At 73.1% G+C, this 230,686-nt stretch carries 184 protein-coding genes, 1 rRNA gene and 3 pseudogenes (1 of these 188 cut by a window edge); 118 read left to right on the plus strand and 70 right to left on the minus strand.

Annotated elements, in window-relative coordinates:
- Window positions 1-86 (plus strand): 5S ribosomal RNA (gene rrf, locus ACIQCJ_RS28305); the annotation flags it as partial.
- A gap of 101 nt (window positions 87-187) precedes the next feature.
- Here rrf and ACIQCJ_RS28310 read toward each other — a convergent pair.
- Window positions 188-1,534: a hypothetical protein gene (locus ACIQCJ_RS28310; RefSeq protein WP_402712943.1), complete on the minus strand. Its 1,347-nt coding sequence runs from the start codon at window positions 1,532-1,534 to the stop codon at window positions 188-190.
- 15 nt (window positions 1,535-1,549) lie between these two features.
- Between ACIQCJ_RS28310 and ACIQCJ_RS28315 the strand changes: the two genes are divergently transcribed.
- Complete coding sequence (locus ACIQCJ_RS28315; RefSeq protein WP_402712944.1) at window positions 1,550-2,539, plus strand: hypothetical protein; 990 nt, start codon at window positions 1,550-1,552, stop codon at window positions 2,537-2,539.
- A gap of 142 nt (window positions 2,540-2,681) precedes the next feature.
- Here the strand turns inward: ACIQCJ_RS28315 and ACIQCJ_RS28320 are convergent, their stop codons facing one another.
- On the minus strand, window positions 2,682-3,959 hold the full coding sequence (locus tag ACIQCJ_RS28320) for a DUF1015 domain-containing protein (protein WP_402712945.1): 1,278 nt from the start codon (window positions 3,957-3,959) through the stop codon (window positions 2,682-2,684).
- A gap of 75 nt (window positions 3,960-4,034) precedes the next feature.
- On the opposite strand from ACIQCJ_RS28320, the gene ACIQCJ_RS28325 reads away from it, so the two are divergent.
- Complete coding sequence (locus tag ACIQCJ_RS28325; RefSeq protein ID WP_402712946.1) at window positions 4,035-5,054, plus strand: HAD-IIA family hydrolase; 1,020 nt, start codon at window positions 4,035-4,037, stop codon at window positions 5,052-5,054.
- Window positions 5,055-5,278: 224 nt separating this feature from the next.
- On the opposite strand, the gene ACIQCJ_RS28330 is transcribed toward ACIQCJ_RS28325, so the two are convergent.
- Both ACIQCJ_RS28330 and ACIQCJ_RS28335 read right to left on the minus strand, forming a co-directional pair.
- A complete protein-coding gene (locus tag ACIQCJ_RS28330) occupies window positions 5,279-6,169 on the minus strand; it encodes a siderophore-interacting protein (protein ID WP_355333542.1) in 891 nt (296 codons plus the stop codon).
- 4 nt (window positions 6,170-6,173) lie between these two features.
- Complete coding sequence (locus ACIQCJ_RS28335; RefSeq protein WP_402712947.1) at window positions 6,174-7,217, minus strand: ABC transporter substrate-binding protein; 1,044 nt, start codon at window positions 7,215-7,217, stop codon at window positions 6,174-6,176.
- A 197-nt stretch (window positions 7,218-7,414) separates the two neighbouring features.
- Here ACIQCJ_RS28335 and ACIQCJ_RS28340 point away from each other — a divergent pair, with 197 nt between their 5' ends.
- From ACIQCJ_RS28340 to ACIQCJ_RS28350, 3 genes and pseudogenes are all read left to right on the plus strand, one after another.
- Complete coding sequence (locus ACIQCJ_RS28340; protein ID WP_402713086.1) at window positions 7,415-8,380, plus strand: FecCD family ABC transporter permease; 966 nt, start codon at window positions 7,415-7,417, stop codon at window positions 8,378-8,380.
- Window positions 8,377-9,411 carry a FecCD family ABC transporter permease gene (locus ACIQCJ_RS28345; RefSeq protein ID WP_402712948.1) on the plus strand — a complete coding sequence of 345 codons (1,035 nt, stop codon included), beginning with the start codon at window positions 8,377-8,379 and terminating at the stop codon, window positions 9,409-9,411. The genes ACIQCJ_RS28340 and ACIQCJ_RS28345 overlap by 4 nt, the downstream gene beginning before the upstream one ends.
- Before the next feature lie 227 nt (window positions 9,412-9,638).
- Window positions 9,639-10,445, plus strand: a pseudogene (locus tag ACIQCJ_RS28350) (ABC transporter ATP-binding protein); the annotation flags it as partial.
- Between the two features lie 241 nt (window positions 10,446-10,686).
- On the opposite strand, the gene ACIQCJ_RS28355 reads toward ACIQCJ_RS28350, so the two are convergent.
- On the minus strand, window positions 10,687-11,034 hold the full coding sequence (locus ACIQCJ_RS28355; RefSeq protein WP_355333615.1) for an SCP2 sterol-binding domain-containing protein: 348 nt from the start codon (window positions 11,032-11,034) through the stop codon (window positions 10,687-10,689).
- A gap of 161 nt (window positions 11,035-11,195) precedes the next feature.
- Here ACIQCJ_RS28355 and ACIQCJ_RS28360 point away from each other — a divergent pair, with 161 nt between their 5' ends.
- From ACIQCJ_RS28360 to ACIQCJ_RS28390, 7 genes are all read left to right on the plus strand, one after another.
- Window positions 11,196-12,308 carry a histone gene (locus tag ACIQCJ_RS28360; protein ID WP_402712949.1) on the plus strand — a complete coding sequence of 371 codons (1,113 nt, stop codon included), beginning with the start codon at window positions 11,196-11,198 and terminating at the stop codon, window positions 12,306-12,308.
- On the plus strand, window positions 12,301-12,615 hold the full coding sequence (locus ACIQCJ_RS28365) for a hypothetical protein (RefSeq protein ID WP_355333532.1): 315 nt from the start codon (window positions 12,301-12,303) through the stop codon (window positions 12,613-12,615). Before ACIQCJ_RS28360 ends, ACIQCJ_RS28365 begins: the two co-directional genes overlap by 8 nt.
- 10 nt (window positions 12,616-12,625) lie before the next feature.
- A complete protein-coding gene (locus tag ACIQCJ_RS28370) occupies window positions 12,626-13,432 on the plus strand; it encodes a TlyA family RNA methyltransferase (protein ID WP_402712950.1) in 807 nt (268 codons plus the stop codon).
- Entirely contained in the window at window positions 13,429-14,388 is a 960-nt protein-coding gene (locus ACIQCJ_RS28375) for an NAD kinase (RefSeq protein WP_355333527.1), read from the plus strand. Before ACIQCJ_RS28370 ends, ACIQCJ_RS28375 begins: the two co-directional genes overlap by 4 nt.
- A gap of 376 nt (window positions 14,389-14,764) precedes the next feature.
- Window positions 14,765-16,516, plus strand: coding sequence for a DNA repair protein RecN (gene recN, locus ACIQCJ_RS28380; RefSeq protein ID WP_402712951.1), 1,752 nt, complete (start codon window positions 14,765-14,767; stop codon window positions 16,514-16,516).
- 756 nt (window positions 16,517-17,272) lie between these two features.
- Entirely contained in the window at window positions 17,273-18,118 is an 846-nt protein-coding gene (locus tag ACIQCJ_RS28385) for a hypothetical protein (protein WP_355333523.1), read from the plus strand.
- Window positions 18,119-18,259: 141 nt separating this feature from the next.
- On the plus strand, window positions 18,260-19,390 hold the full coding sequence (locus ACIQCJ_RS28390) for a glycosyltransferase family 4 protein (RefSeq protein WP_355333613.1): 1,131 nt from the start codon (window positions 18,260-18,262) through the stop codon (window positions 19,388-19,390).
- Window positions 19,391-19,411: 21 nt separating this feature from the next.
- On the opposite strand, the gene ACIQCJ_RS28395 is transcribed toward ACIQCJ_RS28390, so the two are convergent.
- On the minus strand, window positions 19,412-21,229 hold the full coding sequence (locus ACIQCJ_RS28395; RefSeq protein WP_391048613.1) for a glycoside hydrolase family 15 protein: 1,818 nt from the start codon (window positions 21,227-21,229) through the stop codon (window positions 19,412-19,414).
- Window positions 21,230-21,842: 613 nt separating this feature from the next.
- Between ACIQCJ_RS28395 and ACIQCJ_RS28400 the strand changes: the two genes are divergently transcribed.
- The 9 genes from ACIQCJ_RS28400 (at window position 21,843) to ACIQCJ_RS28440 (ending at window position 33,333) form a co-directional block, all read left to right on the plus strand.
- On the plus strand, window positions 21,843-23,513 hold the full coding sequence (locus tag ACIQCJ_RS28400; protein WP_391048675.1) for a CTP synthase: 1,671 nt from the start codon (window positions 21,843-21,845) through the stop codon (window positions 23,511-23,513).
- 74 nt (window positions 23,514-23,587) lie between these two features.
- Window positions 23,588-24,211, plus strand: coding sequence for an NUDIX hydrolase (locus ACIQCJ_RS28405; RefSeq protein WP_355333518.1), 624 nt, complete (start codon window positions 23,588-23,590; stop codon window positions 24,209-24,211).
- A gap of 190 nt (window positions 24,212-24,401) precedes the next feature.
- On the plus strand, window positions 24,402-27,020 hold the full coding sequence (locus ACIQCJ_RS28410) for a tetratricopeptide repeat protein (protein ID WP_402712952.1): 2,619 nt from the start codon (window positions 24,402-24,404) through the stop codon (window positions 27,018-27,020).
- A gap of 151 nt (window positions 27,021-27,171) precedes the next feature.
- A complete protein-coding gene (ald, locus tag ACIQCJ_RS28415; protein ID WP_355333609.1) occupies window positions 27,172-28,287 on the plus strand; it encodes an alanine dehydrogenase in 1,116 nt (371 codons plus the stop codon).
- Window positions 28,288-28,664: 377 nt separating this feature from the next.
- Entirely contained in the window at window positions 28,665-29,627 is a 963-nt protein-coding gene (locus ACIQCJ_RS28420; RefSeq protein ID WP_355333513.1) for a ParA family protein, read from the plus strand.
- Entirely contained in the window at window positions 29,612-30,328 is a 717-nt protein-coding gene (locus ACIQCJ_RS28425) for a hypothetical protein (RefSeq protein WP_402712953.1), read from the plus strand. Before ACIQCJ_RS28420 ends, ACIQCJ_RS28425 begins: the two co-directional genes overlap by 16 nt.
- A gap of 85 nt (window positions 30,329-30,413) precedes the next feature.
- The gene (locus tag ACIQCJ_RS28430) at window positions 30,414-31,511 is read left to right on the plus strand and encodes a segregation and condensation protein A (RefSeq protein WP_402712954.1); all 1,098 of its coding nucleotides are present in this window, start codon (window positions 30,414-30,416) and stop codon (window positions 31,509-31,511) included.
- On the plus strand, window positions 31,508-32,200 hold the full coding sequence (gene scpB, locus ACIQCJ_RS28435) for an SMC-Scp complex subunit ScpB (protein WP_402712955.1): 693 nt from the start codon (window positions 31,508-31,510) through the stop codon (window positions 32,198-32,200). Before ACIQCJ_RS28430 ends, scpB begins: the two co-directional genes overlap by 4 nt.
- Entirely contained in the window at window positions 32,200-33,333 is a 1,134-nt protein-coding gene (locus ACIQCJ_RS28440) for a pseudouridine synthase (RefSeq protein WP_188285806.1), read from the plus strand. Before scpB ends, ACIQCJ_RS28440 begins: the two co-directional genes overlap by 1 nt.
- Window positions 33,334-33,433: 100 nt before the next feature.
- On the opposite strand, the gene ACIQCJ_RS28445 is transcribed toward ACIQCJ_RS28440, so the two are convergent.
- Both ACIQCJ_RS28445 and ACIQCJ_RS28450 read right to left on the minus strand, forming a co-directional pair.
- Window positions 33,434-34,147, minus strand: coding sequence for a DNA polymerase beta superfamily protein (locus ACIQCJ_RS28445; protein WP_402712956.1), 714 nt, complete (start codon window positions 34,145-34,147; stop codon window positions 33,434-33,436).
- 135 nt (window positions 34,148-34,282) lie between these two features.
- Window positions 34,283-34,645 carry a DUF952 domain-containing protein gene (locus ACIQCJ_RS28450; protein WP_391048597.1) on the minus strand — a complete coding sequence of 121 codons (363 nt, stop codon included), beginning with the start codon at window positions 34,643-34,645 and terminating at the stop codon, window positions 34,283-34,285.
- 136 nt (window positions 34,646-34,781) lie between these two features.
- Here ACIQCJ_RS28450 and ACIQCJ_RS28455 point away from each other — a divergent pair, with 136 nt between their 5' ends.
- The 5 genes from ACIQCJ_RS28455 (at window position 34,782) to der (ending at window position 39,830) form a co-directional block, all read left to right on the plus strand.
- Window positions 34,782-35,258: a YidB family protein gene (locus ACIQCJ_RS28455; protein ID WP_391048595.1), complete on the plus strand. Its 477-nt coding sequence runs from the start codon at window positions 34,782-34,784 to the stop codon at window positions 35,256-35,258.
- A gap of 278 nt (window positions 35,259-35,536) precedes the next feature.
- Window positions 35,537-36,622, plus strand: coding sequence for a prephenate dehydrogenase (locus tag ACIQCJ_RS28460; RefSeq protein WP_355333494.1), 1,086 nt, complete (start codon window positions 35,537-35,539; stop codon window positions 36,620-36,622).
- A gap of 320 nt (window positions 36,623-36,942) precedes the next feature.
- Window positions 36,943-37,620, plus strand: coding sequence for a (d)CMP kinase (gene cmk, locus ACIQCJ_RS28465; RefSeq protein ID WP_355333492.1), 678 nt, complete (start codon window positions 36,943-36,945; stop codon window positions 37,618-37,620).
- Window positions 37,578-38,273, plus strand: a complete 696-nt coding sequence (locus ACIQCJ_RS28470) for a lysophospholipid acyltransferase family protein (protein ID WP_402712957.1) — start codon at window positions 37,578-37,580, stop codon at window positions 38,271-38,273. Before cmk ends, ACIQCJ_RS28470 begins: the two co-directional genes overlap by 43 nt.
- A 90-nt stretch (window positions 38,274-38,363) precedes the next feature.
- The gene (gene der / locus ACIQCJ_RS28475; protein ID WP_401725229.1) at window positions 38,364-39,830 is read left to right on the plus strand and encodes a ribosome biogenesis GTPase Der; all 1,467 of its coding nucleotides are present in this window, start codon (window positions 38,364-38,366) and stop codon (window positions 39,828-39,830) included.
- A gap of 39 nt (window positions 39,831-39,869) precedes the next feature.
- Here der and ACIQCJ_RS28480 read toward each other — a convergent pair whose 3' ends face one another.
- Window positions 39,870-40,118 carry a hypothetical protein gene (locus tag ACIQCJ_RS28480; RefSeq protein WP_355333486.1) on the minus strand — a complete coding sequence of 83 codons (249 nt, stop codon included), beginning with the start codon at window positions 40,116-40,118 and terminating at the stop codon, window positions 39,870-39,872.
- Window positions 40,119-40,314: 196 nt separating this feature from the next.
- Window positions 40,315-41,127, minus strand: coding sequence for a hypothetical protein (locus ACIQCJ_RS28485; protein ID WP_402712958.1), 813 nt, complete (start codon window positions 41,125-41,127; stop codon window positions 40,315-40,317).
- Window positions 41,128-41,604: 477 nt separating this feature from the next.
- Here ACIQCJ_RS28485 and ACIQCJ_RS28490 point away from each other — a divergent pair, with 477 nt between their 5' ends.
- The 4 genes from ACIQCJ_RS28490 (at window position 41,605) to ACIQCJ_RS28505 (ending at window position 44,997) form a co-directional block, all read left to right on the plus strand.
- Entirely contained in the window at window positions 41,605-42,219 is a 615-nt protein-coding gene (locus ACIQCJ_RS28490) for a transglycosylase family protein (RefSeq protein ID WP_401856345.1), read from the plus strand.
- 217 nt (window positions 42,220-42,436) lie between these two features.
- Window positions 42,437-43,138: a transglycosylase family protein gene (locus tag ACIQCJ_RS28495; protein WP_355333479.1), complete on the plus strand. Its 702-nt coding sequence runs from the start codon at window positions 42,437-42,439 to the stop codon at window positions 43,136-43,138.
- Window positions 43,139-43,275: 137 nt separating this feature from the next.
- A complete protein-coding gene (locus ACIQCJ_RS28500; protein WP_401313497.1) occupies window positions 43,276-44,553 on the plus strand; it encodes a glycosyltransferase family 4 protein in 1,278 nt (425 codons plus the stop codon).
- 210 nt (window positions 44,554-44,763) lie between these two features.
- Window positions 44,764-44,997, plus strand: coding sequence for an I78 family peptidase inhibitor (locus tag ACIQCJ_RS28505; RefSeq protein ID WP_188285797.1), 234 nt, complete (start codon window positions 44,764-44,766; stop codon window positions 44,995-44,997).
- 18 nt (window positions 44,998-45,015) lie between these two features.
- Here ACIQCJ_RS28505 and ACIQCJ_RS28510 read toward each other — a convergent pair whose 3' ends face one another.
- Window positions 45,016-46,086 carry a phosphatase PAP2 family protein gene (locus tag ACIQCJ_RS28510; RefSeq protein ID WP_401313499.1) on the minus strand — a complete coding sequence of 357 codons (1,071 nt, stop codon included), beginning with the start codon at window positions 46,084-46,086 and terminating at the stop codon, window positions 45,016-45,018.
- 388 nt (window positions 46,087-46,474) lie between these two features.
- Here ACIQCJ_RS28510 and ACIQCJ_RS28515 point away from each other — a divergent pair, with 388 nt between their 5' ends.
- Together ACIQCJ_RS28515 and ACIQCJ_RS28520 are read left to right on the plus strand one after the other, a co-directional pair.
- Window positions 46,475-48,067, plus strand: coding sequence for an MFS transporter (locus tag ACIQCJ_RS28515; protein ID WP_402712959.1), 1,593 nt, complete (start codon window positions 46,475-46,477; stop codon window positions 48,065-48,067).
- A gap of 248 nt (window positions 48,068-48,315) precedes the next feature.
- The gene (locus ACIQCJ_RS28520) at window positions 48,316-49,515 is read left to right on the plus strand and encodes an acyl-CoA dehydrogenase family protein (protein ID WP_188283771.1); all 1,200 of its coding nucleotides are present in this window, start codon (window positions 48,316-48,318) and stop codon (window positions 49,513-49,515) included.
- A gap of 153 nt (window positions 49,516-49,668) precedes the next feature.
- Here the strand turns inward: ACIQCJ_RS28520 and ACIQCJ_RS28525 are convergent, their stop codons facing one another.
- Window positions 49,669-50,112 carry a cell division protein SepF gene (locus ACIQCJ_RS28525; RefSeq protein ID WP_188283772.1) on the minus strand — a complete coding sequence of 148 codons (444 nt, stop codon included), beginning with the start codon at window positions 50,110-50,112 and terminating at the stop codon, window positions 49,669-49,671.
- A 458-nt stretch (window positions 50,113-50,570) separates the two neighbouring features.
- Here ACIQCJ_RS28525 and ACIQCJ_RS28530 point away from each other — a divergent pair, with 458 nt between their 5' ends.
- The 5 genes from ACIQCJ_RS28530 to ACIQCJ_RS28550 all read left to right on the plus strand — a co-directional run bounded on the left by ACIQCJ_RS28530 (window position 50,571) and on the right by ACIQCJ_RS28550 (window position 56,858).
- Window positions 50,571-51,806: a DUF5685 family protein gene (locus ACIQCJ_RS28530; RefSeq protein ID WP_402712960.1), complete on the plus strand. Its 1,236-nt coding sequence runs from the start codon at window positions 50,571-50,573 to the stop codon at window positions 51,804-51,806.
- A 589-nt stretch (window positions 51,807-52,395) separates the two neighbouring features.
- Window positions 52,396-53,472, plus strand: coding sequence for an FMNH2-dependent monooxygenase (locus tag ACIQCJ_RS28535; protein WP_401725218.1), 1,077 nt, complete (start codon window positions 52,396-52,398; stop codon window positions 53,470-53,472).
- Between the two features lie 214 nt (window positions 53,473-53,686).
- Window positions 53,687-54,430, plus strand: a complete 744-nt coding sequence (locus ACIQCJ_RS28540) for a DUF1684 domain-containing protein (protein WP_391048572.1) — start codon at window positions 53,687-53,689, stop codon at window positions 54,428-54,430.
- Between the two features lie 239 nt (window positions 54,431-54,669).
- Window positions 54,670-55,695 (plus strand): alpha-lytic protease prodomain-containing protein, encoded by a 1,026-nt coding sequence (locus ACIQCJ_RS28545; RefSeq protein ID WP_391161321.1) that lies wholly within the window; start codon window positions 54,670-54,672, stop codon window positions 55,693-55,695.
- A 173-nt stretch (window positions 55,696-55,868) separates the two neighbouring features.
- Window positions 55,869-56,858 carry a helix-turn-helix transcriptional regulator gene (locus ACIQCJ_RS28550; protein ID WP_402712961.1) on the plus strand — a complete coding sequence of 330 codons (990 nt, stop codon included), beginning with the start codon at window positions 55,869-55,871 and terminating at the stop codon, window positions 56,856-56,858.
- A 7-nt stretch (window positions 56,859-56,865) separates the two neighbouring features.
- Here ACIQCJ_RS28550 and ACIQCJ_RS28555 read toward each other — a convergent pair whose 3' ends face one another.
- From ACIQCJ_RS28555 to ACIQCJ_RS28565, 3 genes are all read right to left on the minus strand, one after another.
- Entirely contained in the window at window positions 56,866-57,789 is a 924-nt protein-coding gene (locus tag ACIQCJ_RS28555) for a transglutaminase family protein (protein ID WP_402712962.1), read from the minus strand.
- Window positions 57,790-57,882: 93 nt separating this feature from the next.
- Window positions 57,883-58,350, minus strand: coding sequence for a TIGR03618 family F420-dependent PPOX class oxidoreductase (locus ACIQCJ_RS28560; RefSeq protein WP_391048563.1), 468 nt, complete (start codon window positions 58,348-58,350; stop codon window positions 57,883-57,885).
- A complete protein-coding gene (locus ACIQCJ_RS28565) occupies window positions 58,350-59,033 on the minus strand; it encodes an ArsR/SmtB family transcription factor (protein WP_402712963.1) in 684 nt (227 codons plus the stop codon). The genes ACIQCJ_RS28560 and ACIQCJ_RS28565 overlap by 1 nt, the downstream gene beginning before the upstream one ends.
- Before the next feature lie 80 nt (window positions 59,034-59,113).
- Between ACIQCJ_RS28565 and ACIQCJ_RS28570 the strand changes: the two genes are divergently transcribed.
- Window positions 59,114-60,505: an MFS transporter gene (locus tag ACIQCJ_RS28570; protein ID WP_402712964.1), complete on the plus strand. Its 1,392-nt coding sequence runs from the start codon at window positions 59,114-59,116 to the stop codon at window positions 60,503-60,505.
- On the opposite strand, the gene ACIQCJ_RS28575 is transcribed toward ACIQCJ_RS28570, so the two are convergent.
- The 4 genes from ACIQCJ_RS28575 to ACIQCJ_RS28590 all read right to left on the minus strand — a co-directional run bounded on the left by ACIQCJ_RS28575 (window position 60,389) and on the right by ACIQCJ_RS28590 (window position 66,575).
- A complete protein-coding gene (locus tag ACIQCJ_RS28575; protein ID WP_402712965.1) occupies window positions 60,389-60,952 on the minus strand; it encodes a 2'-5' RNA ligase family protein in 564 nt (187 codons plus the stop codon). The genes ACIQCJ_RS28570 and ACIQCJ_RS28575 overlap by 117 nt on opposite strands.
- A 90-nt stretch (window positions 60,953-61,042) precedes the next feature.
- The gene (locus ACIQCJ_RS28580; protein WP_402712966.1) at window positions 61,043-64,336 is read right to left on the minus strand and encodes an error-prone DNA polymerase; all 3,294 of its coding nucleotides are present in this window, start codon (window positions 64,334-64,336) and stop codon (window positions 61,043-61,045) included.
- A complete protein-coding gene (locus tag ACIQCJ_RS28585) occupies window positions 64,329-65,870 on the minus strand; it encodes a DNA polymerase Y family protein (protein ID WP_402712967.1) in 1,542 nt (513 codons plus the stop codon). The genes ACIQCJ_RS28580 and ACIQCJ_RS28585 overlap by 8 nt, the downstream gene beginning before the upstream one ends.
- A gap of 6 nt (window positions 65,871-65,876) precedes the next feature.
- Window positions 65,877-66,575 carry a hypothetical protein gene (locus tag ACIQCJ_RS28590; RefSeq protein ID WP_402712968.1) on the minus strand — a complete coding sequence of 233 codons (699 nt, stop codon included), beginning with the start codon at window positions 66,573-66,575 and terminating at the stop codon, window positions 65,877-65,879.
- 435 nt (window positions 66,576-67,010) lie between these two features.
- Between ACIQCJ_RS28590 and ACIQCJ_RS28595 the strand changes: the two genes are divergently transcribed.
- Complete coding sequence (locus ACIQCJ_RS28595; protein ID WP_355333432.1) at window positions 67,011-67,871, plus strand: alpha/beta fold hydrolase; 861 nt, start codon at window positions 67,011-67,013, stop codon at window positions 67,869-67,871.
- On the opposite strand, the gene ACIQCJ_RS28600 is transcribed toward ACIQCJ_RS28595, so the two are convergent.
- A complete protein-coding gene (locus ACIQCJ_RS28600) occupies window positions 67,864-68,238 on the minus strand; it encodes a cupin domain-containing protein (RefSeq protein WP_402712969.1) in 375 nt (124 codons plus the stop codon). The genes ACIQCJ_RS28595 and ACIQCJ_RS28600 overlap by 8 nt on opposite strands.
- Before the next feature lie 86 nt (window positions 68,239-68,324).
- Here ACIQCJ_RS28600 and ACIQCJ_RS28605 point away from each other — a divergent pair, with 86 nt between their 5' ends.
- From ACIQCJ_RS28605 to ACIQCJ_RS28620, 4 genes are all read left to right on the plus strand, one after another.
- Window positions 68,325-68,771, plus strand: coding sequence for a MarR family transcriptional regulator (locus ACIQCJ_RS28605; RefSeq protein WP_355333428.1), 447 nt, complete (start codon window positions 68,325-68,327; stop codon window positions 68,769-68,771).
- Window positions 68,772-68,838: 67 nt separating this feature from the next.
- Window positions 68,839-70,491 carry a carboxyl transferase domain-containing protein gene (locus ACIQCJ_RS28610; RefSeq protein WP_402712970.1) on the plus strand — a complete coding sequence of 551 codons (1,653 nt, stop codon included), beginning with the start codon at window positions 68,839-68,841 and terminating at the stop codon, window positions 70,489-70,491.
- A gap of 36 nt (window positions 70,492-70,527) precedes the next feature.
- Window positions 70,528-71,658 (plus strand): methyltransferase domain-containing protein, encoded by a 1,131-nt coding sequence (locus tag ACIQCJ_RS28615; protein ID WP_401313528.1) that lies wholly within the window; start codon window positions 70,528-70,530, stop codon window positions 71,656-71,658.
- Window positions 71,655-72,026, plus strand: a complete 372-nt coding sequence (locus tag ACIQCJ_RS28620) for a GntR family transcriptional regulator (protein ID WP_402712971.1) — start codon at window positions 71,655-71,657, stop codon at window positions 72,024-72,026. The genes ACIQCJ_RS28615 and ACIQCJ_RS28620 overlap by 4 nt, the downstream gene beginning before the upstream one ends.
- Window positions 72,027-72,501: 475 nt before the next feature.
- Here ACIQCJ_RS28620 and ACIQCJ_RS28625 read toward each other — a convergent pair whose 3' ends face one another.
- A complete protein-coding gene (locus ACIQCJ_RS28625) occupies window positions 72,502-73,671 on the minus strand; it encodes a DUF5925 domain-containing protein (RefSeq protein WP_355333418.1) in 1,170 nt (389 codons plus the stop codon).
- 390 nt (window positions 73,672-74,061) lie between these two features.
- Here ACIQCJ_RS28625 and ACIQCJ_RS28630 point away from each other — a divergent pair, with 390 nt between their 5' ends.
- Window positions 74,062-74,325, plus strand: coding sequence for a hypothetical protein (locus ACIQCJ_RS28630; protein ID WP_188283793.1), 264 nt, complete (start codon window positions 74,062-74,064; stop codon window positions 74,323-74,325).
- A 277-nt stretch (window positions 74,326-74,602) separates the two neighbouring features.
- Here ACIQCJ_RS28630 and ACIQCJ_RS28635 read toward each other — a convergent pair whose 3' ends face one another.
- The 5 genes from ACIQCJ_RS28635 to ACIQCJ_RS28655 all read right to left on the minus strand — a co-directional run bounded on the left by ACIQCJ_RS28635 (window position 74,603) and on the right by ACIQCJ_RS28655 (window position 80,329).
- Complete coding sequence (locus ACIQCJ_RS28635; RefSeq protein WP_402712972.1) at window positions 74,603-75,871, minus strand: type ISP restriction/modification enzyme; 1,269 nt, start codon at window positions 75,869-75,871, stop codon at window positions 74,603-74,605.
- Window positions 75,872-75,885: 14 nt separating this feature from the next.
- Window positions 75,886-76,632, minus strand: a complete 747-nt coding sequence (locus tag ACIQCJ_RS28640; RefSeq protein ID WP_355333412.1) for a GntR family transcriptional regulator — start codon at window positions 76,630-76,632, stop codon at window positions 75,886-75,888.
- Window positions 76,629-77,969, minus strand: coding sequence for a homogentisate 1,2-dioxygenase (hmgA, locus tag ACIQCJ_RS28645; protein WP_391161284.1), 1,341 nt, complete (start codon window positions 77,967-77,969; stop codon window positions 76,629-76,631). Before hmgA ends, ACIQCJ_RS28640 begins: the two co-directional genes overlap by 4 nt.
- A gap of 67 nt (window positions 77,970-78,036) precedes the next feature.
- Window positions 78,037-78,912: an SGNH/GDSL hydrolase family protein gene (locus ACIQCJ_RS28650; protein WP_402712973.1), complete on the minus strand. Its 876-nt coding sequence runs from the start codon at window positions 78,910-78,912 to the stop codon at window positions 78,037-78,039.
- Between the two features lies 1 nt (window position 78,913).
- Complete coding sequence (locus ACIQCJ_RS28655; RefSeq protein ID WP_402712974.1) at window positions 78,914-80,329, minus strand: DHA2 family efflux MFS transporter permease subunit; 1,416 nt, start codon at window positions 80,327-80,329, stop codon at window positions 78,914-78,916.
- A gap of 142 nt (window positions 80,330-80,471) precedes the next feature.
- On the opposite strand from ACIQCJ_RS28655, the gene ACIQCJ_RS28660 reads away from it, so the two are divergent.
- The 5 genes from ACIQCJ_RS28660 (at window position 80,472) to ACIQCJ_RS28680 (ending at window position 87,193) form a co-directional block, all read left to right on the plus strand.
- Window positions 80,472-81,125, plus strand: a complete 654-nt coding sequence (locus ACIQCJ_RS28660; protein WP_391048525.1) for a TetR family transcriptional regulator — start codon at window positions 80,472-80,474, stop codon at window positions 81,123-81,125.
- A 7-nt stretch (window positions 81,126-81,132) separates the two neighbouring features.
- The gene (locus ACIQCJ_RS28665; RefSeq protein ID WP_355333401.1) at window positions 81,133-81,738 is read left to right on the plus strand and encodes a TetR/AcrR family transcriptional regulator; all 606 of its coding nucleotides are present in this window, start codon (window positions 81,133-81,135) and stop codon (window positions 81,736-81,738) included.
- 187 nt (window positions 81,739-81,925) lie between these two features.
- Window positions 81,926-84,166, plus strand: a complete 2,241-nt coding sequence (locus ACIQCJ_RS28670; protein ID WP_402712975.1) for a molybdopterin-dependent oxidoreductase — start codon at window positions 81,926-81,928, stop codon at window positions 84,164-84,166.
- A gap of 301 nt (window positions 84,167-84,467) precedes the next feature.
- Complete coding sequence (locus ACIQCJ_RS28675; protein WP_402713087.1) at window positions 84,468-85,868, plus strand: aldehyde dehydrogenase family protein; 1,401 nt, start codon at window positions 84,468-84,470, stop codon at window positions 85,866-85,868.
- Window positions 85,869-86,110: 242 nt separating this feature from the next.
- Window positions 86,111-87,193 (plus strand): zinc-binding dehydrogenase, encoded by a 1,083-nt coding sequence (locus ACIQCJ_RS28680; protein WP_391048521.1) that lies wholly within the window; start codon window positions 86,111-86,113, stop codon window positions 87,191-87,193.
- Window positions 87,194-87,290: 97 nt separating this feature from the next.
- Here ACIQCJ_RS28680 and ACIQCJ_RS28685 read toward each other — a convergent pair whose 3' ends face one another.
- Window positions 87,291-87,836, minus strand: a complete 546-nt coding sequence (locus ACIQCJ_RS28685) for a DUF402 domain-containing protein (RefSeq protein ID WP_355333394.1) — start codon at window positions 87,834-87,836, stop codon at window positions 87,291-87,293.
- 71 nt (window positions 87,837-87,907) lie between these two features.
- Window positions 87,908-88,561, minus strand: coding sequence for a TetR family transcriptional regulator (locus tag ACIQCJ_RS28690; RefSeq protein WP_391161271.1), 654 nt, complete (start codon window positions 88,559-88,561; stop codon window positions 87,908-87,910).
- Window positions 88,562-88,650: 89 nt separating this feature from the next.
- Between ACIQCJ_RS28690 and ACIQCJ_RS28695 the strand changes: the two genes are divergently transcribed.
- Window positions 88,651-89,805 (plus strand): acyl-CoA dehydrogenase family protein, encoded by a 1,155-nt coding sequence (locus ACIQCJ_RS28695; RefSeq protein WP_391048517.1) that lies wholly within the window; start codon window positions 88,651-88,653, stop codon window positions 89,803-89,805.
- A 257-nt stretch (window positions 89,806-90,062) separates the two neighbouring features.
- Complete coding sequence (locus ACIQCJ_RS28700) at window positions 90,063-90,677, plus strand: TetR/AcrR family transcriptional regulator (protein ID WP_355333387.1); 615 nt, start codon at window positions 90,063-90,065, stop codon at window positions 90,675-90,677.
- 55 nt (window positions 90,678-90,732) lie between these two features.
- On the opposite strand, the gene ACIQCJ_RS28705 is transcribed toward ACIQCJ_RS28700, so the two are convergent.
- Together ACIQCJ_RS28705 and ACIQCJ_RS28710 are read right to left on the minus strand one after the other, a co-directional pair.
- A complete protein-coding gene (locus ACIQCJ_RS28705) occupies window positions 90,733-91,194 on the minus strand; it encodes a MaoC family dehydratase (protein WP_355333385.1) in 462 nt (153 codons plus the stop codon).
- A gap of 191 nt (window positions 91,195-91,385) precedes the next feature.
- On the minus strand, window positions 91,386-92,825 hold the full coding sequence (locus ACIQCJ_RS28710) for an amidase (protein WP_402712976.1): 1,440 nt from the start codon (window positions 92,823-92,825) through the stop codon (window positions 91,386-91,388).
- A 378-nt stretch (window positions 92,826-93,203) separates the two neighbouring features.
- On the opposite strand from ACIQCJ_RS28710, the gene ACIQCJ_RS28715 reads away from it, so the two are divergent.
- Both ACIQCJ_RS28715 and ACIQCJ_RS28720 read left to right on the plus strand, forming a co-directional pair.
- Window positions 93,204-93,947: an SAM-dependent methyltransferase gene (locus ACIQCJ_RS28715; RefSeq protein ID WP_402712977.1), complete on the plus strand. Its 744-nt coding sequence runs from the start codon at window positions 93,204-93,206 to the stop codon at window positions 93,945-93,947.
- Between the two features lie 213 nt (window positions 93,948-94,160).
- Window positions 94,161-96,935 (plus strand): penicillin acylase family protein, encoded by a 2,775-nt coding sequence (locus tag ACIQCJ_RS28720; RefSeq protein ID WP_402712978.1) that lies wholly within the window; start codon window positions 94,161-94,163, stop codon window positions 96,933-96,935.
- A 60-nt stretch (window positions 96,936-96,995) separates the two neighbouring features.
- On the opposite strand, the gene ACIQCJ_RS28725 is transcribed toward ACIQCJ_RS28720, so the two are convergent.
- The gene (locus ACIQCJ_RS28725) at window positions 96,996-98,462 is read right to left on the minus strand and encodes a serine-threonine protein kinase (RefSeq protein WP_402712979.1); all 1,467 of its coding nucleotides are present in this window, start codon (window positions 98,460-98,462) and stop codon (window positions 96,996-96,998) included.
- 279 nt (window positions 98,463-98,741) lie between these two features.
- Here ACIQCJ_RS28725 and ACIQCJ_RS28730 point away from each other — a divergent pair.
- The 4 genes and pseudogenes from ACIQCJ_RS28730 to ACIQCJ_RS28745 all read left to right on the plus strand — a co-directional run.
- A pseudogene (locus ACIQCJ_RS28730) lies at window positions 98,742-99,503 on the plus strand (SDR family oxidoreductase); the annotation flags it as partial.
- A gap of 176 nt (window positions 99,504-99,679) precedes the next feature.
- Window positions 99,680-101,344 carry an AMP-binding protein gene (locus ACIQCJ_RS28735; RefSeq protein ID WP_402712980.1) on the plus strand — a complete coding sequence of 555 codons (1,665 nt, stop codon included), beginning with the start codon at window positions 99,680-99,682 and terminating at the stop codon, window positions 101,342-101,344.
- A gap of 112 nt (window positions 101,345-101,456) precedes the next feature.
- Complete coding sequence (locus ACIQCJ_RS28740; RefSeq protein ID WP_355333369.1) at window positions 101,457-102,080, plus strand: TetR/AcrR family transcriptional regulator; 624 nt, start codon at window positions 101,457-101,459, stop codon at window positions 102,078-102,080.
- An 18-nt stretch (window positions 102,081-102,098) separates the two neighbouring features.
- Complete coding sequence (locus ACIQCJ_RS28745) at window positions 102,099-103,082, plus strand: NADPH:quinone oxidoreductase family protein (protein WP_402712981.1); 984 nt, start codon at window positions 102,099-102,101, stop codon at window positions 103,080-103,082.
- A gap of 108 nt (window positions 103,083-103,190) precedes the next feature.
- On the opposite strand, the gene ACIQCJ_RS28750 is transcribed toward ACIQCJ_RS28745, so the two are convergent.
- Together ACIQCJ_RS28750 and ACIQCJ_RS28755 are read right to left on the minus strand one after the other, a co-directional pair.
- Window positions 103,191-104,411, minus strand: coding sequence for an acyl-CoA dehydrogenase family protein (locus ACIQCJ_RS28750; protein WP_402712982.1), 1,221 nt, complete (start codon window positions 104,409-104,411; stop codon window positions 103,191-103,193).
- Window positions 104,412-104,417: 6 nt separating this feature from the next.
- A complete protein-coding gene (locus ACIQCJ_RS28755) occupies window positions 104,418-105,497 on the minus strand; it encodes a phosphotransferase family protein (RefSeq protein WP_402712983.1) in 1,080 nt (359 codons plus the stop codon).
- A gap of 175 nt (window positions 105,498-105,672) precedes the next feature.
- On the opposite strand from ACIQCJ_RS28755, the gene ACIQCJ_RS28760 reads away from it, so the two are divergent.
- On the plus strand, window positions 105,673-106,980 hold the full coding sequence (locus ACIQCJ_RS28760; protein WP_402712984.1) for a glucarate dehydratase family protein: 1,308 nt from the start codon (window positions 105,673-105,675) through the stop codon (window positions 106,978-106,980).
- 64 nt (window positions 106,981-107,044) lie between these two features.
- Here ACIQCJ_RS28760 and ACIQCJ_RS28765 read toward each other — a convergent pair whose 3' ends face one another.
- Together ACIQCJ_RS28765 and ACIQCJ_RS28770 are read right to left on the minus strand one after the other, a co-directional pair.
- A complete protein-coding gene (locus ACIQCJ_RS28765; RefSeq protein WP_401725139.1) occupies window positions 107,045-108,439 on the minus strand; it encodes a gluconate:H+ symporter in 1,395 nt (464 codons plus the stop codon).
- 74 nt (window positions 108,440-108,513) lie between these two features.
- Window positions 108,514-109,032 (minus strand): gluconokinase, encoded by a 519-nt coding sequence (locus tag ACIQCJ_RS28770; RefSeq protein WP_355333353.1) that lies wholly within the window; start codon window positions 109,030-109,032, stop codon window positions 108,514-108,516.
- Between the two features lie 114 nt (window positions 109,033-109,146).
- On the opposite strand from ACIQCJ_RS28770, the gene ACIQCJ_RS28775 reads away from it, so the two are divergent.
- Window positions 109,147-109,866, plus strand: a complete 720-nt coding sequence (locus ACIQCJ_RS28775; protein WP_401313563.1) for a FadR/GntR family transcriptional regulator — start codon at window positions 109,147-109,149, stop codon at window positions 109,864-109,866.
- Window positions 109,867-109,910: 44 nt separating this feature from the next.
- A complete protein-coding gene (locus ACIQCJ_RS28780) occupies window positions 109,911-110,795 on the plus strand; it encodes a hypothetical protein (RefSeq protein WP_402712985.1) in 885 nt (294 codons plus the stop codon).
- Between the two features lie 77 nt (window positions 110,796-110,872).
- Here the strand turns inward: ACIQCJ_RS28780 and ACIQCJ_RS28785 are convergent, their stop codons facing one another.
- From ACIQCJ_RS28785 to ACIQCJ_RS28800, 4 genes are all read right to left on the minus strand, one after another.
- The gene (locus tag ACIQCJ_RS28785) at window positions 110,873-111,232 is read right to left on the minus strand and encodes a DUF202 domain-containing protein (RefSeq protein ID WP_401313565.1); all 360 of its coding nucleotides are present in this window, start codon (window positions 111,230-111,232) and stop codon (window positions 110,873-110,875) included.
- Window positions 111,229-111,624 carry a YidH family protein gene (locus tag ACIQCJ_RS28790; protein WP_188283850.1) on the minus strand — a complete coding sequence of 132 codons (396 nt, stop codon included), beginning with the start codon at window positions 111,622-111,624 and terminating at the stop codon, window positions 111,229-111,231. The genes ACIQCJ_RS28785 and ACIQCJ_RS28790 overlap by 4 nt, the downstream gene beginning before the upstream one ends.
- Before the next feature lie 74 nt (window positions 111,625-111,698).
- Entirely contained in the window at window positions 111,699-111,836 is a 138-nt protein-coding gene (locus ACIQCJ_RS28795) for a hypothetical protein (protein WP_355333343.1), read from the minus strand.
- Entirely contained in the window at window positions 111,823-113,013 is a 1,191-nt protein-coding gene (locus ACIQCJ_RS28800; protein WP_402712986.1) for a hypothetical protein, read from the minus strand. The genes ACIQCJ_RS28795 and ACIQCJ_RS28800 overlap by 14 nt, the downstream gene beginning before the upstream one ends.
- A gap of 29 nt (window positions 113,014-113,042) precedes the next feature.
- Here ACIQCJ_RS28800 and ACIQCJ_RS28805 point away from each other — a divergent pair, with 29 nt between their 5' ends.
- Window positions 113,043-113,375, plus strand: a complete 333-nt coding sequence (locus tag ACIQCJ_RS28805) for a hypothetical protein (protein WP_391161247.1) — start codon at window positions 113,043-113,045, stop codon at window positions 113,373-113,375.
- A gap of 12 nt (window positions 113,376-113,387) precedes the next feature.
- Here ACIQCJ_RS28805 and ACIQCJ_RS28810 read toward each other — a convergent pair whose 3' ends face one another.
- Window positions 113,388-113,930 carry an NUDIX hydrolase gene (locus ACIQCJ_RS28810; protein ID WP_402712987.1) on the minus strand — a complete coding sequence of 181 codons (543 nt, stop codon included), beginning with the start codon at window positions 113,928-113,930 and terminating at the stop codon, window positions 113,388-113,390.
- Between the two features lie 126 nt (window positions 113,931-114,056).
- On the opposite strand from ACIQCJ_RS28810, the gene ACIQCJ_RS28815 reads away from it, so the two are divergent.
- From ACIQCJ_RS28815 to ACIQCJ_RS28825, 3 genes are all read left to right on the plus strand, one after another.
- Window positions 114,057-115,979: an acyclic terpene utilization AtuA family protein gene (locus ACIQCJ_RS28815; RefSeq protein ID WP_391048475.1), complete on the plus strand. Its 1,923-nt coding sequence runs from the start codon at window positions 114,057-114,059 to the stop codon at window positions 115,977-115,979.
- A 69-nt stretch (window positions 115,980-116,048) separates the two neighbouring features.
- Window positions 116,049-116,240, plus strand: coding sequence for a hypothetical protein (locus ACIQCJ_RS28820; protein WP_188283824.1), 192 nt, complete (start codon window positions 116,049-116,051; stop codon window positions 116,238-116,240).
- Between the two features lie 120 nt (window positions 116,241-116,360).
- Window positions 116,361-117,329, plus strand: coding sequence for a pirin family protein (locus ACIQCJ_RS28825; protein WP_402712988.1), 969 nt, complete (start codon window positions 116,361-116,363; stop codon window positions 117,327-117,329).
- Window positions 117,330-117,414: 85 nt separating this feature from the next.
- On the opposite strand, the gene ACIQCJ_RS28830 is transcribed toward ACIQCJ_RS28825, so the two are convergent.
- The 3 genes from ACIQCJ_RS28830 to ACIQCJ_RS28840 form a co-directional block, all read right to left on the minus strand.
- Window positions 117,415-118,476, minus strand: a complete 1,062-nt coding sequence (locus ACIQCJ_RS28830; RefSeq protein WP_355333331.1) for an ABC transporter substrate-binding protein — start codon at window positions 118,474-118,476, stop codon at window positions 117,415-117,417.
- 172 nt (window positions 118,477-118,648) lie between these two features.
- Entirely contained in the window at window positions 118,649-119,554 is a 906-nt protein-coding gene (locus tag ACIQCJ_RS28835; protein ID WP_391048469.1) for an ABC transporter permease subunit, read from the minus strand.
- Between the two features lie 28 nt (window positions 119,555-119,582).
- Window positions 119,583-120,407, minus strand: coding sequence for an ABC transporter ATP-binding protein (locus ACIQCJ_RS28840; protein WP_401313671.1), 825 nt, complete (start codon window positions 120,405-120,407; stop codon window positions 119,583-119,585).
- 271 nt (window positions 120,408-120,678) lie between these two features.
- On the opposite strand from ACIQCJ_RS28840, the gene ACIQCJ_RS28845 reads away from it, so the two are divergent.
- From ACIQCJ_RS28845 to ACIQCJ_RS28865, 5 genes are all read left to right on the plus strand, one after another.
- On the plus strand, window positions 120,679-121,893 hold the full coding sequence (locus ACIQCJ_RS28845) for a transposase domain-containing protein (RefSeq protein WP_401313577.1): 1,215 nt from the start codon (window positions 120,679-120,681) through the stop codon (window positions 121,891-121,893).
- Window positions 121,894-122,178: 285 nt separating this feature from the next.
- Window positions 122,179-125,043, plus strand: a complete 2,865-nt coding sequence (locus tag ACIQCJ_RS28850) for a nitrate- and nitrite sensing domain-containing protein (protein WP_402712989.1) — start codon at window positions 122,179-122,181, stop codon at window positions 125,041-125,043.
- Between the two features lie 99 nt (window positions 125,044-125,142).
- The gene (locus ACIQCJ_RS28855) at window positions 125,143-125,565 is read left to right on the plus strand and encodes a roadblock/LC7 domain-containing protein (RefSeq protein ID WP_355333321.1); all 423 of its coding nucleotides are present in this window, start codon (window positions 125,143-125,145) and stop codon (window positions 125,563-125,565) included.
- A 49-nt stretch (window positions 125,566-125,614) separates the two neighbouring features.
- On the plus strand, window positions 125,615-125,977 hold the full coding sequence (locus ACIQCJ_RS28860; RefSeq protein WP_188283832.1) for a DUF742 domain-containing protein: 363 nt from the start codon (window positions 125,615-125,617) through the stop codon (window positions 125,975-125,977).
- 96 nt (window positions 125,978-126,073) lie between these two features.
- Window positions 126,074-126,841 (plus strand): methyltransferase domain-containing protein, encoded by a 768-nt coding sequence (locus ACIQCJ_RS28865; RefSeq protein ID WP_355333319.1) that lies wholly within the window; start codon window positions 126,074-126,076, stop codon window positions 126,839-126,841.
- A gap of 12 nt (window positions 126,842-126,853) precedes the next feature.
- Here the strand turns inward: ACIQCJ_RS28865 and ACIQCJ_RS28870 are convergent, their stop codons facing one another.
- Genes ACIQCJ_RS28870 through ACIQCJ_RS28900 form a run of 7 tightly spaced genes read right to left on the minus strand, consistent with a single transcriptional unit; the run spans window position 126,854 to window position 133,340 of the window.
- The gene (locus tag ACIQCJ_RS28870; protein WP_402712990.1) at window positions 126,854-127,309 is read right to left on the minus strand and encodes a carboxymuconolactone decarboxylase family protein; all 456 of its coding nucleotides are present in this window, start codon (window positions 127,307-127,309) and stop codon (window positions 126,854-126,856) included.
- An 11-nt stretch (window positions 127,310-127,320) separates the two neighbouring features.
- Window positions 127,321-127,875, minus strand: a complete 555-nt coding sequence (locus ACIQCJ_RS28875; protein ID WP_402712991.1) for a DUF6917 domain-containing protein — start codon at window positions 127,873-127,875, stop codon at window positions 127,321-127,323.
- Window positions 127,869-128,807, minus strand: coding sequence for a Gfo/Idh/MocA family protein (locus ACIQCJ_RS28880; RefSeq protein ID WP_402712992.1), 939 nt, complete (start codon window positions 128,805-128,807; stop codon window positions 127,869-127,871). The genes ACIQCJ_RS28875 and ACIQCJ_RS28880 overlap by 7 nt, the downstream gene beginning before the upstream one ends.
- Entirely contained in the window at window positions 128,804-129,910 is a 1,107-nt protein-coding gene (locus ACIQCJ_RS28885; protein ID WP_391048451.1) for an Ldh family oxidoreductase, read from the minus strand. The genes ACIQCJ_RS28880 and ACIQCJ_RS28885 overlap by 4 nt, the downstream gene beginning before the upstream one ends.
- Window positions 129,894-131,360, minus strand: a complete 1,467-nt coding sequence (locus tag ACIQCJ_RS28890) for a M20/M25/M40 family metallo-hydrolase (RefSeq protein WP_402712993.1) — start codon at window positions 131,358-131,360, stop codon at window positions 129,894-129,896. The genes ACIQCJ_RS28885 and ACIQCJ_RS28890 overlap by 17 nt, the downstream gene beginning before the upstream one ends.
- Window positions 131,357-132,304, minus strand: a complete 948-nt coding sequence (locus ACIQCJ_RS28895; RefSeq protein ID WP_402712994.1) for a sugar phosphate isomerase/epimerase family protein — start codon at window positions 132,302-132,304, stop codon at window positions 131,357-131,359. The genes ACIQCJ_RS28890 and ACIQCJ_RS28895 overlap by 4 nt, the downstream gene beginning before the upstream one ends.
- Window positions 132,294-133,340 carry a Gfo/Idh/MocA family oxidoreductase gene (locus ACIQCJ_RS28900; protein ID WP_402712995.1) on the minus strand — a complete coding sequence of 349 codons (1,047 nt, stop codon included), beginning with the start codon at window positions 133,338-133,340 and terminating at the stop codon, window positions 132,294-132,296. The genes ACIQCJ_RS28895 and ACIQCJ_RS28900 overlap by 11 nt, the downstream gene beginning before the upstream one ends.
- Before the next feature lie 347 nt (window positions 133,341-133,687).
- Here ACIQCJ_RS28900 and ACIQCJ_RS28905 point away from each other — a divergent pair, with 347 nt between their 5' ends.
- Together ACIQCJ_RS28905 and ACIQCJ_RS28910 are read left to right on the plus strand one after the other, a co-directional pair.
- A complete protein-coding gene (locus ACIQCJ_RS28905; RefSeq protein ID WP_402712996.1) occupies window positions 133,688-134,890 on the plus strand; it encodes a DegT/DnrJ/EryC1/StrS family aminotransferase in 1,203 nt (400 codons plus the stop codon).
- The gene (locus tag ACIQCJ_RS28910) at window positions 134,887-136,146 is read left to right on the plus strand and encodes a DegT/DnrJ/EryC1/StrS family aminotransferase (RefSeq protein WP_401856308.1); all 1,260 of its coding nucleotides are present in this window, start codon (window positions 134,887-134,889) and stop codon (window positions 136,144-136,146) included. The genes ACIQCJ_RS28905 and ACIQCJ_RS28910 overlap by 4 nt, the downstream gene beginning before the upstream one ends.
- 23 nt (window positions 136,147-136,169) lie before the next feature.
- Here the strand turns inward: ACIQCJ_RS28910 and ACIQCJ_RS28915 are convergent, their stop codons facing one another.
- A complete protein-coding gene (locus ACIQCJ_RS28915; RefSeq protein WP_402712997.1) occupies window positions 136,170-137,420 on the minus strand; it encodes a nucleotide sugar dehydrogenase in 1,251 nt (416 codons plus the stop codon).
- Window positions 137,421-137,784: 364 nt separating this feature from the next.
- Between ACIQCJ_RS28915 and ACIQCJ_RS28920 the strand changes: the two genes are divergently transcribed.
- From ACIQCJ_RS28920 to ACIQCJ_RS28955, 8 genes are all read left to right on the plus strand, one after another.
- Complete coding sequence (locus ACIQCJ_RS28920; protein WP_355333292.1) at window positions 137,785-138,291, plus strand: hypothetical protein; 507 nt, start codon at window positions 137,785-137,787, stop codon at window positions 138,289-138,291.
- A gap of 77 nt (window positions 138,292-138,368) precedes the next feature.
- A complete protein-coding gene (locus tag ACIQCJ_RS28925) occupies window positions 138,369-139,208 on the plus strand; it encodes a methyltransferase domain-containing protein (RefSeq protein WP_391048437.1) in 840 nt (279 codons plus the stop codon).
- Window positions 139,205-140,821 (plus strand): CoA transferase, encoded by a 1,617-nt coding sequence (locus ACIQCJ_RS28930; protein WP_402712998.1) that lies wholly within the window; start codon window positions 139,205-139,207, stop codon window positions 140,819-140,821. The genes ACIQCJ_RS28925 and ACIQCJ_RS28930 overlap by 4 nt, the downstream gene beginning before the upstream one ends.
- The gene (locus tag ACIQCJ_RS28935) at window positions 140,818-142,572 is read left to right on the plus strand and encodes a class I adenylate-forming enzyme family protein (protein ID WP_402712999.1); all 1,755 of its coding nucleotides are present in this window, start codon (window positions 140,818-140,820) and stop codon (window positions 142,570-142,572) included. The genes ACIQCJ_RS28930 and ACIQCJ_RS28935 overlap by 4 nt, the downstream gene beginning before the upstream one ends.
- Window positions 142,573-142,615: 43 nt before the next feature.
- The gene (locus ACIQCJ_RS28940) at window positions 142,616-143,659 is read left to right on the plus strand and encodes a UbiA family prenyltransferase (protein ID WP_391048430.1); all 1,044 of its coding nucleotides are present in this window, start codon (window positions 142,616-142,618) and stop codon (window positions 143,657-143,659) included.
- Window positions 143,656-145,287 carry an AMP-binding protein gene (locus ACIQCJ_RS28945; protein ID WP_402713000.1) on the plus strand — a complete coding sequence of 544 codons (1,632 nt, stop codon included), beginning with the start codon at window positions 143,656-143,658 and terminating at the stop codon, window positions 145,285-145,287. Before ACIQCJ_RS28940 ends, ACIQCJ_RS28945 begins: the two co-directional genes overlap by 4 nt.
- Window positions 145,278-146,663 (plus strand): protoporphyrinogen/coproporphyrinogen oxidase, encoded by a 1,386-nt coding sequence (locus ACIQCJ_RS28950; protein ID WP_401725067.1) that lies wholly within the window; start codon window positions 145,278-145,280, stop codon window positions 146,661-146,663. The genes ACIQCJ_RS28945 and ACIQCJ_RS28950 overlap by 10 nt, the downstream gene beginning before the upstream one ends.
- 50 nt (window positions 146,664-146,713) lie before the next feature.
- Window positions 146,714-147,031, plus strand: a complete 318-nt coding sequence (locus ACIQCJ_RS28955) for a hypothetical protein (RefSeq protein WP_401313612.1) — start codon at window positions 146,714-146,716, stop codon at window positions 147,029-147,031.
- A gap of 167 nt (window positions 147,032-147,198) precedes the next feature.
- On the opposite strand, the gene ACIQCJ_RS28960 is transcribed toward ACIQCJ_RS28955, so the two are convergent.
- Window positions 147,199-148,173 (minus strand): ABC transporter permease, encoded by a 975-nt coding sequence (locus ACIQCJ_RS28960; protein WP_401313673.1) that lies wholly within the window; start codon window positions 148,171-148,173, stop codon window positions 147,199-147,201.
- Between the two features lie 398 nt (window positions 148,174-148,571).
- Here ACIQCJ_RS28960 and ACIQCJ_RS28965 point away from each other — a divergent pair, with 398 nt between their 5' ends.
- Window positions 148,572-149,771 (plus strand): Ig-like domain-containing protein, encoded by a 1,200-nt coding sequence (locus ACIQCJ_RS28965; protein ID WP_402713001.1) that lies wholly within the window; start codon window positions 148,572-148,574, stop codon window positions 149,769-149,771.
- Between the two features lie 172 nt (window positions 149,772-149,943).
- Here the strand turns inward: ACIQCJ_RS28965 and ACIQCJ_RS28970 are convergent, their stop codons facing one another.
- A complete protein-coding gene (locus ACIQCJ_RS28970) occupies window positions 149,944-150,834 on the minus strand; it encodes a DUF3152 domain-containing protein (RefSeq protein ID WP_402713002.1) in 891 nt (296 codons plus the stop codon).
- 162 nt (window positions 150,835-150,996) lie between these two features.
- Between ACIQCJ_RS28970 and ACIQCJ_RS28975 the strand changes: the two genes are divergently transcribed.
- The 3 genes from ACIQCJ_RS28975 to ACIQCJ_RS28985 are packed head-to-tail and all read left to right on the plus strand — an operon-like array spanning window position 150,997 to window position 153,844.
- Window positions 150,997-151,716, plus strand: coding sequence for a response regulator (locus ACIQCJ_RS28975; protein ID WP_391048419.1), 720 nt, complete (start codon window positions 150,997-150,999; stop codon window positions 151,714-151,716).
- Window positions 151,713-153,293, plus strand: coding sequence for a sensor histidine kinase (locus ACIQCJ_RS28980; protein WP_402713003.1), 1,581 nt, complete (start codon window positions 151,713-151,715; stop codon window positions 153,291-153,293). Before ACIQCJ_RS28975 ends, ACIQCJ_RS28980 begins: the two co-directional genes overlap by 4 nt.
- The gene (locus tag ACIQCJ_RS28985; protein ID WP_402713004.1) at window positions 153,290-153,844 is read left to right on the plus strand and encodes a hypothetical protein; all 555 of its coding nucleotides are present in this window, start codon (window positions 153,290-153,292) and stop codon (window positions 153,842-153,844) included. Before ACIQCJ_RS28980 ends, ACIQCJ_RS28985 begins: the two co-directional genes overlap by 4 nt.
- 135 nt (window positions 153,845-153,979) lie before the next feature.
- Here ACIQCJ_RS28985 and glpK read toward each other — a convergent pair whose 3' ends face one another.
- The 3 genes from glpK to fahA all read right to left on the minus strand — a co-directional run bounded on the left by glpK (window position 153,980) and on the right by fahA (window position 157,988).
- Complete coding sequence (gene glpK / locus ACIQCJ_RS28990) at window positions 153,980-155,497, minus strand: glycerol kinase GlpK (protein WP_355333263.1); 1,518 nt, start codon at window positions 155,495-155,497, stop codon at window positions 153,980-153,982.
- 141 nt (window positions 155,498-155,638) lie between these two features.
- The gene (locus tag ACIQCJ_RS28995; RefSeq protein WP_355333260.1) at window positions 155,639-156,493 is read right to left on the minus strand and encodes an MIP/aquaporin family protein; all 855 of its coding nucleotides are present in this window, start codon (window positions 156,491-156,493) and stop codon (window positions 155,639-155,641) included.
- 256 nt (window positions 156,494-156,749) lie between these two features.
- Window positions 156,750-157,988, minus strand: a complete 1,239-nt coding sequence (gene fahA / locus ACIQCJ_RS29000) for a fumarylacetoacetase (RefSeq protein ID WP_402713005.1) — start codon at window positions 157,986-157,988, stop codon at window positions 156,750-156,752.
- A 307-nt stretch (window positions 157,989-158,295) separates the two neighbouring features.
- Here fahA and ACIQCJ_RS29005 point away from each other — a divergent pair, with 307 nt between their 5' ends.
- Complete coding sequence (locus tag ACIQCJ_RS29005; RefSeq protein ID WP_355333601.1) at window positions 158,296-159,705, plus strand: SDR family NAD(P)-dependent oxidoreductase; 1,410 nt, start codon at window positions 158,296-158,298, stop codon at window positions 159,703-159,705.
- 20 nt (window positions 159,706-159,725) lie between these two features.
- Here the strand turns inward: ACIQCJ_RS29005 and ACIQCJ_RS29010 are convergent, their stop codons facing one another.
- On the minus strand, window positions 159,726-159,929 hold the full coding sequence (locus ACIQCJ_RS29010; RefSeq protein WP_402713006.1) for a hypothetical protein: 204 nt from the start codon (window positions 159,927-159,929) through the stop codon (window positions 159,726-159,728).
- Window positions 159,930-160,543: 614 nt separating this feature from the next.
- Between ACIQCJ_RS29010 and ACIQCJ_RS29015 the strand changes: the two genes are divergently transcribed.
- From ACIQCJ_RS29015 to ACIQCJ_RS29040, 6 genes are all read left to right on the plus strand, one after another.
- A complete protein-coding gene (locus ACIQCJ_RS29015; RefSeq protein ID WP_188285961.1) occupies window positions 160,544-160,762 on the plus strand; it encodes an MbtH family protein in 219 nt (72 codons plus the stop codon).
- 376 nt (window positions 160,763-161,138) lie between these two features.
- Window positions 161,139-175,880, plus strand: coding sequence for an amino acid adenylation domain-containing protein (locus ACIQCJ_RS29020; RefSeq protein ID WP_402713007.1), 14,742 nt, complete (start codon window positions 161,139-161,141; stop codon window positions 175,878-175,880).
- Entirely contained in the window at window positions 175,877-183,544 is a 7,668-nt protein-coding gene (locus ACIQCJ_RS29025) for an amino acid adenylation domain-containing protein (protein ID WP_402713008.1), read from the plus strand. Before ACIQCJ_RS29020 ends, ACIQCJ_RS29025 begins: the two co-directional genes overlap by 4 nt.
- Window positions 183,545-183,641: 97 nt before the next feature.
- The gene (locus ACIQCJ_RS29030; RefSeq protein WP_402713009.1) at window positions 183,642-184,616 is read left to right on the plus strand and encodes an aminoglycoside phosphotransferase family protein; all 975 of its coding nucleotides are present in this window, start codon (window positions 183,642-183,644) and stop codon (window positions 184,614-184,616) included.
- A gap of 25 nt (window positions 184,617-184,641) precedes the next feature.
- Window positions 184,642-185,103, plus strand: coding sequence for an SRPBCC family protein (locus ACIQCJ_RS29035; RefSeq protein ID WP_355333247.1), 462 nt, complete (start codon window positions 184,642-184,644; stop codon window positions 185,101-185,103).
- Window positions 185,104-185,214: 111 nt separating this feature from the next.
- Window positions 185,215-185,619, plus strand: a complete 405-nt coding sequence (locus ACIQCJ_RS29040) for a VOC family protein (protein ID WP_391048396.1) — start codon at window positions 185,215-185,217, stop codon at window positions 185,617-185,619.
- A gap of 67 nt (window positions 185,620-185,686) precedes the next feature.
- Here the strand turns inward: ACIQCJ_RS29040 and ACIQCJ_RS29045 are convergent, their stop codons facing one another.
- Entirely contained in the window at window positions 185,687-186,775 is a 1,089-nt protein-coding gene (locus ACIQCJ_RS29045) for a LacI family DNA-binding transcriptional regulator (protein WP_402713010.1), read from the minus strand.
- Window positions 186,776-186,984: 209 nt separating this feature from the next.
- On the opposite strand from ACIQCJ_RS29045, the gene ACIQCJ_RS29050 reads away from it, so the two are divergent.
- A complete protein-coding gene (locus tag ACIQCJ_RS29050) occupies window positions 186,985-187,614 on the plus strand; it encodes an HAD family phosphatase (protein WP_355333240.1) in 630 nt (209 codons plus the stop codon).
- Here the strand turns inward: ACIQCJ_RS29050 and ACIQCJ_RS29055 are convergent.
- Together ACIQCJ_RS29055 and ACIQCJ_RS29060 are read right to left on the minus strand one after the other, a co-directional pair.
- Entirely contained in the window at window positions 187,609-189,240 is a 1,632-nt protein-coding gene (locus ACIQCJ_RS29055; RefSeq protein ID WP_355333237.1) for a hypothetical protein, read from the minus strand. The genes ACIQCJ_RS29050 and ACIQCJ_RS29055 overlap by 6 nt on opposite strands.
- Before the next feature lie 165 nt (window positions 189,241-189,405).
- Window positions 189,406-190,326 carry a carbohydrate kinase gene (locus ACIQCJ_RS29060; RefSeq protein ID WP_402713011.1) on the minus strand — a complete coding sequence of 307 codons (921 nt, stop codon included), beginning with the start codon at window positions 190,324-190,326 and terminating at the stop codon, window positions 189,406-189,408.
- A gap of 178 nt (window positions 190,327-190,504) precedes the next feature.
- Here ACIQCJ_RS29060 and ACIQCJ_RS29065 point away from each other — a divergent pair, with 178 nt between their 5' ends.
- Window positions 190,505-191,017: a hypothetical protein gene (locus ACIQCJ_RS29065; RefSeq protein ID WP_391048387.1), complete on the plus strand. Its 513-nt coding sequence runs from the start codon at window positions 190,505-190,507 to the stop codon at window positions 191,015-191,017.
- A gap of 19 nt (window positions 191,018-191,036) precedes the next feature.
- Here the strand turns inward: ACIQCJ_RS29065 and ACIQCJ_RS29070 are convergent, their stop codons facing one another.
- The 3 genes from ACIQCJ_RS29070 to ACIQCJ_RS29080 form a co-directional block, all read right to left on the minus strand.
- On the minus strand, window positions 191,037-192,863 hold the full coding sequence (locus tag ACIQCJ_RS29070; protein ID WP_391048385.1) for a glycoside hydrolase family 15 protein: 1,827 nt from the start codon (window positions 192,861-192,863) through the stop codon (window positions 191,037-191,039).
- Window positions 192,864-192,931: 68 nt separating this feature from the next.
- Entirely contained in the window at window positions 192,932-193,909 is a 978-nt protein-coding gene (locus ACIQCJ_RS29075; RefSeq protein WP_402713012.1) for a YhjD/YihY/BrkB family envelope integrity protein, read from the minus strand.
- A 180-nt stretch (window positions 193,910-194,089) separates the two neighbouring features.
- Complete coding sequence (locus tag ACIQCJ_RS29080) at window positions 194,090-194,770, minus strand: PhzF family phenazine biosynthesis protein (RefSeq protein ID WP_402713013.1); 681 nt, start codon at window positions 194,768-194,770, stop codon at window positions 194,090-194,092.
- 187 nt (window positions 194,771-194,957) lie between these two features.
- Here ACIQCJ_RS29080 and ACIQCJ_RS29085 point away from each other — a divergent pair, with 187 nt between their 5' ends.
- A complete protein-coding gene (locus tag ACIQCJ_RS29085) occupies window positions 194,958-195,719 on the plus strand; it encodes a GntR family transcriptional regulator (RefSeq protein WP_355333224.1) in 762 nt (253 codons plus the stop codon).
- Window positions 195,720-195,837: 118 nt separating this feature from the next.
- Here ACIQCJ_RS29085 and ACIQCJ_RS29090 read toward each other — a convergent pair whose 3' ends face one another.
- A complete protein-coding gene (locus ACIQCJ_RS29090; protein WP_402713014.1) occupies window positions 195,838-196,782 on the minus strand; it encodes a zinc-binding dehydrogenase in 945 nt (314 codons plus the stop codon).
- Between the two features lie 413 nt (window positions 196,783-197,195).
- Here ACIQCJ_RS29090 and ACIQCJ_RS29095 point away from each other — a divergent pair, with 413 nt between their 5' ends.
- From ACIQCJ_RS29095 to ACIQCJ_RS29175, 17 genes and pseudogenes are all read left to right on the plus strand, one after another.
- Window positions 197,196-198,275, plus strand: coding sequence for a Gfo/Idh/MocA family protein (locus ACIQCJ_RS29095; RefSeq protein WP_402713015.1), 1,080 nt, complete (start codon window positions 197,196-197,198; stop codon window positions 198,273-198,275).
- A gap of 16 nt (window positions 198,276-198,291) precedes the next feature.
- Entirely contained in the window at window positions 198,292-198,927 is a 636-nt protein-coding gene (locus ACIQCJ_RS29100; RefSeq protein ID WP_391048373.1) for a ThuA domain-containing protein, read from the plus strand.
- Window positions 198,928-198,930: 3 nt separating this feature from the next.
- Entirely contained in the window at window positions 198,931-199,905 is a 975-nt protein-coding gene (locus ACIQCJ_RS29105; protein ID WP_355333214.1) for an ABC transporter permease, read from the plus strand.
- A 3-nt stretch (window positions 199,906-199,908) separates the two neighbouring features.
- Window positions 199,909-200,751 (plus strand): annotated as a pseudogene (locus ACIQCJ_RS29110) (ABC transporter permease); the annotation flags it as partial.
- 207 nt (window positions 200,752-200,958) lie between these two features.
- A complete protein-coding gene (locus ACIQCJ_RS29115; protein ID WP_402713088.1) occupies window positions 200,959-201,966 on the plus strand; it encodes an ABC transporter ATP-binding protein in 1,008 nt (335 codons plus the stop codon).
- Window positions 201,963-203,174, plus strand: a complete 1,212-nt coding sequence (locus ACIQCJ_RS29120) for an ABC transporter ATP-binding protein (protein WP_355333211.1) — start codon at window positions 201,963-201,965, stop codon at window positions 203,172-203,174. Before ACIQCJ_RS29115 ends, ACIQCJ_RS29120 begins: the two co-directional genes overlap by 4 nt.
- Before the next feature lie 29 nt (window positions 203,175-203,203).
- Window positions 203,204-204,847: an ABC transporter substrate-binding protein gene (locus ACIQCJ_RS29125; protein ID WP_402713016.1), complete on the plus strand. Its 1,644-nt coding sequence runs from the start codon at window positions 203,204-203,206 to the stop codon at window positions 204,845-204,847.
- Between the two features lie 122 nt (window positions 204,848-204,969).
- Window positions 204,970-205,629, plus strand: coding sequence for a ThuA domain-containing protein (locus ACIQCJ_RS29130; protein ID WP_366823664.1), 660 nt, complete (start codon window positions 204,970-204,972; stop codon window positions 205,627-205,629).
- Complete coding sequence (locus ACIQCJ_RS29135; RefSeq protein ID WP_402713017.1) at window positions 205,626-206,420, plus strand: sugar phosphate isomerase/epimerase family protein; 795 nt, start codon at window positions 205,626-205,628, stop codon at window positions 206,418-206,420. Before ACIQCJ_RS29130 ends, ACIQCJ_RS29135 begins: the two co-directional genes overlap by 4 nt.
- The gene (locus ACIQCJ_RS29140) at window positions 206,417-207,388 is read left to right on the plus strand and encodes an NAD-dependent epimerase/dehydratase family protein (RefSeq protein WP_402713018.1); all 972 of its coding nucleotides are present in this window, start codon (window positions 206,417-206,419) and stop codon (window positions 207,386-207,388) included. Before ACIQCJ_RS29135 ends, ACIQCJ_RS29140 begins: the two co-directional genes overlap by 4 nt.
- A gap of 93 nt (window positions 207,389-207,481) precedes the next feature.
- A complete protein-coding gene (locus tag ACIQCJ_RS29145) occupies window positions 207,482-208,543 on the plus strand; it encodes a Gfo/Idh/MocA family oxidoreductase (protein WP_391048358.1) in 1,062 nt (353 codons plus the stop codon).
- Complete coding sequence (locus ACIQCJ_RS29150; protein ID WP_355333197.1) at window positions 208,540-209,301, plus strand: GntR family transcriptional regulator; 762 nt, start codon at window positions 208,540-208,542, stop codon at window positions 209,299-209,301. The genes ACIQCJ_RS29145 and ACIQCJ_RS29150 overlap by 4 nt, the downstream gene beginning before the upstream one ends.
- A gap of 151 nt (window positions 209,302-209,452) precedes the next feature.
- On the plus strand, window positions 209,453-211,597 hold the full coding sequence (locus tag ACIQCJ_RS29155; RefSeq protein WP_402713019.1) for a primary-amine oxidase: 2,145 nt from the start codon (window positions 209,453-209,455) through the stop codon (window positions 211,595-211,597).
- On the plus strand, window positions 211,594-212,346 hold the full coding sequence (locus ACIQCJ_RS29160; RefSeq protein WP_355333193.1) for a TIM barrel protein: 753 nt from the start codon (window positions 211,594-211,596) through the stop codon (window positions 212,344-212,346). Before ACIQCJ_RS29155 ends, ACIQCJ_RS29160 begins: the two co-directional genes overlap by 4 nt.
- Window positions 212,343-213,470, plus strand: a complete 1,128-nt coding sequence (locus tag ACIQCJ_RS29165) for a Gfo/Idh/MocA family protein (RefSeq protein WP_402713020.1) — start codon at window positions 212,343-212,345, stop codon at window positions 213,468-213,470. The genes ACIQCJ_RS29160 and ACIQCJ_RS29165 overlap by 4 nt, the downstream gene beginning before the upstream one ends.
- On the plus strand, window positions 213,467-214,489 hold the full coding sequence (locus ACIQCJ_RS29170; protein WP_391161149.1) for an SIS domain-containing protein: 1,023 nt from the start codon (window positions 213,467-213,469) through the stop codon (window positions 214,487-214,489). Before ACIQCJ_RS29165 ends, ACIQCJ_RS29170 begins: the two co-directional genes overlap by 4 nt.
- On the plus strand, window positions 214,486-215,388 hold the full coding sequence (locus ACIQCJ_RS29175; RefSeq protein WP_402713021.1) for a BadF/BadG/BcrA/BcrD ATPase family protein: 903 nt from the start codon (window positions 214,486-214,488) through the stop codon (window positions 215,386-215,388). Before ACIQCJ_RS29170 ends, ACIQCJ_RS29175 begins: the two co-directional genes overlap by 4 nt.
- 85 nt (window positions 215,389-215,473) lie before the next feature.
- Here ACIQCJ_RS29175 and ACIQCJ_RS29180 read toward each other — a convergent pair whose 3' ends face one another.
- Window positions 215,474-217,492 carry an NPCBM/NEW2 domain-containing protein gene (locus ACIQCJ_RS29180; protein ID WP_402713022.1) on the minus strand — a complete coding sequence of 673 codons (2,019 nt, stop codon included), beginning with the start codon at window positions 217,490-217,492 and terminating at the stop codon, window positions 215,474-215,476.
- Between the two features lie 452 nt (window positions 217,493-217,944).
- On the opposite strand from ACIQCJ_RS29180, the gene ACIQCJ_RS29185 reads away from it, so the two are divergent.
- Window positions 217,945-219,402, plus strand: a complete 1,458-nt coding sequence (locus ACIQCJ_RS29185) for a UbiD family decarboxylase (protein WP_401856276.1) — start codon at window positions 217,945-217,947, stop codon at window positions 219,400-219,402.
- A 159-nt stretch (window positions 219,403-219,561) separates the two neighbouring features.
- Here the strand turns inward: ACIQCJ_RS29185 and ACIQCJ_RS29190 are convergent, their stop codons facing one another.
- Window positions 219,562-220,323, minus strand: a complete 762-nt coding sequence (locus ACIQCJ_RS29190) for a GntR family transcriptional regulator (protein ID WP_402713023.1) — start codon at window positions 220,321-220,323, stop codon at window positions 219,562-219,564.
- A gap of 88 nt (window positions 220,324-220,411) precedes the next feature.
- Here ACIQCJ_RS29190 and ACIQCJ_RS29195 point away from each other — a divergent pair, with 88 nt between their 5' ends.
- Entirely contained in the window at window positions 220,412-220,654 is a 243-nt protein-coding gene (locus ACIQCJ_RS29195; protein WP_402713024.1) for a hypothetical protein, read from the plus strand.
- 140 nt (window positions 220,655-220,794) lie between these two features.
- On the opposite strand, the gene ACIQCJ_RS29200 is transcribed toward ACIQCJ_RS29195, so the two are convergent.
- A complete protein-coding gene (locus ACIQCJ_RS29200; RefSeq protein WP_401313675.1) occupies window positions 220,795-222,318 on the minus strand; it encodes a flavin monoamine oxidase family protein in 1,524 nt (507 codons plus the stop codon).
- A 397-nt stretch (window positions 222,319-222,715) separates the two neighbouring features.
- Here ACIQCJ_RS29200 and ACIQCJ_RS29205 point away from each other — a divergent pair, with 397 nt between their 5' ends.
- Window positions 222,716-224,566 carry an arabinofuranosidase catalytic domain-containing protein gene (locus tag ACIQCJ_RS29205; RefSeq protein WP_402713025.1) on the plus strand — a complete coding sequence of 617 codons (1,851 nt, stop codon included), beginning with the start codon at window positions 222,716-222,718 and terminating at the stop codon, window positions 224,564-224,566.
- A gap of 66 nt (window positions 224,567-224,632) precedes the next feature.
- Here ACIQCJ_RS29205 and ACIQCJ_RS29210 read toward each other — a convergent pair whose 3' ends face one another.
- Window positions 224,633-225,886, minus strand: a complete 1,254-nt coding sequence (locus tag ACIQCJ_RS29210; protein ID WP_402713089.1) for an MFS transporter — start codon at window positions 225,884-225,886, stop codon at window positions 224,633-224,635.
- A 720-nt stretch (window positions 225,887-226,606) separates the two neighbouring features.
- On the opposite strand from ACIQCJ_RS29210, the gene ACIQCJ_RS29215 reads away from it, so the two are divergent.
- Complete coding sequence (locus ACIQCJ_RS29215) at window positions 226,607-227,092, plus strand: cation:proton antiporter regulatory subunit (RefSeq protein ID WP_402713026.1); 486 nt, start codon at window positions 226,607-226,609, stop codon at window positions 227,090-227,092.
- Window positions 227,093-227,098: 6 nt separating this feature from the next.
- Complete coding sequence (locus ACIQCJ_RS29220; protein WP_402713027.1) at window positions 227,099-228,415, plus strand: cation:proton antiporter; 1,317 nt, start codon at window positions 227,099-227,101, stop codon at window positions 228,413-228,415.
- 33 nt (window positions 228,416-228,448) lie between these two features.
- Here ACIQCJ_RS29220 and ACIQCJ_RS29225 read toward each other — a convergent pair whose 3' ends face one another.
- On the minus strand, window positions 228,449-228,847 hold the full coding sequence (locus ACIQCJ_RS29225; RefSeq protein ID WP_188283553.1) for a metalloregulator ArsR/SmtB family transcription factor: 399 nt from the start codon (window positions 228,845-228,847) through the stop codon (window positions 228,449-228,451).
- A gap of 145 nt (window positions 228,848-228,992) precedes the next feature.
- Between ACIQCJ_RS29225 and ACIQCJ_RS29230 the strand changes: the two genes are divergently transcribed.
- Window positions 228,993-229,763 (plus strand): hypothetical protein, encoded by a 771-nt coding sequence (locus ACIQCJ_RS29230; protein ID WP_402713028.1) that lies wholly within the window; start codon window positions 228,993-228,995, stop codon window positions 229,761-229,763.
- 42 nt (window positions 229,764-229,805) lie between these two features.
- On the opposite strand, the gene ACIQCJ_RS29235 is transcribed toward ACIQCJ_RS29230, so the two are convergent.
- Complete coding sequence (locus ACIQCJ_RS29235) at window positions 229,806-230,243, minus strand: Sec-independent protein translocase TatB (protein WP_402713029.1); 438 nt, start codon at window positions 230,241-230,243, stop codon at window positions 229,806-229,808.
- Window positions 230,244-230,424: 181 nt separating this feature from the next.
- Here ACIQCJ_RS29235 and tatA point away from each other — a divergent pair, with 181 nt between their 5' ends.
- Window positions 230,425-230,686 carry the 5' portion of a Sec-independent protein translocase subunit TatA gene (gene tatA / locus ACIQCJ_RS29240; protein WP_402713030.1) on the plus strand. It continues 17 nt past the right edge of the window, so only the first 262 of its 279 coding nucleotides appear in the window; it begins with the start codon at window positions 230,425-230,427; its stop codon lies off the right edge, out of view.

Consider the following 230,686-nt stretch of genomic DNA (forward strand, 5'->3'; position numbering starts at 1 on the left):
GTTACATTCCGAACCCGGAAGCTAAGCCTTTCAGCGCCGATGGTACTGCAGGGGGGACCCTGTGGGAGAGTAGGACACCGCCGAACAATCTTTATGGACCCTCGGTCCTGGCCTAAGCGCTGGGACCGGGGGTCTTTTTTCGTTGTTCTTCGGTGCGCGTCCTCTCCGTCATGGCGAGAGACTCGCACTACAGCAGTACGATCCGACAGGAGTCACGTCGATGCCCAACTCGCCTGAAGACCGGCCCGAGCGTCCCGAACGCCGGGACTCGCGCCCGAACGGCGGCGGCGACCGCGGGGGTTACCGCAGCAGCGGTCCGCGGCGGGACGGTGACCGTCCCACCGGCGGCTTCCGTCGCGACGATCGACGTGACGACCGTCCGCGGGGCCCGCGTCGCGAAGACGACCGTGGCGGCTACCGCCCGCGCGACGACCGCCGCGACAGTGGTGGCCGTCCTCCGGCCGGCGGCGGCTACCGCCCCCGTGACGACCGTCCCAGGGACGACCGCCCGCGCCAGGACCGCCCCCGCGACGACCGCTCCGGCGGTGGCGGCGGTGGCTTCCGCCCGCGTGACGACCGGCCTCGTTTTGACCGCCCGCGCGAGGACCGTCCCGGCGGTGGTGGCGGTTTCCGTCGTGACGACCGTCCGCGTGACGACCGGCGTGACGACCGTCCCCGTGGCCCGCGCCGTGAGGACGACCGCGGCGGCTACCGCCCGCGCGACGACCGTCCCAGGGACGACCGGCCCCGTCAGGACCGGCCCGGCGGCGGTGGCGGTGGCTTCCGCCCGCGCGATGACCGGCCTCGTTTTGACCGCCCGCGCGAGGACCGTCCCGGCGGTGGCGGTGGTTTCCGTCGTGACGACCGTCCGCGTGACGACCGGCGTGACGACCGTCCCCGTGGCCCGCGCCGTGAGGACGACCGCGGCGGCTACCGCCCGCGCGACGACCGTCCCAGGGACGACCGCCCGCGCCAGGACCGCCCCCGCGACGACCGCTCCGGCGGTGGCGGCGGTGGCTTCCGCCCGCGTGACGACCGGCCTCGTTTTGACCGCCCGCGCGAGGACCGTCCCCGTGACGACAGGCCCCGTGACGACCGTCCCCGCTTCGACAGGCCCCGTGACGACCGGCGCGACGACCGGTCCGGCGGCGGCTTCCGTCCCCGTGAGGACCGGCCGCGCTACGACCGCCCGCGTGACGACCGCCCCGGTGGCGGCGGTGGCGGGTTCCGCAGGGACGACAGGCCCCGCGACGACCGTCCCCGTTTCGACGGCCCGCGTGACGACCGCCCGCGCGGTCCGCGCCGCGACGACGACCGTCCCCGTTTCGACCGGCCCCGCGACGACCGTCGCGATGACCGCCGTGACGACCGTCCGCGTGGCCCGCGCCGGGACGACGACCGGGACCGTGGCGGCCAGGGGCGTCGCCCCGTGGTCGAGGGCCGCGGCCGGTTCGAGAACCGGGGCAGGGACGACCGCCGTGAGGAGCGGGAGCCCGTCCGCAGGCTGCCGATCCCTGACGAGGTCACCGGCCACGAGATCGACCCGAGCGTGCGCCAGGAGCTGATGAGCCTGCCGAAGACGCTCGCGGAGGACGTGGCGCGCAACCTCGTCATGGTGGCCCGGCTGCTGGACGAGGAGCCCGAGCAGGCGTACGCGTACTCGCGCGTCGCGCTGCGTCTCGCGTCCCGCGTCGCGGCCGTCAGGGAAGCGGCGGGCTTCGCGTCGTACGCCAGTGAGCGGTACGCCGAGGCGCTGGCCGAATTCCGGGCGACCCGGCGGATGACCGGCACCGTCGACCTGTGGCCGGTGATGGCGGACTGCGAGCGCGGTCTCGGCCGTCCGGAGCGCGCGCTGGAGATGGCGGGCGCCCCCGAGGTGCACAAGCTGGACAAGGCCGGCCAGGTCGAGATGCGCCTGGTCGCGGCCGGGGCCCGGCAGGACATGGGCCAGGACGAGGCCGCGGTGGTCACCCTCCAGAGCTCCGAGCTGGCGTCCAACGCCGTGCACCCGTGGACCGCCCGCCTGCGGTACGCCTACGCGGACGCGCTGCTGCGCGTCGGCCGTGAGCGCGAGGGCCGCGACTGGTTCGCGAAGGCGCTCGAAGCCGACCACAACGGCACCACCGACGCCTCCGACCGCCTCGCCCAGCTCGACGGCGTGGAATTCGTCGACGCCATCGACGAGGACGACGCGGCCGAGTCCGAGTCCGAGCCCCAGCGGCCGGACACGACGGACGAGGCGGCGGACGACGAGGACGACGACGTTTCGGACGACGACGTCTCCGACGAGGACGACGACGAGACCTCCGAGACCTCCGAGGAGCCCGTCGGCGGTACCGACGAGTCCGCGCAGGACGAGGACGACTCTGAGGACGAGGACGACGACGAAGGCGCCCACGACGAAGGGGGCTCCGACGACGCCGAGAAGGCCGGGCAGAAGGCCGAGGCGGCCGACGGAGCCGCCCCGTCCTCCTTCCTCGACTCGCCGTTCCGCGAGCCCGCCGCCCACGGCGAGCCGAAGAGCGACGACGAGGACTGACACCCGCACGCGTCCCACGTGAAAGGGCGGCACCCGCACACCGCGGGTGCCGCCCTTTCGTATGCCCGGCTACGACCCGGCCGCGCCTCGACTCCGCCCCACCTCCGACCCGGCTCCGCCCCGACCCGGACGAGGCGCCGGATCAGCCGAGTCCGACACTGCGCATCACCAGTCCGCTCGCCGGTTTCGGGCCGAAGGACGTGGACTTGCGAGGCATGGTCACGCCCTGGCGGGCGAGGTCGCGGACGACGTCCTCGTGCACCGGATGCATGAGGACGGCCGTGCCGTGCAGCCGTTCCGCGAGGCCGACGGCGGCGGCCGTGTCGTGGATGTAGCGAATGTCCTCGGGGGAGTCGGGGACCTTCCAGACGTCGTCGAGCAGCAGGCTGTGCAGGACGGCGGCGTCCAGGCGGCGCCATTGCGCGGGGCGGTCGGCCGGTACGCCGCGCTCGATGGCCGCCGGGTCGGGGCGGTCCAGCAGGTGGAAGCCGCCGTCGCCCGCGAGCAGGAAGGCGTTGCCGTCGTCCGCGGCCTGCGCCAGCGCGTCGAGCGCGCCGTCCAGCGAAGGACCGGGCAGCGGCCGTACGCGGAAGGTGGTGCGGGCGGCCTCCAGCGCGTCGGCCGGCGGCAGCCGCGGCAGGACGCGGTGGATGGCACGTACGCGCAGCGGGTAGCGGGCGGTGTCGACCAGCAGGACGAGGCCGTAGTCCCAGGGGGTGCCGGGGCGATGGGCCGACTGGAGCAGCCGGTAGGTCGCCCAGCGGTGGTGGCCGTCGGCGATCAGGGCCTGGTGGGACGCGAGATCGGCCTCGACAGCCGCGTGGTCGGCGGGGTCGGTGAGCGCCCACAGCCGGTGCCGTACCCCGTCCTCGGTGACCGTGGCCAGCAGCGGCTCGGCGTCGGCGGCGGTGCGGTCGATGACGGCGGCCGTCGCGTCGCCCTGCCGGTAGGACAGCAGCAGCGGCTCCAGATTGGCGCCGGTCGCGCGCATCAGGGCCGCGCGGTCGGCGACCGGGCCGGGCATGACGTCCTCGTGCGGCAGGACGACGCCGTCCTCCGGCGGTGTGAGCCGCAGTGCGCCGATCACCCCGCGCTGGAGGTGGTCGCCGTCGCGCTGTTCGTAGACGTAGAGGGCGGGCAGCGGGTCGGCGGCGAGGACGCCCTCGTCGAGCCAGGCGGTGAGGGTCCTGGCGGCCTTGCCGTGCCGGGCGGCCGGTGTCTCGGCCTCGGGGAGGATGAGCCGGACGACGTTGTACGGGTCGGCCGTCTCCAACCGCCGCTGGCCGTCGGGGCGTACGACGACGTCGTACGGCGGTGAGGTCACCGCGGCCAGGCTGCCGACGCGCTGTCGTACGTAGCGGAGCCCGCGGAAGGGCTTCAGACGCAGGCCGTGCTCGCCGTTGAGTCCGGAGTTGGTCATCAGCGCATGCTATGTCCGGGGCGGCCATGAGGGATGATCGGGGTCATCGACGACACCCCGAGGAGCGAGCCCGTCATGACCCACCGGACCAGTCCGAACGGCACCGAAGGACCGCTGGACACGGCGTACGACACGGCGCTCCTCGACCTCGACGGGGTCGTGTACGCGGGCGGTGACGCCATCGCGCACGCGGTCGAGTCGCTGGCCGCGGCGAGCGGGCACGGGATGCGCCTGGCCTACGTGACGAACAACGCCTCGCGTACGCCGCAGGCCGTCGCGGAGCACCTCACAGACCTCGGGGTGCCCGCGGAGGCCGACGAGGTGATCACCTCGGCGCAGGCGGTGGCGCGGCTGATCGCCGATCAGGTGCCGGAGGGGGCGAAGGTGCTCGCGGTGGGCGGCGAGGGGCTGTTCGCGGCGCTGCGCGAGCGCGGGCTGCGGCCGGTGGAGTCGGCGGACGACGAGCCGGTGGCGGCCGTGCAGGGGTACGGGCCCGACCTGCGGTGGTCGCAGCTCGGGGAGATGGCGTACGCGGTGAACCGGGGCGTGCCGTGGTTCGCGTCCAACACGGATCTGACGATTCCGAGCGCGCGCGGGATCGCGCCGGGGAACGGCGCGGCGGTGGAGGTCGTACGGATCGCGACCGGCGGTGAGCCGCAGGTCGCGGGGAAGCCGCTGCCGCCGATGCACCGTGAGACGGTGATCAGGACGGGGGCGAAGCGGCCCCTGGTGGTGGGGGACCGGCTCGACACGGACATCGAGGGCGCGTACGCAGGCGAGGTAGATTCGCTGCTCGTGCTGACCGGGGTGACGGACGCGGCCCACCTGCTCGCCGCCGAGCCGCGCCACCGTCCCACGTATGTCGCCGCCGACCTGCGCGGGCTGCTGGTCGCGCAGCCGGAGGTCACGGCGGCCGACGGCGGCTTCCGCTGCGGGGGTTGGACCGCCTCCGCCGCCTCGGACGCGCTCGTGCTCGACGGTGACGGCGACGCGCTCGACGGACTGCGCGCGCTGTGCGCCGCGGCCTGGACGTCGGCGGGCGACGGCACATGCGGCCTGGACGCGGACAAGGCACTGGCGCGGCTGGGCCTTTGAGCGTGGCTGGGCCTTTGAGCCCGGCTGGGGTTTTGCGGCGGGCCGGGGCTCCGAGGCGGGCCGGCGCTCTGAGCCCGGCCGGGGCTCTGAGGCGGGCTCCATGATGCGGGCCCGGACCGGCACTTGAGCCCGGCTGACCCGCGCGGGCGCGTCTGACCGCGCCGCACCCGCCCGCCTGACGCGGTGCGCGCCATGCCGTGCGCGCCCCGTGGCGCGCGGCCGGGTCAGGCGTCCGCGTCCGCCGTGGCCTCGCTCTTCGCGCCCGCCTCGGCCTCGGCTTCGGCTTGCGCGACGGCCGCCGCCAGCAGGTCGTCCTCGGTGACGCCGTGCCGCCAGTAGCCGGTGAATTTGATCGCCTTGCGGTCGATGCCGCGGTCGTTGACCAGGTGGCGGCGGAGCGCGCGTGCCGAGGCGGCCTCGCCCGCGATCCAGGCGTAGGGGGTGCCGGAGGGCAGGTCCCCGGCGTCGCGGACGGCGGCCAGCAGCGCGGCGGTGCGGTCGGCGCCGGGGTGTTCCCGTACCAGCCAGGTGATGTCGGCGTCGGCGTCGGTGGTCAGCGGGATGCGGTCGTCGGGGTGGGCGACCTCGATCCAGACCTTGACGGGCATGCCCGCGGGCAGCCACTCCAGGATGCTCGCCACGGCGGGCAGCGCGGTCTCGTCGGCGGTCAGCAGCACCCAGTCGGTACCGGCGGGCGGCTGGAAGTCGACGCCGCCGTTGTCCTCGCCTGCCGGGGCGAGGATGCTCACCGGGTCGCCGGGCTTGGCCTGTTGGGCCCAGCGGGAGGCGGGGCCGAGGTCGCCGTGCAGGGCGAAGTCGATGTCGAATTCCAGCGGGTCGCGGCGGACCGCGCGGATCGTGTACGTCCGCATGATGCCGCGGACGTCGGGGTCGAGGGCGCGCCAGTCGGCGTACCAGTCGGCGCCGAGCGGTTCCGGCAGCACCGGGCGGGTCTGGCCCCGCTGCGGCAGGAAGAGCTTGAAGCGCTGATCCCGGCCGCCGCTCACGACGCCGGCCAGGTCGTCGCCGCCGAGCACGATCCGTACCAGCGTGGGCGACAGCCGCTCGGTGCGCAGGACGCGGGGGTGGAAGAAGAGGTAGGGCGCGGTGGACACGGCGTCAGCTCACCTTCTTCGCACCGGCGATGGCCTTGGTCAGCGCCTCGATCTGGGCGGCGCACTTGTCGTACGAGAAGATCGGCTCGCTCGGCCAGCCGATGACCTGTCCGGCCTTGACGGCGGCCAGTTGCGCCCAGGTGGGCTTGGCCGCCAGGTCCTTGGGCTGGAGGGTCGCGGTGCGGTTGTCGAGCATGATGATGTCGGGCTTGTACTTGTCGGCGTTCTCCCAGCTCAGCGTCTCGAAGAAGCCGCCTTCGACCTTGTCGGGGACGACGAAGTCGACACCGAGGCTCTTGTAGTAGCTGAGGTCGGACGCGGAGGGCGGGGTCGAGACGTAGAAGGAGTCGGCGCTGCCGGAGGCGGCCATCACCTTGATGCCGCCGGACGCCTTGGCGGCGGCGCGCAGATCGCCGGACGCCTTCTCGAAGCGGGCCTTGGCGGCGGCGTTGGTGGTCGAGTTCATGTCCGCGCCCAGGGACGCGGCGAGTTCGGCGTACCGCTGGAGCGGGGTGGTGATCGGGACGCCCTTGAGGCTGATGCCGACGCTGGGCGCGATGCCGAGGATCTTCTTGGCGCTCTCGTCCGGCACGTACCAGAGGGTCGGCGCCTCGTACATGTGGCTGATCAGCAGTTGGGGGGAGAGAGCCGCGTACTTCTCGATGTTGAACTCGCCCCAGGTGTTGCCGACCACGGTGAGCTTGCTGACGTCGAGGTCGCCCGCCTGGGCGTCGGCGCCGCCGCCCTTGACCGTGGTCGGGCCGAAGACGCCGACGCACTCGACGCCGTAGTCGTGCAGCGCGGCGGCGGCGCCGACGTAGGCGACCAGTTTGGCGGGGGTCTTGTCGAGCTTCACGGTGGTCTTGCGGTCGTCGGTGAAGGACCAGGGGCCCGCGGGGGTCTTGGCGCCGGAGTCCGCCGTGCCGCCGGAGTCGGCGCCCGAGTCCTTGGAGTCCTTGTCGGAGGAGCCGCCGCAAGCCGCGAGCAGGGCGCCGACACCGACGGAGCCGCCCACGGCGAGCACGCCGCGCCGCGACATTCCGGACATGGGTGAGAAACGAGGGGGATTCATCAAGACAGCCGCTCTGCTCGGAGTTGAGGTGGCCAGGTTAGGCTAACCTAATCACCGTGTTGGTCGATCGTCACTCCCCACCCGCTCCGGTCACCGGACAGCAGGTCGCCGGCCCACCGGCCGTCGAACGCCGCGGCAGCGTCGCGCGGGCGAACGCGAAACGCGCCGCCGGACTGCTCGCCGCCGTCGGCCTGCTGGTCGTCGTGGCCCTCGCGAGCATCGCCATCGGCGCCAAGGACATACCCGTCGACCAGGTCTGGCACGGGCTGTTCCACTACGCGGGCACCGACAACGACGTGGTGATCCGCAAACTGCGGCTGCCGCGTACGGTCCTCGGACTCCTCGTCGGCGCCGCGCTCGGCGTCGCGGGCGCGGCCATGCAGGCCCTCACCCGCAACCCGCTCGCCGACCCCGGACTGCTCGGCGTCAACGCGGGCGCCGCGGCGGCCGTCGTCTCCGCGATCAGCTTCTTCGGCGTGACCAGCATGAGCGGTTACGTGTGGTTCGCCCTCGGCGGCGCGGCCGTGGTCTCGGCGCTGGTCTACGTCATCGGCGGCAGCCGGTCCGCGACCCCGGTCCGCCTCGCCCTCGCGGGCACCGCCGTCACCGCCGTGCTCCAGGGCTGGACCACCGCCGTCGAACTCAGCGACAACGCGGCCCTGGACCGGATGCGCTTCTGGCAGGTCGGCTCGCTCGCCGCCGCCGACATGGTGACCGTCCGCTACGTGACCCCGTTCCTCCTGGCCGGCGCCGTACTCGCGTTCATCAGCGGCCGGCCGCTCAACGCCGTCGCGCTCGGCGACGACACCGCCCGCGGCCTCGGGGCCAAACTGACCCGCACCCGCGTGCTGGTGATGATCTCCATCACGCTGCTGTGCGGCGCGGCCACCGCCGCCTGCGGGCCCATCGTCTTCATCGGCCTGATGGTGCCGCACGTCGTACGCGGCATCACCGGACCCGACATGCGCTGGATCCTGCCCTACGCGGCCGTGCTGTCACCGGTGCTGCTGCTCGGCGCTGACGTGGTCGGACGGCTCATCACCCGCCCGGCCGAACTCCAGGTCGGCATCGTCACCGCGGTCCTCGGCGGACCGGTCTTCATCGCCCTCGTACGCCGCCGAAGGATGGCCGAACTGTGAGAGAACCCGTACTGCGCACCCGCGGCGGACTGTCCATCCGGTTCGACCGGCGCGCGGCCGTCGTCTCCTGCGTCCTGCTGCTCGCGGCCCTCGCCGTCTCCGTCGTCCTGATCGGCACGGGCGACTACGCCATCGCCCCGCTCGACGTCGTCCGCACCCTGACCGGACACGGCACCGCCGCCCAGGAGTTCATCGTCCGCGACCTGAGGCTGCCGCGGGTGATCGTGGCGCTGCTCGTCGGCGCCGCGCTCGGCATGGCGGGCGCCGCCTTCCAGACCGTCTCCCGCAACCCGCTCGGCAGCCCCGACGTCATCGGCTTCGGCCAGGGCTCCGCCGCGGGCGCGCTGATCGTCATCGTGCTGCTCAAGGGCAGCGCCTACCAGGTCTCCATCGGCGCGGTCGCGGGCGGACTGCTCACCGGCATCGCCGTCTACGTGCTGGCCTGGAAGCGCGGGGTGCACGGCTACCGGCTGGTGCTGATCGGCATCGGCGCCTCGGCCGTGCTGTCGGCCGTCAACAGCTATCTGCTGGTCAAGGCCGACTTCGTGGACGCCGCCCGCGCGATCGTCTGGATCACCGGCTCCCTCGACGGCCGCGACTGGAACCAGGTCTGGCCGCTGCTCGTCGCCTGCGGCGTCCTCATGCCCCTGCTGCTGTCCCAGGGACGCGCGCTGCGGATCAGCGAGATGGGCGACGACGCGGCGGCGGCGCTGGGCGTCCGCGTGGAACGCACCCGGCTGATCGTCGTACTCGGCGCCGTCCTGCTCACCGCGTCCGCCACCGCGGCGGCGGGCCCCATCGCCTTCATCGCGCTGACCGCGCCCCAACTGGCCCGGCGCCTGACCCGTTCGCCGGGTGTCTCGCTGCTGTCGTCCGCGCTGTTGGGCGCCGCGCTGCTCGTCGCCGCCGACCTGGCCGCCCAACGCGCCTTCGGCTCAGGCCAGGTGCCGGTCGGTGTCGCCACCGGCGTGCTCGGCGGCGGCTATCTGCTGTGGCTGCTGATCGCGGAGCGGAGGGCCGGACGGATATGAGGACGCGTACGGAACGCGAGGAGCGTACGGAGAACGCGCGGAGCGCGGTCGACCCGGAACGTACGCAGGGCACGGCGGACCCGGAACGTACGCAGGGCGCGGCCGGCCCCGAGCGTACGGCGCTCACAGCGCGGCTGAGACCGCGCCGCGGCGGCCGACGGAAGCAGCCGCGGCCACCGGCAGACACCACCCGCCAGACCCCTTCGGCAGAACACGGAGCGTCCCGCATGACCCGCCTCGCCGCCGAGTCCGTCACTCTCGCGTACGACCAGCGGGTCATCGCGAAGGAGTTGTCGGTCGCCGTACCCGACCAGTCCTTCACCGTCATCGTCGGACCGAACGCCTGCGGCAAGTCGACATTGCTGCGCGCGCTGTCGCGGCTGCTGAAGCCGGCCGCGGGCCAGGTCCTGCTGGACGGCCAGGCCATCGGCACGCTGCCCGCGAAGGCGGTCGCCAGGACGCTGGGGCTGCTCCCGCAGAGCTCGGTGGCACCCGACGGGATCACCGTGTCGGGGCTGGTGTCGCGCGGCCGGTACCCGCACCAGGGGCTGCTGCGGCAGTGGTCGCCCGAGGACGAGCGAATCGTCGACGAATCGATGGCGGCGACCGGCGTCACCGCCCTGGCCGATCGCTATGTCGACGAACTGTCCGGCGGACAGCGGCAACGCGTCTGGATCGCCATGGCCCTCGCCCAGCAGACCCCGCTGCTGCTGCTCGACGAGCCGACCACCTTCCTCGACATCCAGCACCAGCTCGACGTGCTCGACCTCTGCGCGGAACTCCACGAACAGCGCGGCCGTACGCTCGTCGCCGTCCTGCACGACCTCAACCAGGCCGCGCGCTACGCCACTCATTTGATCGCCATGCGCGACGGCCGGATCGAGGCGCAGGGGCCGCCCGCCGAGATCATCACCGCGGAGCTGGTGGAGCGGGTCTTCGGGGTGCGCTGCCGGATCATCGAGGACCCGGAGAGCGGTACGCCGCTGGTGGTGCCCGCCGCGCGGCGGGCCGGTGCGGTGGCGGCCGGCGCGACCCTCACCGACGCCGAGCCGGGCCAGGACTCGGAACAGGCTCCCGGCGTCAAGTCCGGTACGGGTTCCGACCCCGTCGATTCCGTGCCCGGTTCCGGGCCTGGTTCCGTGCCGGGGGCCGGGTCTGATGCCGTGCCAGGCTCGGGGCCGGGCACGGTGTCGGATTCCGGGTCAGGTGCCGCGCGTGACTCCGCGTCGGCAGCCGGTTCCGTATCCGTATCCGGTGATTCCGCGCCCGGCCCGCTTACAGCAGAGACCGCAGACGCAGGACGTCCCGCAGGCCGGCCTGGAGCTTGACCCGGCCGCTGCCCCACGCCTTGGCGAAGTTCAACTCGCCGCCGACCAGGGCGACCAGGTCGTCGCCCGACATGGTCAGCCTGATCTGCGCCTTGTCGGCGGGCGTGCCCGGCACGGTCGTCACATCCTCGATCCGGCCGCCGGACAGCCGCCCCACGAAGGTCACGTCCAGATCGGTGATCCGGCAGCTCAGGGAGCGGTCCATGGCGGCGGCTGAGCGCACGCCGCCCTCGGCGTCGGCGAGGTTCGCCGCCAGTCGGTCGAGCGCGCTGCGGCACTCCTCGATCGTCGCCATCGGTGCGGTGTCCTTCTGGATCGTGCCGGATCGTGCGCGGTCCGCGCGCACGTCCGGACGACGCTACCGCAGCACCGCGGGGCACCGTGCTCGGGCCGCGGTCGCGATACGCGGTAGCGTCGTGACCGGATACGTCAACGGCGAGGCGAGGAGTGTGAGCGATGCGGGACGCGCTGCGTACCTGTCTACAGATCGCGGGCGGCCTGACCGAGGCCACCCGGCGGCGCACGATCGACGCGGCGAGGGAGCTGCTCGACCAGACGGGAATAGACGTCGACGCCGTCCAGCGCAGGATCGGCTCCGCCATTCCGGCCGAAGTCCAGACCCTCGCCGACGAGCTGATGGCCTCGGGCCGGGCCAACCGTGACCTGCTGCTCGGACTCATCCGTGACGAAGTCGACAAGACGATGAGCCGGGTCGGCCGCCTCGCCGACGAAGTGACGAAGGTCGGCGTCGTCCTCGAAACGCTCGAACGGCGCATCGGGAACCTGGAGTCCACCGACGAGGACGCGGCCGACAGCGGTGCCGGGCAGGCCCGGCCCTCGGAGGCGGCTCCCCGGCGCGGCGCCGCCCCGCCGGTCCAGCACGTCAAGGTCGAGCCGGACGCGGCGCCCGCCGCCGCGCCCGCGAAGAAGGCGGCCCCGGCCGCGGCGACCGCTCCCAAGGGCACGGCGTCGACCGCGGTCCGCAAGGCGGCGGCGAAGAAGGCGCCTTCGGCGCGGAAGACGGCGGCCAAGAAGTCGGCGACGACTCCTTCTCCGGCCGCTCCGGCTTCCCCGGCTTCCCCGGCTTCCCCGGCCTCTCCGGCGGCGAAGAAGGCCGCCCCGACCCGGAAGACCGCCACCGCGGGTACGGGCCCGGCCGCCACGAAGACCGCGTCCGCCAAGAAGGCCGCGGCCAAGAAGATCGCGCCCGCGAAGAAGTCCGCCACTCGCAAGACCACCCCGGCCAGGCCCACTCCGGCCCAGGCGGCCCCTCCGGCGCCCGCGGCCCCCGCGACGCCGGAACAGCCGGAAGGCACCGCCCCGGCGAAGAAGGCGACGGCGAAGAAGGCGACACCCGAGAAGACGGTGGCCAAGAAGACGGCAGCCAAGAAGGCCCCCGCGGCGAAGAAGGCGTCCGCCGTCAAGAAGACCGCCGCGGTGAAGAAGTCGGCGACGGCCAGGACGGCCACGACGAAGAAGGCCGCGGCCAAGAAGGCGCCCGCCGCGAAGAAGGCCACGCCCGCGAAGAAGTCCGCACCGGGGCCTGAGGCGGGTAACGGCGGTGAGTGACCTCGATTTCGGGCCGTCCGGTGCCGCACCGGCACCGGACGGCGACGAGGCGCCGGACGCCGCACCGGCGCAGGACGCCGACGCGGTCGGACCGGCGGACGGGGCCGTTCACGCCCTGCCGGAGGCGGCCGGTCCCGTACCGCTCGGCGTGGTGCTGCGGGAGACGGGGAATGCCGACGTGGACGCGGCGGTTGCCCGGCTGTCGGACGCCGACGAACTGCCGACCGCGGGACACATAGAGGTGTACGAGGACGCGCACCGCGGATTGCGGGACGCACTCGCCGCGCTGGACGAGAACAGGAGCTGAACCGTACGTGGTGGCACGACGCCGACTCGACGCCGAGCTGGTGCGCCGGAGTCTCGCGCGCTCGCGGGAGCACGCAAGCCAGTTGATCGCCGCCGGGCGGGTGACCGTCGGCGGCGCGACCGCCACGAAGGCGGCCACGCAGGTGGAGACCAGCGCCGCCGTGGTGGTGGCGCGGGACGCCGACGAACCCGACTACGTGTCGCGCGGCGGCCACAAGCTGGCCGGCGCGCTCGCCGCGTTCCAGCCGCGCGGGCTGACCGTCGAGGGCCGCAGGGCGCTCGACGCGGGCGCGTCCACCGGCGGCTTCACCGATGTGCTGCTGCGGGCGGCCGCCGCCGAGGTCGTCGCGGTCGACGTCGGCTACGGCCAGCTGGCCTGGTCGTTGCAGAGCGACGACCGCGTCACCGTCAAGGACCGTACGAACGTCCGCGAGTTGACGCTCGACCACATCGACGGCACCCCCGTCGACCTGATCGTCGGCGACCTGTCGTTCATTCCGCTCGGTCTGGTGCTGCCCGCGCTCGTACGGTGCGCCGCGCCCGACGCCGATCTCGTACTGATGGTGAAGCCGCAGTTCGAGGTGGGTAGGGAACGACTGGGCAGCGGTGGCGTCGTCCGCAGCACCCAGCTGCGGGCCGAGAGCGTACGCAAGGTCGCCGCTCAGGGGGCGGAGCTGGGGCTCGGGGTGCTGGGCGTCACGGCCAGTCCGCTGCCCGGACCGTCCGGGAATGTGGAATATTTTCTGTGGCTGCGGGCCGGTGCGCCTCCTCTGGACCCGGCCGATGTCGACCGTGCTGTGGCGGAGGGGCCCCGTTGACCACCAAGACCGAATCCGGAACCGGATCCGAAGCCGGACGCGACGCGCAGTGCGGACCGGGCGGCGCCCGTACCGTCTTCCTGCTCGCCCACACCGGCCGCCCGGCCGCCATCCGCAGTGCGGAACGCGTGGTCAAGGGGCTGCTGAGGTGCGGGATCGGCGTACGGCTGCTCGCCGAGGAGGCCGCGGACCTGCCGCTGCCCGCCGAGGTCGAGCACGTCACGGAGCCGGGGCCCGAGTCCGTCGAGGGCTGCGAGCTGATCGTCGTACTCGGCGGTGACGGCACACTGCTGCGCGGCGCCGAATTCGCCCGCGCCTCCGGGGTGCCGCTGCTCGGCGTGAACCTCGGCCGGGTCGGCTTCCTCGCCGAGGCCGAGCGGGACGACCTCGACAAGGTCGTCGACCGCGTCGTCACCCGCGAGTACGAGGTCGAGGAGCGGATGACCCTCGACGTGCTGGTCCGCAACGACGGGCACATCGTGCACACCGACTGGGCGCTCAACGAGGCCTCGGTCGAGAAGGCGTCCCGCGAACGCCTCCTGGAGGTCGTCACCGAGGTCGACGGCCGCCCGGTCTCCCGCTTCGGCGGCGACGGCGTCGTCTGCGCCACCCCCACCGGCTCCACCGCCTACGCGTTCTCGGCCGGCGGGCCCGTCGTCTGGCCCGAGGTCGAAGCGCTCCTGATGGTGCCCATCAGCGCCCACGCCCTCTTCGCCAAGCCCCTGGTGACCTCGCCCCGCTCCGTCCTCGCCGTCGAGGTCCAGCCCAAGACGCCGCACGGCGTCCTGTGGTGCGACGGCCGCCGTACCGTCGAGCTTCTCGCCGGTGCCCGCGTCGAAGTCCGCCGGGGCGCCGTGCCCGTGCGGCTGGCCCGGCTCCACCACGCCTCCTTCACGGACCGTCTCGTCGCCAAATTCGCCCTCCCCGTCGCCGGATGGCGCGGCGCCCCCCAATAACCCGCCTGACGGCGGACCGTTCGCTGCGCGCAGGCGGGCGCCCGTCGCGGGCGTGAGGACAGGGCGCTCCCCTTGCGCAGGGCCGGGTTCTTAGGGGCGCGGGGAACCGCGCGACCAGCCCCCGCCGGGCCGTCGGCCCGAGAACAGCCGGTCTGCCCCGCTGGGGCCGGTGGTGCCCCGCGGGAGCGCTTCGGCGGGCCGCGCAGCCCCAGCCGCCCCTGAAAAGACCGGTGTGCCGCCCCGGCGAAGAAAGGCCGGGGGCCGCGCCCCGGAAGACGCTTGCCCACTCCGCAAGGGGGACCCGTTCGGGGCCGAGCCCCGGAGATGCGTACCGCCCCCCGCAGGGGACCGTCGCGCGGCGGGGCGCAAACCTCGTATGGTCGTACCCGTGTTGGAGGAAATGCGAATCCGGTCGCTCGGGGTCATCGAGGACGCCGTGGTGGAACTCTCACCCGGCTTCACCGCGGTGACCGGCGAGACCGGTGCGGGCAAGACCATGGTCGTGACCAGCCTCGGCCTGCTCCTGGGCGGCCGGGCCGATCCTGCGCTGGTACGCATCGGCGCGAAGGCGGCGTCCGTCGAGGGCCGGATAACGATGGCCCCCGGCAACCGGGCCTCCGTACGGGCGGAGGAAGCGGGCGCGGAGCTGGACGACGGCGCGCTGCTGATCAGCCGTACCGTCTCGGCGGAAGGCCGCTCACGGGCGTTCGTGGGCGGCCGTACCGTCCCGGTCGGGCTGCTCGGCGAGCTGGCGGACGACCTGGTGGCCGTGCACGGCCAGACCGACCAGCAGGGCCTGCTGCGCCCGGCGCGGCAGCGCGAGGCCCTGGACCGGTACGCGGGCGACGCCGTCGCGGCGCCGCTGGCGAAGTACGGGTCGGCCTACCGCAGGCTGCGGGAGGTCGCGGCGGAGCTGGACGAGCTGACGACGCGGGCCAGGGAGCGCGCGCAGGAAGCGGACCTGCTGCGGTTCGGCATCGAGGAAGTGGCGGCGGCCGAGCCGGTCGCGGGCGAGGACACCGAGCTGGCCGCCGAGGCGGCCCGCCTCGGCCACGCCGAGGCGCTGGCGAGCGCGGCGGCCATCGCGCACGCGGCGCTCGCGGGGAACCCGGAGGACCCGGAGGGCGTGGACGCGGGCACCCTCGTCGCGGGGGCGCAGCGCGCGGTGGACGCGGTCAGCACGCACGACCCGGAGCTGGCGGCCCTGGCGGCCCGGCTCGGCGAGATCGGCATCCTGCTCGGTGACGTCTCGGGCGAGCTGGCGGGATACGCCGACAATCTGGACGCCGACCCGCTGCGGCTCGCGGCCGTCGAGGAGCGCAGGTCCGTACTGGCGCATCTGACGCGCAAGTACGGCGTCGACATCGACGGCGTGCTGGCCTGGGCCGAGGAGAGCGCCGCGCGGCTCGGCGAACTCGAGGGCGACGACGAGCGGATCGAAGGACTCACCGCGGAGCGGGACGCGCTCCGCGCGGAGCTGGGCGCGCTCGCCCAGGACCTGACCGACGCGCGGTGCGAGGCGGCGGACCGTTTCGCCGCCGCCGTCACCGCGGAACTCGCCGAGCTGGCGATGCCGCACGCCCGTGTCGGCGTTGCGATCCGGCAGACCGAGACGGCCGAGCCGGACGCCGGGATCGAGGTGGGCGGCCGGGCCGTGGCCTTCGGCCCGACCGGCGCCGACGAGGTGGAGCTGCAACTGGCCCCGCACCCCGGCTCCCCGGCCCGGCCGATCGCCAAGGGTGCCTCGGGCGGTGAGCTGTCGCGCGTCATGCTCGCCGTCGAGGTGGTCTTCGCCGGGTCCGACCCGGTGCCGACGTACCTCTTCGACGAGGTGGACGCCGGAGTCGGCGGCAAGGCGGCGGTCGAGGTCGGCCGCCGCCTGGCGCGCCTGGCCCGTACCGCGCAGGTCGTGGTCGTCACCCACCTCCCGCAGGTCGCGGCCTTCGCCGACCGGCAGCTCCTGGTCGAGAAGACCAACGACGGGTCCGTCACCCGCAGCGGCGTCACCATCCTGGAGGGCGAGGCCCGGGTGAAGGAGCTCTCCCGCATGCTGGCCGGTCTCGAGGACTCCGAACTGGGCCGCGCCCACGCCGAGGAACTCCTCGCCGCGGCCAAGGCGGCCCGCTGACCCCCCGACACCCCGGCCCGCTGCCGCCAGCCGCGTCGCCGAGCCGCTGAGCGCCCCGGTCGAACGTGCCCAAGGTCTCGCGGCGGTCCGGCGCAGGCCGGTGCTGCCGGGAGCGTCAGCCGTGTCGCTGAGCCCCGACCGCTCCGCTCGGACGTGGCCGGGGTCTCGCGGCGGTCCGAGGAGCGGGCCCGGACGCCGAGGTCCGGCTGCGCCGCCGGTCCTGGCGTGAGGTCGCGTGGCCGTCCGGAGGCAGGCCGGTGCCGCCGGGGGCGTCAGCCGGGGTGCTGAGGCCCGGCCGCTCCGGTCGGAGCTGCCCGAGGAGCGGGCCTGGGACCGCAGGTCCGGATGGCGACGTGCGGGTGCACCGCCCGGGCGGGCGGGGGGCGCGTGGCCGCCAGTCGTTGAGGCGGCGGGAGGCGGGAGGGTGAGGTCGGTCGGGTGGCGGCCTGTCGAAGGAGGCCGGGTGCGCCGGGGTGCGGCGAGGGCGGTACGGCACCTCGGCCGCGGAGAGCCCTTGGCGGTCCGGGACAGGGGCGGGGCCGGACGCGGCGCGTCGGTCGGACGGGCCTGCGGGCCCCTGGTGGTCCGGGTCCGGAGGACATCGGCGCGGTCGGATAATGTGCCGCGCGCGGCGGGAGCGCGCGGAGACGGCTTTCCGGGGGCGTGGCGGGGAAGGCTGTGCGGGCCGGGTAATTGCGCAGCCGGGCGCGGCGGTTGGCCGCGAGCGGACGACGGCGACGACGTGGAGGCAGCGGGATGAGCAGGCGTGGCTGGAAGGGGCGGTCGGGACGGCTGTCCGTCGGCATGGCGGCGGCCGGTGCGACCCGCGCGGCCTACGCGGAGCTGCGCAGGCGGCCCCCGGTCGAGGCCCGGATGTGGCAGCGCAGCAACTACGCGGGGCGCGGTGTGGAGCTGTACGGCGGCCTGGCCGCCGCGGCCGGGGCCGCGACCGCCCTGGGCACCGCGCGCGGCCTGACCGTACGCTCCCGGATCGCGGCTGTCGGCGCCGCACTGGCCGCGGGCGCCTGCGGGGCCTACGACGACCAGGCCGGCTCGCCCGACGAACGCGGCTTCGGCGCGCATCTGAAGGCGCTGCGCGAGGGCCGGTTCACCTCGGGCGCCGTGAAACTCCTCGGCATCGGCGCGGCCGGGCTCGCCGCGGGCACCCTGCTCAAGGTGCGGCCCTTCGACCAACTGCTCGCGGGCGTCGTCATCGCGGGCACCGCGCACGCGGTGAACCTGGTGGACATCTCGCCCGGCCGCGCCGCGAAGGCGGTCATCGCCGTCGGCGTGCCCGGCCTGCTGCGCCGCGGCCCCGCGGGAGTGCTGGCCGCGGCCCCCGTGGGCGCCGCGGCGGCCGTACTCGGCGACGACCTCAGCGAGCGGACGATGCTCGGCGACGGCGGCGCCCACGCGCTCGGCGCGGCGCTGGGCGCGGCGATCGTCGTCGCCAACGGCAGGACCGGGCTGCTGCTGCACGCGGCGGCGCTCATCGCGATGACCGCAGCGGGCGACCGGATCTCCTCCCACGAGCGGTTGTGGAACGCGCCCGGAGTGCGGCACGTTGACTCCTGGGGCCGCGTGGCACACCCGTATGGGTGATCCCAAGGGCGGGTGAGCGGGCCTGAGCGCGACCGTGACCGGTGACCCGCGGGTGCGGCCTGGCATCCTGGAGGGGTTGCCCGTACCCGCCAACACCCGCCGTCCCGTGCCGAGTCAGGAGCAGTGCCCCGCGTGAGCAGCATGTCCACCCCCTTCCAGGGGCAGCTCCACGCCGTGCACGTCATGGGCACGACGTCGGGAGCGCACGTCAGCTCGCTGGCGGGCGGGCTCGTGGCGCGGGGTGTCGCGGTCACCGTCTGCGGGCCCCCCGCCGCCGAGGCCGACTACGCCTTCTCCGGCACCGGCGCCCGCTTCGTACCCCTCGACATCGGCCGCAGGGCCGCCGCCGCCACCGACGCGCCCGCCGTCGCCGCCCTGCGCGCCGTCTTCTCCGGCGCCGGAATCGTCCACGCGCACGGCCTGCGCGCCGGACTGCTGGCCGCGATCGCGCTCGGCGGGCGCAGCACCCCACTGGTTCTCACCTGGCACGGCGGCGCCCCCGCGGAACACGACGGCGCGGGCCGCGCCGCGCTGCTGCGCTGGCTGGAGCGCCGGGCGGTACGCGGCGCCACCGTCGTCCTCGGCGTCTGCGCCGAACTCGTCGACCGGGCCCGCCACCTCGGCGCCAAGGACGTCAGGCTGGCACCGGCCGCCGTACCGCGCCCGGTCGCCCCGCCGCCGCGCCTGCCCGGCGACGGCGAGCGGCACACCCACAAGACCCGCGCCGAATTCGGCGCGATCGACCGCCCGCTGCTGCTGGCCGTCGGCCGCCTCGAAGCCCACAAGGGCTACGACCTGCTGTTGGACGCCGCCGCCCACTGGACGGGTCTCGAACCGCCGCCGCTGGTAGCCGTCGCGGGCGAGGGCAGTAGGCGCGCGGCCCTGGAGAAGCGGATCGAGGCGGAACAGCTCCCGGTGGTCCTGCTCGGCCGCCGCGACGACGTGCCGGAACTGCTCGCCGCCGCCGACCTCGTCGTGCTGCCCAGCCGCTGGGAGGCCCGCCCGCTGATCGCCCAGGAAGCCCTGCACGCGGGCGTTCCCCTGATCGCCACCGCCGTCGGCGGCACCCCCGAACTCGTCGGCGACGCGGCGGTCCTCGTCCCCTACGGCGACGCGGCGGCCCTCGCCCGCGCCGTCGTCACCCTGCTCGCCGACCCCGGCCGCCGTACCGCCCTGTCCGTGGCGGGCCGCGCCCAGGCCGCCACCTGGCCCACCGAGGACGACACGGTGGCCCAGGTGCTCAGCGTCTACGACGAGCTGACGCAGGTCTGACGGACCGGGGTCCGGGACCCGTTACGCGCGGAACGCCCCGGTGGCGGTGAGCCGCAGCGCCGTGTCGATCAGCGGCACATGGCTGAACGCCTGCGGGAAGTTGCCGACCTGGCGCTTGCGGCGCGGGTCCCACTCCTCGGCGAGCAGACCCAGGTCGTTGCGGAGCGCCAGCAGCTTCTCGAAGAGCTTGCGCGCCTCCTCGACCCGGCCGATCATCGCGAGGTCGTCGGCGAGCCAGAACGAGCAGGCGAGGAACGCCCCTTCGTCGCCGGGCAGGCCGTCCAGATTCTCCTCGCCGTCGGCGCCGCTGGAGACGGGGTAGCGCAGGACGAAGCCGTCCTCGGTCGACAGCTCCCGCTGGATCGCCTCGATGGTGCCGATGACCCGCTTGTCGTCCGGCGGCAGGAAGCCCATCTGCGGGATGAGCAGCAGCGAGGCGTCCAGCTCCTTGGAGCCGTAGGACTGCGTGAAGGTGTTGCGCTCCCGGTCGAAGCCCTTCTCGCACACGTCGTAGTGGATGTCCTCGCGCAGCTCCTTGAGCCGCTCCAGCGGGCCGTCGACCTCGCCGGACTCGATGAGCTTGACGGTGCGGTCGACCGCGACCCAGGCCATCACCTTGGAGTGCACGAAGTGGCGGCGCGGGCCCCGGACTTCCCAGATGCCCTCGTCCGGCTCGTTCCAGTGCTTCTCCAGGTAGCGGATCAGCTTGAGCTGGAGGACGCTCGCGTAGTCGTTGCGGGCCAGGCCCGTCATGTGGCCCAGGTGCAGGGCCTCGGTGACCTCGCCGTACACGTCGAGCTGGAGCTGGTGGGCCGCGCCGTTGCCGATCCGCACGGGGGAGGAGCCCTCGTAACCGGGCAGCCAGTGCAGCTCGTTCTCGCCCAGCTCGCGCTCGCCGGCGATGCCGTACATGATCTGGAGGTTCTCGGGGTCGCCCGCCACCGCGCGCAGCAGCCACTCGCGCCAGGCGCGGGCCTCGTCGCGGTAGCCGGTGCGCAGCAGCGAGGACAGGGTGATCGCGGCGTCGCGCAGCCAGGTGAAGCGGTAGTCCCAGTTGCGGACCCCGCCGATGTCCTCGGGCAGCGAGGTGGTCGGCGCGGCGACGATCGCGCCGGTCGGCCCGTACGTCAGCGCCTTGAGCGTGATCAGCGAGCGCACCACCGCGTCCCGGTACGGCCCGGTGTACGTACACTGCTCGACCCACTCGCGCCAGAAGTCCTCGGTGGCGGTCAGCGACGCCTCGGGCTCCGGCAGCGAGGGCTGCGGCTTGTGCGACGGCTCCCAACTGATGGTGAACGCGATGCGGTCGCCGGGCGCGACGGTGAACTCGGAGTACGTCGTCAGATCCTGGCCGTAGGTGTCGACATCGGTGTCCAGCCACACGGAGTCGGGCCCGGCCACCGCGACCGTACGGTCGCCGACCTTGTGCACCCACGGCGTGATCTGCCCGTAGGAGAAACGCATCCGCAGGGCGGAGCGCATCGGGACGCGGCCGTGCACGCCCTCCACGATCCGGATGACCTGCGGTGCGCCGTCACGCGGCGGCATGAAGTCGATCACACGGACCGTGCCGCGCTCGGTGTCCCACTCGGACTCCAGCACCAGCGAGTCGCCCCGGTACCTGCGGCGCGTCGCGGCCGGCGGCTGGTCGTCCTTGCCGTGCGCGGGGCCGAGCCGCCAGAAGCCGTGCTGCTCGGTACCGAGCAGTCCGGCGAAGACGGCGGGCGAGTCGAACCGGGGGAGGCACAGCCAGTCGACCGTGCCGTCCCGGCAGACCAGTGCGGCGGTCTGCATATCACCGATGAGGGCGTAGTCCTCGATGAGCCCGGCCACGTGCAACTCCAGTCGAACGACAGGCGCCGCCCCCGCTGGGGACGGTCTTGCGGTCTGGGGATTTTGGACGAGCTCATGATCCGGGAACTGGGCGGGGATAGTGCCGTGCCGGTCGGCTCGTAGCAATGCGTCCGTGCAGGATACGTCGTCCGAGGAGGGCGTGCGCATGTCTCCGCGATCTTCGCTCCGCCGGTCGGGTGTACCGGCCCCGCGGCGGCTCCACGACGGCCCCGCGGCTGCGCTACAACGCCTTACTACGGCCTTACTACGGCCTTACTACGGCCCTTCGACGGCCCTTCGACGGCGCTTCGACGGCCAGAAGAGCGCACGAAAGCTGCCCGAAGACCTCACGAAGACCTCACCAAGACCGCCCGGCGACCGCCCGATGGCCGTCCGGAGGCCGGGCGGAGGCCGGGCGGTGGCGGCCCGGAGTGGCGAAAGTCATCGGTCGTGCCCGCCGGCCGCCGTGGCGCATCATTCGGCGGCCGGGGTCGCTGATACCCTGGTAGCCCGTGGGCCGGTGGGATGAACCACTGAACCGCCGCGACGGCGCTCCCAAGCACGAACGCCGTCCCGACCCTCACCTCGCGACCACGGGAGCCCCCTCTTGGCAGCTTTTCTGAAGAATGCGCCGAAATCCACGACGAAGCACATCTTCGTCACCGGTGGTGTGGCCTCCTCTCTCGGCAAGGGCCTGACGGCCTCCAGCCTCGGGGCGCTGCTCAAGGCACGGGGCCTGCGGGTCACCATGCAGAAGCTCGATCCTTATCTCAACGTGGATCCGGGCACCATGAACCCCTTCCAGCACGGCGAGGTCTTCGTCACGGACGACGGCGCCGAGACCGACCTCGACATCGGCCACTACGAGCGCTTCCTCGACGTCAATCTGGCGGGTTCCGCCAACGTCACCACCGGCCAGATCTACTCCACGGTGATCGCCAAGGAGCGGCGCGGCGAGTACCTCGGAGACACCGTTCAGGTGATCCCGCACATCACCAACGAGATCAAGTCCCGTATCCGCCGGATGGCCACCGACGACGTGGACGTCGTCATCACCGAGGTCGGCGGCACGGTCGGCGACATCGAGTCGCTGCCGTTCCTGGAGTCGGTCCGCCAGGTCAGGCACGAGGTCGGCCGGGACAACGTCTTCGTGGTGCACATCTCGCTGCTGCCGTACATCGGCCCCTCCGGCGAGCTGAAGACCAAGCCGACCCAGCACTCGGTGGCCGCGCTGCGCAACATCGGCATCCAGCCCGACGCGATCGTGCTGCGCGCGGACCGCCATGTGCCGGACGCCATCAAGCGGAAGATCTCGCTGATGTGCGACGTCGACGAGGACGCGGTGGTCGCCGCGATCGACGCGCCCTCCATCTACGACATCCCCAAGGTGCTGCACACCGAGGGCCTGGACGCGTACGTCGTCCGGCGGCTGGACCTGCCCTTCCGCGATGTGGACTGGGCCCAGTGGGACGACCTGCTCAAGCGGGTGCACGAGCCCGCCCACGAGGTGAAGGTCGCGCTGGTCGGCAAGTACATCGACCTGCCCGACGCCTATCTGTCGGTGACCGAGGCACTGCGCGCCGGCGGATTCGCCAACAACGCGAAGGTGCACGTCAAGTGGGTCACCTCCGACGACTGCCGGACCCCGGCGGGCGCGGCGGCGCAGCTCGGCGATGTGGACGCGATCTGCGTGCCCGGCGGCTTCGGCGACCGAGGCGTCGAGGGCAAGGTCACCGCGATCACCTTCGCCCGTGAGAACCGCGTCCCACTGCTCGGACTCTGCCTCGGCCTGCAATGCGTGGTCATCGAGGCCGCGCGCAACCTCGCCGGGATCGCCGACGCCAACTCCACCGAGTTCGACCCCGGCACCGGACACCCGGTCATCTCGACCATGGCCGAGCAGCTCGACATCGTGGACGGCAAGGGCGACCTCGGCGGCACGATGCGCCTGGGCACCTACCCGGCGAAGCTCGCCGAGGGCTCCATCGTCCGCGAGGTCTACGGCGACCAGCCGTACGTCGAGGAGCGGCACCGCCACCGCTACGAGGTGAACAACGCCTACCGCGCCGAGCTGGAGAAGGCGACCGGCATCGTCTTCTCGGGCACCTCGCCCGACAACAAGCTCGTCGAGTACGTCGAGTACCCGCGCGAGGTGCACCCGTACCTGGTCGCCACCCAGGCGCACCCCGAACTGAAGTCCCGCCCGACCCGGCCCCACCCGCTGTTCGCCGGGCTGGTCAAGGCGGCGGTCGCGCGCCAGCAGCAGGACCCGCAGGAGCGGCAGGGCTGAAGGCGGCGTTACGGGAGCGGGCCCGGCGCCCGCTCCCGGTCACTCGGTACGGTCACGGACTCGGAAGGCGCAGCATGCTGAAGGACACTCAGGAGGAGTGGCGGGTCACCGTGACCTCCACGCCGTTCACCGGCAAGAAGACGTCGGTACGCACGGACGAGGTGGTCATGCCCGACGGCACCACCGCCGTCCGCGACTACCAGGTCCACCCCGGCTCGGTGGCCGTCCTCGCCCTCGACGACGCCGACCGCGTCCTCGTACTGCGCCAGTACCGGCACCCCGTACGGCAGAAGCTCTGGGAGATCCCGGCCGGACTGCTCGACATCCCCGGCGAGAATCCGCTGCACGCGGCCCAGCGCGAGCTGTACGAGGAGGCGCACGTCAAGGCCGAGGACTGGCGGGTCCTCACCGACGTCTACACCAGCCCCGGCGGTACGGACGAGGCGGTACGGATCTTCCTCGCGCGCGGTGTCTCCGAGGCGGACGGCGAGCGCTTCGCGGTCGCCGAGGAGGAGGCCGACATGGAGCTGGCCCGCGTCCCCCTCGCCGACCTCGTCAGCGGGATCCTCGCGGGCGACCTGCACAACAATTGCCTGGTCGTGGGCGTCTTCGCGCTCCAGGCCGCGATGAACGGCGCCGGTCTGGACGCGCTGCGGCCCGCCGAGTCGCCGTGGCCCGCGCGGCCCTTCACGCCCTGACCGTCCGCTCCCCAGCCTCTTCACAGCTCCCTCATCGGTCTCGATGATCCGATGGAGTGATCATTTACGCGGTCGGCCGCGTCGGAGCCCCGGACCGGCCCGACCGCGTGAACTAGGCTCGTCGCCGTAGCCGCGTACCCGCGCATCCGCGCCCCGCGCGGACGACCCCACTGAGCCGGGAGCGTAGGCCGTGACGGATCAGGCGCTGAACCCCAACGGGACCCCTGCGGGAGCGGACGCCCCGGCGGCACCTGAACCGGACACGGCCGCCGCACCCGCCAAGGCGCGCGCCCGCCGCCGACGGTCGGCTTCCGCCGGCTCCCCGACGCGCAAGGGCCCGGCCCCCGAGGCCCCTTCTGCCGCCGTCGAGTCCGGGCCGGAGCAGTCGCCCGCGAAGGACGCCGAGCCGTCGTCCGCGACCGGCCCCAAAGCCGAACGCACCGCCGCCGGACCGGACGCCGAGCCGGAACCCGAGTCCGAGTCCGAGTCGGCACCGGACACTCCGGCCGTTCGTCCGGCGAAGGCCGAGCGCACCGCCGCCGTCGCGCCGGGAACCGAGAACGGGTCCGGGGCGGACACCGGGGCCGACGTCGAGGCGGACCCCCAGCCTGATCCCACGCCTCATCGCAAGACCGACCCCAAGGCCGACCCCAACGCCGACCCCAAGGCCGACCCCAGGGCCGGGACCGCGCCCGCCGCGCCTTCGGATGTCGGCGCGGGCGCTGCCCGCCCGGTGAGCCGGACCGGCGAGGTCACGGTGCGGGTCGGCGCCGCCGTATGGGCGGGAGCCCGGGGCGACGGTCAATTCGTGGGCCGGGAAAGGGAGTTGGCGGAGCTGCGCGGGGAGATCGGACGGCCGGGCCTCGGAAAGCAGGGGAAGGGGCGGGCGCGCGTGCTGCTCGTCGCCGGACGCCCCGGCGTCGGTCGGACCGCGCTCGCGCTGCGCCTGGCCGAAGACCTGGCCGACGACTACCCGGACGGCCAGGTCTTCTTGCGTATGACCTCCCCGGAGGGGGAGCCCGTACCCGCCGAGCAGGCCGTCCGCGCCCTCCGCCGAGCCCTCGCCCGTACTCCGGGAGCCGGCGGATCGGCCGCCCCCGTAACACCCGCCGCTCCCGCCCCGGCCGCCCCGTCCGGCGGCCCCGCCGCCACCTCGCGCAAGACGCTCCTCGTCCTGGACGACGTCCTGCGCGCCGATCAGCTCGACGGGCTGATCCCCGACGCGCCCGGCAGCCTTGTCGTCGTCACCTCGGACGGCCCGCTGCCCGGAGTGCCGGACGTGCGGCCGTGCACGCTGGGCGGGCTCGACACGCCCGCCGCCGTGGAACTGCTCGCGCACAGCATCGGCTCCACCCGGGTGACCTGCGACCCGCGCGCCGCCGAGGCCCTGGTGCAGGAGATCGGCGGGCACCCCACCGCGCTGCGGCTGGTCGCCGCCTGGCTCGCGGCCCGGCCGACGCTCTCCGTGGCGGACGCCGCGACCCGGCTGCGTACCGTCTCGGCCGACGCGCCCGCCGCGCCCTCGGCCGAAGCGGACGGGACGGCGCCCTCGCGCGCCACCGCGCAGGGCGAACTCGTCCGGTCCTTCCGGCTGGTCTACGAGGACGTGCCGCAGACCGCCGCGCGGATGCTGCGACTCCTGTCGCTGGCACCTGCGGGCATGGTCGACGCGCAGGTCGCCTCGGCGCTCGCGGGCTGTTCCGTGGCCGCCGCGCAGAGCACGCTCGACGACTTCGTCGGCGGCGCACTGCTGGCGCCCGGTCCGGTGACGGGCGACGAGCTGCCGCCGCAGTACCGCCTGCCCGGCTGCTTCGAGCCGCTGCTGCGCGGGCTGCTCGAATCCCGCGACCGCCCGGAGGAGGTCCGGCTGGCCCGGGCCAGGATGCTGGAGCGGACCGTACGGCTGCTGCTGTCGTGCGGCTCGGCGCTCGTGCGGATGCGGCTGCCGGACGACGGCCCGCGCAGCCTCAGCTTCGACTCGCCCGCGACGGCCGCCGAGTGGCTGCGGTCCCGCCTGCCCGCGCTGCTGGCCTCCGCGCGGGTCGCCGTCGCGGACGGCGATCTGGACACCCTGGCCAGACGGCTGATCGCCGCCCAGGTGCAGGCGCTCGCCGCCTTCCCCGGCGGGAACGCGATGGCGGCCGAGCAGTACGAACTGCACGGCCTGGTCCTGGACGTCGCCGAGCGGCGCGGCCTGGACCGGGAGAAGGCGGCGGCGCTGATCAATCTCGGCGACCTGGACGCGGCGGCGGGCCGTTCCGACCGGGCGCTCGACCGGTACCGCGCCGCACTGGGCGCGGCCCGCAAGTGCGACGACGCGGAGGCCGAGGGCCGGGTGCTGGAAGCCCTCGGCGGTACGTACCAGGAGCGGCACGACCCGCAGCGGGCCGCCGACTGGTACGGCAGGGCGCTCGCGCTGCGCCAGGAACGCGGCGAGACCTTCCACGAGGCCCGGCTGCACGGCCGGATCGGCGCGCTGTTCACCTACGACGGCCGGTACGGGCCCGCGCTGCGCGAATGGCGCGCCGCCGCCGGGGCGTACCGGCGGCTGGCCGACCTGGGCGCGCAGGCCCGCGCGCTGACCGAGGCCGCGCGGGTGCAGGAGTACGCGGGCTACCCGGAGGACGCGCTGCGGACCTGCCGCGACGCGCTGTACTGGGCGCGCAAGGCGGGGGAGCGGCGGCTGGAGGGCGCGATCCTGCTGCGGCTCGCCGACACGCTCGACCGGCTCGGCGATCCCAGCGGCGCCACGGTCCAGCGCGCCGCCGCGAACCGCCTGCTCAGCGAGGGCGAGTCGGCGCCGAACTGACGATCCCCGCGCTGTATACCTACGAAACTGCCAATGGTCTCGGCCAAAGTGGTCACTTTGTAAGGCTGGACAGAGAGTCTTCCTTCACTAGACTGGCTTTCTGCCGCCCCAAAGCGGTCATTCTTCCCTGAGCGCAAGGACCGTGATCGACGTGAAGGTGGGCATCCCCCGCGAGGTCAAGAACAACGAGTTCCGCGTGGCCATCACCCCGGCAGGCGTGCACGAACTCGTCCGCAATGGACACCAGGTCTTCGTGGAGCAGGGCGCCGGCGACGGCTCGTCCATCCCCGACGAGGAGTACGTCTCGGCCGGTGCGGGCATCCTCGCCACCGCCGACGAGGTGTGGGCCACGGCCGATCTGCTGCTCAAGGTGAAGGAGCCGATCGCCGAGGAGTACCACCGGCTCCGCAAGGACCAGACGCTCTTCACCTATCTGCACCTCGCCGCCTCCCGCGCGTGCACGGACGCGCTGCTGGAGTCGGGCACCACCGCCATCGCGTACGAGACGGTGGAGACCGCGAACCGCCAGCTCCCGCTGCTCGCCCCGATGTCCGAGGTGGCCGGCCGGCTCGCCCCGCAGGTCGGCGCCTACCACCTGATGCGCTCGGCCGGCGGTCGCGGCGTCCTGCCCGGCGGCGTCCCCGGTGTCCAGTCCGGCAAGGCCGTCGTCATCGGCGCCGGTGTCTCCGGCTGGCACGCCACCACCATCGCGCTCGGACTCGGCTTCCACGTCACGCTGCTGGACAAGGACGTCAACAAACTGCGCGAGGCCGACAAGGTGTTCGGCAACCGCGTGCAGACCATCGCCTCCAACGCCTACGCGCTGGAGAAGGCCGTGCTCGACGCCGACCTCGTGATCGGCGCGGTGCTCATTCCGGGCGCGAAGGCGCCGAAGCTGGTCACCAACGAGCTGGTCTCGCGCATGAAGCCGGGATCTGTCCTTGTCGACATCGCGATCGACCAGGGCGGCTGCTTCGAGGACTCCCGCCCCACCACGCACGCCGAACCGACGTTCCCCGTACACCAGTCGGTGTTCTACTGCGTCGCGAACATGCCCGGCGCGGTTCCCAACACCTCGACGTACGCGCTGACCAACGCGACGCTGCCGTACATCGTCGAACTGGCCAACCGCGGCTGGCGCGAGGCGCTGCGACGTGACGCGGCTCTCGCTCTCGGTCTCAACACGCATGAGGGACAAGTTGTTTACGGTCCGGTGGCCGAGGCGCACGGCCTCGACTCCACCGACCTGCACGCGCTGCTGGGCTGAGCGGCGGCCACTGTGACCAGGCGCGTCAACATCGCGCCAACACCGCACCACCGGCCGGGTCTTGTGTGGCGAGGCCCGGCCGTTCATGTGCTTACGCCCTTGACAGCGGGGTGTTCGGTTGCCGACACATCGTGCCGTGTCCGGCGGATTGTGTTGCTGTGGACCACCGACACGCCATAGAGTCGCGAATCGTCGGCTGTAGTCACGCTGACCTGTCTAGAAGTTTCCTGGTCACCAAGGAGGTAAGACGACTTGTGAATGAGTCGACATTTGCTCCCGGGGGTGGTCAACCAGGAATGACCGTCGGTTCCGTCGCGGTCCGCACCTTCGAGTCCCGCCGGCCCGAGACGAACACAGAGACGCAACCTGCTTACGCCATGGCGCCTTTCAACGACAACGACCTGCAGGACGGTCAGTTCTACGACCCGGATGCCGAGTACGAACCGGATCCGGAGTACGCGGCCACCCTCGCCCCGGACGCGGCCCGGCAGCGCCGCGAACGCGTCGGCCCCACCGGCCGGCCCCTGCCGTACTTCCCGATCCCCAATCCGCTCACCAACCACGGCCCCGCGAAGATCGTCGCGATGTGCAACCAGAAGGGCGGGGTCGGCAAGACCACCTCGACCATCAACCTGGGCGCGGCGCTGGCCGAATACGGCCGCCGGGTGCTTCTTGTCGACTTCGACCCGCAGGGCGCGCTCTCGGTCGGCCTCGGGGTCAACCCGATGGAACTCGACATCACGGTCTACAACCTGCTGATGGAACGCGGACTGGCGGCCGACGAGTGCCTGCTGAAGACCGCGGTGCCCGGCATGGACCTGCTCCCCAGCAATATCGACCTGTCGGCAGCGGAAGTGCAGCTCGTCAGCGAGGTCGCCCGCGAGTCGTCGCTCCAGCGCGCCCTCAAGCCGCTGATGGCCGACTACGACTACATCGTCATCGACTGCCAGCCCTCGCTCGGCCTGCTGACGGTCAACGCGCTCACCGCGGCGCACTCGGTGATCGTTCCGCTGGAGTGCGAGTTCTTCGCACTGCGCGGGGTCGCGCTGCTCACCGAGACCATCGAGAAGGTCCGCGAGCGGCTCAACCCCGAGCTGGAGCTCGACGGCATCCTCGCCACCATGTACGACTCGCGCACCGTGCACAGCCGCGAGGTGCTGGCCCGGGTCGTCGAGGCGTTCGACGAGCACGTCTTCCACACCGTCATCGGCCGCACCGTGCGGTTCCCCGAGACGACCGTGGCGGGCGAGCCGATCACCACCTACGCGTCCAACTCCGTCGGCGCGGCCGCCTATCGCCAGCTCGCCAGGGAGGTGCTCGCCCGGTGCCACGCCGAGTGAGTCTGCCGGGCGCCGACGAGCTGTTCCGGACGACCGGAGGAGCGGCGCTCCAGGCCCCGCAGCCACGGCAGCACCCCGGCGGCCCCGGCCCCGGCGGCTCCGGTGGTTCCGGGAGCTCCGGCGGCTCCGGTGGTCCGGGCGAAGGACAGAACGGTACGCAGGCGGACGGCCGGCTGCGGTCCGTACCGGTGGCCGACCCGGCCGCCGGGAACGACGCGGCCGATCCCGCGGACGGCGACGAAGGGACACGACCCTCCGGCACTGCGGGACAGGGCGAGGACAGCGCGGAACACGGCGGCCGGGACATCCCGACCTCACGCCGCCCGCTGACCGCCGAACGGGCCGGTATGCCGTCGCCCGCCGCCTCCGCCGGCACCATGACCGCGCCCGCGCCGCAGCCGCAGGCCGCACCGGTCCAGCCCCCGATCACCGCCCAGCCGCAGCCCCAGCAGGCGCGGCGCAAGGCCGCCCGGCAGAACCGCCGTCCCAGCGGGCGCGAGCGGCACGACGAGAAGATCACCGTCTATGTCTCCGCCGAGGAGCTGATGGATCTGGAACACGCCCGGCTGGTGCTGCGCGGTGAGCACGGGCTCGCCATCGACCGCGGCCGGATCGTCCGCGAGGCCGTCGCCGTGGTGCTGGCCGATCTGGAGTCGCGCGGCGACGCGAGCATCCTCGTACGCCGTCTGCGGGGCCGCTGACGCCCCGACGGCGCGCGGTCGGGGAACGGGGCATGGCCTGCTGCGGCGAGTAGCCTGCACAGACCACTTCGTACCCTGGACCCCGATGCCGACCTCACCCGCCACTCCCCGCCGCAGCCTCGGGCTCGGCGCCGCCGCCGAGGCGGAACCGACGCCTGCCGTGACAGCGGAGCCGCCTGTCGCGGTGGCGGAACAGGCCGTGGAAGAGGCGGTGGAAGAGACCGGGCCCGCGGCGGCGGTCGAAGCCGTGGAGGCCGTTGAGGCCGAGCCGGCTCCGGCTCCGGCCGGAGGGGACCGTTTCACCGTACGGCTGGCGAATTTCGAGGGGCCGTTCGACCTGCTGCTCGGGCTGATCTCCAAGCACAAGATGGACGTCACGGAGGTGGCGCTGTCGAAGGTCACCAACGAGTTCATGACGTACATCCACGCCATGGGCCCGGACTGGGACCTCGACCAGACCACCGAGTTCCTGGTGGTCGCGGCCACCCTGCTGGACCTGAAGGCGGCCCGGCTGCTGCCGTCCGCCGAGGTCGAGGACGAGGCGGACCTCGCGCTGCTGGAAGCACGGGACCTGCTTTTCGCCCGGCTGCTCCAGTACCGGGCGTACAAGCGGATCGCGGCGATCTTCGCCGAGCGGCTGGACAACGAGGCGCTGCGCTACCCCCGTACCGTCGGCCTCGAACCGCAGCACGCGGAGTTGCTGCCCGAGGTCGTCCTCAGCATCGGCCCCGAGCGCTTCGCGCGGCTCGCGGTGAAGGCGATGCTGCCCAAGCCCAAGCCGCAGGTGTACGTCGACCACATCCACGCGCCACTGGTGAGCGTCCGGGAACAGGGCGAGCGGGTGATCGCGCTGCTGCGGGAGCTCGGCGTGGCCAGTTTCGGGCAGTTGACCGAGGACGCGCCGGACACGCTGACGGTCGTGGCGCGCTTCCTCGCGCTCCTTGAGCTGTACCGGGAGAAGGCGGTCGCGCTGGACCAGGAGGAGGCCCTGGGGCTGCTCCAGGTCCGCTGGACGGGCGGGGAACAGGACACGGCGGCGCCGCTGGTGACCGACGAGTTCGACCAGGAGGCGGCGGCTCCGGCGCGCAGGCCGGAACCGCGGCGGGAGCCGGAACCGGTGCCGGCGGCGGAGTCAGTGCCGGTGCGTGAGCCGCAGCACGAGCAGGGAGAGGCCGAGGAATGACGGACGTGTCGGATATCACCGAGGTCCTTGCCGCGGCCGGCGCGGCAGGCGATACGGCGGCGCCCGCGGGCCTGCTCGCCGCCGCGACCGCCGAGCTGGAGCTGAAGCCCGCCCTGGAGGCGGTGCTGATGGTCGTCGACGAACCGGCCACCGAGGAGCACCTGGCCAAGGTCCTGGAACGGCCGCGGCGGGCCGTCGGCAGGGCGCTGCGCGAGCTGTCCGACGACTACACCCGCGAGGGACGCGGCTTCGACCTGCGGCTGGTCGCCGGTGGCTGGCGCTTCTACACCCGGCCCGCCTTCGCGCCCGCCGTGGAGAAGTTCGTCCTCGACGGGCAGCACGCCCGGCTCACGCAGGCCGCGCTGGAGACGCTGGCGGTGGTCGCGTACCGGCAGCCGGTCAGCCGTTCGCGCGTCTCGGCGGTCCGCGGAGTCAACTGCGACGGCGTCATGCGCACCCTCCTCCAGCGGGGGCTGGTCGAGGAAGGTGGGACGGAACCCGAGACAGGTGCGATCCTGTACAGGACGACGAACTACTTCCTGGAACGTATGGGCCTGCGCAGCCTCGACGAGCTGCCCGAGCTAGCACCGTTCCTGCCGGAGGCGGAAGCGATCGAGGCGGAGTCCCAGGAGGGGCTTCCGTCGTTCGATCCGGACGCGCCGGACGACACCTCGACAACGGACACTTGATGCGAAGCAGCGACAGGAACAGCGGCGGCAACCGGAACCCGCGGGGCGGCGGAGGCGACAGGCCCCGTGACGCCGACCGGCGTGGCGGTGCCGACCGGCGCGGCGACGGCCGCTCGGGCGACGGGCGCTCGGGGGACGCGCGCCGCGGTGAGGGCCAGAGCCAGCGGCCCAAGGGCACGCCGCGTCCCGAGGAGCGCCGCTACGACGTGGGCAGCACCGGCCAGTCCGGTGCGAACAAGCCCGGCGGCATGCCGCGTACCAAGCCCGGCAGCAACAAGCCGACCGGCAACCGCGGCCGCAAGCCGGTGCCGGCCCGGCCGCGCGAGCTGGACGCGCAGATCGAGGAGCGCAACCGGGAGCGGCACAGCAAGCCGCAGATCAAGACGCCCAAGACCTTCCCCGGCGCCGAGCAGGAGGGCGAGCGCCTGCAAAAGGTGCTCGCGCGGGCCGGAATGGGTTCGCGCCGCGCGTGCGAGGAGCTGATCGAACAGCACCGCGTCGAGGTCAACGGGCGGATCGTCACCGAGCAGGGCCTGCGGGTCGACGTGGACCACGACGAGGTGAAGGTCGACGGGCTGACCGTCGCCACCCAGTCGTATCTCTTCTTCGCGCTCAACAAGCCGGCCGGTGTCGTCTCCACCATGGAGGACCCCGACGGCCGCCAGTGCCTCGGCGACTACGTCACCAACCGCGAGACCCGGCTCTTCCACGTCGGTCGGCTCGACACCGAGACCGAGGGCCTGATCCTGCTCACCAACCACGGCGAGCTGGCCCACCGGCTGACCCACCCGCGCTACGGCGTGCAGAAGACCTATCTCGCCGCGATCCAGGGGCCGCTCCCGCGCGACCTCGGCAAGCAGCTCAAGAGCGGTATCGAGCTGGAGGACGGCTGGGCCCGCGCGGACCACTTCCGCGTGGTCCAGAACACCGGCAAGAACTACCTCGTCGAGGTCACCCTCCACGAGGGCCGCAAGCACATCGTCCGCCGCATGCTCTCCGAAGCGGGCTTCCCCGTCGACAAACTGGTCCGCACCAGCTTCGGCCCCATCCCCCTCGGCGACCAGAAGTCCGGCTGGCTCCGCCGCCTGACCAACACCGAGGTCGGCATGCTGATGCACGAGGTCGAGCTCTAACCCCACCGCCCCGCCCCCCGGCCCCGCCGGACCGCCGGGCCTGGAGGTGCGGACCCGCGCGGCGTCCGTCCAGATGGACGGGCGCCTTCGCGCGGGTGAGCTACGCGGGCTTGGGGGGGAGTGGGAATGTGGCTGAGGTGCGGCGGACGCGGGTGAGGAAGGCTTCTATGCGGGGGCGGTCGGGGTCGGTGGGGAGGGGGGAGCGGGCGGCGGCGGTGTCGGTCTCTTCGTGGAGCGTGCGCATCCAAGCGCGGACCTCGTCCCAGCTCAGTTCGCCGCGCTTGACGGACAGCAGGCGCTCGCGCTGGTCGCCGACGTCGATGGTGAGGCGGCCGGTGCGCAGCAGGTCGCGGCAGGACATCAGGAGCCGCAGCAGGTGCATGGCGTGCTTCCAGCGCGGCTGGCCGTGGGTGCGGATGTCCGCTTCGAGGCGGCCGAGCTGCTGGGCGGCGTAGCCGCGGAAGGTGGCGTCGGCGCGGCGGGAGAGGAACGCGTCGCGCAGGTCGAGGAGTTCGAGCCCGGTCGGGTCGGCGTACTCCACCAGCGGTGAGTGCAGGCATTCGAGCAGATTGGGGTTGGCGCGCAGCGCGAGCGAGCAGAATCGCTCCAGCTCCCAGGAGAACTGTTCGTGCCGCGGTCCTGTGACATGCGTCGGCGGCTTGTCGAAACGCCAGAACAATTCGGTGGGCGCCACGTACACACCCCGCCGGTCGGTGTCACTGCCGTCGGTGGCCAGACCGAAGGCGCGCGAGCCCATGACGCAGGCATAGACCGTGTGGTCCCGGACAAGGTCGTGCCCCAGCGGATCGCGCATGAGGGCGATTATCGCCATGAAGTCCGACCAAGCGCCGGAGTTTCCACTGCTTCGTGCGGTGATCACGTTGCGGACGGTGAGGGCGGGGCCCACGGTACCGCTGCGGCGGGGGAGATCCCGAGGGCCGTAGCGGGACTACGACCAGGCCGTCAGCCCGAGCGGACGGCCGTACGAATCCCGTACGACCTCCAGCATGCCGGTCACCGCGGGCCGGTCGATGGGGCCGTAGACGTGCGGGAAGGCCGTGCCCTCCGGAACGCCGGGCGGCGGCGCCGGATCGGCCGCCTCCCAGCGGACCTCGGCGCGCAACGCGGCCTCCTCGATCAGCAGCACCATCAGCGGCCCCGCCACCTCCCGGTAGAAGGCGTCGGCCACCGCGAGCGTCACGGCCTCGTCGGGCGAGCAGTGCACAAAACCCTCCTCGTCCAGGGAGGCGGGGGCGTACGGGCGCTCGGGCGCGTGCAGCCAGTCGTCCAGCGGCACCAAGTGGAAGAGCATGGGGAAGTTCTACCTGGTCCGGGCGGGTGAGGCGGTGGCAAGTGGCGGCGGAGACGGGTTTGCGGGACATTGTCCGTGTTCGGTGCCGGGCGACGTGACGCGCGCCGACGGCCCGACTCCTGAAAGGGACGAGACCATGGCGGGAAACGACCTCGGAAGCCTTCTCGGCACTCTGCTCAGCGGCGCGAAGGGCGGCTCCTCCTCCGGCGGCGCGGGCGGCCTCCTCGGTTCGCTGCTGGGCCAGCTCGGCGGCAAGGGCGCGGCCGGTGGCACCGGCGCCGCCGCGGCCAACGGCGCCTCGGGCAACCCCCTCGAAGGGCTGCTCGGCATGCTCAACAAGTCCGGCCTCGGCGAGCAGGCCAGGTCGTGGGTGGGCCAGGGCGACAACAAGCCCGTCACCGGCGACCAGATCGCCCAGGCGCTTCCCGACGACGCCCTCCAGAAGGCGGCGCAGGACGCGGGCGTCTCCCCGCGGGAGGCCGCCGACCACCTCGCGGGCAGCCTCCCCGAGGCGGTGGACAAGCTGACGCCCGAGGGCGAGGTCCCGCAGGGGGAGTCCCTCCAGGACGTCATCAGCAGGCAGCTCGGCAAGCTCGGCGGCCTCGGCAAGTAATGTCCCCGCCCCCGTGGCGGTCCGGCTCGCGTACCCGGCCGTCACGGGGGCCTTGCCCGTACGCCTGCGCCGCCTGTACGCCTGCGCCGCCTGTACGCCCGCGGCACCCGTACGTCCTCGCCGCGCGTCTCGCAGTGCGGGCGTCCGTCTCGCGCCCCGCCCCCGGTGACTACCCTGGTCGGCAGGTACGTGAGCAGCCGAGGGAGCAGTGACGTGGCGGTACGAACGGTCCGCGGGAGCGGCCGACCCGAGCGGGACGCCTCCGGGAGCGTCGCCCAGTGAGGACCGCCCTGGTCGTCGGCAGCGGCCTGATGGGCACCTCCGCCGCCCTCGCGCTCACCGCGCGCGGTGTGGACGTCCACCTCACCGACCACGACCCGGGCACCGCGCGCACCGCGGCCTCGCTCGGCGCGGGCACCACGGGGGAGCCCGAGGGCCCGGTCGACCTCGTGATCGTCGCCGTGCCGCCCGCCCACGTCGCGGCCACCCTCGCCGACGCGCTGACCCGCGGCCTCGGCCGCGGCTACCTCGACATCGCCAGCGTCAAGGGCGGCCCGCGCCGCGACCTGGAGGCGCTGGGCTGCGACCTCACCCACTACATCGGCACCCACCCCATGGCGGGCCGCGAGCGCTCCGGGCCGCTGGCCGCGACCGCCGACCTCTTCGAGGGCCGCCCCTGGGTGCTCACCCCGACCCCGGCCACCGACACCGAGGTGCTCAACCTCGCCCTCGAACTGGTCGCGCTGTGCCGCGCCGTCCCCGTCGTCATGGACGCCGACGCCCACGACCGGGCCGTCGCCCTGGTCTCGCACACCCCGCAGCTCGTCTCCAGCATGGTCGCGGCCCGCCTGGAGCACGCCGAGGACACCGCCGTACGCCTGTGCGGCCAGGGCATCCTCGACGTCACGCGGATCGCGGGCTCCGAGCCCGGCATGTGGATGGACATCCTGGCCGCCAACCCCGGACCGGTCGCCGACGTCCTCGCCGACGTCGCCGTCGACCTGACCGAGACGGTCGCGGCGCTGCGCGCCCTCCAGTCCGCCGACGAGGACAAGCGGCGCGGCGGCGCGGCGGGCATCGAGGACATCCTGCGGCGCGGCAACGCGGGCCGCGCCAAGGTCCCCGGCAAGCACGGCACGGCGCCCAAGGCGTACGAGATCGTGGCCGTCCTCATCGGCGACCAGCCGGGCGAGCTGGCCCGCCTCTTCGCCGACGCGGGCGCGGCGGGCGTCAACATCGAGGACGTCCGCATCGAACACTCCACCGGACAGCAGGCCGGTCTGGTGCACCTCATGGTCGAGCCGCGCACCGCGCCCGCCCTGACCGTGGCACTGCGCGAACGCGGCTGGTCGATCCGGCAGTAGACGTACGGCGCGGGCCGGGCGGTGGCACGGTCGGGGCGCGGCCGGGCTCCGGCGGTACGGATCGGACGCGTGCCGGACGGGTCAGCCGCAGGACCGTACACGGGCACAGGGCGCACATGGCTCACCCGGCACACCCGGGCGCGAGCGTGACGGGCACCCGGCCCGGCACCCCGGCCCCGCCCCCGCCCCCGTGCCCGTCCCGGCAGGGAAAACCCGTGGCGTTCCGGCGCGCGGGCGGCCGGTAACCTTGGGGGAATGGCATCCGGCCCCTCGGCCGGCCCGCCCGCCCCCCGCTCCGCGCACGAGGAAGGCCACCCGCTGTGGAAAATCCGGTGATCGTCGCCATCGACGGCCCTTCCGGCACCGGCAAGTCCAGCACGTCCAGGGCGGTCGCGGCGAAGCTGGGGCTGAGCTACCTCGACACCGGGGCGCAGTACCGCGCGATCACCTGGTGGATGCTGAGCAACGGCATCGACGTCAACGACCCGGTGGCCGTCGCCGACTGCGCGGGCAAGCCCGCCATCGTCGCGGGCCACGACCCGGCGGCCCCCGGCATCACCGTGGACGGCGTGGACGCCTCGGGCCCGATCCGCACCCAGGAGGTCACCGCCGCGGTCAGCGCCGTCAGCGCGGTCCCCGAGGTACGGGCCAGGATGGTCGAGTTGCAGCGCGCCGCCGCCACCGCGTCCCCCGGCGGCATCGTGGTCGAGGGCCGGGACATCGGCACGACCGTCTTCCCGGACGCCACCGTCAAGATCTTCCTCACCGCGTCCGCCGAGGCCCGCGCCGCCCGCCGCAGCGGCGAGCTGAACGGCGCGCTGAGCGTCGCGGACACCCGGGCCGCGCTCATCAAGCGGGACGCGGCCGACTCGGGCCGCAAGACCTCCCCGCTGGCCAAGGCCGCCGACGCGGTCGAGGTCGACACCACCGACCTCACCCTCGACCAGGTCATCGAGTGCATCGTCACTCTGGTCGAGGAGAAGCGGGCGCCCAGGTGACCGCAGAGCAGGGCACGGCGCCGGGACCGCGCGGAGCGGCCGTCGGACGCCGGATCGGCATCGTCTTGATGAACGGCCTGTGGCGGCCCCGGGTGCTCGGCGCCTGGCGGGTACCGGCGCACGGCCCGGTCATCCTGGCGGGCAACCACTCGCACAACATCGACGGCCCGATGCTGATCGGCATCTCGCCGCGCCCGCTGCACTTCCTGGTGAAGAAGGAAGCCTTCGTCGGGCCGCTCGACCCGTTCCTGCGCTCCATCGGGCAGCTCAAGGTCGACCGCGAGACCGCCGACCGTACGGCGATAACCGCCGCGCTCGGCGTCCTGGAGCGCGGCGGGATGCTCGGCATCTTCCCCGAGGGCACCCGGGGCGACGGCGACTTCGCCGAGCTGCGCTCGGGTCTGGCGTACTTCGCGGTGCGCTCCGGCGCGCCCGTCGTGCCGGTCGCCGTCCTCGGCAGCACCGCCAAGGGCCGGGCGGTCCCGGCGCTGCCGCCGCTGCGCTCGCGGATCGACGTCGTCTTCGGGGAGCCCTTCGAGGCGGGCGACGGCAGCGGGCGCCGCACCCGCAGCGCGATGCACGCCGCCACGCTGCGCATCCAGGAGCGGCTCACCGCCCACCTGGCGCACGCCAAGCAAGCCACCGGCCGCTGACCGCGCAGACGGAAAACGCGCAGGCCGAACCGCACCGGCTGCACCACACTGGTTACCGCAGCCGCCACAGTTGATCGACGGAGATACCTCATGGACCACGCAGACGAGCAGACCGAGCACGGCGGGACCGGCGCGCTCGGCGACGCCGAATACGCCGAGTTCATGGAGCTTGCCGCCGAGGAGGGCTTCGACCTCGAAGAGGTGGCCGACGACCTGGCCGAGGCCGGGCACGGCCCGCTGCCGGTGCTCGCCGTGGTCGGCCGTCCCAACGTCGGCAAGTCGACACTGGTCAACCGGATCATCGGCCGCCGCGAGGCGGTCGTGGAGGACAAGCCGGGCGTCACCCGCGACCGCGTCACGTACGAGGCGAACTGGAACGGCCGCCGCTTCAAGATCGTGGACACCGGCGGCTGGGAACAGGACGTCCTCGGCATCGACGCCTCCGTGGCGGCGCAGGCCGAGTTCGCCATCGAGGCGTCCGACGCGGTGGTCTTCGTCGTGGACTCCACCGTCGGCGCCACCGACACCGACGCGGCGGTCGTACGGCTGCTGCGCCGCGCGGGCAAGCCGGTCGTGCTGGCCGCCAACAAGGTCGACGGACCGTCCGGCGAGGCCGACGCGGCCGCGCTGTGGAACCTCGGCCTCGGCGAGCCCTACCCGGTCTCCTCGCTGCACGGCCGCGGCACCGGCGATCTGCTCGACGCCATCATCGAGGTGCTGCCCGAGGCGCCCGCGCTGACCTTCGGCGACGTCGTCGGCGGCCCGCGCAGGATCGCGCTCATCGGCCGCCCGAACGTCGGCAAGTCGTCCCTGCTGAACAAGGTGGCCAACGAGGACCGGGTGGTCGTCAACGAGGTCGCGGGCACCACCCGCGACCCGGTGGACGAGCTGATCCAGCTCGGCGGTGTCACCTGGAAGTTCATCGACACCGCGGGCATCCGCCGCCGCGTCCACCTCACCGAGGGTGCGGACTACTACGCGTCGCTGCGTACGGCGGCGGCGCTGGAGAAGGCCGAGGTCGCGGTCATCCTGGTGGACGCCAGTGAGACGCTGGCCGAGCAGGACACCCGGATCATCACCATGGCCGTCGAGGCGGGCCGCGCGGTCGTGATCGCGTACAACAAGTGGGACCTGCTGGACGAGGAGCGGCGCTACTACCTGGAGCGCGAGATCGAGAAGGACCTCGTGCAGGTGCAGTGGGCGCCGCGGGTCAACGTCTCGGCGCGCACCGGGCGGCACATGGAGCGGCTGGTCCCGGCGATCGAGACGGCCATCGCGGGCTGGGAGACCCGGGTGCCGACCGGCCGCCTCAACGCGTTCCTGGGCGAGCTGGTCGCCGCGCACCCGCACCCGATCCGCGGCGGAAAGCAGCCCCGCATCCTGTTCGGGACGCAGGCGGGCATCAAGCCGCCGCGGTTCGTGCTGTTCGCCTCGGGCTTCCTGGAGGCGGGCTACCGGCGCTTCATCGAGCGTCGGCTGCGCGAGGAGTTCGGCTTCGCCGGTACGCCGATCCAGGTGTCGGTGCGGGTCCGCGAGAAGCGCGGGCGCAAGAAGTAGCGGCGCGCACGGGCCCCCGCGAGCCGGGGGCTCCTGGGGTCAGAGCCCGGGCATCCGATTGTCGGGACGGCCCGGCGGCAGCGCCGCCGGGCCGTTGCCGCGGTGCCTGCCGGGGGCGTACGCCGGCTGCTCCGCGTGCCAGGTGGTGAAGCCGTTGAACTGCAACGCCTCCTCGCCGGTCCGGTCGCCGGGCAGCGTGCGGAAGAGCCGCTGGTACTCCGAGTAGAGCGCGTCGTAGATGGGTGTTTCTGTGGCACCGCCCCCGGTCGCGTCCAGCGCGCTGCGCATGGACGGGATGTAGCGCTGGAAAGGGGCCCGGGAGGAGGTGTCAAAGGTGTGCACGTATGTGCCAACGAGCCGGTGTTGTCCGGGATGCGGGCCAGTCGGTTGAATTGCAGATCTTTGACCCGGGCGGCAGTGGGCGCGCGGAAGGGGCGCGCACGGTGTCCCGTACACGCCCCTCGTTTCCGGTGAGACGGGTGGCTCAGGTCCCCGACAGCGGCATCGTCGCGGCCACCAGCAGGCCCCGCGAGCACGCCCTGGCCAGGGCGTCCCGCATCAGGTCCTCGCGCGGCTGACGGCCGATGGAACCGGCCGGGGCGGCGTAGACGTACACCTCGTTGGTCCGGTTGACGGCGTTCCGCCAGCCGTCGCTGACCTGGAGCGGCTGGTGGGCCTGCCACCACGCGGTGCCGGGGGTGCCGCCCGCGCCGGGCTGGAGCACGGCGTGCAGCCGCCCGGTGGCCAGCAGCACCGACCAGCCCGACAGTGGCGACGGCGGCACCTCCAGGTCGAGATGCGGCATGAAGCCCTGCTCGATCAGCAGCGGCAGGAAGTCGTCGCCCGCGCCGGTGGCGCCGACCCGTGCGACCGGCCCGGTGGGCTCGATCACGAGCGCCGGGCGCAGCGTCTCCTCGACGATGATCAGACCGCAGGTGATGCCGAGCACCGCCTGCCGGGGCGCGGTCTCCACGGGCGGCGCGTCGGCCTGGCCGCCGATCGAGGGCCCCGCCGCCGTCTCGGGGCCGCCGATGCTGCGGACGGCGCCCTGCAACTGCTCCTCGGTGACCGGGACGACCTGCGAGGGGATGCAGGCGGCGTGCGCGAAGGCGAGGACCGCCGTCTCGTCGCCCACGAAGAGCACGGTGCTGGTCCGCTCCTGCCCGGTGTCCCCGGGGGTGCGACAGGACGTGCAGTCGTACGTGCCAGGAGCGTTGGCGCCGTTGAGGAGCCGCTGGGTCTCCTCGTCGCCGATCTCGGCTCGTACCTCGTCACTCACGTCGAGCATGGGCGGCACGGGAGTCTCCTTGAAGTGCGGTGGTGCGGTCACGAATCCGGCCGGAACGCCGGACCTGTCCCGGCGCATAGTGACAACGGATGATCTGTGGTGGGAGTCACGCTTTGCGGGGGGATGTATTCCGTTACCGGTCGCCGAGGGTGAGATTCCCGGCGAATCGCTCACGCAGCGTCGAACGGCCGTGTGGGTGACGAAAGTTGGGCCTGTGAGGCTACTCACGGAGCGCGCCGTTTAGATCCTCATTTACGACGATACGTACGCGCCAATCACCCGTAAACCTCGTCTTCTTACCGCCGGTAACCCTCAACTGGCCTGCGGCGGACGGCAATTGTTTGGTGCGAGGGGGTGCGGCTGCCTAGATTCGCCCGCCGTGTGCAAATCGCACCGCCCGGGTTCGGACGGGCGCCGCATCCGTGGGGGAGCGGCGCCCGTCGTGACGCAGCAGGGGGGACACCCGGGTCCGTGGAGAGGGAATCCATGGTCTTGAACTGCAAGTACCGGCACACCGCGCTCCTGACCGGCGTCGCCGCACTGGCGCCGCTGGGCGTGCTGGCCGCCGCGGGAGAGGCGTCGGCGGCCGACAACGGGGTGTGGGACCGTATCGCGCAGTGCGAGAGCGGCGGGAACTGGCACATCAACACCCACAACGGCTACTACGGCGGACTCCAGTTCGCCCCCGGCACCTGGCGGTCCTACGGCGGCACCGCGTACGCGCCGACCGCGGACCTCGCCAGCCGCGAGCAGCAGATCGCCATAGCGACAAAGCTCCAGCGCGCCAGCGGCTGGGGCGCCTGGCCCGTCTGCTCGCGCCGCGCGGGAGCCTACGGGGACGCGCCGTCCGCGGGTACGCCGTCCTCGAAGTCGACGGGCAAGTCCCTCGACAAGCCCGTCAGGAAGACCGTCAAGCCCGCCGCCGAGCCGAAGAAGCGGGAACCGGCGAAGGTCGTACGGCGGACCATGCCGCGCTACGAGTCGGCCGCCGAGGGCCGGGCCGACCGCAACGCGACACGCACCGCCCTGATCGCCGTCGTGCGTGGCCCGGCGGAGCGGGGTCAGGGCCCGGTCGTTCCGGCGTGGTGGCCGCACTGGTGACGGACCGTCCGCCGGAGGGGCGGTTCGGGCGCCCGCCCGGCCGGGGCGCCCCGGGACCGCGCTCGTTCGGTGCCGGAGCGTCGTAAGGCCGCCGTAAACCGGACCCGCCGCGTTCCCCCGTGTGCCCCACCCCGTTGTGGTCCGACCGGGTGGGGTACACGCGACGTACGGACGCGATGCCCCCGATCCGGGGTGCGGCCGTGCTTAGCGTGGCCCGATGAGCGATCAGTCGTCTTATCGTCATATCGTCTCCCCGCGTGCCTCGGTGCGCGTCGCCGTGGCCGTCGCACGCGCCGCCGCCACGCTGGCCGCGCTCGGTGCGGCCGTGCTGCTGCCGGTGGCCGCCGCGCCACCCGCGACGGCCGCCCAGGGCGCGCCGGCCGTCCCACCGCCCGTGGAGCGGCCGGGACAGCCGCAGCAGCCCGAGCGGTCCGGCGGGTCCCCGCAGTCGGTGCCGTCGGTACAGGCGGCCATCGCCTTCCAGGCCGCGCGGGCCGCCGCCGGGTCCCCGACCGTCTGGGACCGGATCGCCATGTGCGAGAGCAGCGGGAACTGGCACATCAACACCGGCAACAGCTACTACGGCGGCCTCCAGTTCTGGCAGCCCACCTGGGAGCTGTTCGGCGGTCGCGCCTATGCCCGGCGCGCCGACCTCGCCACCCCCGCCGAGCAGATCTCGGTCGCGGAGGAAGTGCTGAAGGTGCAGGGCTGGAACGCCTGGCCGGTCTGCGCGCGGCGCAACGGCTTCACCGGCCACCGCCACATCGTGCACACCGTCAAGAGCGGCGAGACCTTGTCGGCCATTGCCCGTTCCTATGGAACCCAAGGGGGCTGGCAGTACCTCTACCAGCTCAACAAGGACCTCATCGGCCCCGACCCCGACCGGCTGATCGCGGGAACCGTCCTCACCGTCAACTGACGCGGCGGCCCACCCGAGTCAACCCCGTTCACCCGTCCGTGGCGCGTCCGGCAAAGGGACGCGCCACGGTTGCTACGGTCGGTCGCGCGGGCCGACCGACCCGCGTCCAGCGGGGGAACAGGAACACGGGCACGCCCATGCGCATCACCTTCCTGATACACACCACGTACGGCATCGGCGGCACCATTCGCACGGTGCGCAATCTGGCGGCGCGGCTGGCCGACGAGCACGAGGTCGAGATCGTCTCGGTCTTCCGCGACCGCGACCGGCCCGAGTTCACGTACGACCCCCGGATCCGGCTGAGATATCTGGTCGACATCCGCAAAGGCGCCCAGGACGGCGTCCTCGACGACCCGCGCCACCAGCGGCCGTCGGCGATCTTCCCGTCCACCGACCGGCGGCACGCCCTCTACAGCCCGATCACCGACGAACGCATCGGCGCGTGCCTGGCGGAACTCGACACCGACGTGGTGGTCGGCACCCGGCCGGGCCTCAACGTGCACCTCGCCCGCCAGGCGCCGCGCGGCCTCGTCCGGGTCGCCCAGGAACACCTGACGCTCGACACGCACTCCACGCGGCTCGTGCTGACCCTGCGCCGCCACTACCCGGGCCTGGACGCCGTCACCACCACCACGGAGGCCGACGCGGCCGTCTACCGCCGCCGTATGCCGGGCGTCCGGGTCGCCGCCGTCCCCAACAGCGTGCCGCCCACCGGCGCCGCCCCCTCCGACTGCACCGCGCCCGTCGTGGTCGCCGCCGGTCGGCTCGCCCCCGCCAAGCGCTACGACGACCTGATCCGCGCCTTCGCCCTCGTCCGCGACCGCCGCCCCGACTGGACGCTGCGGCTGTACGGCTCGGGCCGCGAGCGCGCGAAGCTCGACGCGCTCGTCACCGAACTGGGCGTGCGCGACAACGTGAAGCTGATGGGCGCGGTCTCGCCGATCGAACCGGAGCTCGCCAAGGCGTCGGTGCTCGCCGTCACCTCGACCCTGGAGTCCTTCGGCATGACGCTGGTGGAGGGCATGTGCGCGGGGCTTCCCGTGGTCTCCACCGACTGCCCGCTCGGGCCGCGGGAGATCGTCGACGACGGCGTGAACGGTCTGCTGGTGCCGCCGCGCGACATCGACGCGATCGCCGCCGCGCTGCTGTCGCTCATCGAGGACGACGAGCGCCGCCGGGAGATGGGCCGCGCCGCGCTGGCCTCCTCGGCGCACTACGACCCCTCGGTCATCGCCCGGCGCCATGTGGACCTCTTCCAGCGGCTGCTGGACGACCGGGCGCGCGGCGGCGCCCGTCCGCGCGCCGCGGTCCGCGCGTCGGTCGGGCGGACGATGGGCGCCCTGCTGTCCGCGGGGGACATGACGGGGGCCGCGGTCAGGAAGGCCGGACGCCGAAGGCAACACATCGTCAGTTAAAGACGACCGTCTACCCAATTCCTATCTCTTCATGCTCATGGACCCGCGAGTAACCGGAGGCATTGCGAAGATGCTGTGCGGGAGTTGTGTGGACAGGTAATTCAGTGACCTGCGGGTATTCACGGGGACGGAGCGCACCGTAGGGCACGATCTGTGACAGAAACGTGATGATCAAGGTCGTTCTGTGCCGGGGACGCCTACCGTGAAGGTATGCCTCACAACCCTCAGACCCCACAGGATCCGCGGCCCCCACGGAGCCCGGCCGACGACCCCGACGCCTACACCGGCCTCGACGCGCGGGAGGCCGAGCGCCTGGCCGAGCAGCGGGGCTGGCAGACGGTGCGCAGCCTGCCGCCCGGCGCGATCGTGACCATGGAGTACGTCGTCGGGCGGCTGAACTTCACCGTGGAAGGGGGCCGCGTCCAGCGCTGCTGGGTCGGCTGACGGGCCGAGCCGCCCGGCTCAGCCCGCGATGCCCCGGCCGCGCACCTGCTGGTGCGCGAGCGGGGTCGTGGGCCTGGCCGGGCGCTCGACGGGCGGACGGCGGCTGCCGACCGGGGTGAGCGGTGTGCGCTCGTTGCGTCCGGTGGGCGGCCTGCCGGGCGCGTGCGGGGCGGCGGCGACCGGAGTGGTCGTGGTGGCCGTGACCGCCGCGGTGGCGCCCCGGGCGACCGCGCCGACCGTCGCGCGGCTCGGCGCGTGCTCCTCCTGCTCCGCGTCCGGGTCCTCGTCCTGCGCGGAGGCCGGGGAGCGCTGGGCGACCAGCACCGGGCTCACGGCCTCCGGGCGGAGGACCGCTTCGGCGGAACCGGTGCGCATCCGGGCCCAGGCGTAGGCCAGGAAGTCCTCGGCCCGTGCCATCGCGGGCTCGAACCACGGCAGCGCCAGCAGGATCAGCAGACCGGCCGCCCAGCCGAGCAGCACGTCGCTCACCCAGTGCGTACCGAGGTAGACCGTCGTGGCGCCCACGCCGAGCGCGAGCAGCGCGCTCACCACGGACCCCAGCCTGCGGGCGCGCGGAGTCGTGGCCAGATACGCCAGAACGCCCCAGGTCACGACCGCGTTGGCGGTGTGACCCGAGGGAAATATATCGCCGCCGGCGAACATCTCGGCGGAGCCGACGGTCGTCGCGTAGTGCGGACCGAGCCGCCCGAGACCGTATTTCACGGCTCCCACGGTGATGTTCAGCAACAGCAGTGAGGTGCCGAGGACCAGCAGTGGGTGCAGCGTGCGGTGGCGCCACGCGCGCCACCCCAGCCACGCGAGCACCATCACCGCGGTGGGACCTCGTTGGCCGAGGACGACGAAATAATCCAGGAACGCGTGGATTTGCGGCCATTGTTTGTAGGGACGCCAGAGCATGACCTGCCAGTCCAGCGTCACCAGTTTGGAAGTGGTGAGGACGCCCACGACGATCGCCACGTAGACCGCCAGCGTCGAACCGAACAGCCACACGCGTGTTCGGCTCATCCGCGGCAGGTCGCGGGTGGTCGGGCGCTCCGCCGTACGGAGGCGCTTCTCATCGGTTCGCACTCAATCGACGTTACAGCGTGTGACGGCATAGTTCGGCCGTACGAGCTGCTTTGTAATGACGATGTGATGTGGAGTGCGTCTCAGGGAGCCCTTTGGCGGCCGGTGATTCGGGCGGAATGCGGGAGTGGCTGGAGTTTATGTTCGGGTGTTGATACTCACAGGGTCGGCAAGGTGCGGCCTTCTTATTTATTGCTTATTTCCCTCACCTTTCTCCGCAGTTTCCCCGTCCATACCCGGGCCGACGTGATCGAACGGGGCCGCGCACGGGCGGCGCCGGGGCGCGAGACGGGTGTCCGAGGGGGTCCCGCGGGGGCGGTGACCGGGTGTTGTGAGCCCGTGACCAGCGAGTGGTCTCGCGTACGCTGACGACTCACTCGTTCGTGGAGGTATGCGTATGACGAGGCCGGTCAGCAGGTGGACCATTCTGTTCGTCCTCTGCGTCAGCCTGCTGATCGTCGCTCTCGACGCGACGGTGCTGCACGTGGCCGTCCCCGCCCTCACCGAGGATCTGCGGCCCGGCGCCCAGGACCTGCTGTGGATCGTGGACGCCTATCCGCTGATCGCCGCCTCTCTGCTGATCCTTTTCGGGACACTCGGCGACCGCATCGGCCGCCGCAAGGTCCTGCTGATCGGCTACGCCCTCTTCGGCGTGGCCTCCGCGCTCGCCGCCTTCGCGCCGACGCCCCACGTACTGATCGCCGCCCGCGCGCTGCTCGGCGCCGGCGGCGCGATGATCATGCCTGCCACTTTGTCGATACTTCGACAGGTCTTCCCCGACCGCCGCGAGCGCGCGACGGCGATCGGCGTGTGGAGCGCGGTCGCCGCGGTGGGCGCCGCCGTCGGCCCGGTGCTCGGCGGCTTCCTCGTCGAGCACTTCTGGTGGGGCTCGGTCTTCCTGATCAACATCCCGCTGATGGCGGTGATGCTGCCGCTCGGCCGGATACTCCTGCCGGAGTCCCGGGGCAGCACCGACGGCCCGTGGGACGTGCTCGGCGCGGTCACCGCCGCCCTCGGCGTCCTCGGCGTGGTCCTCGGCATGAAGCGGCTCGGCGGCGGCGCGAGCCCGCTGGACGCCGCGGCCTTCATCCCGCTGCTGGCCGGAGTGGGCCTGCTGGTCTGGTTCATACGCCGCCAGCGCCGCCGCGAGCACCCGCTGATCGACGTCCGGATGTTCTCCCAGCCCGCCTTCTCCACCTCGGTCGGCTGCATCGTGCTCGCCATGCTCGCCCTGGTCGGCCTGGAACTGATCGCGGTGCAGTACCTGCAACTGGTCCTCGGCCTCAGCCCGCTCCAGACCGGACTGCGCCTGCTGCCGCTCACCTTCGCCGCCATGGCCGCGGGACTCACCGGCTCCCGCATGCTGCGCGGCTTCGGTCCACGCCGCATGGTCTGCGGCGGCTTCGTGCTCACCGCCGTCGCCGTACTCGCGCTGACCGCCATGGGCCAGAGCGACCGGCCGGTCCTGCTCACCACCGCCTTCGTCCTGCTCGGCTTCGGCCTGGAGGCCACCCTCTTCGGCGCCTACGAGTCCATGCTCAGCGAATCCCCCGCGCACCAGGCGGGCGGCGCGGCGGCGATCGGCGAGACCTCGTACCAACTGGGCGCCGGGATGGGCATCGCGCTGCTCGGCAGTGTGATGAACGCCGCCTACGCGCCGGGCGTCGCCCGCACCCCGGGAGTGAGCGCCGCCGACAGCACCGCCGCGGGCCACTCGCTCGGTGAGGCGTACGACGTCGCCGACCGGCTCGGCGGCGGCTCGGGCGCGGCGCTGCGGCACGCGGCCCGGCACTCCTTCGTCACCGGGCTGCACATGACCCTGCTGGTGAGCGCGGGGCTGCTGCTCACCGGGGCGCTGGCCGCGCTGCGGCTGCCGCGCGTCATGGAATGCGGCGCGGACAAGGGGCAGGCCACCTGCGATCTGGTGGTCCCGGCCCGCCAGGAGCCCGCGGCGGCCGTACGGTCCGGCGCGCCGGGGGAGTGAGCCGCGTCCGGCCCCCGGCGGCCGGGCCACGGGGTGCGCGAAGGTCCCGGCGCCGGGCGCCGAACCCGCTGCCTTTGGCCATGAGATCGGGCTCCCGCCGGCCGGGACATCCGGCTCCCGCGGCTCCCGGCGCGCGGCGGGCCGAGCGGTCTGGACGCACGGCAGACTGAAACGTAACGTCGGCGCCGAGCCGTAGGTTACCGCCGCTAGTTTCCGTCCGTGTCCTTCTGTGCCGGAGGTCCCCCGTCATGCCCGGAGCCGCAACCCCGCCCTTCGACCCGTACGACCCGCTGGGCCTCGACGACCTGCTGACGCCCGAGGACCGCGCGGTCCGCGACACCGTACGGAAATGGGCCGCCGACCGCGTGCTGCCGCATGTCGCCGACTGGTACGAGCGCGGCGAACTGCCCGTCATCAGGGAACTCGCCCGTGAGCTGGGCGCGATCGGCGCCCTCGGCATGCCGCTGACCGGCTACGGCTGCGCGGGCGCGAGCGCCGTCCAGTACGGCCTGGCCTGTCTGGAACTGGAGGCCGCCGACTCCGGCATCCGGTCGCTGGTCTCGGTCCAGGGCTCGCTCGCGATGTACGCCGTCCACCGCTACGGCTCCGAGGAACAGAAGCAGCGCTGGCTCCCGTCGATGGCCGCGGGCGAGGTGATCGGCTGCTTCGGCCTCACCGAACCCGACCACGGCTCCGACCCGGCCGCCATGACCACCCACGCCAGGCGGGACGGCTCCGACTGGGTGCTCAGCGGCCGCAAGATGTGGATCACCAACGGCTCGGTGGCCGGTGTCGCCGTCGTCTGGGCCCAGACGACGGACGCACCCGGCGGCATCCGCGGCTTCGTCGTCCCCACCGACACCCCCGGCTTCTCCGCGCCGGAGATCCACCACAAGTGGAGCCTGCGCGCCTCGGTCACCAGCGAACTCGTCATGGACGACGTCCGGTTGCCCGCCGACGCAGTGCTCCCCGAGGTCACCGGCCTGCGCGGACCGCTGAGCTGCCTCAGTCACGCGCGCTACGGAATCGTCTGGGGCGCGATGGGCGCCGCGCGCAGCAGCTTCGAGGCCGCGCTGTCGTACGCGACGACGCGCGAGCAGTTCGGCAGGCCGATCGGTGGCTTCCAGCTCACCCAGGCCAAACTCGCCGACATGGCGGTCGAACTGCACAAGGGCATCCTGCTCGCCCACCACCTGGGACAGCGGATGGACGCCGGACGGCTGCGGCCGGAACAGGTGAGCTTCGGCAAGCTCAACAACGTCCGCGAGGCGATCGAGATCTGCCGCACCGCCCGGACGATCCTGGGCGCCAACGGGATCTCACTGGAGTACCCGGTGATGCGGCACGCCACCAACCTGGAGTCCGTGCTCACCTATGAGGGCACGGTCGAGATGCACCAGCTCGTCCTGGGCAAGGCGCTCACCGGACTCGACGCCTTCCGCGGATGACGCGGTGCGGCCGTACCGGCCCGGTGAGCGCCCTGCCCGGTCCTGATCGGGGGTTGTCCCCGGGGAGACAACCCCCGGCCCCCGGCAGGGGCGGGACCGGCGGGCTGGTGAGGGAGCGGCGGCCAGAGTGTCGGTTCTGGTCGAACCAGAGTGTCAGTTCTGGTTGAAGAAGCCGTCGCCGCCGCGCTTGGCGTCGGCGTTCATGACCATGTAGTCGGCGGGAGTCAGCAGGAAGACCCTGGTGGCGACGCGCTCGATGGAGCCGCGCAGCCCGAACGTGAGACCGGCGGCGAAGTCGACGACGCGCTTGGCGTCGCTCGGCTCCATGCCGGTGAGGTTGACGATGACCGGGACGCCCTCGCGGAACAGCTCCCCGATGCCGCGCGCGTCCCGGAAACCGTCCGGGGTCACGGTGGCGATCCTGCGGCCCTGCTCTTCGGCGGTCTCGGTGGCCACCCGCACCCGCGGGTCGGTCACCCACGTGTCAGCCCGCTCGGAGCCCTCGCCGTAGTCGGCGTACTCCTCGTCGTAGTAACCCTCGCCGCCGTTGTCGTCAACGAGGCCCAGCCAAGCACTCGCCCGTCGAACCGATCCCATGGACGCCTCCTCTCTCACACGGTCAGTACCGTCCGCAGTCCTATGGTCGTCCATGATGTGGATGATGTGCCAAGCGGATTGCCGCCAGTCAGGCGTCTTGTGACGGTACTGGTGCACACGATAGTGGCGGATCGTCAGGCAGGCCCAGGGATATGGCCCCTGACACTTCGTTGGGAGCGCTCCCCACTTCCGGGTGACGCGCGGGGCCGTCCGGCCGTACACGCGCTCGTAGGCACGGCCGTACGTGTCGTCGTAAGTCCGCTCGTATCCGGCGCCGACCGGCCGGCCCCGAACCGTCGTACACGATCCGCGCGTCGTGGCGAGCGGCCGACCGTGGGCCCGGACGGACCCGTACGGCTGCCGCCGACGACTGACCCCTGCCCCCGGCTGCGGATAATATGTCCGCCGGTCGCAGGGGTCGGCCCTGCGGGCGGGCGAGTTCAACGGGGGAGCACGCGATGTTCGGGATCATCAGGCCGTGTCGGCACCGCATGTCCGAGGGGCTCGCGGCCTCCTGGACGGCCCACTTGTGCGGCCTGTGTCTCGCGTTGCGGGACGGGCACGGCCAGTTCGCGAGAATCGCCACCAACTACGACGGACTCGTCGTGTCGGTGCTCGTCGAGGCGCAGACGGCCGTGTCCGGTGACGCCGACAGCCTGCGCCGCAAGGCCGGGCCGTGCCCGCTGCGCGGGATGCGGACGGCGCCGGTCGCCATGGGGGAGGGCGCGCGGCTGGCCGCGGCCGTCTCGCTGGTGCTCGCCTCGGCGAAGATGCGTGACCATGTGGAGGACGCCGACGGGGCGTTCGCCCGGCGGCCGGTCGCCGCGGCGGCCCGTACGGTCGCCCGCCGCTGGGACCGGGCCGGGGCGCGTACCGGCGACAGCCTGGGCTTCGACACCGCGGTGCTGCTCGACGCGGTCGGGCGGCAGGGCGGGATCGAGGCGGCGGCCGGACTCGGCACCTCGCTGCTGACCGTCACCGAGCCCACCGAGACGGCGACCGCCGCGGCCTTCGCGCACACCGCCGTACTCGCCGGGCGGCCCGCCAACCGGGAACCGCTGGCGGAGGCCGGACGGCTCTTCGGACGGCTCGCCCACCTCCTGGACGCGGTCGAGGACCTGGCCGAGGACACCCGCTCCGGCGCCTGGAACCCGCTCACCGCGACCGGCACCGACCTCGCCGAGGCGCGGCGGCTGTGCGACGACGCGCTGCACGGCATACGGCTCGCGCTCCGCGACACCGACTTCGCCGGGTCCGCCTCGGGCAAGCTCACCCATGTCCTGCTCGTCCACGAATTGGGACGGTCGGTGGACAGGGCCTTCGGCACCGGCGGTTGCGCGCACCAGGGCGCGGCGCCGTCCGCCGCCTCGCCCCCGCCGGGCAACCCCTACGCGCCCGGCGCGCCCGGCGGCACTCCGCACGGTCCGGGCCAGCGGCCGAACGCGCCCGGCGGCCCCGGTTTTCCCGGCGGCTTCCCGCCGCCCGAGCCGCCGCGCAGGCGCGGACTGGTCATGGGCTGCCTGGTCTACGCCGGGATGTGCTGCACCTGTGAGCTGTGCTGCCGCGAGCACGACGACCCGTGGAGCGGGCAGCGCCGCGACTCCTGGTGCAGCAACTGCGACTGCGACGGCTGCTCGGACTGCGGTGATTGTTGCGATTGCTGTGACTGCTGCGACTGCGGGTGCGACTGCTGAGGCTGTACGGGCGGGGCGTGCGGATGAGCTGTACGGGTGAGGTGTTCGGGTGAGCTGTACGAATGAGCTCTACGAATGAACTCTACGAATGAGGTCGGGCCCGTAGCGGGAGCCCGGTGGGCGGGACGGCCTGCGGGGGTGACCTGCGAGGGGAGCGCCCGAGGGAGGGCGGCCAAACGGCGGGGCTGCGTGCGCGCGTGTGTGAGGACGGGACGATCCGTCGGAGAAAGGTCAGCTACAACAACACGACGCCGACCACACCCGACCGAAGTCGATGTGGCCGCGAGTGACGAGCCGACAGCTACGCATGCCCACAGTGCAGCAGCCCATCAGGGCATCCGTCAACCACGCTGAGACGCGTGGTCCAGCACCTGGACATGCTTGACAGCGGGTGACGGCGTCGGCATAGCCTCGTGTCAAGGCCCTTGACGGGCCCAGCCGCGTTGAGGGACGCGGCGGCCTGTGTGAAGACGACTCCCGTGCCCCTTCCGCGTGTCCACGGAGCCTTCGCATGCCTGCTGCCTTCTCCCCTTCTTCTCCCTCGCCTTCTTCCTCTTCTTCCCCCGCCTCCGCGTCGCGGGGTGCCTCCGTGACCGCCGCCGCTGCCGCCGCGCCGCCCGCACCCGCCGTCCGGCGCCGTACGCGCTCGCTGCATCTCGCCGCCGCGATCGACGTCCCCGACCGCTACGAGGTGGCCTCGTACGGGGAGTTGGCCCGGCTCGCGGAGGGCGGCGCGCTGGACTTCGTCACCCTGGACGGCGCGGCCGACGCCGATCCGCTCGCCGTACTCACCGCGGTGGCCGCCGAGACCGGCCGGATCGGGCTCGTCCCCGCGGTGCCCGTGACCCGCGCCGGGCCGCGTGGTGTCGCGGCGGCGGTCGGCGCCCTGGATTCGGCCAGCCGGGGCCGGGCCGGCTGGACGCCCCGGGCGGTGCCAGAGCCGGTGCCTGAGTCGGCGTCCGGTCCGGCGTCCGGTCGGAGGTCCGGTCCGGCGTCCGGTCGGAGGTCCGAGTCGAGGGCCGGGGGGACGGCCGACCTGAGATCCGGTCCGAGATCCGCGCTCACGCCGAAAGCGAGAGCCGAGGCGATGTGGCGGGAGACGGCGGCCGTCGCCGAGGCGGTCGCGCGGGAGTGGGACGGCGGCGCGCCCGGCCCGCGGGTGCGGCAGGGGCGGCCGGTCACGGCGGTGGACGCGACCGAACCCGCCGCCCGCGCGGTCGCGGCCCGGTACGCCGACCTCGCCTTCGTCCGCGCCGCGGGTCCCGAGACCGCCGGGCTGGTACGGGACGAACTGCGGCGGCTGGCGGTCGGAGCGGGGCGGGACCCTGACCGGCTGCTGGTGCTCGCCGAACTCTCCGTCGACCTCGGCGGCGGCGAGATCGGCCCGGAGCCGGGCGCCGAGATCACCCTGGTGCCGGACGGCGCGGGCGGCGTGCTGTTCTGCGGCGGCCCCGTCGACCTGGCCGAGCTGATCGCCGCGTGGCAGCAGGCGGGCGCGGTCGACGGCTTCCGCGTCCGGCCGGTGGAGCCCCGACGCGATCTGGAGCGCTTCGTGAACGGGACCACCGCGCTGCTCCAGCACCGGGGTCTGTTCCGCTCCTTCCACCCGGGCGCGACACTGCGCGAACACCTGGGCCTGCACCGCCCGTTACCGGACCTCCGGTGAACCGCCCGTCTCACCGGCCGGACGGCGGTGCGTCGCCGCGCGCCGCCTCCCGAGGCTCCGCGCGCCTCCTTCCGAGGCTTCGCACGTCCTGTCCCATGACTCCGCGCGCCCTCTCCCGCGACACTCCCCGTACCCCCTCACGGCACACTCCCCGCAGGTCACCGCCGTGCGAGCGCACCCGGCTCGCGCGGCCCGTATGGAAGGCTTGGTCGGCATGAGCGCAGAAACGGTTCTTGCTTGGAAGCGGTGGCACGAGCGGCGGGCCGAGACCGTCGCGGCGCCGTACGGTCCGCTGGCCCTGATCGGTACGTACTGGCTCGACGACGTGGCCGGGGACGGGACGATCCCCGGACTGCCGGGCCGGTGGCGGCAGGACGGCGGGGCGGTGGTGCACGAGGCGGACGGCGTGTCGACCGTGCTGGAGGCCGAGGGCGAGCCGGTGTTCCTGCCGGACGGCAGGAAACTGCTGGCGATCGTCCGCGAGGGCCTGCTCGCCGTACGGGTCTGGGACCCGCGGTCGCCCGCCCGTCTGGCCTTCGCCGGGATCGCGGCCTTCGACCCCGACGAGCGCTGGGTGCTGCCCGCGGTCTTCCGCCCGTTCGAGGCCGACCGCACCGTCCGGGTACCGAACGCGGACGGCCGTGAGCGCGGTCTCGGCCTCGGCGGCGAGTTGGCGTTCACGGTGGACGGGACCGAGCACACGCTCGCCGTGACGGTCGAGGACGACGGCAGGCTGTGGGGCGTCATCGCGGACGCGACCAGCGGAACCAGCACATTCCGGTTCCGTTTCCTGCACGCGCCCGCGCCGGACGCCGACGGTTCGCTGACGCTGGACCTGAACCGTACGACGCTGCCGCCGTGTGCTTTCGCGGACGCCTTCATCTGCCCGTTCCCGCCGCCGGGCAACACCCTGGCCTTCGCGCTGGAAGCGGGGGAGCGGGCAGTTCTCACCAACTGAGACGGCGTCACATCCGGTTGCCCCGGCGGTTTTTGGACCGCCGGGGCAGCGCTGTGTCAGGCGCCGTACGGACATTCGGCCGAACTACCCGGCCGAAAGGCCCCCTTGTGTGTTGCCTGTGGGATCTGAATACTCCTGTGAGTGCTTGTCAGGCGTATGAGGCGTTCGAATATCGGATCGAGTCTGACAGTACACCGACAAATCCCCCCGCAACCTCCCACCCCCACAGGAGGAAACGAGTGAAGACCACCCGGCGCATACAGCTTCTGGCCGTCACCTCCGGCCTGATCGCCGCCACCGCCATCGCACTCCCGTCGGCGAGCGCCACCCCCACCCCCAAGGCCACGCCCGACGCGGCCGCCACCCTCGCGACCCACCTCGGCGCGAACAGCACCGCGGGCACCTACTACGACGCGGCGAGCAAGACCACCGTCGTCAACGTCACCACCCAGGCCGCGGCCGACAGCGTCCGCGCCGCGGGCGCCACCCCGCGCCTGGTCAGCCACAGCGCCGCGCAGCTCGCCAAGGCGGGCGACGCGACCAAGGCGGCCGACGTCGCGGGCACCGCCTGGTCCGTCGACCCGCGCAGCAACACCCTGGAAGTCAGCATCGACAGCCGGGTCACCGCCTCCCAGCTCGACCAGCTCAAGAAGTCCACGGCCGGCTTCGGCGACGCCGTGCGCATCAACCGGGTCGAGGGCACCTTCAACACGCTGCTCTCCGGCGGCGACGCGGTGCAGACCACCCAGTGGCGCTGCTCGGTGGGCTTCAACGTCCGCAGCGGCAGCACGTACTACTTCCTGACCGCGGGTCACTGCACCGAGGGCAAGCCCGCGTACTACACCACCTCCGGCACCTACATCGGCCCGACGACGGGCACCAGCTTCCCGACCAACGACTACGGCATCGTCCGCTACGACTCGACGGTCGCCCATGACGGCACCGTCGGCAGCCAGGACATCACCAGCGCCGCCAACGCCTACGTCGGCGAGTCCGTCACGCGTCGCGGCTCGACCACCGGCATCCACAGCGGCACCGTCCAGGCCCTCAACGCCACCGTCAACTACGGCAACGGCGAGATCGTCTACGGTCTGATCAAGACCAACGTCTGCGCCGAGCCCGGCGACAGCGGCGGCTCCCTCTACGACGGCACCAAGGCCATCGGCCTGACCTCCGGCGGCAGCGGCAACTGCTCCTCCGGCGGGACCACGTACTTCCAGCCCGTCACGGAGGCGCTGAGCGCGTACGGGGTCAGCGTCTACTGAGCCGTCCGCCGAAACCCGCGCGAGTAAGCGAGGCCCGCGCGAGTCGGCGTGAATCGGCCGAGCGGGCGGAAGCCCTGCGGGCAAAGGCACTTCACCCGCTCAACAGCTCCACCGTCCGACGCCCCCACCGCACCCCGCGCGGTGGGGGCGCCGGTTCGTACAGACTGGACGGCATGCTGGAAACCTCGGCGCGGCTGTTGCGCCTGCTCTCGCTGCTCCAGTCACGCCGCGACTGGACGGGGCCCGACCTCGCCGAGCGGCTGGGCGTCACCGCGCGCACGGTCCGCCGTGACGTCGAGCGGCTGCGGGCGCTCGGCTATCCCGTGCACGCGGCGCCCGGCACCGCGGGCGGCTACCGGCTGGGCGCGGGGGCCGCGCTGCCGCCGCTGCTGCTCGACGACGAGGAGGCGGTGGCGGTCGCGCTCTGCCTGCGTACCGGGGCGGGCAGCAGCGTCGAGGGGATCCAGGAGACGTCGGTACGCGCGCTGACCAAGCTGGAGCAGGTGCTGCCGTCCCGGCTGCGGCACCGCGTCCAGGCGATGCAGGCGGTCACCGTACGGCCGCGCGCCGCCGGTCCGACGGTCGGCCAGGAGGTGCTGACCGTGATCGGCGCCGCGTGCCGGGACCGGGAGTTGCTGCGCTTCGACTACCGCGACTACGCGGGCAAGGCCAGCCGCCGGGCCGTGGAACCGTACCGGCTCGTCCACCACGGATGGCGCTGGTACCTGCTCGCCTACGACGTCGACCGCGCGGACTGGCGGACCTTCCGCGTCGACCGGATGGAGCCCAAGCCGCCCACCGGCCCGCGCTTCACGCCCCGCGAACTGCCCGAGGACGCGGCGGAGTACGTGGCCAAGGGCGTCACCTCGCACGCGTACCGCTTCCAGGCGCGCGTGGTGCTGCACGCGCCCGCCTCGACCGTCCGGCAGATCTGGGCGGGTTTCGGAGCGGTCGACCCGCTCGACGCCGACACCTGCGAACTGACCACCGGCTTCGAGTCGTTGGACGCGCTGGCGATGTTCGTCGGCATGCTCGGGGTGGACTTCGAAGTGCGGGAGCCGCCCGAACTCGCCGAGTATCTGCGGGTGGTGGCGGGGCGGCTGACGCGGGCGGCGGACCGCGGGGTGGCCGACGGGACGGAGGCGTCCTCGGGGCCGGGGTGAGCAAGGCTCAGTCGGAAGCGACCGCTTGACGGAGCGTCACACTCCGTTCGCCCAGGTAGGTGGTGTGCGAGCTGACCACCGGCGGCACCCGCAGCGCCTCGTGCTCGCGCGGGAGACGGCGGATTCCGGTGAAGGGGCCGCCCGCGGCGCTGAGTTCGGCGACCGCGTCGAGCAGTGCCACGTCGTCGGCGCCGAGTGCGTCGAACGGCTGGTCCATCGGCGGGTCGGCCAGCCCCCAGCCGTCCCACACCAGCAGTTCGGTGCTGTTGAGCATCGCCAGGTCGAGCAGCAGATTGTGCTGCACGAACCACCACCCTTGCAGACCGAGGAGTTCGACCCCGTACGTCCGCGGGTCCGCCGCGCCCGACCGGCAGTCCTGCCACGCCCGGCCCGCCACCACGAACCGGTCGCGCGGCACGTCGAACGGGTCGAAGTCGATGCCGTGCGCGCTGATCAGCTCGGGCGCGGCCATCTGCGCGTCGACCAGCCGCCAGCTCGCGCGGTCCGCGTCCCAGTATTCGGTGATCCAGTGGTCGTCGTGGAAACCCGGTGTGAAGTACGTGGCGTAGCCGCCGCGGACCCTGGCGGGGACGCCCTTCTCGCGCAGCGCGGAGCACAGCAGCAGCGCGAAGTCCCGGCAGGTACCGGCGAATCGCTCCTCCGGGCGGCGCGGGCGGTCGAGCGGCGCGTCGCACAGGCCGCGCGCCACCGCGAGGATGTCCGCGGCGTAACGGGTCTCCGCCTCGGCGTCCTTGCGGTCGCGCGGCAGCTCGTACCCGAACAGGTGCGTCTCCTCCCGGTGGACGAGCAGACTGCGCACCGTCTCGGCGAGGACCCTCGGGTCGGCGGGCAGCCCGGCGAAGACGTCCGTGCCGCCCGGATCGCTGGCCACGCTCTGCGTCCGGTAGAAATCGAACTCATTTTCGTCCATGAGGGAACTCTGCCGGGAATTCCCGCCGGAATTCAACCTGTTCGGCCGTCCGTCCGTGGCAATCGGTGTCGCGGCGCCGGGCCTCAGGGGGCCTCAGGCCAACGGGCCGCTGGTGGCGCCCTCTTCGCGGCCCCAGCCATAGGCGCGGTCGGCACGCAGCTTGATCACCAGGCGGTGGTCGGCGACCATCGCGGCGCGGTACTCGTCCCAGTCCGGGTGCTCGCCCCGGAGCGCGCGGTACAGGTCGACCAGCTCCTCCACGGTCGCGTCGTGCGGATCGGCGGCCACCGGGGTGAGTTCGGCGTCGCCCTCGGCGACCAGGTACGCGCCGAGGTCGGGCGTGGAGACGTAGAAGCTGGCCCGCGGGTCGCGGCGCAGATTGCGGGTCTTCGCGCGGTCGTCGGTCGCCGAGACGCGGATGGTGCGGGTCGAGTCGTCGTAGTGGAAGGTCACGTTGGACAACTGCGGCCGGCCGTCCCGCTTCAGCGTGACGAGGACGCCGTTGAGCTGCCGCTGGAGGAGGTCGAACAGCGGGTGGGCGGAGGTTTCCTGACGGCTCATCATCGCTCCGGTTCTGATCGTGGGGCTTCGGGGTGGTGGCCGGTGGCCGGTGCGGCCTCGGGCACGGGTGCGGGTGCGTGGTCATGCTGGTGCTGGTGCTGGTGCTGGTGCTCGTCGTGGTCGCGCTCGCGGGCTGGCTCGTGCTTGTGGTCGGGCTGTGCGGGTCCCGGTCCGGCGTCGGGTTCAGTGAGGGGAAACGCCATCACCGTCGCGCCGATTCCGACCGTGCCCGGCGAATGCGGCGCTCGCGCCGCGTCGTGCAGCTCGTCGAAGAGCGCGGCCAGTCGGACACGGAAGGTGTCCCAGACCTCGGGCGCCACCCATAGCTCCGCGTCCGAGGTCACCCCCGCGGCGCCCGGCGCGCGGCGGCCCGCCCGGTCGCGCAGATTGTGGGCCAGTGCCTCGGCGATCAGCAGCGCCCCCTCGTCCCGCTGATCGGAGAGCGGGGAGCCGTGCACCGCGCGGTAACGGCGCTCCCTGCCGCCGCGGTTGGCGCGCACCTCGGCGAGTTCCACCAGGCCGACCGCGTCCAGCCTGCGCAGATGCTGACTGGCCAGGGCGTGCGAGACGCCCAGTTCGCGGGCGAGTTCCGCGGCGGACAGCGGCGCGTTCCAGACCAGGGACACGATGCGCAGCCGCACCGGGTGGGCGAGGGCTCTGAGGAGGGGATCGGTCGCCGTCATGTGCCCATTAGACCGTCCACGGCCGCGGGAAGCGGGCAGGCGGTTGCCGTCGCTGACTCCCAAGCAATATGTTGGGAGTCATGACGGTGCGCAAGGTCCTGGGGGACCGTGACGCGGCGACGTATCTGGGCGGTGTCCTGGTCTCCGGTTTCGGCGACTCGGCGATGCTGCTCGTCGCCGGTATCTGGGTGAAGACGCTGACCGGCTCCAGCAGCCTCGCGGCGGCCGTGACCTTCTGCGTGTGGGCGCCCGCCCTGGCCGGACCCGTGCTCGGCACCCTCGCCGACCGGGTTCGCCGCCGCTCGCTGCTGATCTGGACCAACGCGGCCCTGGCCGTCCTGCTCCCGGTCCTTCTCGCGGTACGGTCCGGCCGCGAGGCATGGCTGCTGTTCGTGGTCCTCGCGGTGGTCGGCGCCGCCTCCGTGCTGTCGGACGCCGCCGAGGCCGGTCTCGTCACCGCCGCCGTCCCCGTCGACCTGCGCGGCGACTTCAACGGCCTGCGGATGACCGTCAACGAGGCCATGAAGCTGCTCGCCCCGCTCGTCGGCGCGGGCCTCTTCCTGCGCTACGGCGGCGGGGCCGTCGCCGTCCTCGACGCCGTCACCTTCGTCCTCGCGGCGGCGGCCTTCGCGATGCTGCGCACCCGTGAACTCCCGCCGGTCCCACCGGCCGAGGGCTGGCGCGAGCAGACCGCGGAGGGCATCCGCTGCCTGCGCGACCACCCCCTGCTGCGCCCGCTGGTGACCGTCGGAGCGGTCGCGATGGTGCTGTCCGGGCTCAGCAGCTCCGCGATCTACGAGATGACCGAGGCCGGGCTGCACCGTCCGCCCGCCTTCGTGGCGGTGCTCTACGTGGTGCAGGGCGCCGGGTCGATCGTCGCCGGAGTGGTCGCGGGCGCGGTCATGCGCTGCCTGCCGGAACGGGTCTTCGCCGCCGTCGGCCTGCTGCTCTTCACCACCGGCGCCGCCCTGCGCGCCGTCCCCTCACTGCCCGTCGTGCTCGTCGCGACCCTCGCCATCGGGGTCGGGCTGCCCTGGGTCATCGTCGCGGCCTTCACCGCCGTCCAGCAGCGCACCGCTCCCGAACTGGTCGGCCGGGTCGCGGCCACCGCGAGCACGGTGATCTTCGGACCCACGGCGCTGGCCGCCGCCCTCGGCGCGGGGCTGGTCGCCCTGGTCGACTTCCGGCTCCAACTCGCCGCCGTCGGGGTCCTCGGGCTGCTGGCCGCGTGGCTTCTGCTGCTGCGTGGCGGGAGCGCGGGTTCGGCGGACGCGGGTTCGGTGAGGGCCGAGGGTTTGGCGGACGCCGGTTCAGCGCAGTGCGTTCCGGCGGACGCCGTTTCAGCGGGCTCTGTTTCAGCGAGCCCCGCCGAGGGGGGCTCCGCCCAGGGGGAACACGGCGTCCTGCGTCCAGCGGACGCCGTCGAAGACCACCAGCCGGACCTCCGCGATCCGCGTCCGCAGCAGCGCTAGCGCCGGGACGCACTCCGCCTCCACCGCGGCGTACACCTCGTCCGACTGCCCCTGCGCGACAGTCAGATGGGGGGCCGGATCATCGAACGCGCCTCCGTACGGCGGGGCTTCCGGCCACCGGGTCGCCACCGCCGCGGTCAGCGCCCGCACGGGTCCTTCGGGCTCGGGCGCCAGCCACAGCAGATCCGGGAACCGCCCGAAGCGGGGGAAGCGCACCTCGAACGGTGCGTGGCCCGCGAAGAGTTCACCCAGCGCAGCCCGCACCCCCGTGTCGATCCGCTCGGCCGGAAGGAACGGATACAGCACCGTGAGGTGCGCGGGCACCCCCTCCGCCGCGGCCGGGTCGTACCGCTCCCGCGCCGCGCCCACCACCTTCTCCGCCTCCGGCACCACAGCCACCAACGCGGTCCTACCCGCCGCGCGCCCCGACGTTCCCTTCTGACCCATACCTGGCATCGTCCCCCGCCCGTCCCTCGCACCGCCACCCAACACCCACCGTCACCCGACACCCACCGTCCCCCAACACCCGTCGCGGTCCTACGCCTTCGGCTCGCCCTCGCCGAGGGGGCGGGCGGTGTGGACGACGAGGTTGGTGACGTCGTGTTCGCGTTCGATGTGGCCGTCGAGCAGGACGGCGGGGGCGTCGAGGATGGTGCGGCGGATGAGGGCCCAGACCGGTGGGGTGATGACGAGGTTGGCCATGGCGGTCTCGTCCTCGACGACGGCGAAGGCCATGCCGTTGGCGGTCGGGGGGCGTTGGAGGTATTTGACGATGCCGCCGACGCGGATGCGGCGCTGTGCGGGCCAGGTGCGGATGGCCTTGGTGGGCTGTGCGCCGAGGTGGTCGAGGTAGGGGCGCAGATGGTGGACGGGGTGCGGTCCCGCGGTGGCGCCGGTGGCGGTGAGGTCGGCCAGGGTGGTCTCGCCCGCGGTCATGGCGGGGAGTTCGGGGGCGTCGGGCAGGGCGTCGAAGCCGGGCAGGACCGGCTGCTGGTGCGCGGTGCGGGCGCCGGAGCGCCAGATCGCGGTGCGGCGGCCGGTGCCCAGGGACGCGAAGGCGCCGGCGGTGGCGAGCTGTTCGAGGAGCCGGGCGCCCAGGCCGCCGCGTCGGGCGACGTCGTCCAGGTCCCGGAACGGCCGCTCGGCGCGGGCCGTGAGGAGGGCCGTGGCGGCGTCCTGCGACAGTCCGCGGACGCTGGTGAGCCCGCGGCGGATCGCCGGGTGTCCGTCGGGGCGCGCGGAGTCGGGTTCGAGGGTGGCGTGCACGCCGGAGGCGTTGATGTCGACGCCCCGGACGGCGATGCCGTGGTGGCGGGCGTCCTGGATGAGGGTCTGGGAGTCGTAGAAGCCCATCGGCAGGTGGGCCATGATCCCGGCGATCAGGGCCGCGGGGTAGTAGTGCTTGATCCAGGCGGACGCGTAGATGATGCCCGCCATGGACTGCGCGTGGGACTCGGGGAAGCCGTAACTGCTCAGCGACGAGATCATGGTGATGATCCGCTCCGCGGCGTCCGGGCCGATCCCGCGCCGCGCCATGCCGGTCAGCAGTCGGTCGCGCAGCCGGGCGACCTTCTCGGTGGCGTGTTTGGCGGCGAGGTCCTTGCGGAGCCGGTCGGCCTCGCCGGGGGTGAACCCGGCGCAGTCGGTGGCGAGCCGGATCGCCTGCTCCTGCCACAACACCACCCCCAGGGACTTCTTCAGCGCCGCTTCGGCCAGCGGGTGGGGGTAGGTGACGGGTTCCTCGCCCGCCCTGCGCCGCAGATACGGGTGCTTGCTCCCGGCCTGGATCGGCCCGGGGCGGATGATCGAGGCGGCGACGGTGAGGTCCTCGAAGCAGGCCGGTTTCAGCTGCGGCAGGGTGCTGATCTGGGCGCGGCTCTCGGCCTGGTAGACCCCTATGGTGTCGGCGCGGGCGATCATCGCGTACACCCGCGGGTCGTCCTGCGGGATCGTCGCCATGTCGAGGTGTACGCCGTGGTGTCCGGCGATCAGGTCACAGGCGGTGTGCAGAGCCGCGAGCATGCCGAGACCCAGCAGATCGATCTTGACCAGATGGGCGGCGGCGACGTCGTCCTTGTCGCCCTGGAGGACGGACCGGCCGGGCATGGTGGCCCATTCGACCGGCATGACCTCGCCGATCGGCTGCGCGGTCAGCACCATGCCGCCGGAGTGCACCCCCAGGTGCCGTGGCAGACCTTTGAGCTGAGCGGCCAGGTCGGTGACGTCGGCGGGGATGTCCGGATCGGCTGTCGTGCCCGTGCCCGTGCCCGTGCTCGTGGCCGTGTTTGTGTCGCTGCTCGCGCCGTCGGGGGTGTGGGGGCGGCCGGGCCGGTGGTGCAGGGACCGGGTCATGGCGTTGACGGCGGCGGCCGGGTAACCGAGCACTCGGGCCGCGTCCCTGACCGCCAGCTTCGGCTGGTAGCTGATGAGGTTGGCGACCTGCGCGGCGTGGTCACGGCCGTAGCGGGTGTAGACGTACTGGATGACCTCTTCGCGGCGGTGGTTCTCGAAGTCGATGTCGATGTCCGGCGGCCCCGACTTCTCCATCGACAGGAACCGTTCGAAGAGCAACCCGTGCTTGAGCGCGTCCACCGCCGTGATGCCCAGGACGTAGCAGACCACGCTGCTGGCGGCGCTGCCCCGGCCCTGGCACCAGATGCCCTGCTCCTGCGAGAAGCGCACGATGTCGTGGACGATCAGGAAGTACCCGGCCATGCCCAGATCGCCGATCACCCCCAGTTCGTGGTCGAGCTGCCGCCACGCGGTCGCCGCCGCCGGATCGTCACGGGCTCCGTAGCGGGCCGCGCAGCCCCGCTCGGCCAGTCGCCGCAGCCAGGAGCTGTCGTCGTGACCGGGCGGTACGGGGAAGCGCGGCAGTTCGGGCCGCAGCTCGGCGAGGTCCAGGACGCACGACTGGCCCAGGGCGATGGTCGATTCGTACGCTCCGGGGTAGCGGGCCAGCCGCTCCTCCATCTCCGCCCCGGTCCGCAGGTGCGCGGTCGGCGCGGCCATCAGATACCCGGTGGCCTGGTCGAGGGTCTCGATCCGTCGCAGTGCGGTGAGGGCCTGGGCGAGCCGGGCCTGCGCGGGCGCGGCGTAGTGGACGGCGTTGGTGGCGACCACGGGGGTGCCGGTGCGGTGAGCGGCCACCACCAAGGCGTCGGCGCGCACGCTGTCGACGGGAAGATTCCAGTCGATGAGTTCCGCGTGCACGCTGCCGCTGCCGAACACCTCGCCGAGCCGGTCGAGGTGGAAGGCGAGCTGTCCGATCTCCGTACCGTCCTCGCCCGCGTCGGCGGGCGGGCAGCCGGTCAGGACCGCCCAGTCGCCGCCGGCGGCGGCGCGGGCGAGCACGTCGAGGTCGTACACCGGACGGCCTTTGGACCCGGCGAGCTGGGCCGCGGTGATCGCCGCGGACAGGCGGTGGAACCCGTCGAGGTTCCGGGCGAGGACGACGGGGTGCCCGAGCCCGTGAGCGGTGAGGGTGAGTTCGGCGCCGAACACGGTCCGCAGCCCGGTACCGCGGGCGGCCTCGGCAACCCGCCGGGCCCCGTACAGCCCGTCCCGGTCGGTGAGCGCCAGCACCTCGATGCCGAGCCGCATGGCCTCCGTGACCAGCGCCCCCGGATCACTGGCCCCTTGGAGGAACGACAGCGAGCTGTGCACATGCAGCTCCGCCCACGGCAACCGGCTCCGCTCTTCCCGGTATTCGGTGTGTGCCGCGTGTGCCGGGTCCGCCGGGTCCGCCGCGTGCGCCGGATTCGCTGGGCGCGCCGTGCGCGGAGCGGCGGCGGGCAGGCGCAGCAGACGACCGGTGCGGCGGTCAGCCATAGTGGGCCTCGGCCCACCACCGGCCCGCGGAGATCTGCAACAGCCATGCCCCGCCCGCGGCGGTGGTGATCTGCATCCGGGCGATCCGCCGCGCACGGTCCCGGTCCCACCACTGTTCCAGCGCGGGCCACGGCGCACTCCACGCGGTCACTTCCAGCACGCCGGGGAGCCCGTCCACGGTCAGCCGGACCGGAGGCGCGGAGACCGCCAGCCGTCCTGAGACGCCCACCACCTGCCCGGCGCCGTCCAGCAACCGGGCGGGCAGCAGCGGCTGGTACACCGTGGCCGGGTGCGGGGCGGGCAGCCTGCCGGGCCACGGCCCGCCACCGGCCGGGGGCGTGGCGATGTCGCCGACCGGGACCTTGCGGACCCGGTCGGCCGGGCCGCGGCCCCCGGTCAACTCCACCCGCGTGACCGCCCGGTGCCCGAGCAGCGCCTGCACCTGACCGGCCGCACGCTCCAGATCGTCCAGCGTGGCGCCCCCGCCGAACAGCACCGTCTGACGGCCGGTGGCCGCGCTGAGCTGCCGGGGCCGCAGCACCAGCTCCACCACTCCGACCGCGCCCCCGGCCCCGTCGGCGGCCGGGGTGAGATCCCCGGCATCGGTCCACGCCTGCACCTGCCAGCGCACCCGCTCCGCGACCGCCAACGACGACAGTCGTCCCTCGTGCCGCCACGCCCGCCGCAACTTGCGGCCGTCGGCCAGGCCCACCTCCACCTCCACTCGTGCTCCGACGACGCCCGCCGACGTCAGCCGCTCCTGCAACCGTTCGGCCAGTGCCTTCCCCGCGAACGCCAACGGCTCGGTGCGTTCCTCGGCAGGGTCGAAGCCCCACCGCACCGCGTGGTCGGGCTCCGCGCCCGAGGCGTTCAGAAGCCGCGGCTCACGCCCGGACGCGGTGCGGTGCGCCGCCGCCCCGTCGGCGCCGAAGCGGGCCGACACCTGGTCCGAGGGCAGCGCCGCGAAACCGCCCAGCGTGCCGATCCCGAGCCTGACCAGCAGTTCGGCCAGCCGGGGCCGACCGAGCACGCCCACCGGATAGGGGGCGAGTAAACCGGCCGTCTCCCCGGCCGGAACCAGGACCCCGGACCGGGCGCGGGCCGCCAGCGCCGCGGCGAAGGTCGTATCCGCGGCCCCGCTCTGCACGGGGTGGCCGAGCCGGGAGAGCGCCGCGGCGACCCGCGCGGCCAGCTCCGCCTCGCCGCCCCAGTACCGCGCGGGACCGCGGGCCGGGGCGGCCACCATGCCCGGACGGATCACCTCCAGCCGCGGCATCACCTCCGCCTCCAACCGGCGTACCACCGGCTCGAACCCGCGCGTCTCGGCCGCCTGATCCCGTTCGGCGACCCGCAGCCCGGGGCAGCGGGACTGCGCCTGCCGCACCCGCATCCCCCGGCGTACCCCGGCCGCCCGCGCCGCGGCCGAACACGCCACCACCCGTCCGTCCCCCGACACGACCGCCACCGGCTCGCCGTCCGGCAGCCCCGTGGTGATCAGCGGCCAGTCCGGGACCCACGACACCAGCACTCGCACGCCCGCTCACCCCACCACGCGCAGCGCCCGGCCCCGGCCCGGCGCGGCCCCGGCCCGCACCTGATCCGCGGGCGGAGCGACCGGTTCGGGCTCCGCCACGGGCATCGCCATCCCGGTCGGGCCGGGCAGCAACAGCTCCGCCCGGCGCGGGGCACCGCCCGCGGCGCCGCGCCCGGACACCTCCACCACCACGCGGCGATGACGCAGCACACCGTGGCCCGCACCGAGCCCGTCCCACCGCGCCTCGGTCACCCGCAGCCGCAGATCGGCGCCGTCCCACGGACCGGCCACGAGCAACACGGCGCCGTGGGCCCGTACCTGTCCTGCCACCCGTCGCACCACTCGCCCCGGCGCCGACCCCGGCGCGCCGAGCAGGATCACCGGCACCGTCGACACCAGCAACGACACCACCTGAGCCCACCGGCCCCCCGGCGCGTCCACCCACAGGCCCGCCCCGGCGTCCAGCCCCGCGTCCCGCGCGGCCAGCGCCCCCAAGGACGGCAGCCCCACCACGGCCCAGCCGACCCCGGGACGCCGTCCCACCGCCTGCGCCGCCAACGCCAGCAGCAGCCCCTTGTCCCCGCCGACAGCGGTCACCGTGCCCGCCCGCAGCCGCCCTTCGGGCAGCAGCGGACCCCACACGGACCCCGGTCCGGCGACCGTCCCGTGTCCCGCCCGACCGTCTGCCGCCAGCACTGCACCCATGCCCCCGACATTCGCACGCACGTTCGAACAAGGCAAGTCGGCACACCACCATCACCGCACGTGAGGGGTGTCGTACGGTCGATACGCATGTCCTCTGCATCCGCTCGACCGCGGCCGCTCGGCCCGCCCCTGATCGCCCGGGCGGGGGCGGTCGCGACGCCGTTCTCGGCCCGCTCGGCCGTCGTCACTCCGGTGGCCGACGTCCGCCCGCCGCCTGCCGTACTCGCGGACGCCGGTGGAGGCCGTCACTTCCGCTGAGATGCCGTGGAGGGTCGTGGGTTTTGTGACCGGCGGATAACGACGCGCCGACTTTTTACTCACGCGTAACTAGCCGCCCGTACTTACTCGCGCGTAATTTAACGGGTGTTCAGCAACCTCGTGATCCGGATCACAGGGCCTGCGTGTGTCCATTTTCCCGAACTGCGAGGAGATCACATGAGGCTGCCCTGGCGACGGCTCTTGGCCGCGCTTTCGCTGGCTGCCGCGATGGTTGTGGCGCCCGCTGCCACCGCCTCCGCATCTGCCAACTCGGCACCGTCAAGCGGGTGGAACAACTTCTCCTGCCGCCCCTCGGCCCAACACCCCCGTCCTGTCGTCCTGGTCCACGGCACCTTCGGCAACGGCACCGACAACTGGCTCGCCTTCGCCCCCTACCTGGTGCAGCGCGGCTACTGCGTCTACTCGTTCGACTACGGGATGCTGCCCGGCGTGCCGTTGATCGGCGGCCTCGGTCCGATCGCGGACTCGGCGCAGCAGCTCTCCGACTTCACCGACCGGGTGCTCGCCGCCTCCGGCACCTCCAAGGTCGACATCGTCGGGCACTCGCAGGGCGGCATGATGCCGCGTTACTACCTGCGCTTCCTCGGCGGCGCGGCGAAGGTGAACGCCCTGGTCGCACTGGCCCCCGACAACCACGGGACCACGCTCGACGGACTCACCAAGCTGCTCCCGTACTTCCCCGGCGCGGCCGACGCGCTCCACGGGATCACCCCCGGACTCGCCGACCAGGTGGCCGGATCGCCCTTCCAGCAGCACCTGAACGCGGGCGGCGACACCGTGCCCGGCGTGCACTACACGGTGATCTCGACCATCTACGACGAGGTCGTCACGCCGTATACGACCCAGGCGCTGTCCGGGCCCGACGTTCACAACGTCGTGCTCCAGAACCTGTGCCCGGTCGACGTGTCCGAGCATGTGGCCATCGGCCTGACCGACCGCATCGCCTTCCACGAGGCGGCGAACGCGCTCGATCCGGCGCACGCGACCCCGACCACCTGCCTGTCGGCGTTCAGTTAGCCCATGGCGGTGATATGCGCGAGCCGTCGGCCAGCGTGGCTTGCAGGCCGATGCTTGTGGTGACCCACAAGGTGGCCGGCTCCTCCGTGCGGTTGGACAGACCTATGGAGGAGCCGGGCCGTGCGATGGCGGCATCTCCCGGTGTCAGGGAGCGCGTCTCCCCGTCGACGGACAGCTCCACCGACCCGGACAGGGCCAGGAACACCTCCTCGCGAGTGATGGTGTGCGGAGGTCCCGACGTCCCGGCCGGGACCTCGCTGCGCCAGGCGCACAGTTCCTCGCTGCCGAGTGCGGGCGCCGCGTAGGACACGAAGCGCACCCCGTGGATCTCATGTGCGACGGCGTCGGCCGCGGTGATGAAAGGCATGACAACCTCCGGTTTTAGGCAAGTAGCTTGCGTAATCTCCTTGCCTATATGTTCAAGCAGCTTGCGCACTGTGTCAAGGTGTTCCTGTGAAGAATTCCGATGCCATGAGCCTGAGCGCGGCGCTCCTCGCCGCCACCGGCTCGCTCGTCGAGGACATCCACAACGGCGTCGTGGCCCTCGGCTACACCGACCTGCGCCCCACGCACGGCTTTGTCTTCTCCCGGCTGGCCCCGTCCGGCGCGACCGTCACCGAGATCGCCGAACACCTCGGCGTCACTCGCCAGGCGGCCAGTCAGATCGTGGACGAGCTGGAGCGCAAGGGGTACGTCGAACGCCGCCCGCACCCCGACGACGCGCGGGCCCGGCTGGTCGTGCTCACCCCGCAGGGGTGGCGGTGCACCCGCGCCGCCGAGGAGTCCGCCGCGGAAGCCGTCCAGCCCTGGATCGAACTCCTCGGCGAGGAGCGGCTGCTCGCGCTGCGCGACGAACTGGTCCGCCTCGCGCCCACCGGCCCCATCCGTCCGAGCTGGTAGCGCGGCACGCGGCCGACCGCCGGAGGAGAACGCGGCCCGGCCGCACCGGCCGTGGCAGGGTGGCGCCATGAGCGATCCAGACCGCCGGCCCACTGCCCTCCGGATCATCGGGACCGTCCTCGACCCCGGCACCTGGCGCCGCTGGGACGAACCGGTGACCGTGGCCGACCTGCCCGAAGCGGGCGACTACCGGGCGGATCTGCTCGCCGCCCGCGCCCGTACCGGCCTGGACGAGTCGGTGGTGACGGGGGAGGGGCGGATCCGGGGGCGCCGAGTGGCGCTGATGGCAGGGGAGTTCGGCTTCCTCGGCGGGTCCATCGGAGTCGCCGCGGGCACCCGGCTGGTCACGGCGGTCGAACGCGCCACCCGCGAACGGCTCCCGCTGCTGGCCACGCCCGCCTCCGGCGGCACCCGCATGCAGGAAGGAACCATCGCCTTCCTCCAGATGGTCAAGGTCACCGCCGCCATCGCCGACCACAAAGCCGCCGGACTCCCTTACCTGGTCCACCTGCGGCACCCCACGACCGGCGGGGTGCTCGCGTCCTGGGGATCGCTCGGCCATGTCACCTCGGCGGAACCCGGCGCGCTCATCGGCTTCCTGGGACCACGGGTGCACCAGGCGCTCTACGGCGAGGAGTTCCCCGCCGGAGTGCAGACCTCCGAGAATCTGCTCGCCCACGGTCTGATCGACGCGGTGCTGCCCGCGGGCGCGCTCGCCGCGGCGGCGGCCACGGCGCTCGACGTGCTCTGCGGCGAGCAGGGCCCGCTCTCGCACCGGCCCCTGACCGCGCCCCGGCACGTGCCCGCGCCTCCGTCCGTGTCCACGCCCGCGCCCGTATCTCCGCCCGCACTCCTATCTCCGCCCACGCCCGCAGGGCAGGAAGAGAGAGGACAAGGAGAGGACACGCCGCTACCCGTGGACGCGTCGCTTCCCACGAGCGCGTCACTTCCCGCCGACACCGCCGACTCGCTGCGCCGCAGCCGCCGACCCGAACGCCCCGGACTGCACGACCTGTTGGCCCGTGCCACCGATGTGACACCGCTGAGCGGCACCGGCGCGGGAGAGCGCGACCCCGGTCTGCTGCTGGCACTCGCCCGCTTCGGACCCTCGCCGTGCGTGGTGCTCGGCCACGACCGCCGCCCCGCGGAATCCGGACCCGCGCCGCTGGGACCCGCCGGACTGCGCGAGGCACGGCGCGGGATGCGGATCGCCGCCGAACTCGGCCTGCCTCTCCTCACCGTTGTCGACACGGCGGGCGCCGCGCTCTCCCGCGAGGCGGAGGAAGGCGGTCTCGCCGCCGAGATCGCCCGCAGCCTCGCCGACCTCGTCACGCTCCCCGCGCCCACGCTGTGCCTGCTCCTCGGCCAAGGGGCGGGCGGCGGCGCGCTCGCTCTGCTGCCCGCCGATCAGGTGCTCGTCGCCCGGCACGCCTGGCTGTCCCCGCTCCCGCCCGAAGGCGCCTCCGCGATCCTCCACCGCACGACGGACCGCGCCGTCGAACTCGCCGAACAGCAGGGCATCGGCTCGGCCGCGCTGCTCGCCCACGGCATCGCGGACGCCGTCGTCCCGGAGGACCCGGACGCCGCCGACGACCCGGACGCCTTCCTCACTCGTCTCGCCCACGTCCTCGGCGCGCGTCTCGCGGACCTCCGCGCGATGGACCCCGAGCGGCGAACAGCCGCCCGCAGAGCGCGTTATCGCAGGCTGGGCGGGGTCTGAGGGGCCATTGTCAGTGGTGGGTGGCAGGCTTTTCCCATGAGCACCGAGACGGACAACCGCGACTTCTGGGACGGCGAAGCCGACCGCTTCGACGACGAGCCCGACCACGGCCTGCGCGACCCGAAGGTCAGGGACGCCTGGGCCATACGGCTGCGCTCGTGGCTGCCCGGGACGCCGTCCGACGTGCTCGACCTCGGCTGCGGCACGGGAAGCCTCGCGTTGCTCGCGGCCGAGGCGGGACACCGGATCACCGCTGTCGACTCATCGACAAAGATGGTCGCGCGGGCCGAGGAGAAGCTGACGGGTACGGGGGCGCGGGTGCTGGTCGGCGACGCCGCCCGGCCGCCGGTCGGCCCCGCCGGATTCGATGTCGTCCTCGTCCGGCACGTGCTGTGGACCCTGCCGGATCCGGCGGCCGTACTGCGGCACTGGGTGGGGTTGTTGCGGCCGGGCGGCAGGCTCGTACTGGTCGAAGGACGCTGGGGCGCGATCAGCCCGGTCGGCATCGGGGCCGCGGAACTCGTCGAGCTGACCGCACCGCTCGGCGGCCGACTGGTGATCGAACAGCTCGGGCACGATGCCGCGTTGTGGGGCCGTGAGGTCGAGGACGAGCGGTACGCGGCGGTGCTCCGGCCGCCCGCGCCCCAACGGCACAAGGAGATCGTCGACGTCCATCTGCTGCTGCTCCGCGGCGACGAGGTGCTGCTCGCCCGCCGCTCGGGCACCGGCTACGCGGACGGTCTGCTGAACGCGCCGTCCGGACACCTGGAGGACGGCGAGGACGTCAGAAGCGGCATGATCCGCGAGGCCCGCGAGGAGATCGGCATCGAGTTGGCGTCGGAGGAGCTGGCGGTCGCCCTGGTCATGCAGCACCGCGCACCGGACGGCGCGGCCAGGATCGGCTGGTTCTTCACGGCCGAATACGGCAGCGGCGGCGAGCCCGTCAACCGCGAGCCCGACAAGTGCTCCGAGCTGGGCTGGTACCCGCTGGACGCCCTGCCCGACGACATGGTCGCGTACTGCCGAGCGGGCATCGACGCCTACCGGGGCGGGCAGCCGTTCCTGCTCCACCTGCACGAGAGCGGGGACCCGATCGCCCACGACCCGGCCGGCAGCGGCCGAGCGGTGCCGCTGCCGCCGTCCGCTGTGCCAGGATCCCGGATATGAGCCTGAAGATCACCGTAGACGCGGACGCGGCCACCGCCCCGTACGAGCAACTGCGCGGGCAGATCGCGGAAGAGGCCCGCGAGGGACGCCTTCCGGTCGGCTACAAGCTGCCCACCGTACGGGGACTCGCCGAGCAGTTGGGGCTTGCGGCCAACACGGTCGCCAAGGCGTACCGCGCGCTGGAGGCCGACGGGGTGATCGAGACCCGCGGCAGGCACGGCACCTACATCGCCGCAGCCGACGCCCGCGCACGGGAAGTGGCCGCCGCGGCGGCGGAGTACGTGGCACGCACGCGCCGCCTCGGGCTCGACCGGGACGCCGCGCGGGCCGCGGTGGACGAGGCGCTGCGCGCCGTCGACGAGGCCTAGAGCCCCGGACCCCGGAGGTTCTCGCTCTCGGAGGGGCGCCAGCGTGGCAGGTCGGCGGCCGGGGGGCCGGGCGGGCGTGACCAGGTGGTGGGGGAGCCGTCGTAGTGGATCGGCGGGAGTGCGTAACGGAGTCGGCCCATGGGGGAGTCGGCTTCGGCGAGACGGGGGAGTGATCGCGATGGTCCGCAGGTGGTGGAGGATCGGTCGCCGGGATGCCGGTACGGACGGCCACGGCGAGATCGCCCGCCGCGTACACCGTCTGCTCGGAGCGTTCGCCGGGCGCTGCCGCGAGTTCCTCCGCCACTCGGGCCACGAGGGCGTCGGTGCTGTCGGAGTCATGACAACAGCGGACGTCTGCAAGGCGGCGTCCGGTACTCGCGCGTCTCCTCGTGCGTCTTCTCACCCGCGGGCCGCGCGGTTCCCGGACGCCTCATCGGCCTTGGCGGCGTCCGGGGCGGGGAAACCGCCGGAGCTGCTAGAGGTAGAGGCCGTCCGACGCCTGGGCGGGGACGGGCAGGGCGGCCGTGCTGCCGCGGCGGAGCGCGTACAGCTCGGCGAGGGTGGCGCCTTCGCGGCCGATGCCCTCGGGAGTGCCCAGCCAGTTGACGGCCTCGTCACGGGTCAGCGGGCCGACCTCGATCCTGGCCAGGCAGCGGCCCGGCCGGACCACCGCGGGGTGCAGGCGTTCCAGATCCTCGTTGGTGGTGATGCCGACCAGCACATTGCGGCCTTGGCCCAGCAGCCCGTCCGTGAGATTGAGCAGCCGGGACAGCGCCTGGCCGGTCTGGTGCTTGGCCTGCCCCCGGATCAGCTCGTCGCAGTCCTCCAGCAGCAGGAGCCGCCAGCGACCGCCCGCCGTGCCGTCGTCCTCGCCGATGGCGATGTCCATCAGATAGCCGACGTCGTTGAAGAGCCGCTCGGGGTCGAGCACGCAGTCGACCTGGCACCAGTCGCGCCAGGACCGGGCCAGAGTGCGCAGCGCCGAGGTCTTGCCGGTGCCGGGCGGGCCGTGGAGCAGCAGCAGGCGGCCGGTGATGTCGTCGGCCGTGAGCTTCATCAGGCCGTCCATCGAGTCGGCGACCGGCGCGGTGTAGTTCCCGCGCAGCTCCTCCCACGTGGCGGCGGAGATCTGCCGGGTGGTGCGGTGCGGTCCGCGGCGCGGCGAGACGTACCAGAAGCCCATGGTGACGTTCTCGGGCTGCGGCTCCGGCTCGTCCTCGGCGTCGTCGACGGAGGACTTCAGCACCTGCTCGGCCAGTTCGTCCGTGACGGCGGCCACGGTGACGTCGGCGCCCCGGTTCCAGCGGGAGATGAGGACGGTCCAGCCGTCGCCCTCGGCGAGGGTGGCGCTGCGGTCCTTGTCGCGGGCCTGGCGCAATACCACCGCGTCCGGCGGCAGCAGTGTGAGGCCGGACTTCACATTCTCCAGCGAGGCGCCGCGCGAGAACGGCTGCTCGCCCGAGGTGAACCGGCCCAGGAAGAGGGCGTCCACGACATCGGACGGGGAGTCGCTGTCGTCCAGTCGCAGATGGACGGGGAGCGCCTGGTGCGGGGCGGTGGCGGCGGTCGGCTTGGCGGCCGGTCCCTTGCCGGTTCCGGTGGTGGGCGGCACTTGCCTCCTCGGTTCACTGGGTGTCGCGGACATGCGGCCCATGATCCGGCACGCGGGCCCGATTCGCCCAGTCTTTTTCCATGCCGGGCCTCCCACCACGCCGTTGGTGGATTCATACCGTCTTGTCAGTTTTTGGCGAGCGAGGTGCCGGGCGGCTTGAACTTCTCGTACAAGCGTACGTCCACGCTCGTGGGTGTCCCCGGCGGGGCGGCGGGGGAGACCCACAGGAACGGCACTGTTGCCAGGTCACAGCGGTCGCCGCCGATCGGGCGGCCGAGCTGGGCACATGCCCTTGGAATGTCAACGCCCTTGAGGAGAAGGTGAATACGGCGTCGCGAATGAGTCCAGGATGCGCACGTGACGTGGCGGGGCGATAGGGTTAGCCTGCCCGAGCCGGGTGCCCTCGTAAGGGTGGGGAGAGTAATGGAACAGATAGCGATGCACAGCAGGCCACGAGTGCCTGCCATCAACTGCGGTACAGGCGCGTCCAGTGCGCGCCTCGACCGGCACCTCGCGATACTGGCCGGGCCTGCCCTGCCCCAGCGCGACACAGAGGAAGCGACTGTGCTGATGCAGGAGCTGACCTCGCGCAACACCGTGCACACCAAGGCCAACCGCGGTGCGAGGGTGTCGCTCTTCGCGCCGCTGCGACGGCTGCGGAGATCGCTGTTCGGCAACCGAGGCTGAGTCCGCTCCGCCCTCTCCCAGGACTCGGACTCCCAGGTCCCGCCGTCCCCTGACCTCGGTCGGGGCCGCGGACCGGCCAGGTGCTCGGATCGTCCGGCGGCCACACCGTCCCGGCTCGGCGCTGCTTCGCGCGGCGCTTCGGTGTGTGCCCGCCGCGGCCGTCCCTCCCCACCGGACGGTCCGCCGCGACACCAGGTCGCGCGGACACCCTGCACCCGGCCGCAGCAGGACCGCTTACGGCAAGGTCGTTCACGGCACGGCTGGTCACAACGGCTGGTCACAGCAGGGCGAACTGCCCGTCCGGCCCTTCCTCGTGGTGTTCCAGCACGGAGGCGGGCCTGCGCCTGGCGGCGGGCACCGGCAGTACGCCGCCGGCCCGCAGTTCGGCCGTCGTGACCGTCTCGCCGCGCACCGCCAGGCGGCGCGCCAGACCCTCGCGGTCCGCGCGCAGACCGGCCAGCAGTGTCAGCACACTGATCAGTTCCAGCAGTTCCGACGTGGTGGCCCGTGTCCACGCGGCGGGTCGCAGCGCCTCCAGGGTCCCCGGCGCACCCGGCGCCGTACGCCGCTCGAACCACGCCTCGATCACCCGCACCCCACCCGCGGTGACCTCCCAGGCGGCCGGTGAGACCGGCGAGATCCGGCCGTCACCGATCAGCAGCGCCCGCTCGTCCGGGTCGTACGACAACTCCCCGGCGGCCGGGGCGTCCGGCAGCGGCGAGCGGACGTAAGGGCGGCTTCCTCCGGGCAGCCGGAGCCGACCGGCGTCGCGTCCCTCGGCGGCATCGGCGAACCGCGCCCCGTGGGTCTGGAGCCACAGCGTCCGGCGCCCGAGCGCCAGCCCCTCCTGCCAGAGCGCGGGATCACGGGGCAGCGGTACGAGGGCGCCGCCGGGGCCCGGCCGCGCCGCCGCGCCGATCCAGGCCAGCACGTCCGCGGCGGCGACCTCGGTGCCCAGCCGCGCGGAGAGCAGGGCGGTCAGCCCCGGCGCGATGTTGGGGTCCCGGCCGCCCGGCTGCCGGAACAGCGGCCGTATCCAGCCCGGCCGCCCGGCAGGGGAGCGCCCGTCGGGCAGCAGCGCGCAGAACACCACGGCGGGCTCCGGCGCCCCGGACTCCGCCACCGACGCGGCCCGCGCCTGATACGCCTGTTCCAGTGCGAAGACCTGCCGGTCGTCGGCCGTCCGCCATATCTCGGCCCGCGCCACGTCGATCAGCCGGTGGTCGGGTATCAGCCACTGCCGGTCGTACGGGCCGTGCTGCACCCGCACCGGCTCGGGGCAGCGACCGGTCTCGCCGGCCAGCGCGGTGGTCGGGGTGCGGTGGCCCGGCAACTGCGCGACGGGCGTGTGCAGATTCCTGGCCCGCGTCGGATGCAGCAGCGCCGACCGGGCGTCCTGGTCCGCGGTGCCGGTGAACAGCGCCCACCGGGCATGCAGACAGGAAGGCTCCGCGGCCATCGGCCAGCCGCGGCCGATCCGCAACGGGCGTACGGACCACGGCATCACGTCGTGCAGCAAAGGCGCGTCATTGCTCACCGCACGCATGCTACTGACGACCCTCAGGGCGCCTCCATCGTCACCGTGAACGAGAAGCGGTCACCCCGGTAATGGATGCGCACCACGTCCACCGCCCGGCCCGACTCGTCGTAGGTCACCCCGGTGTAGTGCAATATCGGGCTCAGCAGCGGCACTTGCAGCAGCCGCGCCGTCTCGGGGTCGGCCAGCCGCGCCTCCACGGTGTCGGTGATCCGGCTGATCCGCACGCCGAGCACGTCCCGCAGCACCTTCGTCATCGGCCACCGCTCCAGGTCGGCGAGGTCGATCCGGGCGCCGAGTTCCGGACGTACGAAATTCTCCGCCCAGTTGGTGGGCTCACCGCTCTCGTCGCAGCGCAGCCTGCGGTAGGCCATGGCCCGGTCGAGGTCGGGGAAGTGCTCGGCGGCCCCCGGCGGCAGCGGCTCGGAACCGTAGCGCAGCACCGCCGTACGGCCGCCGGACTGCTGCGCCACGATCGCGTCCACCGAGCCGAGCAGCTTCACCGGCGCCCCGCGCAGCGCCGTCGGCTCGATGAAGGTGCCACGCCTGCGGTGCCGGCTGATCAGGCCCTCGTCCTCCAGCTCCTTGAGCGCCTGCCGCATGGTGAGGACACTCACCCCGTAGTGCCCGGCCAGCTCGTCCTCGGTGGGCAGCCGCAGCGGGGCCTGCGCGTGGCGGCCCAGTATCGAGGCGCGCAACGACTGCGAGACCTGGTACCACAGCGGCAGCTTGCGGTTCAGGACGAGGGAGTCGGGGGCGAAGGACGTCACGGCCGGAAGTTTCTCGCAAGCCCCTCCCACACCCGGTCGTAGCCCCCCTGCCGGTGCTCCCCGTTCAGCGCGAACTCGGTGGGCACGACCGGCCAACGGGTCTCGAACATGAACGCCAGCCCGTCGTCCACGCGCTGCGGCGCCAGTTCGGCGGCGCTCGCCTTGTCGAAGGTGGCCCGGTCAGGTCCGTGCGCCGACATCATGTTGTGCAGCGAGGCGCCGCCGGGCACGAAGCCCTCGGCCTTGGCGTCGTACGCCCCCTCGATCAGGCCCATGAACTCGGTCATCACATTGCGGTGGAAGTACGGCGGCCTGAAGGTGTCCTCGCCGACCAGCCAGCGGGGGGCGAAGACCACGAAGTCCGCGCCCGCGAGCCCCGGCGTGTCCGAGGGCGAGGTGAGCACCGTGAAGATCGACGGGTCGGGGTGGTCGTAGCTGAGCGACCCCAGCACGTTGAAGCGGTGCAGGTCGTACACGTACGGCACATGGCTGCCGTGCCAGGCGACCACGTCGAGCGGCGAGTGGTCGTAGACCGCGGCCCAGAGATTGCCGCCGAATTTGTTGACCACCTCCGTCTGCTCGTCCCGGTCCTCGTAGGCGGCGACCGGGGCGCGGAAGTCCCGCGCGTTGGCCAGTCCGTTCGCACCGATCGGGCCCAACTCCGGGAGCTGGAAGGGCTGGCCGTAGTTCTCGCAGACGTAGCCGCTCGCCGTGCCGTCCGGCAGCTCGACGCGGAAGCGGACGCCGCGCGGGATCAGCGCGACCTCGCCCGGATCGGCGCGGATCAGCCCCAACTCGGTCCGCAGCAGCAGGGCGCCCCGCTGCGGCACGATCAGGAACTCGCCGTCCGAGGAGGAGAACACCCGGTTGTGCATCGAGAGGTTGGCCGCGTACCAGTGGATGCCGATGCCCTCACGGCGCAGCACATCGCCGTTGCCCCCGACCGTGACCAGGCCGGTCACGAAATCCGTCGGCTCCTGCGGCATCGGCAGCGGGCCCCAGCGCAGCCGGTTGGGGTCGGGCTCCACGTCCAGGAACGGGGCGCTGCGCACCTGGCCGTTGGGGACGCGGCGGAAGGGCGGATGGGCGGCCGAGGGCCGGATCCGGTAGAGCCAGCTCCGTCGGTTGCGGGCGCGCGGCTCGGTGAACGCGGTGCCGCTGAGCTGTTCCGCGTAGAGCCCGAAGGGGGCGCGCTGCGGTGAGTTGCGCCCCTCCGGGAGCGCGCCCGCCACGGCTTCGCTGCTGTGCTCGTTGCCGAAGCCCGAGGAGTACGGCAGGTCCTTGCCGTCCTCGGCGTCGGCGCCGCCCGGCCCGTTCACGGCGTTCGTGGCGTTCATGGTCTGCTCCCGGTGGGGTCTCGTCCGTGATTCCTATGCTGAACCATAGGAATCACGGCGGCAACCCTCAGCCCGAGCCTGTGGAAAACTCCGCTGCCAGGGCCCGGACGGTGGCCGCGGCCGAGATCGCGTGGCCGCGCGCCGAGGCGTGCACCAGGTCGGCGCTGTACAGGTCGCGGTCGGCGACGGCGGGATGGTCGTACATCTCGACGACCACCGCGCCGTAGCGCTCCGCGACCGTCCGGGTCACCTGATTGAGGACGGCGACGCCGGTCTCCAGCGGGCCGCCGCGCAGTTCCGGCACGGCCGCCGCGACATTCATCAGCGCGTACGCGAACAGGGTCCTGCCGGGCGCGGCCAGCCGGGCGAAGAGCAGGTCGAGCTCCTTCTCCAGCACCTCGGGGGAGAAGCCGGGCAGCAGCAGGTCGTTGCCGCCGCAGACGATCGCGACCAGGTCGGGCGCGAAGCGCGCGGCGCGCTCGGCCTGGTCGGCGCGTACCTGGCCCGCGGTGAGACCGCGCATGCCGAGGTTGAGATACGTCAGCTCCGGCACGACCCGGCGCAGGGCCTCCGCGGTGCGGTCGGCCCAGGGCACGGTGCGGTATCCGGGCACGGGGTCGCCCAGGCCCTCGGCGATGCTGTCGCCGACGACCGCGAAGCGCTTCCAGGGCGCGCCGCGCAGCAGCCGGTCGCTCTCCTCGGGTGACAGGCAGTGGGGGTCGGCGGCCTCCGCCGGGTGATCGGCCGCATAGGTGGCGGAGAAGGCGCTGACCGCGCTGCGGACGGGATCGGGGACGGGATCGGGATCGGGACTCTGAGCGGGACCGGGGACGGGATCGGGATCGGGGACGGGACTCTGGGCGGGATCGGGATCGGGATCGGGATCGGGAGCGGGGAGGGGATCGGGGAGGGGAACGGGAACGGCGTCGCCGTGCTGCGTCATCTCAGGACTCCTTGGCAAGGGTGCGGGTCAGGCCGAGGCCGACCACGGCGGCGACGGCGGCAAGCGCGGCGCAGACGAGGAACACCTCGCGGAACGCCCGCGTCCCGTCCAGGCCGTGGGCGGCGATGACCGAGGCGGTCGCGGCGACGCCGAGCGCGCCGCCCAACTGCCGCGCGGTGGTGGTCATGCCGACGCCCGAGGCGAACTGCCTGGGCGGCAGCGATGTCGCGGCGGCGGTGGACAGGGCGGTGAGCGTGGCCCCGAAGGCGGCGCCGCCGATCAGGCCCATGGGCAGCCACAGCGCCAGGAAACGGGTGTCGGCGCCGAGTTGGAACCAGGTCCAGACGCTCACCGCGGCGAAGGCGGCCATGGACACGGCGACAACGGCGGGCAGATGGTGCGGCCGGGCGCGCTTGCCGACCACCAGCGCGGCCACCGCGGAGGTGAGCGCGCCGGGTGTGAGGGCGAAGCCCGCCTTGAGGACCGAGTAGTGCCACACGGTGGTGAGGAACAGCGGTCCGCAGAGCATCCAGGCGAAGAGCGCGGCCCCGGCGAAAGCGGCTGCGGCGGAGGCGACGGCGAAGGCGCTGTCGCGGAACAGGCCGGTCTCGACGGCGGGCGTCACCTGGTGCGTGGAACGGACGAGCGCCACGACGAGCAGTGCCGCGCCGCACAATGTGCTGCCCACAGTGGCCGCGGACGCCCAGCCCCAGTCGCTGCCCTTGCTGAGGCCGAGCACCAGCAGGCCGATGCCCAGGGTGACGGCGAGCGTGCCCAGCGGGTCGGGCAACCGCCGTTCCGCGCCGACGCGTTCCGGCAGGCCGCGCAGTCCCGCGGCCACCAGGAGGATGCCCACCGGCACATTGATGAGGAAAACGGAGCGCCAGCCGAAGGCGTCGACCAGCAGACCGCCCAGGCTCGGCCCGGCGGCGCTGGCCATCGAGCCCGCGGCGCCCCAGACGCCGATCGCCGCCGCGAGCCCGGCGGGGGGCGTGGTGGCGAGCAGCAGCCCGAGCGCGGCCGGGATCATCCCGGCCGCGGCGGCGCCCTGGAGGGCGCGGGCGGCGATCAGCCAGGGCAGGCCGGGCGCGGCGGCGCACAAGGCGGAGGCGACCGTGAAGCCGGTGAGCGACAGCAGGAAGACGCGCTTGCGGCCGAAGGCGTCGGCTATCCGTCCCGCCGGGGTGAGCAGCGCGGCGAAGAGCACCGCGTAGCTGCTCACGACCCACGACAGGTCGGACACGCGGTCGGCGGGGAAGCTCTCGGCCAGGTCGGGGAAAGCGACGTTGACGATGGTGGCGTCGAGGAACGCGATGAAGGTGGCGCCCGCGCTGAGCAGCAGGACGAGCCCCGGTCTGACGTCCGGGGTCCGTCCTGAGCCGGGCGGTGCGGGGAGGGTGGAAGCGGGGGAGGACATGGGCCGTCCTTGCCTTGGCAGCGAGAAACATACTGAGAGTACATACTAACGGTATGAAAATGCATACCGAAGGTATGTGCCTGTCAAGAGTGGGCAGGCCCTAGGGTGGGAAGGGCATCGCGAACGACAGGAGGGCGCCGCCGTGGCAGCACCGCGCACAGGCACCGGAAGCGGGACGGGCACCGTCCCGGCCCGCAGGGCGGCGGCACGCCCCACGCAGCGCGAGCGGTCGGACGCCACCGTCGAGGACCTGCTCACCGCGGCCCGCGCGCTGTTCGCCGCCGAGGGCTACGCGGCCACCTCGCTGGACGCGGTCTGCGAGCGGGCGGGCGTCACCAAAGGCGCCCTTTACCACCACTTCTCCGGCAAGAGGCAGCTCTTCAGCGCCGTCTACACCCGCGAGCAGGAACGTCTCGCCCACCGGATCTCGACCGCGTATCTCCAGGTCGCCGACCCGTGGGAGGCGGTCTACGAGGGCAGCCGCGCCTATCTGGAGGCGTCCTTGGACCCCGAGGTGCAGCGCATCACGCTCTTCGACGCTCCGGGCGCGCTCGGCTGGGAGGCGATGCGCGACCTCGGCGTCAACTGCCGCCAACTCACCCTGCGCGGCGTGAAGTACGCCATCAAGGCGGGCGCGATCTCGCAGCGCCCCGCCGACCCGCTGACGTCGATGCTCTACGGCGGACTCAGCGAGAGCGCGATGGCGATCGTCAGGGCCGACGACCCGCCGGCCGCCCTGGCGGAAGCCCTCGCGGACCTGCGCAAGCTCTTCGACGCGCTCGCCGCGAAGGGCTGAGGGAGCCGTGCCACGGGCCGTGGGCGCGGACAGCGGACTGCGCCGCGCACCGGTGCAGCAGCGCAGCACCGAACGCCTGGAACGCATCCTCGACGCCTGCGCCCGGCTATTGGACGAGGGCGGTTACGAGCGTCTTAGCACCCGCGCCGTCGCCGCCCGCGCGGGCGTCCCCATCGGGTCGGTCTACCGTTTCTTCTCCGACAAGCGCGCCCTCGCGGACGCCCTCGCCCACCGCAACCTCGACGAATTCCTCGACCGTACGGCCGCGCGTCTCGCGGAGCCCGGCACCGACCCCGACTGGCGCACGGCGGTGAACATCCTGGTCGACGAGTACACCGCCATGAAGCGCACCGCGCCCGGTTTCGCGCTGGTCGACTTCGGCGTGCCGGGCGAGACCAACCACGACCTCGCCGACCGGCTGCCCGCGCTGCTCGGGGAACGGCTCTCGGTCGACCCCTCGGAACCCCGGCTGCGGCTGGCCCTGGTGATCGCCGTCGAGACGGCGGACGCCGCGCTGCAACTCGCCTTCCGCACCGACCCGTCGGGCGACCCCGGGGTGATCTCCGAGACGAAGGAGCTGATCCGGGCCTATCTCGCGACCGTCCTGGACTGATCTCCCAGGCCCCCAGGCCCCCAGGCCCCCAGGCCCCCAGGTCCCCTGGCCTCCCCGCCCCTTCCCGGATCTCCCGCACCCGCCCTCGCGAGGCCCGATGCCCGCTCCAGGGGTCGTTGTCAGTACCGCCGGGTAATGTCGAAGACGACCGCGCGCCAACGTCGCCGCCCGTCCAGGGGAGTCCCCGATGACCCGAACCGCCCTGCGCATCTGTCCGCTCTGCGAGGCCACCTGCGGCCTCACGCTGTCCGTCGACGACGGACGGGTGACGCATGCCCGCGGCGACCGGGACGACGTGTTCAGCGCGGGCTTCATCTGCCCCAAGGGCGCCGCTTTCGGCGCGCTCGACGCCGACCCCGACCGGCTGCGGCGCCCCCTGGTGCGCCGCGAGGGCCGGCTGACCGAGGCGACGTGGGACGAGGCGTACGCGGCCGTCGCCGCCGGGATCGGCGCGGTCACCGGCGCGCACGGCGGTGACGCGGTCGGCGTCGTCCTCGGCAACCCCAATGTGCACACGATGGCGGGCGGCCTCTACCCCGCGCAGCTCATCGGCGCGCTGCGCACCCGCCGCGTCTTCACCGCGAGCACGCTCGACCAGATGCCCAAGCACGTGTCCTGCGGCTACCTCTTCGGCGACCCGAACGCGATCCCGGTGCCCGACCTGGACCGCACCGACCATCTGCTGCTCATCGGCGCGAACCCGCTGGTGTCCAACGGCAGTCTGGCCACCGCCGCCGACTTCCCCGGCAAGCTCAAGGCGCTGCGGCGGCGCGGCGGCAGACTCGTCGTCATCGACCCGCACCGCACCAGGACCGCCCGCGCCGCCGACCGCCATGTGGCGCCCAGGCCCGGCACCGACGCGGCCCTGCTGCTCGCCATGGTCAGGACACTGTTCGCCGAAGGGCTCGCGGACCCCGGCGAACTGACCCCGTGGCTCAGCGGCGTGGCCGAAGTACGCGACCTTGTGACGGATTTCGCGCCGGAGGCGGTCGCCGCGTATTGCGACGTCCCGGCCGACGACATCCGGGCCCTGGCACGCGAGTTGGCGGCGGCCGGGCGCGCCGTGGTCTACGGGCGGCTCGGCAGCACCGCCGTGGAATTCGGCACCCTGGCGAGCTGGGCGGTCGACGTGCTCAACGCGCTGACCGGCAATCTGGACCGGCCGGGCGGTGCCATGTTCCCGCTCGCGGCCACCGCGCGGGCGCCCCGACCGCCCGGCCCCGGCAAGGGATTCCGTGTCGGCCGCTGGCACAGCCGGGTCTCGGGACACCCGGAGGTCAAGGGTGAACTGCCCGCCGCCGCCCTCGCCGAGGAGATCGACACTCCCGGGGACGGCCGCCTGCGCGCCCTCGTCGTGGTCGCGGCCAACCCGGTGCTGTCCGCCCCCGACGGCCTGCGGCTCGACCGCGCCCTGGACGGCCTGGACTTCATGGTCAGCGTCGATCCGTACCTCAACGAGACCTCGCGCCACGCCGATGTGGTGCTGCCCCCGCCCCCGCCCGCGCAGAGCGCGCACTACGACTTCGCCTTCAGCACGCTCGCGGTCCGCAACACCGTCCGCTACAGCCCGCCCGCGGTGCCGCTGGAGGACGGACTGCTGGACGAACCGGAGATCCACGCCCGGCTGATCCTCGCCGTCCTGGGACATACCCGGGGCCAGGGAGCCGCCCCCGCGCTCGTGGACGAACAGGCGGTGGTCCGCAAGCTCACCGCCGAGACCGGCGACCCGCACTCGCCGGTCCACGGCCGGGACGTCGCGGAGCTGTCCGCCGCGCTCGGCGGGAGGACCGGATACGAGCGGCGGCTCGACATGATGCTGCGCCTCGGCCCGTACGGCGACGGCTTCGGCGCCGACCCCGACGGCCTCACCCTGGCGAGGGTCCTGGACCGGCCGCACGGCATCGACCTCGGCCCGCTGCGCCCGCGCGTGCCCGAGGTGCTGCGGACACCGTCCGGCACGGTCGAGCTGGCGCCCGAGGCCATTGCCGCCGATCTGCCGCGGCTGCGGGCCGCGGTGACGCGCGGCGCGGACGGCGAAGGGCTGGTCCTCATCGGGCGCCGCCACCTGCGGTCCAACAACTCCTGGATGCACAATGTGCCCGCGCTCACCGGCGGCACCAACCGCTGCACGGTGCAGATACACCCCGTCGACGCGGCCCGGCTCGGGCTGGCCGACGGGGCGCTCGCCCTGATCAAGGGCGACGGCGGGGAGATCACCGCGGCCGTCGAGATCACCGACGCGCTGCGCCCCGGAGTGGTCAGCGTGCCGCACGGCTGGGGTCACGACCGCGAGGGCACCCGGCTGACCGAGGCGGCCCGCGAGCCGGGCGTCAACGTCAATCAGTTGCTCGACGGCACGCGGCTCGACCCGCTCTCCGGCACGGCCGTGCTCAACGGATTCCCGATACGGATGGAGGCCGTCCGCTGACCCGCGCCGCGCCCGTGACACGGCCGGGTGACACGGCGCCGCCGAGTGGTGTGACACCCGGACAGCGGGGCACGGGACCCCTGGGCGCGGGTCGCCCGGGGAGGGCGGCCGGACGTCACGGGCCCGGCCCGGCCCCGCGCGGAGCCCGGGTCGTCGGGTGTTCCCGGCGCGACGTGACTGACGGCACGCGACGCACCCTGGCCACAAAAAACTAACGGCGCTAGTTTGGGCGTCGGACGCAGAGCGGTGACCCCGGAGGGCAGCAACGGTGGACGGTACGGCAGAGGGCGCACAGGACCTGGTGACATCGCGCGACGCCCAGTACATCGGCGGGAAGTGGCGCCCCGCCGCGGGCGGCGGCCGGATCGACGTCGTCAACCCGGTGACCGAGAAGGTCATCGGACAGGTGCCCGCGGGCACCGCGGAGGACGTGGACGAGGCCGTACGCGCCGCGCGCGCCGCCCTGCCCGGCTGGGCGGCCACCCCGCCCGCGGAACGCGGCGCGATACTCGGCGCGGTACGCGACCTGATGGCGGCGCGCCGCGAGGAGATCGCCGCGACCGTCGCCGCCGAGCTGGGCGCCCCGCCCGCCTTCGCCGCCGCCGTCCACACCGACATGCCCACCGCCGTCATGGGCAGCTTCGCCGCGCTCGCCGCCGGGTACGGCTTCGAGGAACAGGTCGGCAACTCACGGGTGTTCCAGGAGCCGGTCGGCGTCGTCGGCGCGATCACGCCGTGGAACTACCCGCTGCACCAGGTCGTCGCCAAGGCCGCCCCCGCGCTGGCCGCGGGCTGCACCGTGGTGCTCAAGCCCGCGGAGGACACCCCGCTGGTCGCCCAGCTCTTCGCCGCGATCCTCGACGAGGCCGGGCTCCCCGCCGGAGTCTTCAACCTGGTCACCGGCCTCGGCCCGGTCGCCGGACAGGCGCTCGCCGAGCACCCCGGCGTGGACATGGTCTCCTTCACCGGTTCCACCGCGGTCGGACGGCAGATCGGCGCCACCGCGGGCGCGGCCGTCAAGCGCGTCGCGCTCGAACTGGGCGGAAAGTCCGCGAACGTCATCCTCCCCGGCGCCGACCTCGCCCGCGCCGTCAACGTCGGCATCGCCAACGTCTTCGCCAACTCCGGCCAGACGTGCAGCGCCTGGACCCGGATCCTCGTCGACTCCGCGCGCTACGACGAAGCCGTCGAGGCGGCCACCGCGGCAGCCGCCAAGTACGTACCCGGCGAACGGCTCGGCCCGGTCGTCAACGCCAAGCAGCGCGAGCGGGTGCGCGGCTACATACGGCGCGGCGCCGCGGAAGGCGCGCGGATCGTCGTCGGCGGCCCCGACGCGCCGGACGGACTGGAGACCGGCTACTACGTACTCCCCACCGTCTTCGCCGACGTCGACCCCGGTATGACGATCGCCCAGGAGGAGATCTTCGGCCCGGTCGTCGCCCTGATCAGGTACGAGGACGAGGACGACGCCCTGCGCATCGCCAACGGCACGGTCTACGGCCTCGCGGGCGCGGTCTGGGGCGCCGACGACGCGGAGGCCGTCGCCTTCGCCCGCCGGATGGACACCGGACAGGTCGACATCAACGGCGGCCGGTTCAACCCGCTGGCGCCCTTCGGCGGTTACAAGCAGTCCGGAGTCGGCCGAGAGCTGGGCGCGCACGGGCTGGCGGAGTACCTCCAGACCAAGTCCCTCCAGTTCTGACCGCAGGACCGCAGGACCGCCCGACCCGCCTGAACCGCACGAACCGCTCGCCCCTCCCGACCCGTTCGGGCCGACTCGGTCGACCGGGATCACCCCGGCCGACCCGGTCCGACCGGCCCGTTGCCCCACCCCGCTCACGCCCGCTCGTCCGCACCCGCACCCGCGTCCGTCCGCATCCGCCAGCCCCCGACCGCATCCGTCCGCATCCGGATCCGCTCGCAGCCCCGCACCCAGGAGACCTCGTGGTACGCGCAGCCGTCCTGCCCGCCGTCAACGCGCCGCTGGCCGTCGCCGACATCGAGCTGCCCGACCCCGGCCCCGGACAGGTCCGGGTCCGGCTGGCGGCGGCGGGCGTGTGCCACTCCGACCTGTCGCTGTCCAACGGGACGCTGCGCCAGCCGGTACCCGCCGTCCTCGGCCATGAGGGCGCGGGCACGGTGGTGTCGGTCGGAGACGGCGTCGGCCATCTCGCCCCCGGCGACCGCGTGGTCCTCAACTGGGCGCCAGCCTGCGGCGACTGCCACTTCTGCGGCCTCGCCGAGCCCTGGCTGTGCGCCAACTCCGCCACGGCAGCCGCCAGTCCGTACGCCACGCTGGCCGCCGACGGCAGCCCGCTCTACCCGGGCCTGGGCACCGCCGTCTTCGCCGAGGAGACCGTGGTCGCCGCGGGCGCGGTCCTGCCGCTCCCCGACGGCGTCCCGCTCACCGACGCCGCGCTGCTCGGCTGCGCCGTACTCACCGGCTACGGCGCGGTGCACCACTCGGCGCGGATCCGTACCGGCGAGAGCGTCGCCGTCTACGGGGTCGGCGGCGTGGGGCTCGCCGTGCTCCAATCGGCGCGGATCGCGGGCGCCGAGCGGATCATCGCGGTCGATGTCGCGCCCGCCAAGGAGGAGCTGGCGCGGGCGGCCGGCGCCACCGACTTCGTCGTCTCCGGGGACGACACGGCCAAGCGGATCCGCAAGCTCACCGACGGCTTCGGCGCCGACGCGGCCATCGAGTGCGTGGGCCGCGCCGACACCATCCGCACCGCCTGGTCCTCCACGCGCCGCGGCGGCCGTACGACAGTGGTCGGCATCGGCGGCCAGGACCAGCAGGTCACCTTCACCGCGCTGGAACTCTTCTACTTCGGCCGCACGCTCTCCGGCTGCGTGTACGGAAACTGCGACCCGGCCGTGGATCTGCCGGTGCTCGCCGAGCACGTACGGGCGGGCCGCCTCGACCTGTCCGCCATGGTCACCGACCGCATCACGCTCGACGGCATCCCGGCGGCCTTCGAGGCGATGACCGCCGGGCGCGGCGGCCGGGCGCTGGTGGTCTTCTGACCGGTCGGTCGGGCCGGATTCCCGCGGGACCGCGCACCCGCCGCTGTCAGCGGGCGCGTCCCTGGGCGTACGTCTAGGCGGACGTCTACGCGTACGCCTACGCCTGCGCGCCGTCGACCATCGCCAGCCAGTGCCGGTGGGTGCCGTCGAAGGGACCGGTGCCCTCCGCCACCGCCGTCATCAGCCACGCGGCGGCGGATTCGGCGGCGCCGATCACATCGGCGGGGTAGCCGTACCGCACCTGGTGCTCGGCGAATTCGTCCTCGTCGACCAGGATCGGCAGTTCGGCGCCGCGCTTGAGCAGGACGTCCAGGTCGAGGTCGACCATGGTGACCTCGGCGGGGGACGGCCACCGCGGCGGGGTGGTGATGTCGCAGTAGATCTCGGTGCGGCGGGGCGCGGCGTTGAAGGTCGCCGTCCACCAGGCGTCGCGCGGGAAGAGGATGATGTGCGCCTCGGGGATCGGGACGTGGGGGTTGTGGCCCTTGCGCACCAGGCCGAAGCCGGGGAGGCCGAGCCATACGCCGTGCTCGTCCTCGCCGAGCCGCCGCATCCGCAGATTCCAGTGCAGAGTGCCGTCGTATTTGCGGTAGTTGACCTGGACGAAGTCGGGCTCGGGGCCCTGCGGGACCGATTCTGACATGGCGCCATCCTGTCAGCAGGCGCGGCAGGTCCGCCCCCGGATTTCCCGCCGGGAGGCCACCCTTGCCGGGCTCACGCCGGGGCGGTTCCCGGGCCCGCGAGCGCCTCGAACTGGACGGCCAGACCGTCGATCAGCGCGCGCAGCCCCGTCTCGAAGGCGCCGCTGTCGATCTGCCGCTGGTGCTTGGCGAGGAGGTGGGCCTGGCCGAGGTGCGGATAGTCGGCGGGGTCGTAGACGTCCGCGTCGCCGACGAAGCCGCCCGCGAAGGAGCCGAGCGCGGAGCCGGTGACGAAGTAGCGCATGAGGGCGCCGATCCGGGTGGCGTGGGCGGGCGGCCAGCCCGCCTCGACCATGCCGCCGAAGACGGCGTCGGCCATCCGGAGCCCGGCGGGCCGCAGGCCGGGCCCGACGGCGAGGAACGGCACGATGTGCGGGTGGTCGGTGAGGGCGGCGCGGTAGGAGCGGCCCCAGTCGAGCAGCGCCTGCCGCCAGTCCCTGCCGTCACCGAACATCGACAGGTCGACCTGGGTGACGACGGTGTCGGCCGCCGCGTCGAGGATGGCTTCCTTGGTGGCGAAGTGGTTGTAGAGGGAGGGCCCGCTCACGCCCAGTTCGGCCGCGAGCCGCCGGGTGGACAGGGCCGCCAGACCCTCCTCGTCGATGAGGGCGAGGGCCGCCGTGACGATCCGGTCGCGGCTGAGCAGGGGCTTGCGGGGGCGGGCCATGCGGCACATAGTAGAGCCTGCCGCCCAAAAACTAGCGGTGGTAGTTTCGAAGGATCGTCCGGACGATCGTGGGATGCGGTGACGACGCAGTGAACCTTGAGCTGACCGAGGAGCAGGCCGCCGTCAAGGAGCTGGCCAGGGACTTCACCGAGCGCGAGATCACGCCGAACGCGGTGGCGTGGGACCGCGCCGAGAGCGTGGACCGCGCCATCGTGAAGAAGCTCGGCGCGCTCGGTTTCCTGGGGCTGACCGTCGACGAGGAGTACGGCGGCTCCGGCGGCGACCACCTCGCCTACTGCCTGGTGACCGAGGAGCTGGGCCGCGGCGACTCCTCCGTGCGCGGCATCGTCTCGGTCTCGCTCGGCCTGGTCGCCAAGTCGATCGCGCGCTGGGGGAGCGAGGAGCACAAGCGCGCGTGGCTGCCCCGGCTCACCGCGGGCGACGCGGTCGGCTGCTTCGGGCTGACCGAGCCGGGCACCGGTTCGGACGCCGCGAATCTCACCACCCGCGCGGTACGGGACGGCGACTCGTACGTGATCACCGGCAGCAAGATGTTCATCACCAACGGCACCTGGGCCGATGTCGTCCTGCTCTTCGCCCGCACCGGTCGCGCCGACGAGGGGCACAAGGGCGTCAGCGCCTTCTTGGTGCCGACCGACACGGCGGGCCTGACCCGCCGAGAGATCCACGGCAAGCTCGGGCTGCGCGGGCAGGCGACGGCCGAGCTGGTCCTCGACGGCGTCCGCGTCCCGGCCTCCGCGATGCTCGCGCCCGAGGGCAAGGGCTTCTCCGTGGCGATGTCCGCGCTGGCCAAGGGCCGGATGTCGGTCGCGGCGGGCTGTGTCGGCATCGCCCAGGCGTGCCTGGACGCGGCGGTGGCGTACGCGGGGGAGCGCGAGCAGTTCGGCGCGCCGATCGCCGGACGCCAGCTCGTCCAGGAGCTGCTCGCCGACATCGCGGTGGACGTGGACGCGGCCCGGCTGCTCACCTGGCGGGTCGCCGACCTGATCGACCGCGGGCTGCCCTTCGCCACCGAGTCCTCGGTCGCCAAGCTCTACGCGAGCGAGGCCGCCGTGCGCTGTGCCAACAACGCCCTCCAGGTCTTCGGCGGCTACGGCTACATCGACGAGTACCCGGCGGGCAAGCTGCTGCGGGACGCGCGGGTCATGACACTGTACGAAGGCACCAGCCAGATACACAAGCTGCTGATCGGACGGGCGCTGACCGGCGTATCGGCGTTCTGACCGCAGGCCGCGCACCCGTACGCACCCGTACCGCTTCCACGCACCGCGTCCCCGTATCGCACTCCCCGGACACCCGTACCACTTCCACGCACCGCGCACCCGTACCGCTTCCCCGTACGGCACCCGTACCACTTCGACGTCCTGTCCCGACGTCCCCTGCCCTGGTCACGACAAGTGACGAGCGACCGCTTAGTATCTAAGCGCTTGCTCAGCCCCGCGATAGGGTGGCGGCTGTGACCGGCGGTGAGGAGCGTGCGATGAGCGTCGAGGCGACAACCGGCGAGGCGTGGGGGGACATCAGCCCCGACGCCGCGAGGCGGCTGGTGATCGCGGCGGTGCAGGCGTTCGCCGAGCGCGGCTACCACGCCACGACCACCCGCGACATCGCCGGGCGCGCGGGCATGAGCCCCGCCGCGCTCTACATCCACTACAAGACCAAAGAGGAACTGCTCTACCAGATCAGCAAGGTCGGCCACCTGCGCTCGCTCGCCATGCTCTCCGAGGCCAGGGACGGCGACGGCAGCCCGGCCGAACGGCTGGAGAGCGCCGTACGCGCCTTCGTCCGCTGGCACGCCGAGCACCACACGACCGGGCGGGTCGTGCAGTACGAGCTGGGCGCGCTCGCCCCCGAGCACCACGCGGAGATCGTGGCGCTGCGGCGGCAGAGCGAGGACGCGATCCGCACGATCATCAAGGACGGCGTGACGGCGGGCGAATTCGACGTCCCCGAGGTCTCCGGGACCACGCTCGCCGTGCTGTCGCTCTGCATCGACGTGGCCCGCTGGTTCAACCCCGAGGGCCGCAGGACCCCGGACGAGGTCGGCGCGCTCTACGCCGACCTCGTGCTGCGCATGGTGCGGCCCACGGCCTGAGGGCGCGACCCGCGCGAACGCGTCCACGGACAGCCGCCCGAACGCGTCCGCAGAGTTACAGATAGAAGCGGGCCACCGTCTCCGCCACGCACACCGGCTTGTCGCCGCCCTCGCGCTCGATGGTCACCTTCGTCACGAGCTGGATGCCGCCGCCCACCTCGGTGACCTCCGCGACCTCGGCGGTCGCGCGGAGCCGGGAGCCGACCGGTACGGGAGCGGGGAAACGCACCTTGTTCACGCCGTAGTTGACGCCCATCTTCACGCCCTCGACCAGCAGGAGCCGCGGGGTGAGGGACGGGATCAGGGAGAGCGTCAGATAGCCGTGCGCGATGGTCGTGCCGAACGGGCCGAGCGCCGCCTTCTCCGCGTCGACGTGGATCCACTGGTGGTCCCCGGTGGCCTCGGCGAACAGGTCGATCCGCTTCTGGTCGATCTCCTGCCACTCGGTCCAGCCGAGCTGTTCGCCGACGGCGGCGCGCAGTTCGTCCGGCGAAGCGAAGATGCGGGGCTGCGACATGGGGTGGCCTCCAGGGGCGGTCCGGTACGGCGCGCTACGGGTTTCTAAGCGCTTGCTCAGCGACTCTCAGCATGGTTCGGGGGCCGCCGGGTGTCAATCGCCGGCGCGGTCGGCCGCCCCTCGCGCCGCCCGGCCGCCGATCCCGTACCCCCGGCTCCCGCGCCGCTACCAGAGCTCCGGCCGCCGCGCCGCTACCAGACCTCCGGCCGCCGCCCCGCCCAGGGCCTGGCCCGTTCCAACTGCGCCGACAGCGACATCAGCGTCGCCTCGTCGCCGTACCGCCCGCCCAGCATCACGCCGATCGGCAGCCCCGCGTCCGTCCAGTGCAGCGGGACGCTGACCGCGGGCTGGCCCGTCGCGTTGTACAGCGGGGTGAAGGGCGTGAAGGCGGCCATCGCGTCGAATTCGGCCGTCGGGTCCGCGTCGTCGCGCATGCCCCCGACCAGGGCGGGCGGCTGCGCGAGCGTCGGCGTCAGGATCACGTCGTACGACGTCAGGAGCGCGTCCGCGATGAGCTGGCCGAGCATGCGGAAGACGTAGAGGGCGCCCGCGAAGTCCAGCCCCGACACCTTGCCGCCCGCCCCCCGCAGATGCCGGGTCAGCGGCATCAGCAAGTGCTCGTCGCCCGGCGCGACCGGCCGGGCCGCGGCCATCACCGACCAGACCGCGTTGAACGCCTGCCGCACCGAGTCGTCCACCGGCAGCGCCATCTCGTCCACGTCGTGGCCCAGTTCGCGCAGCAGCCCCGCCGCGCCGTCGAGCGCGGCCCGGCAGTCGGGGTGCAGCGCGACGCCGGGCACCGGCGGATCGGCGAGCGCCACCACGCGCAGCGGCCCCGGCTCGCGGCGGGCGTGGGAGAGGAAGGTCTCGCCGGGCGGCAGCGCGGGCGCCCCGTACGGGGCGCCGGGCTCGGGGCCCGCGAGGATGTCGAGCAGCGCCGCCGCGTCGGCGACGGTACGGGCGATCGGGCCCGACGTACTGAGCCCGCTCACGTCGTGCAGGACGGGGCCGCCGCTCACCCGGCCGCGGCTCGGTTTTATGCCGAACAGCCCGCAAACCGAGGACGGGATACGGATCGAGCCGCCGCCGTCGCTGCCCTGCGCGACCGGCGCGAGGCCGCCCGCCACCGCCGCCCCGGCGCCACCGCTCGAACCGCCCGCCGACCGCTCCAGGTCCCAGGGCGTGCGGGCAGGCGGCGCCAGCCGGTTCTCGGTGTAGCAGGGCAGCCCGAACTCGGGGGTGTTGGTCTTGCCGAGCAGGATCGTGCCCGCCTTGCGCAGCCGGGCCGCCACATGGTCCTCGGCGTCGGGTACGTGCTCCGCGAAGGCCGCGGAACCGAAGGTGCAGCGCACACCCGCCACCAGATTCAGGTCCTTGACCGGCACCGGGACGCCGTGCAGCACGGGCAGTTCGTCGGCCGCGCCCTCGCGCCGCGCGGCCAGCGCCCACGCCTCGGCCTCCGCCGCCTGCTTGCGGGCGACCTCCGGCGTCACGGTGATGAACGCGCCGAGCGTCGCGTCGAGCCGGTCGATCCGCTCCAGATAGTGCTCGGTCAACTCGACCGGCGACACCGCCCCCTCACGTACCGCAGCCGCCTGCTCCACCGCCGTCAGATCGTGCAACTGGGCCATGCCCGCTCCCGCCTTCCGCCGCTCGTACCGCCGTGCGCCACGCGTCGTGCGCCGCGATCCTCGCACTACCGGCGGGTAGCGACCAGCCCCTCGGCGGACCCGGTCACCGCCCGGAACCCGTCACGCCTGATGACCGCGGCCCCGTGGCGGTGACGCCCGTCGGCCGGTGACGCCCGCGGGCCGGTGGCGCCTGCCGACCGGTGGCGGCCGTCGACCGGTGACGCCCGCGGGCCGGTGACCCCCGCCGACCGGTGACGGCCGTCGGCCACTATGGAGCGGAGCCGACGGGCCAAAATGAGTGGCACCCGCCATCCCGATCGGGGACCATCGCGAACGCCCGAGCCCGCCTGTGAACGACCAGCACCGCCAAGGAGCCACATGAGCCTGCGCCACCACGAGATCGCCGAGGCGGACAACCGCATCCTCAACCCCCTCAGCCAGGAGAAGCTCCGGCTGCTCGGTGAGATCTGCCGGTTGAAGGAGGGGCAGCGGCACCTCGACCTCGCCTGCGGGAAGGGCGAGATGCTGGCCGGCTGGGCGAAGCGGTACGGCACGGGCGGTATCGGCGTCGACCTCAGCGAGGTCTTCCTGACGGCGGCGCGCGAGCGGGCCGCGGAATTCGGCGTTTCGGAGAGCGTGACCTTCGAGCGCGGCGACGCCGGGAAATACCAGCCGGAGCCCGCCGCCTTCGACATCGCCTCGTGCCTCGGCGCCACCTGGATCGGGGACGGCCTCGCGGGCACGATCGAGCTGCTGCGGCCCGCCCTGCGCCCCGGCGGACTCATGCTGATCGGCGAGCCGTACTGGCACGAGACACCTCCGGAGGAGGCGTACGAGGCACTCGGCACCGAGCCGGACGACTTCGTGTCGCTCAGCGGCACCCTGGACCGCTTCGAGGCGGCGGGCGTCGACCTGGTCGAAATGGTGCTGGCCGACGGCGACAACTGGGACCGCTACTACGCGCCCCAGTGGTTCGCGATCTCCGAATGGCTCCGCCGCACCCCCGCCGACCACCCCGACGTACCGGCCATGCGCGAATTCCTCGACCACCAGCGGCGCGGCCATCTCACCTACGGCAAGCGCTACTTCGGCTGGGGCGTCTTCGTCCTGCGCCCCCGCTGACCGCGACGCGCGCCGCTGCTCCCGGCGTGCCCCGCTGAACGCGACGCGTGCCCGCCGACCCCAACGCGCCCCCACTCACCCCAACGCGCCCCCGCGGCTGCGGGAGTCGGGGGCGGCGGGATGTGGGGGAAGTGAAAAGCTGACGCATGTTCATCTTCCGGGAAGGAGGTACCGGCGGTAACGTCCGGGGACTGGTATCCGGAAGGAGCAGACATGCCGCTGCGGACCCCACGACGGATCGGCAAGCTGGGCAGGATCGGCAAGTGGAGAACGGCGACAGCCGCGGCGCTGCTGGCGCTCGGGGCCACCTTGGTGGCCCCGTTGCCGCTGGCGGCGCACGCCGCGGACAACTCGGGCGACTACTGCGCGGGACAGTGCTCTGACATTCTGCCGCCCGGCGAGAACGGCAACGCCACGCTCGCGGACATTCTGGCGAACAAGGTGCTCGGGACACGCCCCGCGCACACCTCTGACCAGCTCGGACCGTATTCGTCGCTCGCCGACGGATACCCAGGGCTGACCGACGCGACCATCAGCAACTTCTTCAACAGCTCGTCCTTCGGCGTCCCTTCGGGCCAGGTCGCCTCGGTGATCAGCCCGCGCTCGGACGTGACGATCACCCGTGACAAGGCGACGGGCGTCCCCCACATCAAGGGCACGACCAGGCAGGGCACGGAGTACGGCGCCGGATACGCGGCGGCGCAGGACCGGCTGTGGCTGATGGACCTCTTCCGGCACGTCGGACGCGGCGAACTGTCGTCGTTCGCGGGCGGCGCGGCGGCCAACCGCGGCCTGGAGCAGGAGTTCTGGCGGCAGGCCCCGTACACCGAGGCCGACCTCCAGGACCAGGTCACCCGGCTGGCGAACAGCGGCGGCGCCCGCGGCCAGCAGGCGCTCGCCGACGCGCAGGCGTACGTCGACGGCATCAACGCCTACATCACGCAGTCCAAGAACGGCCGTTACTTCCCCGGCGAGTACGTCCTCACCGGGCACATGGACGCGATCACCAACGCGGGCACGATCGACCCGTTCCAGCTCACCGACATGATCGCGCTCGCCTCGGTGATCGGCGCGTTGTTCGGCACCGGCGGCGGCGGAGAGGTGGAGTCCGCGCTGTCGCTGCTGGCGGCGCAGCAGAAGTACGGGGTCGCCGAGGGCACCAAGGTCTGGGAGTCCTTCCGCGAGCGGGACGACCCCGAGGCCACGCCCACCGTGCACGACGGCAGCAGCTTCCCGTACGCCGGCAAGCCCGCGCAGGCCAAGGGCCAGGCGCTGCCCGACGCCGGCTCGGTCGTACCGGAACCGCTGGTCTACGACGCGACCGGCGGCGCCAAGCAGGCCACCACCAAGAGCCCCGGAGTGCTGCCGAGCAACCTCTTCTCCGGCGACGCCACGAAGAAGGGAATGTCCAACGCTCTCGTGGTCAGCGGCGCGCACACCGCCAGCGGCCACCCGGTCGCCGTCTTCGGTCCGCAAACCGGCTATTTCGCGCCACAGTTGCTGATGCTCCAGGAGTTGCAGGGCCCCGGCATCAGCGCGCGCGGCGCGTCCTTCGCGGGCCTGGGCATGTACGTGGAACTCGGCCGGGGCCAGGACTACGCCTGGAGCGCGACCTCCGCGAGCCAGGACGTCACCGACACCTACGCCGTGGAGCTGTGCCAGGACTCCACGCACTATGTGCTGCACGGCGCGTGCGTGCCGATGGAGAAGCTGGAGCGCACCAACTCCTGGTCGCCGACCGTCGCCGACTCCACGGCGGCGGGCTCGTACCGCATGCAGGTCTGGCGCACGGCGTACGGCCCGGTGCAGTACCGGGCGACCGTCGGCGGCAAGGCCGTCGCCTATACGGCGCTGCGCAGTTCGTACCGGCACGAGGCCGACTCGATCCTGGGCTTCCAGGAGCTGAACGACCCCGGATTCGTGCACGACGCCGCCTCGTTCCAACGGGCGACGCAGGACATCAACTACACCTTCAACTGGTTCTACGCGGACTCCCAGCACACCGCGTACTACAACAGCGGCACCAACCCGGTCAGGGCGGACGGCGTGGACCCGTCGTTCCCGGTGTGGGCGCAGGCCGCCTACGACTGGCGCGGCTGGGACCCGGTGACCAACACCGCCTCCTACACCCCGCCCGCGCAGCATCCACAGTCCGTCGACCAGGACTACTACGTGTCGTGGAACAACAAGCAGGCCAAGGGGTACACCTCGGCGGGCTTCGGCAACGGCTCCGTGCACCGCGCCGACCTGCTGGAGGACCGGGTGAAGGCGCTCACCCAGGCGGGCGGCGTCACCCGCGCCGCGCTCACCAAGGCCATGGCGGACGCGGCGCTCACCGACCTGCGCGGTGAGGACGTCCTGCCCGACCTGCTCCAGGTGATCCACAGCGCACCGGTCACCGATCCCCAGGAAGCCACCGCCGTACAGCAGTTGGAGGCGTGGAGCACGGCGGGCACCAAGCGGCACGAGACCTCGCCCGGCTCGCACACGTACGCCAACGCGGACGCGGTACGGGTGATGGACGCGTGGTGGCCGCTGCTGATCGCGGGCGAGTTCCAGCCCGGCCTCGGCAGCGACCTCTACAACGCGCTGGCCGCGAACCTCGCGATCGACGAGTCGCCGTCCGCGGGACACGGGCCGACCGGCTCGCACGCGGGCAGCGCCTTCCAGTACGGCTGGTGGTCGTACGCCGACAAGGATCTGCGCAAGGTGCTCGGCAAGCCGGTGCAGGGCGCGCTCGACCAGACGTACTGCGGCGGCGGCCAACTGGCCGCCTGCCGCGACATGTTGCTGTCCACGCTGAAGCAGGCGGCGGCCGTCCCGGCGGCCACCGTCTACCCGGCCGACGACAGCGGCTGCTCCGCCGGTGACCAGTGGTGCGCCGACTCGATCGTCCAGCGTCCGCTGGGCGGAGTCACGGACGACCGGATCGCGTGGCAGAACCGGCCCACCTTCCAGCAGGTGGTGGAATTCCCGTCACACCGGTGACGCGTTCCGCTCAGGGGTGAGCCCTTGAGCGGTCCGCGGTGACAGTCGCGGGCCGGGTCCTCAGCCGGGGACCCGGCCCGCGGCGCGCAGCACCAGGCGGGCCAGCTCCTCGTGGCAGATGTCGCTGTGCGCGCCGGACGGCGGCCCGCCCGAGCACACCACCGAGGACGCGTCCACGCTGACGCAGCCGGTCCTCGGCAGCTCACCGGCCAGGGCTCGCTCCAGGGTCAACTCCGGTGCGCCGTCCAGAGCTTGGAAGCCGTCGTGGCCCAGCGCTCCCCAGCGTTCGCCGAAGCCGAGCAAATCCGCTCCCGCGTGGGCGATGTCGCCGAGCAGCGACTCGTCCTCACCCGCGAGCCGCGAGGCCAGCGGGTAGAACACGCCGAGCGCCTGGTCGTGCCGCGAATGGCAGGCCACCAGGGGCCCGGTGACCCGCTGTTGCCTGCCGTGCAGCGCCCCGCCCCGCGCGTCGAAGGGCTGCGGGCCGCTGAACGCGTAGTGCGAGAGGGCCCCTTGGAGCAGGGTCACCGACGAGACCCGGACGCTGGACGGCATGCCGTCCAGGGCGAAGGACACCAGCCGCGCGCCGAAGCTGTGCCCGATCAGGTGGACCCGGACCGAGGGCGCCCGGCGCGCCAGCACCCCGAGCAGCGGCCCGAGCCCGCGCTGCCCGACGGTCCCCGCGCGCCGCTTCATCGCGTAGTACGTGGCCTGCCGCAGCAACTCCTTGGCGCCGTCCCACACGCGCCGGCCGAGCCCGCCGAACAGCGCCTCGCCGGAGGCCGGTTGGGCCGGGGCGACCTCGGCGCCCGCTGTCGCCAGCGCGTCGGCCAGTGAGAGGCAGGTGGTGACGGCGTCCTGGGTGAAGAGGAGCGGCTCGGCGCCCGGCGCGGTGCCCATGTCCTCGGCGAGGAGGCTCTGGGCGGCGACGCCTTGTGCGCCGGGACCCTGTGCGGCCGGACCTGAGGCGGCGGGACCCCGTGCGCCGGGAGTCCGTGCGGCCGCGCCCGGACTCGGCGGCAGTCCGGTGAGCGTACGGACCAGCGCGGCGAATTCGTCCAGCCGCTCGGGCGCTTCCGGCCGCTCGGCCAGCAGTTCCGCGATCCGGTCGAGCGTCTGTCCGCTGCCGGGGAAGACCTCGCCGAGCGCGGCCCTGGTCAGGGGGTCGAGTGCGGCGCCCGACGCGGCGGCGCCGTCCGCCAAGGGCGCGGCGAGCGTCGGGGAGGTGCGCGGGAAATCGGGGATGGGCTCGTCGCTGAAGCGCATCGACGGCCAGTGCACGCCGACGTAGCCGAAGCGGAGGTCCGGCGCGGCGGCCAGCAGGCCGGGGAAGGGGCCGAAGAAGCCGTCGTAGAGCGCGGTCGCGGTGGCGATGTCGTTGTTCCAGCCGTGCGAGAAGACCACCACATCGGTCCGGTCCCCGACCGCCTCCAGCAGCGCGTCCCGCTGCCGGGGGTCGGGGTCGCCGTCCGCGTCGAAGGTCAGGTCCCAGTACGGCCGGACGCTGGTCACTGAGGTGCTGGTCACTGAGGTGCCGGTCACGGCCATGGTGCCCCCCTGGAAATACGCCGTGATGGTGTGGTTCGCCCGCATCATCCCGACAGGGGTCGGTGTCGTCCATCCCCCGGACGGCTGAATACGCACCGGCTACGTACGCGGCGGCACCGGCTACGTACACGGCGTGCGCCCGGGCCCCAGGGCCTCGCGTCCGGGGCCCGCCCCCCGGCCCGGCACTACCGGATTGTGTGACCGACCGCTTAGTATGCGAAGGAGCCGAGTCGAGTCGAAGGAGACACGATCGTGGTCGTGGAAGCAGTGCGCGGCGCCCGGGTGGTCGTCACCGGGGCGGGCGGCGGCATCGGAGCCGCCCTCGCCCGCAGATTCGCCGCCGAGGGCGCCCGGGTCGTGGTGAACGACCTGGACGCCGACGCCGCCCGCGCGGTCGCCGACGAGATCGGCGCGGCCGTCGTCCCCGGCGACGCCTCCGGCATCGTGCCCGCCGCCCGCACCGCGCTCGGCGGCGGCGTCGACATCTTCTGCGCCAACGCCGGGGTCGGCACCGGCGGCGGCCCCGAGGCGGACGACGCCGCCTGGGAGCTGGCCTGGGACGTCAACGTCATGAGCCACGTCCGCGCCGCCCGCGCGCTGCTCCCCGAATGGCTGGAGCGCGGGCAGGGGCGCTTCGTGTCCACCGTCTCGGCCGCCGGACTGCTGACGATGATCGGCGCGGCCCCGTACTCGGTCACCAAGCACGGCGCGCTCGCCTTCGCCGAATGGCTCTCGCTCACCTACCGGCACCGCGGCGTCCACGTGCACGCGGTGTGCCCGCAGGGCGTGCGCACCGCGATGCTCCGCTCCACCGGGGTCGCGGGCGACCTCGTGCTCGCGCCGAACGCCATCGAGCCCGAGGACGTCGCCCAGGCGGTGCTCGACGGCATCGCGGCCGACCGCTTCCTGATCCTGCCGCACCCCGAGGTCGCCGGTTATTACGCGGCCCGCGCCGCGGAACCCGACCGCTGGCTCCGCGGCATGAACAAACTCCAGCGCACCTACGAGGAGTTGCGGGCGAAGGAAGCCGGACAGGCCGAGGGCGCGGGGAAGGCCGGGAAAGCCGAGGACGCCGTGAAAGCCGAGGGCGCGGGGAAGGCCGGGAGAGCCGACGACACCGGGAAAGCCGAGGACACAGGGAGAGCCGGGCAGACCACGGAATCCGCCAACGCCCCCGCGCGGGAAGGGGAACCGGCATGACCACCTACGCCGACCAGCCCTGGCTCAAGCACTTCACCGACGAGCAGCGCGAGGACGCCGAGCACCCGCCGTCCGTCCTGCACACCTTCCTCGACGTCGCCGCGCGGATACCCGACCACCGCGCGCTCGCCTACTTCGACGGCGCGCTGAGCTACCGCGAACTCGACGCCCTCTCCGACGGGTTGGCCCGGCATCTGGCCGCGCGCGGCTTCGCCCCCGGCGACCGCCTCGCGGTCATGCTGCAAAATGTGCCGCAGTTCGTCGTCGGCCTGCTCGCCGGGTGGAAGGCGGGCGGCACCGTCATCCCGGTCAACCCCATGTACAAGCAGGGCGAGTTGGCGCACATCCTGACCGACGCCGGGGCCGCCGCGATCCTCTGCTCGGAGCGCGCCTGGCAGGGATACGTCCGCGCCACCGTCGTGGACTCGCCGGTCCGTATCGCGCTGACCGCCAGCGAATTCGACCTCCAGACGCGCGACGACAGCCGCGTACTGACCGGGGAACGGCCGCCCGCCCAGGCCGGTGAGGGCGCGGACGACGTGCTCACCGCCGCCCGCGCCGCGGCCGGACCGCGCCCCGACGTCCCCCTGCCCGCCGCCCGCGACATCGCGCTGATCAGCTACACCTCGGGCACCAGCGGCAAGCCCAAGGGGGCGCTCAACACACACGGCAACATCTCCTTCAACGCCCACCGGCAGGTACGCGTCCAGGGCTTCGCCGACGACGCCGTCATCTTCGCGCTCGCGCCGCTCTTCCACATCACCGGCATGGTCTGCCAGCTCTCGGCGGGGCTGGCGGGCGGCCACACCGTCGTCCTCGCGTACCGCTTCGAGCCGGGCGTGGTGCTCGACGCCTTCCGCGAGCACCGCCCGACGTACACCGTCGGCCCGTCCACCGCCTTCATGGCGCTGCTGGCCAGGCCCGACGCCGACGCCGCGGACTTCGCGTCCTTCCGGCTGATCTCCTCGGGCGGCGCGCCGCTGCCACCCGCCGTGGTGGAGGGCTTCCGCGCCCGCTCCGGCGGCCTCTACCTCGCCAACGGATACGGCCTCACCGAGTGCACGGCCCCCTGCGCCAGCGTCCCGCCCGGCACCGAGGCCCCCGTCGACCCCGCGTCCGGCACCCTCGCCGTCGGCGTTCCGGGACCCGGCACGATGGTCCGAATCCTGGACGACACGGGCGCCGAGGTGCCGTTCGGCGAATCCGGCGAGATCGCCGTCGCCGGACCGATGGTCGTACCGGGCTACTGGAACCGGCCGGAGGAATCCGCGGCGGCCCTGCCCGGCGGCGAGCTGCTGACCGGCGACATCGGCTTCATGGACGAGGACGGCTGGCTCTATGTCGTCGACCGCAAGAAGGACATGATCAACGCGTCCGGCTTCAAGGTCTGGCCGCGCGAGGTCGAGGACGTCCTCTACACCCACCCCGCGGTCCGCGAGGCGGCCGTCGTCGGCGTCCCCGACGCCTACCGCGGCGAGAGCGTCAAGGCGTACGTCAGCCTGCGGCCCGGCGCCACCGCGGGGCCCGAGGAGATCGTCGCCTACTGCAAGGACCGGCTCGCCGCCTTCAAATACCCGCGCGAGGTCGAGGTGCTCGGCGACCTCCCCAAGACGGCCACCGGGAAGATCCTCCGGCGCGAACTCAAGGTCCGGGCCGGATAGGGTTCCCTACCGGCCGGAACGCGCGTCGCTTTGTCGGTACGGCGCCACATCGGTTCACCGGCAGGTCGGTACGGGGATACGTGGGCACGTGGGTACGGAAAGAGGTCAGGCCATGGCACGCAATGCGACGGGCGGCGGCAGCGGCGGCTCCGGCGAGGGCGGCACCGCCGCGGTACCCGAGCGGCTGCTCGCCGAGGCCACCCGGCTCTTCGCCGAGCGCGGCTACGACCGCACCTCCGTCCAGGAGATCGTGGAGGCCGCCGGAGTCACCAAGGGCGCGCTCTACCACTACTTCGGCTCCAAGGACGATCTGCTGCACGAGATCTACGGCCGGGTGCTGCGGCTCCAGACCGAACGTCTCGACGCCATCGCCGCCCGCGACACCGCCGTGCCCGACCGGCTCGCCGAGGCCGCCGCCGACGTCGTCGTCACCAGCATCCAGAACCTGGACGACACCAAGATCTTCTTCCGCTCCATCCACCAGCTCGCCCCGGAGAAGCAGAAGGCGGTACGTGCCGAGCGCCGCCGCTACCACGAGAAGTTCCGCTCCCTGATCGAGGAGGGCCAGCGCGGCGGCCACTTCCGCGCCGACCTGCGGCCCGACCTCGTGGTCGACTTCTTCTTCGGCTCCGTGCACCACCTCGGCACCTGGTACCACGCGGAGGGCCCGCTCTCCGCCGAGCAGGTCGCCACCGAATTCTCCGACCTGCTGCTGCACTCGGTGCGGCGGCACTGACCCGCTGGGAGCTTTGACGTGAAGGCATGGCGCGTGCACGAGAACGGCGAGCCGCGCGAGGCGATGCGCCTCGACGAGGTCCCCACCCCCGAGCCGGGTCCCGGCGAGGCGCTGCTGCGGGTACGCGCCGCCGGGGTCAACTTCCCCGACGCGATGCTCTGCCGGGGCACCTACCAGATCCGGCCGCCGCTGCCGTTCACGCCCGGCGTGGAATTCTGCGGCGAGGTCGTCGCCGTCGGTGAAGGGGTCACGGACCTGGACACCGGCGCCCGCGTCATCACGCCCGCCGCCCTGCCGCGCGGCGCCTTCGCCGAATACGCCGTCGTCCCCGCCGCCGGGGTGCTGCCCGCGCCCGAGGCCCTGGACGACGCCGAGGCCGCCGCCCTCCACATCGGCTACCAGACCGGCTGGTTCGCCCTGCACCGCCGCGCCGCCCTCAGGCCCGGCGAGACCCTGCTCGTGCACGCCGCCGCGGGCGGTGTCGGCAGCGCCGCCGTCCAGCTCGGCAAGGCCGCGGGCGCCACCGTCATCGGTGTCGTCGGCGGCCCCGACAAGGCCGAGGCCGCCCGTGAGCTCGGCGCCGACATCGTCGTGGACCGGCACGCGGAGGACTTCGTCGCGGTCGTCAAGGAAGCCACCGCCGGGCGCGGTGCCAACGTCGTCTTCGACCCCGTCGGCGGCGACTCCTACACCAAGTCCACCAAGTGCGTCGCCTTCGAAGGGCGCATCGTCGTCGTCGGCTTCGCCGGCGGCACCGTCCCCGCGCCCGCGCTCAGCCACGCCCTCGTCAAGAACTACGCCATCCTCGGTCTCCACTGGGGGCTCTACAACACCCACGATCCGGTGGCGGTCCGCCAGGCCCACGAGGCGCTGTGCGAGCTGGCGGCTTCCGGGGCCGTCCGTCCCCTCGTGAGCGAGCGGGTGGCTTTCGACGGCGCCGCCGAGGCCGTTCAACGCGTCGCGGACGGCACGACGATCGGCCGGCTGGTCGTCCAGCCGTAACGCCCTCAGCGCCCCTGAAAAGACCGGCGCGCCGCCCACCGCGGAGGTACCCCTCCGCGGTGGGCCGCTCAAGACACCGGCGTACCGCCCCGCGCGGGCGTGGTCCCCTTACGGGGTCAGGTACTTCTTCAGCTCGCGGCGGGCGAGCGAGCGCTTGTGGACCTCGTCGGGTCCGTCCGCGAGCCGCAGGCTACGGGCGGCGGCGAAGAGTTGGGACAGGGGGAAGTCCTGGCTGACGCCGCCGGCGCCGTGGACCTGGATGGCGCGGTCGACGATGCGCTGGACGGCGACGGGGGTGGCGATCTTGATGGACTGGATCTCCGTGTGGGCGCCCTGGTTGCCGACGGTGTCCATGAGCCAGGCCGTCTTGAGGACGAGAAGCCGCAACTGCTCGATCTCGACGCGGGCTTCGGCGATCCACTCCTGGACCACGCCCTGGGCGGCGAGCGGCTTGCCGAAGGCGACACGGGAGGCGGCGCGACGGCACATGAGTTCAAGCGCGCGCTCGGCCATGCCGATCAGCCGCATGCAGTGGTGGATGCGGCCGGGGCCGAGCCGGGCCTGGGCGATGGCGAAGCCGCCGCCCTCCTCGCCGATCAGATTCCCGGCGGGCACGCGCACGTCGTGGAAGGCGATCTCGGCGTGACCGCCGTGGTCGCCGTCGTCGAAGCCGAACACCCGCATGCCGCGCCGTACTTCGATGCCGGGAGTGTCGCGCGGCACGAGGATCTGGCTCTGCTGGCGGTGCCGTTCGGCGTCCGGGTCGGTCTTGCCCATGACGATGAAGACCGCGCACTTGGGGTTCATCGCCCCGGAGATGTACCACTTGCGGCCGTTGATCACGTACGAGTCGCCGTCCCGTACGATCCGCGTCTCGATGTTGGTGGCGTCGGAGGAGGCGACGTCCGGCTCGGTCATCGCGAAGGCGGACCTGATCTCCCCGGCGAGCAGCGGCTCCAGCCACTCCTTGCGCTGGGCGGGGGTGCCGAATTCGCTGAGGACTTCCATGTTGCCGGTGTCGGGAGCGGCGCAGTTGAGGGCGGGCGGGGCCAAGTGGGGGCTGCGGCCGGTGAGTTCGGCGAGCGGCGCGTACTGGAGATTGGTCAGTCCCGCGCCGTGCTCGCCGGGCAGGAAGAGATTCCACAGGCCCTGCCGCCTGGCCTCGGCCTTGAGGTCCTCCACCACGGGCGGCGCGGTCCACCGGTCGTCCCCCGTGGCCACGGCGCGCTGCTCGGCGAAGACCGGCTCGGCGGGGTAGACGTGCTCGTCGAGGAACGCGGTCAGCCGCGACCGCAGCTCCTCGGTACGGGTGTCGAAGGCGAATTCCATGGCTGCTCAGCCTTCCTTCCGGGGGGAGTCCTGCGAGGGGCGCGGCCGGCCCTGCCGCTCGGCGTGCCGCCGGAGCCGGTCGAGGCCGCGCTCGACGAAGTGGGGGACGATGCCGCCGATCCGGTCGAATCCGGCGCCGACCGTCTGCCCGAGGGTGTAGCGGTAGTGGATGCCCTCGGAGATGACGGCGAGCTTGTAGCAGGCGAAGGCCGTGTACCAGTCGACGGTCGACACGTCGCGGCCGGACCGCTCGGCGTACCGCTGGAGGAGTTCCGCCTCCGAGGGGTGGCCGGGCGCGCCGCCCGCCGCCTGGATGGGGAAGTCCGAGGCGATCTGTGGCTCGCTGTAGACCAGCAGCAGCCCGAGGTCGGTGAGCGGGTCGCCGAGGGTGGACATCTCCCAGTCCAGCACGGCGGTGAGCCGGTCGGCGGTGTCCACCAGGACGTTGTCCAGCTTGTAGTCGCCGTGGATGACGGCGCCGCCGGGGGAGTCGGGCAGGGCCGCGCCGAGCGCGGCGTGCAGCGCGTCGATGCCGGGCAGTTCACGGCTGCGGGAGGCGTCGAGCTGCTTGCCCCAGCGGCGCAACTGCCGTTCCAGATAGCCCTCGGGGCGGCCGAAGTCGCCGAGGCCGACCGCCGCCGGGTCCACCGCGTGCAGGTCGACCAGCGTGTCGACCAGCGCGAGCACGACCTCGCGGGTCCGCTCGGCGCCCAGCTCCCTGAGCTGGCTCTCGGTGCGGAAGGGGGTGCCCTCGACGAATTCCATGACGTAGAACGGGGCGCCGATCACCTCGCCGTCCTCGCACAGCAGCACCGAGCCGGGCACCGGCACCGGGGTGGCGGCGAGCGCGCTGATCACCCGGTGCTCGCGCGTCATGTCGTGCGCGGTGGCCAGGACGTGCCCGAGCGGCGGCCTGCGGACGACCCATTCGGTGCCGCCGTCGGTGACCCAGTACGTGAGGTTGGACCGGCCGCCCTCGATGAGCTTGCCGCGCAGGCCGCCGCCGACCAGCCCCGGCCGCTCCCGGTCGAGATGGGCGCGCAGCCGGCCCAGATCGAGACCCGGGGGGTTGTCGGTATCGCTCATGCCGTCTCCTCGTCACCGTCGTGGCTTCAGAGATCGTACCGACCAGTCGGTATGTCGTCCAGCTCTTCGCTCTCCCCGTCGCGTCCCGTCCGTCACATCCGCGCTCGGGAGGCCGCATTGACGGCCGTGGTCGCCGCACCTACGCTCTGGACTTATGGGTGAACGTAATTCACATATGCAGACAGCAGATCGCTCCGCCGGACTCGTGATCACCGAGGTGCGGCTGACCCCCATCCTCATCGCCGATCCGCCGCTGCTCAACACCCAGGGTGTCCACCAGCCCTACACGCCCCGCCTCATCATCGAGGTCGTCACCGCCGACGGTACGGCCGGGGTGGGCGAGACCTACGGCGACACCCGCTATCTCGGCCTCGCCGCGCCCCTGGCCAGCGCGCTGCCCGGCCACACGGTCAGCGATCTGAACGGGCTGTTCACCCTCGCGGAAGAGGTCTGCGGCGACCCCGCCGACGTCTCCGACTCCGTCGACGTCGGCGGGCTGCGCGGTGTGCAGACCGCCGACAAGCTGCGGCTGTCGGTCATCTCCGGCTTCGAGGTGGCCTGCCTCGACGCCCTCGGCAAGCACCTCGGCCTGCCGGTGCACGCGCTGCTCGGCGGCAAGGTCCGCGACGCCGTCGACTACAGCGCCTACCTCTTCTACCGGCTCGCCGCCCACCCCGAGGGGCAGGGCGAGGCCGACGACTGGGGTCCCGCCCTCGACCCGGAAGGCGTCGTCGCCCAGGCCCGCCGCTTCGCCGACACGTACGGCTTCGGCTCCTTCAAGCTCAAGGGCGGTGTCTTCCCGCCCGACGAGGAGATCGCCGCCGTACGCGCCCTGGCCGCCGCCTTCCCCGGCCGGCCGCTGCGCCTCGACCCCAACGGCGCCTGGTCGGTGGAGACCTCGCTGTACGTGGCCCGCGAGCTGGGCGAGGTGCTGGAGTACCTGGAGGACCCGGCCAGCACCACCGACCGCATGGCCCGGGTCGCGAGCGGCACCTCCGTGCCGCTGGCGACCAACATGTGCGTGACGACCTTCGCCGAGATCCAGGACGCCTTCACGCGCGGCGCCGTCCAGGTGGTGCTCTCCGACCACCACTACTGGGGCGGCCTGCGCAACACGCAGCAACTCGCCGCGATCTGCCGGACGTTCGGCGTGGGCCTGTCCATGCACTCCAACACCCACCTCGGCATCAGCCTCGCCGCCATGACCCATGTCGCGGCCACCGTGCCCAACCTCGACTACGCCTGCGACTCGCACTACCCGTGGCAGACCGAGGACGTCATCACCCGCCGCCATGTCTTCGAGGACGGCCGCCTCGCCGTCAGCGACCTCCCCGGCCTCGGCGTCGAACTCGACCAGGACGCGCTCAAGGCGCTGCACCAGCGCTGGCGCGACGACGACGGGGCCATGCGCGACCGCGACGACGCCGCCGCGATGCGCAGGGCGGACCCGGACTGGCGGACGCCGCCCGTGCCGCGCTGGTGACACACGCGTGTGGGGCGGCGGACCGTACGGCCCGCCGCCCCACACGCCTCACGACGTCAGCGCCTCACAGCACCAGCGACAGCAGCATGACGAAGCCCAGCGCCACCACCGAGATCACCGTCTCCATCACCGACCAGGTCTTGAGGGTCTGCGGGACGTCCATCCCGAAGTACTCCTTCACCAGCCAGAATCCGGCGTCGTTGACGTGCGAGAAGAACAGCGAACCGGCGCCCACCGACAGCACCAGCAGCGCGGTGTGCGAGGACGACATGCCCTCGGCGAGCGGCGCGACGAGACCGGCGGCCGAGATGATCGCCACCGTCGCGGAACCGGTCGCGACCCGGATCAGCACCGCGATCAGCCAGGCGAGCAGCAGCGCCGAGATGTGCCAGCTCTTGGACCAGTCGAGGATCATCTGACCGACCCCGCAGTCGATCAGGGTCTGCTTGAAGCCGCCGCCCGCGCCGACGATCAGCAGGATGCCCGCGATCGGGCCGAGCGAGGCGTCCACGGTCGAGGAGACGCGGTCCTTGCTGAAGCCCGCGGCCCGCCCGAGGGTGAACATCGCCACGATCACCGCGGCCAGCAGCGCCACCAGCGGCGTACCGATGACGTCGAAGATCCGGTACGTCAGGCTGCTCTGGTCGTCCACGATCACGTCGACCAGGGCCTTGGCCAGCATCAGCACCACCGGCAGCAGCATCGTGCAGGTCGTCGCGGCGAAGCTCGGCCGCCGCTCCAGGTCGTCGGAGGCGCGCGCGGGCGTCATCCGCTCCGGCGGCGTCACGTCCACCCAGCCCGCGGCCACCCGGCCGAAGAGCGGACCCGCGATGGCGAGCGTGGGTATCGCGACCAGCACGCCGAGCGCGAGGGTGATGCCCATGTCGGCGTGGATGGCGCCGATCGCGGCCAGCGGGCCGGGGTGCGGCGGCACCAGACCGTGCATCACCGACAGACCGGCCAGCGCCGGGATGCCCAGCCGGATCAGCGACTGGCCGCTGCGCTTGGCGACCAGCAGCACCACCGGGATGAGGATCACGATGCCGATCTCGAAGAAGAGCGGCAGGCCGACCAGACCCGCGATCAGGGCCATCGCCCACGGCAGCCGTTTCTCGCTGGTACGGGCCAGGATCGTGTCGACGATCTGGTCCGCGCCGCCGGAGTCGGCGAGCAGTTTGCCGAGTATCGCGCCGAGCGCGATCAGGGTGCCGACGCTCGCCACGGTCGAGCCGAGGCCGGTCGAGAAACTGGTGATCGTCTTGGCCAGCGGCGCGCCCGCGACGGAGCCGAGCACACCGGAGCCGATGGTCAGGGCGAGGAAGGCGTGCACCTTCCAGCGGGTGATCAGCAGCACGATGACGGCGATACCGGCCAGGGCGGCCAGTGCCAGGCGGGTGTTGCCCGCGTCGGTGATCGGGGACGGATCGGCGGCCAGCAGCTCCACGCTGAGTGCGGACACGGAGGACTCCAGGGGGAAGGACGGGGACAGGGGGGAGGGGGTTCGAACGGGTGGGGCGGGTCAGTCCGGCGACGTCAGCGGGGTACGGCGGCGAGCGCGCGGTCCGCGATCTCCCGCGGGCCGCCCTCGATCGTCACGACCGCGCCCGCCTCGTCCGGCTCCAGCGGCTCCAGCGTCGCGAACTGCGAGCGCAGCAACTCGGACGGCATGAAGTGCTGCATCCGCGCGGCCAGCCGGGAGGCGATCAGCTCCGGGGACCCGTCCAGGTGCAGGAAGAACAGGTCGGGCGCGCTCTGACGCAGGTGGTCGCGGTAGCGGCGGCGCAGGGCGGAACAGCTCACCACCCCGCCCTTGCCCTCGCGTTGCGCGATCCACGCGCCGATGGCGTCCAGCCAGGGCGCCCGGTCGGCGTCGTCCAGCGGGTGACCGGCCGACATCTTGGCGATGTTGGCCGCCGGGTGGAAGTCGTCGGCCTCGGCGTACGGGACGCCCAGCCGATCCGCCAGCAGGCCGCCGACGGTCGACTTGCCCGAACCGGAGACCCCCATCACGACGACGACGGGGGAGTGCGGTGGGCGCGGGGAGCTGGTCATGCGCTCGAACCTCCTTGTGCAAGCGGTCGGGGACACTCAACGCCATAGGTACTACTTATTCAAGAGTCCGTGATGTAAAAGTCACATGACTGTGCTGCCGCATAAGCTGTCCTCATGCCTCAGCAGGAAGCACCGCGGGACGACGCCGGGGGTCTGCACGCCCGTGTTCTGGCCGAACTCGGCCCCGCCATCGCCTCGGGCGACTACCCGCCGGGGACGGTTCTGCGCATCGACGAACTGGAATCGCGCTACGGCGTCTCGCGCACCGTCGTCCGCGAGGCGGTCCGGGTGCTGGAGGCGATGCACCTCGTGGAGTCCCGCCGCCGCGTCGGCGTCACCGTGCTGCGCAGCGAGGAGTGGAACGTCTTCGACCCGGCCGTCATCCGCTGGCGCCTGGCCGGCGCCGACCGCCCCCGCCAACTGCGCTCCCTCACCACCTTGCGCACCGCCGTCGAACCGGTCGCCGCGGGGCTCGCCGCGACCGCCGCCGGTCCCGCCCAGTGCCGCGAACTCACCGTGCTGGCCGCCGAGATGGCCGCCGCCGCCCGCGCCGCCGACCTCGACGCGTACCTCGTGCACGACGTCGCCTTCCACCGCGTCGTCCTCGACGCCTCGGGCAACGAGATGTTCGCCCGCCTCGGGGACGTCGTCGCCGAAGTCCTCACCGGCCGCACCGAACACCATGTGATGTTCGCCGAGCCCGACCCCGCCGCCGTCACCCTCCACGTCCGCGTCGCCGAGGCGATCCGCTCCCGCGAAGCCGCCGCCGCCGAGGACCTGATGCGCGAGATCTGCGTGGGCGCCCTGCACGAGCTGGACATCCTGGCGCCCTGAAAATCCGTTTACCCGCACGGCCCGGCAGTGCTGCACTAATACGCGTGACCGCTCGTCAACCCGCCCCGCCGCAGCCCTTCCGCTGGGCGCTGTCCTCGTACGAGGGCCGCCCGCCGGACCGCCTCGGCACGCTCGCGGACGGCTCGGAACCCGTACGGCTGTGGCACCTTCCGGCGCTCACACAGTGCACGGGCAAGGTGCTGGCCCGCTCCCGCGCGGCCGACCTCCGCTTCGTCGGCCGCTCGCTGGACAGCATGTACGACCTGCTCACCGGCGCGCTGGAACACGCGGACCGCCCTGGCGGACTCCTGCGGCTCCCCCTGTCGATCCGCCGGTCCGCCCGCCTCCCGCAGCCCCAGCGGGAGCGCTTGCGCGAGCACCTGGCCGCGGCGGGCCTCGAACCGCGCGCCCTGGCCCGCCGCAAGCGCCCGCTGGCCGTGGTCGACGTGGTCCACAGCGGCTCCACCTTCGACGCGCTCCACCGCGAACTGGCCGCGTGGATCGCCGAGAGCCGCGAACCCTGGCCGGTGATCCGCCGCAAGCTGCGCTACGTCGGGGTGACGCCCCGCGGCAAGAGCGGCCCGAACGCCGACCGCTGGCAGCAGTCACCCGATTCCGCCCGCTGGGTGCGGACGCTGCCCGCGGGACACGTGGTCAACGTGTCGCTGCCCTGGCCCGAATGGGGCTGGTACGGCAATGCGCAGCCCAAGCTCAACGGCACCTTTCCGCCGAGCCGCTGGTTCGACGAGGACGCGGACACACCCTGGTACCACCAGGCGCTCCCGCAGGCGCTGGCTGAGTCGCTGGCGCTGGTGGAGGCCGGCCGAAGCCGTACCGTGCGGGACGGACTCGTGCGGACCGTCGCGGGCGAGCCGGGCTTCGCCGACAGGGAGGTCCGGGCGCTGGTGAGCGCGCTGCGACGACGCTGAGGGGCGCGGCCGGCGCGCCTCACCACAGCAGGGCGCGTCACCACACGAGGGCGCGCCTCACCACATCAGGGCGCGCCTCACCACACCAGCGCCGCGCCGAACACCGCGAGCGCCACCGTGCAGCCCACCACCGCGACGGCGGCGCCCGGCGCCATCACCGCCGGGTGCGGCGCGCCGCCGAGCTGCTGAATCCTGCGGTGCGCCAGCCGGAGGAAGGCCAGGAACGCGAGCGCGGTCAGACCGATGGCCACCGCGGGGAGCGCCCCGCCCTCGTGGTGCAGCACCTGCCGCCCGGCCAGCACGGCCGTCACCGCGCAGGACAGCGTCGTACGCCGCCACGCCAGCCGCGTTCGCTCCGGCTGGAGCCCCGGATCCCGGTCGTCACCGGGTCGGCCGCCGACTCCCGGCGGCCCGCCGTCCTGGCGGTCGTGGCTCATCCGGCCCAGCCGAAGAGCACCACGCACACCATCGCGACGGCGATCACCGCGATGGCGACCGCGAGCAGCGCGGGGAAGCGGGAGACGGGCAGGTCGGCGCCGCGGCGCATGGCGCGTTCGCAGCGGGCCCAGTGGTTGACCGCGCGCAGCGTGCAGGCGACGCCACCGGCCAGCAGGACGAGCGCCAGCGAGACCCGTACCCAGTGCGCGAGGTGGTCGGTGAGGAACTGGTCGACGGCGAAACCGCCGCCGATCAGGGCGAGCGCGGTGCGGATCCAGGCGAGGAAGGTCCGCTCGTTGGCCAGCGAGAAGCGGTAGTCGGGGGTCGTGCCCTCGTCCCGCACGCGGGCGGGGGCGAACCACAGACGTACGGAATCCCGCGCGGCACGCAGCCGCGCGGGCAGCTCCTGGGCGAAAGCGATCACGCGTCCACACTAACGACCAGGTCGGAAGCGGGCGCGGGCGGTCACTTCCGGCGGGAGACCGCCGCGATGATCACGGCGAGCACCGCGGCCAGCAGCACCACGCCGACCACGGCGATCACCACATGGCCTGCGGAGCCGCCGCCACCGTCCTGCGGCGGCGCGACGTCAGCGAGCAGCATCGGAGGACTCCTTCCTTCCGTCGGTCGCACGCGCGTCGGTCGCGCTCTCTTCGGTCGCGCCCATTGCGGTCGCGCCCATTGCGGGCGGGCTCTTCTCGGGCGGCCTCTTTTCGGTCGCGCTCGTCCCGGTCGGCCTCGTCCCGGTCGGCCTCGTCCCGGTCAGGTCCGCCCCGGCCGCCCGGCCCCGCTCCCCGAGCCCCAGCACCAGCATCAGCAGCACCGGGAACTCCAGATACGCGTGGTAGCTGGCCACCGCCGCGTACAGCGACCTGCCCCGCGTGTAGTCGCTGACGAACAGCACCGACAGGGCCGCCGCCCCGCCGAGCCCCAGCGCCCAGGCCCGCACACCGCGCAGCACGGGCGCGCGCCGCTCGAACGCCTCGGTCGCGTCCGGCGCGTACCGCGGCATGAACCACACCCACACCACGTAATGCATGGTCTGGAGGAAGGCGAAGACCGCGACGAAGCGCAGCCCGGCGTGCGTGTGCTGCCAGGCGGGCGGGGTGTACGACAGCGCCAGCCGGTCCGTCCAGCCCGAGCCCGCGCCGAGCAGACCGTCGAGGGCGCCGGACAGCAGCAGCGCGGGAATCACCAGCACCCACCCGCACTGCACCGCCCGGAAGGCGGCACGACCGCGCGGCATGGCGCGCGACCACTCCCACAAGAAGAGCAGCGGCACCACATTGTGCAGATGGGCCAGCACCACGAAGTGGTAGGCGGGGAAGGCCAGCGACGCCATGGCGGCGCCCGCCAGCAGCGCGCAGGAGGCGGCCAGCGGTACGGGCCTGGTCCGCAGCGCGTGCACGCAGGCCGCGGCGAGCAGCACGTACGCGAGCAGGATCTCGGCGGTACGGGTGCCCGAGGACGGCGGCAGCAGGCGGCACACGACGATGCCGGTGATGAGCGTGCCCAGCAGCCGCAGGAACGGGCCGTGCAGGACGCCTTCGAACCGGCCGGTCACGTACCGCAGTTCGAGCACATTGTGCAGAATGCCGAAGACCGCGAGGCCCACCACGGCCGTGCCCGCGGGCAGCCGCAGCGAGACGGCGAGCGCCACCGCCGCCGCCAGGACGAAACCGGCGACCGGCAGCGTCCGCCCCGCGCGTCCCGTATCGGCCGTGCCCGTATCGCCCGTGCCCGCACCGCCCACCAGGGGCGCCCCCACCGCGCTGGCCACTCGTCCCCTCTCCGTGGCACGATCCGCCCGTGCCGTATCCGCTGGCCCTCGCCCTCACCCTGCTCGTCGAGGTGCCCTGCTACGTCGCGGCGGTCACCGCGGCGTCCGCCGTCCGACCGACGCGGACCGCTCTCGCGGCCGTCATGGTCAACTGTGTGACGCACCCGCCGCTGTGGTGGTTCCTGCGGCAGACGCACGGCGCCGCGTACTGGCCCGCCTTCGCCGTCGCGGAGAGCGCGGTCTGCCTCGTGGAGGGTCTGCTGCTCGGCCGACTGCTGCGGCTGCGGGGCCCGTTGCCGTACGCGGCCTCGGTCGCCGCCAACTGCGCCTCGGTCATCGCCGGTCTCCTGGTCGCGGGTTAAGCCGCCGGGCGGTCAACTCCCGTGCGTCGCACGCCATTCGAGCAGCCTGCGGTAGCCGTCGAGGCCGTCCGGCACCCACTCCCACTCGGTGAGCCTGGCGGCCAGCTCCTCCTCGGTGAGGAAGGTGTGCCAGGCCACCTCCTCGGCCTGCGGGGCGACCGGCAGTGTGCACCGCACCTGGTAGACCGACGACCACCACGTCCGCGGCCCGTCCTCGTAGAGGAATCGGAACAGCGGCTCGGGGCGCGGCAGTCCGCTCACCCCCAGTTCCTCCTCCGCCTCGCGCAGCGCCGCCTCCTCGTAGGACTCGCCCGCGCCGACGACACCGCCGACGAACATGTCGTAGAGGGAGGGGAAGACCAGCTTCTCCGCGGTGCGGCGGTGCACGAAGATCCGGTCCTCGGCGTCCCTGGCCAGGATGAAGACGCAGCGGTGCCGCAGGCCCCTGGCGTACGCCTCGCCGCGCGACGACCTGCCGACGACCCGGTCGTGCTCGTCCACGATGTCGATGATCTCGTCGGCGGACAGCGGGGGTCGCGGTGTGGGCTCGTTCATGGAGCCGATTCAACCACCGGCCGCCGGACCCGCCCCGGGCGCGCCCCCTGGTGGTCTTGCGCGGCGCGGACACCGGCAAGATGATCGTCCCGGTTCGGTGAGACGGGGGAGTGACGGGAGTGTGGGATGACGGCACACCAGGCGCCCCGGGTACCGCAGGCGCCCCAGACGCGACAGGACCGGCGGGCACCGCGGGCGCAGCGGGAGCGCGGGGCGCCGCTGCGGATCGCGAACTGCTCCGGCTACTACGGTGACCGGCTGTCGGCCGCCCGCGAGATGGTCGAGGGCGGCCCCATCGACGTCCTCACCGGCGACTACCTGGCCGAACTGACCATGCTGCTGCTGTGGAAGGCGCGGCAGCGCGACCCGGACGGCGGCTACGCGGTCTCCTTCCTCGCCCAGATGCGCGAGGTGCTCGGCACCTGCCTGGAGCGCGGCATCAAGATCGTCGTCAACGCGGGCGGCCTCAACCCGGCGGGACTGGCCGCCAAACTCGCCGAGTTGGCCGCGGTCGGCGGCCTGCACCCGTCCGTGGCGTACGTCGAGGGCGACGACCTGCTGGACCGGCTGCCCGAACTCCAGTCCCGCGGCCACGACTTCGCGCACCTGGCCACTGGCCGCCCGCTGGCGGGCTCCGGCGTCGAGCCGGTCACCGCCAACGCGTACCTCGGCGGCTGGGGCATCGCGCAGGCGCTGCGCGGCGGCGCCGACGTGGTGATCTGCGGCCGGGTCACCGACGCCTCGCTGGTCGTCGGGCCCGCCGCCTGGGCCTTCGAGTGGGCGCTCGATGACTGGGACCGGCTGGCGGGCGCCGTCACCGCGGGCCACATCATCGAGTGCGGCACCCAGGCCACCGGCGGCAACTACTCCTTCTTCACCGAGATCCCCGACCCGGTGCACCCCGGCTTCCCGATCGCCGAGATCCACGCCGACGGCTCCAGCGTCATCACCAAGCACCCCGGCACCGGCGGCGCCGTCACCATCGGCACCGTCACCGCCCAACTCCTGTACGAGATCGGCGGACCCGGCTACCTCAACACCGACGTCGTGGCCCGCTTCGACACCGTCCGGCTCATCCAGCAGGGCCCCGACCGGGTCTCCGTCGGCCCGGTCGCGGGCGAGCCCGCGCCCGACACCCTCAAGGTCTGCCTCAACCACCGCGGCGGCTACCGCAATTCCGCGACCTTCGTGCTCACCGGCCTCGACCTCGACGCGAAGGCGGACTTCGCCGAGGCCACCCTGCGCGACGCGACCGGCGGGCCGGGCCGCTTCGCCGGGTACGACCTGCGGCGCGAACACGGCGGCGAGGCCGACCGGTTGACGCTCACCGTCAAGGACCCGGACCTCGACACCGTCGGCCGCGGCTTCTTCACCGACGTCGCGGGCTCCGCGCTGGCCGGCTACCCCGGGCTCTACCTGGAGCACGCCTCGCCGCGCCCCACCGAGTACGGCGTGTACTGGCCCGCGCTGGTGGCCGCCGACGAGGTCACCGCCGTGACCGTGCTCGCCGACGGCACCCGGCTGCCCGTACCGCGCCCGCCGCACGGCGCCACCGACCTCCGCGAGGGACGGCCGGGTCCGGTGCCCGACTCCGGTCCCGTACCGCCGCCGCTGGTGTCGCCGGTCACCGGACCCGCGCCCCGCCAGGCGCGGACCGGGCCGCCCGAGCCCTTCGGCCGGACGGTACGGCTGCCGCTCGGGACCGTCGTCGGGGCGCGCTCGGGGGACAAGGGCGGCGACGCGAACGTCGGGCTGTGGGCGCGGGACGACGAGGGGTACGCGTGGCTGCGCGCGTATCTGGACGTACCCCGGCTGCGGGCCCTGCTGCCGGAGACCGCGACGCTGCCGGTGAGCCGTTGGGAACTGCCGAATCTGCGCGCGGTGAACTTCGTCGTGCACGGGCTGCTCGGCGATGGCGTCGCCGCTTCCACCAGGGCCGATCCGCAGGCCAAGGCGCTGGGGGAGCGGCTTCGGGGATGCCTCGCGGACGTGCCGGAAAAGCTGGTGGATCTTTTGCAGAGCCAGTACACGCCGTTGCCCAAGAGGTGACATTCGTGGAGTCATGATGGGAATCGTCCGAGGGCGACGGGCCCGCGGGGGTAGTGAAGGGCGGTCCCCATGGACGGCGACATCCTGCGCAAGGCGATCTTTCTGCTGCGTGAGTGCCACGAGTCGGAGCAGCAGGTCGTGACCAGGCTCAAGGACTACTTCCCCGGCCTGACGCTCGGCGACCGGGAGATGTACGTCAGCGAGGCCCGCGACCTCGTGCACGGCATCCACCCCGCCCACTCCGCGCCGCCCGCCCGGTAACCGCCCGCCCGGCCCCTGGCCTCGGGATTCCTGCCGCCCGGGGCCGACGGACCCCCTGACCCGCGCGACCGCCCGGTCCCCTCCTCGCTTCGGGCGGTCGCGCGCGGCATGATCGGCACCATGAGCAATCTCGACACGACGCCCGCCGCCACCCGCTGCGGCGGGCGCGCCGACGTCTCCGCCGCCCCGGTCCGCGACCTGCTCGCCGGCCGCACCGTCCAGCTCGGTGAGAGCACCGAGGTACGGCGGCTGCTCCCCAACCTCGGACGGCGCATGGTCGGCGCTTGGTGCTTTGTTGACCATTACGGGCCCGACGACATCGCCGACGAGCCCGGCATGCAGGTGCCGCCCCATCCGCACATGGGCTTGCAGACCGTCAGCTGGCTGCACGACGGCGAGGTGCTGCACCGCGACAGCCTCGGCAGCCTCCAGACGGTGCGCCCCCGCGAGCTGGGCCTGATGACCTCGGGCCGGGCCATCGCCCACTCCGAGGAATCACCGCGCGACCACGCCCGCTACCTGCACGGCGCCCAGCTCTGGGTCGCCCTGCCCGACGCCACCCGCGACACCGCGCCCTCCTTCGAGCACCACCCCGTACTCCCCGAGGTCACCGGCGGCGGCGGACTCCACGCCACCGTCATCCTCGGCGACCTCGACGGCGCCGCCTCGCCCGGCACGATCCACACCCCGCTCGTCGGCGCCGACCTCACCCTCGCCGCCGGTACCGACGCCCGGCTCCCGCTCGACCCCGACTTCGAGTACGCCGTCCTCACCATGTCCGGCGAATCCCACGTCGACGGCGTCCCCCTCACCCCCGGCTCCCTGCTCTACCTCGGCTGCGGCCGCCGCGAACTCCCCCTGCGCGCCGACACCCCCGCCTCCCTCATGCTGCTGGGCGGCGAGCCCTTCGCCGAACGCATCATCATGTGGTGGAACTTCGTCGCCCGCACCAGCGAGGAGATCACCGAGGCCCGTACCGCCTGGCAGTCCGCCACCCGCTTCGGCGACGTCCACGGCTACGACGGCGAGCGCCTGTCCGCCCCCGACCTCCCGCCGGGCCCGCTGAAGGCGCGCGGCCGGGAGCGCTGACCGGGCGGGGGGCGCGGCGAGGAACGGCGCAGGGCCCCTGGGCGGCGGGGGCGCGCCGGGCAGGGGCCCTGGGGGGAGCGGGGGGTCAGGACGCGGAGTGGTCCTGTGCCGCCTTCTGGACGTACTCGTCGGTGTACGTCTTCGACAGGTCGATCGTCTTGCCCTTCACGGTCGGGTCGACCGCGGTCAGGACGCGGAGCACCGTCTGCGGGGCGTCGGCCGGCATCTGGCCGGTCGGGTTGTACATGCCCATCTCGTTGGCCAGCGCCTGGACGTACTGGTCCTTGCCGCTGCCGGCGTAGAAGTCGGCCGGGACCTGCTCGGTGATCTCCGCGGCCGAGTGGGCCTCCATCCACTGGAGCGTCTGGTAGACGGCGTTGACCATCTTCTGGACGGTCTCCTTGTGGCTGTTGGCCCACGCCGTCTGGACGGTCAGCGCGGTGCCGGGGTACGGGCCGCCGAGCGCGGCCTTGGTGCCCGCCGCGGTGCGCATGTCCGCGATGATCGTCCCGAGCTGCTTCTTGAGCAGCGTCGAAATGGTCGGCTCGGTGGTGACACCCGCGTCGATCCGGTTGTGCTCGAAGGCCGCCACGAAGGTGGCACCGGCCGCCACCGCCACCAAGTGGGTGTCGGCCACCGCGATGTTGTTGTGGATCGCGAGGTACGAGGCGATGGTGGAACTGGCGGAACCGAGCGAGGTGACGCCGACGTTCTTGCCCTTGAGGTCCGCGGGCGACTTGATCGACGGCGCGTTCGTACGGGCCATCTCGACCATGCCGGGCGCCTGGAGGAGCTGGACGACCGCCTGGGTGTTCTTGCCCTTGAGCTGGAGCTTGAGGTTCGAGTCGTAGAAGCCGATCATGCCCTGGGCGTCACCCTTGAGCAGCGCGTCGGAGACCTGCGGCGTGCCCTGGAGGTTGGCGATCTTCACGTTCAGACCCTGCTTTGTGAAGTAGCCCATCCGCTGCGCCAGGATCAGCGGGAGGTAACTCTGGTTCGCCTGGTTCGACAGGGCGATCGTCACCGTCTCCAGCGACCCCGCGCTCGCCGCGTCGGTGGTCTTGTCGGACTTGCTGTCCGAGCAGGCCGTCACGCCTGTCGCCAGGACTACCGTCGCGGCTGCGAGAACGATCTTCTTGTGCCACATGTGCGTTGTCTTCTCCTCGGAAGCGGGTGGGTCGTGCGCCGTCTCGGGTCGTGCCGCGGGCCGCGAGTCGCCGCGGGGCGGTTGACCGTCGGGGGGATGGCGGAATGGGCGGGGATGGCGGGAGTCCCGGAGGCGGCCCCGGTCCCGGCGGTGCTGTCGCCGGTCACGGCGGTCACGCCTGCGCTCCGGACTTCTGCGGACGCGGCTGCCAGCTCAGCAGCCACCGCTCCAGCAGCGAGATCAGTCCCTCGGCCGCCAGCGCGAACGCGGCGGTGATGACGAGTCCCGCGTAGACCCCGTTGGGATCGAAGTTGGCCTGCGCCTGGAAGATGAGCAGCCCGAGGCCCTGCTGCGCCCCGAGCAGTTCGCCCACGATCGCGCCGGTGATGGCGAAACCGAAGGCCACGTGCAGGCTGGTGGTGATCCAGCTCAGCGCGGACGGGACGACCACGTGCAAGGTCACCCGGGTGTTGCTCGCGCCGAGGATGCGGGCGTTGGCGAGGAGATTGCGGTCCACCTCGCGGGCGCCCTGGAAGGCGTTGAAGAACACGCCGAAGAAGACCAGTACGGCGGCCAGCATGACCTTGGAGCTGATGCCGAGACCGAACCAGATCGCGAACACCGAGCCCAGCAGGATGCGCGGGATCGAGTTCAGGGTCTTGATGTAGGGGGCGAAGACATCGGCCAGGAAGCGCAGCCGGCCCAGCACGATGCCGAGGACGACACCCAGGGTGACCCCGATGCCGAAGCCCATCAGGGTCTCCTGCAACGTCACCCACACCTGGTCCCACAGCGGTCCCTGCGACGTACCGTCGCGCACCCAGCCCCACAGCTTCGAGCAGATGCCCGACGGCTTGCCGGAATAGAACGGGTCGACGACCTCCGTCGAGGCGAGCACCTGCCACAGGCCGATGAACGCGGCGAGGACGGCGGCCCTGACAACGTTGACCCACACGCGGCGCCTGGCCCGTTGTCGCCTGGCCAGCGCGGCGCGGGCCGCTCCGGCGTCGCTCTTCGGCGGTTCGGGTCGCGCGAGGATCTCGTCGGTCGCCGACCCGGTCGCGGTGTCGGTCTTCATAGGCTCATGCCTCTTCCGTACGGATGGTTCAGGCCGCCGATTCGGACGTCACGGTCTCGGCCGACACGGTCTCGGGCCGCGCGGCCGTGCGGGAGTACGCGAGCTGCACCTCGTCCCGCAGCGCCTGCCAGACCCGTTCGTGGAGCTTGACGAATTCGGGAGTGTGCCGGATCTCGCGGGGATTGCGCGGCCGGGGGAGATCGATCTCGAACTCCTCCTTCACGGTGGCCGGTCCCGCCGTCAGCACCACGACCTTGTCGGCGAGCGAGATCGCCTCCTCCAGGTCGTGCGTGACGAACACGACCGAGGGCCGGGTCAGGTCCCAGAGCGAGAGCAGTTCGTCGGACATGATCTGACGGGTCTGCACATCGAGCCCGGAGAAGGGCTCGTCCATCAGCAGCACCCGCGGCTCGTTGATCATCGTCTGCGCGAGCGCCACCCTCTTGCGCATTCCGCCGGAGAGCTGGTGCGGGTGGTACCGCTCGAACCCGGCGAGGCCCACCCGGCGGATCCACTCGGCCGCGGCGGCGTGCGCCTCCTTGCGGGACGCGCCCCGGAAGCGCGGACCCGCCGCGACGTTGCCGATGACGGTCTTCCAGGGGAACACCGCGTCCGTCTGGAAGACGAACCCGACGTCCTTGCCAATGCCCTCCACCGGGCGCCCGTCGACGAGCACCTCACCGCTGTCCGGACGTTCCATGCCGGAGATCAACGAGAGAGTCGTCGATTTCCCGCATCCGGTGGGACCCACGACCGCGGTGAACTCTCCGGGCCTGACGGTGAAATCGATGTTGCGCAGGACGTCATGATTTCCGCCCTGCGGGGTACTGAAGGACTTGCACACGTCGCGCATCGCGATAGGCGATGTCGTCGGTTGCGGCGATTTGACTAGACCATTGCTGTGCCCGTGCTGGGATTCGCTTGCCACGCGAGTGAGGCTGCCAGAACCGACGGGCAGACACCAACCTCGTCGAACAAGGGTGCATTGACTTAAGCGTCCGGAGGCCGCTGACCTCACTCTCCGTCGACGTCGTTGTCCGGAGAAATTCCGTCTAGTGCCTCTTTCTCCCGACTATCCATAGTGGGTTAGACGCGGAGGGTTCTCCGGGGGTAGCTTCTGGCGAATGACGTTTCGCCATCTCGACATATCGCCTGAAACGCATCTTCCCGACCGGCTCGCACTGCGCATGCTCGTGGAGACTTTCCGGCCGGATGTGATGGACCGGCTCGTGGACAAAACCGAGCGCCGAGAGCGCCGCAGGCGTCTCCTGCCCGCACAGCTCATGATGTATTTCGTTCTGGCGATGTGGCTCTTCGGGGCCTCCTCTTATGAGGAGGTGCTCGCCAAACTCACCGGCGGTCTGCCCGAGATGTTCCCGGGCGCAGGCGTCGGCGGATCGGGCGACGTGGCCAGCGCGGCCGCCATCGCGCGGGCCCGCATGCGGCTCGGCGTCGAACCCCTCAAGGCGCTCTGCGGCCACCTCGCCGACGCCGCGGGCCACGGGACCCGGCTGGACGGCGAGCGGGTCTTCGTCTACGAGAGCGTCGCGATGGAAGTGCCGGACACCCCCGCGAACAGGGCAGGTTACGGCTCCCCCGACACCACGACGCCCCGGTTGGACAAGCACCGCTCGCTCGACGTGTGGGTGTCCTCGCTCACCGACTGCCGACTGCGCGTCTCGGCGGTCGCGGCCATCACGCCCCGGGCCGAGGAAGGCGCCGAGGGCCTGCTCGCGCAGTGGCCGGAAGACCTTCTCGACAAGCGGGCGCTGGTGGTCGGCGACGAGGAACTGATCCCGGTCGCGCTGTGGTCGGCGCTGGCCGAGACCGGCGCCGACCAGATCTGGCGCTCCGGCGGCCTCGGACCCGCCCCGTACTCACTGCCGGTGATGCGCGAACTCCCCGACGGCTCCTACCTGTCGGAACTGGCGGCGGACGCCGGTCCAGGCGAAGGTCCGGGGCCGGGGACCGCGGTCCGGGTGGTGCCGTGCGGCGACCGCACGGCCGCGCGAGCCGCCGCCGCGGGACCGGTGCTGGGCGCTCCGCTGCTGGTCACCTCGGTACTCGACAGCACGGTGCCGGCCGACGAGATCAGGGCCCGCTACGAACAGGCGGCCGTCGCGAGCGGCGACGGGGTCGCCCACTTCGTCGAGCAGATCACCGGGCCACGGGTGCTATTACGGTCGAAAAGCCCTGAACTCGTGCAGCAGGAAATATATGCCCTCCTGTGCACCTATCATGCCGTCGGACACCTCGTATCGCCGCCGCTTTCGGTGGGTCCGATTTCGACCGATCCGACCACTGGACTGGGGGAGTGGGCGGCGGTGAGGCCACGTTAAGTCAGTAGCGCAACCCTTTGCTCCTGCGGGCACGCGTGTGCTGCAATAAAGTTCCCGCAGAGGGCGTGGAAGTGAACAGACACAAAGAGCCTCCGACCTGGTACGCAGTGGTATGCGGTCGGAGCCGAACGTCTCATCGCGGTGAACCGGATAATCAAGCGTCGCCGCGCCATGCGGCGGCGTTATGAGGGTTAAGGGTTAGTGAATGGAAGACCAGCGGTCTCACGGAGCCGGCAATCCGTTGACATGCGGGGACCGCTTGACACAGCACGATGCGGCGACGGCATGACGAGCGCGCGGAGACGGGGTCGCGCGCCCGCACCGAAATGGATCTCCCCCCTCACCGGGCTCGGCTCCAGGCTCTGGACCAAACGCAAGCTCGGTGACTGGCGGCTGCGCAATCGCATGCTGCTCCTCGTGCTCGTCCCGCTGATCGCGATCATTCCGCTGGCGGGCGTGCGCGTGTTCTCCGCGGTCGGCAACCTCCGGAGCGCGGCCCATATCCAAGGGCAGGCGCAACTCGCCCGGCAGGTGTCCACGCTGGTCAGCGCGCTCGACGACGAACGCGACCTCACCCAGTTGGCACTCACCGGGTCGGGTACCGCCAAGGACGACAAGCTCGCGGCGGCGCAACGGGCCACCAACGCGCAGGTGAAGGCGTTCGGCCAGAGCCTGGACGAACACCGGAGCAGCGTCGACGCGCTGCCCGCCGCCGTACGCCTGATCGGCGTGCGCGCCGAGGCCCGGCTCGGTGACCTGACCCCGCTGCGCGCCTCGACCAAGGGCCTCGCCCACGGCGCCAACACACCGACCTTCAGCGCCTACAGCACGATCATCGGCAATCTGCTGGACTTCAGCCAGCAGCTCGCGGCGGTCGGCTCCGACCACATGCTCGGCAGCCTGGTCACCACGCTCGCCTCGATCGAGCAGATCGAGCAGCAGACGTCGAGCGAACGCGGCTTCATCGTCGACGCGCTCGACCGCGGCTTCACACTGGAGCTCAAGGAGAACATCGAGCAGGCGCACTTCGAGACCGCCAACGGCACCTTCACGAACAACGCGTCGACCTCGCTGCTCAACCTGTACCAGTCGACGGTCAGCGGCGACAAAGTCGGCGCGGCCGACGGCACCATCCAGGTGGTCGCCACCGCCGCGCAGGAGGACATCCCGCTCGACAGCCTCGGCATCACCAAGGCCACCGCGTTCCAGCAGATCACCGACAAGCTCGACGCCGTACGCACCGTCGAACGGCAGACCGTGGCGGACCTCAACGACCGGTCCTCGCACCTGCTGTCGGCCGTGCGCACCCAGCTCTACCAGAACATCGCCATCATCGTCGCCGTGGTCGCGCTGTCCTTCCTCGGCGCGCTGATCCTGGCCAGGTCCGTGGTCCGGCCGCTGCGCCAACTGCGGGTGTCCGCACTGGACGTGGCCGACAACCGGCTGCCGGGCGCGGTCCGCCGACTGCGCGACGTGAACCCCTCGGAGACGGACCGGCCGGTACGGGTCGAGCCGATCGAGGTGCAGTCGCAGGACGAGGTCGGCCAGGTCGCGCGCGCCTTCGACCGCGTGCACTTCGAGGCGGTCCGGCTCGCCACCGAGCAGGCGCGGATGCGCTCCAACGTCAACGCGATCTTCACCAACCTCTCGCGGCGCAGTGAGAGCCTGGTGCTGCGCCAACTCCAGCTCATCGACGACCTGGAGAACAGCGAGCAGGACCCCGGCCAGCTCACCGCCCTGTTCCAGCTCGACCACCTCGCCACCCGCATGCGCCGCAACAACGAGAACCTGCTGGTGCTCGCGGGCGAGGAGCAGAGCCGCCGCTGGGACCAGCCGGTGTCGCTGTTCGACCTGGTCCGCGCCGCGACCGCCGAGGTCGAGCAGTACGAGCGCGTGGTGCTCTACGAACTGCCCGACGTGGCGGTGGTCGGACATGCCGCCACCGACGTCGTCCACCTGATGGCCGAGATCATCGAGAACGCCACGACGTTCTCCGGCCCCGAGACCCAGGTGCTGGTGGGCGCCAAGATGCTCACCGCGGGCGATGTGGTCCTGGACATCGCGGACGCGGGCATCGGCATCCGGCCCGAGGAGCTGGAGCGGATCAACCGGCGGCTCGCCGAGCCCCCGGTCCTCGATGTCGCGATCTCCCGCCGCATGGGCCTGTTCGTGGTCGGCCGGCTGGCGGCCAAGTACGGCATCCAGGTGCGGCTGACCAGTACGGGCAGGACCGGCCTGAACGCGCTCATCCGGATCCCACTGACTTTGCTGGTGTCCGCGAGCGAGCTGGAGGTGGACGGCCCGCAGGTCTTCGACCAGTCGGCGCTGCGGCCCGGACCGTACGACACCGGCGAGATGGCCGGACTGCCGGGCGGCGGGGTCGCGGCCGGACAGGCGGGCGACCCGCGCTTCGACGGCCCCTACGGGCCCGCGGGCACGCCCTCGCGCGGCCGGTCGTACGACGACGTTCCGGCGGGCCGCCACTCCGGTCAGCCCGACGGCGGCTTCCCGTGGTTCCACGACCAGGAGGAGGGCGGCGGCCCCGACGGCGACTTCTCGTGGTTCGCCTCGGAAGAGGAGGAGGCCGAGGCGGTCGCGCGCCTGGAAGGGCACGGGTCCGACCGGTTACCGATCTTCGACGCGATGAGGTCGCAGTGGCCGGCCGGGCAGGGACCGCAGCAGGCGCAGCCCCCACAGGGGCACGTACGTCCGCAGGTCCCGCCGCAGCCGCAGGCGCTGCCCCACCAGCGGGTCCAGCCGCCGGCCCAGCGTCCGCAGCCCCTGCCGCAGGCCCAACCCCAGGCGCAGCTCCGGCCGCAGGCGCAACCCCGCCCGCCGGCCCAGCCGCCGGGCAACCCCGGTCACACCTCGCCCTCGTGGGCCCGGCCGGGACCCGAGGACACGGGCGGCCAGGCGACCGGAGGCACGACCGCCCAGGGTCTGCCCCGGCGGGTGCCCCTGAACAACCTCTCGGCCGAGGCGCGCCCGCGCGGCCCGGTGCCGCAGCCGAACGCGGCGCCCACCGCCCCGCGCGCGGCGAACCTGATGAGGGATCGGCTGTCGAACTTCCACCAAGGGGTCAGACAGGGTAAGGATGGGTCCGACCGCGAGGGGCCCGGCCGGACGCCGGGCGGATCGGGTCCGCTATGAGCGGACTCACAGCTCCCACGACCTCCGTGTTTCCCGTGTTTCCCCTGTCCGTAGCGCCGTCGGACGACGTCCTCGGCAGCATAGGAAGCAGCTACACCCATGAGCGATCTGAGCAACGAAGCACAGAACCTGAACTGGCTCATCGCCAACTTCGTGAAGCAGGTGCCGGGAGTCGCGCACGCGGTCGTGATCTCCTCGGACGGCGTTCAACTCCTGGCCTCCGCGTCCCTGCCCAGGGACCGCGGCGAGCAACTCGCCGCGATGGCCTCGGGCCTGGCGAGTCTGACGCAGGGCGCGGCCCTGCTCTTCGAGGCCGGGGTGGTCACGCAGACCGTCGTCGACATGGAGAACGGATTCCTCTTCCTGATGTCGGTCAGCGACGGCTCCGTGCTGGTGGTGCTGGCCTCGCCGACCTGCGACATGAAGGTCGTCGGTTACGAGATGGCGTTGCTGGTCGAGCGGACCGGCGACGTCCTCACGCCCGACGTGCGCAGGGAACTGCAGAACGCGCTGGCCGGCTGAGGGCCGGCGCGATGGGCCGTCCGAATCACACCCGGAAGGATGTGCGTTCGTGAGTGGAGACCGAGACCGAAGGCGCAACTCGCCGTTCGTCCGTCCGTACGCCGTCACCCGCGGCCGGACGACGGCGCGGACCGACTTCGCGCTGGAGGCCCTGGTCGGTACGACCGCTCTCGCCTGGGAGAGCGGTGTGCGGTTCTTCCCCGAGCAGCAGGCGATCTGCCGGCTGTGCATGAACCTCACATCGGTGGCCGAGATCTCCGCGCTGATGAACATCCCGCTCGGCGTGACCCGCGTCCTGGTGGGCGACCTCGCCGAGAGCGGCTTCGTCATCGTCCAGCAGCCCACGTACGCCGAGGGCCGGCCGGACGTCACGCTGCTGGAGCGGGTGCTCACCGGGCTGCGCGGCCTCTGAGGCCGCGCGGTCGCGGTACCCGAGGTCCGGTCCCGCGACCGGTCCTGCCCTGTTCCCGGCCGTACGACGGCCGCGCCCGACGACCTACGGAGTGCCGTGCCCGAACTGTCCAGCCTCGCCCTGTCCTTCGGGGCCGCGGCACGGGACTACGACCGCTACCGGGTGGGTCCCTCGGCCCGGATGCTCGACTGGCTGCTGCCCGCGGACTGCCCCTCGGTGCTCGACCTGGGCGCCGGGACCGGTCTGCTGACCCGGTGGCTCGCCGAACGGGTCGAGGACGTCGTGGCGGTCGAACCCGACGCGCGCATGCGGCGGGTGCTGACCGGTGTCTGCCCGCGGGCGACGGTGCTCCACGGGTTCGGCGAACGCATTCCGCTGCCGGACGCGCGGGTCGCCGCGGTCACGGTGTCCTCGGCGTGGCACTGGATGGACCCGGCCCTCACGCTCCCCGAGATCGCCCGGGTGCTCACCCCGGGCGGCTCGCTCGGCATCCTCTACACCCGCCGCGACCGGCGGGTGCCCTGGGTGGACGTGCTGGACGCCTACGTCCACGACGAGATGGGCAACGACGACTGGATCGGCGACCTGATCCAGCGCATGTCCGACGGACCGTGGCTCCCCGACGGTGTCCCCTTCGCGCCGCCGCAGGCTCATGTCGTCACCTGGACGGCCGAGTTGACCGTCGAGGAGGTCGTCGCGATGTTCGCCACCTACAGCAGGTACATCGCCCTGCCGGACGGCCAGAAGCGCGAACTCGCGGACCTGATCGGGGCGAAGGTCCGCGAGACGGCCGAGATGCGGGACGGCCTGGTCGTGATGCCCATGATCTGCCACGGCTGGCGCACCCGCCTGACCGCCTCCTGATCCGTCGGGCGGTCAGTTCGCGCGGGGCTCCTCGGCCTCCGTCGGCCGGGTCGCGGTGGCGATGCCGATCCGGTTCCAGGCGTTGGTCGCCGCGACGGTCCAGATCAGGCGGGCCGTGGCTTCGGGGCCGAGGAGGGTGGTGACCTCGGCGTGGACGGCGGCCGGGACGGCGCCGTCGGCGGGGCGGGTGAGGTGCCGCGCCAGGTCGAGGGCGGCGCGCTCTGCGGGCGTGAAGTCGGGGGAGTCGGGCCACTGGGGGAGAGCGGCGAGCTTGAGCGGAGGGTGGCCCGCCGCGAGGGCGGCGTCGTGGTGCAGGGCGGTGCAGTAGGCGCAGCCGTTCATCTGCGAGACGTGCAGGCGGACCAGTTCGGCGATCTCGGGAGCCAGGCCCTCGGCGGAGACCCGGGTCAGCTCGGTGAGCGCCTGGAGGGCGTCGGGGGCGGCGGCGGTGGGGTTGACCTGCGGCATGGGCGTGGCTCTCAGGGGTGTGGGGGCGGGGTCTGTTCGAAGCTGACCGGTGTCTCGGGGGTGAGTTCCAGGTCGGCGCCGGTCACCGGGGCGTCGGCGTGGATGAGGATGTTGTAGTGGTTGGGGAAGTGGCAGGCGTCAAAGCCGAGGACCGTGCCGACGGTCCGTCCGCCGATACGGACGGTGTCGCCGCGGTCGATGACGCCGCCGCGGTCCAGTTCGACGAAGCCGAGGAAGCCCACGCGGTCGATCCGCGCCCCCGGCGCGCTGTCGGTGTGGTCGGTGGTGACCAGCTCATGGACCTCGCCCGCGCGCACGCAGCGGCTGGCGTGGGGTTCCAGGGCCATGCCGCGGTCGTCGCGGCGGTGGATCAGGACCTTGACCAGACAGCCGTGGACGGTGCGCTTGAGCCCGTCCTCGCGCGGGGCGGCAGCCCTTTCGGGGGTCGGCTCTTGAACGGTGGGCTCTTGAACGGTGGGCTCTTGCACGGCGGGCTCTTGAGCGCTGGGTACTTGAGCGGTGGGCTCGTGCGTGGCGGGCTCGTGCGCCGCGGGCGGGGTCAGCACGCCGTCACCTCCGTACGCCGGTACGCGGCCTCGACCAGCTCCAGGGCCGCCGTACCGCCGTGGTCGGCGCGGTAGGGACCGCGGAGCCGGGCGGTGAAGTCCGCGAGGATCGCCGCGTACTCGTGCCGGAGCGAGGACTTGAAGCCCTGGTGCCCGGCCAGCATGTCGGCGTGGTGCACGGACCCGTCGGCCAGCGTGACCGTCACGTCCTTCAACTCGCCCGGATACGACCAGTCCAGCTCGACCGTGGCACGCGCGGCGCCGGAGACGGAGCGCAGCCCGATCGTCGCGCTGCGGTCGAGCCCCGTCCCGTCGTAGCCGATCCGGGCGGTCTCGACGGTCACCTCGCCCAGCAACAGCCGTACCAGGTCGAACGCGTTGGGCCCGTTGTCGGCGACGCAGCCGCCACCGCACCGGGCCGGGTCCAGATACCAGCGGTCCCGCCCGATGTGCTCCTCGATCCGCTCGAAGTACCGGACCGTGACCCGCTCGACCGGCACGTCCCGCGGCAGCCCGGCGGCCAGCGCCCTGACCGCCGCGTTGTAGCGCCGGTGGAAGGCGGTGAACAGCGGCACCCCGGACGCCTGCGCGAGCGCGGTCAGTCCGGCGCCCTCCGCGCCGGTGAGGGCCAGTGGCTTCTCCACGCACACCGGTACGCCCGCGCGCAGGAAGTCGGCGCAGAGCGCCGCGTGGGCGTCGTTCGGGACGGTGATCACCACGCCGTCGAGCGGCGGCCCGGCGGCGAGGAGTTCGCGGTGGTCGCGGTAGGCGGGTACGGCCCCGGACGCGTCCTGTCCGCCCCTGGCGGCGAGCGCGGCCGGGTCGCGGTCGCAGACGGCGGCGAGGCGGGCCGCCGGGGAGGCGTCGAGGGCGGCCAGGTAGAAGCGGGAGATGACGCCCAGGCCGACGACGGCGATCGAGTGCCGGGTCATCGGCGAAGGCCCCCGTCCAGCGGGACGGGCGCGGTCAGGCCGAACCGCCCTGCCACATCGCCGAGTTCGCGGTACTGCCCGGCGGTGACCGGCACACCGTCCGCACGGTGGGCGTCGGCCGTCGCGCCCTCGGTCCAGCCGGGGTAGCGTACGGGGGAGGCGGGGTCGACCGGCGGGCAGGCGAGCAGGCTGCCGAACAGCGAGTCGGCGTCCGAGGCGACGTCCTCCCGCGGGCGGAGCATGGCGGGGGCGATGGCGGCGACCAGAGTGCCGATGTCGTCGTCGCGGCCCGAGGGGCGCCCGTCCCCGTCCAGCGCCTCGGGGGCCGGGCCCAGGCCGGAGCCGCTGACCAGACCGGCCAGCACCTCCACCGCGAGCCCGAGCCCGTAGCCCTTGTACGCGCCGGTCTCCGGTGCGCCGCCGAGCCAGCCGAGGTACGCCTGGCCGCGGTCGAAGGCCGCCGGGTCGGTGACCGGAAGCCCGGCCTCGTCGGTCAGCCAGCCCTCGGGCACCGCCCGGCCCGCGCGGGCGGCGGCGCGCACGCGTCCGGTGGGGACGACGGTGGTGCTCATGTCGAGCACGAACGGGTGGCGCGGCCCGGCAGGGGCCGCGACGGCGAGCGGGTTCGTGCCGAGCATCGTGACCCGGCCGCCCGGTGGCCGGGCGATGCGCTGACGGCCGCAGTTGGAGGCCACCAGGCCGACCATGCCGCGGTGCGCCGCGCGGGCCGCGTGGTACCCGGCGCAGCCCAGATGGGTGGCGTTGTGGACGCTGACCAGGCCGACGCCGAAGCGCTCCGCGCGCTCGACGGCCAGGTCCATCGCGTCGGCCGCGGCCCACAGGCCGAGCGCGCGCCGGGCGTCCAGGCGGACCGCGGCGCCGAGATCCACGGTACGGTCCGGCTCGGCCGCCGGGTCGGCGCGGCGCTCCTCGAACAGCGGCAGGTACAGCCGGGTCAGATTCGTCACGCCATGGGAGCTCATCCCGGCCAGATCGCCGTAACACAGCGCCTCGGCCGCCGTGACCGCCCGCTCCCCGGCGAGACCGCACCGCGTGAAGACGCCGGTGACGAAGGTCAGCAACTCCTCATACGCGAGGCGCACGGTACGGTCCGGCGCCCGCGCCGGAAGGGTCGACTGCGGTGGGCTCGACAACGGCATGGGGCTCGTTCCTCCTGCTGACGGGCGTGGACGGCGCAAGTGGCGTGGACGGCGCGGGAAGTGACGGCGGCGCGGACGGCGCGAGCGGTACGACGGGCGCGGGCACGGCAGGCGACACGGCCGCGTCGAAGGCGGCCAGGAGGCGCGGGACCGTGGCCGCGAAGGCGTCCAGGTCGGCCAGATCGGCGAACTCACCCGCGGCGTGGGCGCGGTTGGCGTCCAGGCTGCCGGGGCCCAGAACGACGGTGTGGGCGTCGGGCACGCCGGACATCCAGATCGCGTCGCAGGTGAAGGCGGGTTCGGCGGCGGGCCACCGCGGCACCTCGGCGCGGTCGAGCAGCGGACCGAGCCACGACGGGTCGCCGTCGAGCGCGGGCAGGCCGCGCTTGAGCCAGTCCAGCCGCAGGATGTCCGCCGCGTCGGCCGCGGTGCGGGCGAACCGCCGGCTGTGCCGGAAGGCGGCGCAGAAGGACTCCAGCCCCTCGGCGACGGCGTCGCCCAGCAGCCGCTCCAGCCGCCGTCCGGTGGCGGCCGAGCCGTAGGAGAGGTTGAGCAGCAGGTCGCCGCTGCCGTAGACGCGGTTGTGCAGGTCGCCGGTGCGCAGGCCCGCCACGCACACCTGCCCGTCGGCCGGGTCGAGTCGCGGGTCGAGCGCGGCGGCGAGGTGCTGGGCGAGATGGCCGAGCAGGACGGTGGCGTTGTGCCCCGCCTCGGGCCGGTCGTCGATCGCGTCGCGGCCGCGGACGCTCAGCCGCGCGGTCATGGCCGCGGTGCTGCGGGTCAGGGCCCGGCCGCCGGTGGGTTCGCAGAAGACGTTGAGCCGCCCGTGGTGCCCGGCGTCCACGAGGGGACGGGTGCCGAAGGCGCCGAGCGCGCCGCCCTCCTCGCCGGAGACGGCCTGCACCAGAATCCGGGTGTCGCGGGGGAGTTCGGGCCGCTCCCGCAGGGCGCGCCGCAGTCCGGCCAGCAGCGCGACGGCCGGGCCCTTCGCGTCGATCGCGCCCCTGCCGTGGAAGCGGTCACCGTCGAACGAGACCGGTTCGAGGCCCGCGACGGTGTCGAGGTGGACGTTGAACATCACCGTACGGTCGCGCGGTGCCCCGGCCGGGCCGAGGGCGAGCACCAGGCTGGGCTGGCAGGCCAGGAACTCCGGCCGCTCGGCGGCGGCTTGACGTACCAGGAGCGGTACGTCGTCGCGGTCGACGCAGGCGGGCGGCGGGGCCGCGTGGTGCAGGACGGTGAAACCGAGTTCGGCGGCGGCCCCCGCGTAACGGCGCTGCGCCTCCCACAGCGCGGGTGCGGGCGCGTCGGGGCCGCATTCGAGCGGGCCGGCCGTCGGCAGGGCGAGCAGGTCGAGCAGCAGGGTGCGGTCGGCGGGGCTGAGCGGGCTCACTGAGCGGGCTCCCGCAACGCCGCCCCGTCCGGCGGGGTGTGCGCGATGGTGCCGCCGGGCACCCGCGCGCACGCGTCCAGCAGATTCCGCAGCGCCACCCCGCTCCTGACGAAGGCGGCGTGGCACCGCTCCTCCGGATCGCGGTGGTCCTCGTGCGGCCGTACGGCGATGTGCGGTTCGATCGACAGCGCGCCCCGGTAGCCGTGGGCCAGCAGGGCGCGCAGACAGTCGGCGATCCGCAGGTCGCCGGTGCCCGGCTCGCAGTAGGCGGGGCGGCCGTCGGGGGCGATGACGGCGTCCTTGACGTGGACGTGCAGGATTCGGTCGGCGTACGGCAGCAGTTCGGTCAGCAGCCGGTGGCCGTCGTAGCCGTACGCGGGGCCGTTGCCGGTGTCGAAGAGCAGGGCGAGCCCCGGGCCCGCGGTCTCCAGGAGGCGGACCGTACGGGTCGCGTCGGCGCCCGCCCAGCCGGAGCAGTTCTCGTGCAGCAGCGTCAGGCCCGACTCGGCGGCGCGGTGGGCGAGTTCGCGGACGCGGCGCAGCGCCTCACGCTCCCAGGCGTCGGCGTCGAGCCCGTCGTTCGGGAAGGACATCACGCGGACGAAGCGGGTGCCGAGCCGGGCGCATCGCTGTTCCAGGACCGCGAGTTCGGCCAGGTCGGCGGCGAAGTCACCGGTCACCGGGCGGGCCCAGCCACCGATCCTCGCGTCCACCGCGGCGACCGACACCCCGGCGTCCGCGAGCGTCCCCGCGACCCGGTCGAAGGCGGTAGGGGACAGGTCGGCGACCGGCGTGCCGTCCACGGTCCGCAGCTCGATCGACCGCCAGCCCAAGGCGCTGACGGCCGCGATCTGGCCCTCCACGCCGAGCGCGGCCTCGTCGCCGATCCCGGTGAGGCGCAACGGCTCGTCCGCCTGTACGGCGGTCTGCTGTTCAGCGGGCACCGGCCAACTCCCTTCGTGGGCCCGAGGCGTCGGGCGGGGCCGCCAGATTCTTGGCGTCGGTGAGCAGGCCGACCACGCGCGCCTGCCGCGCGAAGTCCGTGGGGCAGGGGCCGTCGTCCCCGGCGAAGTCGGCGTAGGCGCGGAGCATGAACGCGGTCAGGGCGTCGTCGCGGAACACCTCGCGGTCCCCGGCCGGGCATTCCGGTGTGGTCAGCCGCAGTTGGGCGTAGTGGTCGCCGGCGTCGGCCGGGTAGTGGCCGACGGCGGTGCCGCCGTCGAATCCGAGCGTGATCCGGCGCTCGCGCACCGGGGAGGTGAGGTCGGAGCGGATGTCGGCGAGCACGCCGTCGCGGTGGGCCAGGCGCACCTCGGCGCCGCCGAGCCGGGGCAGCCGCCGTCCGTCCACGTCCAGGTCGGTGCACGAGGCGCCGACCACTTCGGCGTCCCCGGCCAGCCGCAGCAGGACGCCGAGCGCGTGCGGGATCTCGATGTCGAACGCCGTGGGGTGCCCCGAGGTGGCGAGCGTGCGCTGGAAGCGCGGCTTGTCCTGCACGACCGAGATCTGCCGCAGCGCGCCGAGACCGGGCCGCTCCTCCACGAGGGCGATCAGCCGGTCGGTGAGCGTGCTCGCCAACCAGGGCGCCACGACGGTGGCTTGGACACCGGGCCGCCCCACCAGCTCCACCAGCCGCGCGAGATCGCGCGGCCCCGCCGCGAGCGGCTTCTCCAACAGCAGCCTGCGGAAGCCGAGTCGGAGCAGTTCGGCCACGACCTCGGCGCGGGCGAGCGGCGGGGTGCAGATGTGCACGACCGTGTGCTCCGGGTCCAGCGACTCCCGCGCCCGCGCGAGCGAGTCCACGACGCGCAGACCGGTGTCGCCCGCCGCCCGGGCCCGTTCGGCCGGGTCGCGGTCGAAGGCGATCACCGGCTCCGGTGCGAAGAGCCGGGGCCGCAGGTCCCGCGCCTTGGCGAGGACCGGCAGGTGGAGACCCGCCCCCGCGCGGCCGAGGCCGAGGACCATCGTGCGCAGCGGCATCTCCTGCGTCAGCCTTCCGTCGACTTCGGTGGGGGCGGGGGAAACGAAGCGGAACAGGGCGGTACGGGACAGCGGGGGAAAGCGCCGGGCGCCGGGGGGAGTTGCGGAAAAAAGAGGGCAGGGCGCGACGACGTCGGTCAGCCTGCTCGCCCGAACCGGGCGAAGTCAAACAAACGCGCCGATAGCGCCCTTTTGTGTGAATCCCCCCGTCGGCCGCGCCGCCGACCCGCGTCCGGCCGAGGGCCTGGCATAGCGTCGGCCTCCAGCGCGTCCGGGACGAACGACCGCGTCCGGATGGACCAGCGCATTCGGCGTACCCGGCGTATCCGGGCAGCAGAGAGGCGGAGATGGACCTCCAGCACACCGTCGACGCGCGCGAACCGGCCCCCGCCGACGTGCCGTTCTTCACCCAGGCCGAGTCCTTCTCCGCCCTCTGGCCGCGGATCGAGCGGCACCTGTCGGAGATGTTCGAGGACGGGAAGTTCTCCCACGGCACCAAGGTGGCGGAGCTGGAACGGGCGCTCACCGCCTACACCGGCGCCCGGCACGTCATCGGGGTCAACAGCGGCACCGACGCCCTGGTCCTGCTGCTGCGCGCGGCCGGTCTGCGGCCGGGGGACGAGGTCGTCGTCCCGGCCTTCAGCTTCGTGGCCTCCGCCTCCTCGGTCGTCCTGGCGGGCGGGCGGCCGGTGTTCGCGGACATCGACCCGGTCACGTACGCCCTCGACCCCGCCTCGGTGGAGCGCGTGCTCACCCCGCGCTGCCGCTTCCTGATGCCGGTCCATCTCTTCTGCCAGCTCGCGGACGTGGAACGGCTCGGCGAACTGGCCGGGCGGCACGGGCTCACCGTGGTCGAGGACAGCGCCGAGGCGATCGGCATGCGCCGCGAGGGCGTCCACGCGGGGCTGTTCGGCGCCGGAGGGGTGCTGTCGTTCTTCCCGACCAAGACCCTGGGCGCGATCGGGGACGCGGGGGCGGTGCTCACCGACGACGACGAGATCGCCCGTACCGTGGACGCGCTGCGCCACCACGGCCGGTTCGGGCGCACCATCGCGGACTTCACCACCATCAACACCAGCAGTTCGCTGCCGGGCTGCAACAGCAAGATGGACGACGTGCAGGCGTCCGTACTGCTCGCGAAGCTCACCCGGCTGGACGCGGACATCGCCCGCAGGGAAGCGCTGGCCGACGCGTACAGCCGGCGGCTGGCCGGAACGCCGGGCATCCTGCGGCTGCCGACGGTCGTGGCCCGCGGCGGCACGGCCGATCCGGTCTTCTACGTCTATCTGATCGAGGCCGAACGCCGTGACGAGCTGGCCGGGCACCTGGCCGCGCACGGCGTGAGCACCGAGACGTACTACCCGAGCCCGCTGCACCTCCAGCCCTGCTTCGCCGAACTCGGCCACCAGCCGGGCGACTTCCCCGTGGCCGAGGCCGCCTGCGCGCGCACCCTCGCGCTGCCGCTCTACCCCGATCTGACCACCGAGGCCGTGGACCGGGTCTGCGATCTGGTCCAGGACTTCTTCTCCGGAGCCGGAGCCCGCCCATGACGCCCGCGACCACGCCGACGCCCGCGACCACGCCGATGCCCGGGACCACGCCGACGCCCGCGACCGCTCCCGTGCCTCCGACGCCCACCACCGTGCCTGCGCCTCCCGCGCCCGCGACGGCCCGGGGCGACCGCCCGCGGCTGCCGTTCTTCCCCCCCGACCTGTTCGAGGCCGACCGCGAGCACCTGCTGCGCGTCGTGCGCGAGACCGGCACCGGACCGGCCCAGAAGTTCATCCTCGGCGAGCACACGGCCCGCTTCGAGCAGGCCCTGCGCGAACAGCTCGGCGCCGCCGACGTCGTCGCCTGCGGCAGCGGCACCAGCGCGCTGACCCTGGTGCTGGCCGCGATGGACGTCGGCGCGGGCGACGAGGTCGTGGTCCCGGCCTTCGGCTGCGCCCCGCTGGCCGGTTCGGTCGTGGCGCTCGGCGCGACACCGGTCTTCGCCGACATCGACCCCTGGACCATGGTGGTCGACCCCGACGACATGGAACGCCGGATCACCCCGCGCACCAAGGCCCTGATGCCCGCTCACATGTTCTCGGTGATGGCGGACATGCCGCGCCTGACCGCGCTCGCGCGGGACCGCGGGCTGCGGCTGGTCGAGGACTCCGCCGTCGCGCAGGGCGGCGTCCAGGGCGGGGTTCCCGCGGGGCTGGCGGGCGAGGCGGGGGTCTACTCCTTCGTCCAGGTGAAGACCTTCGGCACGGCGGGGGAGGGCGGCGCGGTCGTCACCCGCGACGCGGAACTGGGCCGTACGGTACGGATGCTGCGCAACCACGGGCAGGACGGCGTCCACCGCTTCGTCCACCACCGGATCGGCTGGAACAGCCGGTTCGACGAGGTGCTCGCCGCCTTCCAGCTCCACCGCCTGCCGGGGCTGGCCGGCCGTCTGGAGCGCCGCGCCCGGATCGCCGGTCACTACACCGAGCGCTTCGCCGACCTCGCCGAGCGCGGTGTCCTCGCCCCGCCGCCCGGCCGCGACGGCCGCTGTTATTACGTCTACACGCTCCAGTGCGACCGGCGCGACGCGCTCAAGGCGCACCTGGCCGAGCGCGGTGTCGACTCGCACGTCTACTACCCGCTGCCGCTGCCCCGCCAGCCCGCCTTCTCCGGCTTCGCCGCCCCCGGCGACAGCTGGCCCGCCGCGGAACGCGCGGGCGAGCGGATCCTGTCGCTGCCCGTCTACCCGCACCTGAGCGACGCGCAGGTGGAGTACATCGCCGACGCCGTCAGGGAGTTCGCCCTGGCCCCCTGAGGCCCGCGGTCCGCCGACAGGCGCTAGAGCCGTACGACGCGCTCCCCTGACAGCCGGCCCGTCGTGTCGAAGAGCAGCCGGGCCGTCTTGGTGATCGCGCCCAGGTCGTAGGCGCGGTGGGCCTGGAGCAGGACGACCAGGTCCGCCTCGGCCGCGGCCGACAGCGCGTCGTCGTACCGCCGCAGCCGGGGGTCCGCCAGCGGCAGGTCCGCCGCGTGCGGGTCGTGCCAGCCGACCCGCGCGCCGAGGTCGAGCAGCCCGCTCGCCACCTCGAGCGCGGGCGACTCGCGCAGGTCGTCGGTGTCGGGCTTGTACGCGGCGCCGAGCAGCGCGACGCGGGCGCCCGGCAGCGGCACCCCGCGGTCCTGGAGCAACCGCGAGGCGCGCGCGACGACATGGCCGGGCATGACGCGGTTCGCGCGCAGGGCGGCCCGTACGACCTGGAACGCGTCGGCGGGCGCGCCTTGCAGCAGGTAGACCGGGTCGACCGGGATGCAGTGCCCGCCGACGCCGGGGCCGGGGCGGAACGACTGGAAGCCGAAGGGCTTCGTCGCCGCGCACGCCACCACGTCCCACACGTCCGCGCCCACGTCGTGGCAGTAGCGGGCGAATTCGTTGACCAGGGCGATGTTGACGCTGCGGTAGGTGTTCTCCAGCAGCTTCGCCAGCTCCGCCTCGCGCGTGCCGCGGGCCACGATCACCCGGTCCACGAAACGCTCGTACAGCGCCGCGCACTGCTTGGCGCACACCTGCGTCACCCCGGAGACCACCTTGGGCGTGTTGCCGATGCCGAAGAACTGGTTGGCCGGATCGACGCGTTCGGGGGAGTAGCCGAGGTGGAAGTCCCTCCCCGCGACCAGCCCCGACGCCTCCAGCAGCGGTCTGGCCAACTCCTCGGTGGTGCCGGGGAACGAGGTCGATTCGACGACGACCAGCGTTCCCGGCCGCAGATGCGCGGCGACCGTACGACAGGCGGCGGTGAGCGGGCCGAGGTCGGGGCCTCCTTCGCGGGTCAGGCCGGTGGGGACGCAGATCGCGACGGCCTGGGCCCGCGCGAGCGGCGCGGGGTCGGTGTCGACGGCGAAACCGGCGGCGAGCATCCGGCTTACGTCCGCGTCGGTGACGTCACGGACCGGGGACCGCCCGCCGCGCAGCGCGGCGACCGTCGACGGCGCGATGTCGTATCCGGCCACCGCGAGCCCGGCGTCGGCGGCGGCGCGGGCGAGGGGCAGACCCACGTATCCCAGGCCCACCACGAGCAGATCGAAGGACATGACCGAGACTCCCCGGGGACGGTGGGCGCTGCGCGACGGGCGGTCCGGGAAGGCGCCCCGGGGCCCGCTCACCGCGATCTTGAACCAGTCCCCGCCCGGCCCGTGCGTGTGGCGGCCGGGCGGCGGTCATGAGGGTGAATTCTTCACCCTGTCGGCGCTGGTCCGGCCTTCGCGGGAGCCGGGAGCGGCCGGTGACGACCCGCGTCCGGCGCCGACGAGCAGCGGGCCGGGCCACGATCGGGCCATCGGGCTCCCCGCGACACGGCGACGGCGGCACATCCCGCAGTCATATGCGAACCTTCTTCCGATATGGTCCACTTCGTGCGAACCCGGACATTCGGTCCGGACCGTTCGAGGAGAGTTCATGACCCGTTTTGTCACGGCGAAGCGTGCCGCTGTCGCAGCCACCGCCACCGGCGCCGCAGCCCTCGCCCTGGTGGCCGGTTCCTCCGCCACCGCCACCGCGACCGCCACGCAGGTACGCGCCACCCCGCCGTCGCTGACGCTGGACTTCAGCGGCAACAACAGCGCGGGCGCCGCCGCCAGCACCGTGGGCGCGGGCTTCGGCGGCAGCGCCACGGTCAAGGACTCCTCCGGGAAGCCGGTCGGCACCGCCTACGACATGTGCGACAAGGACGCCATCTCCGCCAAGGAGGTGACCGCGTTCTGCCACGCGAACATCGTCTTCAACGGCGGTGACCAGGTCGCCCTCTCGGTGGTCTTCCCGATCCAGAACCCGCTCACCGCGACCTACCCGAAGTCCTTCGACGGCGTCGTCGTCGGCGGCACGGGCGCCTACAAGGGCCTCACCGGCGCGGCCCACTTCACCAACACCGCGCTCGCGGTCTACACCGTGAGCTGGGACGCCTGAGGGATCTGAAGTCCTTTCCGGTGGGCCGTCGTCCGGACGGCGGCCCACCGCCACCCCGCCCACGCACCGGAGAGTCCATGCCAGCCGCGAGTCCCGGCACGACCACCGCCACGGCGGCGACGGCCGACCGCCCCGAAGGCGACTACGCCTTCGACAACGACAGCCCGTACGCCACCGAGCAGCACCGCTGCCTGGCCGCCGCGCACGACGCGATCACCACCGCGCGGCTGGCGGAGACCGGCGTCGGCCCCGGCTGGGACTGCCTGGAGGCGGGAGCGGGCGGCGGCAGCGTCGCCCTGTGGCTGGCCGACCGCACCGCGCCCGGCGGCAGCGTGCTGGCCACCGACATCAAGCCAGAGCACATCCCCGCCCGCCCCGGTCTCGAACAGCGCCGCCACGACATCGTGCGCGACCCGCTCCCCGACGCGGCCTTCGACCTCGTCCACTCCCGCCTGGTGCTCACCCACCTGCCCCAGCGGCGGGCCGTGCTCGGCCGGCTGCTGCGCGCCCTGCGGCCCGGCGGGCACCTCCAGTTGGAGGAGTTCGACATCGACTACGCGCCGGTGCTCCTCGCTCCCGACGAGCGCACCCGCGCGGGCTACGAGGCGTTCCGGGCGGCCAAGGGCCGCGTGCTGCGGGCCGCGGGGGCCGACCCCGCGTGGGGCCGCACCTGCGCCGCCGACCTGCGGGCCGCCGGATTCACCGACATCGAACCCGTACCGCACCTCGTGCCCTGGACGGCGGACTCCCCGGGCCTGCGGCTGCAACTGCACCACACCTACCACCTGCGGGACGCGCTCCTGGAGCACGGGATGACGGAGGACGAACTGCTCGCGGCGCGCGACGCGATGCGCCACCCGGACTTCCGCGCCGCCTCCTGCGTCCTGTACTGCGTCCAGGCGAGGCGACCGGAGTGACGGCCACCACGGCCGGCCCCCGTACCACCGCGGCGCCGCGTATCGGCACGGCGCCGGTTTCCGCGCGCGGCGGCGCGCCCGCCACGGCCGTCCGGCTCGCCGTCGCCCACCTGCGGGCGCTCGGCTGCGGCACCGAGCACGGCAGGTCGGGAGCGTTCACCGCGCACTACGGCCGGGTCCGCGCGCGCTGCGAGGTGAGCTGGGCCGGGCCCGTGGACCTCCCGCTGACCAGCGAGGCCGACGTACAGGCCGCGTGCGGTCTGACGCAGGTGCACGGCCGCCGCTACGGAGGACCGACCCCGCTCGGCGTCGACTACGCCTCCTGCGTCGCGGGCGCGCTCGCCGCCACCGGCACCCTCGCCGCGCTGGCCGCCGGGCCCGCCGACGACGGCGGCGAGATCCGCGTCACCACCTCGGTCGCCCAGGCGGCGCTGCTCTCGGTCGGCCAGTACCTGGCCGCCGCGACCGCGGCCGACGACTGGCCGGAACGCCACGCACCCGGCGGCCCGCCCTTCGCCGCCGCCGACGGCGTCCGGTTCGAACTGGAGACCCTGGACCCCGAGGCGTGGCGCGGCTTCTGGTCCGCGCTCGGCGTGGACCGCGCGGACGCCGCACGCGGCTGGCTCCCCTTCCAGCAGCGGTACGCCACCGCGGTCTGCCCGCTCCCGCCCGCCCTTCACGAGGCCGTCGCCCGGCTGCCCTTCCCCGAACTCGGCCGCCTCGCCGACGCGATCGGCGTGGATCTGACCCCGGTCGCCGGGGGGCCGCCCCCGTGGGCGGACGGCGACGAGCGGCCCTGGCGGCTGCGCCCCACCGGCCCGACGGCCGCGCCGCAGGCCGCGCCCGGCACCGGGGCGCCGCTGGACGGGGCGACCGTCGTCGAGGTGTGCCGCCGCGTCCAGGGGCCGCTCGCCGGGCACCTGCTGCGGCTGCTCGGCGCGCGCGTCGTCCGCGTCGAGCCGCCGGGCGGCGACCCGATGCGGGGCATGCCGCCCATGGCGGGCGGCACATCGGCCCGCTTCACGGCCCTGAACGACGGCAAGGAGACGGTGGAGGCGGATCTCACCACCGCGTCCGGGCGCGCCGCGGTCCGCGAACTCCTCGCGGGGGCCGAGGTGTTCCTGCACAGCCTGGCCCCCGGCAAGGACCGGCGGTTCGGGCTCGACGCCGACACCCTGACCGCCCACCGCCCCGGCCTGGTGCACGCCGCCGCCTCCGGCTGGGGCGACGAGCGCGGCTCCCGGCCTCCCGTCGGCACCGACTTCCCCGTACAGGCGTGGACGGGCCTCGCCGCCCTGGTCACCCCGCCGGGACTGCCGCCGACACCGTCCCTGCTCACCCTCACCGACGTGCTCGGCGGAGTGATCTGCGCGGAAGGCGCCGTCGCGGGGCTGCTCGCGGCCCGGCGGACCGGGCGCGGACAGGCCGTCACCTCCTCGCTGCTGTCCGCCGCCCGGCTGCTGTGCGGGCCGCGGTTCCGCTCGGCTCCCGCGCGGACGACGGTCCCCGACCGCGCCGACCTGACCGACCTCGCGGCGGACCCCCGCCTCGCGCCCGCCCTCGACCGCGACCTGTGCACGCGGGCCGCAAACCCCTGGGAGTTCCACCGATGACCACTCCGGTGGAGACGCCGACCGACGCGACACCTCCCGTACGGGCGGCGACCGGACGCACCTGGCGGTCCCGCAACGGCCTCGTGCTGCGCGACACGGTCCCGGCCCCGCTGCGGCGGCGCTGGGCCCTGCGCGAGGAGTGTCCCGACACGGGGCTGTACGCGGCCTTCGCCGAGCACGTACGCGACCACGGCGACCGGACGGCCGTACGCACTCCCGGCCTCGCGCTGACCTACCGCGAACTCGACCTGCGGGTACGCGGGATGGCGTCGGCGCTGGGCGCGCTCGGCGCGGGCCCCGGTGATGTGGTCGGCATCCGGCTGAACGGCGGCTGGCCCGCGCTGGCCACGGACCTCGCCGTCGCCGCCGTCGGCGCGGTCGCCCTTCCCTGGCCCACGGGGCAGGGCACCCGCGAGAGCCACGCCCTGCTGGAGCTGTCCCGCGCCCGCTACATGGTGAGCGACACCCCACTGGACCACCGGCACGGCCCCCTCCCGTACCTGGAACGCCTCACCACGGTCGGCGAACTCCTCTACGGCGACCCCGACGGATGCGTCCCCGCCGTCGTGGACCCCGAGGACCCGGCGCGCGTCCTGGTCTCCTCGGGCTCCGAGGCCGCGCCCAAGATGACCGCCTACAGCCACAACGCGCTGCTCGGCGGACGCGGCAGTTACGTGGACGCGGTGCTGCGCGGCGGCGGCGCCGGACACGACACGGCCACCGGCACCCGCCAGGACACGCCCGGCGGCGGCGACCCCGGCACCGGCGAAAGCGCCGAGGACGGCGGCCCGGCCGCGCTCGTCCTGGTCCCGCTCGCCTCCTCCTTCGGCTCCTTCGGACTGGTCGCCCTCGCCCGCTGCGGCGCGACCCTCCACCTGCTGGACCGCTTCGACCCCGGCGCCGCCCTGCGCGCCGTCACCGACTGGCGGCCCACCCACGTCGTCGCCGTACCCACCATGCTGGGCCGGATCGCCGACCACCCCACCGTGCCCGGCGAGGACCTGGGCTCGCTGCGGGCCGTCGTCTCCAGCGGCGCCCCGCTCACCTCCACCGTCCTCGCCGCCGCGCTGCGCCGCTTCGGCCGCCCGGTCACCAACGTCTACGGGTCGAGCGACGGCGTGAACTGCCGTATCACCTGGACCGGTTCTGACGGCGACGTCCGCCGCGTCGGACACCCGGACCCGCGCGTCACCGACCTGCGCGTCTGCGGCGCCGACGACCGGCCGCTGCCCGCGGGGCACAGCGGCGAGATCCAGGCCCGCGGCCCGATGAGCCCGCTTGCCTACGTCGGCGCGCCCGACCTCGACCTGCGCTACCGCACCGACGACGGCTGGATCAGGACCGGTGACCTCGGGGTCTTCGACGCCGACGGTTCGCTGCGCGTCCTGGACCGGATCAGGCAGACCGTGATCCGCGGCGGCTGGACGATCAGCCCCGCCGAGGTCGAGGAGGAGCTGCACACCCACCCGCACGTCGCCGAGGCCGCCTGCGTACCCGTCCCCGACCCGGATCTCGGCGAGCGGCTGTGCGCCTTCCTGGTCCAGCGCCCGGGCACGGAGCCGCTGACCGTCGTGGCGCTGTCCGCGTATCTGACCGGCGAGCGCGGTCTGGCCCGGCGCAAGCTGCCCGAACTCGTGCTGCACCTGGACCGGTTGCCGCTCGGGGCCACCGGCAAGGTCTGCCGCCGCACCCTCGCCGCCGCGGCCCTCGCCCGTCCGCCAGAAGACCCGGTACGCGCCCCCCGGCGCTGAGCAGCGCCTGAGCCACACCGCACCGCAGGAGGAGCACCCGCCCATGGAACCCGCGCCCGTACTCGACACCGCGGCCAGGCCCCCCGTCGGCGCCGTTCCCGCCGCCGACACCTCGCCGATCGCGCCCGGCAGTTGGCGCGCCTACGCCAAGCTGGCCAAGCTGGACATCCTCGACTACTACCTGAGCATCCCGCTGGCCGCCGCGATGCTCGTCCCGTTCGGCGTCGTCACCGGGGCCGGGCTCGTCACCGGGGCCGGACTCCGGCCCGAGACCACGGGACGCGCCGCGCTCGTGCTGGTCCTGTTCTTCCTGGGCGAACTGACCATGGTGGCCGGGATGGTCGCCTTCGATGACGTGACCGGCTACCGCGACGGCAGCGACGCGGCCAACTACGGCCCGGACGCCGCCGCCCGCCGCCTCGCCCGTAAACCGCTGGTCGCCGGGACGCTCACCGAGCGGCAGGCGATCCGGTTCGGCTGGGCGGCGGTCGCGCTGTGCGCGCTGTTCTGGGGCGCGGCCGTCCTCGCCGCTCCCGCCCGGCCGCTGTGGGCGGTGCTCGGCACGGCGGCCTGCGCGCTCTTCGGGTTCCAGTACTCCTGGTGGCTGAAGTTCAGCTACCGCGGCGGCCAGGAGATCTTCCTGGCCGCGCTCGGCTGGGGCTATGTGCTGCCGCTCTTCGGCCTGCTGAACGGCGGCGCACCCGGCTTCGTCGTCGTGCAGGCGCTGATCTTCGGGCTCGGCCCCGTGCTGTTCGGCGTCTACTCCAACATCAACGACCGGGACGGGGACCACGCGGTCGGGCGGCTGACCGTGGCCGCCGTCGCCTCCGAGCGCGGCAACTCCGCCTTCATCGCCGGGGTTTCCGGGCTGGAGGCCCTGCTGATCGTCGTCCCCGCCGCCGCCGGGATCGCGCCGTGGTGGTTCCCGCCGCTCATGTCGCCCGTCCTCGTGCTGCGCGCCCGCCAGTGGGTACGCGGCAATCGGCGCGGTGACGTCCTGGGGGCCCGCACCCGCGGCATCCGGCTGCACCGCCTCGCCACCGCGCTGATGATCGCGGCCGACCTGCTGCTGGCGGTGACCCGGTGACCAAGCCCCTCGACCCCGGCATCGTCTTCGACGCGCTCGCCCGCCGCGGCTCGCCGACCGTCGTCCACCTCAGCCGCCCCCTCGACCTCGCGCCCGAGGAGGGCACCCGGTGGACGGTGCCCCAATTGGCCGGCCTGGTACGGGACACCGCCGCCCGGCTCGCCGCGGCGGGAGCGGGCCCCGGCGACCACGTGGCCGTCGTCAAGCGCAACCACTGGGACTACGTCCTGCTCGCCTGCGCCGCCGTCCGGATCGGCGCCGTCCCCGCGCTGCTCTCCGACCACCTCGCCCCCGAGGTGCTCGACATCCTGCTCGAACGGCTGCGCCCCGCCGTCCTGGTCACCCAGACGCACCTGCTGCGCACGGCCGCCAGAGCCGATGTCGAGCTGGCGCGCCACAGCGCGTGCACGCTGACCCTGGACAGCGCGAGCCTGCACGACTCGGTACCGGACGACACCCGGCCGCCCCAGCCGGTCCGCTCCTTCCACGACCTGCCCGCACGGCCGCTCGCCCCGATCCACCGCCGCGGTGACGGCGAGCCGCTGGCCGTGCACCACACCTCGGGGACCACCGGCGTGCCCAAGCTGGTCGTCCACTCCACCACGACGCTCATCCGGCGGCTCGCCGGATTCGAGGCCAGGCGCTGGCCCGTGGTCACCCCGCGCGCCGGCGACACCGTCGCCAGCGCCATCTCCTTCGCGCACGGCCGCGCGCTCGCCTGGACCGTCAGCGCGCTGTGGCACCAGCCCCGCGAGACCGTGATCGTCGCCGACTCCGATCCCGACGCGGCCCGCCGCACCCTGACCGCGCACCCGCCCACCGTCCTGGAAGCGCTGCCCTCCACGTATGTGCGCTGGCAGCGCCTGGCCGCCGAGCCCGACAGTCCCTTCCGGGACGTACGCATGTACATCTCCACCTTCGACGCCGTCCACCCGCCGACCGTGCGGGTCTTCCTCGACGCCAGCCGGCGCGCCCGGCCGCTGTGGATGCAGGGCTGGGGCCAGACCGAGACCGGGCCGCTCACCTTCCGCTTCCTCACCCGAGGGGCGCTGGCCCGGCGCGCGGAGCGCCACCCCACCACCCGCGACCTCGGCCGCCCGGTCCCCGGCTGGGTCGGCCTGCGGGTGGTGGACCCGCGGACCTTCCAACCCGTGCCGCGCGGACAGGTCGGCCTCGTCCTCACCCGGACCAAGGCCCGCTGCCTCGGCTACCTCGGCGAACAGGACCGCTGGGACGAGAAGGCGCACGGGCCCTGGTTCAACACCGGAGACCTCGCGGTCCGTACGCGCGGCGGCTCGCTGATCCTGCTGGACCGGGAGGTCGACATGATCCCGGGGCTGAGCTGCGTGGAACTGGAGGACGTCCTGCACGACCGGCTGCCCGAGGTCGAGGAGGCCGTCGTCCTCGGCGTCGTGGACCGCGACCCGCAGACCGTCCTGGTCGTCAACGCGCCCATCGACCCGGCCCGTTGGCGGCACGCCGTACGCGACCTGCCCGCGCTCGCCGAACCCCTCACGGTGGACTGGGACGCCGTCCCGCGCACCGCCACCGGCAAGGTCCGCCGCCACGAGCTGCGCGACCGCTACCTCGCCGGCACCGCCACCCACGGAACCGGGAGATGGACGTGACGGACCTCGACGTCGCGGTCGTCGGCGGCGGCATCGGCGGCCTCGCCGCCGCCTACCGGCTGCAACGGGCGGGCCGGTCCGTGCGGGTCTTCGAGGCCGCCCCGCGCGTCGGCGGACGCATGGCCAGCTCCCTCGTCGACGGCTGCCTCGTCGACGAGGGAGCGGAGACCATCGCCACCCGCGGCTACCAGGCCACCTGGCGCCTCATCGACGAACTCGCCGTGCCGCCCGCACACCTCACCCCGGTGCGGGCCGGATTCGCCCTCTGGCACGAGGGCCGCGCCCACGCCCGGCTCGGCCACCCGGCGGGGCTGCTCACCGGCGCGGGCATGTCCTGGCGCGGGCGGCTGGACTGGCTGCGCTTCACCGCCCGACTGCTGCGCCGCCGCGGGGACTTCGACGCCGACCGGCCCGAACTCGCGCCGCCCGGCACGGCCACCCTCGCCGAGTACGCCCGCGCCTACCACCCCGACGTGCACGACCGCCTGCTCCAGCCGCTGTCGGGCCACTGCTTCGGCTGGCACTCGGAACGCTCGGCCGCCGCCCCCATGCTCGCCACGCTGCTCGCGGTCGGCGGCGCGGGAGCCCGCTGGACCACTTACACCACCGGCATGGACACCCTCCCGCGCGCCCTGGCCGAACGGGTCCCCGTACAACTCGGCAGCTCGGTCACGGCCGTTGAGCGGACCGGCGCGGACGAGGCACGGCTACACCTCGCCGACGGCGGGATCTTGACGGTGCGTCAGATCCTGATCGCCGTACCGGCACCGGTCGCGCTGTCCCTGTACGCCGACCCGTCGCCCGACGAACGCGCCTATCTGGCGGCCTGTTCCTTCACCCCCATGCTCAAGGCCGTCTGCCTCCTCGACCGACCGCTGCCCAGCCCGACCCGCGCCCCCAGCTACGCCCTGTCCGTTCCCGCGACCGAGAGCCGGATCTGCGGCGGGCTGCTCCTCGACCACCTCAAGGCCGAGGGGCGCGTCCCGCCGGGCCGCGGGATGGTCAGCCTCTTCGCCTCGCCCGCGATCGGCCCGCGCCTGCTGGACGCCGACGACGCCGAGGTCACCCGTACGCTCGTCGGCGAGGCAGAACGCTTTCTGCCGGGGCTCGGCGAGGCCACCACCCGCACGCTCGTGCACCGCTTCCGGTACGGCCTGCCCGAAGCCACCCCCGCCGCGCTGGGCCTGCGCGCGGCCTTCGCCGCCCGGCCCGCGGGGCCCGTCGACTACGTCGGCGACTGGACTCTCCTGCGGCCCAGCAGCGAGGGCGCGGTCCGCTCGGCGGAACTGGCCGCGCGACGCGTCGCCGCGCGCACGGCCCACCCCTCTCGTCCGAAGCGCGCGGTGAGCCCGGCACCCACCGGTCGACCCGCGTGATTCGGCGCACATGTCCCACCCGCGAATCACGTGCACTGGAGGCACCTGTCATGCGTCGAAGCACCACCATGATCGCGATGGCCGCGGCGGCCGTCGTCGGCCTCGCGGCCACTCCCGCCCAGGCCGCCACCGGCCAGGTCGTCGTCTTCTCCGTCGAGGGCCAGCCGCTCAAGGTCTACCAGGACCCCACCGGCTGTCAGCGACTCCCGTTGACGGCGCATGTGCTGGACAACCTCACCGACCAGCCGGTCAAGGTCTTCGCCGACCCCTTCTGCACGGTCCCGGCGACCCTTCCCACCACCGGCGTCGGCGTCCTTCCGGCCGGCTACGGCACTCACGTCACCGGAGTCGGCAGCTTCTCCGCCTGACCACCGGTCGCGGCACGCGCGCCCGCCGTACCACCGCCGTCGGGGTGCGGTGGTACGGCGGGGCGGCCGGCCCGGTCAGGGTGTGAGGCGGTTCGGCCTTCGGAACAGGAACATGGTCCCGCGGAGCGAGTCCGGGCCGAGTATCGCCATGAGGACGCGGCCGAGGGTCAGACCGTCGCCGGGAGGGGCATGGGGGTGGGGCGGCGACGGTCGCGCAGGGCGGCGGACAGCACCGACACGACGATGCCGCCGAAGGCCCAGGCGCCCAGGATCCACAGGGACCTGGTGATGTCGTGCCCGTCGAAGTAGACGGTGTTGCGGACCACGGTCGTCCCGGCGCCCGGCGGCAGGATCTGGCCGATGGCCCGCCAGAAGGGCGGCAGGAGAGCGGCCGGATAGACCCCGCCGGAGCTGGGATTGCCCAGGACGGTGAAGATCAGGATGGTCAGGCCGAGGCCGATGGTGCCCGCCACCGACTGGAGGGCGACGCCCACCGCGCCCGAGGCGAACACGATCAGAGTGCCGATGCCGACCAGGTCCCAGAAGGCGCCGGGCAGGCAGTGCAGGACGGGACCGACGATCACCGCGCCGCCGATGCCGGAGACGAAGGCGTAGGGCAGCATCGCGGTCAGCCGCACCAGGACGCGGCGCAGGGTGGGGCGCGCCGACCCGGCCGCCATGTTCAGCGCGGACGCGGCCAGATAGCCGCCGATCGTCCAGCTCAGGACGAGGTAGAAGGACGACAGGCCGCGCGAGTCGCCCTTCACCGGCGGGCGGATGTCGCGTACGACGACCTCACGGTGCTGCGCCTGTCCCGCCAGCCGCACGACCTGGGTCGCCGCGTCCGAGGCGGAGGGGCCGCCCGCGGACGCGACCAAGACCGTGTCCGTCGTCCCGCGCGGGTCGACGACGACGGCGGCGTCGGTGCGCCGGTCCAGCAGCCGGGCCCTGGCCTCGGCGCGGTCGGCGACCGCGACGGCGTGCACCGGCTCACCGGGAAGGGCGTTGAGCCGGGCCACCGCGTCCCGCGCCGCGGCCTGCGGTGCGACCACGACGATCGGCACCCGGTGGGGCTTGGGCGAGTGGAAGGCGCCCATGTAGGACAGCGCGAAGCCCAGTTGCAGCAGGAGCACGCCCAGCATGACCAGGACGGCCCTGAATGTGATCGCGTCCCGCAACTCTTCCACGATGCCGTGCCTGCCCGGCCTGTCGAGTACCACCCGACTGCTCCCCGTGCCCGTCAACGCTGTCCGCCCTTCTGGTACGCCGGGGCCATGAGCCCGGCCGAAGTCGTCAAATCCTCGGCTCCGCGTCGGCGTCCGTCGCCGGGGCGCGCCCACGGCGCCCGTCCCCGCAACCCGTTCGGCGTACGCCCGACCGCCGCCTAAGGGTTGGGTATCAGTCATGCGGCACCTGCAACCGCTGGGGCGGTCGTACTCTCCTATAGTGCGACCGGCGAGATGGGGAGACTCGATTGATCACGGCAACGGCGGTTGACACCGCCGCTCAGGGCTCGCGTAAGCGGCGGGTGGCGAAGGGGATGTTGGCGTTGGCGCTCGGCGCCGTCCTGCTGGGGGCGACCGCCTGCAGCGGGAGCGCGGGCGCGTCGACCGACAAGGGAAAGCAGGACGGCAAGGGTTCGGCGTCGGGCGGTGCCACGACGACGCCTGCCTCGCAGGTGGCGCTGAGCATCGTGCCCAAGGACGGCGCGACCGGGGTGGACACCACGGGCGCGCTCAAGATCACGGCCGCCAAGGGCAAGTTGGTGAAGATCGCGGTGACCGACGCGGCCGGCCACCGGCCGGTCGACGGCGCGATATCGGCGGACGGCACCAGTTGGAAGCCGTCCGGGATTCTGCGCACCGCGACCAAGTACACCGTGAACGCGGAGGCGGTGGACTCGGCCGGGCGCAGCACCGTACAGCGGTCGTCGTTCACCACGCTGAAGCCGCAGGCCGTCAACTACGGCGTGTTCAACGTGGATCCGGGCTCGACGTACGGCGTGGGCATGGAGGTGTCGATCCGCTTCAACAAGCCGGTCGCCGACCAGGCCGCGACGCACAAGGGGATCACCGTCACGGCGGACCCGCAGGTGCCCGTCGAGGGCCACTGGTTCGGCAACCAGCGGATCGACTTCCGGCCGGAGAGGTACTGGGCGCCCGGCACCAAGGTCACGCTGCACATGAACCTCAACGGTGTGCAGATGTCGCCCGGTGTCTACGGTCAGCAGTCGAAGGACGTGAGCTTCACCATCGGCCGCTCGCAGACCTCGGTGGCCGACAACACCGCGAAGACGCTGAAGATCTACCGGGGCGGGAAGCTGTACAAGACGTACCCGGCGAGCCTCGGTGACCCCCAGCACACCACGTACAACGGCAAGATGGTGATCGAGGAGAAGGACCCGGTGGTGGACATGGACTCCCGCACCGTGGGCCTCGGCAACTCGTACCACATCAAGGACGTGCCGCACGGCATGCGGCTGTCCGACTCGGGGACCTTCGCGCACGGCAACTACTGGCGCCCGGTGTCGGTGTTCGGACACGAGAACACCAGCCACGGCTGCGTGGGCCTGCACGACGTGAAGGGCGGCGGCGACCCGGACACCCCGGCCGCCTGGTTCTACAGCCACTCGCTCATCGGTGACGTCGTCGAAGTCGTGCACTCGCCCGACAAGGTCATCGACCCGAGCAACGGCATCAACGGCTGGAACATGTCCTGGGCCACCTGGGTGGCCAACTGACCCTCGGACCACGGCCCCCGACCGTCCGGACACGCGTCCCGGGCGGCCCGGGGAACGGGTCCTGGGCGGTTGACGAACGGGTCCCGGGTGGTTGACGAACGGATCGCGGCCCCGGAACGCTCAGGCGTTCCGGGGCCGTTCCGCGCGCGACACACCGGTGCGGACATCGATGTCAGGGCATCGGCGGTCCCGCCAGATACGTGCCGTGCGCGTCGTACGGCCACGCGTTCGCCACACAGCCGTGCAGTCCGTCGATCTGCTGCATCATCGCGGGCGCCGGACGCCCGGCGCCGGGACACCCCTCGTGGCCGTGCCCGATGCGGTGGCCCACCTCGTGGTTGACGATCAGGGCGCGGTACTCGTGGAGCGGCCCGGGGAACTGCGGCGAACCGGTCCGCCAGCGCTTGAGGTTCACCACCACCTGGTCGCCGACATCGCAGTTGACCTCGCCGCGGGTGTGCAGCCCGGCCGCCCCGCAGATCCGGTCCACGGTGTCCGGGCTGGCGATCTTCACCTCGAAGTCGTATTGGCCGCCGGAGACGAGCTGGAAGGCGTCGTGGCCGTCGGCGATCCAGCTCCGCCGGTCGCCGAGGATGCTCTCGATCTCGCGCGCCGCGTCGGCGGCTCTGACGCCCGTGCCCTGCTCGACCTGCACCTTGTAGCGGCGCAGCGTGCCGGTGCCGACCGACGTCCCCGACGCCTGGGCGGTGTCGAAGACGCCGTTGCCTCCGGTGCCGGATGGCGGCGCGGATGGCGGCGCGGACGCGGGCGCCCGCCCGGCGGGTGACGTGGAAGGCGCCGCCGGCGTCCTCGCCGGTTCGGTGGCGGCGGGCGGCGAACCCGCCGTATCCCCGTCCGCCGCGTGCCCGCCCTTCCCGTCCTTCCCGTCCTTCCCGCCGTGCGCGGCGACCAGCAGCGCCCCGGCCACCCCTACCGCCGCCAGCGTGCCGAGCGTGTACGTCGTCCGCCGTCGCCTGCGCCGCCGTAGGGTCGCCAGGGAACGCCGTGTACGGGCGCCGCCCCCCGCCCGGCCCGCCGATTTCCGTTTCTTCTCCCGGTGCATGGCTGTTCACACTGCGGTCCGCGTGTGATGGCCCCTGGCCCAGAAGATCACGAAAGCGTAACCACGACGGCGGACGGCCGCTGTATGACCCCTTCGTAACAGCTGCCCGGCCGAGCCCCTCTCACGGCCCTGGCCGCCCGGACCTCACGCATACTGACCTGCATGCCCCGCGTTCTGCTCGTCGAAGACGACCCCGCGGTCCGCAAGGGCGTGCAGCTGGCCCTGCGCCACCAGGGACACGACGTCCTCGCCGCCGCGACCGGTGAGGAGGGCCTGAGCCACCTGCGCCCCTTCCGGCCCGACGTCGTCGTGCTCGACCTCATGCTCCCCGGCATCGCCGGACTCGACGTCTGCCGTCGCATACGCGAGCACGACCAGGTCCCGATCATCATCGTGACCGCGCGCGGCGACGACGTGGACGTGGTGGTCGGCCTGGAGGCCGGAGCGGACGACTACGTGGTCAAGCCGGTACAGGCCCGCGTGCTCGAAGCCCGCATACGCGCGGTGCTGCGCCGGATCGCCGCACCCGGCGCCGACGGCACCAGGCCCCGGCAGGAGTCGCACGGCGACCTGTCCATCGACCGCGCCGGGCTGCGGGTCTCCCTGCGCGGCGAGCCCGTACCGCTGGCCCCCTCGGAACTGCGGCTGCTGCTGACCCTGTCGGCCTCGCCGGGACAGGTGCTCAGCCGCCAGCAACTCCTGGAAGCGGTCTGGGAGCACAGCTACCACGGCGACATCCGGCTGGTCGACGCCTGCGTGAAGCGGCTGCGCGGCAAGCTCGGCGGCGGACCAGGCGCCGGGTCCGGCTACATCGAGACCGTACGGGGCTTCGGCTACCGCTTCCGCGCGCCGTACGCGCGGCCGCTCCAGCCGACCCCATGAGGTCCGCCGTCTCCAGGGCCCTGCTCGCGCTGCGCGGGCTGCGCACCCGGCTGGTGGTCGCCTTCGTGCTGGTCGCGGTCGTCAGCGCGCTGAGCACCGGGGCCCTCGCCTTCAGGGAGGCGCGGACCGGCGTGCTCCAGCAGAGCCAGGACGCGGTCATCCGGCAGTTCCGCGACAGCGTCGACGCGCTGGCCCCCGCGATCCCCGCGGAGCCCGACCAGGCGGCGATGGACTCGCTGGTCATCCAGGTCGCGAGGGCCCACCAGTCGCAGCGCTGGCAGGTCCTTGCCACGTACGGGGAGCGCCGCGCCGGATCCGCGCCGGAGAACGCCTTCGAGCGGCTGACCCCCGAACTCCTCGGGTCGGTGCGCGACCAGGCCGCCGCGGTCTTCCAACGAGTGAGCACGGACGACGGCCCGGTCCTCGTCGTCGGGCTGCCGGTCGCGTACCGCGCCGCCGAGAACCAGTCGCTGACGCTCTCCGGCCTCGTCATGTACCTGGTCGTGCCGCAGGACACCGAGCAGGCGTACGTCCAGGCCATGATCACCGCCATCAAGGACGCCGCGCTGTGGGCCGTGGTCCTCGCGGTCGTCCTGGCGCTCTTCGCCGCGCGCGGCGTGCTGCGCCCGGTACGCGCCCTGCGCCGCGCGACCCGGCGGATGGCGGAGGGCCACCTCGACGTACGGCTGGCCGTCAACGGCTCCGACGAACTCGCCGACCTCTCCCGGTCCTTCAACGACACGGCCGCCGCCCTGGAGCGCTCGGTGACCGAACTGCGGCGGCTGGAGGCGCAGGCCCGGCGCTTCGTCGCCGACGTCTCGCACGAACTGCGCACACCGCTGGCCGCGATGTCCTCGGTCACCGACGTGCTGGACGAGGGCGCGGGCCGCCTCGACCCCGAGACGGCCACCGCGGTCGGCCTGATCAGCGAGGAGACGGTACGGCTCGCCCGGCTCGTGGAGGACCTGATGGAGGTGTCGCGCTTCGACGCGGGCGCCGCGCGGCTCAACCTGGACGAGATCGACCTGGCCGAGTCGGTGCGCCGCACCCTCGTCTCGCGCGGCTGGCTGGCGGAGGTCGACACCCGGCTGCCCGCGCCCGGCGCCCTGCGCGCCCGCGTCGACCCGCGCCGCCTGGACGTGGTGGTGGCCAACCTCGTCGGCAACGCGCTGCGGCACGGCGCGCCGCCCGTGGTGCTGTCCCTGAACGCGGTCGGCGGGCGGTCCGCCGGGGGAGCGTGGGCGGTGATCGAGGTACGGGACGCCGGTCCCGGCATCCCGGAGGCGGCCCTGCCGCACATCTTCGAGCGCTTCTACAAGGCGGACACCTCGCGCAGCCGCAGTGAGAGCAGCGGCCTCGGCCTGGCCATCACGGCCGAGAACGTACGGCTGCACGGCGGCCGGATCACCGCCCGCAACGCGGACGGCGGCGGCTCCGTCCTCACCGTCGAACTGCCGCTGCGCCGCGACTCGGCCGCGGGCACCGCCGACGCCGGGGACCGCGCCGGTTCCGTCGGTTCCGTCGGTTCTGCTGATTCCGCTGATTCCGCCGCCTTCGGAAGCGAGGACGTCCGATGAGGCGCGCCGCCGGTCCGCTGGCCTGCCTGGCGTCCGCCGCCGCGCTCGCGGCCTGCGGCGTCCCGCCGACCAGCGTCATCCAGGCCGGGGAGCCCGCGGTGGGCATGACCCCCGGCGTCAGCGTCTACTTCCTCTCCGGCGACACCTTGCGGGCGGTTCCCCGCCGCGCGCCCGACGCCGCCGGTCCGGTCGTCGCGCTGCGGCTGCTGTTCGCGGGCCCCGGCGACGCCGACCCGACGACGCTCACCACGCGACTGCCGTCCCTGCCGCGCCCGCCCGTGATCGCCTTCGACGGCGTCACCACCGTCGTGCGCCTGCCCGCGGGCGTCGACCGCCTCTCGCCGCTGGCCATGGACCAGGTGGTGTGCACGGTGGCGGCCAATCCGGGGGGCCCGCAGCGCACCGCGCCGCCCGGCGGGGCCAGCGCCGTCCCCACCGCCGTCCCCGACGTCCCGACCGCCGGGACCCCGCGGTCGGCGTCGCCCAGCCCCGACGTCCGCGTCATCGGCGCGGGCTGGGCGCTGTCCCGGCTCGTGGAGAGCTGCCCGTAGCGACCGGCGGGCGACCGTACCGCCTGCTGGGCCGGTACGGCGGGGCCGCGGACACGCGGACGCCCCGCCGGTCGTGGGACCGGCGGGGCGTACGGGGGACGGCTGCGGAGAGCCGGGGGCCGCCCGGGCGCCGGACTACTCGACGTCGACCCAGTCCAGGGTCCGGTCCACGGCCTTCTTCCAGCCCTTGTAGCCCGTGGCGCGCTGCTCCTCGCTCCACTGGGGCTCCCAGCGGCGCGACTCGTGCCAGTGCTCGCGCAGCTCGTCGGTGTCGCGCCAGAAGCCGGTGGCGAGACCGGCCGCGTAGGCCGCGCCCAGCGCGGTGGTCTCGGCGACCACCGGACGGCTGACCGGGACGCCCAGGACGTCGGCCTGGGTCTGCATGCACAGGTCGTTGGCCGTGACACCGCCGTCGACCTTGAGCACGTCCAGGTGCACACCGGAGTCCTGCTCCATCGCCTCGACCACGTCGCGGCTCTGGTAGCACATGGACTCCAGCGTGGCCCGCGCCAGGTGGCCGTTGGTGTGGAAGCGGGCGAGGCCGACGATGGCGCCGCGCGCGTCGGACCGCCAGTACGGCGCGAACAGCCCGGAGAAGGCGGGCACGAAGTAGATCCCGTCGCTGCTCTCGACGGTCTTCGCCAGCCGCTCGCTCTCCGCGGCCTCGCTGATCAGGTGCATCTGGTCGCGCAGCCACTGCACCGCGGAACCGGTCACCGCGATGGAGCCCTCCAGCGCGTACACCGCCGGGGCGTCACCGAACTTGTACGCCACGGTCGTCAGCAGGCCGTGCTCGGAGCGGACCGCCTCCGTACCGGTGTTGAGCAGCAGGAAGTTACCGGTGCCGTAGGTGTTCTTCGCCTCGCCCGGCGCGAAGCAGACCTGGCCGACGGTGGCCGCCTGCTGGTCGCCGAGCACACCCGTGATGGGGATCGGCGCGCTCAGCGGGCGCGAGGTGCGGGTGGTGCCGAACGCCTCGGGGTGCGACGACGCGTGGATCGTCGGCAGCATCGCGCGCGGGATGTTGAAGATGCCGAGCAGCTCCTCGTCCCAGTCCAGCGTCTCCAGGTCCATCAGCATCGTGCGGCTGGCGTTGGTGACGTCGGTGGCGTGGATACCGCCGTTCGGACCGCCGGTGAGGTTCCACAGGATCCAGGAGTCCGTGGTGCCGAACAGCGCGTGCCCCTGCTCGGCGGCCTGGCGGACCCCGTCGACGTTCTCCAGGATCCACTTGATCTTGCCGCCGGAGAAGTACGTCGCGGGCGGCAGGCCCGCCCGGCGCCGGATCAGGTCGCCGTGGCCGTCGCGCTCCAGCGCCTTGGCGATCGAGTCGGTCCTGGTGTCCTGCCAGACGATCGCGTTGCCGTACGGGCGACCGGTGCGCGGGTCCCAGACGACGGTGGTCTCACGCTGGTTGGTGATGCCGATCGCCGCGAGGTCGGAGGCCGAGATACCGGCCGACCGCACCGCGTTCTGGATCGCGACGTTGGTCCGCTCCCAGATCTCCACCGGGTCGTGCTCCACCCAGCCCGGCTTCGGCAGGTACTGGGTGTGCTCCAACTGGTGCTTGGCCACTTCGTTTCCGTCGTGGTCGAAGATCATGAAGCGGCTGCTGGTGGTTCCCTGATCCACCGCGCCGACGAAGTCCGCCATGGGTGCTTCCTGCCTTTCGTGGGTGTACGTGACCGCGGTGTACGTGACCGCGGTGTGCGTGACCGCCGTCCGCACGGCCGCCGTGTACGTGACCCCCGCGTACGGACCGCGGGGGTGTACGGACCTCGTGGACCCGCGGGCTCAGACCTCGGCAGCGGGCTCGGAGGCGGGGGCGCGTCCCGGGGGCTCCGGCGGGGCCTCGGGCAGGAAGCGGCCGACGAAGATCTTGTAGATCGCGCCGCCGAGGACGCCGCCGATCAGCGGTCCGACGATCGGCACCCAGAAGTAGAGATTCCCCCACTGGTCGCGCCACGCCGTGCTGTAGCCCGTGATGTAGCTGGCCAGCCGCGGGCCGAGGTCACGCGCCGGGTTGATCGCGTAACCGGCATTGGCGCCGTACGCCATGCCGATCGCGACCACGATCAGGCCGACGATGAACGGGCCGAGATTCGCGCGGGGCGCGGTGTTGAGCACATCGGTGACCGCGAGGATCAGGATCAGCAGGATCGCCGTGCCGATCACCTGGTCGCGGAAGGCGCCCCACTCGTGGACACCGGCCGTCAGCGAGCCGTTGCCCGGCAGGGTGGCGAAGACCGTCTGCGTCTTGATGGTGTGGCCCGGGTCGGCGTGGCCCAGGATCTCGGAGTAGTTCCAGCGCACCAGCAGCGCGGCGACGAAGGCGCCCGCGGTCTGCGCCAGCGCGTAGGGGGCGACCTTCTTCCAGTCGAAGCCCTTGAACACCGCCAGCGTCAGCGTCACCGCCGGGTTGAGGTGCGCGCCGCTGAGTCGCGCGGCGACGTAGACACCGAGGGTGACGCCGAGCCCCCAGGCCCAGGCGATGCTGTCATGGTCGCCGAGACCGCCCTTCGGATCGGTCAGCGCGCCGCCGCCGACGACTTGGGCCACGACGCCGACACCGATCAGAATGAGGATCATCGTCCCGACGAACTCCGCCGACAGTTCGCCCAGAAGTCCTGAGCGTGCACGTGTCGCCATGGATTCCCGCTTCCCGCCGGCCGCCGTATGGACCGGCTGTAGCTCGTCCCGCTCTTGGCCATGCGTCTTCTGCTCTCCGCATGCTCCTTCACACGGAAGCACGTGTGAACCGGCTGTGCCGGATGGGATTGCGCCGTACGGGGGAGAGCGATGGGAGAGGTGAGGCGGACACGGGAGTGGCGGCGGCGGAAGCGGCGACCGGTCTGTTAGAGGCGCGGCCGGTCCGGGGGCGCGGTCCGCTGAAGGCGGGTGTGTGTCAGGGGCGGGCGGGCTCGACGCGGCCGACGACCTCGCCGAGGCCGATCCGCGCGCCGCCGGGGCCGGGCGCGGTGGCGCTGATTACCACCTCGTCGCCGTCCTCCAGGAACGACCGGCGCGTCCCGTCCGGCAGCTCCAGCGGCTCCTCGCCGTTCCAGGCAAGCTCCATCAGCGCGCCCCTGGTCTCCCTGTCGGGACCGCTGACCGTGCCCGAGGCGAAGAAGTCCCCGGTCCGCAGGCTCGCGCCGTTCACCGTCATGTGCGCCAGCATCTGCGCGTACGTCCAGTACATGGCGGCGAACGGCGGCCGGGACACCAGATGCCCGTTGAGCCGTACCTCCAGGGCGATGTCGAGGCCGTACGGCGGTCGCGCCGCGCGGTCGTCGAGATACGGCAGCGGCTCGGTGTCACGGACCGGCGGGTCGGTACGGGCCTGCGCGAGCGCGGCCAGCGGCACCACCCACGGCGACACCGACGTGGCGAAGGACTTGCCGAGGAAGGGGCCGAGCGGGACGTACTCCCACGCCTGGAGGTCGCGCGCCGACCAGTCGTTGACCAGGCACACCCCGAAGACGTGCGCGTCCGCGTCGGCCAGCGCCACCCGGCCGCCGAGCGGCGAGGGCGCGCCCACCACGAAGCCCAGCTCCGCCTCGATGTCCAGCTTCCGCGAGGGGCCGAAGTCCGGCGCCGGATCGGCCGCCGCCTTGCGCTGCCCGCACGGCCTGACCACCGGCGTGCCGGAGACCACGACGGTGCCCGCCCGTCCGTGGTAACCGATCGGCAGATGCTTCCAGTTCGGGGTCAGCGGCTCGGACCCCGGCCGGAAGATCCGGCCGATGTTCGCGGCGTGGTGCTCCGAGGCGTAGAAGTCCACGTAGTCCGCCACCTCGAACGGCAGGTGCATCGTCAGCTCCGCGCGCGGCAGCAGGCACGGCTCGACGGCGTCGGCGTAGGTGTCGTCGGTCAGCCACGCGGTCAGCGCCGCCCTGACCCGCGTCCACAGCGGACGGCCCGCGGCCAGCAGCGGGTTGAGCGAGTCCGCGCCGAGCGCGGCGGCCAGATCGGCGGGAGCCCCGGCCGCCCGCGCCGCGGCCCCCGCGTCCAGTACGTGATCGCCGTACGCCACCCCGATCCGCCGCGCGGCGGGCTCGTCGGCGGTGCTGAACACCCCGTACGGCAGATTGCGCACCCCGAAGGGCGCGTCGTACGGGACGGCGAGCGGGCTGCTGGCGCTCAACGGACCTCCAGGTGCGGCTCCTGCGCGGCGGAAACGACCCGAGGGTACCGCCGGGTCCTGCGGCCGGGTTTGGAGCTGCTACCGGTGCAAACGTAAAGTTCGGCCGGGGCGGGGCACGCGGGGGCATCGCATGGGCACATACGGAGAGAGCAGCGGCGGGATGACGGCGACAACGCAGGACCTTCACGGCCACGGGGCCTACGAGGAACCGATCGGTGATGCCGAGGACGCGGACGGCGCGGAGGCCGTGGACGCTGCGGAGGCCGTGGAGGGCTTCGCCGACGTGCCCGGCATCGATCCCGCGCGGATGGCGGTCTGCCTCGCCGTACTCGGCGAACTCGACACGCTGCCCGTCGACCACCCCGACGCCATCGCCGTACGCCGGGCCACCGCGGGCATTTACCGGTCGGTGAAGCAGCGCCGCCGTCAGGAGCGCCGGGCCGCCAAGACCGCCAACGACAAGGCCGTCACCGAGGCCACCGCGACCGGCGCCGCCGACCGGATCGACGACGAGACCCTCGGCATCCAGCTCACCACCTCCGTCAGCACGGAGATCGCGGGCATCCTGGAGCGGCCCCGCTCCTGTTACGTCTGCAAGACCCGCTACGTCGAGGTCGACGCCTTCTACCACCAGCTCTGCCCGTCGTGCGCCGCCGAGAACCGGGCCCGCCGCGACGCGCGCACCGACCTCACCGGGCGCCGCGCGCTGCTCACCGGCGGACGCGCCAAGATCGGCATGTACATCGCGCTGCGGCTGCTCCGCGACGGCGCGCACACGACGATCACCACCCGCTTCCCCAACGACGCCGTCCGCCGCTTCAAGGCCATGCCCGACAGCGACGAGTGGATCCACCGGCTCAAGATCGTCGGCATCGACCTGCGCGACCCCGCCCAGGTCGTCGCCCTCGCCGACTCGGTCGCGGCGGCGGGCCCGCTCGACATCCTGATCAACAACGCCGCCCAGACCGTACGCCGTTCCCCGGACGCCTACCGCGAGCTGGTCGCCGCCGAGTCCGCGCCGCTGCCCGCGGGCGAACTGCCCGCCTCCGAGGTCTTCGGCGCCTTCGGCAGCGGCGCGCAGACCGCGGCCGCGCTCCCGGCCCCGCGCCGCGAGGACGCCCTCACCGCGCAGGACGTCACCGGCCTCGCGCTCGTCAGCGGCTCCGCCTCGCTCGCCAGGATCGAAGCGGGCACCGCCATCGACGCGGGCGGGCTCGTGCCCGACCTCGACCCCACCAACACCTGGGTGCAGACCGTCGGCGAGGTCGACCCCGTCGAACTCCTCGAAGTCCAGCTCTGCAACGTCACCGCGCCGTTCGTCCTCGTCAGCCGGCTCAGGCCCGCCATGGCCGCCGCCGCGGCGCGCCGCAAGTACGTCGTCAACGTCTCCGCCATGGAGGGGCAGTTCAGCCGCGGCTACAAGGGCCCCGGCCACCCCCACACCAACATGGCCAAGGCCGCGCTCAACATGCTCACCCGCACCAGCGCCCAGGAGATGCTCGACACCGACGGCATCCTCATGACCGCCGTCGACACCGGCTGGATCACCGACGAACGGCCCCACCCCGACAAGGTCCGGCTCGCCGCCGAGGGCTTCCACGCCCCCCTCGACCTCGTCGACGGCGCCGCCCGCGTCTACGACCCCGTCGTCCGGGGCGAACGCGGCGAGGATCTCTACGGCTGCTTCCTGAAGGACTACGCCCCCTCCGCCTGGTGACACCGCGCGGGCGGTGACGCTCATCCGCTGCCGCTGCCGCTGCCGCTGCCGCTGCCGCTGCCGCTGCCGCTGCCGCCGACGACCCATCGGACCGGACCGGGCCGCACCGGGCCGTCCGGCCGGTCCGGCGGTCGCGCGTCGCCGCGCGTACCAGGAATGCTGAGCAGTCCGCCTACGCGCGTCCGCGTCGCCGTACGCGCAAGGTCGTAGATCTCAGCTCCCACGCCCCTCACGCGCCCCTCCCGTGCCCCGAGTGCAACCGGCGCGCGGGGGGCGCGCGGCACCCGGCGCCCGCACGGCGCATTTCCTGGCGCGCACCTGTGACGTGCGAATTCCCCGCGGAGCGGAATCACCGAATCCGGTGGCCTATGCCAGCCGCTCTTGCCGAATAATCCGTGATGCCGCCCGGTCGATTACCGATGTACGGATTTGGCCATTAACGAGCGCCGCCGATTCCGCGCCGTCGTTTCGGGCGCCAAGGCGGCGAGCTTTACGTGATGCGATGCCCTGGCATTTATCTACGGCCTGGCCGGTCCGCTCCGCCGCCGTCGAAGAAGGCGCAGTTCGGGGCGGGGTGCACCCGGTAATCGAAAATATGTCCGTCGCCGCCGGGGCCTATATACCCCGGTTCTTCGATCTGAATCAGGTCAGGAGGAAGTTCGTACCCCCAACAGGTGAAACCGGCCAATCGTCGGCCTCCCGGCAGTCTTTCCGTCCGAAGAAGTCGGCTGTTGTACTCTGACGATGATGCGAATAGGGACAGGGCTGTGCCGCCCCGCGCTTTACCGGGGCCCGTACGGCGAGAAGAAACGGAAAACTGAGGGAAGGTGGAGCGGCCATGGTTAATCCTTTCGACGACGACTCGGCTCGGTTCGTCGTATTGGTGAACGACGAGGGACAGCACTCCCTGTGGCCCGCACATCTCGACCAACCCGGCGGCTGGCACGCGGACGGCCCGGAGAGATCCCGTCAGGAGTGCCTGGACGCGATCGAGAAGTCCTGGATCGACATGCGGCCCACGAGCCTGGTGCGCGCGATGGAGGCGGACGTCCGGTAGGCGGAATCCCGGGTCGGCACCCGTCCTCGTCGGGACGGGTGCCGACCCCGTCCCTCGCGCTTCCCGCCGCCTCGGTGAGCGGGTCCGACCGAAGGTGACCGCACGCGATCACTTTCGGTCCGTGAATGCTCTCTTTCGTCGCGGGTGTTTCACCGGGACCATCATCCGGTCCTTCGCGGCGTCATCCGCCGCGCGCGGCAGGGAACGCCCCTCGCCGCGAATCGCCGCGCCGGCGGAACCCGAGTGCCCGACGCGATGACGCGGGCGCGCTTTCGGCCCGCCTCCCTCGGCACGGCGTCGGCGGCCTTTTTATCGACGGGCTGATTTCGTCGTTTCTCCGCACCGTTCCAGAATCTCCCCGAAGGGGTCGACCGGCATGCATGAAGACAGCTCCTTCTCAGAAGACAGTTCCTTCCCGGCGGACAGCGTTTCCCGGGATCTCTTCGAACTGACGTCGGCCCAGCAAGGTGTCTGGTACGGGCAGTTGATCGATCCGGACAGCCCGAAGTACAACATCGGGGAATGCCTGGAGATCCGCGGCGACCTCGACGAGGCTCTTTTCGCCGCCGCGCTCGGCCGGGCCGTCGCCCACTGCGACAATCTCCACCTGCGGTTCGAGACCGGCGACGACGGCGTCCGGCAGTACGTCACCGAACGCCCGGCCATCGCGACCGACCGGGTCCGCCTGATCGACCTGTCCGGCGCGGAGAACCCGGCGGCCGAGGCCGAGGCGTACATGGCACGGGACATGGCCACCGTCGACCGGCTCGACGCCCCGTCCCACCACTTCGCGCTGCTGCGTCTGGCCCCCCGGCTGCGCTACTGGTACGTGCGCTACCACCACATAGCCATCGACGGCCTCAGCGGCGGCGTGGTCAACCACCTCGTGGCCGACCTCTACGCGCGTGCGGTCCGCGGCGAGGACATCGCCGCGGTCGACCTCCCGGCCGCCTCACTGCGCGAGCTGGTGGCGGACGAGCTGGCGTACCTCGGGTCGGAGCGCCACCGCGCGGACCGGGCGTACTGGATCGACACCTTCGCCGGGCCGACCGCCGAACGCGGGACGGACGCGGCCGGGACGGCCGGGACAGCGGCACCGGCGGGAACGGCACGAACGGCGGACGAGGCGGACGCCCGCGGCGGCGCGCCGCTCATCCGCCGCCGCGCCGCGGACCTGCCGGACGCGGGCGCCGCCGCCCCGCAGGGCGCGGGCCCGGCCGCCCCGCTGCACACCGGCGAGTCGCTGCCCGTCGCCGTCCTGGACGGCCTACGACGGCTCGGCTCCGCCCGCCGCACCACCTGGACGGCCGTCGTGGTGAGCGCGGCCGCCGCGTACGTCGCGCGGGCCACCGGCCGCGAGGACGTCACCGTCGGGCTGGCCTCGAACGGTCGGCACAGCGCGCTGCGGCACGCCGTCGGCATGACGGCCAACGTGCTGCCGATCAGGCTGCGCCTGCCCGCCGACCGGACCGTCGGCGACCTGATCCGGTCGGTGTCCGCCGAGATGGCCCGCGCCCTGCGCCACCGCCGCTACTCCCGCGAACAGCTCGCCCGCGAGGTGGACGCGGGCGACGACGCCGCGCGCCTGACCGATCTCGTCGTCAACGTCATGCCCTACAACTTCGACCTCGACCTCGCGGGCAGCCCCGCCACCTCCCGCGTGCTGTCCATCGGACCCGTCGACGACGTGTCGCTCTTCGTCTCCGAACGGTCGGAGGGCATAGGCCCGCTGATCGGGCTGGACGCCGCCCCGGCGCTCTACCACCCCGACGACGTCCTGCTCCACCAGCACGCTCTCGTCTCCTTCCTCACCGCTCTGGCGGCGGCGGACGCCGACACCCTGCTGCGCGACCTGCCGTTCCTGGACGACGACGCGGCCGAGGCGGTCCTCGCCCAGGGCCGCGGCGCGCAACTGCCGCCGCGCACCGCAGCGGCGAACCTGCCCGAGGCGTTCGCCGCCCAGGCGCGCCTGACCCCGGACGCGACGGCCGTCGTGGACGGCGCCCGCACGCTCTCCTACCGCGAACTCGCCCGCACCGCGGACGCCCTGTCCCACGCCCTGGCGGGCTGGGGCGTGGCCGCGGAGGACCGGGTCGCGGTGCTCTTGGAACGCTCGGCCGCGGTGGTGTCCGCCACCCTCGGCGTGGTGGGCGCGGGCGCCGCCTACGTGCCGATGGACCCGGCCTGGCCCGCGGAACGGCTCAGCGGCGTCTGCGGCGTCGCGGACGTACGCGCCCTGGTGGTCGATGAGGCCGCCGCCGCGCAGCCGTGGGTGAAGGAGGCGGCGGCCGGTCTGCCGGTCGTCGTCGTCGACAGGACCGGCGCCGTCGTCCGCGGCGGGCCGCCGTCCCCGACGCCGCCGCCGAGGGCCGGACATCCCGACCGGCTCGCGTATGTGATGTTCACCTCGGGCTCGACCGGTCTGCCCAAGGGTGTTGGCGTCACGCACGGGGATGTTCTGGCGTTGGCGGCCGATTCCGCGTGGCACGACGGGGCGGTGGAAGCGGTGCTGATGCACTCGGCGTATGTCTTCGACGCCTCGACGTTCGAGATCTGGGCGCCGCTGCTCAGCGGCGGCCGGATCGTCGTCGCACCCGAAAGCGTCCTGCACGCACCGGTCCTGCGCGACATGGTGGAGCGCCACGCGGTGACCGCGCTGTTCCTGACCACCGCCCTGTTCAACCTGGTGGCCGAGGAGGAGCCGACGGCGTTCGCCGGACTGCGCCTGGTCTGCTCCGGAGGCGAGGCCGCCGCTCCCGACCTGCTGCGACGGGTGGCCGTCGGCGCGCCCGACGTGACGGTGCTGCACGTGTACGGGCCCACCGAGACCACCACCTTCGCCACCCGCCACCACGTCACCGCCGACCCGCTGCCGGGACCGCCGCCCATCGGCCGGCCCCTGGACGGCATGCGCCTGTACGTGCTCGACGACGCCCTGCGCCTGGTGCCGCCCGGCGTGGTGGGGGAGCTGTACGTCGGCGGCTCCGGTGTGGCGCGCGGCTACGTCGGCCGCCCCGACCTGACCGCGACCCGTTTCGTGGCCGACCCGTTCGGTACGGGGGGCGGCCGGATGTACCGCACCGGCGACCTCGTGCGCTGGACCGCGGGCGGCCAGGTGGAGTACGTCGGCCGCGCCGACGGCCAGGTCAAGCTCCGCGGCTACCGCATCGAGCCCGCCGAGATCGAGTCCGTCCTGCTCACCGCGCCGGGTGTGCGCGCCGCGTGCGTCGTGGTGCGCGAGGACACGCCGGGCGACCGGCGGCTGGCCGCCTATATCGTGCCGTCGGCCGACGTCCGCCCCGACGACGAGTCCCTGGTCCGGCACGTCACGCGCGCCCTGCCCTCGTACATGGTGCCCTCGGTGTTCGTCCCGCTGGACGCGCTGCCGCTGAACCCCAACGGCAAGGTCGACCGGCGCGCCCTGCCCGTGCCGCCGGCCGCGGTCGCGACCGGCCGTGCCCCGCGCACCCCGCGCGAGGAGGTGCTCGCCGGGCTGTTCGCCGACGTCCTGGGCGTGGCCGCCGTCGGCATCGACGACAACTTCTTCGCGCTGGGCGGCCATTCGCTGCTGGCCACCCGGCTCACCGGCCGGTTACGGGCGGCGCTGGGGGCCGAACTCGACCTGCGCACCCTCTTCGACCACCCGACGGTCGCCTCCCTCGCCGGGGTCCTCGACACCGCTCGCGCCCGCGGACCGGTCCTCGGCCCGCGCCAGCGCCCCGACCCGCTGCCGCTGTCCTTCGCGCAGCAGCGGCTGTGGTTCCTCAACCGCGTCGAGGGCCGCCCCGGCAGCACGTACAACGTCCCGCTCGTCCTCGCGCTCGACGGGGACCTGGACGTGCGGACCCTGCGCGAGGCGCTGGCCGACGTGGTCGACCGGCACGAGAGCCTGCGCACCGTCTTCGCCGAGGAGGACGGCGTCGCCCGGCAGGTGATCCGGCACGGCGCCGACGCGGCGGCGCTCGTCCCGCTCACGGTCGCGCACGCGCCGTCCGATGAAGGCGGGGAAGGCAGGGCAGGCAGGGCAGCGGCAGCACGCGACGACGGCGCGGAAGGCGCGGAAGGCGCGGAAGCCGGCGCGGGCCTGGGACGCGAGCAGGGCCAGGAGCATGCCGCCGCCTGGGCCGAGGAAACGGTACGGCACCTGACCTCGCTCCCCTTCGACCTCGCAGGGGACGCCCCGCTGCGCGCCCACCTGCTCGTGCTGAGCCCCGCCCGGCACGTCCTGGTCCTCGTCCTGCACCACGTCGTCGCCGACGGCTGGTCGCTGGCCCCGCTCGTGCGTGACCTCGGAGCCGCCTACCGGGCCAGGACCGCGGGCGCGGACGCCCCCGACTGGCCCGCGTTGCGCGTGCAGTACGCCGACTACACGCTCTGGCAGCGCGAACTGCTCGGCGGCGACGGCCCGGACGGCCTGGGCGCACGCCAACTCGCCTTCTGGCGGGAGGCGTTGGCGGGCGCGCCCGACCTCCTCGACCTGCCGCTCGACCGGCCCCGGCGCGCGGTGCCCACCCACCGCGGCGGCGCGCACCCGATCGAACTGCCCGCCGCCACGCACACGGCGCTGGTCCGGCTCGCCCGCGCGTGCGGCCGTACCCCGTTCATGGTCCTCCAGGCGGCCCTCGCGGTGACGCTGCACGCGTACGGCGCGGGCACCGACATCCCGCTGGGCACCGCGGTTGCCGGACGTACCGACGAAGCGCTGGACGACCTGGTCGGCTTCTTCGTCAACACCCTCGTGCTGCGCACCGACCTGTCCGGCGACCCGACCTTCCGCGAACTGCTGGACCGGGTGGGGCGGTTCGACCTGGCCGCCTTCGGCCACGCCGACCTGCCCTTCGAACGGCTGGTGGAGGAGCTGAACCCGGAGCGCTCGGGCGACCACCACCCGCTCTTCCAGACCATGCTGGTCCTCCAGAGCCAGCGGCAGGCGCGGCTCGACCTGCCGGGCGTCACCGTCCACGACCGGTCCGCGCACACCGGGATCAGCAAATTCGACCTGACCCTCTCGCTGACGGAGGCCGACCCCGACCCCGACGGCGACCCGGCCGAGGCCGGCGGCATCAGCGGGTATCTGGAGTACGCCGCCGACCTCTTCGACCCGGACACCGCCCGCGACCTGTGCGACGGCTTCGTCCGTGTCCTCACCCAGGCGGTGGCCGAACCCGGCCTCGCCGTCAGCGCGTTGGAGCCGATGGCGCCCGGCGCGCGGGCCCGGCTCCTCGGCCGCGGACAGGGCGAGCGGCGACCGCTGCCGACCCGTACCGTGCCCGAGGCGGTCCAGGACTGGGCCCTGCGCACACCCGGCGCCGTCGCCGTGCGCGACGCGGGCACCAGCCTGACCTACGCCGCTCTCGACGCCCGCGCCGACAGCCTCGCCCAGGTACTGCGCGAGCGAGGGGTCGGCCGCGAGAGCGTCGTGGCCCTGGCCGTACCGCCGTCCGTGGACACCGTGGTGGCCATGCTGGCGGTCCTGCGGGCGGGCGGGGCCTACCTGCCCGTCGATCCGCGGTACCCGGCGGCGCGCATCCGGCAGATGCTCGACGACGCCGGGCCCGTCCTGCTGCTCACCACCGGGCGGATACGCGAGGACCTGCCCGTCGGCGGGCCGCCCCGGCTCGCGCTCGACGACCCGGCCGACATGGCGGCCGGCCCCATGGCGCGGGACCCGAGAGCGTCCCATCCGGCCGACCCCGCGTACGTCATCTACACCTCAGGTTCCACCGGCCGCCCCAAGGGCGTGGTCGTCCCGCACGGCGCGCTGGCCAACCACATGGCCTGGATGACGCGGCACTTGGACGTCACCGCGGACGACCGGGTGCTCGCCCGCACCTCCACCAGCTTCGACGCGTCCGTCTGGGAGGTGTGGCTCCCGCTGGTGAACGGCGCCGAGGTCTGCGTGCTGCCGCGCGAGGCCAACGAGGAACCCCGTGAACTCGTCTCCTGGATGAGCAAGTTCGGAGTGACCCTCGCCCAATTCGTGCCCTCCCACCTCGCCCTCGTCCTCGCCGAGGCCGGGAGCCACGCCCCGCTGCCCGACCTGCGCGCCGTGCTGTGCGGCGGCGAACCGCTGCCGCGCGCCGTCGCGGCCGAGGTCGCCGCCCAGTGGCGGGTGCCGACGCACAATCTCTACGGGCCGACCGAGGCGACCATCGACGCCACCGCCCACCGCGTGCCGGACGCGACGACCGCGCCCACCGGCCCGCACGCCCGGCCCGCCGCGCCCGACGAGCCGTCCGCCGCGCCCGCCGCGTCCGAGACCGTGCCGATCGGCCGCCCCGTCGACACCATGCGCGGGTACGTCCTCGACGACCGGCTGCGGCCCGTCCCGCCCGGTGTCACGGGGGAGTTGTACCTGGCGGGCCCCAACCTCGCGCGCGGCTACCTCGACCGGCCGGGGCTGACCGCCGCCCGGTTCGTCGCCGACCCCTTCGCCGCCGACCTCGCCGCCACCGGCGCTGACTTCGCCGCCACCGCCGACCCCGGCGACCCGACCTCCGCCGCCGGTGCCCGGATGTACCGGACGGGCGACCTCGTGCGGTGGAGCCGCGACGGCCTGCTCGAATACCGGGGCCGCGCCGACGACCAGGTCAAACTCCGCGGCTTCCGGATCGAGTTGGGCGAGGTCGAGGCCGAACTGGCGGCCCTGCCCGGCGTCACGGCCGCCTGCGCCGTCGTCCGCGAGGACGTCCCCGGCAGGCCCGTCCTGGTCGCGTACGCCGTCACCGGCGACCCGGCACCACAGGGTCCCGGCCTGCGCGACGCGCTCGCCGGGACGCTGCCCCACCACATGGTCCCCTCGGCGGTCGTCGTGCTCGACGCCCTTCCGCTGCTGCCCAACGGCAAGGTGGACCGCCGCGCCCTGCCCGAGCCCGCCGCGGGCACCGGCGGCCCGAGCGCACCGGGACGGCGCACCTTCCAGGAGGAACTGCTCGCCGGGATCTTCGCCGACGTCCTCGAAGTGCCCCAAGTACGGCCCGGGGACAGCTTCTTCGACCTCGGCGGGCACTCCCTGCTCGCGATGCGCGTCGTCAGCCGTATCCGCACCCTGCTGCACGCCGACGTCACCCTGCGCACGCTGTTCGAGCACCCGACCGTCGAGGAGCTGGCCCGCGTCCTGGACACGCCGGGCCGCCGCCGACCCGCGGTGCTGCCCGTAACGCGGCGGCCCGACCCGCTGCCGCTGTCGTTCGCCCAGCGCCGCCTGTGGTTCCTCAACCGGCTGGAGGGCCCCAGCTCCACGTACAACATCCCGCTCGTCCTGCAACTGCGGGGCGCCCTGGACGCGGACGCCCTGCGCGGCGCGCTGCGCGACACCGTCGCCCGGCACGAGGCGCTGCGCACGGTGTTCCCCGAACGGGACGGCGTACCGCACCAGTTGATCCTTCCGGCCGACACGGCCGCGCCCGCGCTGCCCGTCACGAGCACCGCCCCCTCGCGGCTGGAGGCGGCCGTCCTGGACGCCGTACAGGAGCCGTTCGACGTCGGGACGGACCTGCCGCTGCGCGCGCTGCTGCTGCGCTCCGCGCCCGAACACCACGTCCTGGTCCTGGTGTTGCACCACATCGCGGGCGACGGCTGGTCGCTGGCCCCGCTCGCCCGCCACCTCGGCGACGCCTACCGGGCGCGCCTGGCGGGCGAAGAGGGCGGCACGGCGCCCGGCGCGCGGCTCCAGTACGCCGACTACACCCTGTGGCAGCACGCCCTTCTCGCCGAGGACGGAAGCGACAGTGCCGTCGAGGACCCCGCCGCCCACGGCGACAGCCTGCTGCGGGAACAGCTCGACCACTGGCGCGCCGCCCTCGACGGGCTGCCCGTCCTGATCGACCTGCCCTCGGACCGGCCGCGACCGGCCGTCGTCGACCCGAGGGGCGCGGTGCACGCCTTCGACGTGCCGCCCGCCGTGCGCGACGGCCTGCTGAAGCTGGCCAGGCAGTCGGGGAGCAGCCTGTTCATGGTGCTCCAGGCGGCCGTCGCCACCCTGCTGAGCCGGCACGGCGCCGGGGACGACATCCCGCTCGGCACCCCGGTGGCGGGCCGCACGGACGAGGCGCTCGAAGACCTGGTCGGGTTCTTCGTCAACACCCTCGTGCTGCGCACCGACCTGTCCGGCGACCCCACCTTCGCCGAACTCCTCACCCGCGTCAGGGAGTTCGACCTGACGGCCTACGCGCACCAGGACATACCCTTCGAGCGGCTGGTGGAGGAGCTCAACCCCGCCAGAGCGCGCGACCACCACCCGCTGTTCCAGACCATGCTCGTCCTGCAGAACCAGGACAGTCCCCGCCCCGACCTGCCCGGCGTCGCCGTCGAGGACCGCCTCGTCCACAACGGCCTGAGCAAGTTCGACCTCACCTTCGCCTTCACCGAGGAGCCCGCGGGGGCCCCCGATGCGGACGGCTCCCTGAGCGCCGGAATCGAGTACGCCACCGCCCTCTTCGACCGTGCCACCGTCGAAACCCTCGCCGCGCGCCTGGTCGGGCTGCTGGAACAGGTCGTGGCCGATCCGGACCTGCGCCTGGCCGCGTACGACCTGATGACGCCGGACGAACACACCCGCATCACGCGCTGGGGCACCGGCCGCGCCCTGCCGACCGGCCCGGAGGACGGCACCCTGACCGCCGCCTTCGCCGCCCAGGCGCGGCGCACACCGGACGCCGTGGCCGTCGTCGCCGACGACACCACCCTCGACTACGCGGGACTCGACCGGATCTCGGCCGACCTCGCCGGGGTGCTCGCCGGTCTCGGGGCCGGTCCGGAGACGCGGGTCGGTGTGCTGCTCGACCGGTCCGCCGCGGTGGTGTCGGTGTCCCTCGGCATCGTCCGCTCCGGGGCCGCCTACGTCCCCCTCGACGGGCGCTGGCCCGACGAACGCCACAGCCAGGTCGCCGACATCGCGGACATCCGCCTCCTCGTCGTCGGCGAGGAGTCCGCGCGATCGCCCCGGGTCGCCGCCGCCGGGACGCCGGTCGTGGTCGTGGACCGGCTCGGCCGGGTGCTGTCCGGAGCGCGCCGCCCCGCCGCCCCGGCCCCCGTGCCCGGCCCCGCGACCCTGGCGTACGTGATGTTCACCTCGGGCTCGACCGGTCTGCCCAAGGGAGTCGGCGTCACGCACGGGGACGTCCTGGCGCTGGCGGCCGACTCCGCGTGGCACGACGGCGCGGTGGAAGCGGTGCTGATGCACTCGGCGTACGTCTTCGACGCCTCGACGTTCGAGATCTGGGCGCCGCTGCTCAGCGGCGGCCGGATCGTCGTCGCACCCGAAGGAGCCCTGGAGGCACACGTCCTCGACCACGCCGTCCACGAGCACGGTGTGACCGCCGTCTTCCTGACCACCGCCCTGTTCAACGTGATCGCGGAGACCGATCCCGGCGCCTTCGCGGGGCTGCGGCTCGTCTGCGCCGGTGGTGAACTGGCCTCGCCCGACCTGATGCAGCGCGTCGCCCGGGTCGCGCCCGGAGCGCGACTCCTGCACGTGTACGGGCCCACCGAGACCACCACCTTCGCCACCCGCCACCATGTCACCGACGATCTGCCGACCGGGCCGCCGCCCATCGGCCGCCCGCTGGACGGCATGCGCGGTCACGTCCTCGACCACCACCTGCGTCCGGTGCCGCCCGGTGTCACGGGCGAGCTGTACCTGGCAGGACGCGGCGTGGCGCGCGGGTACATCGGCCGCCCCGACCTGACCGCCACGCGCTTCGTGGCCGACCCGTTCGGTACGGGGGGCGGCCGGATGTACCGCACCGGCGACCTCGTGCGCTGGACCCCGGGCGGCCACGTGGAGTACGTCGGCCGCGCCGACGGCCAGGTCAAGCTGCGCGGCTACCGCATCGAACTGGGCGAGATCGAAGGGGCGCTGGCAGGCTGCGAGGGGGTGGCCGACGCCTTCGCCATGGTCAGGGAGGACACCCCCGGTGACCGCCGGCTCGTGGCCTACGTGGTGCCCGCGGCCGACGGCCGCCCGGAGGCCGGTGCGCTCGCGAGCGCCCTCGGCCACTCGCTGCCCGCCTACATGGTGCCGTCGGCGTTCGTCCTCCTCGACACGCTGCCGCTGACCCCCAACGGCAAGGTCGACCGGCACGCGCTCCCCGAACCCGCCCGCCGCGCGCCGGTCCGCACGACGGCCGCCCGCACCGCCCGCGAGGAGATCGTCCGCGGCCTGTTCGCCGACGTCCTCGGACTGCCCGCCGCGGCGGCCGACGACGACTTCTTCGCACTGGGCGGCCACTCGCTGCTCGCCACCCGCCTCGCCGCCCGCGTCCGCACCGCGCTCGGTGTGGAGATCGAGGTCAGAGCCCTGTTCGAGCATCCCACCCCGGCCCGGCTCGCCGACGCTCTCGACGACGCGCGGCGGGCCAGGACGCCGCTGCTGCGGGCCGCCTCCCGCCCCGACCCGCTGCCGCTGTCCTTCGCGCAGCAACGGCTGTGGTTCCTCAACCGGTTCGAGGGGCCCAGCGCCACGTACAACGTGCCGATGGTGCTGCGGCTGGACGGTCCGCTCGACGCGGACGCCCTCGCGAGCGCCGTCGCCGACGTCGTCGAGCGGCACGAGAGCCTGCGCACGGTCTTCCCCGACACACGGGGCGTGGCACGCCAGGTGGTGCGCGCCGCCGACGACGCGGACATCGACCTCGCGCCGCGCGACACCGACCCCGGGCGGCTGGACGAGGCGCTGAGCGCGGAGGTGGCGCACACCTTCGACGTGAGCACCGGCCTCCCGCTGCGGGCGCGGCTGCTGCGGCTGGCCGACGACGCCCACGTCCTGGTCCTGCTGGTCCACCACATCGCGGGCGACGGCTGGTCGCTGGCCCCGCTCGCCCGTGACCTGGGCCTGGCCTACCGGGCCCGCGTCGCGGGCGAGGAGCCCGGCTGGACCGAACTCGCCGTGCAGTACGCCGACTACACGCTGTGGCAGCGGGAACTGCTCGGCGCCGAGGACGACCCCTCCAGCCGGGCCGCGCGCCAACTGGACTTCTGGCGCGGCGCGCTCGACGGCGCTCCCGAACTCCTCGACCTGCCGTACGACCGGCCGCGCCCCGACGTCACCTCGCATCGCGGCGACGCGTTCTCCTTCGCCGTGGACGCCGGTACCCATCGGGTGCTGGCGGACCTCGCCCGCGCGCGCGGGTGCAGCCTGTTCATGGTGCTCCAGGCCGGTGTGGCGGTGCTGCTCTCCCGGCACGGCGCGGGCGAGGACATCCCGCTCGGCACCCCCGTGGCCGGGCGCACCGACGAGGCCCTGGACGACCTGGTGGGCTTCTTCGTCAACACCCTCGTGCTGCGCACCGACCTGTCGGGGAACCCCACCTTCGGCGAAGTGCTCGACCGCGTGCGGGAGTTCGACCTGGCCGCCTACGCCCACCAGGACATTCCGTTCGAACGCCTGGTGGACAGCCTCGACCCGGTCCGCGCCCAGAACCGGCACCCGCTCTTCCAGACCATGGTCGCGCTCCAGAACCAGGCCGACGCCGCCGTGGACCTGCCCGGCCTCACCGTGACCGGGCAGCATGTCGGCACCGGCATCAGCAAGTTCGACCTGACGTTCACCTTCACCGAGAAGCGCGACGAGGTGAACGCGCCCGCCGGTCTCGACGCGGTCCTGGAGTTCTCCACCGAACTGTTCGCCCACTCCACCGCGCACGGCCTGGCCGACCGCCTCACCCGGCTCCTCGGCGCGCTCGCCGCCGAGCCGGAGCGGCCGGTGCACACCGCCCCCGTCCTGGCCGCCGACCGGCGGGCGGCGCTGCTGGCGGCCGGGCACGGCCCGCTCCGGCCCGCTGCGGGCACGATCCCCTCGGCGTTCGCGGCCCAGCGCGCCCGGACCCCGGAGGCCGTCGCGGTCCGCGCGGGCGCGCGGACCCTGACCTTCACCGAACTCGACGCGCTCTCCGGCGAGTTGGCGGACCGCCTGCGCGGTCGCGGGGTCGGCCGCGGCGACCTGGTCGCCCTCGCGATGCCCGGCACCGCGGACCAGACGGTCGCCATGCTGGCGGTGGCCAAGGCCGGGGCGGCCTATCTGGCGGTCGACCCCGAGTACCCGCGGGCCCGTATCGCCTTCATGATCGACGACGCCCGTCCCGTACTGCTGCTCACCCGCGGGGCCACCGCGCCGCAGGACCTGCCCGTACCCGTCCTGGACCTGGACGTGGACCTGGACGTGGACCCGGGGGCCGGGAGCACCGGCGCGGCCGGTCGGAATGCTGTGGCGGCCGACCCGCGCGACGCGGCGTACGTCATCTACACCTCGGGCTCCACCGGGCGCCCCAAGGGCGTGGTCGTCACCCACGGCTCCGTCACCAACCACATGGCGTGGATGGCCGGCCACCTCGAACTCACCGACGACGACCGGGTCCTCGCCCGCACCTCACCGAGCTTCGACGCCTCCGTCTGGGAGACCTGGCTGCCGCTGCTCCACGGCGGTGCCACCTGCCCCGTCCCGCCCGCGGCCAACCACGACCCGGCGGGACTGCTGGCCCTGATGCGCGAGACGGAGGTGACCGTCGCGCAGTTCGTGCCCTCGCACCTCTCGCTCCTGCTGGCCGAGACCGACCCCGGCGACGCGCCCGAGAGCCTGCGCGCGGTGCTGTGCGGCGGCGAGCCGCTGACCCGGACACTGGCGGAGCGCGTCGGCCGCGACTGGCGGGCGCGGGTGCACAATCTCTACGGCCCGACCGAGGCCACCATCGACGCCACCGCCCACCGGTGGGACGGGCGGCAGGACACCGACGGGTACGGGGAGAGCGTCCCGCTGGGCCGCCCCGTCGACAACACCCGCGCCTACGTCCTCGACAGCGGCCTCCAGCCCGTGCCGCCCGGCGTCACCGGGGAGCTGTACCTCGCGGGCGACGGCCTCGCCCGCGGCTACCTCGGCCGCCCGGCGCTGACCGCGGCGCGGTTCGTCGCCGACCCGCACGGACCCGGCGGCGCCCGGATGTACCGCACGGGCGACCTCGTCAGATACGGCGCCGACGGCGAGCTCACCTTCGTCGCCCGCGCCGACGAACAGGTCAAGCTCAACGGCCTGCGCATCGAACCCGGCGAGATCGAGGCCGCCCTCACCGGCCTGGACGGGATCGCCGCCGCGTGCGTACTGGTCCGCGAGGACATACCGGGGGAGCGGCGCCTGGTCGCCTACACCGTCCCCGACCGGCCCGGCGCCCCCACCGACCGCGAACTGCGCGACCGCCTGGCCGCGGAACTGCCCGCCTACATGACACCCGCCGTCTTCGTCCCGCTGGACGCGCTGCCCCTGCTGCCCAACGGAAAGACCGACCGCAAGGCGCTGCCTGCCCCGGCCCGGCCCGCCGCCGCCCGGCCCGGAGGACAGCCGCGCACCGCGTCCGAGCGCGTGCTCTGCGAGGTCTTCGCCGCGCTGCTGCACACCGACACCGTCCGTACCGACGACGACTTCTTCGGTCTCGGCGGCGACAGCATCCTCTCGATCCAGCTCGTCAGCCGCGCGCGGGAGGCCGGGCTGAGCGTCACACCGCGCGACGTGTTCGCGCACCGCACGCCCGAGGCGATCGCGGCCGTCGCCCGAACCCTCGGCCAGGACGTGCCGGCCCAGGCCGTACCCGGCTCCGGCGAACTGCCGGCCACGCCCATCGCCGCGTGGCTGCTGCGTCGGCCCGGCACCATCGACGGGTACAACCAGTCAGGGGTGCTGCGCACACCCGCGGGAGCCGACGAGGACAGCGTCGCCGCCACGCTCCAGCGCCTCATCGACCACCACGACACGCTCCGGCTGCGGGCCGTCAGGACCGGCGAGGACGGCCCCGTGCTCGACGTGCTGCCGCCCGGCGCCGTGAGCATCCGCCGGCGCCTCACCCGCGTCGATGTCGCGGGGCTCGACGCCGACGCCGTCCGCACCGTCCTCGCCGAGGCCGGGGAGCGGGCCCGGCGGCGGCTGCGGCCCGCGCACGGCCACGTGATCGAGGCGGTCTGGTGCGACGCGGGACCGCACGCGCGCGGACGGCTGCTGCTGGTCGTGCACCACCTCGCCGTCGACGCCGTCTCCTGGCGCGTCCTCGCCGAAGACCTCGCCACCGCCTGGCACGCCGTCACCTCGGGTCCGCCCGAGGACGGCCTGCCCGCCGTCGGCACGACCTACCGCGGCTGGGCGCGGCTGCTCGCCGCCCAGGCGCTGGAACCGGCGCGCGAAGCGGAACTCCCGCTGTGGGAAAGGGCCTTGAGCACCCCCGCGCCCCGCATGGGAGAACGGCCGCTCCACCCCGACCTGGACACCGCCGACCGGACCCGCACGGTGACCACCCGGCTGCCCGCCACCTGGACCGCGCCGCTGCTCACCGACGTGCCCGCCGCCTTCCACGCGGGAGTCGGCGACGTCCTGCTCACCGGCCTCGCCCTCGCCCTGAACTCCTGGCAGGCCCAACGGGCGGCCGACGGCGGCCCGTTGCCCGGCGGCACCGGCGTGCTGCTCGACGTCGAGGGCCACGGACGCGAGCAGATCGCCGACCACGTCGACCTGTCCCGTACCGTCGGCTGGTTCACCAGCCTCTACCCGGTCAGCGTCGATCCGGGACCCGTCGATCCCCGCGACCCCGGGCGCTTCGGCCCCGCGCTCGTGGACCGCGCGCTCAAACGCGTCAAGGAGCAGTTGCGGGCCGTGCCCGACCACGGCCTCGGATTCGGGATGCTGCGCCACCTCAACCCGGCCACCCGCCCCCGGCTCGCCGCCCTGCCGGAACCGCAGATCGGCTTCAACTACCTCGGCCGGTACACCACTTCGCACCAGGACACCGCCGGGGCCGCGCGGCAGGACGCGGGCGCCGACTGGGAAGTGCTGCTCGACGGCGGCGGCCCGCGCGCCCAGGACCCGGACATGCCCGTCCACCACGTCCTCGACATCAACGCGCACACCGAGGACCTGCCCGACGGCCCGCGCCTGGTGACCCGGTGGACGTGGGCCGCCGACCTGATCGCGGAAGAGGAGATCGACGCCCTGTCCGACGCCTTCGGCCGCGCCCTGCGCGCCATCGCCGAGCACACCGAACAACCCGACGCGGGCGGCTACACGCCCTCCGACCTACCGCTGGTCTCGCTCGACCAGGCCCAGATCGACCGGCTTCAGAACAAGTGGGGTGGACACAAGTGACCGGGTTCCAGTTGGAGGACGTACTTCCGCTGACACCGCTTCAGTCGGGGATGCTCTTCCACGCGCTGTACGACTCCGCCGCCGTGGACGTCTACACCGCGCAGTTCGTCTTCGACCTCGAAGGCGCCGTCGACGTCGCCGCGCTGCGCGCCGCCATCGGCGCCCTGCTGCGGCGGCACGCCAACCTGCGGGTCGGTTTCCTGCACGAGGACCTGGACGAGCCCGTACAGGCGGTCGCCGCCACCGTCCCCGTACCGCTGGAGGAACTCGATCTGACCGGGCGGGACGGCGCGGCGGCGGGCGAACGGCTCGGCGCGTTCCTCGCCGCCGACCGGACCCGGCGCTTCGACCTCACCTCCCCGCCGCTGATGCGGTTCACCCTGGTGCGCACCGCCCCCCGTCAGTCGCGGCTGGTCATGACGAGCCACCACATCCTGCTCGACGGCTGGTCGACACCGCTGCTGGTACGGGAGCTGTTCGAGCTGTACGCGAGCCGCGGCGACGACACCGCGCTGCCCCGCCCCACCCCCTACCGGACCTACCTGGCCTGGCTCGCCCGGCAGGACCGCGCCGCCGCCCTGGACACCTGGCGCACCGCCCTGGCGGGCCTGGAGGCCCCGACCCTGCTCGCCGGGCCCGGCCGGACGCGGACGGCCGCCACCGACGACCTGCCCGGAACGCTCGTCCTCGACCTGGACGCGGCCACCACGACCCGGCTGCGCGAGACCGCCCGCGCCCACCGGCTCACCGTCAACACCCTGGTCCAGGGCGCCTGGGGACTGCTGCTGACGCACCTCACCGGGCGCGACGACATCGTCTTCGGCACCACCGTCTCCGGCCGCCCGCCCGAGATACCCGGCGTCGAATCGATGATCGGCCTGTTCATCAACACCGTGCCGGTACGGCTGCGCCTGGAGCCCGGCGAGACCCTGGCCGCGCTCCTGACCAGGCTCCAGGCCGAACAGGGCCGCCTCCTGGACAGCCAGTACCTGGGCCTGACCGACATCCGCGGCGTCACCGGACTGGACGAACTCTTCGACACCCTCGCGGTCTTCGAGAACTACCCGGTGGACGCCGCCGCGCTGAGCACCGCCCGGCGCGGACTGCCCGGCCTCGACCTCACCGGCTTCACCGGCACGGACGCCGCCCACTACCCGCTCACCCTCACCATCGCGCCGGGCGACCGGCTGAGGATCACCTTCGGCTACCGGGCCGCCGTCCTCGACCACGACGACGTGGCCCGCACCGTCGCCCGCGTGCGGCGCGTGCTGACCGCGATGGCCGACGGCCTCGACCGCCGCGCCGACACCGTCGACGTCCTCCTCGACGGCGAGCGCGAACGGCTGCTCGCCCTCGGGCGCGGCGCCCCGCTCCCCGTCGGCACCGTGGACACCAGCGTCTGGGACACCGTGCTGCGCCACGCCGCCGACCACCCCGACCGGCCTGCCGTGACCGGCGCGGGCGAGCCATTGTCGTACCGCGAACTGGCCGACGTCGCGGGGGAGACGGCCCGCGCCCTGACCGGGCTCACCACCGCGTCCGGCAGCCGCGTCGGTGTCATGACGGAGCGCTCGGCCGCCCAGGTCACCGTGTCCCTGGCCGTGCTGGGCGCGGGCGCCGCCTATGTGCCGCTCGACCCGCGCTGGCCCGACGAACGGCTCACCCGTGTCGCCGAGGCGGCCGGACTGCGCGCCCTGGTGGTCGACGAGGCCGCCGCCGCCCATCCGTGGGTCCGCGGTCTCGCCACCGCCCTGCCGACGCTGACCGTGGACGCCGCGGGTCGGGTCCGCGCAGGCGCGCCCGCCGCCCCCGGAACCCTGCCGGAGGTCACCGGGGGAGCCCGGCTCGCGTACGTGATGTTCACCTCGGGCTCCACCGGCCTGCCCAAGGCCGTCGGCGTCACCCACGCCGACATCGCCGCGCTGGCCGCCGACCGCGTCTGGCACGGCGGTGCGGCCGACGCCGTCCTGCTGCACTCGGCGTACGTCTTCGACGCCTCCACCTTCGAGATGTGGGCGCCGCTGCTCAGCGGCGGCCGGGTCGTCGTGGCCCCGCCCGGCCCCCTCCAGCCCGCCGTGCTCCGGGACCTCGTGGCCCGGCACGGCCTGACGTCGGCGTTCTTGACCACCTCCCTGTTCAACCTCGTCGCCGAGGCCGACCCGGACGCGCTCGGCCTGCTCCGCACGGTCGCCTCGGGCGGCGAGGCCGCCGCCCCCGGCGTCCTGCAACGCCTGGCCGCCGCCCACCCCGGCACCGCCGTCCTCAACGTGTACGGGCCCACCGAGACGACCACCTTCGCCACCCGCCACCAGGTGCGCCCCGGGGACGGCCCCGACGGCGCGCCGCCGATCGGCGGCCCCACCGACGGCACCCGCGCCTACGTCCTGGACGCCGCGCTGCGCCCGGTCCCGCCGGGAGCCGAGGGCGAACTGTACGTCGCGGGCCCCGGCGTGGCGCGCGGCTACCTGGAGCGGCCCGCCCTGACGGCCACCCGCTTCGTCGCCGACCCGTTCGCCGCCACCGGGGACCGCATGTACCGCACCGGCGACCTCGTGCGCCAACAGCCCGACGGCGCCCTCCAGTACGTCGCACGGGCCGACCAGCAGGTCAAACTGCGCGGCCACCGCATCGAGCCCGGCGAGATCGAGGCGGTGCTGCGCGCCGACCCGTCGGTGCGGTCCGCCTGCGTCATGGTGCGCGAGGACCTGCCCGGCGGTCGCGGACTCGCCGCGTACGTCGTCCCCGCGCCCGGCCGCACCCCCGACCCCGACCTGCTCACCGCGCACGTCGGCAGCCATCTGCCCGGCTACATGGTGCCGACCGCGATCCAGGTGCTCGACGGCTTCCCGCTGACCGTCAACGGCAAGCTGGACCGGGCGGCCCTCCCCGCGCCCGCCGCCCCTGACCTGGCCCCGGTCCGGGCGCCGCGCGACGCCCACGAGGAGATCCTGACCGGCCTGTTCGCCGACGTGCTCGGGGTGCCCCGGGTAGGCCCGGACGACAGCTTCTTCGCGCTCGGCGGCCACTCGCTGCTCGCCACCCGCCTGGTGGGCCGCATCCGGACCGCCCTGGCCGCCGAGACCGAGATCCGCACGCTGTTCGACCACCCCACCGCCGCCGCCCTCGCGACCGCGCTGAAGGACGCGCGCCGCCCGGCGCGGCCCGCGCTCGTCCCCCAGCCCCGCCCTGCCGTCCTCCCGCTGTCGTACGCCCAGCGCCGCCTGTGGTTCCTGCACCGCCTCGAAGGGCCCTCGGCGACGTACAACATCCCCTTCGCCGTACGCCTGGACGGGCCCCTCGACACCGGCGCGCTGCGCCGGGCCCTGCGCGATGTCGTCGTCCGGCACTCCGCCATGCGCACGGTCTTCCCCGAGCACGACGGCGGACCGCGCCAACTCATCACGGCGGCCGACGACGTCCGCCTCGTCCTGGCAGCGGAGACCGTCGAGCCGGACAAGCTGCACGACCGGGTCAGGTCCGCGGCGGCCGAACCGATCGACATCGAGCGGCAGTTGCCGCTGCGGGCGACTCTGCTGCGGCTGGCCGACGACGCCCACATCCTGGTCCTGGTGATCCACCACATCGCCTCCGACGGGTCCTCCATGGCGCCCCTCGCCCGTGACCTCGCCGCCGCCTACCGCGCCCGCGTCGGCGGACGGGCCCCGGCCTGGGCCGAACCGCCCGTCGACTACGCCGACTTCACGCTCTGGCAGCGCCGGCTGCTCGGCGACGAGCAGGACCCCGACAGCGCCATGGCCCGGCAACTGCGGTACTGGAAGCAGGCGTTGGACGGTCTGCCGCACCTGGTCGAACTGCCGTGGGACCTGCCGCGCCCCGCCGTCCCCCGGCACACCGGCGCCAGCCACGACTTCGTCCTGGACCCCGACGTGGCCCGGCGCGTCACCGACCTCGCCCGCAGCCGCGGCTGCACGGTCTTCATGGTGCTCCAGGCGGCCCTGTCACTGCTGCTGTCCCGGCACGGAGCCGGTGACGACATCCCGCTGGGCACGGCGGTCGCCGGACGCACCGACGAGGCCGCGACCGACCTCGTGGGCTTCTTCGTGAACACCCTCGTGCTGCGCACGGACCTGACGGGCGACCCGACGTTCCTCGAACTCCTGGACCGCGTCAAGGACGCCGACCTCGCGGCCTACGCCCACCAGGACGTCCCCTTCGAGCGGCTGGTCGAACTGCTCAACCCCGCGCGCTCGCAGAACCACCACCCGCTCTTCCAGACCATGCTCGTGCTCCAGAACCACGCCCCCGCCGCCCCCTTCGACCTGCCCGGCCTCACCGTCTCCGGCCTGCCCGTCGATCCGGGCGTCAGCAAATTCGACCTGTCGTTCACCTTCACCGAGACACCCGCCGGTACGGATACGGATACGGGTACGGATACGGCGGACGGTCAGGACGCGTCCGGCGCGTCCGGCCCGTCCGGCGGCATGCGCGCGACCGTGGACTACGCGACGGAGCTGTTCACCGAGGCCACGGTCGGCGCGCTCGCCGAGCGCCTCGTCGTCCTGCTCGGCGAGGTCACCGCCGACCCCGGCCGCCCGCTGCGGACCTACGACGTCCTCGGCCCCGGCGAACGCGCCCAGATCGCCGCCCTGGGCACAGGACCGGCCGACGACCTGCCCCGCCCGACGGTCCCCGAACTCTTCGCCCGGCAGGTCCGCCGCGCCCCGGACGCCCCGGCGGTGCGCGACGCGGCCACCACCCTCAGCTACGCCGAACTCGACGCGCGCGCCGACGCCCTGGCCCGCCGTCTCCTCGCGCGGGGGATCGGCCCCGAGGACCGGGTGGCCGTCGCGCTGCCCCGGACCAACGACCTCGTCGTCGCCCTCCTCGGCGTCCTCAAGGCCGGTGCCGCGTATCTGCCGCTCGACCCCGACTACCCGGCCCAGCGGCTGTCCTTCATGCTCGACGACGCCGGGCCGCGGCTGCTCCTCACCACGGCCGACGTCGGCGCCCGCCTCCCGGAGACCGCCGTACCGCGCCTGGTGCTCGACAGCCCCGAGGCGGACGGTCCGCCGGTCCCGCCGCGCGGGGACACCGCCGTCCCGCCGCGTGCGCTCCCGTCGCATCCCGCGTACGTCATCTACACCTCCGGCTCCACCGGCCGGCCCAAGGGCGTGGTCGTCACCCACCAGGGCGTCGGCGCCATGGCCAGGACGCAGCGCGACCGGCTCCGGGCCGGTCCCGGCAGCCGGGTCCTCCAGATGGCGTCGGTCAGCTTCGACGCCGCGTTCTGGGAGCTGTGCATGGGGCTGCTGTCCGGCGCCTGCCTGGAGATCGGGGAACGCGAGGCCCTGCTGCCGGGACCCGCCCTCGCGGACGCCGTCCGCACGCGCGGCGTCACCCACCTCACGCTGCCCCCGGCCGCGCTCGCGGTGATGGAGCCCGGCTCCCTGCCCACCGGGATCACCCTGGTGCTCGCGGGCGAGGCGTGCCCGCCGGAGCTGGCGCGGGCCTGGGCGCGCGAGCGGTACCTCGTCAACGCCTACGGCCCCACCGAGACGACCGTCTGCGCCACCATGAGCGGCTTCCAGCAGGCGGACGGCGCCCTCGCCCCCGACCGCGCGGTCCCCATCGGCCTGCCCGTGGACGGCACCCGCGTGCACGTACTGGACGACCGGCTGGCACCCGTCCCGTCCGGTGTCATCGGCGAGTTGTACGTGTCGGGCGCGGGACTGGCCCGCGGCTACCTCGGCAGGGCCGCCCTCACCGCGTCCCGCTTCGTGGCCGACCCGTTCGACCGCTCCGGCGGCCGTATGTACCGCACCGGCGACCTGGTCCGCCGTACGGCCGAGGGCCAGATCGTCTACGTCGGCCGGGTCGACGACCAGGTCAAGCTCCGCGGATTCCGGGTGGAACCCGGTGAGATCGAGGCCGCGATCACGGCGCTGCCCGGCGTCGCGGCGGCCTGCGTCGTCGTCCGCGAGGACCGGCCGGGCGACCGGCGCCTGGTCGCCTACACCGTGGCCGCCCGCGGCGAGACGGCCCCCGACGAGGCGGCGATCCGCGCCCGGCTCGCCGACACGCTGCCCGGCCACATGATCCCGGCCGCGTGCGTCCGGCTCGACGCGCTGCCGGTCACCCCCAACGGGAAGACCGACCGTCGTGCCCTGCCCGCACCCGGTCACGCCGCGCCCGCCGCGTCCAGGCCCCCGGCCACCGACCGCGAACGCGAGCTGTGCGCGGCGTTCGCGCAGACGCTCGGCGTGCCCGAGGTCGGGGTGACGGACGACTTCTTCGCCCTCGGCGGCCACTCGCTGCTCGCGGTGACCCTGGCCCGCAGGATCGAGGAGCGGTGCGGCCGACGGCCCTCGCTCAGGGCGCTGTTCGCGGCGCCGACGGTCGAAGGCGTCATCCGGTCGCTGGACGGCGCGGCGGACAGAGGTCCGGCGGCGCCGGACACCACGCCGACCGGGCCGGGCGAGGGCCCGGGCGAGGGACCGCTGGACCCGGTCGCGTCGTACCTCCTCGCGGAGATCCGGCTCGCCCCCGACATCACGGGCGGTGCGCGCCGGACCGCGCCGGTGCCCGCTCCCACCCGCTCCCGCCCCGCCGCCCGCCCCCTGCTGACCGGCGCTTCCGGCTTCCTCGGCGCGTTCCTGCTGCGCGACCTCATCGAGGCCACGGACGGCCCCGTCGACTGCCTGGTCCGCGCCGACGGCCCGGACCACGCGGCGCACCGGCTGCGGGCCAACCTGGAGCGCTACGGCCTCTGGCGCCCCGCCTACGCCGACCTGGTCCGTCCCGTCCCCGGCGACCTGGCCGCCCCCGGCCTCGGCCTGTCGCCCGACGACCGCGCCGCCCTGGCCCGCCGCCTCGGCCCGGTGCTGCACAACGGCGCCCGGGTCAACTTCGCCGCCCCGTACGGCGATCTGCGCGCCCCCAACGTGGCCGGTACCGAGGAACTGCTGCGGCTGCTCGCCGACTCCGGCTCACCGGGCATGCACTACATCTCGACCACGAGCGTCTACGCCCCGTCGTCCGATCCCGACGCCGCGCCCGTCACGGAGTCGACGCCGACCGGCCCGGCCGCCGACCTGCCGGGCGGCTACGCGCAGAGCAAGTGGGTGGCCGAGGGGATCGTCGACCTGGCGCGCGCCCGCGGCCTGCCGGTCACCGTCTACCGCCCCGGCCGGATCAGCGGCGACACCACGACCGGCGCCTGCCAGGACCGCGACCTGCTCTGGCAGCTCATCAAGGGCTGCCTCCAGGCCGGGGCGGTGCCGGACCTGCCGCACGGCTCGACCGACTGGATACCCGTCGACTACGTCAGCGCGGCCGTCGTGGCACTGGCCCGCTCCGCCGGGACCAGTACCGCCATGCCCGTGTACCACCTCACCAACCCGGACGCCCCCGACCTGCGGACCGTCTTCGAAGTGGCCGCCCGCCTGGGCCACGAGCTGCCCACCGTCCCGGTGGCGCGGTGGCGCTCCCGCGTGGCGGCGCAGCCCGACAACGCCGCCCAGCTCCTGCTCGGCGACGACACCCCGCCCGCCGGCTCCGCCCCCTCCCACCACCGCCGCTTCGACTCCCGGCGCACCGCCGCGCAAGCCGCCGCCGCGGGCGTCCACCTGCCGCCCCTGACCGACACGGTCCTCACCCGCTACCTCACCCACGGCCACACCACCGGCTACCTCCCCACCCCCTGACCCGGCCCCGTCCGCGCCGCGACCGACCGTCCCCTCAGGACCCGCGCCTCCCGAAACGCGGTGGCCCCGGGCCCCGGGGGGTCGGGAGGATGGGGCGATGACGACCGACAGCGGGGCCGTGGGGGCACAAGGTGTGCGAGCCGAGTGGGGGGACGTGCCCGCGGGGGTGCGGGGAGAGGCCGAGGCGCGCCTGGGGGCACGCGTCGCGGCGGCGGAGACGCAGGCCGGCGGCTTCTCGCCGGGCGTGGCGGCCCGCCTGCGGCTGACGGACGGGACGAGGGCGTTCGTCAAGGCCGTGACCCCGGCGGCGAATCCGGAGAGCCCGGGCATCCACCGGGCGGAGGCCGCGGTGGCCGCGGCGCTTCCCCGCGAAGTCCCGGCCCCGCGCCTGCTGGCCTCCTTCGAGCGGGACGACTGGGTGGTCCTGCTCTTCGAGGACATCGAGGGCCGCACGCCCGCACAGCCGTGGGACGCGGCCGAGTTGGAGCGCGTCCTGACCGCGGTCGGCGACCTCGCGACGCTGCTCACACCGTCCCCGGTGGAGGTCCCGCCCGTGGCGGAGGCGAACGCGGAGAACTTCCACGGCTGGCGCGCCCTGGCCGCCGAGCACGCGGCGGGCACCGACGACCTGACGGGCCTCGACCCCTGGGCCGTACGCCATCTGGCGGAACTGGCCGCGTTGGAGGCCGGATGGGCGCGGGCGGCGGCCGGAAAGACCCTGGCCCACGCGGACCTGCGGGCCGACAATCTGCTGCTCACCGCGGACGGCCGCGTCATGGTCGTGGACTGGCCGTGGGCCTGCCTGGCGGCGCCCTGGTTCGACCTGCTGCTGATGCTGCCCAGCGTGGGGATGCAGGGCGGACCGCCCCCCGCCGAGATCTTCGACCGGCACCCGGTGGCCGCGGGCGCCGACCCGGACGGCGTCACGGCGGTGCTGGCCGCCTTCGCCGGCTTCCTGCTCGGCCACGCGCGGCGGCCCGCGCCGCCCGGCCTGCCGACACTGCGCCCCTTCCAGCACGCCCAGGGCGTCGTCGCGCTCGACTGGCTGCGGACCCGTACCGGCTGGTCCTGACGGCGGCGCGCCCTACCCTGGCCTTATGTCCCCTTTCGTGGTCGAGCGCCGCACCCCGCTGCCCGTCGCCGAGGCGTGGCGGCGGCTGACCGACTGGGAACGGCACACCGCCACCGTGCCGTTGACCCGGATCAGCGTGCTGACGCCGCCGCCCGACGGGGTCGGCACGGCCTTCGTGGCGCGGACCGGGCTCGGCGGTGCCGGGTTCGACGACCCGATGCGGATCGTGCGCTGGGAGCCGCCGGTCGACGGCGGCCCCGGATTCTGCCGTCTGGAGAAGACCGGCCGGATCGTCACCGGCTGGGCGGAGATCGACGTACGGCCGGACGACAGCGGTACAGGTGCGGGCGCGGATACCGGCTCGTGGGTGCGCTGGCGCGAGGAGCTGCGGGTGTGGCGGCTGCCGGGAGCGTTCGACGCGGTCACGGCGCGTACCGGACGGCTCGTCTTCGGCCGGGCCGTGGACACGCTGCTGCGCGGGGAGTGAGGCGAAGACGCCCTGCGGGTACCGATGAGTTCCGCGCCGCGCACCGGTCTACCCCGGTGAAACGCACGACCTTCCCGTGACACCGACCAGCGGAACGTAAGGCAGGCACCCATGTCCACGAAGATCTTCGTCAACCTCCCCGTGAAGGACCTCGACCGCTCCGTGGCCTTCTTCACCGCCGCCGGGTTCACCTTCAACCCGCAGTTCACCGACGACAACGCGACCTGCATGGTGATCAGCGACGACATCTACGCGATGCTGCTGGTCGAGCCCTTCTTCCGGACCTTCACCGAGAAGGAGATCGCGGACACCGCGACCACCACCGAGGCCATCGTGGCGCTGGGCCTGGACAGCAAGGAGCAGGTCGACCGGATCGCGGAGGCGGCCGTGGCCGGGGGCGGCACGGCGGCCAAGCGCACCGAGCACGAGAGCCCGATGTACACCCGGAGCTTCTTCGACCTGGACGGCCACCACTGGGAGCTGTTCTGGCTGGACCCGGCCCTCGCCCAGGGCTGACCCGCCCCTCGCCCAGGGCTGACCCGCCCCTGGTCCAGGGCTGACCCGCCCCTGGTCCAGCGCCTGGTCACCGTACGGGCGGCGGCCCGCTGCTCTCGCGGACGACCAGCTCGCCCGCGACCTCCACCCTGGTTGACGCGGGCTGCTCCCCGCCGAGGAGCTGGAGCACCATCCGGGCGGCGAGCGCGGCCATGTCGGCGAGCGGGGTGCGTACGGTGGTCAGCCGCGGGGTGACCCAGTCGGCGAAGGGCAGGTCGTCGAAGCCGACGACGCTCAGGTCGGCCGGGACGCGCAGCCCGAGCGCGGCGGCGGCGCGGTAGGTGCTCAGCGCCTGCTGGTCGTTGCCCGCGAAGACCGCGGTCGGCGGGTCGGGCAGCCCCAGCAGGTCCAGGGCGTGCCGGTGCGCGGGCTCGTGGGTGAAGTCGCCGTAGCGGACGAGCGCCGGGTCGAAGGGCAGCCCGGCCTCGTCGAGCGCCGAGCGGTAGCCGTCCACGCGGGCGCGTGAGGCCAGCCGCTCCGGCGGCCCGCTGATGACGGCGATCCTGCGGTGGCCGAGCCCGATGAGATGGCGGGTCGCGGCCAGCCCGCCCGGCCAGTTCGTGGCGCCCACCCACGGCACTCCGGGCGCGGGCTCGTCGGCCGGGGCGATCAGCGCGAAGGGCAGGCCGAGCCTGCGCAACTCCTCGTGCTGGGCGGCCGTCAGCTCCGGCAGCACCAGGATCGCGCCGCGCGTGCGACGGGTGGCGAGCGAGTCCAGCCACTGCCGGGTGAGCCGGCTGCGGCCGTGCGTCGCCGACACCACCATGCCCAGCCCCTCGGCGTGCAGCGCCTCCTCCGCGCCCCGGATCAGCTCGCCCGCCCACGGGCTGGCCAGTTCGTTGATCACGAAGTCGATCAGGCCGCCCGCCGCCAGCGCCGTCGCCGCGGGGCGGTGCCGCGCGAGATACCCGTGCTGCTCCAGCAGCCGCTGGACCTTGGCGCGGGTCCTGGACGCCACGTCCGAGCGGTCGTGCAGCACCTTGGAGACCGTGGAGACCGACACCCCCGCCTGCCGCGCGATCTCGGCGAGCGTCGTCGTGCCTCCGCCGCCCGCGCCGCTCCCCGCGCCTGCGTCTGTGCCGCCGTCGGCTTCGTGCCCCGGTTCCGCCGCCGCCATCCTCTGCTCTCCCGCGCTCGCGCCCCGGCGGCCGTACCGCCGTGCCGGTCCGCCTTTTGCGAAAGCTATCGCGAATCACCGCGGTCGCGGTCCCCGGACCCGGCGGCGGTCCGCGGGTTCCGTCACCGCCTTGACCCTCACCGAAGGTGAGAGCCCACCGTGAGGGCAGGGCGTACCGCACGCCGCGGAACCGGACGAGAGGACCTTCCATGAAGACGACTGGACCTTCCACGACAGAGCGCTGCGTCATCCTCGACATCGGCGGAGTCCTGGAGATCACACCGCCGACGGGCTGGATCGAGCGGTGGGACGAGCGCCTCGGCCTCCCGCCGGGCACCGTGGACCGTCGTCTCGACGACGTCTGGGAGGCCGGCGCGGTCGGCGCGATCACCGAGCCCGAGGTACGCGCCCAGGTCGGCGCCCGTTTCGGCCTCGACGCCCGCCAGGTCGAGTCCTTCATGTCCGACCTCTGGGCCGAATACCTCGGCGCCCCCAACACGGAACTCATCGACTACGTCCGCGGCCTGCGCTCCCGCTGCCGCCTCGGCATCCTCAGCAACAGCTTCGTCGGCGCCCGCGAACGGGAGACCGCCCGCTACCGCTTCGACTCACTGGTCGACGAGATCGTCTACTCCCACGAGATCGGCGTCTCCAAGCCCGACCCCCGCGCCTTCGCGCTCACCTGCGAGCGCCTCGAAGTCCGCCCGTCGGACTGCCTGTTCATCGACGACCACGCCCCCAACATCGCCGCCGCCGAGACCGCGGGCATGCGCGCCCACCTCTTCACCGGCACCCCGCAGGCCGTCGCCCGCGTCGAAGCCCACCTGCCGGCGCTATGAGGTGCGGGTGTTGGTGAGGTGCGGTCCGATGTGGCCGATGTAGAGCAGGCCGGTGTTGGCGGTGTCGTCGAAGAAGTGCAGCCGCGGGGAGATGGTGCTGCCGCCGCCGATCCGCAGATGGGCCTCCATGTAGACCGCGCCGGAGGGATCGACGGCGCGGGGCACGGGGAGGGTGCGCTCCTTGCGCCAGGAGAGGTTGCGCCAGACGGTGTCGGACTCCTTCATCAGGACCTTGCCCGCGGGGAAGGGGTGGCAGCCGGAGGGGAGATCCTGGCACCAGGAGCGGAAGTCGCCGCGGGCGCGGCCGGCCACGGAGGCGGCGGCGAAGTCCTCGAGAGCCTGGAGCGCTTCCCAGCAGACGTTGACCCAGTTGGGCTTGGAACGGTCGTCGAGACCGGTCATCACCTTGGGGTCCCCGGTGAAGAGCAGGGTGGGGAACTGGTGGAGCCGGGCGTGGAGTTCGGTGAAGCTGCCGGGCAGCGCCTCGCTCTCGTCCTCCTCGACGGGGGCGAAGGCGGCCTCGTAGGCGCCGACTTGCTGGAGGCGTAACTGGAGCGCGCGGACCTGCTGTTGGGCGGCGCGGCGCTCGGCGTAGAACTCCTCGGCGAGCCAGTTGGCGTCGGCGAGGTCGTGCTGGAGCTCGCGGACCTGCTTGTAGCGGGCGGCCTCGGCCTCCGCCGCCTCGTCGAGAAGGGCGATCAGGCTCTCGTGGTCGGCGCGCAGGCGCGCGATCTCGTCGCCGTGCTCGGTGGACCGGGGCCGCGGGCGCTGGGCGTGCAGGCGGGCCAGCGGCTGGGGGAGCGGCATGCGGGCCGCCTGGTTGCGCGGCAGCGCGGTCAGCACGGTGGCGGCCCGTACCGGATCGGCCTCGACCGTGGCGCGGGACATCACCGGGTGCCGCTGCCCGTCGGCGGCCCACGCGGGGTCGACGCGCGGCATGTACGTACGGATGCCGCCGCCGAAGACCGGGTGGTGTTCGAGCGCCTTGTTGAACGCGGCCTGCGCCTCGCGGGTCAGCACGTACAGCACCGCGCGGCCCACGAGTTGGGTGAAGGCGCGGTCCACGACCTTCTCCAGCCACTCGTCGGCGTCGGTCCCGTACGGCACGCTCGCCACGACGATGGGCAGCCGCCGCTCCCGGTCGGTCAGCTCCTCGACCACCTCCTTCACGTCACCGGCGTAGATGAAGCTGGCGCGGGCGCGGATCTCGGCGATGCCGCTGTGCGTGTCCAGGGCGTCGAGTATCGCGTCGGCCAGCCGCGGCTTGGACGCGCGGATCTGCGGTATCTCCGCGGAGTCCGGCCGGTGTTCGACATCGAGCTGCACCCAGGTGCGGCCCGGATCGGCCATGTCGGTACGGACGATGAGCGTGGACTGCCAGGTCGCCCGCAACGTCGGCGGGCTCTCCCGCAATCGCCAGCGGCTGTGCGCGCCCTGCTGCCCCGAATCGGTGTCCCGGTCGAGCGTCACGTGCTCGGCTATCTCATTGCGGCCGTCGTGCAGCGCCGTGACCGGATATCCCTTGGCGTCGGTGAGCCACTCCGCGACCAGCCGGTCGGCCGTCGCGGCGGCCGTGACGTAGTCCTGCTCGGTCCACACGACCATGCGGTACGCGGACGCGTCCACGCAAGTCCCCCCTCGGTGGGCTGATCGATCTTCAAGGGGAGGCTAGAAGAGCGCGGTGTCACGGTGATAGGGGGCACGCCGTCCGGCCGGGCCGTACGGGCTGCCCGATCCGGGGCGAATCGGGTCCACGGCCGCTGGGCGTCACACCTCCGCTGCCCCGGTGGCCTACGCGAGCGCCGCCCGCAACTCCCCTGTCGTGGGCGGGTTGGCGCCGGGCCGCGAGACGGTGAGCGCGGCGGCGGTGCCCGCGTGGCGCAGCATATGGGCGAGGGTCGCCTTGTCCAGGGCGCCGAGGGCGGGCCGGGCGGCGGCGCCGGTGAGGCCGAGGCCGGTGAGGGCGTCCAGCGTCGCGGACATGAAGGAGTCGCCCGCGCCCACGGTGTCGGCGACCTCGGTCCGCACCGGCGCGCCCGTCACCTCGATGTCACGGGTGAAGGCGGCGGCGCCCTCCCCGCCCATGGTCACGAAGACGACGGCGGGCCCGGCCGCCAGCCAGCGCGCGGCGACTGCCGCGACCGGCTCGCCCGGATACAGCCACTCCAGATCCTCGTCGCTCGCCTTGACGAGGTCGCTCAGCGCCACGCACCGCTCGACTCCGGCGACACCCTGCTCGTGCGTGCCCATCAACTCCGGCCGGATGTTGGGGTCGTAGCTGACGGTGGCGTCCGCGCGCAGCCGTGCGGCGAGGTCCACGGTGGTGGCCGCGCCCGGCTCCGCCACGGCGGCGATCGACCCGATGTGGACGTGCCGGAGCGCGGTAGGCGGCTCGACGGGCCCGAGCGTCCACGCGATGTCGAAGTCGTAGCGCGCCGCGCCCTGTTCGTCGAGCGTGACCACCGCCGTCGGCGTGCGGACGTCGTGCCGGCCGTCCGCGAGCAGGTGTACGCCCGCCGACCGCAGGTGGTCGGTGATGAGCTTGCCCGAGGGGTCGTCGCCGAGCTGCGTGAGGAGCGCGGTGGCGTGGCCGAGGCGGGCCAGCCCGTACGCCACGTTGGCCGGACTGCCGCCGGGATGCGGCACATCGGGCTGTCCGGGGGTCCGGACGATGTCCGCTACGCACTCACCGATCACCAGGAAGTCGCTCATGGGCCACATGCTGCCGTATCGCGGTCCCGCCCGGCGACCCCCCGTCCCCGTACGCGATCACGCGGGCGGTCCCCTGCCGGTACGCGGCCGGAGACCGTCTGCCGCGGCGGGCCCGACCGCCCTACGCTGGTGGCGGCGGCCCCGCGGATGAGCGGGGCGGCGGACGAAGGGGGGCTCCGTGGACGCGGAGTTGGCGGCACTGGCCGCGTCGGGCGCGACGCAGGTGGTCACACTGATGGCGTCCGACGCCTGGACACAGGTACGGGACCGGCTGGCGCGGTTCCTCGCACGCGGCAGCGGCGGCAGCGCCGGGGCGGCGGCCGAGGACGGTACGGCAGCCGACGACGGTACGACCGGGGCCGCCGCACGCGCCGGGGACGAGACCGCCGCTCTCGACGAACTCCAGCTCTCCCGCGCCGAGTTGACGGCCGCCAGGGACTCGGGGGACGCGGACGCCGCCGCCGACATCGAGGCGGGCTGGCGCACCCGGCTGCGCCGCGTCCTGCGGGACGACCCGGCCGCCGCCGCTGAACTGCGGCTGCTGCTGGAGGAGTTGGCCCCGGCGGCCGGCCGTGGCTCGGTCAGCGTCGTCAACAACACCGTCAACGGCGGGGTGTTCCACGCCCCGGTCATCCAGGGCCGCGACATCAGGAGCACCACCGTCCACGGCGGCGGCCCGACGACTGCCTGACGGCGGCAGGGCCCGGCGGTCAGGACTCGGACCTGTCCAGCTCCTCGTCCAGCGCCGTCGCCGCCGTGATCAGCGACAGATGCGTGAACGCCTGCGGGAAGTTGCCCAGTTGCTCACCCGTCGGCCCGATCTCCTCGGCGAACAGGCCGACGTGGTTGGCGTAGGTGAGCATCTTGTCGAAGGCGTAACGGGCCGGGCCCAGGCGCCCGGCGCGGGCGAGCGCGCCGACGTACAGGAAGCTGCACAGCGAGAAGGTGCCCTCGCCGCCGCGCAGCCCGTCGGGGGACGCGCCCGGGTCGTAGCGGTAGACGAGGCTGTCGGAGACCAGCTCCTGGTCCATCGCGTCCAGCGTCGACAGCCAGCGCGGCTCCTTCGGCGCGACGAAGCCGACCTCCGGCATCAGCAGCAGCGACGCGTCCAGCACCTCGCTGCCGTAGTGCTGCACGAAGGCGTGCCGCTTCTCGCTCCAGCCGCGGTCCATGACCTGTTCCATGATCGTGTCGCGCGCCGTCGTCCAGGTCTCCAGATCGGCGGGCCTGGCGAGTTCCGCGGCCAGCCGGATGCCGCGGTCGAAGGCCGACCAGCACATCAGACGGCTGTACGTGAAGTCCTGCCGCCCGCCGCGGGTCTCCCAGATGCCCTCGTCCGCGCGGTCCCAGTGCGCGGCCAGCCAGTCCAGCAGCCCGGAGAAGGCCCGCCAGCCCTCCCACCCGGCGAGCTGGGCGATGTCCTGCGACCGGGACAGGGCGTGCACGGCCTCGCCGTAGATGTCGAGCTGGAGCTGGTCGGCGGCCCCGTTGCCGAGCCGGACGGGCGCGGAGCCGCGGTAGCCCTCGAAGTGGTCCAGCGTCTCCTCGGCCAGGTGCGGGTCGCCGTCCACCCGGTACATGATCTGCAACGGCTCGCCGGTGACCGTGCCGCCCGCGCGCAGCCGCCCGCCGAGCCAGCGGCGGAAGGCGTCCGCCTCCGCGGTGAAACCGAGGTCGACCAGCGCGTTCACCGACAGCGACGCGTCCCTGACCCACGTATAGCGGTAGTCCCAGTTGCGCTCGCCGCCGACCTGCTCCGGCAGGCCCATGGTGGCGGCGGCGACCGGAGCGCCGGTCGGCGCGTACGTGAGCAGCTTCAAGGTGATCGCCGAGCGGTTCACCGCCTGCTGCCAGCGGCCCCGGTAGCGGCACTGCCGGATCCAGCCGTGCCAGAACTCCCGCACCCCGTCGAATTCCGCCCGCAGGCCGTCCACCGTCACCGGCTCGGGCGGCTCGCCGTGCGCCGCGCACACCGTCAGCACCGCGGCGGCCATCTCGCCCTGCTCCAGCGTGACCGCGGCCCGGACGTCCTCCTCGTCGCGTTCGAGGTCCAGCGGGCCGACCGGCTGGAGGTACGCCCACGCCCCCGACGCGCCGAATCTGGCCGTGCCGTCGTCGCTCACGTGCAGCCGGTGGTCGCAGCGGCCGTAGTCGAAGCGCGGCCTGCACTCCAGGGCGAAGCGGACCGTGCCGCGCACCACCCGCATGACCCGCAGCAGCCGGTGCCGGTCGGTGGCGGTCTCCGGCCGGTCCACCGGCATGAAGTCGATGACCTCGCCGACGCCGTCGGGGGTCATGAAGCGGGTGACGAGCACCGCGGTGTCCGGCAGATAGAGCTGCCTGACCCTCGCCTCAGGGCTCGCGGCCGCGATCGAGAAGTAGCCGCCGCGGTCGTGGTCGAGGAGCGAGGCGAAGACGCTCGGCGAGTCGAAGCGCGGCGCGCAGAACCAGTCGACGACGCCCCGCGACGACACCAACGCGCTGGTCTGGAGGTCTCCGATGAGGCCGTGGTCCGCGATCGGCGGGTAGCGACGCATGAGGGCACCTTTCGCCGTTCCCCCGCCGCGGTGCGCCCGCCGCGAGGCGTCCCCCCGCCCTGACCACGCTAGATGACGCGGTCCGCACCGGCATTCCGGCGCGATCGCGGGTCCGTGCCGCCGGCGGGTCCGAGGAGGGAGGCCAGCGGCGGCTCGGAGGCCAGCACGGCGCCCGCGGTGATGGTGAAGGTCAGCACCGCGCAGATCGCGATCAGCCAGGACAGCATCGTGAAGACCGACCCCAGGGAGCCGTAATTGGCCAGACTGCGGTTGAGGGCGGTCGGCATGTAGAGGCGGGCGGTCACCGACAGGGCCGTCATCGCCAGCGCGGTGAGGATCGCGCCGGGCAGCAGCGGCAGCCACGCGACGCGCTTGCTCAGCAGCAGCCGCTGGGTCCACCACCACACCAGCACGTCCGCGAGGAAGGTCAGCGGCAGGCCGACCCACAGCCCGACGCCGAAGCCGTCGCGCAGCGGCCCCTGGAGCACCAGCGCCACCATCCACGCGGCGATCCACACCACCCAGCGCCACACCGCGACCCGCACCGAGGCGCGCGGCAGCCCCCACGCCCGCTCGCACACCCGCGCCATCGCCCGGCTGCACGCGGTGGCGGACAGCAGCGCCATCAGGACGCCGATCACCCCGATGGTCTGCCGCAGATCCCCGCCGTTCGCGCTGTAGACCTGCCTGAGCTGCTCGTCCGACGCCCCGGTGAGGCCGAAGACGTTGCGCGCGGTGCTCACGAGCTGGTCGCGTACGGTCTTCGGCGCGAAGGCCGCGACCACGAACAGCAGCGGGACGGCGGTCAGGAAGAGCTGGGCGGCCAGCCGGGTGCCCGCGTCCAGCAGATTCACCGACAGCAGGCGGGCGGTCAGCTCGGTGATGACGGGGAAGCGCCGTTCCGCCGCGTGGCGCAGCCGCAGCCCGCGCGCCTTCCAGCGCGCCGCGCGCCCGGCCGCCCCCGCGACCGTACGGCCGACCAGGCCCTTCTCGCGGTCGGCCCGGCCCTTCTCACGGCCCGGGGGCCCGGAGGGTGCGGCGGCCATACGCGACCTCCACGGCGGACACGGCGGACACGGCTGTGACGGGCGGACATGGCGAGCACCGCGAGCACCGCGAACACGGCGGCGACGAACGCCACGAACGCCACCAGTCAAGGCGGTGTACGGGGAACGCGCGACTTGTGACGCCGACGGACGGCCTCCGCGCCGGGCTCAGCGCCGGGCTCAGCGGGCCCGCGGCGCGGGAAGGACCGCCTCCAGACACACCCGGCCGCCGATCTCGACGGTGCCGTCAGGGCCGGGCGCGGTGAGGATCTGCGAGCCCCGGCCCTGCGTGATGTGCAGCGCGCGGCCGAGCTGCCGGGTGAGCAGCAGCGCGGCGGCGCCCGTCGCCTCGTCCTCGTCGATGCCGTCGCCGCGGCCGGGGAAGGCGCGCGCCCTGATCCGGCCGGCGGCCTCGTCCTGCCACGCCCAGGCGTACACCCACTCGCCCGGCTCCGGCACGTCCAGCGCGTCGACCTCGGCGGGCAGCGCGTACTCGCACAGGGTGCGCGGCGGCGCCCACTCCGCGCGGACGGTGATCCAGGTGAACTCCCCGTCGTCGCGCGTGAAGACCTCCCCGACCTCGGGTTCGAGCACCTCCACGTCGAGCAGCCAGGCGACCCCGACCAACGGGTGCCCGGCGAAGGGCAGTCGCAGCCCCGGCGTGTAGATGTCGACCGCGCCGCGCTCCGGGTCGTCCACGAACACCGTTTCGCTGAAGCCGAGTTCACCGGCCAGGGCCTGCCGTGCCGCGCGGTCCGGGTAGCGCGAGCCGTCGCGGACCACGCCGAGCGGGTTGCCGTACCGCCGGTCGGGGCCGCAGAAGACCCGCAGCACATCGATGCCGCCCGATGTCGTATTCACTCCGGCATTCAAGCATTCGGGGCGCGGGAGCGGACCCGCTCGCACCGGCCGGTTCCGGCCGTCCCGCCGCCGGGACCCGTGGAACTGGTCAGACCACCTGGCGGAAAGCTATCCTGAGCGTCGCTGTTCATCAGTTACGGCGTCGGCGGCCGGAGGTCGCGAGCGCGTCATTATGGGGGCCTCACGTATGAACGACTCTCGCGAGGTCGCGGGCGTTATCCTGCCGGGCTATCCAGAACCCCTGTGGATCCAGGCGGTGAATTTGATCCGCAGCGAAATCGACCGGGGCGAGCTGAGGCCGGGAATGCGGCTGGCGCCCGAGCGGGAGCTCTGCCGTCAACTGGGCATCAGCCGGGTCACACTGAGGAAAGCCCTGGGTCACCTGGTGGAGGAGGGCGTGCTCAGCGCGTCCCACGGCCGTGGCTGGTACGTGACGCAGTCGGCGCCGAAGAAGGAATGGCCGAACAGCCTGGAATCCTTCAGCGAGACCGCGGCACGAATGGGGTTGAAGCCGCACTCCAAGGTATTAATGGCACAGGCGAGCCCGGCGAGCATCGACGAGGCGGAGCGGCTCGGTATCGCGCCCGGCACTCCGCTGTTCCGGCTGGAGCGGGTACGGCTGCTCGACGGTGTTCCGATAGCGCTGGACCTGACGCGAATTCCGCTCGCTCTGGTGCCCGGCATCGAGGACGTCGATTTCGCGGACCGCTCGCTGTACGCGACGCTTTCCGCCGCCGGGGTCGAGCCGGTCCGCGCGGACAGCACGATCGAGGCGACCAAGGCCGACGACCGCGCCGCGGGACAGCTCGACATGGCCTCGGGCGATCCGCTTCTGGTCATGCACCAGATCGCGGTCGGCTCCGACGAGGAGCCGCTGTTCGAGTCCACGATCCAGTACGCGGGCGACCGGTACCGGCTGCGTACGTCCTTCGCGCGCTCGCACGGCTGAGCCGCGGGCGGCCGCCCGGCTGAGCCGCGGGCGCTCGCCCGGCTGAGCCGCGGGCGGCCGTACGGCTGAGCCGCGGGCTGAGGCCGGACCGGTGTGCCGACCTCAGCCGTGCGCGTGGTCAGAGCACCAGCACTCCCTTGACGAAGTCGGGACCGGCCGCCGTCATGGCGCCGAAGGCGTCGTCCACGCCTTCGAGGCCGAAGCGGTGGGTGATCAACGGCGCGTAGCTGAAGCGGCGTTCGCCGATCAGCGCGAGCGCGTCGCGCATGGCGCCCATCAGCCGGGTGCGGTCCGGGCAGAAGCCGTTGACGACGGTGACGGCCTTGTACCAGAGGTCCATGTCCATCATCGCGTCGCCGGTGTGGTGGTAGCCGACGACGCACAGGGTGCCGAAGGGCCGCACCAGGCTGCCGGCCGTGCCGAGCCCGCTCGTCGTGCCGGTCGCCTCCAGGACCACGGCGAGCCGCGCGTCGGTGGCCCGTCCGGTGTCCTTCCGGTACTCCTCCGGGAGGTCGTCGGGGGCGAAGACGAGGTCGGCGCCGAGCCGCAGGGCGCGCTCGCGGCGGGCCGGGTCGGGGTCGACGCCCACCAGCAGCCCCGGCGCGTGCCGCTTGGCGAGCTGGACCAGGCCGAGGCCCATGAAGCCGAGGCCGACGACGGCGACCCGGTCGCCCGCGCGCACCCCCGTACGGGACAGCGCCTCCTCCAGGTCGGCGACCGGTTCGCCGATCGCGTGCGCGGGTTCGATCCCGGCCGGTACCGGCAGGACGGCGTGCGCGTCCATGACGGCGAGCGTCGCGAATCCCTCGCCGCCGAGCCCGGTCACCAGGTCGCCCGGCGCCCAGCGGCCCGCGTCCCGGCCGGTGCCGACCACCCGCCCCACGATCTCGTGGCCCAGCCTGACCGGCGGCGCGGCCGGGTCGTGCGAGAGCCACGGCCCGATGTCGGAGGTGCAGACCCCGCTGGCCAGCACCTCGACCAGCACCTGGCCGGCGCCGGGGACCGGGTCGTCGGCCGCGACGACCTCCGAGGTGCGCGGGCCGACGAGCTGACTGATCTTCATACGGATCTCCTGGCCTGAGTGGTGTGACGGCTGGTGGTGTGACGGCTGGTGATGTGACGGCTGGTGGTGTGACGGCTGGGCGGGGATGGCGGGCCGAGCGGGGTGACGGGGTCGGCGACGACCGGGGACCAGCGTAGCGAAGTGGTCCTATGTGGTCAGTAGTGGTGTCGTAGGAATCCGGCCGGGGTGACGGCGGAATTGTGCCTGTCTGTGGCTGAAAAGTGCGAAGTGCGCCCGGTTTCCCCGGCATTCTGGTCTGCTTCACCCTCTAGACAGGACCGGCTTTCGTATTACGATGGCGGCAAGTGGTATGGCTTTGGCACATACCCAACGACCGCTGTCCGGGCCCTCGACAGCCCCGGAAGCGGTCCTGGCGGGACTCACTTCAGGCGGGACTCAGGGGAGGAGAGCGGATGGCATCCGTCACCGCGGCAGTCATCGGCGCGGGTTCGCAGGGCCGGGTGCACGGCCTCGGCCTGAGGGCGGTGCCGGGCGTCGAGCTCGTCGCCCTCGCCGATGTCGACGAGCGGACCGCGGAGGACCTGGCGGGGGAGCTGGGCGTACCGCGGACGTACCGCGACTACCGTGAACTGCTCGTCCTGGAACGGCCCGAGGTCGTCAGCGTCTGCACACCGCCCGCCCTGCACCCGGAGATCGTCCGGGCCGCGGCGGCGGCCGGGGTCCGCGCGGTGCACTGCGAGAAGCCGGTCGCGCTGTCGTACGGCGAGGCCCTGGAGATGACGCGGGTCGCGGCCGACGCCGGCACGCAACTGACCTACAACCTCCAGCGCCGCTTCGAGGCCGTGCAGCGCTTCGCCCGCGAAGCCGTCGCCGCGGGCGAGATCGGCGAGGTCGTGACCATCGAGGGGTACTGCCCGAACCTCTTCGACTGGGGCACCCACATCCTCGACCTGATCCTCTTCCACCGCGGCGACACCGCACCGGAGTGGGTCTTCGGCCAACTCGACGTGACGCTCGACCGCTATGTGTACGGCGCCTTCGTCGAGACCGCGTCGGTCACCCAGATCGGCTGGGCCGACGGCGTCCGCGCGGTGGTCTCCACCGGACGCGAACCGCACACCCCGGTCCTCAATCTCCAGAACAACCTGGGGCTGATCATCCAGGGCACCCGCGGGCGCGCCGACATCCGCGGCGCGCGCTGCCTGATCCAGCGCTTCGGCAAGGACGACCTGGTCCACGACTCACCCTTCGACACCGACCCCCGCACCTGGGACCGCGGCGTCGACCCGGCGATCGTGGCCGCCACGGCCGAGGCGGTGCGGGACGCGGTCGACAGCCTGCGCACCGGCGGCAAGCCCGCCCTCGACGCCGAGCACGGCCTGCGCGGCGCCGAACTGGTCTTCGCGACCTACGAGAGCAGCCGGTCCCGGCGGCGCGTGCCGCTGCCGCTCGACCGTATGGACAACGCCCTGCTCAGCGGGCGTGCGCAGGGCTACTGGAGCCCTACCGGCGAACTGCGCTCCACCTACTGAAACGAGCGGCCCGACGATGCCGAGAACCGCCAGCCCCACCGCCCTCGCCGTCTTCAGCGGCGACGACGTCCACGAAGACCTCTTCACCGCCGCCCGCGAAGTGCGGACCCTGCTGACCGACGAGGGATTCGTCACCCGTACCGCCGTCGGCACCGGCCGCTTCGACGGCCCGGTCGACGCCGAACTCATCGTGCTCTACACGGCCTTGGGCCGCTTCACCGACGCACAGCGCGCGAGCCTGGCCCGCGCGGTACGCGGCGGCGCCGGACTGATCGCCCTGCACTCCACCACCGTGGACGCGGACCTGTTCGACCTGGTCGGCAGCCGGTACGTCTCGCACGGGCCACCGCCCCACGAGAGCCGGTTCACCGTCACCCTCGACGGCGCACACGAAGTGACCGCCGGAATACCGCCGTTCGAGCTGACGCACGAGCACTACCACGTCGAGACCGCGCCCGGCGTGCTCACCCTCGCCCGCCGTACGACCCCCGGCGGCACCGAACCCCTGCTGCACGTCCGCGAATTCGGGGACGGACGTGTCTGCTACCTCCAGTTGGGCCACGACATGCGGAGCTGGGGAGAACCCGCCGTGCGCCTTCTCGTCCGGCGCGCGGCCCGCTGGGCGTGCCGCCTCGAAGCCCGAGGGAACTGACCCATGCGCATCCTTTTCCGGAAGATCTGTTTCTACCTGCTCACGGCGTGGGCGGCCATCAGCCTCAACTTCGTCATCCCGCGCGTCATGCCGGGAAACCCCGCGGACAACCTGATCCAGCAGTTCCACGGGAAGCTCAGCCCCTCCGCGGTCCAGGCCCTGCGGGTGCTGTTCGGCGAGTCCGACAAGAACCTGTGGGAGCAGTACGTCAGTTACTGGCACAGCATCTTCACCGGCGACTTCGGCACCTCGTACGCCTACTACCCGTCGCAGGTGAGCACCGTGCTCGGGCAGAGCATGTACTGGACGCTGATCCTGGTCACCATCTGCACGGTGCTCGGCTTCGTCATCGGCACCACGCTCGGCATGCTCGTCGGCTGGAAGCGCGGCACCTGGCTCGACTCGCTGATACCGATCACCACCTTCCTGTCGTCGATCCCGTACTTCTGGTTCGCGATCATGATCGTGTACGTCTTCGCGATCACCCTCAAGTGGTTCCCGCTGTCCGGCGGTTACGGGCTCGACCAGACCATCGGCCTGAACGCCGGGTTCATCGGCAGCGCGATCAACTACGCCGTCCTGCCCGCCGTCACCATCACCGTCGCCTCCGTGGGCGGCTGGCTGATCAGCATGCGCAACATGATGGTCACCACGCTCAGCGAGGACTACGTACGGCTCGCCGAGGCCAAGGGGCTCCCCAGGCGCCGGGTGATGTACACCTACGCCGCCCGCAACGCGATGCTGCCGTCCTTCTCCGGCTTCGCCATGTCGCTCGGCTTCGTGATCGGCGGCTCCATCGTCACCGAGGTCGTCTTCAACTACCCCGGCATCGGGTCGGTGCTGTTCAAGGCCGCACAGGCGGCCGACTACCCGCTGATGTCCGCGATCTTCCTGCTCATCACCGTGCTGGTGCTGATCGCCAACCTGATCGCCGACATCGCGTACGTGTTCCTCGACCCGAGGACAAGGGAGAGCTGATCCATGGCCGTGCAAGCCGCCGCCCTCGCCGAGGCGGACACCGCCGACACCGCCGCCGAGCCCGCCGGCGGCCCCGCCCGCCTCCGGTCGCGCCTGCTGCGCTCACCGCTGACCCTCATCGGCCTCGCGGTCGTTCTGGTCTTCGTCGTCCTGGCCGTCGTCGCGCCGTGGATCTCGCCGTACGACCCCTCGACGGTCAGCGACGACACCCTCGTCGGACCGTCCACCGCGCACTGGCTCGGCACCACCCAGAACGGCCAGGACGTCCTGTCGCAGATGCTCTACGGCGCCCGCGCCTCGATGCTCGTCGGCCTGGGCGCCGCGGTCCTCGCCACCTTCCTGTCGGTGATCGTCGGCGTCACCGCCGGATACGTCGGCGGCCTCGGCGACGAAGTGCTGTCGCTGCTGGCCAACGTGTTCCTGGTGCTGCCCAGCGTGCCACTGACGATCATCCTGGCCGCGTATCTGCCGCACAGCGGCTCGCTCGGCATCATCCTGGTCATCACGCTCACCGGCTGGGCCTGGGGAGCGCGGGTGCTGCGGGCGCAGACGCTCTCGCTGCGCAAACGCGACTTCGTGGAGGCCGCCCGCGCCACCGGCGACAAGACCTGGCGGATCATCCTCAAGGACATCCTGCCGAACCAGCTCGCGGTGATCGCCGCGTCCTTCCTCGGCACCGTCAACTTCGCGATCCTCACCCAGGCGACCCTGGCCTTCCTCGGCCTCGCCGACGTCACCCAGTGGTCGTGGGGCACGATCCTGTACTGGGCCCAGACCGGCAGCGCGCTGCTGACCGGCGCCTGGTGGTGGTTCGTCCCCGCCGGCCTGGCCATCGCCCTGCTCGGCACCGCCCTGTCGCTGGTCAACTTCGGCATCGACGAGTTCATCAACCCCCGGCTGCGCCAGGCCGGGATCGGCACCAAGAAGGCCCAGCGCGGCCAGGTCGCCGCCAAGCGCGCCCGCCGGATCAAGAACCACGCCCCGGCCGAACGCCGCACCGAGGTCACGCCCTTCACCCCGGACAGCACCGACGTCGTCCTCGACGTCCGCGACCTGCGGGTGGAGTACGTCGGTGACGGCGGTGAGCGCACCCCGGCGGTCAGCGACGTGTCGTTCACCCTGCGGCGCGGCGAAGTCCTCGGCATCGCGGGCGAGTCGGGCTCGGGCAAGTCCACCCTCGCGTACGCCATCACCCGGCTGCACAAGCCGCCCGCCGAGATCACCCGGGGCCGGATCGTCTACACCAAGCCCGACGGCGACACCGTGGACGTGCTCGCGATGGGCGACGCCGAATTGCGGGGCTTTCGCTGGGAGGAGCTGTCGATCGTCTTCCAGTCGGCCATGCACGCGCTCAACCCGATCATGCGGATCGGCGAGCAGATCGAGGACGTCATCGTCGCGCACCGGCCGCGGATGACCCGGCAGGAACGGGCCGCCCGGGTGGTCGAACTCCTCGGCGTCGTCGGCATCCCCGCCGACCGGGCGGGCTCCTACCCGCACGAGCTGTCCGGCGGCATGCGGCAGCGCGCGATGATCGCGATCGGCCTCGCGCTCGACCCCGAGATCATCGTGATGGACGAGCCGACCACCGCGCTCGACGTCGTCATCCAGCGGCAGATCATCGAGAAGATCATGGAGCTGAAGGACCGGCTCGGCTTCTCGGTCGTCTTCATCACCCACGACCTGTCGCTGCTGATCGAACTCTCCGACACGATCGCCGTGATGTACGGCGGCAAGATCGTCGAGACGGCGGCGGCCGACGACTTCTACCGCCGCCCCCAACACCCCTACAGCCGGGGCCTGCTGGCGTCCTTCCCGACCCTCGGCGGCCCCAAGCGGGAGCTGACCGGCATCGTCGGCTCGCCGCCCGACCTGCGCAGGCTGCCCAGCGGCTGCGCCTTCCAGCCGCGCTGCCCGCTCGCCTTCGACGCCTGCGGGAGCCACGTACCGCCGCTCCTGCGGATCACCGGGCCGGACGGCGCCACCTCGCACGCCGCCTGCCTGCTGCACGCGGACGGCGAACAGAACCAGGACCGACTCGTGACAGGTGAGATGCGATGAGCGGCGACGTGACGAAGAAGAACGCCGGGGCCGCCGCCCGCGACGGCCGCGCCGCGGACGGCGCCCGGCCGGTGCTCGAAGCGGTCAACGTGACCAAGCACTTCCCGGTACGCGGCGGACGCCTGCGCCGCGGCGCGGCCCCGCAGGTCGTGCACGCCGTGGAGAACGTCAGCCTGAGCCTGTACGCGGGCCGGATCACCGCGCTGGTCGGCGAGTCGGGCTCCGGCAAGTCGACGCTGGCCCGGCTGCTCGCCCAGCTCTACCCGGTCACCGGCGGGGAGGTGCGGCTGCACGGCGTCCCCGTGAAGTCGCCGCGCGGCCGGGCCTTTCGCGACCACGTCCGCCAGGTGCAGTTGATCCTCCAGGACCCCTTCGCGTCCTTCAACCCGGTCGCCACCATCGCGGGCACCCTCAAGCGCGCGGTGGCCATCCACCACCCCGGCAAGCGCGGCAAGGAGCAGACCGCCGTCATCGACGACCTGCTCCAGCAGATCAACCTCGTGCCGCCACGGCAGTTCACCGAGAAGTACCCGCACGAACTGTCCGGCGGCCAGCTCCAGCGGCTCTCCATCGCCCGCGCCCTGGCGGCCGACCCCGAGGTGTTCCTCGCCGACGAACCGGTCTCCAGCCTCGACGTCTCCATCCGCCTCGGCATCCTCAACCTGCTGCGCCGCCTCACCGAGGAACGCAACGTCGCGATGCTGTACGTCACCCACGACATCGCCTCCGCGCGGTACTTCGCGGCCGACACCGCCGTGATGTACGCGGGCGAGGTCATCGAGACCGGCCCCTCGGAAGCGGTCACCCAGCAGGCGGCGCACCCGTACACCCAGCTCCTGATCGCCTCCGCGCCCGATCCCTCGCGGGGCGGCGCCGCGCGGGTCAAGGACATCGGGCAGCCGCCCAGCCTCATCTCCCCGCCGGGCGGCTGCCGTTTCCACCCGCGCTGTCCGTACGCGATGGAGCGCTGCGCCACCGACATCCCGCCGTCCTTCGACCTGACCGACGGCCACACCGCCCGCTGCTGGCTGTACGCGGACGACGAGCAGGCGCGCGGGCGGCGCGCCGAGAACGCGGCGGCCGTCACCGCCTCCGCCGCGCGGCCTGCCGGGACCGACCCCTCGGTCACCGACCCCACTGTCGACGAACCCGCTCTCCCCACACCCGATTCCGCTGTCCCCACCTCCGAAGGAGCAGACGCACAGTGACCACAACGCAGTCGTCGATCGCGTCAGGAATGACGAGACGCGGTCTTCTCGCAGGCGCCCTCGCGGGCGCGGGAACCCTTGCCCTGTCGGCCTGTTCGGGAACCGCGGGAGGCTCGGGCTCCGCCAAGGGCACGCTCACCGTGGCGGGCCAGTCCGACAACCTCACCCAGGTCTTCAACCCGTTCCTGGCCAACACCGCGCAGAGCCTCACCTACACCCCGCAGGGCCAGGGCGGCTTCATCTACGAGCCGCTGGTGCAGATCAACACCGTCGACATCGGGCGCGACCTGCCGTGGCTCGCCAAGTCCTGGCGCTGGTCGGACGGCAACAAGACGCTGACGATGGAGCTCCGGACCGGTGTGAAGTGGACGGACGGCACCCCGTTCTCCGCCGACGACGTCGTCTTCACCTACTCGATGCTCAAGCGGTATCCGGGGCTCAACCTGCTGGGCATCGACTTCAGTTCGGTCACCGCGCCCGGTCCGGCGCAGGTCGTCTTCGCCTTCCCCGCGCCCTCCGAGCAGCACTTCACCAACATCGTGTCGGCGCCGATCGTCCCCCAGCACCTGTGGTCGAAGGTCAAGGACCCGACGACGTACACCGACAAGAACCCCGTGGGGACCGGGCCGTTCAAGCTGTCGTCGTTCTCCGCGCAGAGCTTCCTGCTGGTGCGCAACGAGGACTACTGGCAGCCGAAGGCGGAGATCAGCTCGCTGCGGTTCGTGGCGTACAAGGACAACGAGAGCATGACCAACGCCCTCGTCCAGGGCCTCGCGGACTGGGGCGGCACGTACATCGCCAATGCCGACAAGACGTATCTCAGCCGGAACAAGCACTACAACTACTGGGCGCCGATCGCCGGAACCGACGGCATCATCCCCAACCTGGAGCGCTGGCCGCTCAGCGACATCGCGGTGCGCAGGGCGATCAGTCTCGGTGTGAACCGCAAGCAGGTCGGCGCGGCCAGCGGCGCGCCGCCCGCGACCAGCGTCACCGGTCTGCCGATGCCCGCCTACGCCTCCTCGATCGCCCCGCGGTACAAGGGAGTCGACTTCGTCCAGGACGTCGACAAGGCGCACAAGACGCTGACCGACGCCGGATACGCCAAGGGCGGCGACGGCTACTACCGCAAGGACGGCAAGCGCGTCGAGTTCTCGATCAGCTTCCCCTCCGCGTACACCGACATCGCCGCGCGCGTGCAGGTGCTGGTCTCGCAGCTCAAGGACATCGGCATCAAGCTCAACGTCGACACGACCACGGTCAACGACATCAACGGGCTGACGTCCAAGGGGAACTTCGACTCCACGATGGGCTACCCGGTCAACTCCGCCCCGCGCGCCTTCTCGTACTACAACGACACGATCAACCCGAATCTGTACTACCCGGTCGGCAAGGCGACGCCGACCTTCCAGAACATCGAGCGGTTCCAGAACGCCGAGGCCGCGACGCTGTTCACCGAGTACCCCAAGGCGACCACGGACGAGCAGCGGCAGCAGATCATCAACAGGATCGAGGAGATCTTTGTCGAGAACCTGCCGTGGATCCCGATGTTCTACTGGGGCAGCTACGGCAACTGGAGCACCGCCAAGGCCACCGGGTTCCCCACACCGCAGAACCCGTACTTCAGCCCGGTGCCCAACCCCGTCGTCGCCCTGCGGCTCAAGCCCGTCTGACCCTCCCCGCCCCCGCCCGGCCCGCCTCCCGCGGCCGGGCGGGGGCCGCCGAGCCACGCCACGACGCACGACCCAAGCCATCTGTGAGGAACGCAATGCCACACCTCTCGACCCCGAGAGCCATGGTCATCGTGAACGGCGACGACATCCACCACGACCTGCTGAGCGCTGCCGAGGTCTTCCAACAGCTCGGCACCGAGGCCGGGTTCGCGACCCGCAAGGCGATGGGCACCAGCCGCTTCGTCGACGCGCGGCCGGAGACCGCCGAGGCGGACGTGTACCTCTTCTACACCGCGGGCGGCCACTTCGCGACCGAGCAGCAGCAGGCGCTGGCCGACGCCGTACGCGCGGGCAAGGGCCTGGTCGGCGTGCACGGCGCCAACATCATGGGCTGGGCGGGCGACGGGCTCGACCCGGCCGACCGGCCGCTGTTCGAACTGCTCGGCAACCGCTACCTCTCGCACGGCCCCGGTCACCACGAGGGCCGCCACACCGTCGAGATCGTCGCGGACCACCCGGTCACACGCGGCTTGTCCGACTTCGAACTCTTCGACGAGTACTACGAGTTCGAGCTGGCCGACGACGACGTGACGGTCCTCGCCTCGCGCCGCCGCGCGGACGGCGAGGTGATCCCGGTGCTCTACGCCCGCGAGGCCGGGGAAGGCCGCGTGGTGTATCTGGCGCTCGGCCACGACATGCGCTCGTGGGGCGAGCCGCCGGTGCGCGCCCTGGTCCGCCAGGCCCTGCTGTGGGCGGCCCGCCGTACGGAGGAGGACGCGTGACCGCCGAGATCGGTGTGATGACGTACACGGTGCTCGATCTGGCCCGCGCCGACCTGGAGGGCACGCTCGCCGAGATCGCCGGGATCGGTTACGCGGGCGTGGAGACCTACGGCCTGGTGGAGCACTTCGGGGCCGCCCGGGTCAGGGACGCCGTCGCGTCCGCCGGGCTCGCGCTGACCAGCGCGCACACCCCGTTCCCCGCCGGTCCTGACGCCGAGGCGCTGCTGGACACCAACCAGGAGCTGGGCGCCGAGGTGCTGGTCTGGAGCATGGAGCGCGAGGAGTTCGACTCGCCGGACGCGATCAGGCGCGGTGTGGAGCGGGTGAACGAGGCCGCCGAGCGCGCCGCCGGGCGCGGCATGCGGATCGCGTACCACAACCACTTCGCCGAGTTCTCGCAAGTCTTCGGCGGGCGGCAGGCGTACGACCTGCTGCTCGACCTGCTGGACGACCGCGTCCTGGTCGAACTCGACGCCTACTGGGCGCAGATGGGCGGCGCCGACCCGGCCGAGGTGCTGGCCGGGCTCGGCGACCGGGCGCGCTTCGTGCACGTCAAGGACGGCCCCGCCGTCAGCTACGAGGACGACGTGATGGTGCCCATCGGCGAGGGGCGGATCGACTGGGCGCGCACGCTGACCACGCCGTCCGGCCTGCGCTGGCACATCGTCGAGCTGGAGCGGCTGCACATCGACACGTTCGAGGCGCTGCGCCGCTCCTACGACCACCTGGTCGGCCGCGGGCTCTCCCGCGGCGCCTCGCACGTCCCGGCGCCGACCGAGGAGCGGGCATGAGGGTGCTGTTCCTCGGCGGCGCCGGGATGATCGGTTCCGCGGCGGCCCGCGAGGCCGTCGCGCGCGGCGCCGACGTGACGATCGTGACGCGGTCCGCGCCCGTCCGGCCGCCGGCCGAGGGCGTACGGTCGCTGCGCGCGGACGTCCGGGACGCCGCCGCGCTCGCGTCGGTGCTGGGCGGGGAGGAGTTCGACGCCGTCGTCAACTGGGTCGGCTTCACGCCCGACGACGTGCGCGACCACCGGGAGCTGTTCGCCGGCAGGGCCGGGCAGTACGTCTTCATCAGCACCTGCTCGGTCTTCGGCCGCCCGGTGCCGCTGCTGCCGATCACCGAGTCCAGCCCGCGCCGCCAGCCGCACTTCGGCTACGCGCGGGACAAGATCGCCTGTGAGCTGCTGCTGGAGGAGGCGTACCGCGAGGCGGGCTTCCCGCTGACGATCGTGCGGCCCTTCCACACCTACGACCGCACGGTGATCCCGGTGCTCGCGGGCTGGACCGCGATCGAGCGGATGCGGGCGGGCCGGCCGGTCGTCGTGCACGGCGACGGCACCTCGCTGTGGTCCCTGACGCACTCACGGGACTTCGCGCGCGCCTTCGTCCCGCTGCTCGGCAACGGTCAGGCGATCGGCGAGAGCGTCAACGTCGTCAGCGGCGCGATCCTCACCTGGGACCAGATCCATCTCGCGCTGGCCGCCGCGGCCGGGGTGCGGGAGCCGGTGCTGCGGCACCGGTCGAGCGAGTCGATCGCCGAGCTGGTGCCGGGGTGGCGGGACGTGCTGGAGCACGACTTCCGGCACTCGATGCTCTTCGACACCTCCAAGCTGCGGGCGCTGGTCCCCGGTTTCGCGCCGGAGGTCTCCTTCGCGCAGGGCGCGCGTGAGGCGCTCGCGCACTACGACGCCCACCCCGGACTGCGGGTGGTCGACGAGGACCTGGACCGGGCCTTCGACGGCCTGCTGGAGGCGTGATGCGCGCCCCACCGGACAGTGGTACTCCGTGGTCTTTACGTGACGTACCTTTATAAGACCAATGCAAAACCACTTTGCTATCATGGGGCGAGAATGACGAGGGAAGAGGAACGCGTGATCGGCGTCGGGCTCATCGGTTCCGGATTCATCGGCGACACCTACGCGGACGCTCTCCAGGACGTACGGAACGCGGCGCTCGTCGCCGCCTGTTCGCGCGACCTCGCACGCGCACAGGCGCTGGCCGCCAAGTGGGCGCCGGACGCGACCTGTTACGACGACATGGCGGCGCTGTGCGCGGACCCGGACGTCGACCTCGTCGTGGTCGCCGTGCCCAACGAGGCACACCTGGACGCGGTACGGGCGGTCGCCGCCGCGGGCAAGGGCGTGGTCTGCACCAAGCCGCTGGCCCGCGACGGCGACGAGGCCGCCGAGATCCTGCGGGTGGTCCGCGAGGCCGGGATCTGGCACGGCTACGCCGAGAGTTCGGTCTTCTCGCCGAATATCGCCAAGGCGCACGAGATGGTCGCCGCGGGCGCCATCGGCGACCTGCTGACCCTGCGCGCCCGCGAGGCGCACTCCGGGCCGCACGCCCCGCACTTCTGGGACGCGCGGACCGCGGGCGGCGGCGCCCTGCTCGACATGGGCTGCCACACCGTGGAGTCCGCCCGGCACTTCTTCGGCAAGGACAACCCCGTCACCGAGGTCTTCGCCTGGGGCGCCACCCTCGCCCACGCCGACCGCACCACCGGCGAGGACACCGCCGTCGCGCTGCTGAAATTCGCCGGCGGCCAGCTCGCCACCGTCGAGTCCTCGTGGATCGAGAAGGGCGGCATGCAACTGCGCCACGAACTGGTCGGCAGCGCGGGCCGGTTGGTCACCGACACCTCGGCGACCCCGGTGTGGGGCTTCATCGAGAACCCCGCGGGCTACCTGGTGGAGAAGGCCGACGCCGACACCGGCTGGGTCCACCCGGTGCCCGAGGAGGCCCGCGCCTACGGCTTCAGCCAGGAGATGCGGCACTTCGTGGACCGCTTCGCCCGCGGCGAGACCCCGCTGGAGACCTTCGAGGACGGCCATGTCGTCAACCGCGTCCTCGACGCCTGCTACGCCTCCATGCGCTCGGGCACATGGGAGAAGGTCCAGGTCCCGGCATGAGCACGCAGCACACGGCGCCCCGGGCGCTCACCACGCACTACCCGGAGCCGCTGTGGCTCCAGGCCAAGGCCGCGCTCCAGGAACGGATCGCCGCGGGCGAGGTCGAGCCCGGCTCACGGCTGCCGCCCGAGCGCGAACTGTGCCAGATGCTCGCCATCTCCCGCGTGACCCTGCGCAAGGCGCTCACCGCGCTGGTCGAGGAGGGCGTGCTGCGCCCGGCGCACGGCCGCGGCTGGTACGTCGGCGTGCCCGAGCGCAAGGAGTGGCCCAACACCCTGGAGTCGTTCACCGAGACGGCCCGCCGGATGGGCCTGGTGCCGACCTCGCGGGTGCTCCGCCGCGAACTGGGCACCTCGACCTTCGACGAGGCGGAGGCGTTCCAGATCGCGCCGGGCACCCCGCTCTACCGCGTCGACCGGGTGCGCATGCTCGACGGTGTGCCGATCGCGGTGGACGAGTCCTTCGTCCCCGCCGACATCGCCGTCGGCTTCGACGAGGTCGACTTCACCGACCACTCGCTCTACGACACCATCGCGGGGCTCGGCTTCCAGCTCGACCGGGCCGACACGACGATCGAGGCGCGCCCGGCCGACGACGTACTGGCCGGACACCTCGCCATCGCCGCGGGCACGCCAGTGCTGGAGATGCGGCAGATCGTCCGCGACCGGAGCCAGCGCCCGCTGCTCTCCTCGGCGATCCGGTACGCGGGCGACCGCTACCGGCTGCGGACCTCCTTCGCGCGCGGCAACGCGACATGAGCCGTCACCCGAAGGCCGCCGCCACGGCGCGCTCCCGTACGGTTCCGGCCCGCCGCCCGGGGGTCGCGGCAGCCGCCCCGGCCCGCCGCCCGCGCGCCGCCTCCCTCGCCCCGACCCGCCGCCCGGACCCACTCGCAGATGCGGAGACCTCGTGACCCCGACCCCGCCTGAACCGTCCGTCATAGCCGGGGCCGTCCCGGGAGCCCGCGCCGACGCGCTCGCCGGGTCCCCCGCCGGGGCTCTCGCGGGGGCCCTCGCCTCGCCGCGGCCGGTGGAGATCACCGCGACCACCGCGCTGCTGCGGCGCGAAGGGCTCCTCGGCCCCGACACCCATGTCGCGTACCTCGGCCTGGCCGAACAGGACAAGCGCGAACTGCTCGCGGGCGACGTGGCCCCCCGCCGCTTCCGCGTGATGCTCATCGACATGCGCACCGGGGTCTCGTACGACACCGTCGTCTGCCCCGAGCAGGACCGGGTCGTGACCGCCAGGGAACTGGACGTCGCCACCGACGGCCATGTCCCCGTCGTCCTGGCCGAGTTCCCGCTGGTCGAGGAGATCGTGCACCGCGACGAGCGCTGGCTCGCCGCCATGCGCAAGCGCGGCCTGACCGACCTCACTCAGCTCCGGGTCAATCCGCTGTCGGCCGGGGTGCCGGGCGAGGGCGAGACCGGCCGCCGCCTCCAGCGCTGCTTCACCTTCGTGCAGAAGACCCCCGACGACCTCGGGTGGGCGCACCCGGTGGACGGCGTCACCGCGATCGTGGACGTCGTCACCCGTGAAGTCCTCGACGTCCAGGACCACATGGACCTGCCGGTGCCGCGCGAGGACGGCAATTTCCACGACCCCGCGTGGGTCGGGCAACCGCCGCGCGCGGGACTGAAGCCCATCGAGATCACCCAGCCCGAGGGCCCCAGCTTCACCGTCGACGACGACGGCGTCCTGCACTGGCTCGGCTGGTCCCTCCAGATCGGCTTCGACCAGCGCGAGGGCCTGGTCCTGCACAACATCGCCATCGAGGACGCGGGCGTGCCGCGCCCCGTGCTCTACCGCGCCTCCATCGCGGAGATGATGGTCCCCTACGGCGACCCGAGCCCGCAGCGCTGGTTCCAGAACTTCTTCGACTGCGGCGAATACCTGCTCGGCGGCTTCGCCAACTCCCTTGAACTGGGCTGCGACTGCGTCGGCGACATCACCTACCTGGACGCCGTGCTCGCCGACAGCGCGGGCGAGGTCCGGGTCGTCCCGCAGGCCATCTGCGTCCACGAGGAGGACACCGGCATCCTCTGGAAGCACTACGACAACTGGACCGGCTCGTCCGACTCACGCCGCAACCGCCGCCTGGTCGTCTCCTTCTTCGTCACCGTCGGCAACTACGACTACGGCTTCTACTGGTACTTCTCGCTCGACGGCGCGATCGAGCTGGAGGTCAAGGCGACCGGTGTCGTCTTCACCTCGGCCTACCAGGGCCCCTGCCACCCCTTCGCCTCGGAACTCGCGCCCGGCCTCGGCGCCCCCTACCACCAGCACCTGTTCAGCGCCCGGCTGGACATGACGGTCGACGGTACGGACAACGCCGTGGACGAGGTCGAGGCCGCCCTCGTCCCGCGCGGACCCGCCAACCCCACCGGCACCGGCTTCACCCAGACCGTCACCCGGCTGCGCACCGAAGCGGGCGCGCAGCGGCTCGCCGACAACACCCGCAACCGCTCCTGGCTGATCACCAACCCCTCGGTGACCAACCGGCTCGGCAACCCGGTCGGCTGGATGCTGCACCCCGAGGGCCTGCCCGTGCTGCTCGCCGACGAGGAGTCGGACATCCACCGCCGGGCCACGTACGCCACCAAGCACCTGTGGGTGACGCCGTACGCGCCGGACGAGAACTATCCGGCGGGCGACCTGGTGAACATGCACACCGGCGGCGCGGGGCTGCCCGCCTGGACCGCCGCCGACCGGGACGTGGACGGCACCGACATCGTGCTGTGGCACACCTTCGGGCTCACCCACTTCCCGCGCCCCGAGGACTGGCCGGTCATGCCGGTCGACTCGGCCGGCTTCGTCCTCAAGCCGTACGGGTTCTTCGGCCGCAATCCCACCCTCGACATCCCGCCGTCGAGCGGCGACCACTGCCACCCGGCCGGAACCCAGGGCGCGGGCCACAGCGGCCACGAGGGCCACGAGGGCCATGACGGTCACCGGGGCCACGACGACCGGGACGGCCGGGGCGAAGACCACGACCACACCCACCAGCAGAAGCACCAGCAGCAGCACGACGATCACGGAAAGGCCGGAGCATGACGGCAGAGCACCCGCTGGGCATCCAGCTCTACAGCGTGCGTGACGACCTCGGGCCCGACCGGCTCGACGGCACGCTCGCGCGCCTGGCGGCGCTGGGCTTCACGCACGCCGAGCCGTACGACATCCTCACCGACCCGGCCGGGCTCGCCGCCGCCCTGCGCGACAGCGGCCTGCACGCGGCCACCGCGCACTCCTCCGTGCTGCGCCACGACACCGCCGAAATCGTGGACGCCGCCGTCGAGTCGGGCATCGGCACGGTGATCACCCCGTGGGTCGCCCCCGACAGCGTCGCCGACCGCGCCGGGGTCCAGCGGCTCGCCGACACGCTCAACGCGGCGGCCGAGCAGGCCGCCGCGCGCGGTGTGCGGATCGGCTACCACAACCACGACTTCGAGTTCGCGCAGCGCGTGGACGGCGTCCCCGCCTACGAGGTGCTGGCCGGACTCCTCGACCCGGCCGTCGTCCTGGAACTGGACGTCTACTGGGCCGGGGTCGGCGGCGCCGACGTCTTCGAGCTGCTGCCCCGGCTCGGCGACCGGGTCAGGCTGCTGCACGTCGTACGGGACCGCGAGCCGGGCAACGACCGGCCGGTGCTCGGCGTCGACGCCACCGACCGGATGGCCGAGGTCGTGGCGCTGGCCGCCCCCGTACTCGAACTGCCGGTCGTCGAGGTCGTCGCCCACCACAGCGACGTATGGCCGCTGGTGGAGCGCAACGCCGCCTACTTCCGCGAGCTGGTGACCGCGTGAGCGCGCACGGGACGCCGACCCGCGTCGCGGTGGTCGGCGCGGGCAACATCTCCGACGAGTACCTGCGCTCGCTGACCTCCTACCCCGACCTCGCCGTCACGGCCGTCGCGGACCTCGACCCCGCGCGGGCCAGGGCGCAGGCCGACGCGTACGGCGTCCCGGTGTCCGGCACGACGGCCGAGGTGCTGCGCCGCGACGACGTCGACCTCGTGGTCAACCTGACCGTCCCGGCCGCGCACGACGAGGTCGCGCTCGCCGCGATCGAGGCGGGCAAGCACGTGTGGGGCGAGAAGCCGCTCACGCTGGACCGCGACAGCGCCCGCGCCGTCCTGGACGCCGCGAGCGCCGCCGGGGTCGCGGTGGGCAACGCGCCCGACACGATCCTGGGCCCCGGCATCCAGACCGCCGCGCGGCTGCTCGCGGACGGCGCGGTCGGCCCGGCGCGGACCGTACTGACGCTGATGCAGGGCCCGGGACCCGACGCCTGGCACCCCGGGCCGGGGTTCCTCTTCGCCAAGGGCGCGGGACCGCTCTTCGACATCGGCCCCTACTACCTCACCGCGCTCGTCCAACTCCTCGGCCCGGTCGCCTCGGTGACCGCCGCGGGGCACCGGCCGCGCGCGGAGCGCACCGTCGGCTCCGGACCGGACGCGGGCGCCCGCTTCCCCGTCGAGGTGGACACGCACCTCAGCGTCCTCACCACCTTCGCGTCCGGGGTGGTCGGCACGTCCGTCTACAGCTTCGACTCGCCAATACGCCGCCAGTTGTTCGAAGTGACCGGCGCGGACGGGGTGCTGGAGGTCCCGGTCAGCGGATTCGACGGCCCCACACGGCTGTTGACCGACATCAGCCCCGAGGCGCCGTGGCGGACCGTCCCCGCGACCGGCGCCCCGGCCGGGCGGGGCGTGGGCGTCCTGGAGATGGCCCGCGCGATCCGGGCGGGCCGACCGCCGCGCGCCGGCGGCGAACTGGCCTACCACGTACTCGACGTCATGCTCGCGATCGAGGAGTCCGCCGACCTCGGCGCGCCGGTACGGATCGACAGCACCGCGCCGCCTGTCCCACCGATCCCGCCGCACTGGGATCCGACCACCCGGACGTCCGAAGGAACGGAGCAGAAATGACCGACGGCTACATCGCCTACTCGGCGGCCCGCGCGACCCAGGCGGAGGCCCTCGCCACGGCGGTCACCCGGCTGACCGGCGCGGTCACGGCGTCGGCGGCGGAGGGCCGGCTGGCGGGGCCAGGACCGGTCTTCGTCGGCATCGGCGCCAGCCTGGCCGCCGCGTGCGCGCCGGTCTGGGCGCTGCGCAGCCGCGGTGTCCACTCCTGGCGGCTCGGCGCGGGCGACCACCCGCTGCCCTTCCCCGCCAGCGCCCACCCGGTGGTCGGCGTCTCGCAGAGCGGACGCAGCGCGGAGACGCTCGCCGTGCTGGACTCCGTCGACCCGGCACGACGGTTCGCGGTGGTCAACGTCGTGCCGTCGCCGATCGCGGACCTCGCCAGCGGTGTGCTCGGCCTCGGCAGCATCCCCGACAGTTACGCGTCCACCATCGGCTACACCGCGACCGTCGCCGCGCTCGGCCTCCTCGCCGACGCCTGGGACGGCGGCCGGATCGACGACGGCTGGGCCCGCCTCGGCGAGGTCTTCGCCCGCACCGAGCGCGTCCTGACACCCCAACTGCGCGCGCTGGCACCGCTGTTCGCGTCCGCGACCTCCGCGGACTTCGTCGGCACCGGACCCGCGGTCGGCTCGGCGGAGGCGAGCGCCCTGCTCTTCCGCGAGGTCGCCAGGATTCCGTCGACCGGCATGAGCACCCGGCAGTATCTGCACGGCTCCATGGAGTCGGCGGGCGGCGGGGTGCACGTCATCTTCGGCGACACCCGCGAACTCGCCGTCGCCGAGACCCTGGCGTACTCCGGCCACCGGGTCGTCCTCGTCACCAGCGAGCCCGTCCAGGGCGGCCCGCTGCTGCACCCCGTCACCGTGCCGCGCCTCCCGGCCGCGCAGCGTGCGATCATCGAAATCCTGGTCGCACAGATCCTCGTCGAAGCGGTCGCCGAGGTCAGGGGAGTCGAGATCGAGGAATTCGTGTTCCACAACTCCGACATCAAGGTCGCGGCCGAACGGCCGGGCGTATGAAGGTCGTTGTCGGCGCCGACGTGGGCGGCACCAAACTCGCCGTCCGCGTCGCGCCGTTGGCCGACCCGGCGGCGTCGCCGCGCGCCGACCGCACGCTGCCGGCCGACGGCTGGGAGGCGGCGCCGGTCGACACCGCCGCGCGCTGGCTGCTGGAACGGCTGACGGGCGCGGTGCCCGAGGGCGACGAGATCGCCGCCGTCGGGATCGGCGCGCAGGGCTGCGACACCCAGCGGCACTGCGCGCACCTGGCGGCTGCCGTCGAAGCCCTCGGCGTACCCGCCGTCGTCGTCAACGACGCGGCGCTGCTGGTGCCCGCGGCCGGTCTCGACACCGGCATCGGCGTCATCGCGGGCACCGGCTCGATCGGCGTCGGCGCCGACGCCGCGGGCGAGGTGCTCTTCGCGGGCGGCTGGGGCTGGGTGCTGGGCGACGAGGGCGGCGCGCCCGCGATCGTCAGGGACGCCGTCAGATCGGCGCTGGCCGCGTACGACGCCGGGCGGGCCGACGACGGACTGCTCGCGGCGCTGCTGGACCACTTCGGCGACCCGGACCCGCAGACGCTGGCCCGTACCGTCAACGACGAACCCACGCCCGCCAATTGGGGCCCGGCCGCGCCCGCCGTCTTCCGTGCCGCCGACGCGGGCTCCGCGCTCGCCGCCGCGGTGGTCGAGGAGGCGGGCCGGCAGTTGGCGCTGCTGGTCACCCGGCTCGTCGGCCGGGGCGCCGTCGGGGACACGGTGGTGGCCGCGGGCAGCGTCGTCGTGCGCCAGCCGCGGCTCGCCGACGCCTTCCGCGCCCGGCTCGCCGCCGCGCACCCCTCGCTGACCCTGCGCCTGCTGGACGTTCCCCCGGTGGCGGGCGCGGTGGCGCTGGCCAGGGCCCGGCACCGCACGGGCTGACATGGGCCGGGGCGGCACGGGCTGACATGGGCCGAGGCGGCGGCGCGTGGGAGGGATACGCGCCGCCGCGCCGGGTCGTGGGCGGTCAGGAGCAGATGAGCTTCGCGTCCGCCCAGTCCGCGTGGTCGCTGTCGTTGCCGTCGCCGCCGTCGTCCACGACGAGCCGCACATTCTGCGCGCCGGTCACGTCGGCCGTGAGCGCCTTGCCGCCCATGGCGTTGGTGACCACGCCGCTGTCGGCGACCGTCGTGCCGTCCGCGACGACCGTGAAGCGGACGGTGCCCTTGCCGTTCTTCTCGTCGTCCACGCCGACCGTCGCCGTCACCGTGGAGCAGACGCCGCCGAGGTAGTAGGCGATGTCGCTCGGCGCGTGCACCCCGAGGCCCTTGGCGTAGACGGTGCCGCCGAGCGTGATCGGACTGCCGTCGTCCGCGCCGGTCTCACCGTTGCTGCGGTCGCGTTCGACCGGCCCCCACCCGTTGCTCGATGTCGTCCAGGGCAGGTCGCTGAGGTAGCTGGTCCCCGCGGGCGGCGGCACCTTGACGGCGACGCTGCCGACCAACGGCACCGTGACGGTACGGCCGTTGACCAGATCGCGGTAGCTGACCGTGCCGGTGACCGGATACGCGCCCGGCCGCGCGTCGGCGGGCACGGTGACCGTCCACGGTGTGATGAGGGTCCGGCCGCCGGGCAGCAGCAGGCTGCCGGTGGCGCCGGTCGCGCGGACCGTCCAGCCGTCGGGGCCGGTCAGCCGCACCTTCACCGTCGCGGCGGGCAGCGAGCCGAGGTCGGTGGCGTACGTGGACACGGTCGCGCTGTGGCCCGGCTCGATGTGGTCGGGTCCGGTGACCCCGGTGTCGAACAGCGGCGGCGCGAGGACCGCGCGGGGATCGGTGCCGACCCGCAGCAGGACGGTGCCGTGCGCGGGCACGGTCGCGGACAGGCCGCCCGCGCTCTGGTAGTCGGTGTGCGACCACAGGTCGCGCACCGAGTAGTTGCCGCGTTTGGGCAGTCCCGCGGCCCGCGCGGTGGTGGAGATCCGCTGCGCCTGGTCGCCCGAGTTGAACAGGGCCACCGCCCGCTCGCCGCCTGCCAGCTTCTTGCTGAGCACGTACCGGCCGCCGTCGGAGGAGACCACGGCGGCCTGGCTGCCGAGCGGGTCCTGGTCGAGGGCGATGACGTCCTTGTTGCCGAGGATCGACAGGGTCTGCGGGGTCGCCTTGCGCAGGTCGGTGCCGATCAGCAGCGGCGAGTTCATCATCGACCAGAGCGAGAAGTGCGTGCGGTACTCGGTGTCGGTCATGCCGCCGTTGCCGACCTCCAGCATGTCGGGGTCGTTCCAGCGGCCGGGGCCCGCGTACGGCGCCAGCGGCATGTTGTCCTCGGCGATGGACAGCATGCTCGTCCAGTTGTCGCCGATGTCGCCCGTGGTGCGCCACGAGTTGCCGACGTCACCGGCCCACTCCCACGGGTTCTGCACGCCCCACTCGCACAGCGAGTACACGATCGGGCGGCCGGTGGCGGCCAGCGCGTCGCGCATCGCGGTGTACCGCCTGACGTAGTCCTCGCGGGTGCCGTCGCTGGTGTTGTTGCAGTTGTCGTACTTGAGGTAGTCCACACCCCAGTCCGCGAAGGTCCGCGCGTCCGTGGTCTCGTGGCCGAGGCTGCCCGGGTACCCGGCGCAGGTCGCCGTGCCCGCGTCCTCGTAGATGCCGAGCTTGAGTCCCTTGCCGTGCACGTAGTCGGCGGTGCCCTTGATGCCGTCGGGGAACTTCACCGGGTCGGGGACCAGGCGGCCGTCGGCGTCACGGGTGTGCGTCATCCAGCAGTCGTCGATGTTGACGTAGGAGTATCCGGCGCTCTTCAGACCGGAGCTGACCAGGTAGTCGGCGGTCTGCTCGATCAGGGCCTGGCTGACGTCGCAGCCGAAGGCGTTCCAGTCGTTGAAGCCCATCGGGGGCGTACGGGCGAGGCTGTTGTCGAGTGCGGCGGCGGGGGTGGCGGTGACCACCGCACCGGCCGTGACGGCCGCGCCCGCGAGGGCGCCGCCCCACAGGGTGCAGGCGGTGGCGCAGGCGAGCAGCCTGCGGACGAGTCGTGGCATGGAGAATCCTCTGCTCGCGGGGTGGGCGAGGCGGACCGGAGGTCCGCGGATGCGCGCCGTGGGACTGATCGTGTGCGGATCGCTGGCATTTCGACGCTTTGACTCAACGGAACTGAACAGAGTCGAGCAAATTTCTTCGCGGCGACACGTTAGGAGCCGTGCGGGGCCATGACAAGACTTCGGTCAGATTCACCAGAAGTGTCGACACTCAACGGTGCGGGGGTGCGGATCGCTGGCCCCTGGACAGCGGGTATCCCCACTGCTTCAATCGGGTCCCGTGATCGAGTGTCGACACTTCAGGGGAAAGGCGGTTCTCGCTCACCTCGACGAGGAGGGACCCGGGCATCCGCGGGCGCAGCGGCACCGGCGACGTACAACTCGCGGACTACTCTTGCGGCTTCTTCGACCTTCATCGCGTCGCGACACACATGAGAGAACGGGAGGCGAGTGGCGTGAGGTCCCTCGACGACGTCAATGACCTGCGGACCTGGCTCGAACTGGCCGGGGAACTCGGTGAGGTCCGCACCCTCTCCGGCGCGCACTGGGACAAGGAGATCGGTGCCGCGTCCGAGGTCAACTACAAACGCCCCTCGCCGCCCGCGCTGCTCTTCGACGACATCGAGGGCTACCGGCCCGGCCAGCGAGTGCTCACCGCCAGCATGGCCAACGCCCGCAGGCTCGGCATGACCCTGCGGCTCGGCACCGACCTGGACGACCGCGGTCTGGTCGAGGCGCTGCGCACCCGCCCCAACGAGTGGGTGGAGAACGCCGGGAAGTACCCCGTCGAGGCCGTCGACCGGGGCCCCGTCACCGAGAACGTGATCACCGCGGCCGACGCCGACCTGCTCGCCTTCCCCGTGCCGAAATGGCACGAGAACGACGGCGGCCGGTACATCGGCACCGGCTGCGCCGTCTTCACCACCGACCCGGCCACCGGCGTCCTCAACGCGGGCGCGTACCGCATGCAGGTGCAGAACGGCGGGCGGGCGGCGAGCATCAACATGGAGGCGGGCAAGCACGGCGCCGCACACGTCCGCGAGTGGTTCGCCCGCGAGGGCCGGGCGCCGGTCACCGCCTCGCTCGGCCACGACCCGCTGCTGCTGGTCGTCGCGGGCACCGAGGTGCCCACGGGACTGTCGGAACTGGAGTACGCCGGGGCCGTGTTGGGCCGCCCCGTCGAGGTGATCCGCGGCGAGGTCACCGGGCTGCCGATCCCCGCGACCGCCGAAATAGCCGTCGAGGGCTGGCTGTATCCCGAACGCCGGGAGCAGGAAGGGCCGTTCGGCGAGTGGACCGGTTACTACAGCGGCGGCACCGAGGCCGTGCTCACCATGGACGTCGAGCGGATCTACCACCGCCACGACCCGATCCTGCTCGGCGCCCCTCCCGGCAAGCCGCCGCACGACTACTCCTACATGCGCAGCGTGATGAAGTCCGCGATGATCCAGGACGCGCTGGTGCGGTCGGGACTGCCCGGCGTCGAGGGCGTCTGGGCCCACGAGGTCGGCGGCGGACGGCAGTTGCTCGCCGTGTCGATCCACCAGAACTACGCGGGTCACGCCCGGCAGGCGGGCTACCTCACCTCGCAGCTCCCGCAGGCCGCGTACATGAACAAATTCGTGGTCGTCGTGGACGCCGATGTCGACCCGCGCAGCCTCAACGACGTGATGTGGGCGGTCTGCACCCGCACCGACCCCGCCGACGACATCGAGACGATGCGGCAGACGTGGGGGAGCAGGGTCGACCCGCTGCGCGCATCCGGCCTGCCGCCGTTCAACACCCGCGCCGTGATCGACGCCTGCCGCCCCTGGACCCGGCTCAAGGACTTCCCGCGGGTCGCGGAGGCCAGCAGGGAACTGGTCGACCACGTGATACGCCGCTGGCCGGACATCCTGGGCGGTGCCAGGTGACAGCCCGGTCCTGGACAGGATCGCCGACGAGATCGCGGCGGCCGCCGCCCCGAAGCGGTCGCCCTCGACCGGGCCCGCACCGCGGCGGACGCCCCCGGGCGGGGCCGCGCGGTCCAGGAGCGCCCACGACGCGGAGGCCCGCTGATGTCGACCGGCGGGTCAGTCCGGGGAGCCCGTCCACCCCGAGCGCTCCACCGCCGCCAGACCGCGCAGAACGATGGACCGTGTGAGCGCGACGGCCAGTTCCGCCTCGCCGTCGGCGTACGCGCGGACCAGCCTGCGGTGGTCCTCCACGGAGGTGTCGAGGCGGCCGGGCAGGGAGAGGCTGAGGTGACGCAGATGCAGGGTCCTGATGCCGACCGAGTCGAGGACGGCGCGCACGGTCTCGTTCCCGGCCAGCCGCGCCTCGGTGTTGCGGAAGTCCACGATCAGCCAGAAGTACCGCTCCAGGTCCCCGGCCGCCGCGGCCTCCTCGAGACGGGCCTGAACGCCGTCGAAGACCTCGATCTCACCGGCCGTGCGGTGGGCGATGATCCGGCGGCTCACCAGCCCGTACAGCTCGGACCGCAGCTCGTAGATCTCCCGGACCTCGGTGAGGCCCAGGCGGCGCACGCGAGGGCGCTTGCGGGCCGCGATCTCGACCAGGCCCTCGCGCTCCAGGGTCTGCAACGCCTCGCGCACCGGGGTCCGGCTGCTGCTGAACTGCCGCGCGAGATCCACGGAGTTGAGGTCGTCGCCCGGTTTCAGCCGGCCCTCGATGATCGCGCTGCCGACCGAGACCAGGATGCGGGCCGCCACGCTGTCCAGGTCCTCCGACCGGCGCAGCACCCGCAGGATCTCCCGCTCACCGGCCGTCAGCGGCGGTCCGGACGCACGCGGGGCGTCCCGGCCTTCCCCCTTGACCGCCATCGCGTCACCCACCGCCTCTCCGCTCACGGTCGCCCGCCCACGCCCGCGGGTTCTCCCGGCACTTCGCGGGCCCTCCTCGCGACTCGTGGAAGGGTCTGTCATGGATCACCACATCACACCACGGGTGGCACGGGGCGTCGGAATCACCGGAGCCGGCGGCACGCCGTACGCCGCGGCCGTCATCCGCGGGCCGCTCGACGCGGGTGAGGCCGTCGACCTCGGCACCCGCACCCCGGAGGAGACGGCGGTGCCCGTGGCCGCCGGGGTCGTCACGTGCCGTTGGGGCGGTACGGGGTTGCCGCTGACCGGGCTGAGCGGCGACACCCACCGCCCCGCGGCCTGAGACCGGCCCCGCGGGCTGAGACCGGTCCCGCGGGCTGAGACCGCCCCCGCGGGCTGAGCCCAGGGCCTCGGGCTGAGACCGGCCCCGGCCCCCGTACCCCTCCCGTACCGCCCCCGCCGGCTCGCGGCCGACCCGGTGCGTCAGGCCAGGACCCGTCGGTGCAGCGCCGTCACCGCCTTGCGCGCGGAGGTGAAGGCGCCGTGCTGCCAGGCGTCCATGTAGCTGAGCCAGTCACCGGCGAAGTACACATGCCCGGTCGGCTCGTTGAGCGGCTGGTAGCGGGCGGCGTCCGGGCCGCCGGGCGTGCTGTGCCAGGCGGCTTCCTGGTACGGGAACTGCCGCCAGTGGTGCGAGAAGGACGTGGCCAGCTCCGTACGGTACTTCTCGCCGTAGATCTTCACGCCCGCGGCGACCGCCCGCGCCTCGCGGGCCTTGGGGCTCAGCGCCGCGTAGGAGTCGGCCTTGGAACCGGTGTTGTAGTAGCCGATCAGCAGACCGCGCCTGCCGTGGAAGCCGTAGGACGGGTGCCAGATGTGGGTGACGTCGAGGTCGGTCTCGGTGATCCCGCCGTAGATCCGGTGGTCGGTCTCCCACCAGCGCGAGGCGTACTCCAGGCCGATCTTGCCCGCCGAGGACGGCGTGATGGCCTCAAGTGCCGACTGCACGCCCGCGCCCAGATTGTGCGGCACCTTGGCGAGGATGTTCGGCGGCATGGCGGCGACGCAGAAGTCCGCGTCGACCGTGCGCGTCCTGCCCCCCTGGGTGTACGTGACGGTGACGCCGTGCGCGGTGTCGGTGACCTTCGTGACCGCGCAGCCCGTCCGCACCCTGCGCGTGCCGACCGCGGCGGCCAGCGCGTGGGGTATCCGGTCCATGCCGCCGACCGGCTGGAACATCAGCATCGCCTGGTCGAACTCGAACTCGAAGGCGAAGTAGCGGCCGACGCCGGTCGCGAAGATCTCGGAGGCGGTCGGCACGTCGCCCGCCACCACTCCCGGTGTGCCCGCGGCGCCCGGCCAGGCCGAGTAGCCGCGCCGCGAACCGCCGCTGTAGTCGAGGGTGTTGCCGAGCGCGCCGTAGTCCTTGAGGAATTCGACCAGCTTCTCCTGGTCGGCGGCGGTCAGGTCCTTGTCCAGCGCGCCCTGGTCGGTGGCCTTGGCCAGCAACTCGCTGACGTAGCCCAGCACATCGGCCTTGGCGCTGCGGTAACGCATGGGCTCGGTCATTCCGGCCGACTCGTTGTAGAGGTAGGTGTCGGCGTTGACGTTGGTGAACACCTCGATGGGCACGCCGAGTTCACGGCAGTAGTCGAGCGTGACCATCCACTGGGCGATCCGCGCGGGACCGGCGTTCATGTACTGGCCGTCGGAGAAGCGGGCGGTCTGCCGGTTGCCGTACAGGTCGGTGGTGGTGTCGCCGCCGCGTACGGTGAAGTTGCGGCCGCCGGGCCGGTCGCGGGCCTCCAGGACCGTACAGTCGTAGCCCGCCTTGCCCAGTTCATAGGCGGTCGTCAGTCCGGCGATGCCGCCGCCGAGCACGACGACCTTGGCGGCGGCGCGGCCGGTGAGGTGGAAGTCGCCCGGCCGCGGCGCGCGGTACGGCGCCCCGCGCGTGGCCGCCTCCGCGCCGGGCGCCAGACCCAGCGCACCCATCGTGGCCAGCATCGCTCCCGCGCCGCCGGTGGCCCCGACGGCGCGCAGGAAGTCACGGCGATTGAACGGTGTCATCTGTCATGTCCCCTTTCGCTCATGGCGCGGGAACTCTCGCAGCGGCGTGTTACACCACGTCAGTTGACTTGTGTCACAGAGGTAATGCACTCCTCGCCGGGCCACAGATTCGGACAGGTCGTGCCCGGCCGAAGCCAAAGAAAGCAACAAATATTGACGGGGTCGAACAGGGGGCGTACTTTCCGAGCCGGTCGACCCCGCGTGTTCTTCACGTCCCTCCCGCACCCGTCACGTCCCCCAGGCGTTCGATCCGGGCCCCCACGCCCGGCTCGGGCCGCCCGTCCCCGCAGGCACCGCTCGTCTCCGCTCCACCCCCCACCCCAAGGAGCACCGCATGCGCAAAAGGAGATACACCGCCCGCTGGAAAGCCCTGCTGACCTCGGTCGTGGCCACTCTCGGCCTGGTCTTCAGCGCCTTCATCAGCCTGCCGGGCACCGCGCAGGCCGCCGGTTCGCTGCCCTGTGACCTCTACGGCGCGGCGAGCACCCCCTGCGTCGCCGCGCACAGCACCACCCGCGCCCTGTTCTCCGCGTACAACGGCCCGCTGTACCAGGTCACGCGCGCCTCGGACGGCGGCAGGGCCGACATCGGGCTGCTGGCCGCGGGCGGTTACGCCAACGCCGAGCAGCAGGACATCTTCTGTGCCAACACCACCTGCCGCATCTCCAAGGTCTACGACCAGACCTCGCGCCACAACGACCTGCTGCCGGGCCCCGCGGGCACGGCAGGCGGCGTGGACCGAGGGGCGGACGCGAGCGAGATCGCGGTGCGCGCGGGCGGCCACAAGGTGTACGGCATCTGGATCTCGCCGGGCGTCGGCTACCGCTACACCGGCGCGGCCTCCGGCGTCCCCGTCAACGGCCAGCCCGAGGGCGTCTACATGGTCGCCAGCGGCACCCACGTCGGCTCCGACTGCTGCTTCGACTACGGCAACGCCGAGAGCACGCCGTCCGACACCGGCAACGGCCACATGGACGCCGTGAGCATCGCCACCACCTGCTACTTCGCGCCGTGCAACGGCTCGGGCCCCTGGGTCGAGGCCGACATGGAGAACGGCATGTTCCAGGGCGACAACGGCTCCAACACGGCCAACGCGGGCAACAAGAGCGCCTACGTCACGGCGGTGCTGAAGAACAACGGGCAGACGACGTACGCCATCAAGGGCGGCGACTCCCAATCGGGGGGCCTGTCGACCTGGTGGAACGGGTCGCTGCCGACACGGGGCGGCTACAAACCGATGCACCAGGAGGGCGGCATCATCCTGGGCACCGGCGGTGACAACAGCAACCGCAACATGGGCACCTTCTTCGAGGGCGTGATGGTCGCCGGTTATCCGACCGACGCCGCCGAGAACGCCGTCCAGGCGAACATCGTCTCCGTCGGCTACTCGGGCCAGACCAATGTGCCCAACGGCCCGCAGGGCACGATCACCGGCCCCGGCGGCAAGTGCGTGGACGTCGCCGCCGACGACACCGGGGTCAACGGCGCGGCCGTGCAGCTCTGGGACTGCCAGACGTACGCCGAGGACCAGCACTGGACGCACAACGCCGACAACTCGCTGAGCACGATCGGCCGTTGCCTGGACATCAACGGCAACGGCACGGCGAACAACACGCAGGTCGAGCTGTGGGACTGCAACGGCGTCGGCGGCCAGAAGTGGATCCAGCGCTCCGACGGCTCGCTGTTCAACCCGCAGTCGGGGCGCTGCCTCGACTCGCCGAGCGCCGCCACCGGGAACGGCACCCGGCTCCAGATCTACGACTGCAACGGCAGCGCCGCGCAGAAATTCGCCGTCAAGGGCGGCGCCCCGGTGCCCGCGCCCGCCGGGAAGTGCGTGGACGTCGCCGCCGACGACACGGGCGTCAACGGCACCGCCGTGCAGCTCTGGGACTGTCAGTCCTGGGCCGCCGACCAGCACTGGTACCACAACGCCAACGGCTCGCTGAGCACGATCGGCCGTTGCCTGGACATCAACGGCAACGGCACGGCGAACAACACGCAGGTCGAGCTGTGGGACTGCAACGGCGTCGGCGGCCAGGTCTGGCAGCAGCAGGCCGACGGCTCGCTGTTCAACCCGCAGTCGGGGCGCTGCCTCGACTCGCCGAGCGGCGCCACCGGGAACGGCACCCGGCTCCAGATCTACGACTGCAACGGCAGCGCCGCGCAGAAGTTCACCCTCAACTGACAGAGCGCGCAACGCACGTGTGACCGAGGTGGCGCGGGCCCGGTGCCCGCGCCACCTCCGTCGCGCTCACGTCCGGGCCGACGCGTCCGCCGCTCCGCGGACGGGGAGCGTACGGCCCAGCCGGGCGAGCGGGGACAGGGAGATCACCAGCGGGGAGAGCAGCATGCCCGCCGCCGCCACCAGGAAGCCGGTGCGCAGACCGCACTGCGCCGCGAGGAGACCGCCGAGCAGCGAGCCGAGCGGGGCCGTCCCCATGCCGACGAAGCCGATCGTCGCCGCCGCGCGGCCCTGCATCCCGTCCGGAGTGACGGTCTGCCGCACCGCCATCAGCGTCACACTGACCAGCTGACCGCACGCGCCGAACGTCAGGTTGACCGCCACGAGCGCCGGAACGGTCAGCGCGCCGCCGCCGTGCAGCGCGGGTACGCCGATCATCACGCTGTCGCCGAGCACGGCCGCGCACGCGAGCACCGGGCCGTGGCCGAACCGGCCCGGCAGCCGGGCCGCCAGCAGCGAACCCACCAGCGCGCCGGGCCCCGTCGCCGCGAGCACCAGCCCGACGACAGCGCCCGACAGGCCCAACTCCCTGGGCAGGAACAGCAGATAGACGGTCATCGTCGCCGCGAAGGCGCACTGGAAGGCGGCGGAGGCGAGGCACACCGCCCGCAACGACGGTTCACCGACGACGAATCCGACCCCCTCGCGAATCCGCCGCCGGACAGCGGGCGTACGTCCCGAGCGCCGAGGCACCGCCTCGCCGCGCCGAATCCGCCGGATCGACACGAACGACAGCGCGAAGAACAGCGCGCTGGACGCGAGCGCGACCGCCGCCGACAGCAGCGACACCAGCACACCGCCGAGCGCCGGGCCGCCGATCTGCGCCGCCGACCTGCTGCCTTCGAGCGCGCTGTTGGCGCTGACCAGTTGGTCGCGGTCCAACAGCCGTACGACAGACGCCTGATACGCCACGTCGAAGAAGACCGACAGCGCCCCGACGCCGAACGCGGCCACCAGCAGCACCGGCAGACCGAGCCCGCCGAGCAGGCACGCCACGGCCACCGCCCCCAGCGCCAGCGCCCGCCCGCAGTCCGCCGCCACCATGACCGTACGGGTCCGCCATCCGTCCACCCACGCCCCGACGAACAGCGACAGCAGCGGTATCGGCGCCTGCCCCACCGCCCGCAGCACCCCGACCTCACCGCCGTCGGCGCCCAGCAGCAGCACCGCGATCAGCGGCAGGACCACCGCGCTCCCGTGCTCCCCGAGCTGCGAGACCGTCTGCCCCACCCATAACCAGCGGAAATCCCGGTCCCGCCACAGCCCTGGCGGTCCCGGCGGCCCCTGCGGCCCCTGCGACCCGGGCGTCTCCGGAGCCGCGGGCGGCTCGGCGGCCTTCGCGGGAACGCCTCCGTCGTCAGCGCGCGCCGGAACGGCCGACCACCCCTTCGTCTCCTCGGAACCGCTCAGTCATGGGCCCCGGGGACCCTAGCCCCCGGGCGGCGAAGGGCGCACCCGAATTGTTGGCGGGGCCGGCCGGACCCGGCGTACCGGCAGGTCGGGGCGCGTCGCGGCGGGCCGACCCGCCCTGTGACGCCCAGGTGAATTCCCGGCCATGAGAGATCCGCCTGGGGTGTTATATCCACTCATGTGGGATTTGCGGCATTTATTATGCGCTAGAGTCTTGACCAGCGCTTTACATATGTCGCAGAGGTGAGCCGAGGAGGATACGTCATGGAACGGGATGTCCTCGTCGTAGGCGCATCCGCGACCATGTCGGAAGTCCTCCCCACGGCATCGCCGTATTTTCCCCGGGTCGCGCGTGTCGAGAACGCGCCTCGGGACGCCGTACCTGATACGGACCCCCTTTCCGCGCCTTACTGCTGACAGCGTCCGGCTCCCACGCCGGGCGCTGTGGCAGGAGCGCTGCGGCACGCCACCGCATAACGCGCGTCGTCACCCGGCACAGAACTCTGCCGGGTGACGCGCATGCTGGCGTCCGCGACCGGCACTCACGCACCCGCGTCCCGATGGAGCACGTTCATGGAACCAACCGCCCGCGCCCGAAAGACCCCGCTGCCGGGAGTCGGGGCCCGCTATGACATGACGACCGAGTCCGGCCGCCACCTGTCGGTGGTCGTGCACCAGGACGCCAGGCGGTTCCTGGCGTTCCATGACCCCGAGGACGACGACGCCTGCAAGGACGCGACCGCGCTCGCGCCCCACGAGGCGACCGCGCTGGCCGACCTGCTGACCCCCGACCCCGTCGGCCACCTGCAACAACACCTTGAGATCGACCTGGTCACCGAACACATCACCGTGAGCAAACGCTCGCCGTACGCGGGCCGCACGCTCGGCGACACGCAGGTACGCACCCGTACCGGCGCCTCGATCGTCGCCGTGCTCCGCCGCACCTCCGCCGTGCCCTCGCCCACCCCCGACTTCCGCTTCGCCGTCGGCGACACCCTCGTGGTCGTCGGCACCCGCGAAGGCGTCGGCGCCGTCGCCGAACTGATCACAGGAGGATAGAAACCTGTGCACAACACGACCGACATGCTCATCGAACTCGGAGCGATCATCCTCGCCCTGGGCATCCTCGGCCGCCTCGCGGGACGTGTCGGCTTCTCGCCGATCCCGCTCTACCTGCTCGCGGGACTCGCCTTCGGCAAAGGCGGACTGATCCCGCTCCAGGCCAGCGAGGAATTCGTCGCGACCGGCGCCGAGATCGGTGTCGTATTGCTGCTTCTCCTCCTGGGTCTGGAATACAGCGCCTCGGAACTCGTCACCAACCTCAAGACCCAATATCCGTCCGGCGCGGTCGACTTCGTCCTCAACGCATTGCCGGGCGCCGCCGCCGCGATCCTCCTCGGCTGGGGTCCGGTCGCGGCCGTCGCGCTGGCGGGCGTGACGTGGATCTCCTCGTCGGGTGTGATCGCGAAGGTCCTCGGGGACCTCGGCCGTCTCGGCAACCGTGAGACCCCGCTCATTCTGGGTGTGCTGGTCCTCGAAGACCTCTCGATGGCGGTCTATCTGCCGATCCTGAGCGCCCTGCTGGCGGGCGTGAGCCTGGCGGGCGGCACCCTCACTCTGCTGATCTCGCTCGGCACGGTCGGGATCGTCCTGTACGTGGCGCTGCGCCACGGGCGGCTGATCAGCCGCGCCGTCTCCTCCGACAATCCCGAGATGCTGCTGCTGGTCGTGCTCGGCCTGACGCTGCTGGTGGCCGGTGTCGCGCAACAGCTCCAGGTGTCCGCCGCCGTCGGCGCGTTCCTGGTCGGCATCGCGCTCTCCGGTGAGGTCGCCGAAGGCGCCCGCAATCTCCTGACCCCGCTGCGGGACCTGTTCGCGGCGGTCTTCTTCGTCTTCTTCGGCCTGAGCACCATCCCCGCCGACATCCCGCCGGTCCTGGTCCCCGCGCTGATCCTGGCCGTCGTCACGACCCTCACCAAGATCGCCACCGGCTGGTACGCGGCGCGCAGGGCCGGAATCCGGCCCGCCGGACGGTGGCGGGCGGGCGGCACGCTGGTCGCGCGCGGCGAGTTCTCCATCGTCATCGCCGGACTCGCGGTCGGTGTCGAGCCCCGGATCGGGCCGCTGGCCACCGCGTATGTGCTGATCCTGGTCGTCCTCGGCCCGCTCACCGCCCGCTGGACCGAGCCCATCGCCCGCAAACTCACCGAGGCCATCCGCCGCCCGGAACCCGCGCCCGCCGCTCCCGCGGTCGAGTTGGTCAAGGCGGTGGAGCCGGTCGAGTCGGTGGAGCCGGTGGAGCCGGTGGAGCCGGTGGAGCCGGTGGAGCCGGTCGAGATCGACGTGGACGCGGATGCCGATCCGGCGCCCAGCCGTTCGTGACCTCCGCGCGGCAGGGGGCCGGGGCGTGGCCTGTCAGGCCCCCAGCCCGCGGACGTCACGCGAGGGGGCGGAGCGGCGGTCGAGCTGACTGACCATCACCCGCACCACCGTCACGACATCGGGGTCGTCCACCAGATAGACCTGCCGTCGGCCCTCGCGCCGTGAGTGCACGAGCCCGGCGAGCTTGAGCTTGGCCAGGTGCTGGCTGACCGCGGGCAGGGTCGCGCCGACCCGCTCGGCCAGCCCCGTGACGTCGCAGTCGCCCTCGGACAGGATCCAGACGATCTGGAGTCGCATGGTCGACGCCAGCAAGCCGAAGGAAGCGGCGGCGTTCTGGAACAACTCCGGGCTGGGGTCGCCGAACTCCGCGGCAGACCTCGTCACGTGAACCTCCCTGACCGCAGCGGCTTTTCCGAGCACCAGAGTACGCATGCGGCGCCCGCGGTCCGCGCCGCTGGCATGATACTCTCAGTCAGTTGCGTAATTATGCAATCATGCAATTGGGAAGACTATCCTGATGCGTACGCGCGGGCAGACAAGGTGACGTGCCGCGCGTCGACACACCGGGGCGGGGATGATGGACAGCGCCAAGCGGCCGGACGACATCTACCGGGCTGACTTCGCCCAGGTTCTCGATCAGGCGCTGCGCGGCGAGCGCGTCCGGCTCGCGCTCCGCGCCCTGCCGGGCGCGCCCAACACCGAGCAGTTGCGGACGGCCGCCCTGGCCGACGCCGACGCCATCGGTGCCACCGCCGCGGCCGAGTACGAGCGGTACACCGGCCTGCGCGCGCACTCCCGTGGCCGGGTTCGCCCGGTCGTGCGCGCGGTCGGCGGCCCCGGCGTCCTCGCCACCCTGGCCGTCCTGGTCCCGATGCTGAGCGGTATCGCGGCGGCGATCTTCCTGGTGCTGGGGTACGGGATCAGGGCCGTCGCGAGCGGCGCGGGAATCAGCGCCCCGCTGATCGACATCGGCTTCCTGTGCGCGGCGGTCTTCGGCGTCAGCCTGCTGATCGGCCTGGCCGGACTGGCGCTGACCGCCCGGCGCGACGGCGCGGTCACGCGCGAGAGCCGGGACGTGACCGAGGCCCACGAGGCGTGGCGGCAGGCGTTGCTGGTGCGGGGCGTACTGCCGTATCTGCTCGACCGGTTGGCGCGCGAGGCGGGGGCCGCCGCTCCCCGCGCGGTCGGCCCGCCGCCGGTCGGCGTCGACCTGGTACGCCAACGGCCGCGCCTGGGCTACAGCAGCCCGGGCTTCAGCTCGGGCGACGGCGTGAGCCTGGTGCGACAGCGGCCCCGGCTCGGCTACAGCAGCCCCGGCTTCAGCAGCCCGAACGACGGCGAGCGGTGACAACGGCCTGACCCGCCAAGGCGCCCGGTCCCGGCGCCCGTCCTACGTGGCCTCGGTGTCGTACGCGACGGGCTGGTACGCGACCGGCTCGGACCCGTCGGCCGCCCGCGCGGCGACCCGCGCGGCGGACGGCTTCGTGAGGTCCACGCCGTCGCTGAGCGTCCGCGCCGCCTCGCGCAACTCCTCGGCCTCGCCGTCCAGTCGCAGGCTCTCGCGGATCTCGCGCAGGCCCAGCGCGTCGTCGTCGCCGAGCAGATTCTTGGCGATGAACGTCCGCGGGTTCAGGTCCTCGAATTCGAAGTCCTTGAACTCCGGGCCGAGTTCGCGCCGCACATCCTCCTTGGCGTCGTCGGCGAAGGAGCGCACCGCGCGGATGAGGTCTCTCGCCCGCGTGATCATGTCGGGCAGTTTGTCGCCGAAGACCAGTGTGGCCAGGACGAGCAGCGTCAGCAGCTTGAGCGGGCCGATGTCGAAGATCACCTTCGGTCACCTCCGAGAAGGGTGCGCGCACGGGCGGGGACGGTCCGGACGGGGGCCCGTGCGGGCATTGCGCCTCGGTACCGCTACTCTCATAATTGCGCAATGTAGCAACTGTTGGGGTCCGGGCGGCACATCGCCGTCCGGCAACGGCGGACCGACGCATGTGGAAGCGGAGACGTTGATGCTCAGAAACGGACTGGAGCCCTGGCACCTGCTGGTGGTGGCGCTCGTGGTCATCGTGCTGTTCGGCTCCAAGCGGCTGCCGGACTCCGCGCGGGCGCTGGGCAAGTCGCTCCGCATCCTCAAGGGCGAGACCAAGGCGTTGAAGGACGACCCCGGTCCTGGCACGGCGACGGCCGGGACGAGCGCGGACCCCGCGGTCCGTACGGTCAAGTCCGCGCCCGGCGAGACCGTCGGCGCGCGCCCTGTGCGCGAACCCGAAC

The organism is Streptomyces sp. NPDC093221 (assembly GCF_044753885.1).
In the GTDB taxonomy this organism is placed as follows: Bacteria; Actinomycetota; Actinomycetes; order Streptomycetales; family Streptomycetaceae; genus Actinacidiphila.

Coding starts and splice junctions, on each gene's coding strand:
- ACIQCJ_RS29140 (WP_402713018.1), top strand. CDS start 206,417: ATGAGGGTGCTGTTCCTCGGCGGCGCCGGGATGATCGGTTCCGCGGCG.
- ACIQCJ_RS29195 (WP_402713024.1), top strand. CDS start 220,412: ATGGATCACCACATCACACCACGGGTGGCACGGGGCGTCGGAATCACC.
- ACIQCJ_RS28980 (WP_402713003.1), top strand. CDS start 151,713: ATGAGGTCCGCCGTCTCCAGGGCCCTGCTCGCGCTGCGCGGGCTGCGC.
- ACIQCJ_RS28710 (WP_402712976.1), bottom strand. CDS start 92,825: ATGGCCCAGTTGCACGATCTGACGGCGGTGGAGCAGGCGGCTGCGGTA.
- ACIQCJ_RS29205 (WP_402713025.1), top strand. CDS start 222,716: ATGCGCAAAAGGAGATACACCGCCCGCTGGAAAGCCCTGCTGACCTCG.
- ACIQCJ_RS28820 (WP_188283824.1), top strand. CDS start 116,049: ATGGACGGCGACATCCTGCGCAAGGCGATCTTTCTGCTGCGTGAGTGC.
- ACIQCJ_RS28405 (WP_355333518.1), top strand. CDS start 23,588: ATGCTGAAGGACACTCAGGAGGAGTGGCGGGTCACCGTGACCTCCACG.
- ACIQCJ_RS28440 (WP_188285806.1), top strand. CDS start 32,200: ATGCGAAGCAGCGACAGGAACAGCGGCGGCAACCGGAACCCGCGGGGC.
- ACIQCJ_RS28565 (WP_402712963.1), bottom strand. CDS start 59,033: ATGACGGCGACCGATCCCCTCCTCAGAGCCCTCGCCCACCCGGTGCGG.
- ACIQCJ_RS28690 (WP_391161271.1), bottom strand. CDS start 88,561: ATGGCCCGCCCCCGCAAGCCCCTGCTCAGCCGCGACCGGATCGTCACG.
- ACIQCJ_RS29040 (WP_391048396.1), top strand. CDS start 185,215: ATGTCCACGAAGATCTTCGTCAACCTCCCCGTGAAGGACCTCGACCGC.
- ACIQCJ_RS28920 (WP_355333292.1), top strand. CDS start 137,785: ATGACCCGTTTTGTCACGGCGAAGCGTGCCGCTGTCGCAGCCACCGCC.
- ACIQCJ_RS28430 (WP_402712954.1), top strand. CDS start 30,414: ATGCCGACCTCACCCGCCACTCCCCGCCGCAGCCTCGGGCTCGGCGCC.
- ACIQCJ_RS28960 (WP_401313673.1), bottom strand. CDS start 148,173: ATGCTGGGCGTGCTCCTGCTGCAACTGGGCTTCGCGCTGTCCTACATG.
- ACIQCJ_RS28635 (WP_402712972.1), bottom strand. CDS start 75,871: ATGCGTGCGGTGAGCAATGACGCGCCTTTGCTGCACGACGTGATGCCG.
- ACIQCJ_RS28560 (WP_391048563.1), bottom strand. CDS start 58,350: ATGAGCCGTCAGGAAACCTCCGCCCACCCGCTGTTCGACCTCCTCCAG.
- ACIQCJ_RS28940 (WP_391048430.1), top strand. CDS start 142,616: ATGGAACCCGCGCCCGTACTCGACACCGCGGCCAGGCCCCCCGTCGGC.
- ACIQCJ_RS28445 (WP_402712956.1), bottom strand. CDS start 34,147: ATGCGCGATCCGCTGGGGCACGACCTTGTCCGGGACCACACGGTCTAT.
- ACIQCJ_RS29100 (WP_391048373.1), top strand. CDS start 198,292: ATGCCGAGAACCGCCAGCCCCACCGCCCTCGCCGTCTTCAGCGGCGAC.
- ACIQCJ_RS28970 (WP_402713002.1), bottom strand. CDS start 150,834: ATGCACCGGGAGAAGAAACGGAAATCGGCGGGCCGGGCGGGGGGCGGC.
- ACIQCJ_RS28955 (WP_401313612.1), top strand. CDS start 146,714: ATGCGTCGAAGCACCACCATGATCGCGATGGCCGCGGCGGCCGTCGTC.
- ACIQCJ_RS29170 (WP_391161149.1), top strand. CDS start 213,467: ATGACCGACGGCTACATCGCCTACTCGGCGGCCCGCGCGACCCAGGCG.
- ACIQCJ_RS28715 (WP_402712977.1), top strand. CDS start 93,204: ATGAGCCTGCGCCACCACGAGATCGCCGAGGCGGACAACCGCATCCTC.
- ACIQCJ_RS29045 (WP_402713010.1), bottom strand. CDS start 186,775: ATGGCGGCGGCGGAACCGGGGCACGAAGCCGACGGCGGCACAGACGCA.
- ACIQCJ_RS28825 (WP_402712988.1), top strand. CDS start 116,361: ATGAGCAATCTCGACACGACGCCCGCCGCCACCCGCTGCGGCGGGCGC.
- ACIQCJ_RS28525 (WP_188283772.1), bottom strand. CDS start 50,112: ATGGGATCGGTTCGACGGGCGAGTGCTTGGCTGGGCCTCGTTGACGAC.
- ACIQCJ_RS28495 (WP_355333479.1), top strand. CDS start 42,437: ATGAGCGATCAGTCGTCTTATCGTCATATCGTCTCCCCGCGTGCCTCG.
- ACIQCJ_RS29105 (WP_355333214.1), top strand. CDS start 198,931: ATGCGCATCCTTTTCCGGAAGATCTGTTTCTACCTGCTCACGGCGTGG.
- ACIQCJ_RS28540 (WP_391048572.1), top strand. CDS start 53,687: ATGAGCGCAGAAACGGTTCTTGCTTGGAAGCGGTGGCACGAGCGGCGG.
- ACIQCJ_RS29230 (WP_402713028.1), top strand. CDS start 228,993: ATGGACAGCGCCAAGCGGCCGGACGACATCTACCGGGCTGACTTCGCC.
- ACIQCJ_RS29020 (WP_402713007.1), top strand. CDS start 161,139: ATGCATGAAGACAGCTCCTTCTCAGAAGACAGTTCCTTCCCGGCGGAC.
- ACIQCJ_RS28935 (WP_402712999.1), top strand. CDS start 140,818: ATGACCACTCCGGTGGAGACGCCGACCGACGCGACACCTCCCGTACGG.
- ACIQCJ_RS28830 (WP_355333331.1), bottom strand. CDS start 118,476: ATGTGGCACAAGAAGATCGTTCTCGCAGCCGCGACGGTAGTCCTGGCG.
- ACIQCJ_RS28845 (WP_401313577.1), top strand. CDS start 120,679: ATGACGTTTCGCCATCTCGACATATCGCCTGAAACGCATCTTCCCGAC.
- ACIQCJ_RS28455 (WP_391048595.1), top strand. CDS start 34,782: ATGGCGGGAAACGACCTCGGAAGCCTTCTCGGCACTCTGCTCAGCGGC.
- ACIQCJ_RS28950 (WP_401725067.1), top strand. CDS start 145,278: ATGGACGTGACGGACCTCGACGTCGCGGTCGTCGGCGGCGGCATCGGC.
- ACIQCJ_RS28390 (WP_355333613.1), top strand. CDS start 18,260: ATGTCCACCCCCTTCCAGGGGCAGCTCCACGCCGTGCACGTCATGGGC.
- ACIQCJ_RS29030 (WP_402713009.1), top strand. CDS start 183,642: ATGACGACCGACAGCGGGGCCGTGGGGGCACAAGGTGTGCGAGCCGAG.
- ACIQCJ_RS28550 (WP_402712961.1), top strand. CDS start 55,869: ATGCTGGAAACCTCGGCGCGGCTGTTGCGCCTGCTCTCGCTGCTCCAG.
- ACIQCJ_RS28500 (WP_401313497.1), top strand. CDS start 43,276: ATGCGCATCACCTTCCTGATACACACCACGTACGGCATCGGCGGCACC.
- ACIQCJ_RS28785 (WP_401313565.1), bottom strand. CDS start 111,232: ATGAGCCACGACCGCCAGGACGGCGGGCCGCCGGGAGTCGGCGGCCGA.
- ACIQCJ_RS28795 (WP_355333343.1), bottom strand. CDS start 111,836: ATGCTGCTCGCTGACGTCGCGCCGCCGCAGGACGGTGGCGGCGGCTCC.
- ACIQCJ_RS29070 (WP_391048385.1), bottom strand. CDS start 192,863: ATGCGTCGCTACCCGCCGATCGCGGACCACGGCCTCATCGGAGACCTC.
- ACIQCJ_RS28570 (WP_402712964.1), top strand. CDS start 59,114: ATGACGGTGCGCAAGGTCCTGGGGGACCGTGACGCGGCGACGTATCTG.
- ACIQCJ_RS29035 (WP_355333247.1), top strand. CDS start 184,642: ATGTCCCCTTTCGTGGTCGAGCGCCGCACCCCGCTGCCCGTCGCCGAG.
- ACIQCJ_RS28480 (WP_355333486.1), bottom strand. CDS start 40,118: ATGCGCAGCGCGCTGGACGCGACCGGGGGCGGTGCCACAGAAACACCC.
- ACIQCJ_RS28985 (WP_402713004.1), top strand. CDS start 153,290: ATGAGGCGCGCCGCCGGTCCGCTGGCCTGCCTGGCGTCCGCCGCCGCG.
- ACIQCJ_RS28630 (WP_188283793.1), top strand. CDS start 74,062: ATGGAACAGATAGCGATGCACAGCAGGCCACGAGTGCCTGCCATCAAC.
- ACIQCJ_RS28750 (WP_402712982.1), bottom strand. CDS start 104,411: ATGGAATTCGCCTTCGACACCCGTACCGAGGAGCTGCGGTCGCGGCTG.
- ACIQCJ_RS28515 (WP_402712959.1), top strand. CDS start 46,475: ATGCGTATGACGAGGCCGGTCAGCAGGTGGACCATTCTGTTCGTCCTC.
- scpB (WP_402712955.1), top strand. CDS start 31,508: ATGACGGACGTGTCGGATATCACCGAGGTCCTTGCCGCGGCCGGCGCG.
- ACIQCJ_RS28700 (WP_355333387.1), top strand. CDS start 90,063: ATGAGCGTCGAGGCGACAACCGGCGAGGCGTGGGGGGACATCAGCCCC.
- ACIQCJ_RS29050 (WP_355333240.1), top strand. CDS start 186,985: ATGAAGACGACTGGACCTTCCACGACAGAGCGCTGCGTCATCCTCGAC.
- ACIQCJ_RS28720 (WP_402712978.1), top strand. CDS start 94,161: ATGCCGCTGCGGACCCCACGACGGATCGGCAAGCTGGGCAGGATCGGC.
- ACIQCJ_RS28600 (WP_402712969.1), bottom strand. CDS start 68,238: ATGCCTTTCATCACCGCGGCCGACGCCGTCGCACATGAGATCCACGGG.
- ACIQCJ_RS28815 (WP_391048475.1), top strand. CDS start 114,057: ATGACGGCACACCAGGCGCCCCGGGTACCGCAGGCGCCCCAGACGCGA.
- ACIQCJ_RS29160 (WP_355333193.1), top strand. CDS start 211,594: ATGACGGCAGAGCACCCGCTGGGCATCCAGCTCTACAGCGTGCGTGAC.
- ACIQCJ_RS28900 (WP_402712995.1), bottom strand. CDS start 133,340: ATGCCGCTGCGCACGATGGTCCTCGGCCTCGGCCGCGCGGGGGCGGGT.
- ACIQCJ_RS28705 (WP_355333385.1), bottom strand. CDS start 91,194: ATGTCGCAGCCCCGCATCTTCGCTTCGCCGGACGAACTGCGCGCCGCC.
- hmgA (WP_391161284.1), bottom strand. CDS start 77,969: ATGAACGCCACGAACGCCGTGAACGGGCCGGGCGGCGCCGACGCCGAG.
- ACIQCJ_RS29060 (WP_402713011.1), bottom strand. CDS start 190,326: ATGAGCGACTTCCTGGTGATCGGTGAGTGCGTAGCGGACATCGTCCGG.
- ACIQCJ_RS28555 (WP_402712962.1), bottom strand. CDS start 57,789: ATGGACGAAAATGAGTTCGATTTCTACCGGACGCAGAGCGTGGCCAGC.
- ACIQCJ_RS28360 (WP_402712949.1), top strand. CDS start 11,196: ATGCGGGACGCGCTGCGTACCTGTCTACAGATCGCGGGCGGCCTGACC.
- ACIQCJ_RS28325 (WP_402712946.1), top strand. CDS start 4,035: ATGACCCACCGGACCAGTCCGAACGGCACCGAAGGACCGCTGGACACG.
- ACIQCJ_RS29180 (WP_402713022.1), bottom strand. CDS start 217,492: ATGCCACGACTCGTCCGCAGGCTGCTCGCCTGCGCCACCGCCTGCACC.
- glpK (WP_355333263.1), bottom strand. CDS start 155,497: ATGGCGGACTTCGTCGGCGCGGTGGATCAGGGAACCACCAGCAGCCGC.
- ACIQCJ_RS28625 (WP_355333418.1), bottom strand. CDS start 73,671: ATGTCCGCGACACCCAGTGAACCGAGGAGGCAAGTGCCGCCCACCACC.
- ACIQCJ_RS28835 (WP_391048469.1), bottom strand. CDS start 119,554: ATGAAGACCGACACCGCGACCGGGTCGGCGACCGACGAGATCCTCGCG.
- ACIQCJ_RS28575 (WP_402712965.1), bottom strand. CDS start 60,952: ATGGGTCAGAAGGGAACGTCGGGGCGCGCGGCGGGTAGGACCGCGTTG.
- ACIQCJ_RS28910 (WP_401856308.1), top strand. CDS start 134,887: ATGACGCCCGCGACCACGCCGACGCCCGCGACCACGCCGATGCCCGGG.
- ACIQCJ_RS28450 (WP_391048597.1), bottom strand. CDS start 34,645: ATGCTCTTCCACTTGGTGCCGCTGGACGACTGGCTGCACGCGCCCGAG.
- ACIQCJ_RS28620 (WP_402712971.1), top strand. CDS start 71,655: ATGAGCCTGAAGATCACCGTAGACGCGGACGCGGCCACCGCCCCGTAC.
- ACIQCJ_RS28810 (WP_402712987.1), bottom strand. CDS start 113,930: ATGAACGAGCCCACACCGCGACCCCCGCTGTCCGCCGACGAGATCATC.
- ACIQCJ_RS28520 (WP_188283771.1), top strand. CDS start 48,316: ATGCCCGGAGCCGCAACCCCGCCCTTCGACCCGTACGACCCGCTGGGC.
- ACIQCJ_RS29130 (WP_366823664.1), top strand. CDS start 204,970: ATGGTCATCGTGAACGGCGACGACATCCACCACGACCTGCTGAGCGCT.
- ACIQCJ_RS28840 (WP_401313671.1), bottom strand. CDS start 120,407: ATGCGCGACGTGTGCAAGTCCTTCAGTACCCCGCAGGGCGGAAATCAT.
- ACIQCJ_RS28355 (WP_355333615.1), bottom strand. CDS start 11,034: ATGGCGACGATCGAGGAGTGCCGCAGCGCGCTCGACCGACTGGCGGCG.
- ACIQCJ_RS29090 (WP_402713014.1), bottom strand. CDS start 196,782: ATGAAGATCAGTCAGCTCGTCGGCCCGCGCACCTCGGAGGTCGTCGCG.
- ACIQCJ_RS28755 (WP_402712983.1), bottom strand. CDS start 105,497: ATGAGCGATACCGACAACCCCCCGGGTCTCGATCTGGGCCGGCTGCGC.
- ACIQCJ_RS28670 (WP_402712975.1), top strand. CDS start 81,926: ATGACCCGAACCGCCCTGCGCATCTGTCCGCTCTGCGAGGCCACCTGC.
- ACIQCJ_RS28615 (WP_401313528.1), top strand. CDS start 70,528: ATGAGCACCGAGACGGACAACCGCGACTTCTGGGACGGCGAAGCCGAC.
- ACIQCJ_RS28530 (WP_402712960.1), top strand. CDS start 50,571: ATGTTCGGGATCATCAGGCCGTGTCGGCACCGCATGTCCGAGGGGCTC.
- ACIQCJ_RS29075 (WP_402713012.1), bottom strand. CDS start 193,909: ATGGCCGCCGCACCCTCCGGGCCCCCGGGCCGTGAGAAGGGCCGGGCC.
- der (WP_401725229.1), top strand. CDS start 38,364: ATGGACCACGCAGACGAGCAGACCGAGCACGGCGGGACCGGCGCGCTC.
- ACIQCJ_RS28925 (WP_391048437.1), top strand. CDS start 138,369: ATGCCAGCCGCGAGTCCCGGCACGACCACCGCCACGGCGGCGACGGCC.
- ACIQCJ_RS28655 (WP_402712974.1), bottom strand. CDS start 80,329: ATGTCCTCCCCCGCTTCCACCCTCCCCGCACCGCCCGGCTCAGGACGG.
- ACIQCJ_RS28915 (WP_402712997.1), bottom strand. CDS start 137,420: ATGTCCTTCGATCTGCTCGTGGTGGGCCTGGGATACGTGGGTCTGCCC.
- ACIQCJ_RS28420 (WP_355333513.1), top strand. CDS start 28,665: ATGGCGCCTTTCAACGACAACGACCTGCAGGACGGTCAGTTCTACGAC.
- ACIQCJ_RS29120 (WP_355333211.1), top strand. CDS start 201,963: ATGAGCGGCGACGTGACGAAGAAGAACGCCGGGGCCGCCGCCCGCGAC.
- ACIQCJ_RS29125 (WP_402713016.1), top strand. CDS start 203,204: ATGACGAGACGCGGTCTTCTCGCAGGCGCCCTCGCGGGCGCGGGAACC.
- ACIQCJ_RS28870 (WP_402712990.1), bottom strand. CDS start 127,309: ATGCCGCAGGTCAACCCCACCGCCGCCGCCCCCGACGCCCTCCAGGCG.
- ACIQCJ_RS28770 (WP_355333353.1), bottom strand. CDS start 109,032: ATGACCAGCTCCCCGCGCCCACCGCACTCCCCCGTCGTCGTCGTGATG.
- ACIQCJ_RS29215 (WP_402713026.1), top strand. CDS start 226,607: ATGGAACCAACCGCCCGCGCCCGAAAGACCCCGCTGCCGGGAGTCGGG.
- ACIQCJ_RS28905 (WP_402712996.1), top strand. CDS start 133,688: ATGGACCTCCAGCACACCGTCGACGCGCGCGAACCGGCCCCCGCCGAC.
- ACIQCJ_RS28580 (WP_402712966.1), bottom strand. CDS start 64,336: ATGGCTGACCGCCGCACCGGTCGTCTGCTGCGCCTGCCCGCCGCCGCT.
- ACIQCJ_RS28965 (WP_402713001.1), top strand. CDS start 148,572: ATGTTGGCGTTGGCGCTCGGCGCCGTCCTGCTGGGGGCGACCGCCTGC.
- ACIQCJ_RS28595 (WP_355333432.1), top strand. CDS start 67,011: ATGAGGCTGCCCTGGCGACGGCTCTTGGCCGCGCTTTCGCTGGCTGCC.
- ACIQCJ_RS29005 (WP_355333601.1), top strand. CDS start 158,296: ATGGCGGTCTGCCTCGCCGTACTCGGCGAACTCGACACGCTGCCCGTC.
- ACIQCJ_RS29225 (WP_188283553.1), bottom strand. CDS start 228,847: ATGCGTACTCTGGTGCTCGGAAAAGCCGCTGCGGTCAGGGAGGTTCAC.
- ACIQCJ_RS29085 (WP_355333224.1), top strand. CDS start 194,958: ATGAACGACTCTCGCGAGGTCGCGGGCGTTATCCTGCCGGGCTATCCA.
- ACIQCJ_RS29150 (WP_355333197.1), top strand. CDS start 208,540: ATGAGCACGCAGCACACGGCGCCCCGGGCGCTCACCACGCACTACCCG.
- ACIQCJ_RS28685 (WP_355333394.1), bottom strand. CDS start 87,836: ATGTCAGAATCGGTCCCGCAGGGCCCCGAGCCCGACTTCGTCCAGGTC.
- ACIQCJ_RS28775 (WP_401313563.1), top strand. CDS start 109,147: ATGCCTCAGCAGGAAGCACCGCGGGACGACGCCGGGGGTCTGCACGCC.
- ACIQCJ_RS28590 (WP_402712968.1), bottom strand. CDS start 66,575: ATGGGTGCAGTGCTGGCGGCAGACGGTCGGGCGGGACACGGGACGGTC.
- ACIQCJ_RS28740 (WP_355333369.1), top strand. CDS start 101,457: ATGGCACGCAATGCGACGGGCGGCGGCAGCGGCGGCTCCGGCGAGGGC.
- ACIQCJ_RS28320 (WP_402712945.1), bottom strand. CDS start 3,959: ATGACCAACTCCGGACTCAACGGCGAGCACGGCCTGCGTCTGAAGCCC.
- ACIQCJ_RS29095 (WP_402713015.1), top strand. CDS start 197,196: ATGGCATCCGTCACCGCGGCAGTCATCGGCGCGGGTTCGCAGGGCCGG.
- ACIQCJ_RS28490 (WP_401856345.1), top strand. CDS start 41,605: ATGGTCTTGAACTGCAAGTACCGGCACACCGCGCTCCTGACCGGCGTC.
- ACIQCJ_RS28855 (WP_355333321.1), top strand. CDS start 125,143: ATGAGCGATCTGAGCAACGAAGCACAGAACCTGAACTGGCTCATCGCC.
- ACIQCJ_RS29200 (WP_401313675.1), bottom strand. CDS start 222,318: ATGCTGGCCACGATGGGTGCGCTGGGTCTGGCGCCCGGCGCGGAGGCG.
- ACIQCJ_RS28505 (WP_188285797.1), top strand. CDS start 44,764: ATGCCTCACAACCCTCAGACCCCACAGGATCCGCGGCCCCCACGGAGC.
- ACIQCJ_RS28735 (WP_402712980.1), top strand. CDS start 99,680: ATGACCACCTACGCCGACCAGCCCTGGCTCAAGCACTTCACCGACGAG.
- ACIQCJ_RS29175 (WP_402713021.1), top strand. CDS start 214,486: ATGAAGGTCGTTGTCGGCGCCGACGTGGGCGGCACCAAACTCGCCGTC.
- ACIQCJ_RS28385 (WP_355333523.1), top strand. CDS start 17,273: ATGAGCAGGCGTGGCTGGAAGGGGCGGTCGGGACGGCTGTCCGTCGGC.
- ACIQCJ_RS29015 (WP_188285961.1), top strand. CDS start 160,544: ATGGTTAATCCTTTCGACGACGACTCGGCTCGGTTCGTCGTATTGGTG.
- ACIQCJ_RS29145 (WP_391048358.1), top strand. CDS start 207,482: ATGACGAGGGAAGAGGAACGCGTGATCGGCGTCGGGCTCATCGGTTCC.
- ACIQCJ_RS28650 (WP_402712973.1), bottom strand. CDS start 78,912: ATGACGCAGCACGGCGACGCCGTTCCCGTTCCCCTCCCCGATCCCCTC.
- ACIQCJ_RS28335 (WP_402712947.1), bottom strand. CDS start 7,217: ATGTCCGGAATGTCGCGGCGCGGCGTGCTCGCCGTGGGCGGCTCCGTC.
- ACIQCJ_RS28975 (WP_391048419.1), top strand. CDS start 150,997: ATGCCCCGCGTTCTGCTCGTCGAAGACGACCCCGCGGTCCGCAAGGGC.
- ACIQCJ_RS28760 (WP_402712984.1), top strand. CDS start 105,673: ATGCAGACAGCAGATCGCTCCGCCGGACTCGTGATCACCGAGGTGCGG.
- recN (WP_402712951.1), top strand. CDS start 14,765: ATGGTCGTACCCGTGTTGGAGGAAATGCGAATCCGGTCGCTCGGGGTC.
- ACIQCJ_RS28995 (WP_355333260.1), bottom strand. CDS start 156,493: ATGGCGACACGTGCACGCTCAGGACTTCTGGGCGAACTGTCGGCGGAG.
- ACIQCJ_RS28610 (WP_402712970.1), top strand. CDS start 68,839: ATGAGCGATCCAGACCGCCGGCCCACTGCCCTCCGGATCATCGGGACC.
- ACIQCJ_RS28850 (WP_402712989.1), top strand. CDS start 122,179: ATGACGAGCGCGCGGAGACGGGGTCGCGCGCCCGCACCGAAATGGATC.
- ACIQCJ_RS28880 (WP_402712992.1), bottom strand. CDS start 128,807: ATGACCCGGCACTCGATCGCCGTCGTCGGCCTGGGCGTCATCTCCCGC.